General features: G+C 62.3%; 218 protein-coding genes (2 of these 218 running past the window's edge). 121 read left to right on the top strand and 97 right to left on the bottom strand.

The genetic code is table 11. From position 1 onward, the window contains the following. The 8 genes from ACZ5WQ_RS12475 to ACZ5WQ_RS12510 form a co-directional block, all read left to right on the top strand. A protein-coding gene (locus ACZ5WQ_RS12475; protein WP_233048483.1) for an SPOR domain-containing protein crosses the window boundary here: on the top strand, window positions 1–500 show its 3' portion. 73 nt of this gene lie to the left of the window's left edge; the window shows 500 of its 573 coding nt (coding positions 74–573); its start codon lies beyond the left edge, outside the window; the stop codon is at window positions 498–500. Between the two features lie 124 nt (window positions 501–624). After that, window positions 625–1,155: an ATP-dependent protease subunit HslV gene (gene hslV, locus ACZ5WQ_RS12480; RefSeq protein ID WP_088276135.1), complete on the top strand. Its 531-nt coding sequence runs from the start codon at window positions 625–627 to the stop codon at window positions 1,153–1,155. A gap of 19 nt (window positions 1,156–1,174) precedes the next feature. Beyond that, entirely contained in the window at window positions 1,175–2,515 is a 1,341-nt protein-coding gene (gene hslU / locus ACZ5WQ_RS12485; RefSeq protein WP_228247032.1) for an ATP-dependent protease ATPase subunit HslU, read from the top strand. A gap of 80 nt (window positions 2,516–2,595) precedes the next feature. Next, entirely contained in the window at window positions 2,596–2,976 is a 381-nt protein-coding gene (locus ACZ5WQ_RS12490; protein WP_228247033.1) for a gamma-butyrobetaine hydroxylase family protein, read from the top strand. A 184-nt stretch (window positions 2,977–3,160) separates the two neighbouring features. Then, on the top strand, window positions 3,161–4,843 hold the full coding sequence (gene phaC / locus ACZ5WQ_RS12495) for a class II poly(R)-hydroxyalkanoic acid synthase (RefSeq protein WP_464382404.1): 1,683 nt from the start codon (window positions 3,161–3,163) through the stop codon (window positions 4,841–4,843). A 24-nt stretch (window positions 4,844–4,867) separates the two neighbouring features. Beyond that, complete coding sequence (gene phaZ, locus ACZ5WQ_RS12500) at window positions 4,868–5,734, top strand: poly(3-hydroxyalkanoate) depolymerase (RefSeq protein ID WP_464382405.1); 867 nt, start codon at window positions 4,868–4,870, stop codon at window positions 5,732–5,734. A 106-nt stretch (window positions 5,735–5,840) separates the two neighbouring features. After that, window positions 5,841–7,466, top strand: a complete 1,626-nt coding sequence (locus ACZ5WQ_RS12505) for a PHA/PHB synthase family protein (protein ID WP_464382406.1) — start codon at window positions 5,841–5,843, stop codon at window positions 7,464–7,466. Window positions 7,467–7,473: 7 nt separating this feature from the next. Continuing rightward, on the top strand, window positions 7,474–8,088 hold the full coding sequence (locus ACZ5WQ_RS12510; protein ID WP_233048485.1) for a TetR/AcrR family transcriptional regulator: 615 nt from the start codon (window positions 7,474–7,476) through the stop codon (window positions 8,086–8,088). 75 nt (window positions 8,089–8,163) lie between these two features. Here the strand turns inward: ACZ5WQ_RS12510 and ACZ5WQ_RS12515 are convergent, their stop codons facing one another. The 3 genes from ACZ5WQ_RS12515 to ACZ5WQ_RS12525 all read right to left on the bottom strand — a co-directional run bounded on the left by ACZ5WQ_RS12515 (window position 8,164) and on the right by ACZ5WQ_RS12525 (window position 9,827). Continuing rightward, window positions 8,164–8,925, bottom strand: coding sequence for a phasin family protein (locus ACZ5WQ_RS12515; RefSeq protein WP_233048486.1), 762 nt, complete (start codon window positions 8,923–8,925; stop codon window positions 8,164–8,166). A gap of 20 nt (window positions 8,926–8,945) precedes the next feature. Beyond that, window positions 8,946–9,356, bottom strand: coding sequence for a phasin family protein (locus ACZ5WQ_RS12520; protein WP_228247038.1), 411 nt, complete (start codon window positions 9,354–9,356; stop codon window positions 8,946–8,948). Window positions 9,357–9,551: 195 nt separating this feature from the next. Continuing rightward, window positions 9,552–9,827, bottom strand: a complete 276-nt coding sequence (locus ACZ5WQ_RS12525; RefSeq protein ID WP_228247039.1) for a polyhydroxyalkanoic acid system family protein — start codon at window positions 9,825–9,827, stop codon at window positions 9,552–9,554. A 160-nt stretch (window positions 9,828–9,987) separates the two neighbouring features. Here ACZ5WQ_RS12525 and ubiE point away from each other — a divergent pair, with 160 nt between their 5' ends. From ubiE to ACZ5WQ_RS12570, 9 genes are read left to right on the top strand one after another with little or no spacing between them, the layout of a single operon-like run. After that, entirely contained in the window at window positions 9,988–10,749 is a 762-nt protein-coding gene (gene ubiE, locus ACZ5WQ_RS12530) for a bifunctional demethylmenaquinone methyltransferase/2-methoxy-6-polyprenyl-1,4-benzoquinol methylase UbiE (protein ID WP_228247040.1), read from the top strand. Further along, window positions 10,749–11,372: a ubiquinone biosynthesis accessory factor UbiJ gene (locus ACZ5WQ_RS12535; RefSeq protein ID WP_464382407.1), complete on the top strand. Its 624-nt coding sequence runs from the start codon at window positions 10,749–10,751 to the stop codon at window positions 11,370–11,372. Before ubiE ends, ACZ5WQ_RS12535 begins: the two co-directional genes overlap by 1 nt. Next, window positions 11,369–12,967, top strand: coding sequence for a ubiquinone biosynthesis regulatory protein kinase UbiB (gene ubiB, locus ACZ5WQ_RS12540; RefSeq protein WP_464382408.1), 1,599 nt, complete (start codon window positions 11,369–11,371; stop codon window positions 12,965–12,967). Before ACZ5WQ_RS12535 ends, ubiB begins: the two co-directional genes overlap by 4 nt. 54 nt (window positions 12,968–13,021) lie before the next feature. Beyond that, window positions 13,022–13,438 (top strand): phosphoribosyl-AMP cyclohydrolase, encoded by a 417-nt coding sequence (gene hisI, locus ACZ5WQ_RS12545; RefSeq protein ID WP_088276120.1) that lies wholly within the window; start codon window positions 13,022–13,024, stop codon window positions 13,436–13,438. After that, entirely contained in the window at window positions 13,431–13,760 is a 330-nt protein-coding gene (locus tag ACZ5WQ_RS12550) for a phosphoribosyl-ATP diphosphatase (protein WP_088276119.1), read from the top strand. Before hisI ends, ACZ5WQ_RS12550 begins: the two co-directional genes overlap by 8 nt. Before the next feature lie 27 nt (window positions 13,761–13,787). Continuing rightward, on the top strand, window positions 13,788–14,021 hold the full coding sequence (gene tatA / locus ACZ5WQ_RS12555; RefSeq protein WP_228247044.1) for a Sec-independent protein translocase subunit TatA: 234 nt from the start codon (window positions 13,788–13,790) through the stop codon (window positions 14,019–14,021). Between the two features lie 21 nt (window positions 14,022–14,042). After that, window positions 14,043–14,417 (top strand): Sec-independent protein translocase protein TatB, encoded by a 375-nt coding sequence (gene tatB, locus ACZ5WQ_RS12560; RefSeq protein ID WP_464382409.1) that lies wholly within the window; start codon window positions 14,043–14,045, stop codon window positions 14,415–14,417. Then, window positions 14,404–15,180 carry a twin-arginine translocase subunit TatC gene (tatC, locus tag ACZ5WQ_RS12565; RefSeq protein WP_464382410.1) on the top strand — a complete coding sequence of 259 codons (777 nt, stop codon included), beginning with the start codon at window positions 14,404–14,406 and terminating at the stop codon, window positions 15,178–15,180. The genes tatB and tatC overlap by 14 nt, the downstream gene beginning before the upstream one ends. After that, a complete protein-coding gene (locus tag ACZ5WQ_RS12570) occupies window positions 15,177–15,884 on the top strand; it encodes a 16S rRNA (uracil(1498)-N(3))-methyltransferase (protein ID WP_464382411.1) in 708 nt (235 codons plus the stop codon). The genes tatC and ACZ5WQ_RS12570 overlap by 4 nt, the downstream gene beginning before the upstream one ends. A 27-nt stretch (window positions 15,885–15,911) precedes the next feature. On the opposite strand, the gene ACZ5WQ_RS12575 is transcribed toward ACZ5WQ_RS12570, so the two are convergent. Next, window positions 15,912–16,259, bottom strand: a complete 348-nt coding sequence (locus ACZ5WQ_RS12575) for a hypothetical protein (RefSeq protein WP_228247050.1) — start codon at window positions 16,257–16,259, stop codon at window positions 15,912–15,914. Window positions 16,260–16,487: 228 nt separating this feature from the next. On the opposite strand from ACZ5WQ_RS12575, the gene ACZ5WQ_RS12580 reads away from it, so the two are divergent. The 6 genes from ACZ5WQ_RS12580 to ACZ5WQ_RS12605 all read left to right on the top strand — a co-directional run bounded on the left by ACZ5WQ_RS12580 (window position 16,488) and on the right by ACZ5WQ_RS12605 (window position 20,018). Continuing rightward, window positions 16,488–17,411, top strand: coding sequence for a hypothetical protein (locus ACZ5WQ_RS12580; protein ID WP_269688481.1), 924 nt, complete (start codon window positions 16,488–16,490; stop codon window positions 17,409–17,411). Between the two features lie 102 nt (window positions 17,412–17,513). Continuing rightward, window positions 17,514–17,816, top strand: coding sequence for a DUF2845 domain-containing protein (locus ACZ5WQ_RS12585; RefSeq protein WP_269688480.1), 303 nt, complete (start codon window positions 17,514–17,516; stop codon window positions 17,814–17,816). 79 nt (window positions 17,817–17,895) lie between these two features. Further along, the gene (locus ACZ5WQ_RS12590) at window positions 17,896–18,525 is read left to right on the top strand and encodes an SDR family oxidoreductase (RefSeq protein WP_269688479.1); all 630 of its coding nucleotides are present in this window, start codon (window positions 17,896–17,898) and stop codon (window positions 18,523–18,525) included. 102 nt (window positions 18,526–18,627) lie between these two features. Continuing rightward, window positions 18,628–19,050: a GFA family protein gene (locus tag ACZ5WQ_RS12595; RefSeq protein ID WP_269688478.1), complete on the top strand. Its 423-nt coding sequence runs from the start codon at window positions 18,628–18,630 to the stop codon at window positions 19,048–19,050. Between the two features lie 123 nt (window positions 19,051–19,173). Next, on the top strand, window positions 19,174–19,554 hold the full coding sequence (locus tag ACZ5WQ_RS12600; protein ID WP_228247055.1) for a VOC family protein: 381 nt from the start codon (window positions 19,174–19,176) through the stop codon (window positions 19,552–19,554). Between the two features lie 131 nt (window positions 19,555–19,685). After that, window positions 19,686–20,018 carry a DMT family transporter gene (locus ACZ5WQ_RS12605; protein WP_464382412.1) on the top strand — a complete coding sequence of 111 codons (333 nt, stop codon included), beginning with the start codon at window positions 19,686–19,688 and terminating at the stop codon, window positions 20,016–20,018. 10 nt (window positions 20,019–20,028) lie between these two features. On the opposite strand, the gene ACZ5WQ_RS12610 is transcribed toward ACZ5WQ_RS12605, so the two are convergent. Beyond that, complete coding sequence (locus ACZ5WQ_RS12610; RefSeq protein WP_464382413.1) at window positions 20,029–20,508, bottom strand: winged helix-turn-helix transcriptional regulator; 480 nt, start codon at window positions 20,506–20,508, stop codon at window positions 20,029–20,031. 107 nt (window positions 20,509–20,615) lie between these two features. Between ACZ5WQ_RS12610 and ACZ5WQ_RS12615 the strand changes: the two genes are divergently transcribed. From ACZ5WQ_RS12615 to ACZ5WQ_RS12625, 3 genes are all read left to right on the top strand, one after another. After that, window positions 20,616–21,347: an SDR family oxidoreductase gene (locus ACZ5WQ_RS12615; RefSeq protein ID WP_464382414.1), complete on the top strand. Its 732-nt coding sequence runs from the start codon at window positions 20,616–20,618 to the stop codon at window positions 21,345–21,347. 21 nt (window positions 21,348–21,368) lie between these two features. Then, window positions 21,369–21,956, top strand: a complete 588-nt coding sequence (locus tag ACZ5WQ_RS12620; protein ID WP_338212393.1) for a 2-hydroxychromene-2-carboxylate isomerase — start codon at window positions 21,369–21,371, stop codon at window positions 21,954–21,956. A gap of 177 nt (window positions 21,957–22,133) precedes the next feature. Beyond that, window positions 22,134–22,478, top strand: a complete 345-nt coding sequence (locus ACZ5WQ_RS12625; protein ID WP_228247088.1) for a GlpM family protein — start codon at window positions 22,134–22,136, stop codon at window positions 22,476–22,478. Between the two features lie 106 nt (window positions 22,479–22,584). On the opposite strand, the gene dtd is transcribed toward ACZ5WQ_RS12625, so the two are convergent. Further along, window positions 22,585–23,022 carry a D-aminoacyl-tRNA deacylase gene (gene dtd / locus ACZ5WQ_RS12630; RefSeq protein WP_464382415.1) on the bottom strand — a complete coding sequence of 146 codons (438 nt, stop codon included), beginning with the start codon at window positions 23,020–23,022 and terminating at the stop codon, window positions 22,585–22,587. A 1-nt stretch (window position 23,023) separates the two neighbouring features. Continuing rightward, the gene (gene pip / locus ACZ5WQ_RS12635; protein ID WP_464382416.1) at window positions 23,024–23,995 is read right to left on the bottom strand and encodes a prolyl aminopeptidase; all 972 of its coding nucleotides are present in this window, start codon (window positions 23,993–23,995) and stop codon (window positions 23,024–23,026) included. An 85-nt stretch (window positions 23,996–24,080) separates the two neighbouring features. Here pip and ACZ5WQ_RS12640 point away from each other — a divergent pair, with 85 nt between their 5' ends. Next, window positions 24,081–24,509, top strand: coding sequence for a hypothetical protein (locus ACZ5WQ_RS12640; protein WP_228247062.1), 429 nt, complete (start codon window positions 24,081–24,083; stop codon window positions 24,507–24,509). A 1-nt stretch (window position 24,510) separates the two neighbouring features. Further along, on the top strand, window positions 24,511–25,503 hold the full coding sequence (locus ACZ5WQ_RS12645; RefSeq protein ID WP_464382417.1) for a DUF2891 domain-containing protein: 993 nt from the start codon (window positions 24,511–24,513) through the stop codon (window positions 25,501–25,503). Window positions 25,504–25,512: 9 nt separating this feature from the next. On the opposite strand, the gene ACZ5WQ_RS12650 is transcribed toward ACZ5WQ_RS12645, so the two are convergent. After that, entirely contained in the window at window positions 25,513–27,159 is a 1,647-nt protein-coding gene (locus tag ACZ5WQ_RS12650; RefSeq protein WP_464382418.1) for an FMN-binding glutamate synthase family protein, read from the bottom strand. A gap of 69 nt (window positions 27,160–27,228) precedes the next feature. Next, entirely contained in the window at window positions 27,229–28,383 is a 1,155-nt protein-coding gene (locus ACZ5WQ_RS12655; protein ID WP_228247065.1) for an SLAC1 family transporter, read from the bottom strand. 157 nt (window positions 28,384–28,540) lie between these two features. Here ACZ5WQ_RS12655 and ACZ5WQ_RS12660 point away from each other — a divergent pair, with 157 nt between their 5' ends. From ACZ5WQ_RS12660 to ACZ5WQ_RS12670, 3 genes are all read left to right on the top strand, one after another. After that, entirely contained in the window at window positions 28,541–29,602 is a 1,062-nt protein-coding gene (locus tag ACZ5WQ_RS12660) for an AraC family transcriptional regulator (protein WP_464382419.1), read from the top strand. A 134-nt stretch (window positions 29,603–29,736) separates the two neighbouring features. Further along, window positions 29,737–30,789: a histone deacetylase family protein gene (locus ACZ5WQ_RS12665; protein ID WP_464382420.1), complete on the top strand. Its 1,053-nt coding sequence runs from the start codon at window positions 29,737–29,739 to the stop codon at window positions 30,787–30,789. After that, window positions 30,786–31,877: a polyamine ABC transporter substrate-binding protein gene (locus ACZ5WQ_RS12670; RefSeq protein ID WP_464382421.1), complete on the top strand. Its 1,092-nt coding sequence runs from the start codon at window positions 30,786–30,788 to the stop codon at window positions 31,875–31,877. The genes ACZ5WQ_RS12665 and ACZ5WQ_RS12670 overlap by 4 nt, the downstream gene beginning before the upstream one ends. A 462-nt stretch (window positions 31,878–32,339) precedes the next feature. On the opposite strand, the gene ACZ5WQ_RS12675 is transcribed toward ACZ5WQ_RS12670, so the two are convergent. The 5 genes from ACZ5WQ_RS12675 to ACZ5WQ_RS12695 all read right to left on the bottom strand — a co-directional run bounded on the left by ACZ5WQ_RS12675 (window position 32,340) and on the right by ACZ5WQ_RS12695 (window position 36,175). Continuing rightward, window positions 32,340–32,921, bottom strand: a complete 582-nt coding sequence (locus tag ACZ5WQ_RS12675; RefSeq protein WP_228247069.1) for an NnrU family protein — start codon at window positions 32,919–32,921, stop codon at window positions 32,340–32,342. A 62-nt stretch (window positions 32,922–32,983) separates the two neighbouring features. After that, a complete protein-coding gene (locus ACZ5WQ_RS12680; protein ID WP_464382422.1) occupies window positions 32,984–33,670 on the bottom strand; it encodes an META domain-containing protein in 687 nt (228 codons plus the stop codon). Between the two features lie 71 nt (window positions 33,671–33,741). After that, window positions 33,742–34,539 carry a PhzF family phenazine biosynthesis protein gene (locus ACZ5WQ_RS12685; protein ID WP_464382423.1) on the bottom strand — a complete coding sequence of 266 codons (798 nt, stop codon included), beginning with the start codon at window positions 34,537–34,539 and terminating at the stop codon, window positions 33,742–33,744. A gap of 90 nt (window positions 34,540–34,629) precedes the next feature. Continuing rightward, window positions 34,630–35,631, bottom strand: coding sequence for a DUF924 family protein (locus ACZ5WQ_RS12690; protein ID WP_464382424.1), 1,002 nt, complete (start codon window positions 35,629–35,631; stop codon window positions 34,630–34,632). A gap of 118 nt (window positions 35,632–35,749) precedes the next feature. After that, entirely contained in the window at window positions 35,750–36,175 is a 426-nt protein-coding gene (locus ACZ5WQ_RS12695; RefSeq protein ID WP_088276088.1) for a VOC family protein, read from the bottom strand. Between the two features lie 271 nt (window positions 36,176–36,446). Between ACZ5WQ_RS12695 and ACZ5WQ_RS12700 the strand changes: the two genes are divergently transcribed. Together ACZ5WQ_RS12700 and ACZ5WQ_RS12705 are read left to right on the top strand one after the other, a co-directional pair. Beyond that, complete coding sequence (locus tag ACZ5WQ_RS12700; RefSeq protein WP_266101865.1) at window positions 36,447–37,799, top strand: KamA family radical SAM protein; 1,353 nt, start codon at window positions 36,447–36,449, stop codon at window positions 37,797–37,799. 72 nt (window positions 37,800–37,871) lie between these two features. After that, window positions 37,872–38,267 (top strand): YkgJ family cysteine cluster protein, encoded by a 396-nt coding sequence (locus ACZ5WQ_RS12705; RefSeq protein WP_464382425.1) that lies wholly within the window; start codon window positions 37,872–37,874, stop codon window positions 38,265–38,267. Between the two features lie 64 nt (window positions 38,268–38,331). Here the strand turns inward: ACZ5WQ_RS12705 and ACZ5WQ_RS12710 are convergent, their stop codons facing one another. The 5 genes from ACZ5WQ_RS12710 to thiI all read right to left on the bottom strand — a co-directional run bounded on the left by ACZ5WQ_RS12710 (window position 38,332) and on the right by thiI (window position 47,176). Beyond that, window positions 38,332–39,246 (bottom strand): alpha/beta hydrolase family protein, encoded by a 915-nt coding sequence (locus ACZ5WQ_RS12710; RefSeq protein ID WP_464382426.1) that lies wholly within the window; start codon window positions 39,244–39,246, stop codon window positions 38,332–38,334. Window positions 39,247–39,513: 267 nt separating this feature from the next. After that, a complete protein-coding gene (locus tag ACZ5WQ_RS12715; protein ID WP_464382427.1) occupies window positions 39,514–40,581 on the bottom strand; it encodes an HD domain-containing phosphohydrolase in 1,068 nt (355 codons plus the stop codon). Continuing rightward, a complete protein-coding gene (locus ACZ5WQ_RS12720; protein WP_464382428.1) occupies window positions 40,571–43,441 on the bottom strand; it encodes a sensor histidine kinase in 2,871 nt (956 codons plus the stop codon). Before ACZ5WQ_RS12720 ends, ACZ5WQ_RS12715 begins: the two co-directional genes overlap by 11 nt. Window positions 43,442–43,618: 177 nt before the next feature. Beyond that, the gene (gene typA / locus ACZ5WQ_RS12725) at window positions 43,619–45,430 is read right to left on the bottom strand and encodes a translational GTPase TypA (protein ID WP_228247077.1); all 1,812 of its coding nucleotides are present in this window, start codon (window positions 45,428–45,430) and stop codon (window positions 43,619–43,621) included. 291 nt (window positions 45,431–45,721) lie between these two features. Further along, window positions 45,722–47,176, bottom strand: coding sequence for a tRNA uracil 4-sulfurtransferase ThiI (gene thiI / locus ACZ5WQ_RS12730; RefSeq protein WP_228247078.1), 1,455 nt, complete (start codon window positions 47,174–47,176; stop codon window positions 45,722–45,724). A gap of 311 nt (window positions 47,177–47,487) precedes the next feature. Between thiI and glnA the strand changes: the two genes are divergently transcribed. The 5 genes from glnA (at window position 47,488) to trmL (ending at window position 53,347) form a co-directional block, all read left to right on the top strand. After that, window positions 47,488–48,891, top strand: a complete 1,404-nt coding sequence (gene glnA, locus ACZ5WQ_RS12735; protein WP_228247079.1) for a glutamate--ammonia ligase — start codon at window positions 47,488–47,490, stop codon at window positions 48,889–48,891. Window positions 48,892–49,033: 142 nt separating this feature from the next. Further along, the gene (locus tag ACZ5WQ_RS12740) at window positions 49,034–49,669 is read left to right on the top strand and encodes a DUF4124 domain-containing protein (protein ID WP_464382429.1); all 636 of its coding nucleotides are present in this window, start codon (window positions 49,034–49,036) and stop codon (window positions 49,667–49,669) included. A 300-nt stretch (window positions 49,670–49,969) separates the two neighbouring features. Next, window positions 49,970–51,049, top strand: a complete 1,080-nt coding sequence (glnL, locus tag ACZ5WQ_RS12745; protein ID WP_088276079.1) for a nitrogen regulation protein NR(II) — start codon at window positions 49,970–49,972, stop codon at window positions 51,047–51,049. A gap of 123 nt (window positions 51,050–51,172) precedes the next feature. Continuing rightward, the gene (gene ntrC, locus ACZ5WQ_RS12750) at window positions 51,173–52,615 is read left to right on the top strand and encodes a nitrogen regulation protein NR(I) (protein WP_088276078.1); all 1,443 of its coding nucleotides are present in this window, start codon (window positions 51,173–51,175) and stop codon (window positions 52,613–52,615) included. A gap of 267 nt (window positions 52,616–52,882) precedes the next feature. Next, window positions 52,883–53,347 carry a tRNA (uridine(34)/cytosine(34)/5-carboxymethylaminomethyluridine(34)-2'-O)-methyltransferase TrmL gene (gene trmL / locus ACZ5WQ_RS12755; protein ID WP_088276077.1) on the top strand — a complete coding sequence of 155 codons (465 nt, stop codon included), beginning with the start codon at window positions 52,883–52,885 and terminating at the stop codon, window positions 53,345–53,347. Window positions 53,348–53,529: 182 nt separating this feature from the next. Here the strand turns inward: trmL and ACZ5WQ_RS12760 are convergent, their stop codons facing one another. Continuing rightward, complete coding sequence (locus tag ACZ5WQ_RS12760; protein ID WP_088276076.1) at window positions 53,530–54,507, bottom strand: NADPH:quinone oxidoreductase family protein; 978 nt, start codon at window positions 54,505–54,507, stop codon at window positions 53,530–53,532. A gap of 173 nt (window positions 54,508–54,680) precedes the next feature. Here ACZ5WQ_RS12760 and ACZ5WQ_RS12765 point away from each other — a divergent pair, with 173 nt between their 5' ends. After that, window positions 54,681–55,085: a flagellar basal body-associated FliL family protein gene (locus tag ACZ5WQ_RS12765; protein WP_228247082.1), complete on the top strand. Its 405-nt coding sequence runs from the start codon at window positions 54,681–54,683 to the stop codon at window positions 55,083–55,085. Window positions 55,086–55,113: 28 nt separating this feature from the next. Here the strand turns inward: ACZ5WQ_RS12765 and gshA are convergent, their stop codons facing one another. The 3 genes from gshA to ACZ5WQ_RS12780 all read right to left on the bottom strand — a co-directional run bounded on the left by gshA (window position 55,114) and on the right by ACZ5WQ_RS12780 (window position 59,508). Next, a complete protein-coding gene (gshA, locus tag ACZ5WQ_RS12770) occupies window positions 55,114–56,691 on the bottom strand; it encodes a glutamate--cysteine ligase (protein ID WP_464382430.1) in 1,578 nt (525 codons plus the stop codon). A 77-nt stretch (window positions 56,692–56,768) separates the two neighbouring features. Continuing rightward, window positions 56,769–57,173, bottom strand: coding sequence for a PaaI family thioesterase (locus tag ACZ5WQ_RS12775; protein ID WP_088276073.1), 405 nt, complete (start codon window positions 57,171–57,173; stop codon window positions 56,769–56,771). A gap of 4 nt (window positions 57,174–57,177) precedes the next feature. Next, the gene (locus tag ACZ5WQ_RS12780) at window positions 57,178–59,508 is read right to left on the bottom strand and encodes a Tex family protein (protein ID WP_464382431.1); all 2,331 of its coding nucleotides are present in this window, start codon (window positions 59,506–59,508) and stop codon (window positions 57,178–57,180) included. 193 nt (window positions 59,509–59,701) lie between these two features. Between ACZ5WQ_RS12780 and ompR the strand changes: the two genes are divergently transcribed. Together ompR and ACZ5WQ_RS12790 are read left to right on the top strand one after the other, a co-directional pair. After that, the gene (gene ompR / locus ACZ5WQ_RS12785) at window positions 59,702–60,424 is read left to right on the top strand and encodes an osmolarity response regulator transcription factor OmpR (protein ID WP_088276071.1); all 723 of its coding nucleotides are present in this window, start codon (window positions 59,702–59,704) and stop codon (window positions 60,422–60,424) included. Between the two features lie 68 nt (window positions 60,425–60,492). Next, window positions 60,493–61,728, top strand: coding sequence for an ATP-binding protein (locus ACZ5WQ_RS12790; RefSeq protein WP_088276153.1), 1,236 nt, complete (start codon window positions 60,493–60,495; stop codon window positions 61,726–61,728). Window positions 61,729–61,738: 10 nt separating this feature from the next. Here ACZ5WQ_RS12790 and ACZ5WQ_RS12795 read toward each other — a convergent pair whose 3' ends face one another. The 8 genes from ACZ5WQ_RS12795 to ACZ5WQ_RS12830 all read right to left on the bottom strand — a co-directional run bounded on the left by ACZ5WQ_RS12795 (window position 61,739) and on the right by ACZ5WQ_RS12830 (window position 74,372). Beyond that, window positions 61,739–62,215, bottom strand: a complete 477-nt coding sequence (locus ACZ5WQ_RS12795; RefSeq protein ID WP_228247085.1) for a chemotaxis protein CheW — start codon at window positions 62,213–62,215, stop codon at window positions 61,739–61,741. A 34-nt stretch (window positions 62,216–62,249) separates the two neighbouring features. Further along, entirely contained in the window at window positions 62,250–63,215 is a 966-nt protein-coding gene (locus ACZ5WQ_RS12800; protein WP_464382432.1) for a chemotaxis protein CheB, read from the bottom strand. After that, window positions 63,208–69,903, bottom strand: coding sequence for a hybrid sensor histidine kinase/response regulator (locus ACZ5WQ_RS12805; RefSeq protein ID WP_464382433.1), 6,696 nt, complete (start codon window positions 69,901–69,903; stop codon window positions 63,208–63,210). The genes ACZ5WQ_RS12800 and ACZ5WQ_RS12805 overlap by 8 nt, the downstream gene beginning before the upstream one ends. Before the next feature lie 2 nt (window positions 69,904–69,905). Next, entirely contained in the window at window positions 69,906–70,790 is an 885-nt protein-coding gene (locus ACZ5WQ_RS12810) for a CheR family methyltransferase (RefSeq protein WP_464382434.1), read from the bottom strand. A 55-nt stretch (window positions 70,791–70,845) separates the two neighbouring features. Next, the gene (locus ACZ5WQ_RS12815; protein ID WP_464382435.1) at window positions 70,846–72,885 is read right to left on the bottom strand and encodes a methyl-accepting chemotaxis protein; all 2,040 of its coding nucleotides are present in this window, start codon (window positions 72,883–72,885) and stop codon (window positions 70,846–70,848) included. A gap of 88 nt (window positions 72,886–72,973) precedes the next feature. Next, window positions 72,974–73,510: a chemotaxis protein CheW gene (locus ACZ5WQ_RS12820; RefSeq protein WP_088276065.1), complete on the bottom strand. Its 537-nt coding sequence runs from the start codon at window positions 73,508–73,510 to the stop codon at window positions 72,974–72,976. Between the two features lie 45 nt (window positions 73,511–73,555). Beyond that, window positions 73,556–73,921 carry a twitching motility response regulator PilH gene (gene pilH, locus ACZ5WQ_RS12825; protein ID WP_088276064.1) on the bottom strand — a complete coding sequence of 122 codons (366 nt, stop codon included), beginning with the start codon at window positions 73,919–73,921 and terminating at the stop codon, window positions 73,556–73,558. Window positions 73,922–73,958: 37 nt separating this feature from the next. Continuing rightward, window positions 73,959–74,372 (bottom strand): response regulator, encoded by a 414-nt coding sequence (locus ACZ5WQ_RS12830; RefSeq protein WP_088276063.1) that lies wholly within the window; start codon window positions 74,370–74,372, stop codon window positions 73,959–73,961. 226 nt (window positions 74,373–74,598) lie between these two features. On the opposite strand from ACZ5WQ_RS12830, the gene gshB reads away from it, so the two are divergent. The 11 genes from gshB to siaD all read left to right on the top strand — a co-directional run bounded on the left by gshB (window position 74,599) and on the right by siaD (window position 84,250). Further along, the gene (gene gshB / locus ACZ5WQ_RS12835; protein WP_464382436.1) at window positions 74,599–75,552 is read left to right on the top strand and encodes a glutathione synthase; all 954 of its coding nucleotides are present in this window, start codon (window positions 74,599–74,601) and stop codon (window positions 75,550–75,552) included. Window positions 75,553–75,666: 114 nt separating this feature from the next. Beyond that, entirely contained in the window at window positions 75,667–76,563 is an 897-nt protein-coding gene (locus tag ACZ5WQ_RS12840; protein WP_269688675.1) for an energy transducer TonB, read from the top strand. Between the two features lie 70 nt (window positions 76,564–76,633). Then, entirely contained in the window at window positions 76,634–77,194 is a 561-nt protein-coding gene (locus ACZ5WQ_RS12845; protein ID WP_228247145.1) for a YqgE/AlgH family protein, read from the top strand. After that, window positions 77,194–77,634: a Holliday junction resolvase RuvX gene (gene ruvX / locus ACZ5WQ_RS12850; RefSeq protein WP_088276060.1), complete on the top strand. Its 441-nt coding sequence runs from the start codon at window positions 77,194–77,196 to the stop codon at window positions 77,632–77,634. Before ACZ5WQ_RS12845 ends, ruvX begins: the two co-directional genes overlap by 1 nt. Beyond that, complete coding sequence (gene pyrR, locus ACZ5WQ_RS12855) at window positions 77,631–78,143, top strand: bifunctional pyr operon transcriptional regulator/uracil phosphoribosyltransferase PyrR (protein ID WP_228247092.1); 513 nt, start codon at window positions 77,631–77,633, stop codon at window positions 78,141–78,143. The genes ruvX and pyrR overlap by 4 nt, the downstream gene beginning before the upstream one ends. A gap of 7 nt (window positions 78,144–78,150) precedes the next feature. Continuing rightward, the gene (locus tag ACZ5WQ_RS12860; protein ID WP_088276058.1) at window positions 78,151–79,146 is read left to right on the top strand and encodes an aspartate carbamoyltransferase catalytic subunit; all 996 of its coding nucleotides are present in this window, start codon (window positions 78,151–78,153) and stop codon (window positions 79,144–79,146) included. A 3-nt stretch (window positions 79,147–79,149) separates the two neighbouring features. Continuing rightward, the gene (locus ACZ5WQ_RS12865) at window positions 79,150–80,424 is read left to right on the top strand and encodes a dihydroorotase (RefSeq protein WP_088276057.1); all 1,275 of its coding nucleotides are present in this window, start codon (window positions 79,150–79,152) and stop codon (window positions 80,422–80,424) included. 61 nt (window positions 80,425–80,485) lie between these two features. Beyond that, on the top strand, window positions 80,486–82,477 hold the full coding sequence (gene siaA, locus ACZ5WQ_RS12870) for a biofilm regulation protein phosphatase SiaA (protein ID WP_088276056.1): 1,992 nt from the start codon (window positions 80,486–80,488) through the stop codon (window positions 82,475–82,477). Between the two features lie 28 nt (window positions 82,478–82,505). Beyond that, complete coding sequence (siaB, locus tag ACZ5WQ_RS12875) at window positions 82,506–83,048, top strand: biofilm regulation protein kinase SiaB (protein WP_088276055.1); 543 nt, start codon at window positions 82,506–82,508, stop codon at window positions 83,046–83,048. Between the two features lie 22 nt (window positions 83,049–83,070). Further along, window positions 83,071–83,448: a biofilm regulation phosphoprotein SiaC gene (gene siaC, locus ACZ5WQ_RS12880; protein WP_088276054.1), complete on the top strand. Its 378-nt coding sequence runs from the start codon at window positions 83,071–83,073 to the stop codon at window positions 83,446–83,448. A gap of 7 nt (window positions 83,449–83,455) precedes the next feature. Beyond that, complete coding sequence (siaD, locus tag ACZ5WQ_RS12885) at window positions 83,456–84,250, top strand: biofilm regulation diguanylate cyclase SiaD (RefSeq protein WP_088276053.1); 795 nt, start codon at window positions 83,456–83,458, stop codon at window positions 84,248–84,250. 19 nt (window positions 84,251–84,269) lie between these two features. Here siaD and ACZ5WQ_RS12890 read toward each other — a convergent pair whose 3' ends face one another. Then, window positions 84,270–85,424 carry a PilT/PilU family type 4a pilus ATPase gene (locus tag ACZ5WQ_RS12890; protein ID WP_088276052.1) on the bottom strand — a complete coding sequence of 385 codons (1,155 nt, stop codon included), beginning with the start codon at window positions 85,422–85,424 and terminating at the stop codon, window positions 84,270–84,272. 61 nt (window positions 85,425–85,485) lie between these two features. Next, window positions 85,486–86,520 carry a type IV pilus twitching motility protein PilT gene (locus ACZ5WQ_RS12895; RefSeq protein ID WP_088276051.1) on the bottom strand — a complete coding sequence of 345 codons (1,035 nt, stop codon included), beginning with the start codon at window positions 86,518–86,520 and terminating at the stop codon, window positions 85,486–85,488. A gap of 77 nt (window positions 86,521–86,597) precedes the next feature. On the opposite strand from ACZ5WQ_RS12895, the gene ACZ5WQ_RS12900 reads away from it, so the two are divergent. From ACZ5WQ_RS12900 to ACZ5WQ_RS12955, 12 genes are all read left to right on the top strand, one after another. Continuing rightward, a complete protein-coding gene (locus ACZ5WQ_RS12900; RefSeq protein WP_088276049.1) occupies window positions 86,598–87,284 on the top strand; it encodes a YggS family pyridoxal phosphate-dependent enzyme in 687 nt (228 codons plus the stop codon). Between the two features lie 24 nt (window positions 87,285–87,308). After that, a complete protein-coding gene (gene proC / locus ACZ5WQ_RS12905) occupies window positions 87,309–88,127 on the top strand; it encodes a pyrroline-5-carboxylate reductase (RefSeq protein ID WP_088276148.1) in 819 nt (272 codons plus the stop codon). A gap of 13 nt (window positions 88,128–88,140) precedes the next feature. Further along, window positions 88,141–88,731 (top strand): YggT family protein, encoded by a 591-nt coding sequence (locus ACZ5WQ_RS12910; protein WP_269688459.1) that lies wholly within the window; start codon window positions 88,141–88,143, stop codon window positions 88,729–88,731. A 5-nt stretch (window positions 88,732–88,736) separates the two neighbouring features. Beyond that, complete coding sequence (locus ACZ5WQ_RS12915; protein WP_088276045.1) at window positions 88,737–89,027, top strand: DUF167 family protein; 291 nt, start codon at window positions 88,737–88,739, stop codon at window positions 89,025–89,027. Window positions 89,028–89,152: 125 nt separating this feature from the next. Continuing rightward, window positions 89,153–90,295 carry a homoserine O-succinyltransferase MetX gene (gene metX, locus ACZ5WQ_RS12920; protein ID WP_088276044.1) on the top strand — a complete coding sequence of 381 codons (1,143 nt, stop codon included), beginning with the start codon at window positions 89,153–89,155 and terminating at the stop codon, window positions 90,293–90,295. Between the two features lie 2 nt (window positions 90,296–90,297). After that, on the top strand, window positions 90,298–90,888 hold the full coding sequence (metW, locus tag ACZ5WQ_RS12925) for a methionine biosynthesis protein MetW (protein WP_088276147.1): 591 nt from the start codon (window positions 90,298–90,300) through the stop codon (window positions 90,886–90,888). 22 nt (window positions 90,889–90,910) lie between these two features. Continuing rightward, window positions 90,911–91,342, top strand: a complete 432-nt coding sequence (locus tag ACZ5WQ_RS12930; protein ID WP_088276042.1) for a DUF4426 domain-containing protein — start codon at window positions 90,911–90,913, stop codon at window positions 91,340–91,342. Then, window positions 91,332–91,940, top strand: coding sequence for an RdgB/HAM1 family non-canonical purine NTP pyrophosphatase (rdgB, locus tag ACZ5WQ_RS12935; RefSeq protein ID WP_172409666.1), 609 nt, complete (start codon window positions 91,332–91,334; stop codon window positions 91,938–91,940). Before ACZ5WQ_RS12930 ends, rdgB begins: the two co-directional genes overlap by 11 nt. A 92-nt stretch (window positions 91,941–92,032) precedes the next feature. After that, window positions 92,033–93,175 (top strand): radical SAM family heme chaperone HemW, encoded by a 1,143-nt coding sequence (gene hemW / locus ACZ5WQ_RS12940; protein ID WP_235005778.1) that lies wholly within the window; start codon window positions 92,033–92,035, stop codon window positions 93,173–93,175. A gap of 373 nt (window positions 93,176–93,548) precedes the next feature. After that, window positions 93,549–94,712: an iron-containing alcohol dehydrogenase gene (locus ACZ5WQ_RS12945; RefSeq protein WP_088276040.1), complete on the top strand. Its 1,164-nt coding sequence runs from the start codon at window positions 93,549–93,551 to the stop codon at window positions 94,710–94,712. Between the two features lie 16 nt (window positions 94,713–94,728). Beyond that, window positions 94,729–95,166 (top strand): acyl-CoA thioesterase, encoded by a 438-nt coding sequence (locus ACZ5WQ_RS12950; RefSeq protein WP_088276038.1) that lies wholly within the window; start codon window positions 94,729–94,731, stop codon window positions 95,164–95,166. Further along, complete coding sequence (locus ACZ5WQ_RS12955) at window positions 95,166–95,714, top strand: DUF922 domain-containing protein (RefSeq protein ID WP_464382437.1); 549 nt, start codon at window positions 95,166–95,168, stop codon at window positions 95,712–95,714. The genes ACZ5WQ_RS12950 and ACZ5WQ_RS12955 overlap by 1 nt, the downstream gene beginning before the upstream one ends. Window positions 95,715–95,864: 150 nt before the next feature. Here the strand turns inward: ACZ5WQ_RS12955 and gloA are convergent, their stop codons facing one another. The 3 genes from gloA to ACZ5WQ_RS12970 all read right to left on the bottom strand — a co-directional run bounded on the left by gloA (window position 95,865) and on the right by ACZ5WQ_RS12970 (window position 98,948). Beyond that, window positions 95,865–96,395: a lactoylglutathione lyase gene (gene gloA, locus ACZ5WQ_RS12960; protein WP_088276034.1), complete on the bottom strand. Its 531-nt coding sequence runs from the start codon at window positions 96,393–96,395 to the stop codon at window positions 95,865–95,867. 245 nt (window positions 96,396–96,640) lie between these two features. Continuing rightward, window positions 96,641–97,501, bottom strand: coding sequence for a crotonase/enoyl-CoA hydratase family protein (locus ACZ5WQ_RS12965; protein WP_088276032.1), 861 nt, complete (start codon window positions 97,499–97,501; stop codon window positions 96,641–96,643). Between the two features lie 271 nt (window positions 97,502–97,772). After that, window positions 97,773–98,948 carry a GGDEF domain-containing protein gene (locus ACZ5WQ_RS12970; protein ID WP_464382438.1) on the bottom strand — a complete coding sequence of 392 codons (1,176 nt, stop codon included), beginning with the start codon at window positions 98,946–98,948 and terminating at the stop codon, window positions 97,773–97,775. Between the two features lie 253 nt (window positions 98,949–99,201). Here ACZ5WQ_RS12970 and ACZ5WQ_RS12975 point away from each other — a divergent pair, with 253 nt between their 5' ends. Then, window positions 99,202–100,521 carry a substrate-binding domain-containing protein gene (locus tag ACZ5WQ_RS12975; RefSeq protein ID WP_285677788.1) on the top strand — a complete coding sequence of 440 codons (1,320 nt, stop codon included), beginning with the start codon at window positions 99,202–99,204 and terminating at the stop codon, window positions 100,519–100,521. A 26-nt stretch (window positions 100,522–100,547) separates the two neighbouring features. On the opposite strand, the gene ACZ5WQ_RS12980 is transcribed toward ACZ5WQ_RS12975, so the two are convergent. Beyond that, window positions 100,548–101,414 carry a prenyltransferase gene (locus ACZ5WQ_RS12980; protein WP_464382439.1) on the bottom strand — a complete coding sequence of 289 codons (867 nt, stop codon included), beginning with the start codon at window positions 101,412–101,414 and terminating at the stop codon, window positions 100,548–100,550. 223 nt (window positions 101,415–101,637) lie between these two features. Between ACZ5WQ_RS12980 and ACZ5WQ_RS12985 the strand changes: the two genes are divergently transcribed. Beyond that, a complete protein-coding gene (locus tag ACZ5WQ_RS12985) occupies window positions 101,638–103,518 on the top strand; it encodes a putative bifunctional diguanylate cyclase/phosphodiesterase (RefSeq protein ID WP_464382440.1) in 1,881 nt (626 codons plus the stop codon). Window positions 103,519–103,523: 5 nt separating this feature from the next. On the opposite strand, the gene trmB is transcribed toward ACZ5WQ_RS12985, so the two are convergent. From trmB to ACZ5WQ_RS13005, 4 genes are all read right to left on the bottom strand, one after another. Further along, window positions 103,524–104,255, bottom strand: a complete 732-nt coding sequence (gene trmB, locus ACZ5WQ_RS12990) for a tRNA (guanosine(46)-N7)-methyltransferase TrmB (RefSeq protein WP_464382441.1) — start codon at window positions 104,253–104,255, stop codon at window positions 103,524–103,526. A 66-nt stretch (window positions 104,256–104,321) separates the two neighbouring features. Next, window positions 104,322–105,113, bottom strand: a complete 792-nt coding sequence (locus ACZ5WQ_RS12995) for a thiazole synthase (protein ID WP_285677793.1) — start codon at window positions 105,111–105,113, stop codon at window positions 104,322–104,324. A gap of 25 nt (window positions 105,114–105,138) precedes the next feature. Then, complete coding sequence (thiS, locus tag ACZ5WQ_RS13000) at window positions 105,139–105,339, bottom strand: sulfur carrier protein ThiS (protein ID WP_341708146.1); 201 nt, start codon at window positions 105,337–105,339, stop codon at window positions 105,139–105,141. 112 nt (window positions 105,340–105,451) lie between these two features. Then, entirely contained in the window at window positions 105,452–105,826 is a 375-nt protein-coding gene (locus tag ACZ5WQ_RS13005) for a DUF423 domain-containing protein (protein WP_464382442.1), read from the bottom strand. A 50-nt stretch (window positions 105,827–105,876) separates the two neighbouring features. On the opposite strand from ACZ5WQ_RS13005, the gene mtgA reads away from it, so the two are divergent. Continuing rightward, window positions 105,877–106,629 carry a monofunctional biosynthetic peptidoglycan transglycosylase gene (gene mtgA / locus ACZ5WQ_RS13010; protein WP_464382443.1) on the top strand — a complete coding sequence of 251 codons (753 nt, stop codon included), beginning with the start codon at window positions 105,877–105,879 and terminating at the stop codon, window positions 106,627–106,629. Window positions 106,630–106,639: 10 nt separating this feature from the next. Here the strand turns inward: mtgA and ACZ5WQ_RS13015 are convergent, their stop codons facing one another. From ACZ5WQ_RS13015 to ACZ5WQ_RS13045, 7 genes are all read right to left on the bottom strand, one after another. Further along, the gene (locus ACZ5WQ_RS13015; protein ID WP_464382444.1) at window positions 106,640–107,251 is read right to left on the bottom strand and encodes a hypothetical protein; all 612 of its coding nucleotides are present in this window, start codon (window positions 107,249–107,251) and stop codon (window positions 106,640–106,642) included. Window positions 107,252–107,437: 186 nt separating this feature from the next. Beyond that, complete coding sequence (rpoH, locus tag ACZ5WQ_RS13020; protein ID WP_228247119.1) at window positions 107,438–108,301, bottom strand: RNA polymerase sigma factor RpoH; 864 nt, start codon at window positions 108,299–108,301, stop codon at window positions 107,438–107,440. Between the two features lie 220 nt (window positions 108,302–108,521). Next, window positions 108,522–109,517: a permease-like cell division protein FtsX gene (gene ftsX, locus ACZ5WQ_RS13025; protein WP_269688447.1), complete on the bottom strand. Its 996-nt coding sequence runs from the start codon at window positions 109,515–109,517 to the stop codon at window positions 108,522–108,524. Then, the gene (gene ftsE, locus ACZ5WQ_RS13030; protein WP_464382445.1) at window positions 109,517–110,182 is read right to left on the bottom strand and encodes a cell division ATP-binding protein FtsE; all 666 of its coding nucleotides are present in this window, start codon (window positions 110,180–110,182) and stop codon (window positions 109,517–109,519) included. Before ftsE ends, ftsX begins: the two co-directional genes overlap by 1 nt. After that, on the bottom strand, window positions 110,183–111,376 hold the full coding sequence (gene ftsY, locus ACZ5WQ_RS13035; protein ID WP_464382446.1) for a signal recognition particle-docking protein FtsY: 1,194 nt from the start codon (window positions 111,374–111,376) through the stop codon (window positions 110,183–110,185). 155 nt (window positions 111,377–111,531) lie between these two features. Then, the gene (locus ACZ5WQ_RS13040; protein WP_464383653.1) at window positions 111,532–111,792 is read right to left on the bottom strand and encodes an HNH endonuclease; all 261 of its coding nucleotides are present in this window, start codon (window positions 111,790–111,792) and stop codon (window positions 111,532–111,534) included. A 65-nt stretch (window positions 111,793–111,857) separates the two neighbouring features. After that, window positions 111,858–113,026, bottom strand: a protein-coding gene (locus tag ACZ5WQ_RS13045; RefSeq protein WP_464382447.1) for an IS3 family transposase whose coding sequence is annotated in 2 segments (ribosomal slippage) — window positions 111,858–112,765 and window positions 112,765–113,026 — 1,170 coding nt in all. Because the reading frame shifts where the segments join, the coding sequence is not laid out codon by codon here. Window positions 113,027–113,704: 678 nt separating this feature from the next. On the opposite strand from ACZ5WQ_RS13045, the gene ACZ5WQ_RS13050 reads away from it, so the two are divergent. From ACZ5WQ_RS13050 to ACZ5WQ_RS13065, 4 genes are read left to right on the top strand one after another with little or no spacing between them, the layout of a single operon-like run. Continuing rightward, on the top strand, window positions 113,705–115,054 hold the full coding sequence (locus ACZ5WQ_RS13050) for a M16 family metallopeptidase (RefSeq protein WP_464382448.1): 1,350 nt from the start codon (window positions 113,705–113,707) through the stop codon (window positions 115,052–115,054). Then, the gene (locus ACZ5WQ_RS13055) at window positions 115,051–116,595 is read left to right on the top strand and encodes a M16 family metallopeptidase (protein WP_228247123.1); all 1,545 of its coding nucleotides are present in this window, start codon (window positions 115,051–115,053) and stop codon (window positions 116,593–116,595) included. The genes ACZ5WQ_RS13050 and ACZ5WQ_RS13055 overlap by 4 nt, the downstream gene beginning before the upstream one ends. Further along, window positions 116,592–117,173, top strand: coding sequence for a 16S rRNA (guanine(966)-N(2))-methyltransferase RsmD (rsmD, locus tag ACZ5WQ_RS13060; protein WP_228247124.1), 582 nt, complete (start codon window positions 116,592–116,594; stop codon window positions 117,171–117,173). The genes ACZ5WQ_RS13055 and rsmD overlap by 4 nt, the downstream gene beginning before the upstream one ends. Then, window positions 117,170–118,171: a hydrolase gene (locus tag ACZ5WQ_RS13065; RefSeq protein WP_464382449.1), complete on the top strand. Its 1,002-nt coding sequence runs from the start codon at window positions 117,170–117,172 to the stop codon at window positions 118,169–118,171. Before rsmD ends, ACZ5WQ_RS13065 begins: the two co-directional genes overlap by 4 nt. On the opposite strand, the gene ACZ5WQ_RS13070 is transcribed toward ACZ5WQ_RS13065, so the two are convergent. Beyond that, a complete protein-coding gene (locus tag ACZ5WQ_RS13070; protein ID WP_228247126.1) occupies window positions 118,147–118,797 on the bottom strand; it encodes a TetR/AcrR family transcriptional regulator in 651 nt (216 codons plus the stop codon). The genes ACZ5WQ_RS13065 and ACZ5WQ_RS13070 overlap by 25 nt on opposite strands. A gap of 158 nt (window positions 118,798–118,955) precedes the next feature. Between ACZ5WQ_RS13070 and ACZ5WQ_RS13075 the strand changes: the two genes are divergently transcribed. The 7 genes from ACZ5WQ_RS13075 to fusA all read left to right on the top strand — a co-directional run bounded on the left by ACZ5WQ_RS13075 (window position 118,956) and on the right by fusA (window position 127,564). Beyond that, a complete protein-coding gene (locus ACZ5WQ_RS13075; protein WP_464382450.1) occupies window positions 118,956–120,398 on the top strand; it encodes a coniferyl aldehyde dehydrogenase in 1,443 nt (480 codons plus the stop codon). A 58-nt stretch (window positions 120,399–120,456) separates the two neighbouring features. Next, window positions 120,457–120,996 carry a twin-arginine translocation pathway signal protein gene (locus ACZ5WQ_RS13080; RefSeq protein WP_285677796.1) on the top strand — a complete coding sequence of 180 codons (540 nt, stop codon included), beginning with the start codon at window positions 120,457–120,459 and terminating at the stop codon, window positions 120,994–120,996. Window positions 120,997–121,017: 21 nt separating this feature from the next. Beyond that, window positions 121,018–122,607, top strand: a complete 1,590-nt coding sequence (locus ACZ5WQ_RS13085) for a GMC family oxidoreductase (RefSeq protein WP_464382451.1) — start codon at window positions 121,018–121,020, stop codon at window positions 122,605–122,607. 121 nt (window positions 122,608–122,728) lie between these two features. Further along, complete coding sequence (coaD, locus tag ACZ5WQ_RS13090; RefSeq protein ID WP_088275995.1) at window positions 122,729–123,208, top strand: pantetheine-phosphate adenylyltransferase; 480 nt, start codon at window positions 122,729–122,731, stop codon at window positions 123,206–123,208. Window positions 123,209–123,227: 19 nt separating this feature from the next. Beyond that, window positions 123,228–123,479 (top strand): YfhL family 4Fe-4S dicluster ferredoxin, encoded by a 252-nt coding sequence (locus tag ACZ5WQ_RS13095; protein WP_088275993.1) that lies wholly within the window; start codon window positions 123,228–123,230, stop codon window positions 123,477–123,479. A 17-nt stretch (window positions 123,480–123,496) separates the two neighbouring features. Beyond that, window positions 123,497–125,206, top strand: coding sequence for a gamma-glutamyltransferase (gene ggt, locus ACZ5WQ_RS13100; protein WP_464382452.1), 1,710 nt, complete (start codon window positions 123,497–123,499; stop codon window positions 125,204–125,206). Window positions 125,207–125,476: 270 nt separating this feature from the next. After that, window positions 125,477–127,564 (top strand): elongation factor G, encoded by a 2,088-nt coding sequence (gene fusA, locus ACZ5WQ_RS13105; RefSeq protein ID WP_228247131.1) that lies wholly within the window; start codon window positions 125,477–125,479, stop codon window positions 127,562–127,564. Between the two features lie 120 nt (window positions 127,565–127,684). On the opposite strand, the gene ACZ5WQ_RS13110 is transcribed toward fusA, so the two are convergent. From ACZ5WQ_RS13110 to ACZ5WQ_RS13130, 5 genes are all read right to left on the bottom strand, one after another. Next, window positions 127,685–129,514 carry a Na/Pi cotransporter family protein gene (locus ACZ5WQ_RS13110; protein WP_228247132.1) on the bottom strand — a complete coding sequence of 610 codons (1,830 nt, stop codon included), beginning with the start codon at window positions 129,512–129,514 and terminating at the stop codon, window positions 127,685–127,687. A 64-nt stretch (window positions 129,515–129,578) separates the two neighbouring features. Continuing rightward, complete coding sequence (locus ACZ5WQ_RS13115; protein ID WP_088275985.1) at window positions 129,579–129,911, bottom strand: multidrug transporter; 333 nt, start codon at window positions 129,909–129,911, stop codon at window positions 129,579–129,581. Window positions 129,912–130,064: 153 nt separating this feature from the next. Next, window positions 130,065–130,877 (bottom strand): bifunctional DNA-formamidopyrimidine glycosylase/DNA-(apurinic or apyrimidinic site) lyase, encoded by an 813-nt coding sequence (mutM, locus tag ACZ5WQ_RS13120; protein WP_228247133.1) that lies wholly within the window; start codon window positions 130,875–130,877, stop codon window positions 130,065–130,067. Window position 130,878: 1 nt separating this feature from the next. After that, window positions 130,879–132,222: a hypothetical protein gene (locus ACZ5WQ_RS13125; RefSeq protein ID WP_228247134.1), complete on the bottom strand. Its 1,344-nt coding sequence runs from the start codon at window positions 132,220–132,222 to the stop codon at window positions 130,879–130,881. Further along, window positions 132,219–132,647, bottom strand: coding sequence for a PaaI family thioesterase (locus tag ACZ5WQ_RS13130; protein WP_228247135.1), 429 nt, complete (start codon window positions 132,645–132,647; stop codon window positions 132,219–132,221). Before ACZ5WQ_RS13130 ends, ACZ5WQ_RS13125 begins: the two co-directional genes overlap by 4 nt. A 237-nt stretch (window positions 132,648–132,884) precedes the next feature. Here ACZ5WQ_RS13130 and ACZ5WQ_RS13135 point away from each other — a divergent pair, with 237 nt between their 5' ends. From ACZ5WQ_RS13135 to ACZ5WQ_RS13155, 5 genes are all read left to right on the top strand, one after another. Beyond that, entirely contained in the window at window positions 132,885–134,399 is a 1,515-nt protein-coding gene (locus ACZ5WQ_RS13135; protein WP_464382453.1) for a 3-hydroxyacyl-CoA dehydrogenase, read from the top strand. 4 nt (window positions 134,400–134,403) lie between these two features. Beyond that, the gene (locus tag ACZ5WQ_RS13140; RefSeq protein ID WP_338212441.1) at window positions 134,404–135,603 is read left to right on the top strand and encodes a 3-oxoadipyl-CoA thiolase; all 1,200 of its coding nucleotides are present in this window, start codon (window positions 134,404–134,406) and stop codon (window positions 135,601–135,603) included. 161 nt (window positions 135,604–135,764) lie between these two features. Beyond that, window positions 135,765–136,064: a hypothetical protein gene (locus tag ACZ5WQ_RS13145; protein WP_088275973.1), complete on the top strand. Its 300-nt coding sequence runs from the start codon at window positions 135,765–135,767 to the stop codon at window positions 136,062–136,064. 72 nt (window positions 136,065–136,136) lie between these two features. Further along, a complete protein-coding gene (locus ACZ5WQ_RS13150) occupies window positions 136,137–136,619 on the top strand; it encodes a YbhB/YbcL family Raf kinase inhibitor-like protein (protein ID WP_228247138.1) in 483 nt (160 codons plus the stop codon). 190 nt (window positions 136,620–136,809) lie between these two features. Further along, window positions 136,810–137,637, top strand: a complete 828-nt coding sequence (locus ACZ5WQ_RS13155; RefSeq protein ID WP_228247139.1) for an acyl-CoA thioesterase — start codon at window positions 136,810–136,812, stop codon at window positions 137,635–137,637. A gap of 159 nt (window positions 137,638–137,796) precedes the next feature. Here the strand turns inward: ACZ5WQ_RS13155 and ACZ5WQ_RS13160 are convergent, their stop codons facing one another. After that, window positions 137,797–138,465: a crotonase/enoyl-CoA hydratase family protein gene (locus ACZ5WQ_RS13160; protein WP_338212442.1), complete on the bottom strand. Its 669-nt coding sequence runs from the start codon at window positions 138,463–138,465 to the stop codon at window positions 137,797–137,799. Beyond that, window positions 138,462–140,087, bottom strand: a complete 1,626-nt coding sequence (locus tag ACZ5WQ_RS13165) for an AMP-binding protein (RefSeq protein WP_338212444.1) — start codon at window positions 140,085–140,087, stop codon at window positions 138,462–138,464. Before ACZ5WQ_RS13165 ends, ACZ5WQ_RS13160 begins: the two co-directional genes overlap by 4 nt. A gap of 259 nt (window positions 140,088–140,346) precedes the next feature. Between ACZ5WQ_RS13165 and ACZ5WQ_RS13170 the strand changes: the two genes are divergently transcribed. The 6 genes from ACZ5WQ_RS13170 to ACZ5WQ_RS13195 all read left to right on the top strand — a co-directional run bounded on the left by ACZ5WQ_RS13170 (window position 140,347) and on the right by ACZ5WQ_RS13195 (window position 147,817). Continuing rightward, the gene (locus ACZ5WQ_RS13170) at window positions 140,347–141,141 is read left to right on the top strand and encodes an IclR family transcriptional regulator (protein WP_228247142.1); all 795 of its coding nucleotides are present in this window, start codon (window positions 140,347–140,349) and stop codon (window positions 141,139–141,141) included. A gap of 327 nt (window positions 141,142–141,468) precedes the next feature. Next, complete coding sequence (locus ACZ5WQ_RS13175; protein WP_269688434.1) at window positions 141,469–143,562, top strand: 3-hydroxyacyl-CoA dehydrogenase NAD-binding domain-containing protein; 2,094 nt, start codon at window positions 141,469–141,471, stop codon at window positions 143,560–143,562. Between the two features lie 63 nt (window positions 143,563–143,625). Beyond that, a complete protein-coding gene (locus ACZ5WQ_RS13180) occupies window positions 143,626–144,822 on the top strand; it encodes an acyl-CoA dehydrogenase family protein (RefSeq protein ID WP_088275962.1) in 1,197 nt (398 codons plus the stop codon). 11 nt (window positions 144,823–144,833) lie between these two features. Next, window positions 144,834–145,967 (top strand): acyl-CoA dehydrogenase family protein, encoded by a 1,134-nt coding sequence (locus ACZ5WQ_RS13185; RefSeq protein WP_464382454.1) that lies wholly within the window; start codon window positions 144,834–144,836, stop codon window positions 145,965–145,967. Window positions 145,968–146,135: 168 nt separating this feature from the next. Continuing rightward, on the top strand, window positions 146,136–146,885 hold the full coding sequence (locus ACZ5WQ_RS13190; RefSeq protein WP_269688432.1) for an electron transfer flavoprotein subunit beta/FixA family protein: 750 nt from the start codon (window positions 146,136–146,138) through the stop codon (window positions 146,883–146,885). Between the two features lie 2 nt (window positions 146,886–146,887). Next, window positions 146,888–147,817: an electron transfer flavoprotein subunit alpha/FixB family protein gene (locus ACZ5WQ_RS13195; protein ID WP_228245008.1), complete on the top strand. Its 930-nt coding sequence runs from the start codon at window positions 146,888–146,890 to the stop codon at window positions 147,815–147,817. Window positions 147,818–148,108: 291 nt separating this feature from the next. On the opposite strand, the gene ACZ5WQ_RS13200 is transcribed toward ACZ5WQ_RS13195, so the two are convergent. Beyond that, window positions 148,109–150,253, bottom strand: coding sequence for a methyl-accepting chemotaxis protein (locus ACZ5WQ_RS13200; RefSeq protein WP_464382455.1), 2,145 nt, complete (start codon window positions 150,251–150,253; stop codon window positions 148,109–148,111). 238 nt (window positions 150,254–150,491) lie between these two features. Beyond that, entirely contained in the window at window positions 150,492–151,511 is a 1,020-nt protein-coding gene (locus ACZ5WQ_RS13205; RefSeq protein ID WP_228245926.1) for a cyclase family protein, read from the bottom strand. 178 nt (window positions 151,512–151,689) lie between these two features. Here ACZ5WQ_RS13205 and ACZ5WQ_RS13210 point away from each other — a divergent pair, with 178 nt between their 5' ends. After that, window positions 151,690–152,487, top strand: coding sequence for an undecaprenyl-diphosphate phosphatase (locus ACZ5WQ_RS13210; protein WP_088275746.1), 798 nt, complete (start codon window positions 151,690–151,692; stop codon window positions 152,485–152,487). Here ACZ5WQ_RS13210 and ACZ5WQ_RS13215 read toward each other — a convergent pair. Together ACZ5WQ_RS13215 and ACZ5WQ_RS13220 are read right to left on the bottom strand one after the other, a co-directional pair. Then, entirely contained in the window at window positions 152,464–153,147 is a 684-nt protein-coding gene (locus tag ACZ5WQ_RS13215) for a cupin domain-containing protein (RefSeq protein ID WP_228245927.1), read from the bottom strand. The genes ACZ5WQ_RS13210 and ACZ5WQ_RS13215 overlap by 24 nt on opposite strands. Then, window positions 153,140–155,404, bottom strand: a complete 2,265-nt coding sequence (locus ACZ5WQ_RS13220) for a putative bifunctional diguanylate cyclase/phosphodiesterase (RefSeq protein ID WP_335599718.1) — start codon at window positions 155,402–155,404, stop codon at window positions 153,140–153,142. Before ACZ5WQ_RS13220 ends, ACZ5WQ_RS13215 begins: the two co-directional genes overlap by 8 nt. Before the next feature lie 149 nt (window positions 155,405–155,553). Between ACZ5WQ_RS13220 and desA the strand changes: the two genes are divergently transcribed. Both desA and ACZ5WQ_RS13230 read left to right on the top strand, forming a co-directional pair. After that, window positions 155,554–156,738 (top strand): delta-9 fatty acid desaturase DesA, encoded by a 1,185-nt coding sequence (gene desA / locus ACZ5WQ_RS13225; protein ID WP_088275748.1) that lies wholly within the window; start codon window positions 155,554–155,556, stop codon window positions 156,736–156,738. An 87-nt stretch (window positions 156,739–156,825) separates the two neighbouring features. Continuing rightward, entirely contained in the window at window positions 156,826–157,716 is an 891-nt protein-coding gene (locus ACZ5WQ_RS13230) for a peptidoglycan DD-metalloendopeptidase family protein (RefSeq protein WP_228245930.1), read from the top strand. Between the two features lie 94 nt (window positions 157,717–157,810). On the opposite strand, the gene rpmG is transcribed toward ACZ5WQ_RS13230, so the two are convergent. From rpmG to radC, 3 genes are all read right to left on the bottom strand, one after another. Next, the gene (gene rpmG / locus ACZ5WQ_RS13235; protein WP_088275751.1) at window positions 157,811–157,966 is read right to left on the bottom strand and encodes a 50S ribosomal protein L33; all 156 of its coding nucleotides are present in this window, start codon (window positions 157,964–157,966) and stop codon (window positions 157,811–157,813) included. A gap of 11 nt (window positions 157,967–157,977) precedes the next feature. After that, window positions 157,978–158,214, bottom strand: a complete 237-nt coding sequence (rpmB, locus tag ACZ5WQ_RS13240; RefSeq protein ID WP_088275752.1) for a 50S ribosomal protein L28 — start codon at window positions 158,212–158,214, stop codon at window positions 157,978–157,980. 197 nt (window positions 158,215–158,411) lie between these two features. Beyond that, the gene (gene radC, locus ACZ5WQ_RS13245) at window positions 158,412–159,086 is read right to left on the bottom strand and encodes a RadC family protein (protein WP_228245931.1); all 675 of its coding nucleotides are present in this window, start codon (window positions 159,084–159,086) and stop codon (window positions 158,412–158,414) included. A 143-nt stretch (window positions 159,087–159,229) separates the two neighbouring features. On the opposite strand from radC, the gene coaBC reads away from it, so the two are divergent. The 5 genes from coaBC to ACZ5WQ_RS13270 are packed head-to-tail and all read left to right on the top strand — an operon-like array spanning window position 159,230 to window position 164,814. Then, window positions 159,230–160,441 (top strand): bifunctional phosphopantothenoylcysteine decarboxylase/phosphopantothenate--cysteine ligase CoaBC, encoded by a 1,212-nt coding sequence (gene coaBC / locus ACZ5WQ_RS13250; RefSeq protein WP_228245932.1) that lies wholly within the window; start codon window positions 159,230–159,232, stop codon window positions 160,439–160,441. Window positions 160,442–160,450: 9 nt separating this feature from the next. Beyond that, window positions 160,451–160,906 (top strand): dUTP diphosphatase, encoded by a 456-nt coding sequence (gene dut / locus ACZ5WQ_RS13255; RefSeq protein WP_228245933.1) that lies wholly within the window; start codon window positions 160,451–160,453, stop codon window positions 160,904–160,906. A 43-nt stretch (window positions 160,907–160,949) separates the two neighbouring features. After that, complete coding sequence (locus ACZ5WQ_RS13260) at window positions 160,950–163,421, top strand: phosphomannomutase/phosphoglucomutase (RefSeq protein ID WP_464382456.1); 2,472 nt, start codon at window positions 160,950–160,952, stop codon at window positions 163,419–163,421. Window positions 163,422–163,447: 26 nt separating this feature from the next. Then, complete coding sequence (argB, locus tag ACZ5WQ_RS13265) at window positions 163,448–164,353, top strand: acetylglutamate kinase (RefSeq protein ID WP_269688423.1); 906 nt, start codon at window positions 163,448–163,450, stop codon at window positions 164,351–164,353. Beyond that, complete coding sequence (locus ACZ5WQ_RS13270; protein WP_464382457.1) at window positions 164,353–164,814, top strand: acyl-CoA thioesterase; 462 nt, start codon at window positions 164,353–164,355, stop codon at window positions 164,812–164,814. The genes argB and ACZ5WQ_RS13270 overlap by 1 nt, the downstream gene beginning before the upstream one ends. A gap of 21 nt (window positions 164,815–164,835) precedes the next feature. On the opposite strand, the gene ACZ5WQ_RS13275 is transcribed toward ACZ5WQ_RS13270, so the two are convergent. Next, entirely contained in the window at window positions 164,836–165,441 is a 606-nt protein-coding gene (locus ACZ5WQ_RS13275) for a DUF4124 domain-containing protein (RefSeq protein ID WP_228245935.1), read from the bottom strand. A 129-nt stretch (window positions 165,442–165,570) separates the two neighbouring features. Continuing rightward, complete coding sequence (pyrE, locus tag ACZ5WQ_RS13280; protein ID WP_228245936.1) at window positions 165,571–166,215, bottom strand: orotate phosphoribosyltransferase; 645 nt, start codon at window positions 166,213–166,215, stop codon at window positions 165,571–165,573. 202 nt (window positions 166,216–166,417) lie between these two features. On the opposite strand from pyrE, the gene ACZ5WQ_RS13285 reads away from it, so the two are divergent. Then, entirely contained in the window at window positions 166,418–167,197 is a 780-nt protein-coding gene (locus ACZ5WQ_RS13285) for an exodeoxyribonuclease III (RefSeq protein ID WP_088275762.1), read from the top strand. 167 nt (window positions 167,198–167,364) lie between these two features. On the opposite strand, the gene ACZ5WQ_RS13290 is transcribed toward ACZ5WQ_RS13285, so the two are convergent. Then, complete coding sequence (locus tag ACZ5WQ_RS13290; protein ID WP_088275763.1) at window positions 167,365–167,757, bottom strand: DUF4870 domain-containing protein; 393 nt, start codon at window positions 167,755–167,757, stop codon at window positions 167,365–167,367. A gap of 150 nt (window positions 167,758–167,907) precedes the next feature. After that, on the bottom strand, window positions 167,908–168,627 hold the full coding sequence (gene rph, locus ACZ5WQ_RS13295; RefSeq protein ID WP_464383654.1) for a ribonuclease PH: 720 nt from the start codon (window positions 168,625–168,627) through the stop codon (window positions 167,908–167,910). Window positions 168,628–168,747: 120 nt separating this feature from the next. On the opposite strand from rph, the gene ACZ5WQ_RS13300 reads away from it, so the two are divergent. Further along, on the top strand, window positions 168,748–169,614 hold the full coding sequence (locus ACZ5WQ_RS13300) for a YicC/YloC family endoribonuclease (protein WP_228245937.1): 867 nt from the start codon (window positions 168,748–168,750) through the stop codon (window positions 169,612–169,614). 45 nt (window positions 169,615–169,659) lie between these two features. Here the strand turns inward: ACZ5WQ_RS13300 and ACZ5WQ_RS13305 are convergent, their stop codons facing one another. Genes ACZ5WQ_RS13305 through puuE form a run of 3 tightly spaced genes read right to left on the bottom strand, consistent with a single transcriptional unit; the run spans window position 169,660 to window position 171,954 of the window. Continuing rightward, window positions 169,660–170,148, bottom strand: a complete 489-nt coding sequence (locus tag ACZ5WQ_RS13305; protein WP_228246054.1) for an ureidoglycolate lyase — start codon at window positions 170,146–170,148, stop codon at window positions 169,660–169,662. Between the two features lie 22 nt (window positions 170,149–170,170). Continuing rightward, entirely contained in the window at window positions 170,171–171,016 is an 846-nt protein-coding gene (locus ACZ5WQ_RS13310) for a bifunctional allantoicase/(S)-ureidoglycine aminohydrolase (RefSeq protein ID WP_228245938.1), read from the bottom strand. Beyond that, window positions 171,013–171,954, bottom strand: a complete 942-nt coding sequence (gene puuE / locus ACZ5WQ_RS13315; protein WP_233048522.1) for an allantoinase PuuE — start codon at window positions 171,952–171,954, stop codon at window positions 171,013–171,015. The genes ACZ5WQ_RS13310 and puuE overlap by 4 nt, the downstream gene beginning before the upstream one ends. Before the next feature lie 150 nt (window positions 171,955–172,104). On the opposite strand from puuE, the gene ACZ5WQ_RS13320 reads away from it, so the two are divergent. Next, window positions 172,105–172,848 (top strand): aspartate/glutamate racemase family protein, encoded by a 744-nt coding sequence (locus ACZ5WQ_RS13320; protein ID WP_088275769.1) that lies wholly within the window; start codon window positions 172,105–172,107, stop codon window positions 172,846–172,848. Window positions 172,849–172,944: 96 nt separating this feature from the next. After that, window positions 172,945–174,303 carry an NCS1 family transporter gene (locus ACZ5WQ_RS13325; RefSeq protein ID WP_233048523.1) on the top strand — a complete coding sequence of 453 codons (1,359 nt, stop codon included), beginning with the start codon at window positions 172,945–172,947 and terminating at the stop codon, window positions 174,301–174,303. Window positions 174,304–174,342: 39 nt separating this feature from the next. Here the strand turns inward: ACZ5WQ_RS13325 and ACZ5WQ_RS13330 are convergent, their stop codons facing one another. The 3 genes from ACZ5WQ_RS13330 to ACZ5WQ_RS13340 form a co-directional block, all read right to left on the bottom strand. Beyond that, the gene (locus ACZ5WQ_RS13330; protein ID WP_269688419.1) at window positions 174,343–175,098 is read right to left on the bottom strand and encodes a GntR family transcriptional regulator; all 756 of its coding nucleotides are present in this window, start codon (window positions 175,096–175,098) and stop codon (window positions 174,343–174,345) included. A 115-nt stretch (window positions 175,099–175,213) separates the two neighbouring features. Then, window positions 175,214–175,525, bottom strand: coding sequence for an EthD family reductase (locus ACZ5WQ_RS13335; RefSeq protein WP_088275773.1), 312 nt, complete (start codon window positions 175,523–175,525; stop codon window positions 175,214–175,216). 102 nt (window positions 175,526–175,627) lie between these two features. After that, window positions 175,628–176,905 (bottom strand): DUF2254 domain-containing protein, encoded by a 1,278-nt coding sequence (locus ACZ5WQ_RS13340; RefSeq protein WP_464382458.1) that lies wholly within the window; start codon window positions 176,903–176,905, stop codon window positions 175,628–175,630. A gap of 128 nt (window positions 176,906–177,033) precedes the next feature. On the opposite strand from ACZ5WQ_RS13340, the gene gmk reads away from it, so the two are divergent. The 4 genes from gmk (at window position 177,034) to ACZ5WQ_RS13360 (ending at window position 180,613) form a co-directional block, all read left to right on the top strand. Then, window positions 177,034–177,657, top strand: coding sequence for a guanylate kinase (gmk, locus tag ACZ5WQ_RS13345; protein WP_228245943.1), 624 nt, complete (start codon window positions 177,034–177,036; stop codon window positions 177,655–177,657). Between the two features lie 88 nt (window positions 177,658–177,745). Beyond that, window positions 177,746–178,006, top strand: coding sequence for a DNA-directed RNA polymerase subunit omega (gene rpoZ / locus ACZ5WQ_RS13350; protein ID WP_088275776.1), 261 nt, complete (start codon window positions 177,746–177,748; stop codon window positions 178,004–178,006). Window positions 178,007–178,070: 64 nt separating this feature from the next. Next, complete coding sequence (spoT, locus tag ACZ5WQ_RS13355; RefSeq protein ID WP_228245944.1) at window positions 178,071–180,215, top strand: bifunctional GTP diphosphokinase/guanosine-3',5'-bis pyrophosphate 3'-pyrophosphohydrolase; 2,145 nt, start codon at window positions 178,071–178,073, stop codon at window positions 180,213–180,215. A gap of 17 nt (window positions 180,216–180,232) precedes the next feature. Next, window positions 180,233–180,613 (top strand): RidA family protein, encoded by a 381-nt coding sequence (locus ACZ5WQ_RS13360; protein ID WP_228245945.1) that lies wholly within the window; start codon window positions 180,233–180,235, stop codon window positions 180,611–180,613. Between the two features lie 165 nt (window positions 180,614–180,778). Here the strand turns inward: ACZ5WQ_RS13360 and ACZ5WQ_RS13365 are convergent, their stop codons facing one another. Beyond that, window positions 180,779–181,621, bottom strand: coding sequence for an SDR family oxidoreductase (locus tag ACZ5WQ_RS13365; RefSeq protein ID WP_269688416.1), 843 nt, complete (start codon window positions 181,619–181,621; stop codon window positions 180,779–180,781). A 161-nt stretch (window positions 181,622–181,782) separates the two neighbouring features. Here ACZ5WQ_RS13365 and ACZ5WQ_RS13370 point away from each other — a divergent pair, with 161 nt between their 5' ends. From ACZ5WQ_RS13370 to ACZ5WQ_RS13380, 3 genes are all read left to right on the top strand, one after another. Then, window positions 181,783–182,697 carry a hydrogen peroxide-inducible genes activator gene (locus tag ACZ5WQ_RS13370; RefSeq protein ID WP_228245947.1) on the top strand — a complete coding sequence of 305 codons (915 nt, stop codon included), beginning with the start codon at window positions 181,783–181,785 and terminating at the stop codon, window positions 182,695–182,697. An 18-nt stretch (window positions 182,698–182,715) separates the two neighbouring features. Further along, window positions 182,716–184,791, top strand: coding sequence for an ATP-dependent DNA helicase RecG (recG, locus tag ACZ5WQ_RS13375; RefSeq protein ID WP_464382459.1), 2,076 nt, complete (start codon window positions 182,716–182,718; stop codon window positions 184,789–184,791). A 96-nt stretch (window positions 184,792–184,887) separates the two neighbouring features. Further along, window positions 184,888–186,300 (top strand): aminoacyl-tRNA deacylase and HDOD domain-containing protein, encoded by a 1,413-nt coding sequence (locus tag ACZ5WQ_RS13380; RefSeq protein WP_228245949.1) that lies wholly within the window; start codon window positions 184,888–184,890, stop codon window positions 186,298–186,300. A gap of 51 nt (window positions 186,301–186,351) precedes the next feature. Here the strand turns inward: ACZ5WQ_RS13380 and ACZ5WQ_RS13385 are convergent, their stop codons facing one another. The 3 genes from ACZ5WQ_RS13385 to rubA all read right to left on the bottom strand — a co-directional run bounded on the left by ACZ5WQ_RS13385 (window position 186,352) and on the right by rubA (window position 188,199). After that, entirely contained in the window at window positions 186,352–186,624 is a 273-nt protein-coding gene (locus ACZ5WQ_RS13385; protein ID WP_088275784.1) for an HU family DNA-binding protein, read from the bottom strand. 210 nt (window positions 186,625–186,834) lie between these two features. After that, window positions 186,835–187,989, bottom strand: coding sequence for an NAD(P)/FAD-dependent oxidoreductase (locus tag ACZ5WQ_RS13390; RefSeq protein ID WP_464382460.1), 1,155 nt, complete (start codon window positions 187,987–187,989; stop codon window positions 186,835–186,837). A 42-nt stretch (window positions 187,990–188,031) separates the two neighbouring features. After that, the gene (gene rubA / locus ACZ5WQ_RS13395) at window positions 188,032–188,199 is read right to left on the bottom strand and encodes a rubredoxin RubA (RefSeq protein WP_088275787.1); all 168 of its coding nucleotides are present in this window, start codon (window positions 188,197–188,199) and stop codon (window positions 188,032–188,034) included. A 146-nt stretch (window positions 188,200–188,345) separates the two neighbouring features. On the opposite strand from rubA, the gene ACZ5WQ_RS13400 reads away from it, so the two are divergent. The 4 genes from ACZ5WQ_RS13400 to phoR all read left to right on the top strand — a co-directional run bounded on the left by ACZ5WQ_RS13400 (window position 188,346) and on the right by phoR (window position 191,951). Continuing rightward, window positions 188,346–188,876, top strand: coding sequence for a chorismate--pyruvate lyase family protein (locus ACZ5WQ_RS13400; RefSeq protein ID WP_228245951.1), 531 nt, complete (start codon window positions 188,346–188,348; stop codon window positions 188,874–188,876). A 29-nt stretch (window positions 188,877–188,905) separates the two neighbouring features. Further along, window positions 188,906–189,796, top strand: coding sequence for a 4-hydroxybenzoate octaprenyltransferase (ubiA, locus tag ACZ5WQ_RS13405; RefSeq protein WP_228245952.1), 891 nt, complete (start codon window positions 188,906–188,908; stop codon window positions 189,794–189,796). A gap of 108 nt (window positions 189,797–189,904) precedes the next feature. After that, window positions 189,905–190,594: a phosphate regulon transcriptional regulator PhoB gene (phoB, locus tag ACZ5WQ_RS13410; RefSeq protein WP_233048533.1), complete on the top strand. Its 690-nt coding sequence runs from the start codon at window positions 189,905–189,907 to the stop codon at window positions 190,592–190,594. Window positions 190,595–190,658: 64 nt separating this feature from the next. Continuing rightward, the gene (gene phoR, locus ACZ5WQ_RS13415) at window positions 190,659–191,951 is read left to right on the top strand and encodes a phosphate regulon sensor histidine kinase PhoR (RefSeq protein ID WP_464382461.1); all 1,293 of its coding nucleotides are present in this window, start codon (window positions 190,659–190,661) and stop codon (window positions 191,949–191,951) included. Here the strand turns inward: phoR and ACZ5WQ_RS13420 are convergent. After that, window positions 191,948–192,856, bottom strand: a complete 909-nt coding sequence (locus tag ACZ5WQ_RS13420) for a response regulator (RefSeq protein WP_088275790.1) — start codon at window positions 192,854–192,856, stop codon at window positions 191,948–191,950. The genes phoR and ACZ5WQ_RS13420 overlap by 4 nt on opposite strands. Before the next feature lie 248 nt (window positions 192,857–193,104). Between ACZ5WQ_RS13420 and ACZ5WQ_RS13425 the strand changes: the two genes are divergently transcribed. Next, window positions 193,105–194,310 carry an ISL3 family transposase gene (locus ACZ5WQ_RS13425; protein ID WP_464382462.1) on the top strand — a complete coding sequence of 402 codons (1,206 nt, stop codon included), beginning with the start codon at window positions 193,105–193,107 and terminating at the stop codon, window positions 194,308–194,310. A gap of 50 nt (window positions 194,311–194,360) precedes the next feature. On the opposite strand, the gene ACZ5WQ_RS13430 is transcribed toward ACZ5WQ_RS13425, so the two are convergent. Further along, window positions 194,361–195,515: an iron-containing alcohol dehydrogenase gene (locus ACZ5WQ_RS13430; RefSeq protein WP_088275791.1), complete on the bottom strand. Its 1,155-nt coding sequence runs from the start codon at window positions 195,513–195,515 to the stop codon at window positions 194,361–194,363. A 279-nt stretch (window positions 195,516–195,794) separates the two neighbouring features. Between ACZ5WQ_RS13430 and ACZ5WQ_RS13435 the strand changes: the two genes are divergently transcribed. After that, a complete protein-coding gene (locus ACZ5WQ_RS13435; protein ID WP_228246055.1) occupies window positions 195,795–196,094 on the top strand; it encodes a c-type cytochrome in 300 nt (99 codons plus the stop codon). Window positions 196,095–196,155: 61 nt separating this feature from the next. Here ACZ5WQ_RS13435 and phoU read toward each other — a convergent pair whose 3' ends face one another. The 5 genes from phoU to ACZ5WQ_RS13460 all read right to left on the bottom strand — a co-directional run bounded on the left by phoU (window position 196,156) and on the right by ACZ5WQ_RS13460 (window position 202,820). Continuing rightward, window positions 196,156–196,890 (bottom strand): phosphate signaling complex protein PhoU, encoded by a 735-nt coding sequence (gene phoU, locus ACZ5WQ_RS13440; RefSeq protein WP_088275794.1) that lies wholly within the window; start codon window positions 196,888–196,890, stop codon window positions 196,156–196,158. An 18-nt stretch (window positions 196,891–196,908) separates the two neighbouring features. After that, window positions 196,909–197,742 (bottom strand): phosphate ABC transporter ATP-binding protein PstB, encoded by an 834-nt coding sequence (gene pstB / locus ACZ5WQ_RS13445; RefSeq protein WP_088275795.1) that lies wholly within the window; start codon window positions 197,740–197,742, stop codon window positions 196,909–196,911. Window positions 197,743–197,769: 27 nt separating this feature from the next. Then, window positions 197,770–199,440, bottom strand: a complete 1,671-nt coding sequence (pstA, locus tag ACZ5WQ_RS13450) for a phosphate ABC transporter permease PstA (protein WP_464382463.1) — start codon at window positions 199,438–199,440, stop codon at window positions 197,770–197,772. Window positions 199,441–199,457: 17 nt separating this feature from the next. Then, complete coding sequence (locus ACZ5WQ_RS13455) at window positions 199,458–201,734, bottom strand: ABC transporter permease subunit (RefSeq protein WP_228245956.1); 2,277 nt, start codon at window positions 201,732–201,734, stop codon at window positions 199,458–199,460. Between the two features lie 117 nt (window positions 201,735–201,851). Further along, a complete protein-coding gene (locus tag ACZ5WQ_RS13460; protein WP_088275799.1) occupies window positions 201,852–202,820 on the bottom strand; it encodes a PstS family phosphate ABC transporter substrate-binding protein in 969 nt (322 codons plus the stop codon). Between the two features lie 246 nt (window positions 202,821–203,066). Between ACZ5WQ_RS13460 and ACZ5WQ_RS13465 the strand changes: the two genes are divergently transcribed. From ACZ5WQ_RS13465 to ACZ5WQ_RS13475, 3 genes are read left to right on the top strand one after another with little or no spacing between them, the layout of a single operon-like run. Next, on the top strand, window positions 203,067–203,459 hold the full coding sequence (locus ACZ5WQ_RS13465; protein WP_088275800.1) for an acyl-CoA thioesterase: 393 nt from the start codon (window positions 203,067–203,069) through the stop codon (window positions 203,457–203,459). Between the two features lie 40 nt (window positions 203,460–203,499). Next, window positions 203,500–204,060 (top strand): TRAP transporter small permease subunit, encoded by a 561-nt coding sequence (locus ACZ5WQ_RS13470; RefSeq protein ID WP_269688413.1) that lies wholly within the window; start codon window positions 203,500–203,502, stop codon window positions 204,058–204,060. Further along, the gene (locus tag ACZ5WQ_RS13475) at window positions 204,060–205,436 is read left to right on the top strand and encodes a TRAP transporter large permease (RefSeq protein ID WP_269688412.1); all 1,377 of its coding nucleotides are present in this window, start codon (window positions 204,060–204,062) and stop codon (window positions 205,434–205,436) included. The genes ACZ5WQ_RS13470 and ACZ5WQ_RS13475 overlap by 1 nt, the downstream gene beginning before the upstream one ends. A 41-nt stretch (window positions 205,437–205,477) precedes the next feature. Here the strand turns inward: ACZ5WQ_RS13475 and ACZ5WQ_RS13480 are convergent, their stop codons facing one another. The 6 genes from ACZ5WQ_RS13480 to ACZ5WQ_RS13505 form a co-directional block, all read right to left on the bottom strand. Next, window positions 205,478–207,541, bottom strand: coding sequence for an LTA synthase family protein (locus ACZ5WQ_RS13480; protein WP_464382464.1), 2,064 nt, complete (start codon window positions 207,539–207,541; stop codon window positions 205,478–205,480). 26 nt (window positions 207,542–207,567) lie between these two features. Further along, window positions 207,568–207,972 carry a diacylglycerol kinase gene (locus tag ACZ5WQ_RS13485; RefSeq protein WP_088275805.1) on the bottom strand — a complete coding sequence of 135 codons (405 nt, stop codon included), beginning with the start codon at window positions 207,970–207,972 and terminating at the stop codon, window positions 207,568–207,570. Then, window positions 207,962–208,672, bottom strand: a complete 711-nt coding sequence (locus tag ACZ5WQ_RS13490) for a lipopolysaccharide kinase InaA family protein (RefSeq protein ID WP_464382465.1) — start codon at window positions 208,670–208,672, stop codon at window positions 207,962–207,964. The genes ACZ5WQ_RS13485 and ACZ5WQ_RS13490 overlap by 11 nt, the downstream gene beginning before the upstream one ends. Further along, window positions 208,669–209,361 (bottom strand): class I SAM-dependent methyltransferase, encoded by a 693-nt coding sequence (locus tag ACZ5WQ_RS13495; protein WP_088275807.1) that lies wholly within the window; start codon window positions 209,359–209,361, stop codon window positions 208,669–208,671. Before ACZ5WQ_RS13495 ends, ACZ5WQ_RS13490 begins: the two co-directional genes overlap by 4 nt. A gap of 138 nt (window positions 209,362–209,499) precedes the next feature. Continuing rightward, window positions 209,500–210,762, bottom strand: coding sequence for a sensor histidine kinase (locus ACZ5WQ_RS13500; RefSeq protein WP_464382466.1), 1,263 nt, complete (start codon window positions 210,760–210,762; stop codon window positions 209,500–209,502). Further along, window positions 210,759–211,436 (bottom strand): response regulator transcription factor, encoded by a 678-nt coding sequence (locus tag ACZ5WQ_RS13505; protein WP_088275809.1) that lies wholly within the window; start codon window positions 211,434–211,436, stop codon window positions 210,759–210,761. The genes ACZ5WQ_RS13500 and ACZ5WQ_RS13505 overlap by 4 nt, the downstream gene beginning before the upstream one ends. Before the next feature lie 114 nt (window positions 211,437–211,550). Between ACZ5WQ_RS13505 and ACZ5WQ_RS13510 the strand changes: the two genes are divergently transcribed. Genes ACZ5WQ_RS13510 through ACZ5WQ_RS13520 form a run of 3 tightly spaced genes read left to right on the top strand, consistent with a single transcriptional unit; the run spans window position 211,551 to window position 214,952 of the window. Further along, window positions 211,551–213,512, top strand: coding sequence for an LTA synthase family protein (locus ACZ5WQ_RS13510; protein ID WP_464382467.1), 1,962 nt, complete (start codon window positions 211,551–211,553; stop codon window positions 213,510–213,512). Then, window positions 213,509–214,252 (top strand): phosphatase PAP2 family protein, encoded by a 744-nt coding sequence (locus ACZ5WQ_RS13515; RefSeq protein ID WP_464382468.1) that lies wholly within the window; start codon window positions 213,509–213,511, stop codon window positions 214,250–214,252. The genes ACZ5WQ_RS13510 and ACZ5WQ_RS13515 overlap by 4 nt, the downstream gene beginning before the upstream one ends. Beyond that, entirely contained in the window at window positions 214,239–214,952 is a 714-nt protein-coding gene (locus ACZ5WQ_RS13520) for a dual specificity protein phosphatase family protein (RefSeq protein ID WP_464382469.1), read from the top strand. Before ACZ5WQ_RS13515 ends, ACZ5WQ_RS13520 begins: the two co-directional genes overlap by 14 nt. A 4-nt stretch (window positions 214,953–214,956) precedes the next feature. On the opposite strand, the gene lepB is transcribed toward ACZ5WQ_RS13520, so the two are convergent. From lepB to uvrD, 7 genes are all read right to left on the bottom strand, one after another. After that, a complete protein-coding gene (gene lepB / locus ACZ5WQ_RS13525) occupies window positions 214,957–215,811 on the bottom strand; it encodes a signal peptidase I (protein WP_464382470.1) in 855 nt (284 codons plus the stop codon). Between the two features lie 54 nt (window positions 215,812–215,865). Continuing rightward, window positions 215,866–216,261: a DoxX-like family protein gene (locus tag ACZ5WQ_RS13530; protein WP_464382471.1), complete on the bottom strand. Its 396-nt coding sequence runs from the start codon at window positions 216,259–216,261 to the stop codon at window positions 215,866–215,868. After that, window positions 216,254–216,655, bottom strand: a complete 402-nt coding sequence (locus ACZ5WQ_RS13535) for a thiol-disulfide oxidoreductase DCC family protein (RefSeq protein ID WP_233048545.1) — start codon at window positions 216,653–216,655, stop codon at window positions 216,254–216,256. Before ACZ5WQ_RS13535 ends, ACZ5WQ_RS13530 begins: the two co-directional genes overlap by 8 nt. Before the next feature lie 64 nt (window positions 216,656–216,719). Beyond that, complete coding sequence (locus ACZ5WQ_RS13540; RefSeq protein ID WP_233048546.1) at window positions 216,720–217,121, bottom strand: nuclear transport factor 2 family protein; 402 nt, start codon at window positions 217,119–217,121, stop codon at window positions 216,720–216,722. An 82-nt stretch (window positions 217,122–217,203) separates the two neighbouring features. After that, window positions 217,204–217,665, bottom strand: a complete 462-nt coding sequence (locus ACZ5WQ_RS13545; RefSeq protein WP_464382472.1) for an N-acetyltransferase family protein — start codon at window positions 217,663–217,665, stop codon at window positions 217,204–217,206. A 78-nt stretch (window positions 217,666–217,743) separates the two neighbouring features. Further along, a complete protein-coding gene (locus tag ACZ5WQ_RS13550; protein ID WP_228245971.1) occupies window positions 217,744–218,844 on the bottom strand; it encodes a TRAP transporter substrate-binding protein in 1,101 nt (366 codons plus the stop codon). A 197-nt stretch (window positions 218,845–219,041) separates the two neighbouring features. Continuing rightward, on the bottom strand, window positions 219,042–221,216 hold the full coding sequence (gene uvrD, locus ACZ5WQ_RS13555; RefSeq protein ID WP_228245972.1) for a DNA helicase II: 2,175 nt from the start codon (window positions 221,214–221,216) through the stop codon (window positions 219,042–219,044). Between the two features lie 207 nt (window positions 221,217–221,423). Here uvrD and ACZ5WQ_RS13560 point away from each other — a divergent pair, with 207 nt between their 5' ends. Then, window positions 221,424–223,797 carry the 5' portion of a putative bifunctional diguanylate cyclase/phosphodiesterase gene (locus ACZ5WQ_RS13560; RefSeq protein ID WP_464382473.1) on the top strand. It continues 494 nt past the right edge of the window, so the window shows 2,374 of its 2,868 coding nt (coding positions 1–2,374); the start codon lies at window positions 221,424–221,426; its stop codon lies off the right edge, out of view.

Below are 223,797 nucleotides of genomic sequence, written 5' to 3' on the forward strand. Positions count from 1 at the left end.
CTGGCTGGTTGTGGCTGGTCAGCGGTCTGGTGATTGGTGTGTTCGTTACCTTCCTGCTGCAACTCGAACCGGGCCGCGAGGGGGTCCGACGCTCGCCCGAGCCACCCAAGCCAAGCAACACACCCGCCGCGCCCCCAACGACGCCCAAGCCGCAGTACGATTTCTACACCCTGCTGCCGGAGTCCGAGGTCAGCACTCCGCAGCAGGCGACGCAGACTACGCCGGCACCAACACCGGCGCCCGAGGCCAGCAAACCGGCCTCAAGCGGGCCATCCTATTACCTGCAGGCGGGCTCCTTCCGCCAGCGTTCGGATGCCGACCAGCTGCGCGCGCAGATCCTGCTGCTGGGCATGGACGTGAAACTGGAGAACGCCACCATCAATGGCGACCAGTGGTACCGCGTTCAGGTTGGCCCGTTCAACAACAAGGACAGCATGACCCAGGCCCAGCGCACCCTCAGCGGCAACGGCTTCAGCAACCTGCTGCCGCAACAGCGCTGAGCCTCTCGCGCCCGTTGCTCGGGCGCATCCAGCTTTGCCTTGAAATCCTGATCAGTGCCCCCAGATCAGGATGCAAGGCAGCGATCCTGCCACTTTTTCCCCCACAGCCAACCAGGAGTTGCGCGTGACTACAATCGTATCCGTACGCCGCCACGGCAAGGTCGTGATCGGTGGTGACGGCCAGGTATCCCTCGGCAACACCGTCATGAAGGGCAACGCCCGCAAGGTACGCCGCCTCTACAAGGATCAGGTCATTGCCGGTTTCGCCGGTGGTACCGCCGATGCCTTTACCCTGTTCGAACGCTTTGAAGCCCAACTGGAAAAACACCAGGGCAACCTCGTCCGCGCCGCCGTCGAGCTGGCCAAGGACTGGCGCACCGACCGCGCCCTGCGCAAGCTGGAAGCCCTGCTTGCCGTCGCCAACAAGGACGCCTCGCTGATCATCACCGGCAACGGCGATGTCATCGAGCCTGAAGAAGGGTTGATCGCCATCGGTTCCGGTGGCCCCTACGCGCAATCCGCCGCGCGCGCCCTGCTGATGCACACCGAGCTGTCTGCTCGCGAGATCGTCGAAACCAGCCTCAACATTGCCGGCGACATCTGCATCTATACCAACCGCAACCTGACTATCGAGGAGCTGGACGCCAATACCTGAGGCGACCGGATTCAACCCCATGTCCATGACACCCCGTGAGATCGTGCACGAGCTGGACCGACACATCATCGGTCAGCAGGATGCCAAGCGCGCCGTCGCCATCGCCCTGCGCAACCGCTGGCGCCGCCAGCAGCTGCCCGAGGCGCTGCGCAATGAAGTCACCCCGAAGAACATCCTGATGATCGGCCCGACCGGTGTCGGTAAGACCGAAATCGCCCGTCGCCTGGCGAAACTGGCCCAGGCACCGTTCATCAAGGTCGAAGCCACCAAGTTCACCGAGGTGGGGTACGTCGGCCGCGACGTCGAATCCATCATCCGTGATCTGGTCGATGCCGCCATCAAGCTGCTGCGCGAACAGGAGATGACCAAGGTTCGCTACCGCGCCGAAGACGCTGCCGAAGAGCGCATCCTCGACGCCCTGCTGCCCGGCGCCCGCCCGGCTACCGGCGACCAGCCGGAGCGCACCGACAGCAGCACCCGTCAGCTGTTCCGCAAGCGCCTGCGCGAAGGCGAGCTGGATGACAAGGACATCGAGATCGAAGTTTCCGACGCGCCGGCCGGCATCGAGATCATGACCCCACCGGGCATGGAGGAGATGACCAGCCAGCTGCGCGACATGTTCTCCAACCTGGGCAAGGGCAAGAAGAAAACCCGCACCCTCAAGGTCCGCGATGCGCTCAAGCTGGTGCGCGATGAAGAGGCTGCGCGCCTGGTTAATGAAGACGACCTGAAGACCCGCGCGATCAACGCCGTCGAGCAGAACGGCATCGTCTTCCTCGACGAGATCGACAAGGTCAGCAAGCGGGCCGACAGCGGCAGCGGCGCCGACGTTTCCCGCGAAGGCGTACAGCGCGACCTGCTGCCACTGATCGAAGGTTGCACGGTCAACACCAAGTTCGGCATGGTCAAGACCGACCACATCCTGTTCATCGCCTCCGGCGCCTTCCACCTGACCAAGCCCTCGGACCTGATTCCCGAGCTGCAGGGCCGCCTGCCGATTCGGGTTGAACTGCAATCGCTGACGCCGAGCGACTTTGAGCGCATCCTGACCGAACCGGATGCCTCGCTGACCGAGCAGTATCGCGCTCTGATGGCGACCGAGAACCTGAACATCGAGTTCGCCCCTGATGCCGTCAGCCGCCTCGCGGAAATCGCCTGGCAGGTCAACGAGAAGACTGAAAACATCGGTGCCCGTCGTCTGCACACGGTGCTGGAGCGCCTGCTGGAAGAAGTCTCGTTCAGCGCCGCCGATCTGGCCGCCAAGCACGACGATCAGCCGCTGGTTATCGACGCCGCCTACGTCGACAGTCACCTCGGTGAGCTGGCCGTCAACGAAGACCTGTCACGCTATATTCTTTAACTCAAGCCGCAAGCTTCAAGCGGCAAGCGACCAGCAGATCGTGCGCGCCATGCGATCTGCTTGAAGCTCAGGACTCTGCCATGCCTGCACCTATCCCGACCCGCATCAAGTTGCACAAGGCCTCGCGCACGCTGGAGCTGGGATATGCCGACGGTCGCAGCTATCAGTTGCCCGCCGAATACCTGCGCGTGCTGTCACCCTCTGCCGAGGTGCGCGGACATGGCCGTCCCGTCCTGCAGACCGGCAAGATCAACGTTGCCCTGGTCGGCGTCGAGCCAGCCGGGCGCTACGCCCTGAAGCTGGTGTTTGATGACGGTCACGACAGCGGCCTCTACAGCTGGGACTATCTCTACCGCCTCGCCACCGAACAGGCGCAGCGCTGGCAAGCCTACCTTGACGAGCTGCACCAGACTGGTGCATCGCGCGACCCTGACGTCAGCGCAATCCGCTTCATCCCCTGACGGGGCGCTCGCCTCAACACCTGTTTGACATATGGCTCTGGTTTAGTTGACCTGCCTAAAAAGGCGTTAACAGCAATCAAGCCGCATGCTAATGTGTCTCAAGAATGCGACACCAACAAGCTGGTTCAATTCTTGCTGGACTGCATTCGGAGCGGCTTCCCTGCCTCAGACTGGAGCGTTGAAAATGGGCGATAAAACCAATAATGAAAATCTGGCCAACAAGGCCAGCGAACATATTCTCGGCCCCAACCCCGTGGTTGGTGTTCCGGCACGTGATCTTGTCAGCACCGCCCGCATGGTGCTGAGGCAAACTGTCAAACAACCGCTGCACAGTATTCGCCATCTGGGTCGCCTCGGCATGGCGGTGACCGATGTGATGCTCGGTCGCTCGCAACTGGCTCCCAGTGCCGACGACCGCCGCTTTGTCGATCCGACCTGGAGCCAGAACCCGCTGTACCGCCGTTACATGCAGACCTATCTGGCCTGGCGCAAGGAACTGAACAGCTGGATTACCAGCTCCGATCTGTCGGCCCAGGACATCAGCCGCGCCCAGTTTGTCATCGCCCTGATGACCGAGGCTATGTCGCCGACCAACACCGCACTCAATCCGGCTGCACTCAAGCGCTTTTTCGAGACCGGCGGCAAGAGCATCCTCGACGGTCTCACCCACATGGCCAAGGACATCGCCCACAACGGTGGCATGCCAAGCCAGGTGAACATGAATGCCTTCGAGGTCGGCGGCAACCTGGCCACCACTCGCGGCTCGGTGATTTTCCGCAATGAGGTGCTGGAACTGATCCAGTACAAGCCACTGACCGAAGAAGTCTATGAACGCCCGGTGCTGGTGGTACCGCCGCAGATCAACAAGTTTTACGTCTTCGATCTGTCACCCGACAAGAGCCTGGCCCGCTACCTGGTCAGCAACCATATGCAGGGCTTCGTGGTCAGCTGGCGCAACCCGACCAAGAGCCATCGTGAGTGGGGTCTGAGTACCTACATCGACGCCCTCAAGGAAGCCGTCGACGTGGTACTGGAGGTGACCGGCAGCAAGGACCTGAGCATGCTTGGCGCCTGCTCCGGCGGCATCACCACCGTCTCCCTGCTCGGCCACTACGCGGCGCTGAAGGAAAAGAAGGTCCACTCCTACACCCTGCTGGTCAGCGTGCTGGATACCGAACTCAAGACCCAGGTCGCGCTGTTTGCCGACGAGCGCTCAATTGAGGCCGCTCGCCGCATGTCCTACCAGAGCGGCGTACTGGAAGGCCGCGACATGGCACGCATCTTTGCCTGGATGCGCCCCAACGACCTGATCTGGAACTACTGGGTCAACAACTACCTGCTGGGCAACGAACCGCCGGTATTCGACATCCTGTTCTGGAACAACGACACCACCCGCCTGCCGGCCGCCTTGCACGGCGAATTCCTGGAGATGTTCAAGACCAACCCGCTGACCCGCCCCGGCGCACTGGAAGTCAGCGGCACGCCGATCGACCTGAAGCAGGTCAAGAGCGACTTCTTTGTCATTGCCGGGCTAAACGATCACATCACGCCATGGGAATCGTGCTACAAATCAGCCAAACTAATGGGCGGCAAGTGTGAATTCGTACTGTCCTCCAGCGGCCACATCCAGAGTATTCTTAATCCGCCAGGCAACCCCAAGGCGCGCTTCTTTACCAGCGGCGACATGAGTGGCGATGCCAAACACTGGCTGGAAACCGCGACCAAACAGTCCGACTCCTGGTGGCAATACTGGCGGGACTGGCTGCATGCCCGCGGCGGCAAGCGCAAGCCGGCCCCTGCGGTGCTTGGCAACGAGTCGTATCCGGCGCTGGAGCCCGCACCCGGCACTTACGTACACGAGCGCTGATCGGCGCAAAACTGAGAGCAGCCCATGCCGCAGTCCATCATATTTCGCACCATCGAGCTGGACGGTCAGTACCTGCGTACAGCCGTTCGCCCGGGCTCAAGCTCGCTGCCTCCGCTGCTGATCTTCAATGGCATTGGCGCCAACCTGGAACTGGTGTTTCCGTTCATCGAAGCGCTGGACCCGGACCTGGAGGTCATCGCCTTCGATGTGCCCGGTGTCGGCGGCTCATCCACGCCGATGACGCCGTTCCGGTTCCCCGGTCTGGCCAAGCTGGCCGCACGCATGCTCGACTACCTCGACTACTCCCAGGTCAACGTCATCGGCGTGTCCTGGGGGGGCGCGCTGGCGCAGCAGTTTGCCTACAGCCACCCCGAGCGTTGCAAGAAGCTGATTCTGGCGGCTACCTCGGCTGGAGCCGTAATGGTCCCCGGTCGGCCGGCCGTACTGATGAAGATGGCCAGCCCGCGGCGCTACATTCAGCCTTCGCACGGCGTCACCATCGCCCCCGATATCTATGGCGGCGCCTTCCGCCGCGACCCGCATCTGGCCGAAAAGCACGCAGCCAAGGTGCGATCCTCCGGCAAGCTGGGCTACTACTGGCAACTGTTCGCGGGGCTGGGCTGGACCAGCGTGCACTGGCTGCACAAGATCCGGCAGCCGACGCTGATTCTGGCCGGTGACGACGACCCGATCATTCCGTTGATCAATATGAAGCTGCTGGCCTGGCGCATTCCCAACTCGGAGCTGCATGTGATCGACGACGGCCACCTGTTTCTGGTGACGCGCGCACAGAGTGTCGCTCCGATGATCATGGCGTTTCTGTCAGAGGAGAAACAGCCCGCCGTCATCCGGCACCCTGCCTCCAGCAAGCAGGCTCCCGGGCATGGCTGATCAGGCACAGCGCCAACGCCAGCAAGGCACCCTCGACACAGCCCCGTACAGGGCCTGCTTGCGTTAGACTGCGACACGAGACACGGATCTGGATCAGGAACGCTGGATGCCCGAGCACTCACAAGGACGAACGCGCCAAAGCGCTATCGGGCGAGACCTGTCGCAGAGTCTGCTGGCACTGTTGCGCAGCCTGAGCCAACAACCCTGCCACCATGCAGATTACCTGCTCCAAACCCTGGGCAAGGCCCTGCAAGCATTGCTCGGCCAGCTGGATATCGACGTACCGGAGGGCGACCCCCGCTTCAGCCACCCGGGCTGGCAGGCAACCATGCCACAACGCATTTTGCAGCTTTGGTACGCCTGGCAGCAGCCGCTGAACGCATGGCTCAACGGCCTGGAGATGGCTGAGCACGAGCGCGCGCAACTGCGCTGGCTGCTGGAGCAAGTGGCTGCCGCCGCAGCACCCAGCAACAGCCTGCTCAACCCTGAGGTGCTCGACGCCGCCCGCCAAAGCCGGGGTCATAGCCTGTGCCGGGGCGCACATAACCTCTGGACCGACCTGGCCAGCGGTCGCCCCTTTGCCCAACCCAATCTGGATACCCGTCACCTGCTCGGGCGTGACATCGCCTGCAGCCCTGGCCAGGTAATCGCCCGCCACGCCGAGTTCGAGCTGCTTTGCTATCAGCCATTGACTGACCGCGTCCACAACACTCCGCTGCTGATCGTTCCGCCGCCGATCAACCGCTTTTACCTGCTTGATCTGACCCAGGACACCAGTCTGATCCGCCATGCCCTGCAACAGGGGCTGCAGGTCTACCTGATCAGCTGGCGCAATCCCAATCCCAGCCACTGCAACTGGGGGCTGGGCCGCTACGTCAGCGCTAGCCAGCGCGCGCTGAGCGAGTGCCTGCAGCACAGCGCCAGCCCCCAGGCAACACTCACCGGTGTCTGCAGCGGCGGCCTGATCGCTGCCCTGCTCTGCGCCTGGCAACAGGCCGCAGGCCGCCCTAGCCAACTGAATGCACTCAGTCTGCTGGTAACCCCGCTGGATACTCGCCTGCAGACCGACCTGATGCGCCTGAGCGGCCCGGCAACCCGACAGCGCCTGTGCCAGCGGGTCTGGCGCGACGGCTACCTCGACGCCCGCAGCAGCGGCGCCCTGTTCGGCTGGATGCGGCCGGAACAACTGGTTTGGATACCGGCCGTCACCCGTTACGGGCTGGGCCGCGAGCTGAAGGACTGCCCGGTCAGCACCTGGGGACACGATCACACCCGCCTGCCGGCGCAACTGGTCGAGGACCTGCTCGACCTGTTCGACCGCGACCCGCTTGGCCAGCCCGGCAGCCTGCAGCTGAACGGTGAAGCAATCGACCTCAGCGCAGTGACCCTGCCCAGCTGGCATCTGGCCGCGCGGCGGGATCACATCGTGCCTTGGCAAAACACCTACCCCGGTACCCGTCTGGGGGGCGAGAAAGTCTTCAATCTGTGCCACAGTGGCCATATTCAGGGCCTGCTGTGCCCGCCCGGCCATCCACGCGCGCACTTCCAGCACGGCCAGGTCACCTGCGCTTCTGCCGACGCCTGGCTGGCCACAGCCGAAGCACAGCAGGGCAGTTGGTGGTTGGCCTGGACTGGCTGGCTGAAGCGCTACAGCGGCGATCTGATCAGCGCACCGACTCACGCCGATGGCGGCCACGGCCCGGCGCCCGGCCAATACGTTCAACAGCAATGAGTAACCGATGAAGACCCGCGATCGCATCCTGCTCTGCACTCTGGAACTCTACAATGCCGACGGCGAGCCCAACGTCACCACCCTGGACATCGCCAACGAGCTGGAGATCAGTCCGGGCAACCTGTATTACCACTTCAAGGGCAAGGAAGCACTGCTGGAGGCGCTGGTCGATGACTTTCTGCTTTCCACCCACAGCCTGCTGGTCAGCCCAGAAGAACCCGACGATGCCTCACCCGACGACCTCTGGCTGCTGCTGCACCTGCTCTTCGAAGCCATCGCCACTCACCGCTTCCTGTTCCAGGATCTGTCCAACCTGATGGGGCGCTATCCCTTCCTGCGCCATGCCATGCGCCCGTGGTTGGCGGCGCTGCGCAGCCGACTGAATCAGGTGCTGCGGGCCCTGCGCAACAGTGGCCATCTGATCTGCGATGAGGACGCGGAGCAACGGCTGCTTGACGCGCTGTGCCAGACCACCCTGTTCTGGCTCGACTACCAGCGCGTCGCCGGAGACGGCGAAGTCGATGCCGCCGGCGGCGTACAGCAGATGCTCGGCCTGTTGCGCCCCTGCCTCGACGAGGAGACCGCCGAATGGATGCAGCTGCTGATCGACCGCTACAACTGATCGCCCACTCTCAAGCAGCCAATAAAAAACCCCGCAATGCCGAAGCAGTGCGGGGTCCGGTACGACTGAGCGCAATCAGGCGTCGGTGGGCTTGTCCGCCGCCGGTGCCGCAGCGGGCGCTGCAGGTGCCGGAGCAGGGGTCGCCGCAGCGGGTGCCTTAACAGCCGGAGTCGCCTTCGGCTTGGCCGGGGCTTTCGGTTTGGCTGGTGCCTTCGGCTTGGCCGCAGCAGTCTTCGCCGCCGGTTTGGCAGCCGGCTTCGGTGCGGCCTTCGCGGCTGGCTTGGCGGCCGGTTTCGCTGCGGGCTTGGCAGCTGCGGTCTTCGGCTTGGCTGCCGGCTTGGCAGCAGGTTTCGCCGCCGGTTTGGCAGCCGCAGGGCTGGCTTTCGGCGCAACCTTGGCAGCCGGCGCCTTGCCGGAAGCCATACCCTGAATCAGCTTGGTCAACTCATCGACCTTGTCGTTCAGCGCCTTCACTTCATCACGTGAGGGCACCCCAAGGCGGGAAACAGCACTGTTGAGACGCTTGTCGAAGGCTTCTTCCAGCTCATTCCACTTGCCTGTCAGCTTGCCCTTGGCCTTTTCGGCCTTGGACTTGGCTTCATCAAGCGGGCTCTTGCCGGCTTTCGCCTTACCCTTGAGGGTGTCGACCTGCTTGTCGATCTCGGCCTTGGCTTTCTTCTCGGCAACCTCTCCGTCCTTGATCAGGGTTTCGAAAAGCTTCACGCCCTCCTTCCCGACCTTGGCGTAGGCACCCAGACCTGCCAGCCAGATCTGCCGCGAATAGCTTTCGATATCCGCAACCCAACTTGGATCCTTGTCCTTCTTTTTACCCGCCATGGAGCAACTCCTCTGTGACCTTACTTGCTTTGCAGCGACTTGAGTGCAGCACTCAGATCATCCAGCTTAGCAGACAGCTGATCAATATCTTTCTTGCTCGGAATACCCATGCGACCGAGGGTGGAAGCAACGCGCTCGTCGAATACTTCTTCAACCTTGCTGAAGCGACCGCCGGTCTTTTCCTGCACCTTTTCCTTGAAGGTTTCGATGCGGCTGTTGGCGGCTTCAACCTGGCTGGCGACCAGTTCCTTGCCCTGTTTCTCGACGGCTTCGCCTTCGCTTACCAGCGCCTTGAAATAGTCCGCACCTTCTTTACCGGCCTTGGCATAGGCACCCAGGCCTGCCAGCCAGATCTGATGGGCGTATTTCTTCACGTCAGCAGCAAAACCAGCGGTGCTTTCTTCAATTTTCTTTGCGGTGTTCTTGGCCATGTTCGTAACTCCAGTTCAGTAGATTGGGATACTGCAATGGACCGGTTACCGATCCTTGGAGACAAACTTACCCAGCAAAATTAGAAAACACATACTAAAAACCGGGACCGGGCAGAGCAGCCTGTCCGCGAGGACGTGCACGCAGGCTCTGGGACAGCCGTTACAGCCGGAGCCTGCGACACGATGACACAGCAATCAAACCAGGTACTTGTCCAGTGCCTTCTGCACTTCGCTTTTCACCATGCCGGCCATCGGCGTGAGCATCATGCCCAGATTGACCTGTACTCGCACGTCGGTATCGGAGACAGTGATGCGGCCATCGGCGCCACTGCGTTTGAAGGTCAACTGGTCACCCTCCCAGCTGCATTTGGCGTCCAGCTTCTGAACCAGCTTGTCAGCCAATTTCTGGGCACGCTGACGCGCTTCTTCCTTGCCCAGGCTGTGTTCGCGGGTAATGTCTACGGTCGGCATCGTTTGTTTCATCCAGTGTTGTTAACAAAGCTCGTCAGCATGCCGCAAATGAGGGCAGCCGTCATCACCCGGGGGAAAACCCGGGCGCGGCAAATGGACTGCGCTTCCGGGTGCAAAAAATGGTTAGAATGGGGCAAATTTTCCAGCGCAGACGGAATCCATGAGCGATCGACACGACAGCGACAAAACCACCCACTTCGGCTATCAGACGGTCGCCGAGTCCGAAAAGGCCCAGCGCGTCGCTGAGGTCTTTCACTCGGTAGCCGCCAAGTACGACATCATGAACGACCTGATGTCCGGCGGCATTCACCGCCTGTGGAAGCGCTTCACGATCGAATTGTCTGGCGTACGCACCGGCAACCGGGTACTCGACATTGCCGGCGGCACCGGCGACCTGACTCGCCGCTTTGCCAAGCGTGTGGGCCCGACCGGTGAAGTCATCCTCGCCGACATCAATGCCTCCATGCTCAAGGTCGGCCGCGACCGCCTGCTCGATCTGGGCGTCGCCGGTAACGTACGCTTCGTCCAGGCGGACGCCGAGGCACTGCCATTCCCGGATAACTACTTTGACTGCATCACCATCGCCTTCGGCCTGCGTAACGTCACCCACAAGGACACCGCCATCGCCTCAATGCTGCGCGTATTGAAGCCCGGCGGCCGACTGCTGGTGCTGGAGTTTTCCAAACCCAAGAGCGAGTTGCTGTCCAAGGTCTACGACCAGTACAGTTTCAAATTCCTTCCCCTGATGGGCAAGCTGGTGGCCAACGATGCCGAGAGCTACCGCTATCTGGCCGAGTCGATTCGCATGCACCCGGATCAGGAAACCCTCAAGGCGATGATGGAAGAAGCAGGCTTTGCCCGGGTCACCTACCACAACATGACCGGCGGCATCGTCGCCCTGCACCGGGGCATCAAACCCTGATGCTGCCGGCTGCACTGCTCAAGGCGGCCGAGCGCAGCATTGCTGCGGCACTGGCCCGTGACAGTGTGACCGCCAGGCGGCTCGGCGCACTGCAGGGCAAATCTGTACTTATCTCGGCCCGTGACCCGGACTGGCAACTCTGGCTGCTGCCAGCCGAGGGCGAGATTGCCCTGCGCAACGCCAGCGAACAGCCCGCCGACTGCGAACTGCACGCGCCCAGTGCCCTGCTTGCCCGCCTGCTGATCAGCAGCGACCGCAAGGCGTTGCTGCAGGAGCCGGACGTCGAGCTGGTCGGCGACAGCCAGGTGCTGGTCACACTGCAGAACATCATGACCGACCTCAGGCTCGACGGTGAGGCCGAACTGGCCCGCTGGCTCGGCCCGGTCGCCGGTCACGCCATCGGCAGCGCGCTGCGCCGCAGCCACCACTGGGGCCGCGAAAGCCGCGCAAGCCTGCGCCAGACCCTGGTCGAGTACCTGACCGAAGAGAGCCGTCAGCTGGTCGGCCAGGCCGAGGCCCGCGCCCGCGCCGAACAGCTGCACGCACTGCGCCTGCAACTCGACCGCCTGGAAGCCCGGGTTGAGTTGCTCACTCCTACCGCACCGGACTCGCCCGACGCATGAGACTCACCGCCTTTTCGCGCCTGCTGCGCATCCTGCATATCTTCGCCCGCTACCGCCTGGACCAGATCCTGCTGGCATTGCCGTTGCCGTGGCTGGCGCGCCTGACGCTGCAGCTCGGCCCCTGGCGTCTGCGACCGGCCCCGCGCGACCTGAGCCGTGGCGCGCGGCTGCGCAAGGCCTGCGAAGACCTCGGCCCGGTATTCATCAAGTTCGGCCAGATTTTGTCTACCCGCCGCGACCTGCTGCCCGAAGACATCGCCCTTGAACTGGCCCGTCTGCAGGACAAGGTACCGCCCTTCCCCGGCCCCAGGGCCCGCGCACGGATTGAGGAGCAGCTCGGTCAACGCATTGAGGATGTCTTCGCCGAGTTCAGCGACCAGCCGCTGGCCTCCGCCTCGGTAGCCCAGGTCCACGCTGCCCGCCTGAAAGATGGCAGTGAGGTGGTGGTCAAGGTGGTTCGTCCGGGTATTGGCGAAACCATCGATCAGGATATCCAGTGGCTGTTTCTGGCCGCACGCCTGCTGGAGCGCATTTCTGCCGATGGTCGTCGTCTGCGCCCGGTCGAGGTGGTCGAGGATTACGAAAAGACCATCTTCGACGAGCTGGACCTGCACCGCGAAGCCGCCAATGCCTCGCAGCTGCGGCGCAACTTCGAGGGCTCCGAGCTGCTGTATATCCCCCGCATCCACTGGGACTGGTGTCGCCACAAGGTGCTGGTGATGGAGCGGATCGACGGCATTCCAGTGACCGATCTGGCCGCCCTCGCAGACCAGCGCACCGACATGCAAAAACTGGCCGAACGCGGCGTCGAAATCTTCTTTACCCAGGTGTTCCGTGACAGCTTCTTCCACGCCGACATGCACCCGGGCAACATCTTCATCTCCCGCAAGCACCCGTGGGAGCCGCAGTACATCGCCATCGACTTCGGTATCGTCGGCAGCCTGACGCCGGAGGACCAGAGCTATCTGGCGCGCAACCTGATGGCGTTTTTCAAGCGTGATTACCGCCGCGTGGCACAGTTGCATATCGACTCTGGCTGGGTCCCGGCCGATACCCGGGTCAACGAGTTCGAAGCAGCGATCCGCAGTGTCTGCGAGCCGATCTTCGAGCGCCCGTTGAAGGATATCTCCTTCGGCCAGCTGCTGCTGCGCCTGTTCCAGACCGCACGCCGCTTCAATATGGAAGTGCAGCCGCAACTGGTATTGCTGCAAAAAACCCTGCTCAACATCGAAGGTCTGGGCCGCCAGCTGTATCCGGATCTGGATCTGTGGAATACCGCCCAGCCCTACCTGGAGCGCTGGATGCGCGAACGCATGCTGCCGCAGCATCAGCTCAAGACCTGGCAACAGCATCTGGAACGCGTACCGGCCCTGATTGATACCACCAACCAGGCGCTGGGAAAGCTGGCCAGAGCGCCCGAGCAACCCCGTGCGCAACAGCGTTCGCGCTGGCCGTTGCAATTGGCCGGGATCGCTCTGCTGGTCTTCGGCGCCAGCGCTCTGGGCGGCGCGGACCCGGCACTCTGGCTTGACGCCGCCCCGGCCCAGTGGGGCCTGATCGCACTGGGAAGCTGGCTGATTCTGCGCCGCGGATAGTCAGCACCCCGCAGAACTGGCAAACTTGCGACATTAACTCAAAGACGACCCGCCATGACCGACTCGACCCCCGCCAGTGACTGGCTCGACAGCATCCACTGGGATGCCGACGGCCTGGTCCCCGCCATTGCCCAGGATGTACATACCCAGCGTATCCTGATGATGGCCTGGATGAACCGCGAAGCCCTCCAGCTGACCGTGCAGGAAGGCCGCGGCATTTACTGGTCCCGTTCGCGTCAGCGCCTGTGGCGCAAGGGCGAGGAGTCCGGCAACGTGCAGAAGCTGCACGAGCTGCGGCTGGACTGCGACGCCGACGTGATCATCCTGCAGGTCGAGCAGATCGGCGGCATTGCCTGCCATACCGGTCGCGAGAGTTGTTTCTACCGGGTTCTGAAGGACGGCCAGTGGCAAACCGTCGACGCCGTCATCAAGGACCCGAAAACGTTATACGAGCACCCAAAACATGTCTGACACCCTGAGCCAACTGGCTGCCGTACTGGAGCAACGCAAGCAGGCGTCTGCCGACACCTCCTACGTTGCCAGCCTGCACGCCAAGGGCCTGAACAAGATTCTCGAAAAGGTCGGTGAAGAGTGCACCGAGACACTGCTCGCCGCCAAGGATTGTCAGCACAGCGACGACAAGTCCGACCTGATCTACGAGACCGCTGACCTGTGGTTCCACTCACTGGTCATGCTCAGTCATCTCGGCCTCGGTCCGGACGACATCCTGAACGAACTGGCACGCCGCTTCGACCTCTCCGGTCTGGAAGAAAAGGCGTCCCGCAGCAAATAAACTGGGCAATAGGCCCCGGAGGCAAACATGGGTTTTGGTGGCATTAGTCTGTGGCAACTGCTGATCGTACTGGTCATCGTGGTACTGCTGTTCGGTACCAAGCGGCTCAAGAACATCGGCGGCGATCTGGGCGGCGCAATCAAGGGTTTCCGCAAGGCGATGAACGATGAGGACAAACCCTCGGTCGAAAACAAGTCGGGAGAAACGCTCGACGCCAAGGCGCAAGAGCACAAGCCGGACGCTCCGTCCAACAAGCAGTAATTCGCCGACAGGTTCCGTCTCATGTTCGACATCGGCTTTATGGAAATGCTGGTGGTGGCGATCATCGCCCTGCTGGTACTCGGCCCCGAACGGCTGCCCGGTGCCATCCGCACCGTCAGCCTGACCGTAGGACGGATCAAGCGCGGCTTCTCCGAGGTGCGCAGCCAGGTCGAGCGTGAGATCGGTGCCGACGAAATTCGTCAGCAACTGCACAACGAGCGCATCCTCGCCGAACTGGAAAAACAGGGCCTGAACGCCGGCAGTCCAAGCAATCAGCTGCACGCTGCCAGCGGTAACAAGCCCGTCACACAGTCGTCGCACACTGGCCCGACCGCCGATAAATCCAGCGCCGAGCCCGTCAATGAGCAGCAAGACACCCGCCATGAGCAACCCTGAACTGCCACCAGCCAAATCTGCCGGTGACATGCCGCTGGTCGCGCACCTGACCGAGCTGCGCTCGCGTCTGCTGCGTATCGTGCTGATCTGGCTGCTGATCTTTGCCGGCCTGTTCTACTTCGCCAACGACATCTACGCGTTCATTTCCGAACCGTTGCGGGCGCTGATGCCGCCCGGCACCAGCATGATCGCCACGGACGTGGCCTCGCCGTTTCTGACCCCGTTCAAACTGACCCTGGTCAGCGCGCTGTTCATTGCCATGCCGTTCGTGCTGCATCAGATCTGGGGCTTTATCGCACCCGGGCTGTACAAGCATGAAAAGCGCATCGCCATCCCGCTGCTGGTCTCCAGCATCCTGCTGTTCTACGGCGGCATGGCGTTCGCGTACTTTGTGGTCTTTCCGCTGGTGTTCGGCTTCTTCACCAGCGCCGCGCCGGATGGCGTGGCGGTGATGACCGACATAAACAGCTATCTGGACTTCGTGCTCACGCTGTTTATGGCCTTCGGCCTGTCGTTCGAGATTCCGGTCGCCACCGTGCTGCTGGTGCTGGTCGGCATCATTGACGTACAGAGCCTTAGCAAGGCGCGCCCCTACGTGGTCGTCGGCTGCTTCACCGTCGGCATGGTACTGACTCCGCCGGACGTGATCTCCCAGACCCTGCTGGCGGTACCGATGTGGTTGCTGTATGAAGTCGGCATCCTGTTCAGCCGAATGGTTCGCCCGCGCACGTCAGAAGATCAGCAGGACAGCCCGCAGGCATGAACCTGCTGCTGCTTGAAGAGACTGATTTCATCGACGCGGACCATGTTCGCCTTAGCGGCCGCCGCCTGGCCCATATGCTGGACATCCAGCAGGTCGGCGTTGGCGACACCCTGCGTGTCGGCCGCATCAACGGATTGATGGGCCAGGGCACGGTGTTGGATCTGGACAAGAACAGCGCTCTGCTCAACGTCGTGCTGACCGACCCACCGCCAGCCAAACTGCCGCTGACCCTGCTGCTGGCCATGCCCCGCCCGAAGATGTTCCGCCGCATTCTGCAGCACTGCGCCACCCTCGGCGTACCCGAGATCATCCTGCTCAACAGCGTGCGGGTGGAAAAGAGCTTCTGGCAGACCCCATTCCTGCAACCGGAGGTGGTGCGCGACAACCTGCTGCTGGGCCTGGAGCAGGCGCGCGATACCGTGCTGCCGACGGTGCGCATCGAGAAACGCTTCAAACCCTTCGTCGAGGACAGCCTGCCCGGCATCATCGACGGCCGTCTGGCGCTGGTTGCCCACCCCGGCAACTTCCCGGCCTGCCCACGCGGCAGCGACCAGCCGCTGACGCTGGCCATCGGCCCCGAGGGCGGCTGGGTTCCCTATGAGGTCGACAAACTGATCGAGGCCGGCATGCAGCCGGTGCAACTGGGCGACCGTATCCTGCGGGTGGAAACGGCGGTTACCGCGCTTGTCTCAAGGCTGTTCTGAGCGCCTGCAAGACACCCTGACCGGGTATTACTCCACCCGCACCAGCTTGATATTGACCAGTTCATTACCCTGCATGAGGGTCTTGTCGTCGACGATGGTCCAGACCTCTTCGGTTTCGCCGCTCTTGAACACCAGATAGCGCTTGCCCGCCGACTCGCGCTCGAAGATATCGTCGAAGGTCGTGCGCCGGCCCTCGGACTCGATGTAGTCGTCGCCGATCACAATGCGGTCAGCCCCGGCCATCTCCGCAAAGGCGTTCAGCACGTCGTTGCTGGAACCGGCACGGCTCTCGTAGACACCCTCGAAGTCGTGACCGCCGCAGGCGCTCAGCAGCGCGGCCGCAACCAGCAGCGCACTGTACTTGATCAGTTTCATGTGAAGTTCCTTGTACAAAGACCGCAGCAGCGGCGTGCTGGCCATCATACTCCGCCATACCAGCTATCCAAACCCTGCACTGCGCGCCCGGCGCCGCGCCGATAACCCCGATGAATAGCGCGCCACAGAGCATTTGCCGCGATCCGGAACTGCCGCCTAAACTCGGTCGTTCAGTCAGGCACGTGCCCGTCGCCGTGCAGCTATCCACCCTTTTCAGGAACACCGCCCATGAGTTTTGATACCCCCCTCTACCTCTGCGGCCCGCTGCGCGAGCCCAAGCAGATGCTGGCCGACCAGGAGTACAGCGGTCACTCTTCGATTCACGACGACAGCATGGCCGAGAAACTGGGCTTTCGCGCCGGCCCGATCGAAGGTCCCACCCACTTCAGCCAGTTCACCCCGTTGCTGGTCGAGATCTGGGGCCAGGCCTGGTTTGAGCGCGGCTGCTTTTCCTCGCACTTCCAGAACATGGTGGTCGAAGGCGAACAGGTACGCGCCTTTGTTGAACGCCCCGCTCCGGGTCAGACCCGCGTGCGCTGCTGGGCCGAAAAGGCAGACGGCACGCCGGTCCTGGAGGCCAGCGCCAGCATCGATGCCGCCCCGGGCGAGAGCCTGCTGTACGAACGCATGGCCAAACTGCGGGCACCGGAGAAGCTGGTGATTCTGTCGGACCTGCACGTTGGCATGAAGGGCGCGGTAGACGAAAAGGTCCGCATGGACCCGGACCAGCACATGGGCAAGCTCTACCCGTTCTCGCTGAACCAGAAGCTGGCCGGCATCACCGAGAACTCGCCCTGGTATTCCGATGGCAGCAGCACGCCCTGGGGCCGCGCGGTGATTCCGACCGAGATGGTCAGCGTACTCGCCGAGTACACCAGCAAAGACGCCGCCTTCCCGGTCAAGCAACCGGTTATCGGCCTGTTCGCCGATCAGGAAATCCGCATGATCGACGGCCCGCTGCTGGTCGGCGAGGACTATCTGATCCGCCGCGAGATCGTCGCCCTGTCCGAGAGCAAGCGCACCGAGTCCTACTGGGTACTGACGCGCATCTATGACGCCAGCGGCGAGGTACTCAAGGCCGAGATGCTGCTCAACCACGCCACCCTCAAGCACTCCTATGCCAACTACGAGGCAGAGGCCGCTGCGCTCTGAGTTTGGTGACTGGCGCGCCTCTGCTGGTGTTGCGGCCCTTGCATCCGGGCCGGAGCCGGTGGGAGTATCGACAAACGAACTCCCACTGACAGGAGGTTAGGGATGTTAAGTCGATCGCGTCGTCGGGCACTGTTTGCAGCGCTCCTGGCCCTGCTGTTCAGCCTGCCGGCACATGCACTGCGCTGCGGCACCAGTATCGTTGATGAGGGCGACCTCAAGTTCGAGGTGCTGCAGGCCTGCGGCGAGCCGATCTCGCGCGAGGTCATCGGCTACGTCGACAGCGTGCAATTGAACGACCGTATCCGGGTCATGAATATCGAGGAGTGGATCTACCAGATTCACGGCAACTACCAGAGCCTTGAGTTCGAAGGCAACCGCCTGGTACGCATTACCCGCATCCGCTGACCCTCAGCGGCGGCGGTGCACCCATAACAACAAACGCACCCGCGCAGAGGGTGCGACACTGGCGTGAGGATGTCTGTCCATGAGCAAGACACTGGTTATCGGCAGTACCGGTCAGATCGGCCTGCAATTGCTGCCGCTGCTGCAGCAGGCAGGTCTGAAAGTCGTTGCCCTGACTCGCAACCCCGGTAAGTTGGCCGGCATTGCGGGGCTGGAGATCATCGAAGGCGATCTGGAGAGCGACTTCGAGCACGCCTTTGTCGGCTGCGAACGGGTTATCTTCACCGCCGGCTCTGGCGCCAGCACCGGTGCAGACAAAACCCTGCTGGTCGATCTGTGGGCCGCCCGCAAGGCGGTTGACTACGCTCTCAAGCACCACCTCAAGCACTTTGTCATGGTCAGTTCACGCGGTGCCGACAACCCGGATCGCGGCCACTCGCCAATCAAACCCTATCTGGTAGCCAAGTGCTTCGCCGATGAATATCTGCAGCGCTCCGGCGTGCCCTACACCATTCTGCGTCCGGGCCGTCTGACCGACGACGCCGCGACCGGCTGCATCACCACCCGTCGTCCTGAAGACGCCGAACGCCAGCATATTTCCCGTGCCGATACCGCGCGTATCATTGCCCATGTGATCAGGACCGGGCAAAGCCGTAACATCACCTACGAGCTCTATCGGGGCGATACCCCCTTCGCTGATCTGATCGCCTGATCCGGACACTGCTTCACTGGCGACAAATACGCAGCCTGCCGCAGCATCGGGCAGGCTCGGCTATTCTGAAACCTGTCCAGTATCAGCAGCGGGAGCCCTGCCATGTCAGCGATCAAAACACTTGAAGGCCACTGCCTGTGCGGGGCCGTCACCCTGCGCGCCGCCATCAACCACAGTCAGGTAGGCGCCTGCCATTGCGCAACCTGCCGACGCTGGGGCGGCGGGCCGCTACTCGCAATCGAGAGCGACCAGCCGGTAGCGTTTGACGGCGCACAGCAGATCAGCGTCTACGCCTCATCGGACTGGGCCGAACGCGGCTTCTGCAAGGAATGCGGCACCCACCTGTTCTACCGCCTGCTTGATCAACCTTTCTACGCTATTCCGGTCGGCTTGTTTGACGACCAGCAGGACTGGCAGTTGACCCGAGAAGTGTTTATTGACCAGAGACCCGAGTTTTATTGCTTCGCCCAGCGCACCGAGCAACTGACCGGCGACGAGCTGTTCGCGCTGCACGGCAGTGACTGATCAATAAATAAGCCTTATGGCCGATCAATCTCCCCCTACGGAGGCATTGACGGCAGCGTGGCTTACGCGGAGGCTTGCGTTGACGTACCAGTAAAAACAACACCAACGAAAAGGGATCACCCGATGTTCAGTCACATCATGCTTGGCGCCAATGATCTGGAAAAATCCAAGGCGTTCTACGACGCCACTCTGGGCGTTATCGGCTGCAAACCCGGCTTTGCCGATCCAAAGGGCCGCGTCTTCTACATGACACCGACCGGCGTCTTTGCGATCACCAAACCGATCAACGGCGAACCTGCCAGCTGCGGCAACGGCAGCACCATCGGTTTCGCGATGGAAAGCCCGGAACAGGCTGATGCCTGGCACGCAGCCGGTCTGGCAGCTGGCGGCACCGACTGCGAGGATCCGCCGGGCGTACGTGAAGGCAACGGCATGAAGCTGTATCTGGCCTACCTGCGCGACCCGGCCGGCAACAAGCTGTGTGCGATGTATCGCATGCCCTAAGGCAAGCCCTTCCCTTGAGCAGTTCGGCGGCTTTCGCAGCCGCCGGATTGCGCACAACCCGCCGCAAAAAAACAGTCTGTTCCTGCGCCAGCGGCCTGCGTAACATCGCCTGACCAACCGAGGCGATACGCATGAACCCTTGGGTCTACCTGATCACAGCCATTGTGTCCGAAGTGATTGCCACTTCCGCCCTGAAAGCCAGCACTGGCTTCACCAAACCGCTGCCATCGGTGGTTGTGGTAATTGGCTATCTGGTCTCTTTTTACTTTCTTTCGCTGACACTCAAGACCATTCCGGTGGGCATTGCCTATGCCATCTGGTCCGGGGTGGGCGTGGTGCTCATATCGGTCGTGGCCTGGCTCCTGTACGGCCAGAGGCTCGACCTGCCTGCGCTAATCGGCATGGGGCTGATCATCAGCGGCGTCATGGTCATCAACCTGTTTTCCAACACCGCCGGACACTGAAGCCTCCCGCTCAGCCCGCCAGCAACTTCTCCGCCTCTTCGCCAAAGGCCGCACCCGGCCGCACATCCACATCCCGCGGCCCCAGCGGCTCGGCGCATTCAGAGCACACCATCACCGGTTTCATCCGCTGGCCGCAGCCTTTGTGATAGTGCTCGATTGGCGCACCACGTTCGTCGGCCATCCAGGCATCGCCCCAACTGACCAGCGACAGAATCACAGGATGCAGCGCCAACCCCTTCTCGGTCAGCCGGTACTCCTCACGTAGCGGCCGCTGCTGATACGGCACCTTGAGCAGCACCCCGTGTTCAACCAGTTTTTTCAGACGATCAGCCAGTAAATGACGGGTCAGGCCGATGCGCCGCTCGAAGGCATCGAAGCGGCGTACGCCGAGAAAGCAGTCGCGCAGAATCAGCAGCGTCCAGCGGTCACCCACCACCGCCAGCGTGCGAGACATCGAGCAGGGCTGCTCACCCAGTTCTTCCCAGCGCATGTATTAACCCTCCAGTTGATGTGCTCAGAGTAGCTTGACAAGTTCCAAAATGAAACCCACTATCATGTCAGTTCCAAAAAAGAACCATAGATAACGAGGATCATGCCATGACAGCAACTGCACCCGTAGCAGTCGTGATCGGCGCCGGTGATGCCACCGGCGGCGCCATTGCCCGTCGCTTCGCCCAGGAAGGTTTTACCCTCTGTGTGACCCGTCGCAATGCCGACAGCCTGAGCGAGCTGGTCAACCAGATCGAGGCAGACGGGGGCAAGGCCCACGCCTTCGGCTGCGATGCGCGCAGCGAAGAGGAGATGGTGGGTCTGTTCGAGCACATCGAGCGGGAGATCGGCCCGGTTGAAGTGGCGATTTTCAACATCGGTGCCAACGTGCGCTTCGGCATTACCGAGACCACTGCCCGGGTCTACCGCAAGGTCTGGGAAATGGCCGGGTTCGCCGGCTTTCTGACCGGCCGGGAAGCCGCCAGGGTGATGCTGCCGCGCGGCAAGGGCACCATTATTTTCACCGGGGCCACGGCGTCGCTGCGTGGCGGTTCGGGCTTCTCGGCCTTTGCCGGCGCCAAGTTTGCGCTGCGGGCACTGGCCCAAAGCATGGCCCGCGAACTGGGGCCGCAGGGTATCCATGTCGCCCATCCCATCATCGACGGCGCCATCGATACCGCCTTTATCCGCGACAACTTCCCCGAGCGCTATGCGCTAAAGGACCAGGATGGCATCCTCAACCCCGACCACATTGCCGACCAGTACTGGGCCCTTCACGCCCAGCCCCGTGACAGCTGGACCCACGAGCTGGACCTGCGTCCGTGGATGGAAACCTTTTAATCCCGCTCCGGAGAGAGACACATGAGCAAGACCATCGAGTTTTATTTTGACGTCGGCAGCCCGGCCAGCTATCTGGCCTGGAGCCAGCTGCCGGCGATTGCCGAGCACACCGGGGCCACCCTGGTTTACAAACCCATGCTGCTGGGCGGCGTATTTATGGCCACCGGCAACAGCTCCCCGGCAACCGTGCCGGCCAAGGGCGCCTATTCGCGCATCGACATGCAGCGCTTCGCCAACCGCTATGGCGTCACCCTGAACCAGAACCCCTTCTTCCCAATCAACACCCTGCAACTGATGCGCGCGGTTACCGCCTATCAGGGCACACCACAGTTCGAGCCTCTGCTGACGGCGATCTTCAATGCCATGTGGATCAGCGAGCTGAACATGGGCGAGCCCGAGATCGTCGGCAAGGTACTGGTCGAGGCCGGGTTTAACCCGGCTGAGGTGATGGCCAAAGCCAGTGACCCGGCGGTAAAGGAGCAGCTCAAGCGTGCCACCGAGGAAGCGATCGGGCGCGGCGTTTTCGGCGCGCCGACCTGCTTTGTCAATGGCGAGATGTTCTTTGGCCAGGACCGCCTGGACTGGGTCGAAGCAGCCGCGCGCAGTTGATCCGACTGACCGGCGGCACCCTCTCCGGTGCCGTTGGTCGGCTGCCGTCAAAACCTGCTTTGCAGCCAATTGACGGCCATCTCGGCGCGGCATACATTCGCGCCGATGAGCAGCGTTCTGGCGTCCTGCCCCTGCTCAGGGATTCCCTGTCCCTACCTTTGCGGATCTATCCACATGCTGTCCCTTGCCCTCAAGTGCGTCCTGGGTGCGCTCGCAGTGCTGCTGATTGCGCTGCTGGCGAAGACAAAGAGCTTCTACATTGCCGGCCTGGTGCCGCTGTTTCCAACCTTCGCGATCATCGCCCACTACATCGTCGGCAGCGAGCGGCTGGCCAGCGATCTGCGCAGCACCGCCATTTTCGGCCTCTGGTCGCTGCTGCCCTATGCGGCGTATCTGTTCACGATTGTGCTGCTGAGCGAACGCTTCACGCTGGTGGTGACCCTGACCGTCGGTGCTCTGGCGTGGGCGATGGCAGCCGGCTTGCTGCTGACCGTCTGGACGCGAACCTACCCGGCTGTCTGAGCAGTTGGTGTCAGCGCAGCAGTAATAGGTGGACAAGCCTTTGGCGTTGTCCACCCTACGCTAGTAACGCAACCTGCCCGCGCGGCGTTGTCCCGACGCCAGCGGTTCAGACCTCAAGCAGAAACGTCACCGGCCCGTCGTTGACCAGATGCACCTGCATATCGGCGCCAAAACGACCGGTTGCGACCTGTGGGTGCTGCGCACGTGCCTGAGTCACCAGATAGTTGAACAGCACCTCGGCACGGTCCGGCGGCGCAGCGGTGGAGAAACCGGGGCGGCGGCCCTTGCGGGTGTCGGCGGCCAGGGTGAACTGTGATACCAACAGCAGCCCGCCCTGCACGTCGGTCAGCGAGTCGTTCATGCGACCGTCGACATCGGTGAATACCCGGTATTCGAGCAGTCGCTTGAGCAGTTTGTCGGCGCTGGCCTCGTCGTCCTGCGGTTCGATGCCGACCAGCACCAGCAGTCCCTGATCAATCGAGCCGACAATCTCTCCCTCAACCTCGACCCGGGCCTGACTGACCCGTTGCAGCAATCCCTTCATGTCACTCGGCCTGCGGCGTCAGATTGAGCAGCCGGCGCGCCATATCGCCGGTAGCACGCACCAGCGCGTCGGCGATGCCCGGCTCGGAGGCGGCGTGGCCGGCATCGCGAATGATGTTCAGCTCACTGCCCGGCCAGCGCTGATGCAGCGCGTGGGCGTTGTCCAGCGGGCAGACCATGTCGTAGCGGCCATGCACGATGATGCCCGGGATATGGGCAATCCGGTCCATTTTGTCGAGCAGCTGGTTGGGGGCCAGGAAGGTTTTGTTGGCGAAGTAGTGACACTCGATGCGGGCAATCGCGTAGGCGCGGCGTGCGTCACTGAACCGTTCGATCACCTGCGGGCTGGGCCTGAGCGTGGCGCAGCGCCCCTCCCAGACCGACCAGGCCTTGGCCGCGTGCATGCGACAAATCTCGTCGTCACCGGTCAGCCGGCGGTAGTAGGCGGCCACCATATCGGCACGCTCTTCCTCGGGAATCAGGCTCAGATAGTCTTCCCAGTAATCGGGGAACACATGGCTGGCGCCCTCCTGATAGAACCAGTGGATGTCCTGCTCGCGGCACAGGAAGATGCCGCGCAGCACCATGCCCATTACCCGGTCCGGGTGCGCCTGGGCGTAGGCCAGTGCCAGCGTCGAGCCCCAGGAACCGCCGAACAGCACCCACTTGTCGATCCCAAGGTGCTCGCGAAGGGTTTCCATATCGGCGACCAGATCGGCGGTGGTGTTGTTCTCCAGACTGCCGTGCGGGGTGGAGCGGCCACAGCCGCGCTGGTCAAAGGTGACAATTCGATAGATCGACGGATCGAAGAAGCGGCGACTGAGCGCATCGCACCCGGCCCCGGGTCCGCCATGGATGAATACTACCGGCAGGCCATCGGGCTGACCGCTTTCATCGGCATAGAGAACATGGGGAGGGGTGACCGCCAGTTCGTGGCGGGCGTAGGGTTTGATCTCCGGATACAACAGCTGCATGATGGCTCCCTGAACCGGCACGAGTGCGCCGCGCTCCTTACATTGGAAGCCCCAACATTACTGACCCGCGAGGCCGCTGTCACCTATGCGTTTTCTGCTTGCCGCCCTGCTTGCACTGAGCCTGTTGGGGTGCGGGGCTTCCAGCCCGGACCAGCGCCTGAATCAGGCCATCGAGCAGCTGCAGAGCGGGATCGAGGAGCGCGACCGCAGCGCCGTCATGGACCTGCTGCATCCCGAGTTTATCGCCCAGAGTCAGTACGACCAGGACTGGGCCGACCGCACCCTGCGGCTGATGTTCTTGCGCAATCAGCGCATCAACGTGCTGGTCACCCAGCAGCGCACCGAGATCGACCCAGGCTACGAACAACGTGCCGAAAGCGAGGCCCGCGTCACCCTGACCGGCGCCGAGCGGCTGATCCCCAACAGCGCCGGCCAGTATGATATTCGCCTGCTGTGGGAGGACGTCGACGGCCGCTGGCTGCTGCGTGACATCAACTGGCAACCGGTACGCTGAGATGCCAGCCAAGCCGGATCACGCCGCTCTGGCACGCATCGCCCTTGCTCATATCACCCGCGTCTATCCGCACAGCGGCCCGCAACGACTGAACTGTGCAGCCGACTGGCAACCACCCGAGCAGGCCCATCCGCTGTTCTGCGGCAGCTATGACTGGCACTCCTGCGTGCATAGCCACTGGCTGTTGGTGAGGGTGCTGAACCGAGCCCCCGACCTGCCCGAGGCAGTCGCCATTCGCCAGCGCCTCAAGCAGATCACTGACGACGCAGTCGCCGCTGAAATAACCACCTTCGAGCGTCAGGGACAAGGCTTTGAGCGCCCCTACGGCTGGGCCTGGCTGCTGATGCTGCAGGCCGAACTGCTGCGCAGCAGCGAGCCGACAGCGCGGCGCGGCGCAGCAACGCTGCAACCGTTGGCAGACTTGATTCGTCGGCGCCTGCTGGACTACCTGCCGCGCCTGCTCTACCCCATCCGCAGCGGTCAGCATAACAACACCGCCTTCGCCCTGCTGCTCTACCTCGAATACGCCAGAATGGCGCAGGACCAGCAACTGGAGCGCCTGCTGCGCGAGCGCAGCCTGACGTGGTTTGCCAACGATCGCGGCTGCCCGGCCTGGGGCGAGCCGAGCGGTGAGGACTTTCTCTCTCCGACACTGCAGCAGGCGGTGCTGATGCAACAAGTCATGGACGGGAACACCTTCGCCGACTGGCTGGATGCCTTTCTGCCGGACCTGGCCGCACAGCAGCCGACCACCCTGTTCCGGGCGGTTAACGTCAGTGAACGCAGCGACGGCAAGCTCGCCCATCTCGATGGCCTCAACCTCAGCCGCGCCTGGTGCTGGTTTCAGCTATCAGCCGCACGGCCCACATTGCTGACCGTGGCCGAAGCCCATCTCGCCGCGGCAATCAATCACCTTGAGGACGACTACATGGGCAGCCACTGGCTGGCCACCTTTGCCATGCTGGCGCAGCAAGCGGCCAGTGAGCACGCGTGACGCCAACGCTCAGCGCAGCTTGGTCTCCCGCAGCTTGAGCATGTAGTCCGGCGGCGCAAAGCTGTCAGCGCGGGCCTGGGCCCAGTACTTTTTGAACAGGTGCAGTTCTGCCCGGCCATCCAGCAATACGCCCGGCTCAAGAAACTCGAACAACTCGCTATAGGGCCGCACTTCGTAGCGCGACACACGCCGAATCACATGTTCAGGGCCCAGCTCACTCGGATGTTTCAGCCCGGCTGCCTCCAGCATATGCGCCAGCGCCAGCACGGTATTGCGGTGGAAGTGGTAGACCCGTTCGCTCTTGTCGGCCACATCCAGCCGGGCGCTGCGGCTAGGGTCCTGGGTGGCGACACCGCTGGGGCACTTGCCACTGTGGCAGCTCAGGCTCTGGATACAGCCCAGGGCGAACATGTAGCCACGGGCCGCATTGCACCAGTCGGCGCCGATCGCCAGGGTACGGGCAATATTGAACGCCGAGGTGATCTTGCCGGCAGCACCGATATGAATTTTTTCCCTAAGATTGGCCCCGACCAGGGTGTTATGCACCAGCAGCAGGCCATCGGTCATCGGCGTCCCAAGCCGGTTGATGAACTCCAGCGGCGCAGCACCAGTGCCACCCTCACCGCCATCGACCACGATAAAGTCCGGATGCTCACCCGTCTCCAGCATCGCCTTGACGATGCCGAACCACTCCCACGGGTGCCCGATGGCCAGCTTGAAGCCGACCGGCTTGCCGCCCGACAGCTCACGCAGCCTGGCAATGAACGCCATCAATTCCAGTGGGGTATGAAACGCCGTGTGGGCCGCGGGCGACACCACATCCTGCCCCTGCGGCACACCACGGGCCTCGGCAATCTCGGCGGAGACCTTGGCCCCGGGCAGAATGCCGCCATGCCCGGGTTTGGCGCCCTGGGACAGCTTGATTTCGATCATCTTGACCTGCGGTAACCGGGCATTGCGCTCGAACAGCTCGGCATCAAAGCCGCCATCCGGAGTGCGACAGCCGAAGTAGCCGGAACCGATTTCCCAGACCAGATCACCGCCGGGGCGCAGGTGGTAGCGCGAGATCGACCCCTCGCCGGTGTCGTGGTAGAAGCCGCCCTTCCTGGCTCCGGTATTGAGCGCCAGAATCGCGTTGGCCGACAGCGAGCCGAAGCTCATCGCCGAGATGTTGAATACGCTGACATCATAGGGCTGGGTGGTCTTCGGATGGCTGCCAACCCGCACCCGGAAGTTGCTGTCCGCAATCTGTACCGGCGCCAGCGAATGATTGAGCCACTCGTAACCCTCTGCGTTCATCGACATCAGCGAGCCAAAGGGTTTCTTGTCCAGCACATTCTTGGCGCGCTGATAGACCACGTTACGCTGCTCGCGGGAAAACGGCAGCTCATCGGTGTCGGACTGGATAAAGTACTGGCGCAGCTCAGGCCCGATCGACTCCAGCAGATAGCGCAGGTGCGCCAGCACCGGGTAATTTCGGCTGATCGTGTGCCGACGCTGAGTTACGTCCCAAAGCCCGACCAGGGCCAACACCAGCAGCGGTGCCGCCAGCAGCCACCAGAGTGCCGACAATGCAGTCAGAGCCAGACTGATCAACGCACCGAGCACGCACAACAGCCAGGTAAGATAACGTGTTGGAATCGCAGTCGGTTGCATGGACTCATCCTTATCAGCAGGGGCATCGCGCCTGAGGATTGATAACATATCCGCTGCGGCGCTGCACGGTCAGCGCACCGGCACTCCCACCTGATCGGCAATGCAGGGCGAGACAAAAAGCTCGCCACGCCAGGCGCCACGCAGGGTTGCAGCCATCACCAGCACCCAGAGCAGTGCCAGCAGGCCGACCAACCCGGCTCCAAGGCGCGAAAAAAAGGCGAGCTGCAGCATTTGCCCCAGAGTCAGGGTCGCCAGCGCATACACCCCGAGCGGAAAGGTAAAGGCCCACCAGCCGAGGTTGAACGGCATGCCCTCACGCAGGTAACGGCAAATGATCAGCAGCGCCAGCAACAGCCACCACAAACCCAGCCCCCAGAGCAGTAACCCGCCGACTATCCCAAGGCCGTGTGCCACCACACCGACGCTGGAAAGCCCCTGAGCGGCAAAGACCTCTGTTGCTGCCTGACCCAGCAGCAACAGCCCGAGCGCACCGGTCCCCAGGGGGCCCAATGCCAACAGACTGGAGGCCGCCATATTGCGGTGCGGCAACTTGTGGACCGCCATACGCAGCAGAAGGATCACCAGAATACTCAGGGCGACCGGCACCGAGCAGGCCCAGAGCACGTAGCTGGTCACCAGTACCGCATAGGCCTGCTCGGCTGCCAGCCAGGGAATCAGCAATCCGCCACTCGCCGCGGCGACCTCGGCAGCCACCACCGGCAACAGCCAGACCGCGGTCATCTGGTCGATACTGTGCTCCTGGCGGGTGAACATCAGATAGGGAATGCCAACACCGCAGGCCAACGCCAACGCCACATCCAGCCACCACAGAGGCAACGCCAGCGTCATCGCGGCCTCGCCCCAGAGGGCGACACCGTGACTCGGCAGGCCGTTGATCAGGGTGGCCAACCCCATCGGAATGGTACCGATAAACATCGATACGGTAGCGTGGCCGAAGATACGCCGCGCCTCATTGAAATACAGCAGCCAGCGGGCGGCATACAGCCCGAAGAACAACGCAAACAGCAGCAGGTTCAGCAGCCACAGCGTCTGACCCAGTAATGCCGCGCCCGGCAACCCAAGGTGCGGCAGCGCAGCCGACAGAATGCCTGTGCCCATGGTGACGGCAAACCAGTTTGGGGTGAACTGACGAACGACCTCCCTTGGGTGGCTCAACTGCACGAGCGGGCGGCAGCACAGGGTGTTGAATGGCATGCGGGGCATGGCGGCACTCCAGCGATAAATTCCATTTCATTCTAATGATCTTTAATATCGATATAAGCGCATAATTCCTGTTTTGCTTATCGGCTTTACCGAACAAACAGAATGACTGGCACTCTTTGTGCTTCACTGGCAACAGGCATCACACGAGTGCAATCACATGATTCGACCCGATACCGCCTGCCAGGCACCCGACCGCAGATTGATCAGCCTGCAGAGCACCTGCCTGATCGCCAGTTGGCTGGAAGAACACCATCTGCCTGTTGAACCTGTCCTGGCCGGTTCCGGGCTCAGCTCGGCGGACCTGCAAACCCCCGCCCTGCTGATCACCCCTGAGCAGGAGCAGGCCGTCTTCGCCAATACGGTCGCACTGACCGGCGACCCGCTGATCGGCCTCAAGCTCGGCCAGCGCATGCGGGTATCGGCCTATGGCCAACTGGGTTACGCGATGCTGTCGGCACCGACCCTGCTTGATGCCTTGCAAGTCATGCTGGCCTTTCCGGTGCTGCTCGGCAGTTACTTCCGGTTGCAGCTGGAAACCCTGCCGAATGGCCAACTGGCACTGCGCGCCGATCACTATCACGAATCACCGGCACTGCGGCTGTTCAACGTCGAGCTGTGCCTGTCCTCGATCAAGGCCATGCTGGATGATGCGCTGGGTGCCAGGCTGCAACTGGAGGCCGTACACTTGAGCAGTAATCCCCCTGCTCACAGTGACCACTATCGGACCTATCTGGGTGACTGCCCCCTGCTGTGCGACCAGGACGCCGAGCGCCTGGTGTTTGCCGCTGACACCTTGAATGCGACATTGCCACTGGCCGAACCCCTCACCCACTTTGAAGCCAAACGCCACTGCCAGACCGTGCAGGACAGTTTCCGGCCGGAACCCTCGGCGCTGGTCAGTCAGCTCAGCGCGCAGCTGGAGCAACAGCTCGAAGCGCCGCCAACGCTGGAGCAGTTGGCCAATCAGATGCACTGCACCACCCGCACCCTGCGTCGGCACCTGCAGCGTGCCGGCTGCGGCTACCAGCAACTGCTTGACCGGCTGCGGTTCCAGCGCGCCAAGCTGCTGCTCAACCGCGAGCAGCTGCCGATCTACGCCATCGCCGAACAGCTCGGCTTCAGCGAAACCGCCAGCTTCCGCCACGCCTTCCAGCGCTGGTCCGGCACCACGCCGCGGGCCTGGCGTCAGAGTCAGCCACACCAGCACGCCCCATTCTGACCAGGGCACAAGCGGACCTCGGCGGTCAATCGTCTGTCCGTTTCGATCCCTTTTCTGTCCCTCTGCAGCATTTCCCGAGGCTACGGTGCACGCCATGATCGAAGGCAACCGACTCACCAGCCACAGGATTCATCATGCGGACGTTCTACAGCGACGATCATCGCCTGCACCACGCCAAAGCCGAATTGAACAATGGCCAGCTTATGCCCTGCTTCGAGAAACCCTCGCGCGCCGATATGGTGCTGGAGCAGGTGAAGCGAACCGGATTGGGGCCAATCTGCGAGCCGCAGGACTTCGGTCTGGCGCCGATCAAGCGCATCCACAGCCCGGAGTTTGTCGACTTTATCCAGCACGCCTGGCAACGCTGGAGTGCACTGGGCCGCAGCCACGACATGCTGCCGCTGGCCTGGCCACCGCGCCGCATGCCGCCGCGCTGCCCCGATGACATCGACGGCCAGCTCGGATACTACAGCTTTGATGCCGGTGCGCCGCTGACCGCCGGCAGCTGGCAGGCGATCTACAGCAGCGCGCAGGTCGCGCTCAGCGCCCAGGCGCACCTGTGCGCCGGTGCGCGCAGCGCCTTCGCCCTGTGTCGCCCACCCGGGCACCACGCCGGTATCGACTATATGGGCGGCTACTGCTACCTGAATAACGCGGCGATTGCCGCCCAGGCCATGCTCGACCAGGGCGCCAGCAAGGTCGCCATCCTTGATGTCGACTTCCACCACGGCAACGGTACCCAGGACATCTTCTATCAGCGCCCGGACGTGCTGTTCACCTCGATTCACGGCGACCCGCGCAACGAGTATCCGTGCTTTGCCGGCTACGCCGACGAGCGCGGTGAAGGTACCGGCCTCGGCTACAACCACAATTACCCTCTGCCTGCCGGCAGCGACTGGAGTGTCTGGTCGCAGGCCCTGCGCGACGCGCTGCGGCAAATCGTCGGCTTCGGCGCAGATTATCTGATCGTCTCGCTCGGCGTAGACACCTACATGGCCGACCCGATCTCCAGCTTCAAGCTCGACAGCCCCGACTATCTGAAGATGGGCGAGCTGATTGCCGGGCTGGGGCTGCCAACACTGTTTGTCATGGAGGGCGGCTACGCCGTGGAAGAGATCGGCATCAACGCTGTCAACGTCCTCACCGCTTTTGACGCAACCGTCACAACTCAAGGAGAAGCACAATGAAACTGGCAAGCAAACTGGGGCTGATCGCCCCGCTGGCGGCGCTGTCATTCAGTGCGCTGGCAGCCGATCAGGTGAAGATCTACAACTGGTTCGACTACACCCCGCAGGCGACTCTGGACGGCTTCCAGGCGGAAACCGGTATCGCCCCGACACTCGACACCTTCGACTCCAACGAGGTGCTGGAAGCCAAGCTGCTGTCGGGCCAGTCCGGCTACGACGTGGTGGTGCCAAGCGACAGCTTTCTCGCCAAGCAGCGCCAGGCAGGCGCCTTTCAGGCGCTGGACAAGAGCCTGCTGCCAAACCTTGGCAACCTCAATCAGGACCTGATGAAGGTGCTCGAAGGCAGCGACCCGGGCAACCAGTACGCCGTGCCCTACATGTGGGGCACCAACGGCATCGGCTACAACCCGGAGAAAGTCCGCGCGGTGCTGGGTGACGATGCGCCAGTCGACTCCTGGGCGCTGGTATTCGACCCGGCAAACATGGAAAAGCTGGCCGAGTGCGGCGTTGCCTTCCTCGACTCGCCGTCAGAAATTCTGCCGGGCGCGCTGCACTACCTGGGTCTGGACCCGAACAGCACCAAGAGCGAAGACTACGACGCCGCAGTCGCCATGATGAGCAAGATCCAGCCGTATGTGCGCTACTTCAACTCCTCGCGCTTTCTCAACGACATCGCCAACGGCGAAATCTGCGTAGCAGTCGCCTGGTCCGGCAGCATCCTGCAGGCCAACTCCCGTGCGCAGGAAGCCAACAATGGCGTCCACCTTGAGTACCGCATTCCCAAGGAAGGCGCACAGGTCTGGTTCGACCTGATGGCGATTCCGAAGGACGCACCCAATCCGGCTGCGGCCCACGCCTTCATCAACTACCTGCTCAAACCCGAAGTCGTTGCCGAAATCAGCAACCTGGTGGGCTACGCCAACCCCAACGCTGCGGCAACCGAACTGGTCAATGAAAGCCTGCGCAACAACCCCGGTGCCTATCCGCCGGCCGAGGTACAGGCCCGCCTGTTTACCCTCAAGCCGCTGCCCCTGGCCGCCGAGCGCGTGCGTACCCGTGCCTGGAACAAGATCAAGACCGGACAATAAGACCGGAGCTGTCCTAGCCAACAAAAAACCGCAGTGATGCGGTTTTTTGTTGATTTGCCGATCAGGCACAGGAGATGCACCGTAGTACAAATCCAGAGCGATTTGCCAAATGCTCGCATGGTGGAGTGGGCACCGGGGTTCATCCCGTTTACGCGGGCGAGTAGCGCAGATTTGTCGGGAAAAAGAGCCACAGGATGTCTGAGGGGGCGGAGCCCCCGAGTTTTGTGGCTCCCCGATAAATCGAGCAACGCAGCGAACCCGCAGGGCCGCGTAGTCGGGTGCCCGGGGGGATTGCTAAGGGGGGCTGGGCAAGCAGCCCCCCTTGGCTCGCCGGGAAGGCGAAAGTCTAACTCGGCAACAGCTCAGTGCAGGAAACGGTCAAACGAAAGGGAAGATCACCTTGAAGCTCCCGACCAAACAACAAAAAACCCGCATCACTACGGGTTTTCATGCCTGCTGGAATCACACTCCCATCGGCTTGACCCCGATCCAGGCGCCATGCAGGTAGAAAGCAAAGGCCGCCCAGGCCACCAGACCAACCACCACAACCACCGCGTCCATCACCGGCTTGCCCTTGCCGTAGCCGACACCGGCAGCGCGATCACGCTTGCGTGAGACCACAAACAGCGCGGTGGCCCAGGCCAGGAAGCCGCCGAACAGCAGCAGATCCGCCAACGTGCCGTTGGCAATCAGGTGCGCCAGCGCCCAGAACTTCACGCCCAGCAGCATCGGATGGCCAACCCGCGCCTTGATGCAGGAGCCGGGAACATAGGTCGCAGCGATGAGAATAAATGCGGGGATGGTCAGCAGCGCAGCCAGATGGCGCGTCCACACCGGCGAGATCCACAGCCAGGTGGGGCTCACGCGGGCCTGGCCGTAGCCGTAGATGATCAGTACAAAACCGATGATCGAGACCAGTGCGTAAATACCCTTCCAGGCCAATGGTCCCCTGGCGGCAATGAAGGACGCGCGTTTTTCAGCGGCAAACAGGCGGGCGGAGTGCATGCCCAGAAACAGAATCAGGCCCAGAATCAGCAGCAGCATCACGGTACTCCGTTGTTATGGTTTTGGTGAACCGGCCCGCTACCGGGCCGGACGCTGCCATCTTACTCCAGCCGAGCCTTCAGGGAACCGCCCTCATCACCCTCAAGGATCAGCGCACCGGTTTCATCCAGATGAAAACGACTGATCTGCTCCAGCGTCTGCACAAAGCGGGTCTCCTGCTCGTTCAGCGCCGGCGCGCAGGCTCGCCGGGTGGTCGCCAACTGGCTCAGTTGCAGAGTGCGGCCATCAACCTGATAGGCACCGACATAATTGTTGCAACTGGCCCGACCCGACACGCGACCGTCGTTGCCGAAGTTGAGCGTCACTCGTGAGCGGTCGATGATGCCCCCGCGATTGATGTCCTCCACGAGCCATTCACCGGCCTGCAGCACCAGTGCACCGGCTGGCTCGCACTCGGGCAGGCTTTCACCGCGAATGGTCAGCAGGCCCTTGTCGCCCTTGTTCCAGAAACTGGTCGAACTGTCATCAGGCGCTTCGTACCGGGCACCCGAGGCAGTCACCACGCGCTCCAGCAGGAAGCGGCCCTGCATTGCTTCGATCAGCGCCTGCTCGCCGGTCAGGGTGACCCGAACCGGCGAACCGCCACACTGCAAAATCATCACACCGCGCTGCGGAATACCCTGCTCGGATGCGGCCACAGCCGGCTCCGTTGACTCAAGGTTACTGCAGCCTGCCAGTGACACTGCACTGATCAGCCCGGCTGCCAGGGCCGCCTTTGTTGATGTCATTCTGCATCTCCGTGTTCATTTCAATGCTGCAAGCATAGCTATCCGACTTTCCCGGCGGGGTCACCAGGGACTCAGTCGGGCACATGAATACAGCCTTCGAGGTAGAGTACCGCGTAGCCGCTGATGCGGACCCGCTCCGCCTCCACCTTGCAATAGAGCACACCACCACGGGTCGAAGCCTGCAGCGCTTTCAACTCGTTACGCCCAAGTCGCTCCGCCCAGTAGGGCGCCAGCCCGGCATGAATCGAGCCGGTTACCATGTCTTCCAGGCCACCATTGGCCGGCCAGAAATAGCGGGAGACAAAGTCCACATCGTGCCCGGGCGCGGTGACCACCACATCGCGCGGTGCCAGTTGCCGGATCAGCTCCGGATCCTGCTCGACCGCTCGCACCTGGCCCTCATCGGCATAGACTGCAAGCCACGCCTGGCGGCTAACCAGCACTGCATCCGGCCTGATCGACAAACCATCAAACAACAGCGCCGGCGGCTCGGCTACCGGCTCTGTCGCCAGCCGTGGCGCATCCATATGGATGAGGCCATCGTCTTCACGGCTGAGACTCAACTCGCCGACCGCTGCGGCCCGAAAACGCAGCACCGGAACGTCCGGGTTCAAGCGGAAGAGAACAAACGCGGCGGCCAGCGTAGCGTGGCCGCAGAAATCAATCTCGGCCAACGACGAGAACCAGCGGATGGCATAACCGCCGTCGGCCTGCCTGACCACAAAAGCGGTTTCAGACAGGTTATTCTCGGCCGCAACTGCCTGCATCAGCTCGGCCGGCAGCCAGTCGGCCAGCGGCACAACGGCAGCGTAATTGCCACCAAACAGTATGTCGGTGAAGGCATCGACCTGATAGATCGGCAGTTGCATGAGACGTCTCCGGTAAAAAAGGTTCAACTTACGCGATCCGGCACAGGGGCGTCCCGGCACAATTTGCTGCATTGCTGGCGATACAGTTGCCTAGAAGCTCGAGCCTTTGGTGCGCAGGAACGCCGCCTCTTCTGCCGTCGATGGCCGGCCAAGAATCGCGTTACGGTGAGGGTAGCGACCGAAACGCTCGATGATATCCCTGTGCCTCTGCTCGAAACGCAGATTGTCCTCCAGGCCCGGCGCACTGAACAGTTTCATCGCCTGTTCATGCATGCGCAGCGACTCGCTATGCATGAACGGCATGTACAAAAAGGCGCGCCACTTCACCGGCAGCTGCTGGTCAGCACCTTCGGCAACCGCCTCCTGCGCCAGCACCAGCGCCATACCGTCACTGGCGAATGCCCGCGGCGTATCGCGCCAGATATTGCGCGAGAACTGGTCCAGCACGATGATCTCGGCCAGCCGCCCGAGCGCATTGGCCCGCCAGTTCATCAGTTCACCGCGCACCGCACGTTCGTGCAGGTCGCCAAAGCGACTGCGAATAAGACCATCGAGCGCCGGATCCTTTTGCCACCACTGGGCCGGCCGCAACTCGCCAAACCAGAATTCGAGTACTTCATCCGCCGCCGTCATCACCGTCTCCTGACTGATCACTTCAGAGGCCGGGCTGACTCCCGGCATCTGGATCAGATCAGTCACGCCCGGATCGGTTCCCGACTGCGATAACAGCGTAGTGAGCTGGCCTCGGTGGTGGGTCTGATGGTTGAAAAAGTGAGTCAATGCCAACCACAGCGGATAGCAGCGCGGCTGCGGATTGACCAGACTGGTATAGCGCAGCTCACTATCCAGGCTGGAAGGAGACAGACTGCCTACCCATTCGATTATCCGTTCGTCCATCACCTCCCGCGCGTCGCGTAGCTCGGTAAAGTCGGCGTACAGTTCAGCATCCAGCGTCGGAGCAGAGAAAGGCTGGCCGTTAAAGCGCCCCATCCACAGGTGGTCGGCCAGCAGCAGGTGATTGAGGGTCCCATGAATGGAGCCGAAAAAGGCACCACGGGGGGGCGCGCCGTTCGGCATCGTCCAGCGTGGCACAGAGCCTGTAGAGCCGCTGGTTCATCCACCGGTTGTATTGGGCCAACATGGTGAGCTGTGCGTAAAGCATGGAATCTCCTTGAATCGGGGTACGTCGGGCAGCCTGACGCCTGTCACCTCATTCGCCAGGCTCGTGCAAATAACCTCGACACACCACCGCCAGCTTGTTGCCATCGGGATCGCGCACATAGGCGCTGTAGAAGTCCGGATTATAGTGCTCGCGCAGCGCGGGCTCGCCGTCACTGCTGCCGCCGTTCGCCAGCGCGGCGGCGTGGAAGGCGCGTACCGATTTCCAATCGGGCGCCGCAAAGGCGACCATGACACCATTGCCGACAGATGCGGGCCGCCCATCAAAGGGTTCGCACAGCCAGAGTGCCAGCTCTCGGGCGCCCCGATTCTCGTAGTAGCCCCAGCCGGCCCAACCGTCCCAGTTGGATTCGCCCGGCGTGCGCACGCGCTCGATCCCCAGTGTGGCCATCAGCTCATCGTAAAACCGGACCGCCCGCGGCAGGTTGTTGGTACCCAGCGTGATGTAGGTAAACATGCTCGTCTCTCCACGCGCACCCATGCTGCTCGACATAACCAAGGGCAACGCATCAGGTCATTTTTTAGACATCAATAGATCATTTCGCTATCATGCGCGCCTGCTGAATATTCAGCCCATCACTATGATCATTGCAACTTAGCCAATGATCGACGCGTTTTTTGCCGTTTAATCCAGTTTATCGGCTTACTTTCATGCTCGCGCACTGCCTGTCAGCAGTCAGCCCGATGCGACCTATTGCTTTTGACAAGAAAGATACAGACGATCCGCTATGCCAAAATCCAATCTTCTCGCCGTTACGTCGATCACACCTGATCACTTCGACATCAATCAGCTTAGCCACCAGCGCTTCAAGGTCTACACCGCCAAGCAACTCGACCAGATTCCGCAGCTACAGCAACTGAGCGCAGAACAACGCTTTGAAATGCAGGTGGTCGCCAGCGTCCTGCCGTTCCGGGTCAACCAGTACGTCATTGACGAGCTGATCGACTGGCAAAAGGTACCGACTGACCCCATGTTTCAACTCACCTTCCCGCAGCGCGGCATGCTCAAGCCCGAGCACTACCAGCGGGTTGCCGATGCCATGCGCAACGAGCTTGGTGCCGCTGACCTGAAGGCACTGATCAGCGAGGTCCGCGCCGAGCTGAATCCCCATCCGGCAGGCCAACTGGAACACAACATCCCCAAGCTGGATGGCGAGGTGGTGGAAGGCCTGCAGCACAAGTACCGCGAGACCGTGCTGTTCTTCCCCAGCTCCGGCCAGGTATGCCACAGCTACTGCACCTTCTGCTTTCGCTGGGCCCAGTTTGTCGGCGACAAGGATCTGAAGATTGCTGCCCGTGAGTCCAATCAGCTGCAGGACTACCTGCGCGCGCACCCAGAGGTAACCGACGTACTGGTCACCGGTGGCGACCCGATGGTGATGAAAACCCGTAACCTGCGCGCCTACCTCGAACCGCTGCTCAGCGACGAGTTCGCTCACGTTCGCACCATCCGCATCGGCACCAAGGCGCTGACATTCTGGCCACAGCGCTTCGTCAGTGATGACGATGCCGAGGACCTGCTGGCCCTGTTTGCCGAAATCCAGGCCGCCGGCAAACACCTGGCACTGATGGCGCACTACAACCACTGGAAGGAGCTGGAACCGGAAGTCGCACGCGAAGCGATCCGCCGGGTCCGCCAGACCGGCGCCCAGATTCGAGCCCAGGGTCCGCTGCTGGCGCATATCAACGATGACGCCAGCGTCTGGGCCCGCCTCTGGCAGACCCAGGTCGAGCTCGGCATCATCCCCTATTACATGTTCGTTGAGCGCGACACCGGGGCCCGCCATTACTTCGAAGTGCCGCTGGTCAAAGCCTGGGAGATTTACCGCGACGCCATGCAGCAGGTATCCGGCATCGCCCGCACCGCGCGCGGTCCTTCCATGAGCTCGCACCCTGGCAAGGTTGAGGTTCAGGGCGTCACCGAGATCAATGGCGAGAAGGTCATCGCACTGCGCATGATTCAGGGCCGCAACCCCGACTGGGTACAGCGCCCATTCTTTGCCAAATATGATGAGCAGGCCACCTGGCTCAACCACCTGCAGCCCGCCTTCGGCGAAGAACGCTTCTTTTTCGATGAATAACACCACGACGCCCGGTGGTTCAGCACAGCGCCGGGCTCTTTTATACTGCGCGCCTCATTTCTGAGGCGCCGCATGAAACCACAACTGATTCCCGCAGCCGACATTGATCGGCTCGATACCTGGCAGAAGTACCGCAAGGGCCTGTGCGACACCTGCAACGCCGGCTGCTGCACCCTGCCGGTCGAGGTTCGCCTGGACGACCTGATTCGCCTGGGACTGGTGGATGAATTCGAGCGCGGCGAGCCACTCAGCCGCATCGCCAAACGCTTGCAGAAGGAGGGTGTGGTCGGGCGCTTTCACCAGAAAAGTGGCATTTTCACGCTCAGTCGCATGAGCAATGACGACTGCCTGTTTCTCGATACCCGCAGCCGCCGCTGCACCGTCTACGACAGACGCCCGGCGACCTGCCGCAATCACCCGCAAATCGGGCCACGCCCCGGTTTCTGCGCCTACCGGCCAAAGCCCTGACCAACACCCACAAAAAAGGCGCCGACCCGACTAGCGGTCGACGCCTGCTCCTTGAACTGAAGGATCAGTACGGGCAGTTGCCACGATAATCGGAGATCTGGAAATCCGAAGTGTGGTTCGGACCACAAAGGAACTGCTTGTAGCGATTGTCTTCATCCAAATGCAGCTTCATCCAGGAAACACCCAGACGGCCAAGCACATCGTTGTAGATGCTGCCACCATTGGCACAGAAGTGGCTGCCACCGTTAATTTCCACGAACGCCTTGTCGATGTTCGCCGGCAGCGAATTGTAGAACGGTGATGCATGCTGGAAGACCGGCGCGATCACATCCGACTCACAGGCAAAGATCAGAGTCGGTGCCTGCGAGCGGCTGGCGTAGTAGCTGGTTGTGTCCCAGGGTGCCAGCGGAATGGCTGCCTTGATACGGCCTTCACTGGCAACACGCAGGGTACCGCCACCGCCCATCGACCAGCCAATGACGCCCAGACGATTGGTGTCGATCATGCCGCGAACCGGGCTGGAGCTGCGGCTGTTCTGGCTTACCAGATAATCCAGTGCGTTATTGATCTGACGCGCACGGCTCGGCGGCTGATCAAAGCCGGTGTTGGTGTCAATGGTCATGACCACGAAACCATAGGACGCCAGTTTCGGGCCCCACCAGTCAATCGAAGACTCGGCAGAAACGAAACCGGGAATAACAACGACCGCACCCATGGTGCCAGTGGTGCCTGTCGGATAGTAAATGGTGCCACCGCCAAAGCCGCTGACCAGGCTGGAGACACGGCTGGAACGGACGCTGTACTGACCGCGATCGGCTTCGAGGAAGCTGACGGACGGATCCGGACCGCGCTGATAGGCGGAACCACCGCCCGAATCATCCGGATCGGTCGGTGCCGGGTTGTTGGCCAGGGCAGACATCGAGAACAGCAGCGCGCCAGCGCCACAGAGGGCAAGAACGCTTTTCTTGTTAAATGGCATGAGGTGTAGCCTCCATGAATCGTGCGTGGTTTTTGTTGTTGGTACATCACGATCCGGCCTGCGCCGTCTCGGACCTCGGGTTGCCTGAGCGCTACTCTAGCGCCGCTCCCGCCCAACACCAGCACCCATTCAGGTGACTCTCGGGCAAATCCACCCTTTCGGGCGATGGCCGCTCCGGCGGCGGCCAACTAGCATTCTGTCTGCAGAAAACGAATCCCGTTGCCCGCCGCCGGACCTCAGGTTGCCACCCCCGTCCCGCTGCCGACCTCAAGCCCCGTCAGGGGTCGCGCAACGAATCCCTGATGCGCTCAATTTCATCAAACAGCCCGGCCATGATCTCCACCCCTTGGGGTCAAAGTGCTTGCCGGACTGTTCAAGAATGAATGCCTGCGTTTTTTCTGCGCTCCAGCCCTGCTTGTAGGGGCGAGAACTGCGCAGGGCGTCATAGACGTCGCACAGGGCGACAATACGCGCAGAGATGGGAATTTCCTCCCCCTTGAGTCCGGCAGGATATCCGCTGCCATCCCACTTTTCGTGGTGATTGAGAGCGATCTCTGCCGCCAGCTCCAGCAGCGAGGAATGTCCACGGTCAGCCAAAATGGCGTGTCCGATACGCGCATGCTGCTTCATAATGTCGAATTCTTCAGGCGTCAACTTGCCCGGTTTGAGCAGAATGTGGTCCGGGATCCCGATCTTGCCGACATCGTGCATGGGTGCAGCCAGCCGTAGCAGCTCGACCCAGGTTTCCTGCGCACCAATTTGCCGGGCCATCAGCGCTGCGGTCTCGCCGATGCGCATGATGTGATTGCCGGTCTCGTTATCCTTGTAGCCAGCTGCCCGCGCCAGCGCCCGGATCACCGCCTGATAGCTGTCGCGCAGCCGAGCGGTGCGCTCCTGCACGCGCTCCTCCAGCGCCGCGCGCTCCTGCTCAAGCTGGCGGTGGGCATAACTCAGTTGCAGGCAATTGCGCACCCGCAACAGCAACTCCGGCAGATCAACCGGCTTGGTCAGATAGTCGTTCCCGCCTAGGTCAAGACCGCGGCGGCGACTGGCGGCGTCGCCAAGCGCGGTGACCAGAATCACTTGCTGAGCCGTACGGTCGCGCTCGCTCAGCGCCTGCAGAATCGCGAAACCGTCCGGCGCCGGCATGTCCAGATCCAGCAGCAACAGATCCCAGGGATTTTGCTGCAGCCACTCGAGGCCGAGCGCCGAATCACTGAAACCATGCACCTGCCCCAATCCCATAGTCCGCAGACTTGATTCAAGCAGTCTCAGATTGGCCTGCACATCATCGATCACCACCACCCTGGCCTGCCGAAAAACCTCATTGGGCATCGCCCGTCTCCCCCTTCGTCAACAGCGCACTCACCAGCGCGTCAAGCTCATCGCTATCCATCGGCTTGCGCACCAGGCCCTGACACTCGCTCATCAACTGGGTTACCAGTTCCGACCCGAGCGTATCGGCCAGCAGCAGCACCGGTGGTACAGGGGCCGGCAGCTGCTGCCGCAGGCGCCTGAGCATCGGCAATGTCGAGGCATCCAGTGCCGCGCTGTCAATCAGCAGCAGCGCGGGAACAGGCTGTCCACCAGCATGATCAAGCAGGGTCACCGCATTGCCGACCTGCAGCTGCGCCCGCTCCGACAGCGCCTGACGTATCTGCTCAATCAACTGCGAATCCGAACTGAGGCAATAAATGAGCGGCCTGTGGCTTGAGGGCAGCGGTTGCACCGAACTGAGCGGCAGCTCCACCCAGAATCGACTGCCCCTGCCCGGCTCGCTGTCCACGCCAATCTCTCCGCCCATGGCACGGGTATATTCCCGGCAGATAGACAACCCGATTCCGGTACCCTGAATGGCCGTATTCTCTCGACCCAGGCGCTGGAACGGCTCAAACAGCAGCGCCTGATCCTCCGGCTTGATACCCATGCCGGTGTCTTCGACTACCAGCCGGAGGCGGCTACCAAGCACCTCACAGTAGAGCCGCACCGCCCCGCCGGTACTGTTGTACTTCTTGGCATTCGATAGCAGATTGATCATTACCTGCCGCAGCCGCCGCGGATCAGCCATCACGGTCAACCCTTCAGGTGCAGGCGTCACCTCGAAGGACAGCCCCTGCTCACTGATCGCAAGCCGGACCATCTCGGCGCTTTCGCTCATGATCTGCCCCACATCGGTAGGCACCCGCTCGACCCTTCGCGCGTCCACCTGGATCGTCGACCAATCGAGAATGTCGCTGAGCAAGGTGTTGAGGTGCCGGCTGGCGAGCAGGATTTCTTCGACATGCTCCGAGGGCTGGCCCTTCTCCTGACTATCCAGTTCCATCAGCTGGGCGAAACCGAGAATCGCATTCAATGGCGTGCGCAGCTCGTGGCTCATGCTGGAGATAAAGCGGGCCTTGGCCAGGTTGGCCGCTTCTGCTTCGTGGGTAGCCGAACGCAAGTCACTTTCGATGTGCTTGAGATCGTCAATATCAACGTGGGTGCCGGCAACCATCACCACTTTGCCGGTATCCGGATCACGCTCCAGTATCCGTCCGCGGCTCAGCAGCCAGTGATACAGCCCCTGCTCGTCGGCAAAGCGGAACTCGGCGGCGTAGTGGCCACCGCTGCGCAAGGCTAGCTGCTCGGCGTCCCGCACGCGGGCACGATCATCCGGGTGGATACGGACCTGGAACTGCTCGAATGGGATCAACCCCCGGGGCAAGCCGAAACGCTCGCAGAAGCGTCCGCGCAACTCGATCAGGTTTTCATTAACATGCCACTCCCAGATGCTCTCTGTGGTGCTGTCGAGTACCAGCTCAATACGCTGCTGGGCGTTACGATTGTGCTGTTGGCTTTGCTCCAGTTGCAGGCCTATCTCATGGGTATGCTGCGCCATGCCGTCCAGCTCGGCGATCTCCGAACGCACTGGAGCAGGCCGCCAGCGTTCGGCGCCAATATCGGTCATCATCCGCGAGATACCGTCGATCGGCGCCAGCAGCCGGGCTGTCAAGCCCCGGGCCCGCACCCACAGAAAGGCAAAGAAGACAATGTAGAAGGCCACCAGCCCCGCGATCAGCCACATACCGACGCGGCGATACTCTTCGGCCAACGAGTTGGTCTGGGCGAACAGAGTCTCCTCGTCAACCACCGTCAGCAGCCGCCAGCCAGTCTGCTCAACCCGTTCCCAGCCGACCAGCAGTGCCCGGTCGTTCAGCTTTAACTGCTCAACACCCTGATCACGGGCTTGCAGCACCTCGGCCAGCCCGGCAGTTTCCGTGCGTTGCGCCAGGTTGAAGTCCGCCGGCTTGAAAATCTCGCGGCGAATTGCCTCCTGGTAGGTGTGACTGGTCAGCTCCTGGAGGCCAAAATCCTGCTCTGCCTTCGGTGGCATGGCCATGATATTCATGTCCGAACTGATCAGCATGGCATAGCCATCCCAAGGCACCGGCAGACCATTGATCTCACTCAGGATACCGTCGACGGTTACGTCAATACCCACCACACCCTCGAGAAAATCCCCACGATAGACCGGTGCAATGGCCGACATCATCCAGCCCTGCCCGGCCGGATCGAGATAGACGTCGGTCCATACCACGCCGCGACCGGGATTATGTTCGGCATCGGCCAGATAGTAGAAATTGTAATCCGGGATGACCATATCATGCGGATACTGCTCCGCCGTATGGAACCAGGGGTAGATATGATTGAGGCTGTCCCAGCTGTTGAAGTAGACGCTGGCAATCAGCGGGTTGCTGCGCTGCAGTTCGCGCATGACCGGGTCCAGCGTCGTTAGCCGGCGAACCTTGTCCAGGTCCTGCCGCTCTGGCGCCGTTGCGCCCGAGTAGAAAACCGCAGCGCCGCCGGCATCCCGAGGACTGAACATCACGCCGCTGTCGGTGCGATCGATCTCGACATCAGGTAACGTCATGGGTTTTGCCAGCGCCTCGGCTACCAGATTGCGATAACCATCGGTCAGCGCGGCCAACTGCTCAAGACGGCTGTTGATGACACGCGTCTCAAGCTGTGCGGCGCTGCTCAACTCGGTCAGCGCCGCCTGGCGCAGGTAGGAAGTCTGCTCGTCACGAATGGCCGCGTTGCTGAACAGATAGATGGCAATAAGGGCCGCTTCAACCAGCACCAGCGGAATCAGCGCACTGCGAACAAACGCGCGCCATATCCAGCGCTGCAGCCCAACCCGATTAGTTTCAGCCATCATCCGCCCCCACGGCAGTACGTTACGCAAAATTTGATATCACAATGATATCACTTTGAATTTTTTGTTTTGCCTTTATAAGCTAGCCATTGGTCGGGCATTGCGCCAACCCCGACCTTTGGACGCAAAAAAACCCGCGCCGGAATCCGGAGCGGGTTTCTTTACCAGCGGCAGCCTTTAGTTCTTGCTGGCGCGCTTGCGGTCGGTTTCGCTGAGCAGCTTCTTGCGCAGACGAATGGACTTCGGCGTTACCTCAACCAGTTCGTCGTCATCGATGAACTCGAGCGCCTGCTCCAGGGTGAACTTGACCGGCGGCACCAGCTGGATGGTTTCATCCTTGCCGGAAGCACGCATGTTGTCGAGCTTCTTGCCCTTGGTCGGGTTGATGACCAGGTCGTTGTCACGGCTGTGAATACCGGCCAGCTGACCTTCATAGATCTCCTGACCCGGCTCCAGGAACAGCTTGCCGCGATCCTGCAGGGTTTCCAGCGAGTAGGTCAGCGCCTTGCCGGTTGCCATGGAGACCAGCACGCCGTTCTGACGGTGGCCCACGTCACCCTGCTTGATCGGCCCGTAGTGGCTGAAGGTGCTGGTGATGATGCCGGTACCCGAGGTCATGGTCAGGAAGCTGTTACGGAAGCCGATCAGGCCGCGTGCCGGAACAACATACTCCAGGCGAATACGGCCCTTGCCATCCGGAACCATGTTGCCCAGATCACCCTTGCGCAGGCCCATCTGCTCCATGATCGGACCCTGATGCTGCTCTTCAATGTCGATGGTGACGTTCTCGTAGGGCTCCTGCTTTTCGCCATCCACTTCCTTGATGACGACCTCAGGACGGGAGATCCCCAACTCAAAGCCTTCACGACGCATGGTTTCAATCAGTACCGACAGGTGCAGCTCGCCACGACCGGAAACTTTGAACTTGTCGGCGCTGTCGCCCTCTTCAACGCGCAGAGCCACGTTGTGCAGCAGTTCCTTTTCCAGACGCTCCTTGATGTTGCGGCTGGTGACGAACTTGCCTTCCTTGCCGGCGAACGGCGAGTCATTGACCTGGAAGGTCATGCTTACGGTCGGCTCGTCGACCGTCAGTGCCGGCATGGCTTCAACGTTCTGCTGGTCGCACAGGGTGTCGGAGATGAACAGCGGATCAAAACCACTGATGCAGACGATGTCGCCAGCCTGCGCTTCTTCCACTTCAACGCGCTGCAGACCGTGGTGACCCATGATCTTCAGGATACGGCCGTTGCGCTTCTTGCCCTGCGCATCGATAGAGGTGACGGGGGTGTTGGTCTTGACCTTGCCGCGACGGATGCGGCCAATACCGATAACGCCCAGGAAGCTGTTGTAGTCCAGTGCCGAGATCTGCATCTGGAACGGACCGTCAAGGTCAACGTCAGGGGACGGCACACGGTCAACGATGGTCTGGAACAGCGGGGTCAGATCCTCGGCCATCTCGTCCGGGTCCATACCCGCGATGCCGTTGATCGCGGAGGCGTAGACGAACGGGAAGTCCAGCTGCTCGTCGGTCGCACCCAGGCTGTCAAACAGGTCGAATACCTGATCGATTACCCAGTCAGGGCGAGCGCCCGGACGGTCAATCTTGTTTACCACCACGATCGGACGCAGACCGGCCTGGAAGGCCTTCTGGGTTACGAAGCGGGTTTGCGGCATCGGGCCGTCAACCGCATCAACCAGCAGCAGTACCGAATCAACCATGGACATTACGCGCTCAACCTCGCCACCAAAGTCGGCGTGGCCGGGGGTGTCGACGATGTTGATGTTGTAGCCGTTCCACTTGATGGCGGTGTTCTTCGCCAGAATGGTAATGCCGCGTTCCTTTTCCTGGTCGTTGGAATCCATGATCCGCTCGGAATCCAGTTCCTTACGATCCAGGGTACCGGATTGACGCAGCAGAGCGTCGACCAGCGTGGTTTTGCCGTGGTCAACGTGCGCGATGATGGCGATATTGCGGAGATTCTCGATCACTGTGGGCGTCCTGGGTGATGCGGCGACAGCCGGCATACTGAAAAAAAGAGGGAAGCATTATACAGATATGGGGGTTACAGTGTGTGTTTTTTGTGCAAGCGGGCGCGCGAGCTTCAAGCAGCAAGCCACAAGCAGCAAGCAAAACCGGCTCGCTCTTGACCTCTGAGAGCTTCTTGCAGCGTTGAAGCCAATGAAGAGCCTGACAACCCTTGCCGGCCCTTCTTCCCGGCACGCCCTGTTTTGCTTGTGGCTTGCGGCTTGTGGCTTGCGGCTCAAGCGGTAGCGCGAGCGCTAGCGCTTCGGCCTGAGCACCCGCACATTCCCATATCCCTCATCCAGCAGATACTGGGCATGCAACTGACTCATCACCCCTTTCTCGCAATAGAGCAGATAGGCGCGCGAAGGGTCGAGCTCGGCAAAACGGCTGTTGAGGGTGTAGAACGGAATCGACAGCACCTCGATGCCATCCAGCTGCACTGGGCGCAGTTCCTGTTCGTCGGGGTGACGGATATCGATCACGATCTGCCCGGTCAGCGCCTGCTCGACAATCTCGACCGGAGAACCACCCTCGAGCATCTCGCCCAGCTCGCTGCATTCGCTGTAAACCGCGCTTTCAATGGCCTGCGACAACACCTCGAAGTTGAACGATGCTTCGGCCGCTTCAACCCGCGCCACTGTGGTACGAATGGCCGGACTCACCGAGATAACACCGCAGTACTCAGGCATGCTGCTGGAAAACTCGAGCGTGCCGATGCGGCGGGCAACATCAATAATATCCAGCTTGCTGGTGGTAATCAGCGGACGAATGACCAGCCGCTCGGCCGCCTTGTCGATAACGCTCAGATTCGGCAGCGTCTGGCTGGCAACCTGGGCAATGGCCTCACCGGTGACCAGCGCATCGATACCCAGACGGTAGGCCACACGGTCCGCCGCCCGCAGCATCATGCGCTTGAGCACTACACCCATTTGGCTGTTTTCAACGTTCTGCAGAATCTCGGCGACTACGCCCTCGAACGGAACACTGACAAAGCGCAGGCGATGACTGCTGGCGTAGCGCTCCCAGAGGTAATGGGCAACCTGGCGCACGCCCAGCTCATGGGCACTACCGCCCAGGTTGAAGAACACGAAATGCGGCAGCAGACCGCGCTGGAGCATCTGATAGCTCGCCACAGTGGAGTCGAACCCCCCGGAAAGCAGGCTGAGCACCGGCTCCATGGTGCCCAGCGGGAAGCCGCCCATGCCCTCATGACGCGCCTGGATCAGATATATTTTCTGATCCCGAATCTCCACATGCACTTCTACTTCAGGATCTTTCAGCGACACACCTGCCGCGCCACAGCGGCTGTTAAGCGCGCTGCCAACCTTGATCGCCACGTCCTGCGAGGAGAACGGATGAGTGCCCACCCGCTTGCAGCGCACCGCGAAGGTCTTGCCGCGCAGCTGCTCGCCCACGCTGGACACGCACAGCTCAATCAACTCATCGATGCTGCCAAGCGGATACTCGTGCACCTCGAAGCAGTGCGAAATACCCGGCGTGTTGCGCAGACGCTCAATGCAGCGCTGCTGCAGCGCCGCATCAGGCCCCAGATTGACTTCAAGACTGTCCCAGTTCCCGTTGACCCGGGCCTGGGGGTCGACCGCCGACAACACCTTTTTCAGGTTGCCCTTCAATTGTGCGACAAAGCGTTTACGAACCTGGCGGCTCTTGATGGTGATTTCCGGGAAAAATTTGATGATCAGTTTCATGGGGCTGGCGTATCGTGCGCAAAGCGCTGCATTATACGCGCAGCAGGCGCTCGGCGCTCGGCTAACTGCCGCGTGCAACGTGCACCAAGTTGGGTCGCTAGCCACACCAACTGCACCAACAAGGTGCTCCAGAATGGTGCGAACCATCGGTTTATGGAGCAGAAGATGTCAAGAATGGGGCTTTCAGCCAATGCTCCGAAATGGCACACCTTTTGCTCACTTGTAATGCAACCGAACGGCGGCCTGTCCGCTAGACGTTATATGAGGCGCCAGACCCGCTGTCTGGCAAAAGATTCCTGTTGGAGGAAACCATGTCGAAAGCGATGCAACTGATCAACGAGCATGACGTGAAGTGGGTAGACCTGCGCTTCACCGATACCAAGGGCAAGCAGCAGCACGTCACCATGCCGGCACGTGATGTCAATGATGACTTCTTCGAAGACGGCAAGATGTTCGACGGCTCCTCGATTGCCGGCTGGAAAGGCATCGAAGCCTCCGACATGATCCTCATGCCCGATGACAGCACTGCCGTTCTGGACCCGTTCACCGAAGAGCCGACGCTGATCATCGTCTGCGACATCATCGAGCCCTCCACCATGCAGGGCTACGAGCGCGACCCGCGCGGTATCGCCAAGCGCGCCGAGGAATACCTGAAGTCCACCGGTATCGGTGACACCGTATTCGTTGGTCCGGAGCCGGAATTCTTCGTATTCGACGAAGTCAAATTCAAGTCCGACATCTCCGGCTCCATGTTCAAGATCTTCTCTGAGCAAGCTTCCTGGAACACCGATGCCGATTTCGAGACTGGCAACAAAGGTCATCGTCCTGGCGTCAAGGGCGGCTACTTCCCGGTTCCGCCGGTCGACCACGACCACGAAATCCGTACCGCCATGTGCAACGCACTGGAAGAAATGGGCCTGACCGTTGAAGTTCACCACCACGAAGTGGCAACTGCCGGCCAGAACGAAATCGGCGTGCTGTTCAACACCCTGGTGAAGAAGGCCGACGAAGTACAAACCCTGAAGTACTGCGTGCACAACGTTGCCGACGCGTTCGGCAAGACCGCTACCTTCATGCCGAAGCCGCTGTACGGCGACAACGGTTCCGGTATGCACGTTCACATGTCCATTTCCAAAGACGGCACCAACACCTTCGCTGGCGAAGGCTACTCCGGCCTGTCTGACACCGCCCTGTACTTCATCGGCGGCATCATCAAGCACGGCAAGGCGCTGAACGCGTTCACCAACCCGGCCACCAACTCCTACAAGCGTCTGGTTCCCGGCTTCGAAGCGCCGGTCATGCTGGCCTACTCCGCCCGCAACCGCTCTGCCTCGATCCGTATTCCGTACGTTTCCAGCCCGAAAGCACGCCGCATCGAAGCGCGCTTCCCGGACCCGGCAGCCAACCCCTACCTGTGCTTTGCTGCACTGCTGATGGCCGGCCTGGATGGTATCCAGAACAAGATCCACCCTGGCGATGCAGCCGACAAGAACCTGTACGATCTGCCGCCGGAAGAGTCCGCACAGATCCCGCAGGTTTGCGGCAGCCTGAAGGAAGCACTGGAATCGCTGGATGCAGACCGCGAATTCCTGACCAAGGGCGACGTGTTCACCAACGAGTTCATCGACGCCTACATCGACCTGAAGAGCGCCGAAGAAATCAAGGTTCGCACCTTCGTTCACCCGCTGGAATACGACCTGTACTACAGCGTCTGATCCAGAGACAGGCAACTGTCACCCAAAAGGGGCGCCCAGTCGGGCGCCCCTTTTTTACGTCTGTCGCAGATGCAGACGAAGGCAGTTGCCAGCTCTTCCCGACGGTGCCAGCATGAATGGATACCTCAAGGAGAGTACGACAATGCCGCGCAAGCTTATCTTTGCCCTGTGCAGTGCGCTGATCTTCAGCCAGAGCGCCACCGCCGAGATCTATACCTGGACTGATGCCGAGGGCAATACCGTCTACTCGGACCAACCCTCACCCAATGCCAGACGCATTGAGGTCAGCACCCCAAACGCAATGGAGCCGCCACGCCCCTCACCATCCTACAATCAGCCCGACGAGAGCAGCAGCAGCTCGGCTGCCGCCCAGGGCCGTTACCGGCGACTGGAGATCACCAGCCCTGCCAACGACAGTGCCGTGCGCGCCAATGACGGCAACCTGATTCTCAGCATTGCCATTGATCCTCCCTTGCGCACCGGTGCGCTGCTGCGCGCCCGGGTCGACGGCACCCTGTCAGCACAGGCGCTGCCGGGTTCGGGTCAGACCGAAGCCAGCCTGACCCTGCCGAACCTCGACCGGGGATCGCACCAGATTGAAGCCGTCATCACCAATACCAGCGGCGAGGAACTGAGCGCCAGCAGCCCCATTACCGTGCATGTGCAACGCACCTCGCTCAACCAGCCGGGGAGGATCAACTCACCGAATCAGGCGCCACGGGCACCGGCAGCCCCCACAGCGCCCAACGTACCCAAGCCACCCGCCAGCACCCCGTGACCCTCCTCAGCGCGAATGACGAGCGCACCATTTCGGTGCATACTCGTCGCTCGCGACTCCAATTCGCGCACCGTTGCAATGCGCCTGACCGACAACGCTTAACCCGACGAACGGCTAAAGCCTCTGTCAACGCCAGCCGGCGATAGCAAGAAAGCCAGTAAATACAGGGCCTGCGCACGCCCCCGGGCATGCCAGACGCAAGCCGACAAACAAATGGGCAAGCGATTGCCCGCGTCGCCCCGAATGCGCCCCGAATTGGTTCGCTTCTTGCATTTCCCTGCCCAAACGACGGATATAGCCATGCTGCCAGACCGATTTCTACGCCAGATTCTCGATAACCTGACCACAGCGGTACTGCTGCTGGACAGCGACCTGCGCCTGAGCTTCATGAACCCCGCGGCGGAAATGCTGCTCGCTGTCAGCGGGCAAAGGGTGTATCAGCAGCCCGTGCAGGACCTGTTCACCGACAGTGCAGCGGCACTGGACTCACTGCACAACGCAGTCGAGAACGGACACCCCTTCACCAAGCGCGAAGCCCAACTGACCCTCAGCAACGGACAAAGCATGATGGCGGATTACTCGGTCACGCCGATCATAGCCGCCAATCGCAACTGGCTGCTGATGGAGCTGTACCCGCGTGATCGCCTGCTGCGCATCACCAAGGAAGAGGCACAGCTGTCCAAACAGGAAGTAACCAAAGTGCTGGTTCGCGGCCTGGCCCACGAGATCAAGAATCCGCTCGGCGGCATTCGCGGCGCCGCTCAGCTGCTGGCCCGGGAACTACCGGAAGACGGTCTCAAGGACTACACCGACGTCATCATTGAAGAGGCCGACCGCCTGCGTAATCTGGTCGACAGCATGCTTGGCCCGTACCGGCCACCGGCGCTGCGGCCGATCAACATTCACGAGATTACCGAGCGCGTCTGCAGCCTGATCGAGGCCGAAACCCAGGGCGCGCTGCATATCAAGCGCGACTACGATCCAAGTATTCCGGACGTGCAGGCCGACCGCGAGCAACTGATTCAGGCGCTGCTGAATATTGTCCGCAACGCCATGCAGGCACTCGCCGCCAACGGCCCGCTCGAACAGGGCCAGATCACCCTGCGCACCCGGACGCTGCGCCAGTTCACGATCGGCCAGACCCGTTACCGACTGGTGTGCCGGGTCGAAGTCATCGACAACGGCCCCGGCATCCCGGCCGATATTGCCGAAAGCATCTTCTACCCGATGGTCAGCGGTCGCGCCGAGGGTACCGGCCTCGGCCTGTCGATTACCCAGAACATCATCAGCCAGCATCAGGGGCTGATCGAGTGCGACAGCGTACCGGGAGAAACCACTTTCACCCTGTTTCTGCCACTGGAACAGGAGGGAGCCGACTGACATGACCAGCCGCCTCCGAAGAACAACGACAGCTGCCCCGCCGGCAGCTCGATCCTACGCATGCCTGCCTCTGCGCAATGCCTCAACTGCCTGCCGGCTGGACCGGACCTGGAGAACTGCTTTATGACCCGCTCACAGAATCGCGCCGAGAATGTCTGGATCGTTGACGACGATCGCTCCATCCGCTGGGTACTGGAGAAGGCATTGCAACAGGAAGGCATGGATCCGGTCGCCTTCGATAGCGCAGACGCCGCACTGGCGCGCCTGCAGCGCCAGCATCCGGATGTGCTGATCAGCGATATTCGCATGCCCGGCACCAGCGGGCTGGACCTGCTGGCCACCGTGCGCGAGCGCTACCCCAAGCTGCCGGTCATCATCATGACCGCCCATTCCGATCTGGACAGCGCCGTCGCCTCGTACCAGGGCGGCGCGTTCGAATACCTGCCCAAGCCGTTCGACGTGGACGAAGCCGTTGCCCTGGTCCGCCGCGCACTGGCCCACACCCATGAGCAGGAGGCGCAGGAAGAGGAAATCCTGCAGACTCGCACGCCGGAAATCATCGGTGAAGCGCCGGCAATGCAGGAAGTCTTCCGCGCCATCGGTCGCCTGTCGCACTCCAACATCACCGTACTGATCAACGGCGAATCCGGTACCGGTAAAGAACTGGTCGCCCACGCCCTGCACCGCCACAGCCCGCGTGCGCGCAACCCGTTTATTGCGCTGAACATGGCCGCGATTCCGAAGGATCTGATGGAGTCCGAGCTGTTCGGTCACGAGAAAGGCGCGTTCACCGGCGCCGCCGTGCAGCGCCGCGGCCGTTTTGAACAGGCCGACGGCGGTACACTGTTCCTTGACGAGATCGGCGACATGCCCGCCGAGACCCAGACCCGCCTGCTGCGCGTGCTGGCTGACGGTGAGTTCTACCGGGTCGGGGGTCATACCCCGATCAAGGTCGACGTCCGCATCATTGCCGCCACCCACCAGAACCTCGAAGGCCTGGTGCAGGCCGGCAAATTCCGCGAGGACCTGTTCCACCGCCTCAATGTCATCCGCATTCATATTCCCAAGCTGGCCGAACGCCGCGAGGACATCCCGGCGCTGGCACAGCACTTCCTCGCGCGCGCCGCACAGGAACTGGCCGTCGAACCGAAGACCCTCAAGCCGCAAACCCAGGACTATCTGCGCAACCTGCCGTGGCCCGGCAACGTGCGCCAGCTGGAAAATACCTGCCGCTGGATCACCGTCATGGCATCCAGCCGAGAAGTGCTGATCGAGGACCTGCCCCCGGAACTGCTCACCCAGCACCAGGACAGTGCGCCGGACGGCCATTGGGAGCACGGATTGCGCACCTGGGCCGACCAGGAACTGGCCCGTGGCGTGACCAACCTGCTGGATATCGCGGTACCCGCATTCGAGCGCATCATGATCGAAACCGCCCTCAAGCACACCGCCGGCAGACGCCGCGATGCCGCGCAGTTACTGGGCTGGGGCCGCAATACCCTGACCCGCAAGATCAAGGAACTGGGCATGAATGTCGACGGTTCCGACGACGATGAAAGTGAATAACGTACACCCACGGAGAAATTGGCACGCTTGATGCTAAATGACTAATGGGTGTATTTGGGGTGACCTCGGTTCAGGCAGGCTGGGGTCGCCTTTTTTTTGAGCTGCAAGCGGCAAGCTACAAGGAACCCCAACCCCAAACCCTTCCAGCCTCTAGCCTTCAGACCAACACCAAGGCTCGCAGCACCACGGACTGCTTGCGGCTTGAAGCTTGAAGCTTGAAGCTTGAACCGGGTAGCCTACCGCTCCGCCCTTGCGTAGCCGCCAGCCATGTTCCATATCGCCCTGCTCGAACCCGAAATCCCGCCGAACACCGGCAACATCATCCGCCTGTGCGCCAATACCGGCTGCCAGTTGCACCTGATCGAGCCGCTCGGTTTTGAGCTGGATGATAAGCGCCTGCGTCGCGCCGGGCTCGATTATCACGAATTCGCGGCCGTGCGCAGTTACCCGGATCTGACCAGTTGTCTGGAACAGGTGCAGCCGAACCGGGTGTTCGCCCTGAGCACCAAAGGCACCCGCTGGTTCAGTGAGCCCGAGTATCAGGCGGGCGACCTGTTCCTGTTCGGGCCGGAGAGCCGCGGCCTGCCGGCAGAGATACGCGAATCCCTGCCAGCCGATCAGGTACTGCGCATCCCGATGCAGGCCAACAGCCGCAGCCTGAACCTCTCGAATAGCGCCGCGATCCTGATCTACGAAGCCTGGCGCCAGCAGGGGTACGACGGCGCGCTGTGAGCGCGCCCAGCCGCAAGCCGCTCAGTGTGTCCCTGACACTGATGCTGCCAAATGATTTTTACCGGTTAGAGTGCCCTCGCGGCCCATGAAAAAACCCGCGCGATTCGGCACCGCACGGGTTTTTCTTGTAGCTTGCCGCTTGTGGCTTGTGGCTTCCCGCCAGGGCCAGCCTGCGGCTGGCGTCAGCGGGTCTTGACCACCACCTTGCCTACCGCCTGACGGGTGCTGAGAATGTTCAGCGCGGCTTCGTACTCGTTCAGCTCGAAGGTCTTGGAAACCAGCGGCTTGAGCTTGCCTTCGCTGTACCAGCGGAACATTTCCTGGAAGTTTTCCAGATTGACCTGCGGCTCGCGGGCAGCAAAGGCACCCCAGAACACACCAACGATGGACGAGCCTTTCAGCAGCGCCAGGTTGACCGGGAACTCCGGAATACGGCCGCTGGCGAAGCCGACAACCAGCAGACGGCCTTTCCAGTTGATGCAGCGCACCGCTTCGTCGAACAGGTCACCACCGACCGGATCATAGATCACATCGGCGCCCTGGCCGTTGGTCAGCTCCTTGACCGCATCCTTGAGGCTGACTTCACTGTAATTGATCAGCTCGTCGGCACCAGCCGCCTTGGCGACTTCCAGCTTTTCAGCACTGGAGGCTGCAGCAATGACGCGCGCGCCCATGGCCTTGCCCAGCTCAACCGCAGCCAGACCCACGCCACCGGAGGCGCCCAGCACCAGCAGGGTTTCGCCCGGTTTCAGCTCGCCGCGCTGCTTCAGCGCGTGCATGGAAGTACCATAGGTCATGCTGAAACCGGCGGCGGTGACAAAGTCCATGTCAGCGGGCATCGGTAGCACGCGCATCGCATCGGTTGCCACCTTCTCGGCAAAGCTGCCGAAGCCGGTCAGGCCCATCACACGGTCGCCGACTTTCAGGTGTTTGACGTTCTCGCCAACGCTGGCAACCACACCAGCCGCTTCGCCACCCGGAGAGAACGGAAACGGCGGCTTGACCTGGTACTTGCCTTCGATGATCAGGGTGTCAGGGAAGTTGACGCCGGCAGCATGGATGTCGATGACGACTTCATTTTTCTTGGCAACCGGATCGGCGGTCTCTTCCAGCACCAGACTGCTGGCAGGACCGTAGGCTTTGCACAGTACCGCTTTCATTGTTGTCTCCTTGGCTAAAGCTGAACATTGACCACAGTCTAGTCGCGAACCGGGCCACAGGGTCAATCACCATGCCCCGAGGTGATAGGTACGCATAAGACCGAAGACACGGGCATTTGGCGCTGAACGGCGGCTCGGCTATCCTGTGCGGACTTTCATGGAGTTTCAACCCGATGCATTGCAAACCGCTGTATGCCCTGCTGCTGGCCCTGACGCTGACAGCTACCCCGGCCCTGGCCGAAGAAGACGCCGCCGCACCGACCGCCCAATACGTCGAACTCAAGCCGTCGTTTGTCGGCACCCTGGGAGGCGGCCCGAAGATTCAGTACCTCAAGGCCGACGTTGCGCTGCGCACCAACGACGCCGCGGCAGTGGAGCGCATCCACTACCATGATGCGCTGATCCGCAACGCACTGGTGTTTCTGTTCAGCGAACAGCTGCCGGAAAACCTGGGAACGCTGGAAGGCAAGGAAGCCCTGCGGGCCAGTGCGCTTGCCGTCGTGCAATCGGTGCTGGAAGAGGAAGAAGGTGCGCCGTTGGTTGACGACCTGCTGTTCACCAACCTGATCGTGCAGTGACGGCAGCAGGGGCTTGCGCCCCTGTGTCTCAGGCCTGCTGGCTCAGATAACGATCCACAAAGGTATCGAAGTCAACATCGTCGGCCGCCTCAATCGCGGCCTGATCGGCCAGTGACGCGGCCGCTTCGGCGGCCAGCCGCGCCTGCGCTTCGGCGTCCAGCGGGCGATTGCGGAAGTACGCATCGTGCTCTTGCGACTGCGCCAGGGCGAAACGGAAGAAACTGTCGCCCTGCTCGGCAATCGCCGCAAGCACCCGGGCCGAGGGCGTCAGGGAAGAGTCCTTGAGCTTGGCACGCTGGATCGCCAGCGCCTCTGCAAACACCGAGCCGCCCTGGGCCTGATCAAACAGCGCAGCGCACCCGGCAATCTCGTCGAGCAGCGCTTCACCCCATTCAGTCAGGCTGCGCTCACGACCGTTGTCGTTCAGCATCAGGCCTGGCTCACGCCCCCGCTTGACCGCCAGACTGAAATTGTTGGCAGCGTGCTCACATTCGCTGTCGCTCAGCTGCGGGCTGTCGCTGATAGCACAGTACAGCAGGAAGCTGTCGAGGAAGCGGGCCGTCGCCGGCTCGATTCCGAGCGGCACGAAGGGGTCGATATCCAGGCAGCGCACCTCGATATACTCGACTCCGCGCTCACGCAGGGCATGCACCGGCTTCTCGCCGCTGTTGGCAACCCGCTTGGGACGGATCGGGCTGTAGAACTCGTTTTCGATCTGCAGCAGATTGGTATTGAGCTGCTGCCACTGGCCGCTGGCGTCGTGGGTACCCAGCGCCGCATAGGGGGCGTAAGGCAGGCTGATTGCGTCCAGCATGCTGCTGATGTAGTTATCGAGGCTGTTGTAGCAGACGTTCAGGCCGGACTGGGCGTTATTGTTATAGCCCAGATCACTCATCCGCAGACTGGTTGCCCAGGGCAGGTAAAGGCTTTGCTCGCCGAGCGGCTGCAGGCGATGATCACGCCCTTGCAGGAAGCTGGCACACACCGCCGGAGAGGCGCCGAACAGGTACATCAGCAACCAGGCGTAGCGGCGGAAATTGCGAATCAGCGCAAAATAACGCTCGGACTGATAGTCCTGCGCGCTGCGGGTGTCGCCCTCCTGTGCCTGCAAAACCTGCCACAGCTGCGGCGGCAGCGAGAAGTTGTAGTGAATGCCGGCGATGCACTGCATGGCCTTGCCGTAACGCACCGCCAGCCCGCGCCGGTAGACGTATTTCAGGGTGCCAACGTTGGAGGTGCCATACCAGGCGATCGGAATCTCCTCGTCGGTGGCTGGCAGACGACAGGGCATGGACTCGGTCCACAGCCGCTCCTCGCCCAGAGCGCTGTAGGTAAAGCGGTGAATTTCGTCCAGCTGGCCGAACAGCTCGTCGATTTGCCGGCTGACCGGGGTGATCAGTTCCAGCAGCGCTTCGGAGTAATCGGTGGTGATCCGTGGATGAGTCAGCGCCGAGCCCAGCGACGGCGGATGCGGCGTCTGCGCCAGCGTCCCGTCGGCGGAGATGCGCAGGCTTTCCTTTTCGATACCGTGCTGACATTCGCTCAGCAATGAGCGGTTCGCGGGTGTCGCCAGCAGGGCGAGGCGTTCACGGAGCAGTGGTGACAAGGTGTCACTCCTCAGGCAATGGATCGACGCATGCCGTCGATCCGTTTGATCAGTATAGAAAGGCCACCGGGGCTCGCTCAGATACGGGCGAAGGTGCCCAGGCACTTGGCTACCAGCACGCCATCCTGCCACACCTCGCCGTCCACGACGATGGTGCGCGTACCGGCATGCATCACCTTGCCGGTGCATTCCAGCACACCGCCGGTGACTGCTCGGGTGTAGTTGATCTTGCACTCGATGGTGGCGGTGCTTTCATGCGGCTCCAGCACGCTGAACGCCGAGGCGCCCATCGCCGAGTCCAGCAGGGTAAACACCACACCGCCATGCACCCGGCCGGTGGAATTGAAGTGCTTGTCGTCGATCGGCAGACGCAGGGTGCACAGCCCGCGCTCGATGGCCGCAAACTCGATGCCCACCAGGGCGGTAAAAGCGCTGCTGCGCTCGGCAGCAAAGGCGGCCAATGCCGGATGCAATTCGCTCATGGGATCATTTCTTCTTCAGGTTCTTGGCATTGGCAAACAGGTTGGCGAAGGTGCCGCCCGCGTCGACCGGGCGGGTATTGTTGCCGCCGCCATTGCCGCGCGGCGCACTCTGCCGGCCCCGATTGCGCTCGCCTGGCTGCTGACGCTCACCGGCAGGCTGAGGCTTGTCGTCAAGGCGCATGGTCAGGCTGATGCGCTGGCGCGGGATATCCACCTCGAGCACCTTGACCTTGACGATATCACCGGCCTTGACCACATCACGCGGGTCCTTGACGAACTGGTGCGAGAGCATGGAGATATGCACCAGCCCGTCCTGATGCACGCCGATATCGACAAAGGCACCGAAGTTGGCGACGTTGGTAACCACCCCTTCCAGTGTCATGCCCGGCTTTAGGTCCTTCAGGCTCTCGACCCCTTCCTGGAATTCGGCCGCCTTGAACTCGGGGCGCGGATCGCGACCGGGCTTGTCCAGCTCGCGCAGGATGTCGGTAATGGTCGGGATACCGAAGTGTTCGTCGGTGTAGCGCGCCGGCTCAAGCTTGCGCAGAAACGCCGAGTCGCCAATCAGACCCCGGACATCGCGGCCGGTCTGCTCGGCGATCCGCTCGACCAGCGGATAGGCCTCCGGGTGCACCGCCGAGGCATCCAGCGGGTTATCGCCGTTCATCACACGCAGGAAGCCCGCGGCCTGCTCAAAGGTCTTTTCACCGAGGCGGCTGACCTTGAGCAGCTCGCGACGGTTGCGAAAAGCGCCGTGGCTGTCGCGGTAATCGACGATGTTCTGGGCGATGCTCGGGTTCAGGCCGGAGACCCGGGTCAGCAGCGCCGCGGACGCGGTATTCAGGTCCACCCCAACGGCGTTCACACAGTCCTCGACCACCGCGTCCAGCCCGCGCGCCAGCTTCACCTGAGAGACGTCGTGCTGATACTGGCCAACACCGATCGCCTTGGGCTCGATCTTCACCAGCTCGGCCAGCGGATCCTGCAGGCGACGGGCAATGGACACCGCGCCACGATAGGTCACGTCCAGATCCGGGAACTCGCGTGCCGCCAGCTCCGACGCCGAGTACACCGACGCACCCGCCTCGGAGACCATCACCTTCTGCATCTTCTGGCCACTGCACAGCTTGATCAGGTCGGCAGCCAGCTTGTCGGTCTCGCGCGACGCCGTGCCGTTGCCGACAGCGATCAGGTCAACCTGATGCTTGGTGCACAGCGCTGCCAGGGTTGCCAGCGAGCGGTCCCAGTCATTGCGCGGCGCATGGGGGAAGATGGTGGCGGTGTCGAGCAGCTTGCCGGTAGCATCAACGACTACCGCCTTGACCCCGGTACGCAAGCCCGGGTCGAGCCCGAGGGTAACGCGCGGGCCGGCCGGCGCCGACAGCAGCAGGTCTTTCAGGTTACTGGCGAATACGCGGATCGCCTCGTCTTCGGCGGCTTCTCGCAGCTCGCCCAGTAATTCGGTTTCCAGGTGACCAAGCAGCTTGACCCGCCAGGTCCAGCGCACCACCTCGTTGAGCCAGCGATCAGCGGCGCGTCCCTGATTGACGATGCCAACGGTCTCGGCCACCAGCGCTTCGCAGGGATGCATGGTGCCGGGTGCCGGTTCGGCGTCGCCCAGCTCCAGCGCGATGCTCAATACACCCTCGTTGCGGCCGCGCAGAATCGCCAGCGCGCGGTGGGACGGCACCTTCTTCAGCGGCTCGTCGTATTCGAAATAGTCGGCAAACTTGGCGCCTTCCTGCTCCTTGCCGGCGACCACACGGGACACCACCCGACCGTCATCACGCAGCGCGCTGCGCAGACGCTCCAGCAGACTGGCGTTCTCGGCAAAGCGCTCCATCAGGATGTACTTGGCGCCATCCAGAGCAGCCTTGGCGTCCGCTACGCCCTTGTCGGCGTCAACATAACCGGCAGCAGTGCTCTCCGGATCCAGCGTCGGGTCGGCAAACAGCGCGTCAGCCAGCGGCTCCAGGCCTGCCTCGATGGCGATCTGGCCCTTGGTACGGCGCTTGGGCTTGTAGGGCAGGTACAGGTCTTCCAGCCGGGTCTTGGTGTCCGCCTCGCGAATGTCGCGTTCCAGCTCGGGGCTCAGCTTGCCCTGTTCGGCAATGCTCGACAGCACCGCAGCACGACGGTCCTCCAGTTCACGCAGATAGCGCAGGCGCTCTTCGAGGTAGCGCAACTGGGTGTCGTCCAGACTGCCGGTTACTTCCTTGCGGTAACGGGCAATAAACGGAACGCTGGCGCCCTCATCCAGCAGGCTGACGGTAGCGGCGACCTGCTCGGGGCGAACCGCCAGTTCGCTGGCGATGCGCGAGGCGATACTCTGCATGGTAGGACACTTCCACTCTTGGCTATGACAGGGCGGGCAGTATACCCGACACAGAGGCTCTGGTCGGCCTTCATAAAGCGGCTGGATGATGGCGCCATAACAGGGTAAAAAGAAACCTCTTGTAACAATGGCCAGCCCGCAAGCTACGGGGGCTGGGTCACAATGCAGGCTCATTCACTCCAATAGGTGATACATGGCTGACGAAGGCGAAAAAATCCTGATTGTCGATGACGATGTGCGGTTGCGGCGGCTGCTCGAGCGCTTTCTCGGCGAGCAGGGCTATCGCGTTCGCGCCGTGGAAGATGTGGCGCAGATGGACCGTCTGCTGGCCCGTGAAATCTACTCGCTGATCGTGCTCGATCTGATGCTGCCCGGCGAAGACGGCATGAGCGCCTGCGCACGCCTGCGGGCCGAGGGCAACACCACGCCGATCATCATGCTGACGGCCAAGGGCGATGAGACCAGCCGGATTCAGGGTCTGGAGATCGGTGCCGACGATTATCTCCCCAAGCCGTTCAATCCGCGCGAGCTGGTTGCCCGCATGAAGGCTGTGCTGCGTCGGCAGGCACCCCAGGTACCGGGCGCCCCGAGCACCGACGACGACCAGGTCACCTTTGGCGAGTTCACCCTCAATCTGGCCACCCGCGAGCTGACCCGCGGCGACGAGGTCAACATGCTGACCACCGGCGAGTTCGCCGTGCTCAAGGCGCTGGTGCGTCATCCGCGCGAGCCGCTGACCCGCGACAAGCTGATGCAGCTGGCTCGCGGCCGGGAGTGGGATGCGCTGGAACGCTCGATCGACGTGCAGATTTCCCGCCTGCGCCGCATGCTTGAGCCCGACCCGTCCAAGCCGCGCTACATCCAGACGGTCTGGGGCGTCGGCTACGTCTTTGTGCCGGACGGCAAGAATACGTGAAGGGCGGCCCCGGCTGGCACCCGCTGCTGCCAAGGAGTTTTTTCGGTCGGACCATTCTGCTGGTACTGATGGTCACCCTGTTCTCGCAGATCCTCACGCTGCTCTACCTGCTGAGCAACGAAGACCTGCTGGTCGACCGTCAGTACAGTCACGGTACCGCGATGCTGGTTCGCGCCTACTGGGCCAGCGGTCCGGATGCGCGCCGCGATATCGAAGAGATGACCGGCATCCGCATCACGGTGCCCGAGCAGGTCCCGCAGGGGGAAGTGCACTGGCCCTACTCCGGCATTTTTACCCACCAGCTGCGGGACGAACTGGGCGACCAGACCGAGGTACGGGTGCAAACCCAGGACCATCCGGCGGTCTGGATCCACCAGCCGATCTATGGCAACTACTGGCTCAAGGTGCCGCTGTATGCCCATCCCCTGCGCGGCCAACGGGTCTGGCTGGTAGTCACCTGGCTGGTACTGATCGGCATGCTGTCAACAGCCGCTGCCTGGCTGCTGGTCCGTCAGCTCAACCACCCGCTGAAGATGCTTGAGCGCGCGGCCCAGCGTATCGGCCGCGGCGAGAGCGTGCGGCTGCTGGACACCAGCGCGCCAGCGGAGATTTCCGAGGTCTACCGCGCCTTCAACCAGATGTCCCAGGATGTCGAGCAGGCCAACCGCGACCGCACCATGCTGCTGGCCGGCGTGTCCCATGACCTGCGTACGCCATTGACCCGGATGCGCCTGTCGACCGAGCTGCTGTCGGATGCAGAGCCCGAACTGACCGATGGCATGATTCGCGACATTGAGGACATGGACGCCATCCTTGAACAGTTCATGAGCTACATCCGCGATGGCAGTGCCGAACCGACCGAAGAGGGCGACATAAACGAACTGATTCGCGAGGTGGTAGCACCGCTGAACAGCAATGGCGAGGTCGTGCGACTGTGTCTGGCCGAGGTACCGCTGCTGACCTTTCGCCGACTGTCACTCAAGCGGGTGCTGATCAATCTGATCGACAATGCACTGGTGCATGGCGGCAAGGGTGTGGAGGTCTGCACCTACGTCAATCGCGTCGGCGCCCAGCGCCAGCTTACGGTCAGCGTGCTGGATCGCGGCCCCGGCGTGGAGATTCTGGAGAACGATGCCCTGTTCAGTCCATTCATCCGTGGCGATCAGGCCCGCTCGACCAAGGGGACCGGCCTGGGCCTGGCCATCGTCAAACGCATTGCCGACAGCCACGGTGCCCGCGTGCAACTGCTGAACCGCGTCGGCGGCGGCACCGAGGCGCGCCTCAGCTTCCCGTTGACCGACTGAACCCGGTCGCTCAAGCTGCCCGGCGCAGCAGCCCGGCCTGATCCAGCACCCGCTCCAGTGCCTGCAGGTCGGGAATCAGCAGGTCCTCCGGCTCGTCGCTCAGGCTCACCTGCTGCAATGTCCACTCGGTTGCACCAGCGGTCGCCGTCAGATCGGCACGTTGCAACTTGCGCGCCCGGGGAATCCCCCAGACCCGCAGAGCGATGAAATGCACGCCCGGCGTACCGCCAATGGCGTTGAGAATCAGCGTCCGCGGCTGCACCTGCGGGATTGCCGCAGCCTCGCCCATCAACAGGTCAAGATCGACCATCGGCACCGGCTGATCCCGCCATAGTGTCCGCCCGAGAAACCAGTCTGGCCCGCCGCTTGCCTCTTCGCTCAGACGATAACCCACCAGTTCTGCTACCGCCACGTTGGGCAGCAGCAACAGCCGCTCACGCAACGGCACGATCAGACTGTTCAGTGTTTCAAGCGCATCAGACGCCATGTCCGCATTTCCTCAAGATGATCAAAGTTAGTGCTCAGCTTGCTGCCGACCATTCCCTTGCCAGCCAGCGCTCCAGCGCAGCTGCCAGTTCCTCGGGAGAGCCCTGGCGGTGGCTGAAGCCGGCATCGAGAACCGCGCTCGGCATGGTCGCACAGGCAGCGCTGACGGTATCCTGGGTCCAGACCTCGCTGCCCTGCTGACGCAGACGTCCGCAGGCAGCAACACCATCCTCGCCCATACCGCTGAAAATAATCGCCCCGCACGCCGGCCCGAATTGCCGGGAAACCAGCTCCAGTACCGTTTCTATCGACGGCTGATAAGGGCCGGGCCAGGGCTCGTCACTGACGGCCAGGGTGCCATCCTCGGCAAAACCCAGTTGCCGGTTGATGGGCACAACCAGCACTTCGCCGGCCTGCAATCGGCTGCCCGGCCGGCAGTTGAGTATTTTCCAGTCGTTCTGCCGGCCAATCACTTGGGGTAGCTGCTGCTCGAATCCGGGATCAATATGCTGGGCGTAGACAAAAGCGAGCGGCAGACTCGCCGGCAGCGTGTCGAGAAAGCGCTTCACTGCTGACGGCCCACCCAGGGAGGCGCCCAGCACCCAGACGCAGATTGGATGCGCCTCCGGGTTTGGCGTCGGTGGCGCCGCAAGCGAAGGAGCCTGGCCCTGAGCCGGCGTGCCCAGTAGCGGCTGCAGCTTGCCATACAACCGGCATTGCCAACGCGGATAGTCCTCGCAATCAGCGGCAGGAATCTCGCCAGCACCCAGCAACACCGGCACATCGCTGTGCTCGAGCAGCCACTCGGTAAGCGGCGACTCATCCGCCAGCTCAAGCAGCCAGGCATCGACCTTGATTTGGGCCAGATCCTCGGGCTGCAGTGACGCAGGGTCCTCGGCAGACACAATGCGGTAGCCGAAGGTACTCAGCACCTGTACCAGTTGCTGACGCTGGCCCGCATCACAGGCCAGCAGCGCGATCCCGGGTGCCTGATCAGTCACCACTCTCTACCAGTTGATCGATCACCTCGAGCAGCTGGGACTCCTGATAAGGCTTGCCCAGATAGACATTCACGCCGATGCCGAGCGCCCTTTCACGGTGCTTCTCGCCGGTCCGCGAGGTGATCATCACGATTGGCAGCTTCTCAAGACGCGGATCGTGACGAACCAGTGTGGCCACCTCGAAGCCGTCCATGCGCGGCATCTCGATGTCCAGCAGCATGATGTCGGGGGTGATGTCCTGGAGCTTGGCAATGGCCTCGACCCCATCCTTGGCGGTAACCACCTCCATGCCATTACGCTCGAGCAGACGGCTGGTCACCTTGCGCACAGTGATCGAATCGTCGACGACCATCACCAGCGTCGGCCGTTCCTCTTCATACTCGCCAACCAGCGCGGCGCGCTCGGCGGCAAGCTGCAGTTGGGCCTGCTGCGCCTGCTGGGCACGGATCACCGCCAGCAGATCAAGAATCACCACCACGCGGCCGTCACCCAGAATGGTCGCACCGGAAATACCCGGCACTACCGCAAACTGCTTGCCGAGGTTCTTCACCACGATCTCGCGCGAGCCGGCCAGCGCGTCCACCTGAACCGCAACGCTGTGCTCGGCACCGCGGACCAGAATCACCGGCAAGGGCAGACTGTGACCGGACAGCTTGGGCTGCTGCCCGGTCACCAGCAGGTCACCGAGATAGCGCAGATCATAGGTTTTGCCGGCATACTCGAACGGCGGTGCATCCGGCGCGTAGTACGCCTCCAGCTCATAACCGGAGACCCGCACAATACCCTCGATGGTGTTCAGTGGAATGGCGTAGAGATCTTCGCCGGAATAGACCATCAGCGCCCGGTTGACCGACACGGTAAACGGCAGTCGGATGGTGAAGGTCGAACCGTTGCCCGGCTCGGTAGTCAGCGTCATGCTCCCGCCAAGCTGCTTGACCTCGGCGTTGACCACATCCATGCCCACACCGCGGCCGGAAATCTGGGTCACCTTCTCTGCCGTGGAGAAGCCCGCCTCAAGGATGTACTGCAGCACTTCCTGATCGGTCAGCTCGGTGTCGGCATCCATCAGCCCGCGCTCGATCGCCTTGCGGCGCACCGCTTCGAGATTGATACCGGCGCCGTCATCCTGCAGGGTCAGCACAATCTCGCCGCCCTCACGTTGCAGGTCCAGACGGATTCGGCCCTCACGCGCCTTACCCACAGCCTCACGCTGCGCGGGCGCTTCAATACCGTGGTCCACCGCGTTGCGCAGCATGTGTTCGAGCGGCCCGATCATGCGCTCCAGAACACTGCGATCCATTTCGCCTTCGGCGTTGCCAATGACAATATCGACCTGCTTGCCCAGCTCGCTGGCAACCTGACGCACCACCCGACGCAAACGCGGCACCAGCCGCTCGAACGGCACCATGCGGGTGCGCATCAGACCTTCCTGCAGCTCGGTATTGACCCGCGCCTGCTGCAGCAGCAGGGTTTCGGCGTCACGACTGCGGGTGGCCAGGGTTTCCTTCAGGTCGAGCAAGTCGGACGCGGACTCGAACAGCGAGCGCGACAGCTGCTGGAGCTGGGAATACTGGTCCATTTCCAGCGGGTCGAAGTCCTCATAGCCAGGCCCCATCTGATCCTGGTGGCGCGACAGAATCTGCGCCTGGGTCTCCATGTCCAGACGGCGCAGCTGATCACGTACCCGGTCGATGGTGCTTTCCACGTCTTCGAGGATCTGCGCAACGTCGGTGACCTGCTGCTCGATACGGCCGCGGAAGATAGACGTTTCACCCGCCAGGTTGACCAGTTCCTCCAGCAGCGCAGCAGAAACCTTGACACTTTCCTGCGCAGCCGCGCGCTTGCTGCTGTCGGCGCTTGTCGGGCCTGAAGACTCCATCGCCTGCTTCAGGACTGCGTTAACCTCGGCGAGCGACATACCTTCTGCGGGCGCTGCCGGAACATCGCGCTGGGGCGCGGATGCAACGGGCGACGTCACCGGTGAACTTGCTGGCGCTGATGCAGGCAAAGACGCCGGCTCCTCCGCCTCGGGAGCAAGGTCTGCAACGGCACCATGCAGAGCAGCCAGTTCGGATGCCTGCGCTGAGCCATCTATCAGCGCCCCTTCCAGGCGCTTGGCCTGCTCGGCCAGGGCATGTTGACCAGCCAGGCGCGCACTGCCCTTGAGGGTCTGCACACGATGCAGCAGATTCGCCGCAGCGGCGGCGTCGTTGTCCTTCGCCGCAAACAACCCGTCGCAGGGAGCCAGAAGCTCGCGGGCTTCCTCGACAAACATGCCGAGCATGCCCTGCATCGGCGATGCAACAGGCGACTCCAGCGGCCTTTCTTCCGGCTGCGGGCTGGCCACCGCCTCGTTATCCGGCAGGGTCGGTACGGTATTCGGATTCTTGCGGAAACCATTGATCGCAGCGATCAGCGCTGCGCCATCACTGATCGGCCTGGACGCGACCACCCCCTCAATCATCTCGGCGAGGGCATCATGGCAGGCGTGCAGCAACGCAATCAGACCATCGCTGGGCTCATAGCGCTGGTCGCACAGACCTTCGTAGACAAACTCCATTTCATGGGCCAGATCGCCTACCGGGCGAATCTCGGCCATACGCGCACCGCCCTTGAGGGTATGCAGATCACGCTGCAATGCTTCCACTGCCAGCGTGTTACCGGGGTCGGCAATCCACTGCTGCAAGCTGGCTGCGGCGCTGTCGATGATTTCCTGCGCTTCCTCGAGGAAGATATCAACCAGTTCGGCATCGGTACCCGCTTCACTCAGGCTCCAGCTGCCGCCTGCCGGAGCTGCCGGCGCGGACGCCGGAGCCGTGGCCGGCTGTTCAGCCAGCGCCCCGGGGATCAATACCTGCAGCGCGCGCAGCTCGGCATCAGCCGGCAACAGGTGCTGATGGGCAGCAACCTGATCCATCATGCTGATCAGCCGCTCATGGGCCGCTGCCAGTGCATCCAGTACCGCCTCGTCCAGCGCCAGCGTACCGGCCCCAAGCCGCTCGTGTACCTGCTCAAGGGTATCGGCCAGACGCTCAAGTGGCGCCAGCTCGACCTCCGCTGCCACCTCGGCCAGGGCACGCAGGCTGGCAGCCAGCTCGCCGCTGTCGAATTCCGGCGTGCTGCCGGCAGAGCGCATGTTGAGATCGTCACTGACGTCGAGCAATAGATCGATGCCCTCGGTCAGGAAAATCGACATCAGATCCGCACCGGCCGCCCGATCCAGATCGGTGCGGCCGCTGTCACGGGCACTCAGGCCCTGCTCGCGTAGTTGCTCGATCCGCCGCAGGAAGGCATCGGTGCCAGGCAACGGTGCCTGCGGCGCCTGCACCAGTTGCTCAAGCCCGGCCTCGAACAGGGCCACGGCATCACCCAGCAGCTCGACCAGCGCCTGATCGGCAGGCACCAGGTTGGCCTTGAAATCCTTGGTCAGTTTTTCCAGCGGCGTAGCCAATAGAGCAATCGGTTGAATGCCCGCCATGTGGGCACTGCCCTTGAGTGTATGCAGGGCACGCTGCAATGCATCGCTCAGCGCGCGCGGCGTGCCGTATTCGTGGCACTCACGCAGGTAGGCGTTGATCTGATCGATATGGTTACGGGTTTCGTTACGGAAGATATCCAGCAACACCGGATCCATGCCGCCAGTTGCTTCGTGTTCAGGCTCGGGCTCCGAAGCCACAACGCCCAGTCCGTCACTGTCAGCTGCGCTCGACCAAACAGGAGCCTCTTCATCCCCGGCCGACTCGTCGATGGCGCCGACGGACTCGTCCGGCTCGATCTCATTCGTCAGCTCGACTGCCTCGCGATCGCCTGGCTCGGAGACGGCCCGCGGTGCCTGGTCAAGGCTGGAGGTGTGCTCGGCGTCATCCAACACCGGCTCATCATCAAGCGAGGTGAAGGCGTCGTCTTCCGGCGCTGCGGACTCTTCAAGCTCCGGCAGTTCGAACTCGCTCAGATCGACCAGCTCAATGGCTTCGGCTTCGGCTTCGGCTTCGGCTTCGGCTTCGGCTTCGGCTTCGGCTTCGGCTTCGGCTTCGGCTTCGGCTTCGGCTTCGGCTTCGGCTTCGGCTTCGGCTTCGGCTTCGGCTTCGGCTTCGGCTTCGGCTTCGGCTTCGGCTTCGGCTTCGGCTTCGGCTTCGGCTTCGGCTTCGGCTTCGGCTTCGGCTTCGGCTTCGGCTTCGGCTTCGGCTTCGGCTTCGGCTTCGGCTTCGGCTTCGGCTTCGGCTTCGGCTTCGGCTTCGGCTTCGGCTTCGGCTTCGGCTTCGGCTTCGGCTTCGGCTTCGGCATTCAGTGTGTCTGCGGAGACCATCGGGTCAAGCGTTTCAGCCGCATCTTCACTGGCTATGCCGACATCGGCAGCCGGCGGGCCCGCGTCCGGCAACGCCTCACCCCGGGCCAACGCCTCGGCCTGAGCCGTCAGGCGCCCGACCTCCGGCAACGCCTGCTGCCGACCTGCGGCAAAGTCCTCTACCAGTCGCGGCATCAGTCCGCGAACGGCATTCACCACCTGGAAAAGGGCACCATCGGCTTCGATGCTGCGATCCAGCACGCGATTGAGCATGTTCTCTACGGCCCAGGCCAGCTCGGCCAGAACCCCTGCACGCACCATGCGGCCACTGCCCTTGAGCGTGTGGAAGGCACGCCGCACCTCGGCCAGCGCCTTGTCATCCTCAAGATCGGCCTGCCATTGGGGCGTATACTCGGCCAGGGTTTCCAGTACTTCCCCGGCCTCTTCGACGAAGATCTCTACCAGTTCTTCATCAAGCTCGTCTTCTTCCGCCGCCGGCGGCGGGCTGGGCGGCGCCACCGGTTGCAGTTCTGGCTCTGGCTCTGGCTCTGGCTCTGGCTCTGGCTCTGGCTCTGGCTCTGGCTCTGCAGGCTGCATCTGCTCGGCTGCCTCGGCAAGCGGTTCATCCGATATCGACACCTCGGATTCGGCCTCTTCCGCGTCCTCGACCGACGCCGGTTGCTCGGCGACCTCCTCTTCGGGCAGGTTCTGCGGGTGATAGCCCAACAGGCCAAGACGCTCCTCTGCGACATCCAAAATGCTGTCACCGCGACCGCTATCGTCCTCGGCCAGGCGTTCGAGGTAGTAGTCAATGCTGGTGATGACGTCAGCCAACGCGTCCAGCGCGGGCCAGTCCGGCACCAGAGAGCGGCCAATCAGCTGTTCGGTGATATAGCGACGGCACGCCGCTATCGCCGCGGCTGCGCGGGCCAGCGGCACCATGGCCAGACCGCCGCGCACGCTGGTAAGCAGGGCATCGACAGGGGCCAGCTGGCTGTGATCCCACTGATTGGCAATGAAGGCATTGATCGATTCGCGGGTCTCTTCCAGCGCGTTACGCGCTTCCTGCACCACCAGTTGATGGACCAGCGCGATATCCTGCGCTGCAGCAAGCCCCTGCATATCGCTGTCGGCAGCACCGTCCTGATCACTGCGGTCAACGCCCAGAATGCCCTGCAGACTGGCTTCCACGTAGAGCATACCACCGGCCACATCCATCAGGGCTGCATCGGTGATCGCCGACTGGCCCGACGCCAACCGCATGACCTGTTCGATCTGCTCGGTCAGCACCCGCCGCGGCTGACCAAGCCCCAGCATCGCCAGCGTGTCGGCAATGCGCTTCATCACCGGCAACATGCCTTCCAGAGCGGTCAGGTCACGACGATCACTGCGTACGAACAGGTCGAGCTGATCCTTGACCTGCATAAGCTCTTCGCCCAGCGCCAGTGCGACCGACTGCATGGCCTCACGATCCGGACCGACCAGCCGATCACCGGCGCCGCGCTGCTCTTCGCTCCAGCTGCCCTTGAGCTGATAACGCTCCTTGAGCGCATCCAGCCGGGGGCTGCCGTCGGCACTCTTGGCAACATAAAACAGCAGGTTGCGCAGCAACTCACGGGGTGGAGCGCTTTGCAGCGCCGTCGCACCCCGCGCCATCAACTGACGCAGCTCCTGATCAGCCTGGCGCAGCAATTGGCGCACCGCCGCGCTGTTGTCGATGCTGCCGATTTCCAGACCTTCGGCAACGCCGGCAAAAATCGACCAGAGCTGGGCATAGGGGGCATCCGCACACAGCGCCTCAAGACGCACAAACACATTGCGCAAGTGCCGGCTATTCTGGGGCACATCCTGGCCACGGATCACATTGGCCTGCGCCATCTGCAGCGCCTGTCGCAGCTTGCGCAGCTGGCGCACACTGGCTTCATCACTCAAATCGGCGACAGCGGCACCGCGAGACGCGGACTCTGCACCGTCCAGCGCCGGACTGAAAACCGCATTCTCGGACAGCAGCTTGTCGCCACGGGCGGTGCGCATGTCGTTGAGCAGTGGCAGCAGTACCATCGGCAGGTCACGTCGCGCGCTCTGCACCCGATCCAAGTACGCCGGCATCTGCAGGATGGCCTGCATCAAGACTTCCAGTGCCTCGCCCTCGCGGCTGGCCGAGCCATTCATCAGCGCCTGGGCGAGCTGCTCCATTTCCTCGGCGAGCAGAGCTGCGCCATAGAACTCGACCATCTGCAGCGTGCCATGAACCTGATGGATATAGGTCAGGCAAAAGCGCAACCGGGTCGAGTCCTCGGGATTTTCGACAAAGGCTTCAAGCGCCTGACGCGCCTGATTCAGCGTTTCGGATATCTCGCCCTTGACCCAGTCAAGCGCGACATAATCATGCCGATCACCCATATTCACTCCAGACGTCCGTTGCTTTCCCGCCGCACATAGGCCTGCACCTGATCATCAGGCAGACGCTCAAGCAGCGGGTTGTTCCAGTCCACGATTTCACCCAGTCCGATAACCAGCATGCCACCTGGAGCCAGCCGTCTGGCGAGCAGGTTCAGCAGGTCGCGACGACGCCAGCGACGGAAGTAGATGAGCAGGTTCTGGCAGAAAATGATATCCAGGTCCTGAATCGGAGCCTGGGCCAGTTCAAGAATATTGACGCGGGCAAAACAGACCCGATCACGCAGGGCATAGGCCACTTCATAACGGTCGTTGGCCAGCGGCTGCAGCCACTCCCGACGCTCACGTTCGTTGAGTCCGCCCAGCCGGGCGCCCGGATACACGGCAGTACGCCCCTGCTCCAGCGCCTTGTGGCTGATATCGGTTGCCCAGATCCCGTAGCCGCCCGGATGACCACCTGCCCGGCGCAGGCTCTGCTCGACCATGATGGCCATCGAGTAGGCCTCTTCGCCGCTGGCGCAGCCCACACTCCAGAGCTGCAGCGGCCGCTCCTTGTCGCGCCCCTTGAGCAGCAGGTCGAGGTGGCGCCCTACCGCTTCGAAGGACGGGCGATGGCGCATGAAGCTGGTTTCGCGCACGGTCAGACGCTCGATCAGTCCCGACCACTCGACGGCGCCAGCAGCGCCGTTGGTGACGTACTCGAAGTAGGTCTGATAGTCGGCCAGGTTGAGCTCGCGCATGCGCGCGCCCAGGCTGGTCTGCAGAAAGGTCTTGCGCTGGTCGCTGACGCACACGCCCGTACGCGCCTCCAGCAGCGTTTGCCACTGACGAAACTGCTGCCCATCCATTTCCGGCAGCGGTTGCAACGACCAGTTTTGCGTTGTCTGCACGTAAGCCCCTCGTACTCAGCGTCCTCGGGTGGCACCGGGTGCCACCCGTATCAGCTTAGTCGCCCTGCTGCGGCAAGGTGAAACCATCGACCGACTGACGCATCGCCTCGGCCAGTTTCGCCAACTCGCCAATGCTGCGAGCGGTCGCGGTCGTACCGGCAGACGTCTGCGAGGTAATTTCCTGAATCACGTTCATGGTGTTGGAAATGTGACCAGCGGACGACGCCTGCTGACGTGCTGCGTTGGAGATGTTCTGAATCAACGCCGCCAGACTGGTCGATACCTTTTCGATCTCTTCCAGGGCCACACCCGCGTCCTGAGCCAGGCGTGCACCACGTACCACCTCAGAGGTGGTCTGCTCCATCGAGATAACCGCTTCGTTGGTATCGGTCTGAATGGTTTTAACCAGCGCTTCGATCTGCTTGGTCGCACCGGAGGAACGTTCTGCGAGGCGCTGAACTTCGTCCGCAACCACCGCGAAGCCTCGACCGGCGTCACCGGCCATGGAGGCCTGGATCGCCGCGTTCAGAGCCAGAATGTTGGTCTGGTCGGCAATATCGTTAATCAGGCTGACGATGTCACCAATCTCCTGGGACGACTCACCAAGACGCTTGATCCGCTTGGAGGTGTCCTGAATCTGCTCGCGAATGGTATCCATGCCCACGATGGTGTTCTGCACCACCTCGTTACCCTTGTTGGCGATGGCTACCGAGCGCTCCGCTACCGCGGCCGACTCGGAGGCGTTGGCCGATACCTGGTCAATGGAGACCGCCATTTCGTTTACCGCCGCCGAGGCGCCGGCAATTTCCTGTGCCTGGTGCTCGGAGGCTTCGGCCAGATGCATCGCTGTGCCCTGGGTCTCCTGCGCGGCGCGCTCTACCTGCTGGGCGGTATGGTTGATGGTGCCTACCAGCGCACGCAGCTGGTCGATAGACTCGTTGATGGAGTCGGCAATCGCACCGGTAAAGTCTTCGGTTACCGTCGCCTGGGCCGTCAGGTCACCGTCGGCGAGATCGCCGATCTCGTCGAGCAGTCGCAGAATCGCGGCCTGGTCGCGCTGGGTTTTTTCCAGCGTCTCGTCCAGACGCAAACGGGTGTCGCGGGTCAGCTGGATACCGATCAACAGCAAACAGGTCAGCGCGATGGCGGCCAGCACGTAACCCAGGATGGTGTTGGCAACGCGTCCATCGGCATTGGCTTCAAAAGCCTGAGCCAGACTGGATGCAGTCTCCAGCAGCGACTGCGAGTCGGTAAAGATATCGTTGGCGGCGGTACGTACCTGATACAGCTCAGGGGAAGTCAGCAGAATCTGGTCAACCGAATCGGACACATAGCGGAACAGTGACTGGATTTCCTGCAGCCGGCTGGCGGCGTCTGCATCCGCCACCCGGGTTATCCCGATACTGGCGTTACCCTCGATCATGCCCTGCAGTACGCGCCCGAACAGGCTGGCGTCACGCCCGAAGCTGTCGGCCGCCATCACCGCGTCTTCGTCACCTTCCAGTACCCGGTTCACCGAACCAAGAATCCGCTCGGCCAGCAGTGACTGGCGCTGGGCAATAGCGACCTGATCGGCCGGCGCATTGCTGGCGATCAGCACGTCTACCACATCTTCATACTCGACCTGCAGCTGCGGCACGGTATCGGACAGGGTTGCAGCAACTTCGTGCAGCGACAGAACCGTGCCCTGACTGGCGAGAATCGCGTCGGCATTGCGACGCACCTTGTCCCAGTCAGCCTGCAACTGGGCCTGCTGCCCGGCCATGCTGGCCGGCATCGGTGGCAAACCGGAGGCGGCGTCACCCTTGACCAGATAGTCCCAGCGTTGCTGGAAGTCGTTACGCGCGCTGAGCAACAGACCGAAGGCTTCCGGCGTACCGGTGGCAGCTTCGGTTGCCGACTTGGAGATCTGCTGGGACAGAACCCGCAGCTCGCCGGCGTGACCAATGTATTCGGTATCACGGGAGCTCTGCGTATTCAGGTACAGGAAGTTGGCGATCAGCAACACCAGCGACAGCAGCAGAATGGCACCCAGGCCAAGTACCGTCCGGTTGCTTCGCAAGGAAGACAGCGTCTGTGTATCAAGTATCTTCATTTTACTGGCCCCTACCTGGCCTACGGCTTTTTTCTGGCTAACATGCTCCGGCGCGACCGGCGTTCAGCACCGGTAGCGCCAATTCCGATCAGATGGCTACATCGAGAAAATCCTGATCACGTGCCAGTGCGCGAAAATTGAACACCAGCGCTTCACGCTCGCCCTGGTATCCCCCAACAACATAGGGCCGCACACGCGGCTCCAGCTCCGGCAGCTCGGTACTGAAGGTACTGACCGGCAGGTGCTGCATCCCCAGCACTTCATCCACCAGCAGACCGACAAACAGATCGTCACGGTCCAGCACCAGCACCCGGCGCTGCTTACGCCCGCCACTGGCAGCCACACCAAAGAAACGGCTCAGATCGATGATCGGTAACAGGCGTCCACGCACGTTCGCCACGCCCCGAACCCAGGCCTTGACCCTGGGCAGTGCGGTGTAGCGCGGTTCGTGAAGAATTTCGGTGATTTCGCCCATTGCGGCCAGCATGACGTGACCGGCAAGGCGAAAGCCGACACCACTCCAGGTTTCGCTGACCTCATCCTGCGATGGAAGGCCGGCCGCCTGCAGGCGGCACTGGTCAGCGAGTTGCTGCAGCAGTTCAAAAGGATGTTGAGTGTCTGACATGCCGTCCCTGTTCTCATTCTTATCCGGCACAGAAGGCGCCGGTAACTAGCTGCCGAGCACGGTTTTCAGCGTCTTGATCAGGGTGGACTCATCTACCGGCTTGGTCAGATAGTCCTTGGCGCCCTGCCGGGTACCCCAAACCTTGTCGGTTTCCTGATCCTTGGTAGTCACGATGATGACCGGAATATGATTGGTTTCGGGATCCTTGGTCAGTTGGCGCGTCGCCTGAAAACCGTTGAGCCCCGGCATGACGATATCCATCAGTACCGCGTCGGGCTTTTCCTGCCGGGCCAGCGCCACCCCATCGGCACCGTTCTCGGCCTTGAGGACCTCGTAACCGTGTTTCTCCAGCATGCCGGTCAGCTTGTACAGCTCGGTCGGCGAATCATCTACTACCAAAATGCGAGCCATCAGACTCCCCCGGGTTGTTCTTCGAATGAGTTAGTGCTCAGGCGCCAGCGGCGCCCGCAACATGACCGCCCTGCGGGACATGAGCGCGGATGGCTCCCAGCAGCTCTTCCTTGCTGAACGGTTTGGTCAGGTATTGATCGGAACCGACGATCCGGCCCTTGGCCTTGTCAAACAGACCGTCCTTGCTGGACAGCATGATCACCGGTGTCGCCCGGAAGGCACTGTTGTTCTTGATCAGGGCACAGGTCTGATAGCCGTCAAGGCGCGGCATCATGATGTCGACAAAGATGATGTCCGGGTGGTTGTCGGCAATCTTGGCCAGCGCGTCAAAGCCGTCAACCGCCGTGATTACATTACAGCCGACCTTCTTCAGCAGGGTCTCGGCCGTGCGTCTGATCGTCTTGCTGTCATCAATCACCATGACTTTGAGGCTTTCGAAATTTTCTTCCATAAGACCAGCCTTTGTTATTGATGGAGGGTCGATTCAGAAGGCTGCTGCGCGGCACCCCTCGACCAGCCAATTCCCTTTCCGCGTACTTTTAGCATAGATTCGGCGGTCAATCTATAAAGCAGAAGCGCCACCGAGACAACATTGCACTCCTGTCCGCACTGGCTGCGCAGACCGTCTGGCGCTACACTCGACTCCCTTCCGAAACAGCCAGGAAAGCACACATTCTATGCGCATTCGCCTCGGTATCGTCATGGATCCCATCAGCGCGATCCAATACAAAAAGGACAGTTCTCTGGCCATGCTGCTGGCCGCCGCCGCCCGCGACTGGGAGCTCCTCTACATGGAGCCCCAGGACCTCTACCTCGCCAACGGCAAGGCCATGGGCTGCCTTCGTCCGCTCCAGGTACACGCCAACCCGGATCACTGGTATGACCTGGGCGAACAGCAACAGGCCCCGCTGGACTCCCTTGATGTGATCCTGATGCGCAAGGATCCGCCATTCGACAACGAATTCCTCTACGCGACACACATCCTGGCAGCGGCTGAGCGCGACGGTGTACTGATCGTCAACCGCCCGGCCAGTCTGCGCGACTGCAACGAGAAACTGTTCGCCACCCAGTTCCCGCAATGTGCACCGGATCACATCGTGACCCGCCGCGCGGACATTCTCCGCGAATTCGCCACCCGGCACCGTGACGTTATTCTCAAACCGCTCGACGGGATGGGCGGCTCCATGATTTTCCGTATAAGGGAGGGCGACCCCAACCTGAGCGTCATCATCGAGACCCTGACCGTGCATGGCACCCAGCAGATCATGGCTCAACGCTACCTGCCGGAGATCAAGGATGGCGACAAGCGCATCCTGATGATCAAGGGCGAGCCGGTGCCCTACTGCCTTGCACGCATCCCCCAGCAGGGCGAAACCCGTGGCAACCTGGCCGCCGGCGGCCGTGGCGAGGCGCGTCCGTTAACCGAGCGCGACCGCTGGATCGCCGAGCAGGTCGGCCCTGCGCTGCGCGAACGCGGGCTGTTGTTTGTCGGCCTGGATGTCATCGGCGATTATCTCACCGAGATCAACGTGACCAGCCCGACCTGCATCCGAGAGATCGACGCCGCCTACGATACCGATATCGGCGGCCGCCTGATGGATGCCATCGAGGAACTGCTGCAGGCCCGCTGACCGCCCTCACGCCGCCGGACAGCAAGATTCGGCGGCGTGACGCAGCACATGGACTTTTGCGGCCACCGCGGGCAGACTTCACCGGACAGTGACAGCACCCAGCACATGGATCGCATGAACAACGCAGCACCGCCCCTTGCCAGCAACAGCCCGCCGACCGTCACCTCCCGTGACCGTCTCGGCTTCACCCTGTTTCTGGCTGCGGTCCTGCACGCTTTGGTCATCCTTGGCATTACTTTCGATATCCCGACCCCCAGCGAGCTGTCGAAAAGCCTCGAAATCACCCTGGCCACCCAGCAAAGCGAAGCGCCCCCCGAGGACGCCGACTACCTCGCCCAGATGAACCAGCAGGGCAGCGGTACACTCGAAGAAAAGGCTGCCCCCAGCACCACCGAGGAAGCTCCCTTCCAGGACAGCGAAATCAACCGGATCAGCCCGCCGCCGCAGGTCAGCGCGCCGCCGCCCGCGCCGGTGCAGCAAAAGACGGTGACGACTACCGCGCCGAGTCAGCAGCGGGTAACCACCGCACCGCCCAGCCCGAAGCCGCTGCCGGCACCCGCAGCGCAACTGCGCTTCGACATGAATGATCTGTCACGCGAAATCGCCAGCCTGGAAGCCCAGCTCGCCGAGGAGCGACAGGCCTACGCCAGACGGCCGCGCATCCTGCGCCTCAATGCCGCATCGACCATGCAGGACAAGGGGGCGTTCTACAAGGATGCCTGGCGGCGCAAGGTAGAGCAGGTCGGCAACCTCAACTATCCGGCGCAAGCCCGAGCCAACCGCATCTACGGCAGCCTGCGCCTGCTGGTGCAGATCAACCGCGACGGCACCCTGCGCGATGTGCAGATCCTCGAGTCCTCCGGTGAACAGGTTCTGGATCAGGCCGCCATGCGCATCGTACGCTTGGCCGCGCCCTTCATGCCCTTTACCGGCGACCTGATGGATATCGACGTGCTGGAGATCATTCGCACCTGGCGCTTCGAGCCGGGCGACCGGGTATCCAGTTTCTGACCGGAAAACCAGCGGCCAGACCGGCAATTCGGTCCTTGCCCTGCCCGGCCTTCGACCCAATACTATGGGCATTATGCAGACGACACCGAGCAACCTCACCCACCATTTCCTGATCGCCATGCCGCATATGGCTGATCCGCGTTTCGATCACAGCCTCATCTACCTTTGCGAGCACAGCCCGGAAGGCGCCATGGGCCTGATAGTCAACCAGCCAAGCGAACTCAACCTCAGTGATCTGCTCGACCAGCTGGCGCCAGATGTTACCGCGGGTATCGACGTCACCGTACTCAATGGCGGCCCGGTGGAAACCGAGCGCGGTTTCGTGCTGCACGACGGTGAGCGCAACTGGGAGTCGAGCGTGGATCTCGGCCCGCTGAAGCTGACCACATCGCGCGACATTCTCAGCGCCATGGCGCGGGGCGATGGCCCGGATCGAGTGCTGATTACCCTTGGCTACGCCGGCTGGGGTGCCGGCCAGCTGGAGCAGGAGCTGGCCGAAAACGTCTGGCTGAGCTGCCCGGCCGATCACGGCATCCTGTTCAATTTGCCCTGGGAGCAGCGCCTGACCGCCGCCGCACGCTCGCTCGGGGTGGACTGGAGCCTGCTGACCAGCCAGGCGGGCCACGCCTGATGCCGACCGCCCATCGCCGCGCCATGGCATTCGACTACGGCACCCGGCAGATCGGCGTTGCCGTCGGCCAGACCCTGACCGGCAGCGCCGAGCCACTGACCAACCTGCGCGCCCGTGACGGCGTGCCGGACTGGGAGCAGATCGCCCGACTGATTCGCGAGTGGGAGCCGAACGTCCTGGTCGTCGGTCTGCCCCTGAACATGGACGGCAGCGCCAGCGATATGAGCGAACGTGCCGCTCGCTTCGCCCGCCGCCTGAACGGCCGTTTTCAACTGCCGGTCGAGACCGTCGACGAGCGCCTTAGTACCTTTGAAGCCAAACAACACCTCAAGTCGCAGGGACGCACACCGAGCAGCTACCGGGATGACCCGGTCGACAGCCTCGCCGCCGCCCTGCTGCTGCAGACCTGGCTGAGCGGCCAGAGCAAGGAGACACCATGAGTACACTTCCCGCGGTCGACAGCCTGCTGAGCAGCATGGCCGACCAGTTGCGCGCCCATCTGGACGCGCGGCAGATCAGCGACCCGGCCTTTGTCGGCATTCATACCGGCGGTGTCTGGGTTGCCGATGCCCTGCATGCTGCCGTCGCACCCGAGGCGCCGATGGGCACGCTGGATATCGCCTTCTACCGCGATGACTTCGAGCAGCACGGCCTGCCGCAACGGGTACGCCCGTCCGAGCTGCCGTTCGGTGTCGACGACCGTCACATCATTCTGGTCGACGACGTGCTGATGACCGGACGCACCATCCGCGCCGCGCTCAACGAACTGTTCGATTACGGCCGCCCGGCCTCGGTAACCCTGGTCACCCTGATCGACGTCGACGCCCGCCAGCTGCCGATCCGCGCCGACATCCTTGGCGCCACTCTGGCCCTGACAGAAGGCCAGCGGGTAAAATTGACCGGACCCGCCCCGCTGCACCTGACCCTGACCGACGCCGCCACCAATTGAGATCGCCATGAGCCTGACGCCGCATCACCTGCAACTCAACCAACAGGGCCAGCTGCGCCACTTCCTGACCATTGAAGGGCTATCGCGCGAGCTGCTGACCGAACTGCTCGATACCGCCGACTCCTTCCTCGAAGTCGGTGAACGTGCGGTCAAAAAGGTCCCGCTGCTGCGCGGCAAGACGGTCTGCAACGTGTTCTTCGAGAACTCGACCCGGACCCGCACCACCTTCGAGCTGGCGGCCAAGCGGCTGTCGGCCGACGTACTCAACCTGAATATCTCGACCTCGTCGACCAGCAAGGGCGAAACCCTCTACGACACCCTGCAGAATCTGGAGGCGATGGCGGCCGACATGTTCGTGGTGCGTCACGGCGATTCCGGCGCGGCGCACTTTATCGCCGAGCGGGTCTGCCCGGACGTCGCCGTGATCAACGCCGGCGACGGCAACCACGCGCACCCGACCCAGGCGATGCTCGACATGCTGACCATCCGTCGCCACCGCGGCGACTTCGAGAACCTTTCGGTCGCCATCGTCGGCGACATCCTGCATTCGCGGGTCGCGCGCTCCAATATGCTCGCCCTGAAAACCCTTGGCTGCCCGGATATCCGCGTGATCGCCCCACGCACCCTGCTACCCGAAGGCATCGACCAGTACGGCGTACGGGTCTTCAACGATCTGCGTGTCGGGCTGCGCGACGTCGACGTGGTCATCATGCTGCGCCTGCAGAAGGAGCGCATGCAGAGCGGCCTGCTGCCCAGCGAGAGCGAGTTCTACAAACTCTACGGCCTGACCCGCGAGACTCTCGCGCTGGCCAAGCCCGATGCGCTGGTCATGCACCCGGGCCCGATCAACCGCGGCGTCGAAATCGAATCGGAAGTCGCCGACGGCCCGCAATCGGTGATTCTCAAGCAGGTGACCTACGGCATCGCCGTGCGCATGGCCGTCATGTCGATGGCCATGACCGGACAAACCACCCAGCGCCAGCTCAACCAGGAAGCGAACTGAACCATGCGACTGACGATTGAAGGCGCCCGGGTGATCGACCCCGCCAGCCAGTTTGATGAAATTACCGATCTGCATATCGCCGCCGGCCACATTCTGGCCCTCGGCGCTGCCCCCGAGGGCTTCAGCCCCAACCAGCGCATTGACGCCCGCGGCCTGATTGCCTGCCCGGGCCTGGTGGACCTCAACGTTTCCCTGCGCGAGCCCGGCTACAGTCGCAAGGGCAGTATCGCCAGCGAGACCCGTGCCGCCGCCGCCGGTGGCGTGACCACCCTGTGCTGCCCGCCGGACAGCCGCCCGGTGCTGGACACCCCGGCCGTGGCCGAGCTGATTCTGGATCGCAGCCAGGCTGCCGGCAACGCCCGCGTCCTGCCCATCGGCGCCCTGACCAAGGGACTGGAGGGCGAGCAACTGAGTGAACTGGTCGCCCTGCGCGACGCCGGCTGTGTCGCCTTTACCCAAGGGCTGCGCCCGATGGGGAGCAACCGTATTCTGCGCCGCGCGCTCGAATATGCGGCGACCTTCGGCCTGACCATCATTTTCACCCCGCAGGATGCCGACCTGGCCGAAGGCGGCATGGCCCATGAGGGTCCGACGGCCTCACGGCTGGGTTTGGTGGGCATTCCGGAAAGCGCTGAAACCGTTGCCCTGGCCCGTGACCTGCTGCTGATCGAACAGACTGGTGTACGCGCCCACTTCAGCGGCCTGACCAGCGCCCGGGCGATGGATATGCTGGCCGACGCCCAGGCCCGCGGCCTGCCGGTGACCGCCGATGTTGCCGCTTACCAACTGCTGCTCTGCGACGAGGACCTGACCGGCTTCTCCAGCCAGCTGCACGTCATGCCTCCGCTGCGCTCTGCCGACGACCGGCGTGCTCTGCGCCAAGCCGTGCAGAGCGGCGTGGTGCAGGCCATCGCATCGCATCATCAGCCGCACGAAGCCGAAGCCAAGCGGGTGCCCTTTGCCGCCTCGGCACCGGGCATCAGCAGCGTCGAGATCCTTCTGCCGCTGACCATGACGCTGGTGGCCGACGGCCTGCTGGAAATGCCGGCAGCGCTGTCCCGGGTCACCACCGGACCGGCCGCTGCGCTCGGACTGTCAGCCGGCCAGCTGTCGCTGGGTGGCGCTGCCGACATCACCCTGTTCGACCCGGCTCAGGCCTGCGAAATCGGCCGCAACTGGCTGTCCCGCGGGGCCAACTGCCCGTTCATCGGCAAAGGTGCGCCGGTGGCCGTCACCCACACACTGTACGGCGGAAAGCTGGTATATCAGACCCATTGACCCGAAAGCCGGTCGAACGCCGCGCATGACACAACACTAAGCGATTGGAAGGAGCCCTGGCATGGCCGCATTCGGCTTGCGTGGCAAATCACTGCTGGCCCTGGTGCTGGCCTGCCTGCTGGCACTGGTACCTGCCGGCCTGATCGGCTGGTCGGTACTCAACGGCATTCATGAACACTTCGGCGAGGCCTATGCGCGCAATGCGACGCTGCTGAGCCGGGAAAAGATCAGCGCGCCGATCAGCCGCGAGCTGGCGCTGTCGTTGCGCTTCGCCAATTCTGCGGTGACCCGTCAGTGGCTGCTTGATCCGGATGATCCGGCCAAGGCTGATCTGTTCTTCCGTGAAGCGGAGCTGTACCGAGCCGACTTCCGCGACCATGCCTACTTTATCGGCCGTCTGGATAACCTCGGTTACTACTTCAACGGCGGCGACCAGCCCCCCAGTACCGAGCCACGCTATATCCTCAATCCCGAATCCGACGCCGACAGCTGGTTCTTCAGCACCCTGCGCAACACGGATAACTACAACATCAACGTCGACACCAACCCCGAGCTGGACACCACCAAGGTCTGGCTCAACATGGTGGTCAAGGATGACGACGGCAGCGTGCTGGCGCTGGCGGGATCCGGGCTGGATCTGTCCACCTTCATTCGCGACTTCATCACCAGCGATGATCCGGGCGTCACCCCGATGATCATCGACGCCGACGGTGCCATCCAGGCGCACAGCGATCGCAGCCTGATCGCCCTCAACTCGGGTGCCGACGCCAACAAGGGCAGCGGCGCCAATCTGCTCAGTCTGGTCAGCGAACGTGACCGTGCAGCGGTTGCCGCGGCCATTGCCGAGCTCGCCACCGACCCGGGCGGAGTCCGCACCCTGCCGGTACAGCTGCAGGGCACCACCGAGCTGCTGGCCCTGACCTATATCCCTGAGCTGAACTGGTACGTAGTCAACGCCATCGACCTGACTACCGCCGAAGTCATCGACAGCGCCTGGCTGACACCGCTGCTGATCGGGCTGGCCGCCCTGCTGATCCTGCTGGTGCTGATTTTTGCGGTCGCTATCGAGCGCCTGCTGCTCGGCCCGCTGCGCCAGCTCAAGCGAGGCGCGCAGGCGATGGCTGCAGGCAACTACGACGTTGCCATGCCGGCCGGCCGCGACGACGAGATCGGCGAATTGAGCGACGCTTTCGGCATCATGGCGGCCAAGGTCCGCAGTCACACCCAGGAACTGGAACAACGGGTTCAGGAGCGCACCTGTGATCTGGAGCAGGTCAACCAGCAGATGCATGCGGCACGCAAGAAGATCGAGGACTCGATCGATTACGCCAGCCTGATCCAGCGCTCGATCCTGCCCAACCGCGAACTGGTCAATGCGCTCGGTGAACATCACGCCGTGCTCTGGCGCCCGCGGGACGTGGTCGGCGGCGACTTCTACATCTTCCGCAATGAGCAAAGTCACTGCCTGTTCGGTGTCGTCGACTGCGCCGGTCACGGCGTACCCGGCGCACTGATGACCATGCTGGCGCACGCAGCGCTGGACCAGGCCATCAACGATTGCGGCATGCACGACCCGGCAGCGATCCTGCGCCGTACCGATCAGATCGTCCGGCACATGCTCAGCGACTCGCCGGAGACCAAGTCGGTTGCCACCAATATGGACGTCGGCCTTGCCTATGTTGATCTGGAGCAACGCCAGGTCACCTTCGCCGGTGCGAAGATAGCGCTGTATCACTGTGACGGTGGTACGGTTTCTCACTTGCCGGGAGCGCGCCGTGCGCTCGGCGACAAGCGACAGGGCGACTACCATAACCAGCAGATTGCATTGCAGCCCGGGCGCACCTTTTATCTGTGCACCGATGGCTTCCTTGACCAGGCCGGCGGCGAGCGCGGGTTCGGTTTCGGCAACAGCCGATTCGCCGATATGCTGCGCCGCCATGCCAGTCTGCCACTGAACGAGCAAAGTGCCGCCTTCAGCGATACACTGGCCGCCTATCAGGGCGACTATCCGCAGCGCGATGACATCACCATGCTGTGCTTCCGATTTGACTGAGCAAACGCCCGACCGCACAGGAGTTGTAATGGACCATATCGACCTGTTCGCGATGCGCGAACAATTCAACAGCCAGCAGATCCTGCTGTGCTTCAACGGCCCCATCTCGCGCAGCCTGATCGAAGAGATCGGCAACGCATTGCGTAACTATCTGGCCGCCGATAGCGCACCGACTTCCGCTGCCATGGATGTTTTTGCCGTCTACATCGAAATGACCCAGAATATCAGCCATTACACCCGGGCCAAGGGCTGGAACGAGCAGGAGGCTGGCGCCACCGTGGTCGTATCACGGGATGAGGGCGGACGGTATATCGTGTCGGCAGGCAACCTGATCGAAAGCGCCGACGGGGAAAATCTGGTCAGTTCGATTGCCCGGCTGGCAGAGCTGGACAAGGCCGGCCTGAAGGCAGCCTACAAGGAGCAGCTGCGTCGCCCACGCGACGCCGAGCGCCCCTCCGGCGCGGGCCTGGGCCTGATTGACATTGCCCGCAAATCCAGTGCCCCGCTGCAGGCCTCGCTGCAGCCCGTCGCCAACGGTCGCAGCTTTTTCAGCCTGCGCGCCGTGATCTGACCGAACCAAGAGCCAAGCACCTATGAACGATTTCAGCATCCCCAGCTCGCAATCTACACCGGAAGTACGCAGCGACTGGAACGCCGGCCAACTGCATATGGCCGGCGACTCCTATCCGGAAAATTCCTTTGACCTGTTTCAGCAGGTGTTCGACTGGATCGAGTCCTATCTCGATCAGGCAGGCGCTCCACTGAGCCTTGAGCTGCGTCTGCTGTACCTGAACACCAGCAGCGTGAAGGCCATGATGGACGTTTTCGACCTGCTGGAAGCCGCCCATCAGGACGGCAAGCAAGTTGCGGTCAACTGGTACTACGACCCTCAGAACGAGCGCGTCGCCGAGCTGGCAGAAGAATTCAAGGAAGACTGTACCTTCAACTTCAACATCATCAGTCACCCCTGAGCACGCCATGAAAGGAAACAAAGAGGACCTCGAAGCGCAGATTCCACGGCTACTGGAGCAAACCGAGCTCCAGCAGAGTCCTCTGTATGCGCCGCTGAACGAGCTGTGGTCGGCCCATCAGGATCTGGCCCGTCGAATCGACCGCATCAGTCACATCTCCGACGGATTCCAGAGCATGGCCCGGCAGCGCGAGCAGTCGCTGACCGAGCGCCTTAACAAGCAATTGCGTCAGCTGGAGAAGGTGGCCCGCATCTCGGACCGCTATCAGAACATGATGCGCGACCTGAACGAGGCGCTGCGCGAAGCCTCCACCCACGACGCACTGACCGGCCTGGGTAATCGCCGCCTGCTGGTAGACCGCCTGAAGAAGGAAGCCGAGCGCTTCATCCGCTATCAGCGCCCGTTCAGCATTGCCATGCTGGATGTCGACCACTTCAAGAACATCAATGATCGTTATGGCCACGAAGTTGGCGACGGCGCTCTGATTGAGCTGGCGCGGGTGCTGGATGCCGAAATTCGGGACAGCGACCTGTGCGGTCGCTGGGGGGGAGAAGAGTTCCTGATTCTGCTGCCGGAAACCGGTACCGCCGAGGCGACCCTGGTGATGGAGCGGGTAAGGTCCGCTGTCGAGCGCCTGACCATCCGGGTGCAGGACGAGTCGGTTGGCATGACAGTCAGTATCGGTATCGCGCAGCACAGCCCGAATAACAGCTATTCCGACACCATCAGCCAGGCCGATCACGCCTTGCTGGAGGCCAAGCGCGGCGGGCGCAACCAGCTGCATACCGCGACGGCCGGCTAGTCAGCCGACCGTCAGCAACTCAGAACCGCCGCGTGCGCGAGGCGACTTCTTCCTCTTCTTCCAGCGACAGGCCGTGGCTCTGCTGGTCGTGCATCAAATGTTGACCGTCGGTTTCAGAGCCCAGTTTGATCATCAGGCGCAGGTCGTTGGCCGAATCGGCGTGCAAAAGGGCATCTTCGTAGGTGATTTCGCCGGCACTGTAGAGTTTGTAGAGCGCCTGATCGAAGGTCTGCATGCCCAACTCATTGGAACGCGCCATTAACGGCTTGAGCTCGTGCACCTCACCCTTGCGAATCAAGTCGGCGACCAGCGGCGTATTAAGCAGCACTTCAATGGCTGCCCGGCGCCCCTTGCCATCGGGCGTGGGAATCAGCTGCTGGGCAACAATCGCCTTGAGATTCAGTGACAGGTCCATCCAGACCTGCTGATGCATCTCGGTCGGGAAGAAGTGAATGATGCGGTCCAGCGCCTGGTTGGCGTTGTTGGCGTGCAGGGTAGCCAGACACAGGTGCCCGGTTTCGGCAAAGGCCACCGCGTGGTCCATGGTTTCCTTGGTCCGCACCTCACCGATCAGAATCACGTCCGGCGCCTGACGCAAGGTGTTCTTCAGCGCCACCTCGAACGAGTCGGTATCAATACCGACCTCGCGCTGGGTAACAATGCAGTTCTGATGCTGGTGAATGAATTCGATCGGATCTTCGATGGAGATGATGTGCCCGCTGGAGTGCTTGTTGCGGTAGCCGATCATTGAGGCCAGCGAGGTCGACTTGCCGGTACCGGTGGCACCCACGAACATCACCAACCCGCGCTTGGTCATGGCCAGCTGTTTCAGCACGTCCGGCAGCCGCAGCTCTTCCATGGTCGGGATGTTGACCTCGATACGGCGCAACACCATGCCCACCAGATTACGCTGATAGAACGAGCTGACCCGGAACCGGCCAATGCCGCGCGCACTGATGGCGAAGTTGCATTCGCGCTTCTCGGCGAACTCGCGACGCTGCGCTTCGGTCATAACGCCCAGCACGGTTTCGCGGGTTTGCTCCGGCGACAGCGGGGTTTTGGTAACCGGCAGGATCTTGCCATTCACCTTCATGCTCGGTGGTACACCGGCGGTAATGAACAGGTCGGACGCACCCTTCTCGACCATCAACCGCAACAGCTTCTCGAACTCCATGGGTTGCCTCTACTTTCCTTCAGGGCGGCAGGCACACCGCCGCCGGCACTATTTGTTGAACTCAGAATCCGTCGGCGACCTTGGCTTTCTCACGAGCGCTTTCCTTGCTGACCAGGCCCTTGGCGACCAGCGACTTCAGACACATGTCCAGGGTCTGCATGCCGAGGTTACCGCCGGTCTGGATCGCCGAGTACATCTGCGCAATCTTGTCTTCACGGATCAGGTTCCGGATCGCCGGTGTGCCGATCATGATTTCGTGCGCGGCGACCCGGCCGCCGCCGATCTTCTTCAGCAGCGTCTGGGAGATTACCGCCTGCAGTGACTCGGACAGCATCGAGCGCACCATGGCCTTTTCCTCACCGGGGAACACGTCGACGATACGGTCGATGGTCTTGGCCGCCGAGGTGGTATGCAGGGTGCCGAACACCAGGTGACCGGTTTCTGCCGCAGTCAGCGCCAGGCGAATGGTTTCCAGGTCGCGCATCTCGCCGACCAGAATGATATCCGGGTCTTCCCGCAGTGCCGAGCGCAATGCTTCGGCAAAGCCAAGTGTGTCACGGTGCACTTCACGCTGGTTGACCAGACACTTTTTCGACTCGTGAACGAACTCGATCGGGTCCTCGATGGTCAGGATGTGCTGGTATTTGTTGCAATTGATGTAGTCGAGCATGGCCGCCAGACTGGTGGACTTGCCCGAGCCGGTTGGCCCGGTCACCAGCACCAACCCGCGCGGCACATCGGAAATCTTCTTGAACACATCGCCCATGCCCAGGTCTTCCATGGTCAGCACCTTGGAAGGAATGGTCCGGAACACCGCGCCTGCGCCACGATTCTGGTTGAACGCGTTAACCCGGAACCGGGCTACGCCGGGAACCTCGAAGGAGAAGTCGGTCTCCAGGAACTCCTCGTAGTCCTTGCGCTGCTTGTCGTTCATGATGTCGTAGATCAGCGCATGAACCTGCTTGTGCTCCATCGCCGGTACGTTGATCCGGCGCACGTCGCCATCAACACGGATCATGGGCGGCAATCCTGCCGACAGGTGCAAGTCCGACGCGCCCTGTTTAGCGCTGAAGGCTAACAGCTCGGTAATATCCATAGGGTTCCCCATAACAACCTGCATGCATGTAGAATGCCCGCAGTGTCTATTCCATTGGCAAGGTATTAACGTCCGTAATGTCCACGATAGCAGAGAATATTGCAAACGTTCGTGAGCGCATCCGGCGGGCTGCAGAGGCGGCCGGACGGCCTCCGGAAGCGATCACCCTGCTGGCCGTCAGCAAGACCCGACCCGCCAGCGCCATTCGCGACGCCTGGGCCGCCGGGCTGCAGGATATCGGCGAAAACTACCTGCAGGAAGCCCTCGACAAGATGGCCGAGCTGAGTGATCTGCCCTTGCGCTGGCACTTCATCGGCCCCATTCAATCGAACAAGACGCGTCCCATCGCCGAGCACTTCGACTGGGTACACAGCGTCGATCGCCTGAAAATCGCCCAGCGCCTCTCTGACCAGCGCCCGGAACATCTGCCGCCGCTGAATGTCTGCCTGCAGGTAAATATCAGCGCCGAAGACAGCAAATCCGGCGTATCGCTGGCCGAACTGCCTGAGCTGGCTGCTGCGGTCGCGGCGCTGCCGCGCATTCGGCTGCGTGGGCTGATGGCCATTCCGGCCCCGGCCGAGACCAGCGAAGCCCGCCGCGCGCCACTGGCTGCGCTGCGCCAGGCTGCACAAAGCCTGCCGCTGGACCTGGACACCCTGTCGATGGGCATGAGCGATGACCTGACCGAAGCGGTCCAGGAAGGCGCCACCATAGTGCGTATCGGCACCGCCCTGTTCGGGCAGCGCCAGTACCCCAACACCTAACGCATGCAGAACGAGGTTTCCCACATGACTGCACCCGTAATAGGATTCATCGGCGCCGGCAACATGGCCACCAGCCTGATCGGCGGCATGCTGCAGAAAAACGTCAAGCCGGCCAATCTGATTGCCAGCGACACCAAGGCCGAGCAATGCGCCGCCCTGGAGCGCCAGTTTCATATCCGCACCGCGACCGACAACGCCATTCTGGCCGCCGAGTGCGACATCCTGCTGCTGGCGGTCAAGCCGCAGGTCATGCAGGACGTCTGCCGCGCTCTGCCGCGCAGCCGCAAGCCCGGCCAGCTGATCATTTCCATCGCTGCAGGCATCACCTGCCAGAGTCTGGAAAACTGGCTCGGCGCCGGTACCGCCATCGTGCGCTGCATGCCCAATACGCCGTCGCTGCGCGGCCAGGGCGTCAGCGGCCTGTATGCCAACGCCGCCGTCAGCGACGAGCAGCGTGAGCAGGCCGAAGGCATCCTCAACGCGGTCGGCATCAGTGTCTGGCTGGATGAGGAAAAGCTGATCGACGCCGTCACCGCGGTCTCCGGCAGTGGCCCGGCCTACTTCTTCTACCTGATGGAAGCGATGATCGACGCCGGCGAAAAACTTGGCCTGCCGCGCGACACCGCCGAACGTCTGGCCCTGTTCACCGGCCTGGGTGCCGCCGACATGGCGGTGCACAGCGACGTCGACGTTGCCGAGCTGCGCCGTCGCGTCTGCTCACCCAACGGCACCACCGAACGCGCCATCGAAACCTTCCGCAGCCAGGGGTTGCCGAAGATGGTCGACGACGCCATGCAGGCCTGTGCCGACCGCGCAGCCGAAATGTCCCGCGAGCTTGCCTGAGGATTGATTGCCCATGAACAGCCTGAATACGGCCGCCATTTACCTGCTGCAAACCCTCGGCAATCTCTACCTGCTGGTAGTACTGCTGCGCTTTCTGCTGCAGCTGGTCCGCGCCGACTTCTATAACCCGATCTCGCAGTTCATCGTCCGTGCCACCAAGCCGCTGCTGATGCCGCTGCGCCGGATTATTCCCGGTTACGGCGGGCTGGACTTCGCCTCGCTGGTCCTGGCGCTGGCAATCCAGCTGGTGCTGATGGTGCTGATCATCAAGTTGATGGGCTACGCGCTGCCGAACATTATCCTGCTGGTCGCCTGGTCAGCCATTGGCATCCTCGCGCTGTTCGCCAAGATCTTCTTCTTCGCGCTGATCATCAGTGTAATCCTGTCGTGGGTCGCCCAGGGCAGCTACAACCCGGCGGTAACGCTGATCAACCAGTTGTGTGAGCCGCTGCTGGCACCGATCCGCAAGATCCTGCCGGCACTGGGCGGGCTGGACCTGTCACCGATCTTTGCCTTTATCGCCATTCGGCTGTTCGACATGCTGGTCATCGCGAACCTGGCGGCCGCGGCCAGCATGCCCCGCGGCCTGACGCTGGCACTCTGACGCCAGTGCCGTTCTACCACTGGCAAGGCAAGGATCTGATCCTCGACTGCCATCTGCAGCCCGGCGCCAAGCGCGCCGAGTTTGCCGGCCAGCATGGCGAACGGCTGAAAATCCGCATCAGCGCACCGCCCGTTGACGGCAAGGCCAACGACGCGCTGATGCGCTTTCTGGCCGACGCCTTTGCGGTCAGCCGCCAGCAGGTCAGCCTGCTCAGCGGCCAGACCAGCCGGCAAAAACGCCTGCTGATCAAACAACCGCTGCAGCTGCCCGAGGATCTGGGTATCAGCCGCTGCTGAATGTTGCACCGGACCAACGCCCTCTTTAGACTGGCGCCTCTATTATTGGCCCTTCGCCTGCCTGCAGCACCCCGGAGCAAGCCTCCTTGCGAAGTCCGGCCAAGCGACACAGGAACAGGTTACCGATGTCCAGACTACCTGCTGACTCCGTCGGCCTGGTCACCCCCCAGCGCCAGACCTTCACCGAGCCTCTACCCCTGGCCTGCGGCACGCCGCTGAACAGCTACGAGCTGGTCTACGAGACCTACGGTGAACTTAACGCCAGCGCCAGCAATGCGGTGCTGGTTTGCCACGCCCTGTCCGGCCATCACCACGCCGCCGGCTACCACAGCGCCGACGATCGCAAACCGGGCTGGTGGGATAACTGCATCGGCCCCGGCAAGGCCATCGACACCAAGCGCTTCTTCGTCGTCAGCCTGAACAACCTCGGCGGCTGCCACGGCTCCACCGGCCCGTCCAGCATCAACCCGGAAACCGGCAAGAGCTACGGCGCCAGCTTCCCGGTACTGACCGTTGAAGACTGGGTCCACAGTCAGGCGCGGCTGGCGGACGTGCTGGGCATTCAGCAGTGGGCTGCGGTGGTGGGCGGCAGCCTTGGCGGCATGCAGGCGCTGCAGTGGGCGATCAGCTACCCGGAGCGCGTGCGTCACTGCGTGGCCATTGCCACCGCGCCCAAGCTGTCGGCACAGAACATCGCCTTCAACGAGGTGGCCCGGCAGGCGATCATTACCGATCCGGACTTCCACAACGGCGACTACGCCGCCTTTGGCGTAATCCCCAAGCGCGGCCTGATGCTGGCGCGCATGGTCGGCCACATTACCTACCTGTCGGACGACTCGATGGGCGCCAAGTTCGGCCGCGATCTGCGCTCCGATCAGCTCAACTACGACCTCACCAGCGTCGAGTTCGAGGTGGAAAGCTACCTGCGCTATCAGGGTCAGGAGTTCTCCGGCCGCTTCGACGCCAATACCTACCTGCTGATGACCAAGGCGCTGGACTACTTTGACCCGGCCGCGGCCAACGGCGGTGATCTGGCGCGAACACTGGCGGTGGTCCAGGCTCGCTGCCTGGTGATGTCGTTCACTACCGACTGGCGCTTCTCGCCGGCACGCTCGCGCGAGCTGGTCGACGGCCTGCTCGCCGCCCGCAAGGACGTCAGCTATCTGGAGATCGAAGCCGCGCAGGGCCACGACGCCTTCCTGCTGCCGATTCCCCGCTATATCGAGGCCCTGAGTGGCTACATGAACCGCATCGAGGTGAACCAATGAGCCTGCGCGCCGATCTGGAGATCATCCAGCAATGGATTCGCCCGGGCAGCCGGGTACTCGACCTGGGCTGCGGCGAAGGCCAGTTGCTGCGCCACCTGCGCGATCACAAGCAGGTGCAGGGCTACGGACTGGAAATCGACCCTGACAAGATCAGCAGCTGTATCCGTCACGGCGTCAACGTGATGGAGCAGAACCTCGACGAAAGCCTCGACAACTTCGAGGACAACAGCTTCGACACCGTGGTCATGACCCAGTCGCTGCAGGCCATGCACTACCCCGACCGGGTACTGGAAGACATGCTGCGCATCGGTCACGAAGGCATCCTGACCTTCCCCAATTTTGCCCATTGGCGCTGCCGCTGGTATCTGGGCACCAAGGGCCGCATGCCGGTATCCGAGTTCATGCCCTACACTTGGTACAACACCCCGAACATCCACTTCTGCACTTTCAAGGACTTCGAGCAGCTGTGCCGGGAGCGCAACATCAAGGTGCTGAACCGCCTGGTAGTCGACCAGACCCACCAGAGCAGCTGGTTGAGCGGCCTGTGGCCCAACATGCTGGGTGAAGTCGCGATCTACCGGGTCAGTCGCTAGTCCAATTTCGAGGAGAACTGCCATGTTTCGTCGTCTCTGCCTGCTGAGCCTGATGATGCTCAGCCTCAACGTGTTCGCCGGCCCCGAGCCCACTCGCTTCGGTGATCTGGTGGTCTACCACAACGTATTCAACAGCACCCTGTTGCAGCCCGATATCGCCGCCAACGCCGGCCTCAAGCGCGGCCCGACCCACGGCGTGATCAACGTCGCCGTGCAGCGGCCGGACGGCAGCGCGGTCGACGCTATCCTCAAGGGCGAAGTGCGCAGCCTGATCGGCCAGCCTGTCGCGCTCGACTTCAACCGCATTCAGGAAGGCGACGCCATCTACTTTGTCGCCAACTACACCTCTACCCAGCGCGGCATTTTGCTGTTCAAGGTCGATATCCAGGCCGAAGCAGGCGCCATGGTGCACAGCCTGAGCTTCCAGCAGGAATTCTTCCCCGATGACCAATAAAACAGCCCTGCCCTTCAGTGAGTTGGTGCTCGCCAGCAACAACAAGGGCAAGCTCGCTGAACTCCAGGCCATGCTGGGTGACAGCATCACCGTCCGCCCGCAAAGCGACTTCACCGATATCGAAGCCGAGGAAACCGGCCTGACCTTCGTCGAAAACGCCCTGATCAAGGCGCGTCACGCCGCCCGCATCTCGGGCCTGCCGGCGCTGGCCGACGACTCCGGACTCGCAGTCGACGCCCTTGGCGGCGCACCCGGCATCTACTCTGCCCGCTACGCAGGCGGTGGCGGTGATGCCGCCAACAACGCCAAGCTGCTTGACGCATTGAAGGACGTACCGGACGCCGAGCGCGGCGCCCAGTTCATCTGCGCGCTGGCCCTGCTGCGCCACGCCGAAGACCCTATTCCCGTCATCTGTGAAGGCGCCTGGCAAGGCCGCATCCTGCATGCGCCCAGCGGCGAGCACGGTTTTGGCTACGATCCGCTGTTCTGGGTGCCGGAGCGCGACTGCTCCAGCGCCGAACTCAGTCCGCAAGAGAAGAACCAGCTCAGCCACCGCGCCCGGGCAATGGCCTTGCTGAAAGCCAGGCTGGGCCTGTGAAGCCACAAGCGGCAAGCGGCAAGCGGCAAGCAAACCCAAACGCCGGCACGGACCGCTTGCAGCTTGAGGGAGCAACGCCCCCGTCTTGTGGCTTGCAGCCGCCGCCCCTGGCGGCATATGTCCACATCCCCTGGTGCGTAAGGAAGTGCCCCTACTGCGACTTCAATTCGCACACCACTCACGATGCCCTGCCCGAGAATGAGTACGTCGATGCCCTGATCGAGGATCTGGAGCAGGATCTGCGCGCGCTCGAAGGCCTGCCCGCTCGCCCGCTGACCTCGATCTTCTTCGGTGGCGGTACGCCGAGTCTGTTCTCGGCCGCCGCGCTGGATCGCTTCCTGCAGGCGCTGAATCAGCGCGTGCCGTTCGCAGACGATATAGAAATCACCCTCGAAGCCAACCCCGGCACCTTCGAGCAAGCCAAGTTCAGAGACTACCGGCTGGCCGGCATCAACCGGCTGTCGATCGGCATCCAGAGTTTCAACGCCGAACATCTGAAGGCGCTGGGCCGCATCCATGATGACCGTGAAGCCCTCGGCGCCGTCGACATGGCGCGTCGCGCCGGCTTCGACAACCTGAACCTAGACCTGATGCATGGCCTGCCGAATCAGGAGCACGCCCAGGCGATGGCCGATCTGGATCAGGCGATGGCGCTCGCACCGGAGCACCTGTCCTGGTATCAGCTGACGCTGGAACCCAACACGGTGTTTTACTCGCGCCCGCCCACGCTGCCCGAGGAAGACATTCTCTGGTCGATTCAGGAGGCCGGGCTGCAGCGTCTGGCCGCCGGTGGCTACGCCCAGTACGAGATTTCCGCCTATGCCAGAAATGGCCGCCGTGCCCGCCATAACCTGAACTACTGGCAGTACGGCGACTTTCTCGGCCTGGGCGCCGGCGCGCATGGCAAGCTGACCGACGCCAATGGCAAGGTGCAGCGCTACTGGAAGACCCGCCTGCCCAAGGACTACCTGAATCCGGACAAAGCCTATCTGGCCGGCAGCAAGACGCTGGACGCAGACGAGCTGCCGTTCGACTTTCTGATGAACGCCCTGCGGCTGGTCGATGGCGTGCCCAGCGCCTGGTACGCCGAGCGCACCGGCCAGTCACTGGAGCAGATCGCCGATACGCTCAATCAAGCCGAGGCCAAGGGCCTGCTCGAGCCCTGGCACCAGCAGCTACGCCCGACCGAACGCGGCCGGCTGTTCCTCAACGACCTGCTGGAAATGTTCCTCTAGGCTGCCTAGGAAGGCCGAGTTCCAACGCCGCCACGCGCATGCAGCACCTTCGCTGGTCGAGCGGGAGCTCGACCCTCCCGAACCCCACAACCATCCCTGCGTGCTCGCCGGGAAGGCCGAGTTCCAACTCGGCCACGCGCACGCAGCAATCTCCATGGTCGAGCAGAAGCTCGACCCTCCCACCTCGCCGCGCTGTGAATTACCATCGCTAACATCAATAGCCCTTGCCGCATGAACGTACAGTCAGCAGAATTGACTCAGTCTGGAAACTGATTTCGATCTCGCCAGTCGGCAAACAGCCGGCGACGACCACACATCAACCGCGGCCCACGGGCACGCAGCAGATCGAACCCGCACCCAACCCGGAGGCCCGATGAATCCCTTCAGCTTTGCCACCACTGCGCAGATCCTCTGCGAATCCGGTTCCGCCAGCCAGCTCGGCGAGCTGTGCAAGGTCCGCGACGCCCACCGCGTAGTGATTGTCACCGACCCCGGCATTACCAAGATTGGTCTGCTGGACGGCGTACTGCCTAATCTGAGCAGCGCCGGCATTGCCGTTGAGGTATTCGATCAGGTCGAGGCAGACCCGCCGGAGTCCGTGGTACTGGCAGCCGTCGAGCAAGCCAAGGCCATGCAGGCCGAGCTGATCATCGGCTTTGGCGGCGGCAGCTCGATGGATGTGGCCAAACTGGTTGCCCTGCTCGCGCACCCGGGCTGCACGCAGACCCTGCAGGACATCTACGGCGTCGGCAATGCCCGCGGCCAGCGCCTGCCGCTAATTCAGGTGCCGACCACCGCCGGCACCGGCTCGGAAGTCACCCAGATTGCGATCATCACCACCGGCGCCACCACCAAGATGGGCGTGGTGTCACCGATTCTGTTGCCGGATCTGGCCCTGCTGGACGCCGACCTGACCCTGGGGCTGCCCGCCCACGTCACCGCCGCTACCGGCATCGACGCCATGGTGCACGCCATCGAGGCCTACACCAGCAAGCTGAAGAAGAACCCGCTGTCCGACATGCTCGCCCGCGAGGCCCTGCGCCTGCTGGCCGCCAATCTGGATGCGGTGGTGCAGGACGGCGGCAACCGCGAAGCCCGCCAGGCCATGCTGCTCGGCGCCCTGCTCGCCGGCCAGGCCTTCGCCAACGCGCCGGTTGCCGCGGTCCACGCGCTGGCCTACCCGCTCGGCGGTCACTTCCACATTCCCCACGGCCTGTCGAACGCGCTGGTACTGCCAACGGTGGTCGAATTCAACGCCCCGGCTGCCGCGCCGCTGTATGCCGAACTGGCACCGCTGATCGTCGGCCCCGGCCTGGTTGCCGGTGACGCCGACAGCCTGACCTCGCAGATGATCAGCGCGTTGGCTGAGCTAAGCCCGCGCTGTGGCCTGCCGAGCCGCCTGCGCGACGCTGGCGTACCGAAGGACGCACTGGAAATGCTGGCCAGGGACGCCATGCTGCAGCAGCGTCTGCTGGTCAACAACCCACGCGAGGTCACCGAAGCGGACGCGCTGGCCATCTACAACCAGGCTTACTGAGCCAAGCGGAGCATTCATGAGTACGAGCAAGCCCACGCGCAGCGATTACCCCTACCTGCACGCCATCACCACCCGCTGGCACGACAACGACATCTACGGTCACATCAACAACGTGACCTACTACAGCTACTTCGACAGCGCGGTGAACAGCTGGCTGATCGCCGAAGGCGGGCTGGACATCCACAACGGTGATCAGGTCGCCTTTGTGGTCAGCTCCAACTGCGATTACTTCGCGCCCATCGCCTTTCCTGACGCCATCGAGATTGGCGTCAAGGTCGCGCGTCTGGGCAGCAGCTCGGTGCATTACGAACTGGCCGTATTCAAGCAGGACCGTGAAGAAGCCTGCGCGGCGGGTCGCTTCGTCCACGTATTCGTCGACCGCGCCAGCAATACCGCCTTCCCGATCCCCAACCGCTGCCGCGCCGCCCTTGAGCGGCTGATGGACCCGATCTGATGCGCCGCAGGTGGCTGTTACCGCTGCTGCTCGGCCCATTGCTGATATCAGCAGGCCCGAGCAGTGCCGAGCCCCGACTGCAGAGCCGGGTGGAGAGTTTTGATGTCAGTGGCGCCACGGTCGACACCATTCGCGCCAGCCTGAACCGCAACCGCCAGCACAGCGCCAACCGGGTCAATTGGAACTTCCGCTGGGAGTCCACGCCCGGTCAGTGCCGCATCACCGAAGCGACCACCGACGTCAGCGTGACCTCGTATATCCCGCGCCTGCAACCCGACCCGCAGCGCGCCACAAGCGTGCAGCAGCAATGGGACAGCTACCTGCTTGCCCTGCAGCTGCATCAGGATGGCCATGTGGAGTTGGCAATGAACGCTGCCAGACAGATCGAGCAGGCGATTCTAAACCTGCCGCCCGCAGCCACCTGCGAGCAACTGCAGCAGGCCGCCAACGCGGCCGGCCGCCGCCTGCTGGAACAGCTCGCCGTCGACGACCGCGAATACGACAAGCGCACCCAGCAGGGGACGCTGGAAGGCGCGCACTTCCCCTGACACTCGCAGGCTTGTCCACTCGGCAACACGGATAGATCGAGCCGGGGCTTTGCCAACACGCCGTACCCCGGCACCGCAGGCCGGCTTGGAAGCCGGCCTCCCGGGAAGGTCGAGCTCCCGCTCGACCAGCGTCAGGCGTGAACCGCTCTATTACGCCATCCCACCCGGCGCAAAGATCTCAATCCAATACCCATCCGGATCACGGATAAAGGCGATGTTGTGCATCTTGCCGTCCTGCGGACGCTTCACGAAGGACACACCCAGTTCCTCAAAGCGCGCGCAGGCCGCTTCCAGGTCCGGCACCGCAAAACCGATATGGCCGAAGCCGCGCGGGTCTTCGTTACCGTTGTGATAGCTGAACTCCGGATCATCTTCGGTGCCCCAGTTGTGGGTCAGCTCCAGCATGGCCGGACGGCCGAAGGTCTGGTGGGTGCGCTCGACCGGATCGTCAGACCAGCTGTCCAAGGCGTTACTGTCGACGGCGGCCAGGAAATACAGGCTGAACTTGCCGGCCGGAAAATCCAACTTCTTCACCAGCGTCATGCCCATCACGCGGGTATAGAAATCCAGCGTCGCTTTCGGGTCCTTGATGCGCAGCATGGTCTGGTTGAAGACAAAGCCCTCGGTAGCCGGATCGCGGTTCTCGCACAGGCCCGGGGCAGATTCAAAGTGACGACTCATGGCAACAGCTCCCATTGGGTAGAAAAAGCCAAAGCCTAACACTGAAAGGCCCGCACACAGAACGTGCGCGGGCGTCGTATCCGGTCAGCATTACGCCAACCGACGCTTCTGCTTTCACAAATGGTGAGAAGCGTCGGCGAGGCCGGCAGTACAAGGCAAAACCGGGAGAAGGTGCGCAGTTTACGAACAGTAAATGAGCAGGCTTCGAGCGGTTTTAACGCAGTAATGCCAACGCAGCCAGCTTCTCAGCGGAACTTGCGCTCTTCCCACCACGGGAAGAACGCTGGCTTGTCCGTGCTCGGACGCAGCTTGAACTCCGGCGCGCGCTTCTCCAGGAAGGAGCTGACGCCCTCTTTCGCGTCCTCGGACTCACCCATAAAGGCAATCGCGCGCGAGTCGATGATATGCGCTTCCATCGGATGATCCGCCGCCATCATGCGCCACAGCAGCTGACGGTTCAGCGCGGCGGACATGGCCGAGGTGTTGTCGGCAATCTCACGGGCCAGCTCACGCGCCGCCGGCAGCAGCTCGTCCGGCTCGTGGACGCTGCGCAGCAGACCGCCCTTGAGCGCTTCTTCGGCGCTGAAGACACGGCCGGTATAGACCCACTCGGCGGCCTGCATCGGGCCAACGAGGCGCGGCAGGAACCAGCTGGAGCAGGCTTCCATGGTGATGCCGCGACGGGCAAACACGAAACCGAACTTGGCATTGGTCGAGGCCATGCGAATGTCAGCAGGCAGGCTCATGGTGACACCGACGCCGACAGCCGCGCCGTTGAAGGCAACGATGACCGGCTTGATGCACTCGTAGATACGCAGCGAGACAGTACCGCCGCCATCACGCAGGTCATCACCCTCGGGCTGATCCTGACGCTTGTGACGGTTGAAGGTATCACCGCCCTTCTCCAGATCCGCACCGGCACAGAACGCACGGCCGGCGCCAGTCATGATCACCACACGCACCGCATCATCGGCATCCGCCGCATCAAAGGCCGCAATCAGCTCACGACGCATCAGGCCGTTGAAAGCGTTCATGCGGTCAGGACGGTTCAGCGTCAACGTGAGGACACCGTCCTCCACCTGGTAATCGAGGGTCTCGTAAGTCATTGGGGCTCTTCCTGTTTGGTCAAATGCCGCCCAGTGTAGAACCGGCCAGTCACGGTAACCAGTTGAGTTACCGTGGCGTATGTGAGGGTATTGGCGGTGTGGATGGCAGGGAGCAGCAAACCTCACGCGCGTGCGGATAACTTGCGGCTGGCAAACAAAGCAATAGTTATCCTCACGATCATGCGGATTGTCCAAACAACAACCGGACATACCGCCAACTCCCGGACAAAGGCGAACTCAGAGTTCAGCCCCGGGGCCCTGCACGCAGGTTCTAGCAGTGCATCGCCCGATTGCGCCCCGCATCCTTCGCCGCATACAGAGCGCGATCAGCACGCTTGAAGGTGTCATCAACGCCGGCATCTGTCGGGCGCCAGTCGGTATAGCCAATGCTGACGGTCACACCGGGTAAGCCCGGCTCGCTGATCAGGGCGGCCAGGCGCAGCCGTTCGGACAGCTCACCGGCCTGAGCCATGGTTGTTGCCGGCAGCAGAACGATGAACTCCTCGCCCCCTACCCTGCCGAACACATCAGACTGGCGCAGGGCATCTTCCACATGCCGACAGAAGACCTGTAAGACGCGATCACCGGCCTGATGACCGAACTGGTCGTTAATCGCCTTGAAGTGGTCCAGATCGAGCGAAAGGACTGAAAAAGGCTCTCCGCTCCGCCTGCTGCGCCGGAACAGGTCACTGGCGGCATTGGCCACTGCGCGGCGGCTGCGCACGCCAGTCAACGTATCGACCATGGCAAGGTCTTCAAAATTGCTGCGGATACGCTCGGACACGAGTAGCAAAAAACCGATATTGACGATCACCAGTCCGAAGGTGAAGGTACCGAGATACAGCGCCTGCATCCAGGAGGTATCCAGCATGCCCTGGCCGTCCTGCGGCTGGAACACCGCATGTACCCAGCGCGCACCAAATACCAGGGTGGAGAAGCAGACCCAGAAACCGGTGAACGTGACACCCAGCAGATACTGCCGGTGATCGCTGCGGCGCTGGAAGATCGCCATTGCAAACACGATGGCATGCATCAGGCTGGCGGCAAACACATAGCCGGTCAGACTCAGGTAACGCCCACGCAGGCTGTCCTCGACGTGGGTAAAGTAGGCCTGGCCGATCCAGGCAACAACAAACAGCACCACCCAACCCTTGAGTCTCGGCTGCTGACCGAAGTAGCGGGCGCTGCCGATCCAGTACAGGGTATAGGCCAGCATGGCGGCGGTATTCGGGATCGTATAGGTAAGCCAGTCGAGGGCCTCACCACGCAAACTGATCAGCAGCCCGGAGAACATGGCCAACAGCGAGCCGGCCGCCCAGTGACGATACCCCGCAATAGCAGGAGTGCTGGCGCGCCCCATCAATAGCAGAACGATACCCATCACAGCCATCAGCAAGCTGGTCAGCATGATCAGGGTACCGGGATCGTATACGGGTGTTACATCCATCGAGTGCACGTCGTCATCGGGTTCTTTCTTATTATGTTCCATGGATGGGGTAAGGGCACGGAAAGAGTGGCGGATTGCCACTTTTTAGCCTGCCGGCGCAGCGTTCAGCCGTAACGCGGCATCGCGGCAGTGTGACCGGCTCTACACCCTGGCAATCCGACAGCCAACCGTCATCCGGCTGTAACCTGGATGTTATCTCCTTGTCGCACTCTGGCAGCCGACTCACACGCTGCCCGTTGAAACGAGGACCCTCATGCCTTCAATTCGCCGCTATCTGCGCCACCTGTGGCTTTCGTTCACCCTGCTACCCGGCCTGGCCAGCGCCCATGCACTGGAGATCCACGGCTCCAATACCATCGGCGCTACGCTTGCGCCGATGCTGATGACCGGCTTTCTGCAGCAACTGACCGGCAACCCGGTGACAGCCAGGCCAACCGGGACAGCCAACGAGACGGTGCTTGCCACCAGCTACAACGGCAAACCGATGACAGTGCTGGTCGCGGCGCATGGCACGAGCACTGGCTTCAGCGCGCTGGCGGCGGATCACGCCGATATCTGGGCCGCATCACGTCGAGTCAAGGGCAGCGAGCGCGAGGCCATGACCTCGCGGGCCGACATGACCAGCCCGGACAGCGAGCATGTAATTGCAATTGATGGCCTGGCGATTCTGGTACACCCCTCCAACCCGGTCGAGCAGCTCAATATCGATACGCTGGCGCGCATATTCGCTGGCGAAATCAGCAACTGGTCCGAGGTTGGCGGCCCGGATCGACCAATTCGGATCTATGCCCGAGACGAGCAATCCGGCACCTGGGATACCTTCAAGGAGCTGGTGCTGGCCGGACGCTACAACCTGACGCCGAGCGCGCAGCGTTACGAGTCGAACGACCAGCTGTCGAACGACGTGAGCAACGACCCGTCCGGTATCGGCTTTGCCGGCTTCGCCTCGGCGGGCAACAGCAAGCTGCTGGCGATTGCCGACGGCAACGCCCCGGCGCTGAAACCGAGCGCGCTGTCGGTGGCTACCGAAGATTATCCTCTGGCACGCCGGCTGTATCTGTACACGGCAGGAAACACCGGCGAGCCACTGGCAAGGCAGTTTATCGAGTACGTTCAGAGCCCGACGGGACAGGCGATTGTGGCCGAATCCGGCTTCTTTTCGCAGACCCCCTTTGCCGTCGATCTGCCGCCGGATGCCAGTGTGCCCGATACCTTCAGGCGCCTGACCGAAAATTACCAGCGCCTGTCGGTCAACTTCCGCTTTGCCGAGGGACGCACCCAGCTGGATAACAAGGCCCGGCGTGACCTGCAACGCGTACAGCAGTATCTGGAGGACACCGGCAAGTCCGGTCGCGACCTGATGCTGATCGGTTTTGCCGATCAGCAGAGTCACGAACTGCGGGCGCAGATGATCTCCGAGCTGCGCGCGCTGTCTGCCGCCAAGGCGCTGCGGGAAATGGGCACTCGGGTACAGGGGTATGTCGGTTACGGACACTACATGCCGGTCGGTTCAGCCGGCGGGGAAAGTGGCGCGCGTCGTAATGGGCGGGTTGAGGTGTGGGTGCGACGGTAAGAAAGCGGCAGAGAGCCGCCGTCAACTCAGCGCGCCAGGCAGATACCCAGCGCCATCAGCGCCGGTACCAGCAGGCTTTGCAGCACATTGCTGCGCAGAGCCAGCAACAGGTCGCCATCCGGACGACAGAGCCACAGGCTATGCAAACCCAGCGCGAAAGCCGGCAAGGCCAGCAGACTGGCAACCGGCAACCAGCCCGCCAGCACGGCCAGCAACAGCACCAGCAAAGCCAGCAACCAATTGGCCGCGTAGACCCGGCGGGCCAGCGCCGGCCCATAGCGCAGCGCCAGATTGTCGCGGCCGACGCGGCGGTCGGCGTCGCAATCGGGAAGCTGGTTGAGCAGTAACAGGTTATTGATCAGCGCCCACAACACCACGCCGGCCGCCAGCCCGGCGGCCGTGTATTCACCGGCCAGTACGCGCTGGCTGCCGAGCAGCATCAGCAGACCGAAGCCGGTACCCGGCGCCAGCAGACTGAGCCAGCGATTGCGGGTAATCCACGGGGTATAACCGGCCACCAGCAGCACGCCGGCGATGCCGACCGGCAACAGGCCGGGGCCGGTACGCCAGCTCAGCCACAGGCCGATCAGCCCGGTCAGCAGCAACAGCGTCAGCCCCAGCGCTAGGGCGGCCGGCGCAGCGTGCGGGTGCGCCGGCAGGTAGCCACTGCCGCCACTGAAGGGCGTGCGCTCGGTGTGCAGATCCAGGCCGCTGCGAAAGTCGGCGTACTCGTTCAGCACATTGACTGCGCCATGTGCCGCCAGCGCGCCCAGCAACACCAGCAGCCAGTCACTGTCGAGCAGCAACGCCGGCGGGGTCAGCGCCGCGGCCAGGGCGACGGTAACCAGTGCCAGCAACAGAAACGGCGGGCGCAGGGTAAGCAGTAATCCCATAGTCATTCGTCCAGCTGGAAACTTCCGTTGATCCGGCCATCGGCAGAGCCTTGCCAACGCTGGAAGGCGCACACTTTACCCACGTCCAGGCCCCGCCAACAAGCCGATTACACCTGTCTGCTCTGGCCAAACCGGCACTCTTCGCCAGCAAAGGGGCAGGAGCACAGGCAGGATCGTGCAGAGTGTCCGATACTGATGGTGATTACTGAATGCAGGATGCCCCATGCTGGATTTTTTCCTGGTCGTTTTATTTGGCCTGCTCACCTTTGCAGCGATTGTGCTGTTCTACCATCACTACCTGTGGAAGCGCCTGCGCAACCCGCGCGACGAACAATGGGCGCTGGGCGCCTTGATGGGGCTGGGCAGCCTGTTTGTCATGCTCTCGGCGGTCGATGTGGGCAACGGTGTGCTGCTCGATGCGCGGGTGCTACTGATGGGCTTTGCCGGCCTGCTGGCAGGCTGGCGAGGGGCGCTGGCAGCCCTGATGATCACCCTGCCAGCACGTCTGCTGATTGGTGGTGCAGGTGCCTATATCGGCTGCCTGACGCTGCTCATGGCGCCGCTGATCGGTCTGGCCTGGCGGCAGCTTGATGCGCGCCTGAGCTGGAGGCCGTCCTGGCGCTTTCTGGTGTTCGGTGCCCTGCTGCAGCTGTCACTGGGGACTATCATGCTATTCCCGGAACCCCAGCGCACCCTGGCGCTGAGGGACGCCGTCTTGCCCTTGCTGATACTGAACATGATTGGCGCGCTGCTGGCAGGCTGGATGGAGCTCGGCATCAACCAGAGCGTCGTACGTGCCGAGCGCTGGCGCAGGAGGGCACTGACCGACGACCTGACCGGCCTGGGAAATCGACTGCAACTGACCGAAACCATTGAACGCAAGCTGCAGGAAATTAAACAGCAAGGCGGCTCCTTTGCCCTGATTTCACTGGATCTCGACAACTTCCGCCACATCAACGATACGCTGGGACACAAAATCGGCGACGCAGTGCTGGTGGCCATCGCACGGCGTCTGTCTGACTCACTGACCCCGCAGGATATGCTGGTGCGTGTGGCGGGCGACCAATTTGTCGTCATGATGCCCTCGGCGTCGGCAAACGAGATTATTCAGCACGCCAGACAGCTGCTCAGCACGGCAGCGGCGCCGCTACAGATCGAACACTACGTGTTGCTGCTGACCGCCAGCATTGGCGTGGTCTGGTCACCACAGAACGGGGCCGAGTCCCGCCTGCTGCTGCAAAACGCCGAAATCGCCATGTATCGATCCAAGTACCGCGGACGCAACCAGGTCACCTGCTTTGACGACAACATGCGCACCGAACTGGAGCGCCAGACCGGCCTGACCCAGGCACTGCGGCTGGCACTGGAAAGCAAACGCGACCTGCGACTGGTGTTTCAGCCCCAGTTTTCACTGGTTGACCGACACCTGACCGGGGCAGAAGTGTTGCTGCGCTGGCGGCACCCGCAGCTTGGCGACATCAGTCCGGCGGAATTTGTTCCGCTGGCCGAACAGGCCGGTCTGTCAGGGCTGCTCGACCGTTTTGTAATGGAACAGGCCGCGATCCAGCAGGCCGCCTGGGTCCGGGCGGGCTTCAGCCTGAAACTCTCGATCAACCTGTCCGTGCTCAGCCTGCGCGTCACCGGCCTGGCAAAGGAGATTCTTGCATTGCTCGGCAAATACGACATACCCGCGCAATTGATGGAAGTCGAGGTGACCGAGTCGGTCGACCTTGAAGGGTCCAGCGAAGCGATGGCCGAAATTCTGCAATTACGGGCAGCCGGCGTCAGCATTGCACTGGATGACTTCGGTACCGGCCATTCTTCCCTGAGCTACCTGCAACACCTGCCCTTGGATATCGTCAAGATCGATCAGAGCTTTATTCGCAGCATTCAGCCCACAGAGTGCCCGGGCAATGCCATTTTGCGGGCCATCATCGCCCTGGCCAAGGCTCTGGAACTGGATATCATAGCCGAAGGCGTGGAGACGGAGGAGCAACACAGCTGGCTTGCCGCAGAGGGCTGCGACATCGCCCAGGGTTATCTGCATGGCAAACCGGTGGATAGACTGGAGTTTGAGCAGCGGTACCTGCGGCAATCAGCCTGAGCGGCTCACTCGACCCGCTCGAACTTGAGATCCCAGACGCCGTGCCCCAGGCGCTCGCCACGGCGCTCGAACTTGGTCACCGGGCGCTCTTGCGGGCGCGGCACGTAACCGGCATCACCTGCCTGGTTGCGATACCCCGGCGCGGCGCTCATCACCTCAAGCATGTGCTCGGCGTAGTGCCCCCAGTCGGTGGCCATGTGGAACACGCCACCAACTTTCAGCTTGCGGCGCACCTGCTCGGCAAAGGCCGGCTGCACAATGCGGCGCTTGTTGTGCTTCTTCTTGTGCCAAGGGTCCGGGAAGAACAGCAGCAGGCGGTCCAGGCTGCCATCCGGAATGCAGCGGTTGAGCACTTCGATCGCGTCGCAATCAAATACCCGCACGTTGCTCAGGCCGCTGGTCAGCAGACCATTGAGCAGCGCCCCCACACCCGGGCGGTGTACTTCAATGCCGATGAAATCCTGCTCGGGCGCAGCCGCTGCCATCTCCAGCAGCGAGTGGCCCATGCCGAAGCCGATCTCCAGCGTACGCGGCGCACTGCGACCAAACAGGGCGTCCAGATCGAGCATGCCCTGATCCAGGCTCAGGCCGAAACGCGGCCAGCCCTGATCAATCCCCTTCTGCTGACCTTCGGTCATGCGGCCGGCACGCATGACGAAACTGCGAATGGCGCGACGCGGTGGGCTCTCGGGGTTCGGGGTGTCTGCGCTTTCGGGCAGTTCGGGAGTATCAGACATGGGCAGCTCGGTAATGATTCGGATGAGACGGCGCCCCGCAGGGCGCCTGACAAAAGGATAGCCTGCTCAGCGCAGGGTGCCGTCCAGCGGCGATGAGGCCGAGGCGTACAACTTGCGCGGCATGCGGCCAGCCAGATAGGCAGCGCGACCGGCCACAACGGCGTGGTGCATCGCCTGGGCCATCAGCACCGGGTGATCGGCGTGGGCAATGGCACTGTTCATCAGCACACCGGCACAGCCCAGCTCCATCGCGATGGTCGCGTCGGAGGCGGTGCCGACACCGGCATCCACCAGCACCGGTACGGTGGCTTCTTCCAGAATGATGCGCAGGTTCCACGGGTTGCAAATGCCCATGCCGGAGCCGATCAGACCGGCCAGCGGCATCACCGCAACGCAGCCCATGGCGGCCAGTTCACGAGCGATGATCGGGTCATCACTGGTGTAGACCATGACGTCGAAGCCGTCCTTGATCAGCACTTCGGCGGCCTTGAGGGTCTCGACCACATTGGGGAACAGGGTCTTCTGGTCGGCCAGCACTTCCAGCTTGACCAATTTGTGGCCATCCAGCAGCTCACGAGCCAGACGGCAGGTACGTACCGCCTCTTCGGCGGTGTAGCAGCCGGCGGTGTTCGGCAGGATGGTGTAGCGATCCGGCGATACCACGTCCAGCAGGTTGGGCTCATCCGGGTTTTGGCCGATGTTGGTGCGGCGGATGGCAACGGTCACGATCTCGGCGCCCGAGGCTTCGATGGCGCGGCCGGTCTCGTCCAGGTCCTTGTACTTGCCGGTGCCGACCAGCAGACGGGAACGGTAACGAACGCCGGCGATTTCCAGCGCGTCCTGGGTCATATCAGTCATCAGGTTCTCCAGCGAAGGGATTGGGTTAGCCGCCACCGATGGCATGCACGATTTCCACCCGATCACCCTCGGCCAGACGGGTTTCGGCGTGCAGACTGCGCGGCACGATATCGAGGTTCAGCTCAACCGCCAGACGCTTGCCGGTCAGCCCCAGGCGGGCGATCAGCTCAGTCAGGGTCAGCGGCTGGTCGAGGTGATAGGGCTCACCGTTCAAATGAATCTGCATGGGCGGCTCGGCAACGACGGATGGAGATGATAGGGCAGCTCAGCGCGGTCAATGTTGACCGGCGACAAGGGCGCTATGATAACGCCCTTTGCCACCCGCTGACCACGGCGGATCAGAGCGTGCGCCAGACCGCTAGCCCCAGACACAGCCAGGCCACCAGCCAGAGCACGCCGCCGAGCGGAGTAATCATGCCGAGCTTGCCGATGCCGCTGAGCGTCAGCAGATAGAGGCTGCCGGAAAACAGCACGATACCCAGCGCAAACAGCACACCAGTGGCTTTGAGCAAAGTGCTGTCCGGGCTGCGCAGCAGCAGCACCGCCACCCCGATCAGCGCCATGGTGTGCCACAGCTGATAGCTCACGCCGGTCTGAAATACATTCAGCATGTTCTCGGACAGTTTGCCGCGCAGCCCGTGGGCGGCAAAGGCGCCCAATGCCACGCCGGTGAAACCACTCAGTGATGCCAGTAACAGCAGCCATTTGGCCATGCTTTGCCCCCTCGGTTTATACTCCGGACCAACTCACTGGCCGGATCCCCATGTTCAAACTCATATTGCGCAAGACCGCCAAGTGGCTCCTGATTGTCGCCCTGCTCAGCCTGCTGCCCGTACTGGTGCTGCGCTGGACGCCTGCGCCCGGCTCGATGCTGATGGTCGAGCGCTGGATCAGCCAACGTGACGACGCCGACTACCGCCGCCAGTACCAGTGGCGGCCCTACGCGCAGATCCCCGACAGCATGAAAATGGCGGTGATCGCCGCAGAAGACCAGCGCTTTGCCGATCACTACGGCTTTGACCTCAAGGCCATCCGCGCCGCCGTCGAACATAACATGCAGGGCGGCAATCTGCGCGGCGCCAGCACCATCAGCCAGCAGGTAGCGAAGAACCTGTTCCTCTGGTCCGGCCGCAGCTATCTGCGCAAGGGGCTGGAGGTCTGGTTTACCGCCGGTATCGAGCTACTCTGGCCGAAGCAGCGGATTCTGGAGATGTACCTGAACATCGCCGAGTGGGACAAGGGCGTCTACGGCGTCGAGGCCGCGTCACGCCACCACTTTGGAATCGGCGCCAGCTATCTGTCCAGCCAGCAGGCCGCGCAACTGGCCGCGGTGCTGCCCAGCCCGCTCAACTGGGACGCGGCCAGCCCGCCACCCCACGCCCTGCGCCGCGCCAACTGGATTCAGCGCCAGAGCAGACAGTTGGGCGGACGCCACTATCTGGATCGGATGGAAACAGGCAAGCCGTTGCCGGACTGGCTGACCGTGCGGTATTGGCGCAATCGACTGGAGATCTGAGCCCGGCGGCTTACTGCTCCGCCGGCAACGCTTCGCGCAACCCAAACATGATCGAATGTGCCTGCTCTTCACCAACGGCAACCACCGCCCCCTCCTTCGGATAAACCCAGGCTTCGCCCTCGCTGACCGGCAGACGCAGATCCGGATTGCCGAAGGTGCCCTGCACCTGCGCCAGTGACATCGGCTCGTTGGGGATCAGGCTCAGGCGCACGATCTTGCGGTCTTTCAGGGCATCACCGACTGCCGAGTTGATCGGCTGATCCGGCAGCTCCGGTTGCCAGGCCTGGGCCTGGACCAGACTCTCGGTCTGCTCGGGTGTCAGGCCGATCACCGCCTGCACGCGCCAGCTCAAGTCATCGCTTTCCATCGTATAGCGGCTGACCAGCAACGGCTTGCCTTCAGCGCTGATCATCCACAGAGTGCCGTGGCCCAGCGCGGCGCCGGCGTCTGCCAGGGTCAGGCGCTGGGCCTGCAGGGGCTTGAGCAGGGTGTCCTGATATTGCCCGTACCATGCCAGCGGCTCCGGCGCGGCCGGCCGCGACTGCCAGTAACCGAAGGCATAGAAAGCGAGAATCACCACGGTGAACAGTGTGGCCAATCGCACACCCTGACGGCGCGTCATGCGGTACTCCTTGATCTTGTTATGGAAACGGGAAAATGTGCTTTTCTCGCCGCTGGCGGTGTCAGCGGCCACGGCATGCCGTGGCCCTACGGCTCGGTACAGCACGAGAAACCTAAACCGGGGTACCTGCGACACCAACAAAAAGGGCATCCTGCGGATGCCCCTTTGCGATCAGTGCTGCAAGCGTCAGACTTCAACCTCGGCTTCGAGGTTCTTCTTCAGCTTGTTCATGGCGTTCTTTTCCAGCTGACGAATACGCTCGGCAGAGACCTGATACTTGGCTGCCAGCTCGTGCAGCGTGGCCTTCTCTTCGGCCAGCCAGCGCTGGTAGAGAATGTCGCGGCTGCGCTCGTCCAGCGCCTCCAGACCGGTCAGCAGGCTGGTGCTGGCACTATCGGACCAGTCGGCCGACTCGAGCTGGGTAGCCGGGTCATAGCGCTTGTCTTCCAGATAATGCACCGGTGCGTAGGCCGCATCGTCGTCATCGTCCTGCGCGCCGTCAAAGCCAAGGTCCTGACCGTACAGACGGCTTTCCATCTCGCGGACTTCACGCTCGGCAACACCCAGGTCGGCAGCAACCGCTTCGACTTCATTCTGCGACAGCCAGGCCAGCTTCTTCTTGGCGCTGCGCAGGTTGAAGAACAGCTTGCGCTGGGCCTTGGTGGTTGCGACCTTGACGATCCGCCAGTTGCGCAGGATGAACTCGTGAATCTCGGCGCGAATCCAGTGCACCGCGAAGGAGACCAGGCGCACGCCCATCTCCGGATTGAAACGCTTGACCGCCTTCATCAGACCAACGTTGCCTTCCTGCACCAGATCGGCCTGCGCCAGACCGTAACCGGAATAGCTGCGGGCGATGTGCACGACAAAACGCAGGTGAGACATGACCAGCTGACGGGCAGCTTCCAGGTCTTCGTGGTAGTACAGGCGATCAGCCAGCACCCGCTCCTCTTCCGCACTGAGAATCGGAATGGCGCTGACGCTTTGAATGTAGGCTTCGAGATTGGCTCCCGGAGCCAAGGTATGAACAGGCTGCAATGCAGTGCTCATGTTCGAACTCCCCAAATAAAGACGGCTGAGTGTATCACCGCAAAATAGGACTGTGAACGTAACCTAAAGTTCAGCGTGGCGGCAAGCGGCAAGCCCAACCAGGATGTTTCCGGCGGGCGGCCGGTGAACGGCTTATCCCGGCGTTTACTGCCGCGCCGCACTCGACGGGTAAACGCGCCACTAGACGCCTCGCGGGTTGCGCTTGTCGCTTGCGGCTGCCTTATTGCGGCTCAATCGCCCGTACATGCTGCCCGACCGCCAGCCAGGCGCCCGCCAGCCCGAGCACCATGGAACCAAACACCAGCGCCAGCCCATCGGTAAAGGGCATGCCGAACAGGGCGAACTCACTCTGATAAAGCGAGGCAACGCGCTCGACGGTGACATTCAGCCAGGCCAGACCGAGCGCCAGCAGTATCCAGGCCAGCACCCCGGAGAGCAGGCCATAAAGCACGCCAATATAGAGGAACGGGCGACGCACGAAGGCATCGGTGCCGCCCACCAGCTTGATCACCAGAATCTCGTCCCGGCGACTTTCGATGGCTAGCCGGATGGTGTTGGCCATAACCAGCAACAGAGCAATGATCAGCAAGACGCCAAGGCCGCCGGCAAAGCGCTCAAACATCGCCAGAATGGCCGCCAGCCGCTCGACCCAGAGCAGATCAATCTGCACCTGTTCAACGCCGTCAATGGCGGCAAGGCGGTCACGCAGTGGCTCCAGCGCCGCGGCGCCGCCGTCGATACTCAGTGGCGTGACCACAATCACGCTCGGCAGCGGGTTGTAGTCGAGCTGCAGCAGGGCATCGCCCATGCCGGCGTGCTGCTGGAATTCGGCCAGTGCCAGGTCCTTGTCGAGCAACTGCGCCTGCGCCACACCGGCCAGCTGGCGTATCTGCTCGGTCAGGCTCTGCTGTTTCTCGGCGCTGACGTCATCGGCCAGATACACGGAGATCTGCGCCGCTTCCTGCCAGTTCACCCCCAGTTGCTTGACCTGGCCGATCAGTACCGACAGGCCCATCGGCAACGCCAGGGCGATGGTCATCACCAGCACGGTCATGGCGCTGCTGAACGGGTAATGCCGCACCCGCACCAGCGCCTGACGGGCGCTGTCACGGTGGCTGCCGAACCAGCTGCGCAGCGGGTGACGCCAGTCGCGCTGGGAGCGCGCCGCCCCGCTGGGTGTCTTGCGGCGGCCGGGCTGGGGTTGCTTGGCGCTCATCAGGACTCTCCATCGGCCAGCAGACGGCCTTGATCCAGCGTCAGGGTGCGGTGATGCAGGCGGGCAATCAGTGGCAGGTCGTGGCTGGCGATGATCACGGTCACGCCGACCCGATTGAAGTCTTCAAACAGCGCCATGATTTCCGCCGACAGTTCCGGATCGAGGTTACCGGTCGGCTCGTCCGCCAACAGCAGCGCCGGCTTGTGGACCACCGCGCGGGCAATTCCGACCCGCTGCTGCTCACCGCCGGACAGCGCGATCGGATAGCTGTTTTCCTTGCTCAGCAGGCCAACCTTGTCGAGCGCGGCGCGCACCCGGCGTCCTACCTCGTCGGCCGGGGTGCCGTTGATAATCAGCGGCAGGGCGACGTTGTCGAATACCGTGCGGTCGAACAGCAACTGGTGGTTCTGAAACACCACGCCGATCTGGCGGCGCAGGTAGGGAATGTCGTCACTGCCCAGATCGCGCAGGTTCTGACCGCCAACGTGCACGGCGCCGCTGCTGGGGCGCTCCATGCACATGATCAGCTTGAGCAGGGTGCTCTTGCCCGCGCCGGAGTGGCCGGTAATAAACACCATCTCGCCGGTCCGGATATGGAAGCTGAGTTTGTCCAGCCCCTGATGTCCGTTAGGGTAGCGTTTGCTGACCTGCTCGAAGCGAATCATTTATGGCTTCTGTCCAAACAACGCGGCAACAAAGTCGGGTGCGGTGAAGGGGCGCAGGTCATCGATCTGCTCGCCCACACCGATAAAGCGGATCGGCAGACCAAACTGCTTGGCCAGGGCAAAGATCACCCCGCCCTTGGCGGTGCCGTCCAGCTTGGTCAGGGTCAGACCGGTCAGGCCAACCGCCTGGTCGAACAGTTTGGTCTGGGAAATGGCGTTCTGGCCGGTGCCGGCGTCGAGCACCAGCATCACTTCGTGCGGCGCGTCGGGGTCCAGCTTGGCCATCACGCGCTTGACCTTGGCCAGCTCGTCCATCAGGTGGTCCTTGTTGTGCAAGCGGCCAGCGGTGTCGGCGATCAGCACGTCGGCGCCACGGGCCTTGGCGGCCTGCAGGCCGTCAAAGATCACCGAAGCGGAATCGGCACCGGTGTGCTGGGCAATCACGCCGATCTGGTTGCGCTCGCCCCAAACCTGCAGCTGCTCGACCGCTGCGGCACGGAAGGTGTCGCCCGCGGCCAGCATGACCTGCTTGCCTTCGCCCTGCAGCCGCTTGGCCAGCTTGCCGATGGTGGTGGTCTTGCCGACGCCGTTCACACCGACCACCAGAATCACGTAAGGCTTCTTGCTGCTGTCGATTTCCAGCGGCTTGGCGACATGCGCCAGCAGCGCTTCGAGCTCATCCTGCAGGGCACGGTAGAGCGCCTTGCGGCTGGACACCTGACGACGGGTAACCCGCTGCTGCAGGGTTTCCATGATCATGGTGGTGGCTTCAATGCCGACGTCGGCCATCAGCAGCCGGGTTTCCATGTCTTCGAGCAGTTCGTCGTCGATTTCCTTTTCGCCGAGGAACAGGTTGGCCATGCCCTCGCCGAGGTTGACGCTGGTCTTGGACAGACCCTGACGCATGCGTGCGAAGAAGCCCTTGGCCTCCGGCTCGGCGACCGGTTCCGGGGTTTCCTCGACCGGCGCCTTCTGGCCCAGCTCGGAAAACAGCGAGGCAGCCGCCTCACGGGCCGCGGCTTCGCGGCCCTCAACGGTATTCAGGTCGCCGGTGAGCGGCGCCGGTGCATCGGCCTGCGGCTCAGCGGGCGCCGGCTCTTCCCGGCGGCGTGCCCAGCCGAACAGCCCTTTCTTTTCGGGCTTGGCGGAGGTCTTGGCATCGGGGTTTTGCGGTTTGTCTTTGGAACCAAACATGAAGAGTCACTATCTGAGTTCGACGGCGAATGCTTCGCCATATTGAGTCGGGTAGGGACAAGCCATTACTGGCCCATCCCCCCCTAAGAACCGTACGTGCGAGTTTCCTCGCATACGGCTCAAGCCTATGAAAAAGCCAGTTTACACTGACCCGGTTACGATGAGGAGCGGATGTCCCTGATTCCGCTGTGTCTCAGAGCTACTGAACCATGCTGACTATGCAACTGGGCATGGCAATTGGGGTGAAGCAGCGCGCGATTTCCTAGCGTGTCTGACCCACCATCCACTCGTCTTACAATGTGGTGGTCGTGCCAGCCGGTATCCTTGCTGATCGCGCTCCCGCACAAGGCACACTTGCCTTGCTGTCTGCTGAAAAGCCACAGAATCTGTTTCCGATAACGCAGTTTGTGCTGCATCCGTTTGATTCTGAGTGCTTCCCACTTCAACTCGTGCTCCGGATCGAAAGGGCTGTATGTAGTGGTCAACAATTTCCGGACAGTGATTTAAGTTTTTCTTCTACAACAGCCGGCGGCACGAGGCCGTTGTGCTGATGTGGTCTTGTCCAGTTGTAGCATTGCATTAGGTAGCGACCTATATCCTGCTCAGCCAGTGCAGCGGTCATGTAGCCTACCGTCGGAACCCACTCCGTTTTCAGGCTACGGAACAGGCGCTCCATCGGTGCATTATCCCAACAGTTTCCGCGCCGACTCATGCTCTGGGGCATCCGGTATCGCCATAGCCTCTGGCGGAAGTGGCGACTGCTGTATTGGCTACCTTGATCGCTGTGGAACAAGACACCACTTGGGCGCCCACGCATCTCGTAGGCTCTGTCGAGCGCCTTTACGACCAGATCAGCATCCGGCTTGGCAGACATCGCCCAGCCCACCACTCTGCGACTGAACAAGTCCAATACTGCGGCGAGGTAATGCCATTTGCCCTGCGCCCAGATATAGGTAATGTCGCCACACCAAACCGTATTGGGGGCCTCGACAGTGAACTGCCGCTCCAAAATGTTCGGTATGTCAGGCCGCTCCACTGTCGACTTCTTGTAGGCGTGTGTCCCCGGTTGCTTACTAATCAGGCCCTGCTCTTTCATCAGCGCTCTTACCTTAAAGCGACCGATCACTGTGCCTTCTGCTTGGAGCATGGCGGCTATGCTGCGACTACCCGCGGCACTGCGGCTTTGAGTAAACAGCTCGTTCACTCGACGACGCAGCAGTAGCCGCTGAACATTAACGCGCCTGCATCTGGCCAGGTAGGCGTAATAGCTAGAGCGCGACACGTCGAAAACAGCACACAACAGTTGGACGGGATAGCGCTTGGCCAGTTGCCGAATCGACCTCAACGTCTGCGCCCGTGCTCCTCGGCCATCAAGAGCGCAGTGGCCTCCTTTAAGATTTTCTTCTCCAGCTCAAGGCGATTGATACGCGCCTTCAGGGCTTGAATTTCCTGCTGTTCAGCCGTGAGCGCCTTGCTGTTTGGCGTCACTCCACCACGCTCCTCGCGCAGTTGATCGACCCAGCGCCGGAGAGCGGTTTCTCCGACACCCATCGACTTGCAGGCTTCTGCCACGCTATAGCCTTGGTCGACGACCAAGGCCGCTGCATCATGTTTGAACTCGACCGAAAAGGATCGACGTTGTTTGCTCATTGAACACCTCGCTGATGGCGATTCTACCGCCTAACTTGGTGTCCGGGATTAGTAGACCACTACACCCCACGTATAGCTCGCAGAGAAGGCCCTTCCTCACGGTCGGGTTATTAGGACATTGTCAGAGAGGCTTCACACATACAGGTTGGCCCCGTATGCATGCCCTCCTAGCAGACCAGCAGGCATATGCTGGGTCGGATAACGAAAAACACGCTTCGTCCCGACATTTCGATGAAGAGCTTGCGCTCTATTATTGAGTTGCGCCTGCGCTTCGCAGCGATGGCATGGCGGGCGCAACTGTCCCTAGGCAGGGGCAGATGGCCGCCCCTAGGGCACGATTTGCAGTTGGACTAATTGTTTCCAATTATTACAACTGTCGCGAAATGGTTAAATTTCAACCAAGATCGCGAATTTTAAGGCATTAGGAATGCTTTAACGAACACAGCGGCTCCGCCCCTGTCTTCTTGTGCTTACTAGCAACTCTCATGCTGTTTTTCTTGTTTATCAACAAGTTGGGATCAACGGGCCAGCTACCCTACTCCATGAGCGCGACACGTGTCGCACAGGTTGGGTTATCCTACCCCACTTCCGCCAACGGCGGTATGACCCAGCGGCAGGCGGTACGCCGGTCTGCGTGCAGGGTCTCACGATTACCGCGCTGTAAAACAGGACACCTGCATGTTGCGCTTGCGTACTCTCCTGCTGCTGCTTCCACTGCTCACGCCGACGGCCATGGCCGACAGCCGGCAACCGACCCATAGCTACACCCTCGACAATGGCCTGAACGTGATCATCCGCGAGGATCACCGCGCCCCGGTGGTGGTCTCGCAGGTCTGGTACAAGGTCGGCGGGGTCGACGAGCCACCGGGGCAGACCGGCCTGTCCCATGCGCTGGAACACATGATGTTCAAAGGCAGCGAGCACCTTGAACCCGGCCAGGCCTCGCGCCTGCTGAGCAGTCTTGGTGCCAGTGAAAATGCCATGACCAACCGCGACTACACCGCCTATTACCAGATGCTCAGCCGCGATCAGCTGCCGGTGGCACTGGAGATGGAGGCCGAGCGCATGCACCTGCTGACCCTGCCGGAAGACGAGTTCCTGAAGGAGATCGAGGTCATCAAGGAAGAACGTCGCATGCGGGTAGACGACAACCCGAACGGCGTCGCCTACGAGCGCTTCCTCGCCCAGGCCTACACCGCCAGCCCCTATGCCCAGCCAGTGATCGGCTGGATGCATGACCTCGACCGCATGCAGATCGAAGACCTGCGCGCCTGGTACAAAAGCCACTACGTGCCGGGCAACGCCACATTGGTGATTGTTGGCGACGTCTACCCGGAAACCGTCAAGCCGCTGGTGGAGCGCTACTTCGGCGCGGTGCCGGCCGGCCCGCTGCCGGTGGTACGCAAGCCGCTGGAGCTGCCGGTCATTGGCGAGCGTAGCCTGACCCAGCATCTGGATCTGCAGCTGCCGAGCCTGCTGCTCGGCTTCAACGTGCCCTCGCTCAATACCGTCAGCGAGCCATGGGAAGCCCACGCCCTGCGTCTGCTCGACGCCGTGCTGGACGGCGGCTACAGCGCCCGCCTGCCAAGCCACCTGGAGCGCGGCGACGCCATCGCCACCTCGGTCGGCACCGGTTACGACGCCTTTACCCGCGGCGACAGTCTGTTCGTTTTCAGCGGCATTCCCAACGAGGCGCGCGACATCGACCTGCCCACGCTGGAAGCCGCCATCTGGAAAGAGATTGACGCAATCAAGCAGACCCCGCCGAGCGCCGAGGAGCTGGCCCGCGTGCAGGCCCAGGTGGTGGCCGGACTGGTCTACGCCCAGGACAACATCATGCAGCAGGCCAACCGTATCGGCGAACTGGTCACCGTCGGCCTGCCGTGGCAGCTGGTCGACAACGATATCGAAGCGTTGCAAGCGGTTACCCCGGAGCAGGTCAGCGAGGTCGCCCGCCGTTATCTGGTGCGCGAACGGCTGACCCGCAGCTACAACCTGCCGAACGCCCGTGAGGAGCAGCAGCCATGAGCCAGAGCAAACCCTTCTCCGTGCTGCGCTGGCTGATCGCCCTCGCAGCCCTTGGTGGCATGCTGTTTCTGCTGATGGAGCGTGCGCCTGACAGCCAGCCTGCATCTGATACGCCCGCCGTTGCCCAGGCACCTGACGACGGTCCGGCCGATACCGCCACCGAGGTCTTCGGCTCGCCATTGCCGGCGCTGAGTTCGCTGGAAGAACTCGATCTGGACACCCCGCCCGCCCGCCGCGGGCTGGACCTGCAGCACTGGCAAACCCGTCAGGGCACGCCGGTGTACTTCATGCACGCCGGCGAGCTGCCGATGCTCGACATCCAATTGCTCTACGCCGCTGGCGCCAGCCGCGACGGTGAGCTGCCCGGGCTGGCCATGTTCACCAACGCCATGCTCAACGAGGGCACCGGCAGCCTGGATGCCGGTGATATTGCTGCCGGCTTCGAGCGCCTCGGTGCGCAGTTCGGCAACAGCTCGCACCGTGATATGGGCCTGATCAGCCTGCGCACCCTGACCGCCGCCGACAAGCTGGATCCGGCGCTGACCCTGTTTGCGCAGATCCTGTCCAAACCCAGTTTCCCCGCAGCCTCGCTGGAACGCATCCGCGAGCAACTGCTGGCCGGCCTGCGCTACGCCCGCCAGCGCCCTGGCGCCCAGGCCAGCGAGGCGCTCTGGAGCACGCTGTATCCGGGCCACCCCTACGGCATCCCGCCGGATGGCAGCGAAGACAGCCTCAAGGCCATCAGTCGGGACGATCTGCAGCGCTTCCAGCAGACCTACTACAGCGCCGGCAACGCGGTGATCGCATTGGTCGGCGATATCGACCGCGCCCGGGCCGAGCAACTGGCTCAGCACCTGGCCGATGCCATGCCGCAAGGACCTGCTGCCGAGCCAACGCCACCAGCGGAAAAAATCGCAGCCAGCAGCCAGCACATCGACTTTGCCAGCAGCCAGACCCATGTGCTGGTGGCCCAGCAGGGCATGAGCAGAACCGATCCGGACTACGCCGCGCTGTACCTCGGCAACCAGATCCTCGGTGGCAGCGGCTTTGGCTCGCGACTGGTCGAGGAAGTGCGCGAAAAACGCGGGCTGTCCTACAGCGTCGGCAGTAACTTCAGCGCGATGCAGGCCCCCGGCCCGTTCGTGATCTCGCTGCAGACCCGCAGCGATCAGGCCGAACAGGCGCTGGAGGTGGTCAACCAGACCCTTGACCGCTTTATCAGCGAAGGTCCGACCGATGCCGAAGTGAACCGCGCCAAGCAGCAACTGCTCGGCGAGTTCCCGCTCAGCACCGCGAGCAATTCGGCGATCGTCGCGCAACTGGCAGCCATCGGCTTCTACAACCTGCCACTCAACCACATGCAGCTGTTCCTCGACCGTGTTCAGGCGCTGACCGCAACGGACATCCGTGAGGCCTTCGCCCGGCATCTGCCCGCCAGCGAGCGCGTAGTGATCACCGTAGGGCCGCCGCAACCACCCGCAGAACCCGAAGACAATGCCGACCAGCCGAGCGCGGCGGCAGAGCAGGAGCCCAGTGCATGAAGTCCAACCAGGCCAAGGCCAGAGTCAGCCAGCTGCGCATCATCGCTGGCGAGTGGCGCAGCCGCCGCTTCACCTTTACCGAACAGCCGGGCCTGCGTCCGACCCCGGACCGGGTGCGCGAAACCCTGTTCAACTGGCTGAGCAGCGACGTACCCGGCGCCCATTGCCTTGATCCGTTCACCGGCAGCGGCGCGCTGACCCTGGAGGCGCTGTCGCGCGGCGCCGCCAGCGCACTGGCCGGCGACCTCAGCCGCGACGTGGTACACACCCTGCGCGGCCATCTGCAAACGCTGAACTGCGACCGTGCCGAGGTAATCCAGCAGGACGGCCTGTCACTGCTGGCCGGCACGCCACCACGGCGCTTTGATCTGGTGTTTCTCGACCCGCCGTTCCGTCAGGGACTGCTGGAGCCGGCCTGCGCGGCACTGGAAGCCAACCAGTGGCTGGCCGACGACGCGCAGATCTACATCGAAAGCGAACAGCCACCAAGTCAGCTGGCGCTGCCGGGCAACTGGCAGCTGCACCGCGAAAAACGCGCCGGTCAGGTCTGGTACAGCCTGTGGCATCGGCAGGCTTGAGCAGCTTCCGACCGTCGCGCTGGCTGCCCGGCGGTCATCTGCAGACCCTGTTTGGCCCGTTGCTGCGACGCCCGCCGAGGCTCGAGCGTGAGCGCGAACGGCTGACGCTGGCCGACGGCGATTTTCTCGATCTGGACTGGTTCGGCCCGAATCACGCCGGGCAACCCTGCGTGATTCTGCTGCACGGGCTGACCGGCAGCTCCAGCTCGCTGTATATCCTCGGCCAGCAACAGCAGCTGGCCAAACTCGGCTGGCGTAGCGTCGCGGTCAACTGGCGCGGCTGCTCGGGCGAGCCCAACCACAGCGCCCGCGCCTACCACTCCGGTGCCAGCGACGATCTGGCCGAGGTCGTCAACTACCTGCTGCTACGCTATCCGGGCCGCACGCTGGCCGCCGCCGGGTTTTCCCTCGGGGGCAACGTGCTGCTGAAGTATCTGGGTGAGTGCGCGCATGAATGCCCGCTGCAGGCCGCGGTCGCGGTGTCGGTGCCGTTTCGTCTGGATGAATGCGCCGACCGCATCAGTGTCGGCTTTTCCCGCGTCTACCAGAGCCGCTTCATGCGCGACATGCTGGCCTACGTCAGCAACAAGAAACGGCTGTTCAGCCATCACGGCTGGCACAGCGAGCACGCGCGGCTCGACGCACTGGGCTCACTGGAGGGGATGGATACCTTCTGGGATTTCGACGGCCGGGTGACCGCACCGCTGCATGGCTTTGCCAGTGCCGAGGACTACTACCGGCGCTGCAGCAGCCGCTATTTTCTCGGCTCTATCCAGGTGCCTTGCCTGCTGATTCAGGCCGCCAACGATCCCTTTGTCTACCCCCGCAGCCTGCCGCAGCTGAGCGAGCTGGGGCCATGCACCGAATTTGAACTGCACCAGGGCGGCGGTCACGTCGGCTTTATCGAAGGCTTGCCGTGGCGCCCACGCTACTACCTTGAGCGGCGCATTCCCGACTGGCTGGCGCTGCAGCTTCAGGCCTCAGGCAGCTCGGCGTAATACTCGCGCAGCATCGCCTCAACCCGCGGCCGCGCCGCGTCACTCAACAGCCCCAGTTCCTGCGCCAGCACCTGATAGACCGCACGGCGCTGCATCTGCGGGGTCAGCTGGGCCTGCGGGTCCGTCAGGACGGTGGTGCAGAGAAAGTTGGTCCAGCTATTCATCAGCAGCCAGCTGTTGAGCGCCAGCACCTCGGCGTTGGCGTAGCGGGCGTCGAGAATGCCGGCGTCGATGGTGCCCTGAAAGATCCCCTCAACCGCCCGCAGTGCCCGCCGCGAAAACAGGCGGTAACGCTCGGCCACCTGCGCATCGCTGGCCAGCAGGTGCTCAAGGTCGCGCTGCAGGAAACGGTAGCGCCACAGCGACTCACTCAGACTCTCGACGTAACGTGCCTTGTCATCCAGATCGAGCCCGCGGTCGGTCGGCAGCGCCAGACTGTCTTCCAGCTCGCGCTCGTAGTGATCAAACAGCTCGGCGATGATCTGCTGCTTGTTGCGGAAGTGGTAATAGAGATTGCCCGGCGACATCCCCAGATGAGCGGCGATGTGGTTGGTGGTGACAGCGCGCTCGCCCTGCTCGTTGAACAGCTGCAGACTGGCTTCAAGAATACGGTCGCGGGTTTTCATGGCAATAGATCGGCTTCGCTTGCTGAATATTTGACACTTTAGAGCAATTACTCTAAAACTTACATCCCATACCCCTGGCTGGCGGGAACTACAGCTCAACCGGCAGCCGAAAAAAAACAACAGTGGTGAAAACCACAGGTCAGCCCACGGGAGGCCCCATGGTAGCCGATATTGCTTATCTGCAAGAGCAACAGCAGTCCATCAGCCGCATGCAGGCATTATTCGAGTCACAGCGCGCGGCCTTCCGCAAGGCGCCCATGCCCTCGGCCGACGACCGTATCGGGCACCTGAAAGCACTCAAACAGGCCATCCTGAAACATCAGCAAACGCTCATCACCGCCATCAGCGAAGACTTCGGTCGCCGCTCGGCAGACGAAACCCGCCTGGCCGAGATCATGCCTTCGCTGGAAGGCATCCACTACGCCTGCAAGCATGTGAAGCGCTGGATGAAGCCCTCCCGGCGCAAGGTCGGCCTGGCATTTCAGCCGGCCAAGGCCGAGGTGGTATACCAGCCGGTTGGCGTGGTCGGCATCATTGTGCCGTGGAACTATCCGCTGTTTCTCGCCATCGGCCCGCTGGTCACTGCCCTGTCGGCCGGCAACCGGGCGATGATCAAGATGAGCGAATCCAGCCCCCGCACTGCAGCGGTGCTGGAGCAATTGCTCAGCGAGATATTCCCCGAAGAGCAGGTCGCCGTGGTGACCGGCGAAGCGGACGTGGGCGTTGCCTTCTCGAAACTGCCGTTCGATCATCTGCTGTTCACCGGTGCCACCAGCATCGGGCGCCATGTGATGCGCGCCGCCGCCGATAACCTGACACCGGTCACCCTGGAACTGGGCGGCAAATCGCCGGCGATCATTTCCGCCGACGTACCGCTGAACGACGCGGCCGAGCGCATCGCCTTCGGCAAGGGCGTCAATGCCGGTCAGACCTGCGTTGCACCGGACTATATTCTTTGCCCACGCAACCGGGTGGAGGAGTTTACCCAGGCGCTGTTCAGGCAGTTTGCGCAGATGTACCCGAGCCTGCGCGATAACGCCGACTTCACCCAGATCATCAACCCGCGCCAGTATCAGCGCCTGCAGGGCTACCTGAGCGATGCGGCCGAGAAAGGTGCACGTATCCTGCCGGTCAACCCGGCCAACGAAGAGCTCGGCGACACCCGCATCATCGCCCCCACCCTGCTGCTCGACGTCAGCGACGACATGAAGGTCATGCAGGACGAGATTTTCGGGCCGCTGCTGCCGATCCTGCCGTATGACAGCCTGGACGCCGCACTCGACTATATCGCCGAGCGCCCGCGCCCGCTGGCGCTCTACTACTTCGGCTACGACAAGGCCGAGCAGCGACGGTTGATGGAACAGACCCACGCCGGCGGCATGTGCATCAACGATGCGCTGCTGCACGTTGCCCAGGATGACATGCCGTTCGGCGGCATCGGCGCCTCCGGCATGGGCCACTACCATGGCCACGAGGGTTTTCTCACCATGAGCAAGGCCAAGGGTGTGTACATCAAGCAGCGCTACAACGGCGCCAAACCCATCTATCCTCCCTATGGTGGTGCCCTGCTGAAACTGGTGTACAAACTGTTCCTGCGCTGACACGGCGCCGATGACATCCGGCAGGCACGCCCTGCCGGCAACAACAAGAAGACCGAACATGTCAGACACGACCTCTGCCAATCTCGACCGGCGCAGCCTGCTCAAGCTCGGTCTCGGTGCCAGCCTGATGCTCGGCACCGCCGGCCTGACCGCCACCCTGAGCGGCTGCAGCTCCTCCGGCCCTGCCGGCAACATGGCGGTGCTGCGCGAATCCGACCTGCCCCTGCTGGCCGCGCTGTTTCCCGCCGCAGTCGGCCCGCACCCCGCCTTTAGCGAAAACAGCAATGCCATCGAACTGGCCATCGCCCAGCTTGACCGCTCCCTGCAGTACAGCTCGCCCTTTGTTCAGAGCGAGGTGCTGAACCTGCTGGGCATGCTCTCGATGCCGCTGACCCGCGGCCCGCTGACCGGCATCTGGGGCGACCTGGCCCAGGCCAGCCCGGAACAGCTCGAGGCCTTCCTGCTGCGCTGGCGTGACAGCCGCTTCGAGCTGCTGCGCAAGGGGCACAAAAGCCTGCTGCAACTGCTGCACATGGCCTGGTACGCCACACCCCAGTCCTGGGCTGCCGTTGGCTACCCCGGCCCGCCCATCATCTGACTTCGACTGCAGGGAATTACCATGCCCGTACCCGATCTGTTTTTGCAGGGAATTGAGCGCGGCTGGCAGGTCATCGACGCCAGCGCACTCGCCCAGGAAACCACCCTTGAAGCCGACGTCGTGATCATCGGCACCGGCGCCGGCGGCGGCACCAGCGCCGAGATTCTGGCCAACGCCGGCCTGCGCGTGCTGCTGGTGGAGGAAGGCTCGCTGAAAACCTCCAGCGACTTCAAGAATGACGAAGCCAAGGCCTACGCCGAGCTGTATCAGGAAGGCGCCGCCCGGGCCACCGCCGATGCCGGGATCGGTATTCTCCAGGGCCGCACCGTAGGCGGCACCACCACGGTGAACTGGACCAGCAGCTTCCGCACTCCGGACCAGACGCTGGCCCACTGGGCTGAGGCGCACGACGTCAAGGGCCTCGACAGCGCCAGCATGGCGCCCTGGTTTGCCCGCATGGAAGAACGCCTCGGCATTGCCCCCTGGGCAGTGCCACCGAATGCCAACAACGATGTGATTCGCCTGGGTTGCGAGAAACTCGGCTACCACTGGAAAGTGATTCCGCGCAACGTGCGCGGTTGCTGGAACCTTGGCTACTGTGGCACCGGCTGCCCAACCAATGCCAAGCAGTCGATGCTGGTCACGACCCTGCCCGCAGCGCTGGAGAAGGGCGCGGTGCTGGTACACAGCGCCCGTGCCGAGCGCCTGGTCTTCGAGGGTGATCGTGTCAGCGAAGTGGAGTGCCGGGCGATGGACGCCACCCTGAGCCAACCGAGCGGGCAACGCCTGCGCCTGCGTGGCCGTCATATCGTGCTGTCCGGTGGCGGCATCAACAACCCGGCGCTGCTGCTGCGCTCGAAAGCGCCGGACCCGCACCAGCGGGTCGGCAAACGCACCTTCCTGCACCCGGTCAACCTGACGCTGGCCCAGTACGACCGCGATATCCACGGCTATTACGGCGCGCCACAGTCAATCTACTCGGATCATTTCCAGTGGGATCAGGGCACCACCGGCCCGGTCGGCTACAAGCTCGAAGTGCCTCCCATGCAGCCCAGCATGACCTCGACCCTGATGGGCGGTTTCGGCTTGCAGCATCTGCACCACATGGCCTCATTGCCGCAGAGCAATATCCTGCTGGCACTGCTGCGTGACGGTTTCCACGAGCAGAGCCAGGGCGGCAGCGTGGCACTGCGCGACAACGGCGATCCGCTGCTCGACTACCCCGTTACCGACTACCTCTGGGATGGCGTTCGCCGCGCCTTCCTCAGCATGGGCGAAATCCAGTTTGCCGCGGGCGCCAGGGCGGTGATGCCGAGCCACGCCCATGGCCGGCTGAGCACCAGTTGGGCGGACTATCAGGAGCAAGTTGCCGGCCTGAGCTACCGCCTGCACGACGTGCGCCTGGCCAGCGCCCACGTCATGGGTGGCTGCGCCATGGGCGAGGACCCGACGCGGGCGGTGGTCAACAGCCAGGGCCGCCATCATCAGCTGGAAAACCTATCGATCATCGACGGTTCACTGTTCCCGACCAGTATCGGCGCCAACCCGCAGCTGTCGGTCTACGGCCTTGCAGCCCGCCTGGCCAGCCAGCTGGCAAGCGACCTGGGCTAACCGGCAAAGCGGCGGTGCCTGATGGGTGCCGCCGCTCTGCATCTGGGTTTTCGCTGGTTGTTGAGCTACCATCTGCCTCTCGACAACCTCTCATCAACCCAGCCGCAGGACCCGATCACGCATGAACACCGTACTCTACCCCGGCACCTTCGATCCCATCACCAAAGGTCATACCGATCTGGTCGAGCGGGCATCACGGCTGTTTGATCGGGTCGTCGTCGCCGTCGCCGCCAGCCCGAAGAAGAACCCGGCATTCCCGCTCGAGCAGCGGGTTGAACTGGCACAAACCGTACTGGGCCATTTGCCCAACGTCGAAGTGGTGGGCTTTTCCTCACTGCTCGCGCACTTCGTCAAAGAGGTCGACGCCAACGTCCTGCTGCGCGGTCTGCGCGCGGTATCCGACTTCGAATACGAATTTCAGCTGGCCAACATGAACCGGGTCCTGGCGCCGGACGTTGAAAGCCTGTTCCTCACGCCGTCGGAAAAATACTCCTATATTTCCTCTACCCTGGTGCGCGAGATCGCCGCGCTGGGTGGCGACGTCACCAAGTTCGTTCATCCGGTTGTCAATGAGGCGCTGATTCAGCGCTATCACGCCTGAAGCTGCGGAGAGTAGGCCCATGTCCCTGATCATCACCGATGACTGCATCAACTGTGACGTCTGCGAGCCCGAATGCCCCAACGGCGCCATCTCCCAGGGCGAAGAGATTTACGTCATTGACCCCAACCTGTGCACCGAGTGCGTCGGCCACTTCGACGAGCCCCAGTGCCAGCAGGTCTGCCCGGTCGACTGCATCCCGCTCGACCCGGACAACGTCGAGAGCCAGGAGGAACTGATGGAAAAATACCGGATCCTCACCGGCAAGGCCTGACCATGCTCGGTCTCAGCGTGCGACAACTCCCCCGCCTGCTCGGCCTGACCGCCCTGCTGGCGCTCGCTGCGCCGCTGCTGGCCGCCGACGGGCCCGGCCGCAACGCGGTTGCCAGCGCCCACCCGATTGCCACCGAAGCCGGCCTGCAGATCATGGCCGACGGTGGCAATGCCTTTGATGCGGCTATCGCCGTTGCCGCCACGCTGGCGGTGGTCGAGCCCTACAGCTCCGGTATCGGTGGCGGCGGCTTCTTCCTGCTGCGCCAACCCGGCAACCCCGACCAGCCCTACCGCTTCATCGACGCCCGCGAGACCGCACCGGGCAAGGCGGGTCGCGACCTTTACCGCGACGCCAACGGCGAAGTTCAGCGCGACCCGGCCATCAACGGCCCGCTCGCCGCCGGCATTCCGGGCATCCCGGCCGCGCTGGTGCACCTGGCCAGCCACTATGGTCGGTTGCCGCTGGCCCAGTCGCTTGCCCCGGCCATCGACGCCGCCGAACAGGGTTTCACCAGCAGCGAGCATTACCGCACCCTGGTCGGGTATCGACTGGACGCCATGCAGCGCGACACCGAGACCGCACGACTGTTTCTGCGCAACAACCAGGCGCCCGAGGTCGGAACCCTGATCACCCAGCCGGAACTGGCCGCCACTCTGCGGGCGATTGCCAGCAACGGCCGCGACGGCTTCTACCGCGGCCCGGTTGCCGAACGACTGCTGAGCGGCGTGCAGGCCGCCGGCGGCGTCTGGCAGCAGCAGGATCTGGATAACTACCGTGTCATTGAGCGCAGTCCGATCCGCTTTGTCAGCGGCGGCTATCAGGTCATCAGCGCGCCGCTGCCGTCGGCCGGCGGCATTGCCCTGGCGGGCATTCTGCAGGCATTGCCCGCCCTGCCGGCCAGCGCCAATGGCTCGATCCAGCAGACCCACCAGTTGGTCGAGTTGATGCGCCGCACCTACCGCGACCGCGCCATGCTGCTCGGCGACAACGATTTTGTCTCGGTCCCGGTTGCCGAACTGACCTCCAAGGCCTACGCCGTGGCCATGGCCCGGGATATCGACCCCGAGCGCGCCACACCGAGTAGCGCCCTGGGCCCGCTGCGTGACTTCCATGAAGGCACCAACACTACCCATTTCTCGCTGATGGACGCCGATGGCAATGCGGTATCGGCCACCCTGAGCATCAACCTGCCGTTTGGCGCGGCCTTTACCCCGCCCGGCACCGGCGTGCTGCTGAATAATGAGATGGACGATTTTGCCGCCGACCCCAGCGGCAGCAACGCCTACGGGCTGGCCGGCAGCGAAGCCAACGCCATCGCTCCGGGCAAGCGCCCGCTGTCGAGCATGACCCCGACCATGCTGGAGAACGACCGCCAACTGGCATTACTCGGCACCCCGGGCGGCAGCCGCATCATTACCATGGTGCTGCTCGGCGCACTGGAAGCGATGCACGGCGAGCCGGTCGAGCGCTGGGTCAGCCGTCCGCGCTTCCACCATCAATATCTGCCTGACCACATTCAGGTCGAAGACAGCGCCTTCAATGCGCAGCAGCGCAAGGCGCTCGAAGCCATGGGCCACCGCATCGAGCCGGTTGGCCGGGACTACGGCAACATGCATGCGGTGTCATGGAACAAGGCGGACAACAGCGTCAGCGCCGCCAGCGATCCACGCGGTATTGGCAGCGCCGAAGTCCGACCGGCTACCCCTGCGCGGCCTGTTGCCCCCTAAGAGGCTGATTAGCGGACGACGAAAAGACATTACGGCCAGCGTTGATACTGCTAAGCTGCACGCGGGTCTCACTGCTCCACCCCGTCAGAGGTTACCTGTCACACCTGCGCAGCTCCCTTGCGCGTCCGACCGGCTCTGGCGAGACCTTCCACGGTGCGTTGCAGAGCGCTGCCGGGGCTCGCTGTGCTTTTCATCGCAAAAGCAGAGCGTATCGCCCAAGAATCCTGTATAGTGTCGCCCTATTTTCAAACCCGGCTATCAGAGAGTGCCATGACTGATCTATCCCTTTACCGCAATATTGGTATCTTCGCCCACGTTGATGCCGGTAAGACCACCACTACCGAACGTATCCTCAAACTCACCGGCCGTATCCACAAGCTGGGTGAAGTACACGAGGGTGAGTCCACTACCGACTTCATGGAACAGGAAGCCGAGCGCGGGATTACCATTCAGTCCGCTGCTGTCAGCTGCTTCTGGAAAGGCCACCGCTTCAACGTCATCGACACCCCCGGCCACGTTGACTTCACCGTAGAAGTGTATCGCTCGCTGAAGGTTCTCGACGGCGGTATCGGCGTATTCTGTGGTTCCGGCGGCGTTGAGCCCCAGTCCGAAACCAACTGGCGCTACGCGAACGACTCCAAAGTTTCCCGTCTGATCTTCGTCAACAAGCTGGACCGTATCGGTGCCGACTTCCTGCGCGTAACCGAGCAGGTCAAGAACGTACTGGGCGCCAAGCCGCTGATCATGACCCTGCCAATCGGCCGCGAAGACACCTTCACTGGCGTGGTTGACCTGCTGACCCGCCAGGCTTACGTCTGGGACGACACCGGCATTCCGGAAAACTACAGCATCCAGGAAGTCCCGGCCGACATGGTCGACGACGTCGAAATGTACCGCGAGCAACTGATCGAAACTGCCGTGGAAATGGACGACGACCTGATGATGGCCTACATGGAAGGCGAAGAGCCGGCCATCGACGACATCAAGCGCTGCATCCGCCTGGGTACCCGCGATCTGGCATTCTTCCCGACCTACTGCGGCTCCGCGTTCAAGAACAAGGGCATGCAGCTGGTTCTCGACGCCGTTGTTGATTACCTGCCGTCCCCGACTGAGGTCAACCCGCAGCCGCTGACCGACGAAGAAGGCAACCCGACCGGCAAGTTCGCCATCGTGTCTCCGGACGAGCCCTTCCGGGCCCTGGCGTTCAAGATCATGGACGACCGTTTCGGCGCCCTGACCTTCTGCCGCATCTACTCCGGTAAGCTGGCCAAGGGTGACACCATCCTGAACTCCTTCACCGGCAAGACCGAGCGCGTCGGCCGCATGGTAGAAATGCAGGCTAACGAGCGTAACGAACTGACCAGCGCACAGGCCGGTGACATCATCGCCATCGTCGGCATGAAGAACGTTCAGACCGGTCACACCCTGTGCGACCCGAACAACGAGTGCACCCTGGAAGCGATGGTCTTCCCCGAGCCGGTAATTTCCATCTCCGTTGAGCCGAAAGACAAGGGCTCCACCGAGAAAATGGGTATCGCGATCGGCAAGATGGTTGCAGAAGATCCGACCTTCCGCGTTGAAACCGATCCGGATTCCGGCGAAACCATCCTCAAGGGCATGGGCGAGCTGCACCTGGACATCAAGGTCGACATCCTCAAGCGTACCTACGGCGTTGAACTGGTTGTTGGTCAGCCGCAGGTTGCCTACCGCGAAACCATCACTCGCGAAATCGCCGACAGCTACACCCACAAGAAGCAGTCTGGTGGTTCCGGTCAGTACGGTAAGATCGACTACGTCATCCGTCCCGGCGAGCCGAACTCCGGCTTCACCTTCAAGTCCAGCGTTGTTGGCGGTAACGTTCCGAAGGAATACTTCCCGGCCATCGAGAAGGGCTTCGCCTCTCTGATGGGCACTGGCCCGCTGGCTGGCTTCCCGGTTCTGGACGTTTCCTTCGAACTGACCGACGGTGGCTACCACGCCGTTGACTCCTCGGCCATCGCGTTCGAAATCGCGGCCAAGGGTGCGTTCCGTCAGTCCATGCCGAAGGCCGGCCCGCAGCTGCTGGAGCCGATCATGAAGGTTGACGTGTTCACTCCTGAAGACCACGTTGGTGACGTTATCGGCGACCTGAACCGTCGTCGCGGCATGATCGCAGGCCAGGAAGCCGGTGTAACTGGCGTCCGCATCAAGGCTGATGTACCGCTGGCAGAAATGTTCGGCTACATCAGCACCCTGCGTACCATGACCTCCGGTCGCGGTCAGTTCTCCATGGAGTTCTCGCACTACTCACCGTGCCCGGCCAACGTTGCAGAAGCCGTGATCGCGAAGGAAAAAGAGAAGCGCGCAGCCAAGAACTAAGGCTCGCGTTACTCGGTAGTAACAAAAAACGCCTGATGCAGTGCATCAGGCGTTTTTTTATGCCTGGAATGCCTGGAATGTAGCCACTGAAAACGGCCGCCGAACGCCCGCCGCTGCAGCTCAGGCAGCGGCGGTCAATGCCGCACGGGTGTAGATCATGTCGTGCGCGGCGCGCAGATTGCTGCTGATCTCCAGCAGGTAATGCAGGTCGTTGATCAGACTGGTCGCCTGCCAGCCGTCCAGCTCGCCAGAGCGCAACTGCTGCTGGAGACGCTGCTCAAACTGACTGCGGAACAACTGCTCCTGATCCAGGTAGTCCGCCGACTGCTGCTGGTCGGCAGCCCCCGACAGCGAGTCCGACTCTTGCCGTGCCTGACTGCCAAGCAGTAATCGCCCCTGCTCCCGCAGCAACCGGTAGCCCTCACGCAGGGCTGGCCGCGGACTCTCAACATGCTTGCGCAGATTGGTTTGCAGGTGCTTGGCCGCCTTCACCGCATCAACCAGATCCCGTGCTGCCAGATTCACATCCATCAACGCCTGTTGCTGCTCGGGCAGCAGCTCGCAATCCAGATGCCCGATAAAATCGACAATATCAGCGTAAATACCCTTGATGTGCTGATGATAGAGCGCATCGGCGTCCTCTCGCTCGGCCAGTGGCGGCACCGAAAGCACCTCACCCAGCGCCGGTTCGCGGGTCATGTCCTGGCGAAACTCGCTCGGCAGATAGAGCGCCGACGCAATGACCAGCCGGCTGGTCGCAGCAAGGTGCCCGAGTTCCTGCTGCAACACCCTGACTGCGGAGTCCGCATGCAGCCGGGCGGCGCCGTCCAGATACAGTGCGCGCGAACGTGGACGCCCCGCAAGCTCATCGTTGACCGGTTCAGTTGGCGGCGGCAGCAGCCGGGCAAGCACGCGCACCAGCAGCGGCACCCAGGGCAGCATCAGCGCCAGCCCGAGCAGATTGAACAGGGTATGGAATAGCGCCAGCTTGAGGGTAAAGGCCGTCTCCATGATGCCCAGCCAGGCCGACAGCGTGTCCACCAGCTGGGCCAGCAGCGGCAGGATGGACAGCGCTACAGCGGCGGTCAGCAGATTGAACAGGATATGCGCCGCCGCCAGCTGACGTCCGGCGTTATTGGCGCCAACAGCGGCAATCAGCGCAGTTACCGTAGTCCCCAGATTCGCACCAACGGCCATCGCTAGGGCATTACCGTAATCCAGCTGGCCGCTGCCCAGTGCCGCCAGAGTGATCATCAGGGTCGCGTGACTGGACTGCATCAGCACGGTCGCCAGGGTACCCAGCAAGGCATAGAGCAACACGCCCTGCCAGCCGCCTACCCGGTAGGCAGACAGATCAAAGATCTCCTGCATGCCGGCAAAGCCAAGCTTCATCATGTCGATGCCGAGAAACAGCAGACCAACACCCAGCAACACCTGACCGGTACCGCGCCAGCGCGCCGAGCTGTTGCGCTCGAACAGCACGCCGAGTACCAGCAGCGGCATGCCAACCTGGGCCAGATCGACTTTCAAACCTACCAGGGCAATCAGCCACGCCCCCGTAGTGGTCCCCAGATTGGCACCGAAGACGATACCGATCCCCGCCGTCAGACTGATCAGCCCGGCGCTGAGAAAGGCAATGCAAAGCAGCGTTATAAGCGAACTGGACTGCACCAGCGCGGTACTGACGGTACCAAAAGCGAGGCTTTTCCAGAGACGATCGGTACTGGCAGCCAGCCAGCGCTCCAGAGCGCCGCCGGTAAAGGCCCTGAAGCCATCTTCCAGATAGCGCATGCCGAGCAGAAACAGGGCAACGCCGGCGAAGAGCTGGGCCATCGACTGCTGCTTGAGAAACAGCAGGACAACCAGCACCAGCCCGAAGGCCATGCCAAGCGGGCGCAGCGTCGCCAATCGCGAGCGGAGCAGCCGACCGGCATTGAGCGCATTAGCCATCAGCAGCCCCCCGACAGGGGGGAAATCAGCGCCAACGTCGATACTCCTGGCGCGTCAATCAATTTCAGCGAATCTCTTCCTGCTGCTGGCGACCGTAGCCGGCACGGGTGCAGCCCAGGCAGCGGACAAAGGTTTCTTCCGCCGGGCGGATAACCAGTTCATGACCGGCTTCCGAAACATTTCCACCCATGGCACTGAACGGCAAGCTGACCAGAAAGGCGCCGGCCCCGACGACCGTCACACCCAGCAGCAGCGGACGGGCAATGATCAGGTCACCCATCATGGCGAAGTAGCCAGGCTTGTCCTGCTGGTAATCGTTGTAGGAATCGGCCGCCATGACGCTGGCGCTCATAAGCAGACCGGCAACAAGTGCGGTGGAATGACGTAACAGGCGCATAATTAATCCCTGGTTGTGGCCCGAAAGGCATTGATCTGGTGGCCGGTCCGAACTCCTGCGGACTCACGGCATCGCCCTCATTGTAGGCACAATCCCGGCATTACGGAACGTGCCAGACAAAATTTGCGAACCAGGCCGCCACGCCGGACAGCGCTATCGCTGGCACTGTCGGCAAAACACCGTACTGCGCTGGCCAAGGCGACATTCCGACAGCGTCGTACCGCACTGCTTGCACAACTCGCCGCGGCGGCCATAGGCAAACAGCTCCTGCTTGAAATAGCCCGGCTGGCCATCACCACCTACGAAGTCACGCAGGGTCGTTCCACCCTGCTCGATGGCTTTGGCGAGAATGCGCTTTATTTCCTCAGCCAGGCGCTGGTAGCGCTGACGACTGACACGCCCGGCTTCGCGCCGCGGATCAATGCCCGCCGCAAACAGCGCCTCGGTCGCATAGATATTGCCGACCCCGACCACCACCGCGTTATCCATGATAAACGGCTTGATGGCCATGCTCTTGCCCCGTGACAACTGATACAGGCGCTCACCGTCAAAGGCGTCGGACAGCGGCTCGGGACCCAGCTTGCCGAGCAGTGCATGCGGCTCGTCCGCTCGGGCCCAGAGCAGTGCGCCGAAACGGCGCGGATCGGTGTAGCGCAGTACCATGCCCGAATCCAGCTCGATATCGACATGATCATGCTTGCCCGCCGGCGTACCCGCCGGCACCATTCGCAGGCTGCCGGACATGCCCAAATGGCCGATCAGGGTGCCGCCACCAATGCGCATCAGCAGGTACTTGGCGCGACGATCTATACGCTCGAACAACTGCCCCTCGATCTGGATCGCCAGATCCTCCGGAATCGGCCAGCGCAGACGGCGGTCACGCACGACAAGACGCGTCACCCTGCGCCCTTCCAGGTGAGGTGCAATCCCGCGACGGGTTGTTTCAACTTCAGGTAATTCAGGCATGTCAGCTCTGCAACCAGTAGGTAACGAAAATCAGCAACAACAGCAACGGCAGAACACTGGCGACAAAGCGCCCATTCCAGCCAAAGGCGACCCGGTAGGGTGACTCGCCACTGTAGCGCGACAGAATCAGGGTCGAGGGACCGAAGGGCGAGAAGATCATCGCCAGAGAGAAGCCACACATCAGCCCCACAGCCGGCGTCATGATCGGCACGCCCAGCAGTGACAGCTGCGCCAGGAGGCCCGCCGTCAGCGACAGCGACACAATGGGCGCTAGCCCCAGCACTGCCAAAATGATGGTACTGAACAGGCTGCCGATCGCCAGCAGCACATTGTACTTGGGCTCCTGCGCAAGCCACGCCGCAATCTGCTCAAGCGGTGCTACCGCGCCCAGCACTCCGCCCAGCAACGCGGCGCAGCCAAAGATGAACATCTCGTTGTGCATGCTGACCATATTGTCGGTCACTTCCTGCAGCACCTGCGCAGGCTTGCGCTCGCGCCACAACAGGTAGCTGATGACACCCACCGGCACCAGCACCATTGCCGCCTGCGACGCACTCAGTGTTGTCACGGAAGCCAGCAGACCGATAGCCGCAAGACCCAGCAGACTGCCAATCAACAGCTGCGGCATGCCGTCGGCCTTGCTGCTGTCGCCAATATTGTCGCGCAGCGCCAGCAGCCCGCGGGTTTCCCTGCGCCAGCCGACCACGATCATCATCAGCGCAGCAACCGCGCCATAGGGCACCATGGTGCTCCAGGACTGCTCGGGCATTTCCCGGGAGATGATGGCGATGGTCACACTGGTTGGCGCCAGTAGCGGCACCAGGGCAAAGCCGCGCAGGGTGGTCACCATGACGCTGCGCAGGCCTTCACGGCGCTGCTCGTCGCTCAGCGAATAGCGCTTGAGATGCTCGCTCAGGGTGCCGCAGAGCAGGTTCATCATGCCGAAGTTGAGAATCGAGCCGATGCTGCCGGCGGCGAGCACATAACGCGGATAGAGCACCACCTTGGAGCCGGAGAGCAGGGCCTTGTGCAGCTCGCGCAGTTGCGGCAAACGCTGCGCGAGCAACTGCATCAGGCCCAGCGCCCCCAGAAAGCTGGTGTAATAAGCCACCGAACTGGCCAGCTTTGGCCACAGCTCGGCACCGGGGCGCGCCAGCGCAATAGCTGCCACCAAAACCCCAAGGGTGCCGATCCCAAGCCAGCGCGGGTAGGGGTTCAGCCGGATAAAAAAGCGCAGGAAATAGACAGCAAAGGCCCCGGCTGCGAGCCAGCTCAGCCAATGCTGGTGACTGAGCAGCCCCGCCAGCTCAAGAGCAACACCAAGCGGCAGCAGCGCCGCACTCACGGCAGATCCTTGCGAAAGGCGCCCTTCTTGAATACACCTTCACCAAAGCCGATCAGTTGGTCGTTCTGATCCAGCAGATCACAACTGGCCATAAACACCTTATGGCCAGCCTTACGGCAGGTGGCGACCGCGCGAACGTGTGTGCCGACCGGGGCGGTCGAGGTGAAATTGGTGTTGAGCGACAGGGTAATGGCGACCCGGCGCTCTGCCGGCGATGCCGCCCAGGTACCGCAGAGCCCCATGGCAATGTCAATCAAGCTGGCCGTCACCCCACCGTGCAATGAGCTGGCGTTGTTCATGTGCTTTTCGGTCAGGGTCAGGCCGACAACGGCGCGCCCCTCCGAGTACTCTTCCAGCTGGGCACCAAGCTCCTGAAAGAAGCCGGTAACGGTACGGGCAATGGCCTGACGTTCATCTTGATTCACGGGTGCGACACCTTTTATTCACTACACTCGATCTGGCTGGCCAGCGTGAGAACATGGCGGGCGACTTGCCCGGCACGTAATACCGGCCAGTTTGAAGGAGGCAAGTATGCCACGCGCAAGCGGCGCCAGACTGTCGCCAAACTTGCACTCCTACCACGCAGGATTTAATCTCGCAGCACTTTAAACGAAATGCCGTTTCGCCATGCGGAACAAAAAGCGTACTTCAGGAGGCAAAGCATGTTCAAGCGGATTGGCGTCATCGGCGCCGGAGCCATGGGCCGCGGTATCGCCCAGCTGTTCGCCAGCAGTGGTCAGCAGGTTCTGTTGTTCGATACCCGTAAAGAGGCCATCGACGACGCCCTGGCCTTCAACCGCAACCTGCTGCAACGCGCTCAGGCCAAGGGCAAGATGACCGAGGCCGAGCTGGAAGCGACCGTTGCGCGCATGCAGCCGGCTGCCCAGCTGACCGATCTGGCCGAGTGCGATCTGGTGATCGAGGCCATTGTCGAGCTGCTGGAGGTCAAGCAGAAGCTGTTCGCCGACCTGGAAGCCATTGTCAGCGCCGACTGCGTACTGGCGACCAACACCTCCTCGCTGTCGGTCACCCGTATCGCCAGCACCGCCAAGCACCCCGAGCGCGTTGCCGGCTTCCACTTCTTCAATCCGGTGCCGCTGATGAAGATCGTCGAGGTCGTGCGCGGCGAGCGCACCGACGAGTGTCACATTCAGTCTCTGGTAGCGCTGGCCGAACAGGCCGGTCACTTCCCGGCGATCACCCCGGACACCCCCGGCTTCCTGGTCAACCACGCCGGCCGTGCCTTCGGTACCGAGGCCCTGCGCATGCTCAGCGAAGGCGTTGCCAGCGTGCAGCAGATCGACCGCATCCTGCGTGACGGCCCGGGCTTTCGCATGGGGCCGTTCGAGCTGTTTGATCTGACCGGTCTGGACGTTTCCCACGCGGTGATGGAATCGGTCTACGAGCAGTTCTATCACGACCCGCGTTACACCCCATCCTTTATTGCAGCCCAGCGTGTTGCCGCCGGCCTGCTGGGTCGCAAGACCGGTCAGGGCTTCTACCGTTACCAAGACGGCCAGAAGATCGAGCCGTCCGAGCCGCAGCCCGAGACCGTGCTGATCACTCGTCCTTTCTGGCTGGAAACCGATGATGACGCGCTGCGCAACCAGGTCGCAGACGTATTGACCAAGGCAGGCGCCACCCTCGAAACCGGCAGTAAGCCGTCGGACGACGCCATCTGCCTGGTCACCCCGCTGGGCGATGACTGCAGCACCGCGCTGACCCAACTGGGTCTGCCGGCTGAACGCACGCTGGCACTCGACAGCTTTGCCAACTGGGAAAAACGCCGCACGCTGATGCGCCAGCCCGCCGCCAGTGCCGATGTTGTCGCCCAGGCGCGCCAGGCCCTCAGCGCCGATGGTGTACCCGTCGAGGTGATCAACGACTCTCCCGGCTTTGTCATCCAGCGCCTGATCGCCAGCGTGGTCAATCTGGGCTGCGAAATCGTGCAGAAAGGCATCACCACCCCGCAAACGCTGGACCGCGCCATTCAACTGGCGCTGGGCTATCCCAAGGGCCCGCTGGCCTTCGGTGAGCATTACGGCGCAGCCAACATTCTTGCCGTCCTCAACAACCTGCAGACCAACTACGGCGAGCCGCGCTACCGCCCCAGCCCCTGGCTGCGTCGTCGCGTACAGCTGGAACTGCCTTTGACCACACCCGATTTCCAGGAGTAAGAGCATGACTGCCTATATCTATGATGGCCTCCGTTCACCTTTCGGCCGCCACGCCGGCGCCCTGGCCAGCGTGCGCCCCGATGACCTGCTGGCCGAAGTCATTCGCGCTGTGGTCACCCGCAACCCCTTCGAGGGTCAGGACTACGAAGACGTGGTCATGGGCAACACCAACCAGGCCGGTGAAGACGCGCGCAACGTCGCCCGTCATGCCGGCCTGCTGGCCGGTCTGCCGCAGGAAGTCGCCGGCGTTACCGTCAACCGCCTGTGCGGTTCCGGTCTGGCGGCCATTCTCGACGCCGCCCGTGCGGTCAAGACCGGTGAAGGCGACCTGTTCGTAGCCGGTGGTGTGGAAAGCATGAGCCGCGCGCCCTTCGTTATCGCCAAGAGCGAAAGCGCCTACAGCCGCGACTTCCGCGCCTTCGACAGCACCATCGGCGCGCGTTTCCCGAACCCCAGGGTCGAGAAGCAGTACGGCGATGACACCATGCCGCAGACCGCCGACAACGTCGCTGCCGATCTGGGCATCACCCGTGAGGAAGCCGACACCTACGCTGCTCGCAGCCAGGCGCTGTACGAGAAGGCTCGCGCCGACGGTTTCTTCGCCGAAGAGATCCACCCGATCGAGGTTTCCCAGGGTCGCAAGAAGCCGGCCAAGGTGATTGATCAGGACGAACATCCGCGCCCGAGCAGCGATCTGGCTGCCCTGTCCAGTCTGCGCCCGCTGTTTGAGGGCGGCGTGGTTACCGCAGGCAACGCGTCTGGCGTCAACGACGGCGCCGCTGCGCTGATCATCGGCAGCGAAGCCATTGGTCAGAAGTACGGCATCAAGCCGCGCGCCCGCATCCTGGCCGGCGCCGTGTCCGGTGTTGCGCCGCGCGTCATGGGCCTGGGTCCGGTCGAAGCCTGCAAGAAGGCACTGAGCCGCGCCGGCCTGACGCTGGATGACATGGACGTGATCGAGATCAACGAGGCCTTCGCTTCCCAGGTCCTCGGCTGCGCCAAGCAGCTGGGTATCGCCTTCGACGACCCGCGCCTGAACCCGAACGGCGGGGCCATCGCAGTCGGCCACCCACTCGGCGCCTCCGGCGCACGCCTGACCCTGACCGCCCTGCGCCAGCTGGAGCGCACCGGCAAGCGTTACGCACTGGTCAGCCTGTGTATCGGCCTGGGCCAGGGTGTGGCAGCGGTGATCGAGCGCGTTTAACGCGCTCGCGGAGCTACAAGCTACAAGCTACAAGCTACAAGCTACAAGCTACAAGCTGAGAACCCCTGCCTCGTCCTGGTTTGGGTTTTAGCTTGCGGCTTGAAGCTTGCGGCTTGAAGCTGATAGCTTCTACCCCTCATTCCCTGTCAGCGACCCCTTGCATGCAGCTCAACTCCAGCAGCCCCTTTGAATGGCTCGGTTCCGCCATCGGCAGCGTCGTCCGCGTTGTTATCGACAGCCTGATCTGGCTGTTTACCATGCTGAGCAATGCCAGCTCCGATTTCATCAACGGCTTTTCCCGTGCCCTGGGCGTCAACAGCAACCTGTTGAGCATCGCCGCGGTGATTCTCGGCCTGTTTTTGATCTACACCGGCGTGCGGGCCTTTATCCGCCGCAAGATCGTACTGGGGATCATCTGGGTCCTGCTCGGGCTCTGGCTATTGAGCGCCCTGATCAATTGACACGCGCTTGTCGGCAGACCGGTGCATAGTAGTATTTCGGTAGTTTTCGGCTAAAAATCTGAGGAGAACACCATGGGATTCGCATTTTCCAATGAACTGGAGCTGACCAGCAGCGCCTTCGCCAACAACGGCGCGATCGCTGCCAGGCACACCGGCGACGACGTTGACGTATCTCCCGCCCTGAGCTGGAAGAACGCACCGGCGGGTACCAAATCCTTTGCCGTCATCTGTCACGATCCGGATGCCCCGCTGATTTCCGCCAACGGCACCTACGGCTTTGTGCACTGGGTGCTGTACAACATTCCGGCCAGCGTCAGCGAACTCGCCGAAGGCTGCGCCGACTACACCCAGGGTGTGAACAACTTTGGCAACAGCGGCTACAACGGTCCGCTGCCGCCGGAAGGTCACGGCCAGCACAAGTACTATTTCTGGATCATCGCGCTGGACGCCGAGCTGAATCTGCCGGCCGGTCTGACCCTGTGGCAACTGCTCGAGAAGATCGAGCCACACGCTACCGCGATGAACCGCCTGATTGGCACCTATCAGCGCGGCTAACTCCTCTGTTGCGGCACCTGCAATGGGTGCCGCAACGCTGCCAGAGAGTCGTACCGAATCACCTCCCGCCCCGCTTCTCCCCGGTCGATAGCAACGGATTCACAGCATCAAGCTTGCTGGTCTGCGCATTCAACAGCGGCCTATTATGACCATCATATTCAATCGTTCCCGCCGTAACGGAATCCCGCAGATGACCGAAGCAACCCCTCACAACCATGCCTTTGACCGTGCCATTGCGCTGACCGCGGCTGGCCCCAACCTGTTCAAGGGCAACGTCGACGACAGTTTTCAGAACATGGTCGGGCCATTCGGCGGCGTGACCGCAGCCATCCTGCTCAACGGCGCCTTGCAGCACCCGGAACGCATCGGCGAGCCGATCTCGCTGACCATCAACTTTGCCGGCCCGGTCCAGCTCGGCGACTTCGAGCTGGAAGCCATCCCCCTGCGCACTAACCGCTCGACCCAACACTGGCTGCTGCTGCAGAAACAGAACGGCGAAGTTGTCACCAGCGGTACCGCCTGCTTCGCCACCCGCCGAGAGACCTGGTCCGAACAGCAGCACGACATGCCTGCAGCACCGGCCGCTGACAGCCTGCCGCGGGTGGAACGTGGCGAGCGCAACTGGTTTCGAAACTATGATTTCCGTTACGTTTCAGGCCTGTTTGACCCCAACCGCAGTGACGGCAACCCAGAGGACGCCCACAGCGAAACCCTGCTGTGGACCCGAGATAATCCGCCCCGGCCGCTGGACTTCGCGTCACTGACCGCGCTGGGTGACGTATTTGCGCCACGGATTTTCCACCGCCGTCAGCGCTTTACTCCCGCCGGCACGGTGTCGCTGACCCATTACTTCCACGCCGATACCGATCAACTGGCACGCGCGGGCGATCGCCACCTGCTTGGCCACGCCCGAGCGACGCGTATGCACAACAATTATTCGGATCAGGTCGCGCACCTGTGGAGCGATGACGGCCAGCTACTGCTGACCACCACCCAGGTGGCGTATTTCAAGGAGTGACCCACAAGGATCGCCCCCAAGCGTAGGGGCACAGCGTGCTGTGCCCGTGTGGTCAGCACGCTATCTCGTGGGCGGGTATCGTTCCGTGCAATCTTGACCTCGGGCACGGCACGCCGTGCCCCGGGATGGCGCTACTCTCGAATGCTGCGCCCCGCTGGTTCAGCCCAGCAGACCGACAAACGCCTCACGCAGCGGCGCATTCAAAAGCGCACGGGTCTCGCGGTAGGCGCGACGATCCAGCCCCGCCAGCTGACGGGTTTTGGCGCGGGCGCGCTCAAGCAGCTGCTCCGCCGGCTGCAGCTCGTCGAAGAAACCGGCTTCCAGCGCGCCGACCGCGGCAAAGACCTCCGCCTGCAGCACACAGCGGTTTAGCCACTGCGGCGACAGCCGGGCCCGCGCCTGGAGCATGGCCCCGTCCGGCATGGTCATTCCGATAGCCACCTCATTCAGCGACACCCGGTAATCACCTTCGGTACCCAGGCGATAGTCCGCGAGCAGCAGCATAAAGGCGGCCTTGGCCATGGCATGACCGGTAGCAGCAATCACCACTGGCGCAGGATAGTCGAGCAGCGCCAGCGTCAGCCGGTCACCGGCTGCGCGCATGGCATCACAGGCCGGCCCACCGGCATCGATCAGCTTGCGGTCATAGCCGCCGCTGAACACGCCGGGACGGCCGCTGATCAACAGCGCGGCGTCCGCCTCCGCCGCCTTGGCAATGGCCGCGAGCAACTGTTCCAGCATGCTTTCCGAGAGCGCGTTGACCTTGCCGTCGTCCAACCGGATTTCGGCAATGCCATCGGCAATGGTCAGCTGCAGCGGCGCGCTCACGCCTTGGCCTCACCGCGCGCTTCGTCGCGCAGCACCCGGCGCAGCAGCTTGCCGACGGTCGACTTGGGCAGGTCGTCACGAATCTCGACATGCTTGGGAATCTTGTAGCCGGTCAGGTTCTCGCGGCAGTGGGCGATGATGGCCGCTTCATCCAGAGTCGCATCGTTGAGGCTGACAAATATCTTGATCGCCTCGCCGGTCCGTTCGTCCGGCACGCCGACGGCTACACACTCGCGAATGCCGGCATGACGCATGACCGCGTCTTCAACATCGTTGGGATAGACGTTGAAGCCGGAGACCAGAATCATGTCCTTCTTGCGGTCCACCAGCTTCAGGAAGCCCTCCTCGTCCAGCAGGCCAACGTCGCCGGTCTTCAGCCAGCCGTCTTCGGTAAAGGTTGCGGCCGTCTCATCCGGACGGTGCCAGTAGCCCTGCATCACCTGCGGCCCCTTGATCAGCACTTCGCCCGGCTCACCACGCGGTGTTTCCTTACCGTCGTCATCTACGGTCTTGACCCAGGTATCGATTACCGGCTGACCGATAAAACCTTCCTTGTAAGGGGTATTCGAGGTCGAGGCGACCACCACAGGAGAGGTTTCGGTCAGGCCGTAACCTTCACGCACCACACTGCCGGTGCGCTCCTGCCAGCGGCGGGCGATCTCGGTGTTCAGCGGCGCACCGCCGGAGTTGACCCACTTCAGCCGGCTGAAGTCGACACTGTCGAAGTCCGGGTGATTCATCAGCGATACAAACAGCGAGTTGATACCGGTCAGCAGGGTGAACGGATGGCGTTTCAGGTCGGCGATCATGCCATCGAGATCACGCGGATTGGTGATCAGAATGGTATGGAACCCGGTGAACACCGAGGCGATGCAGTTCGCGGTGAAGGCGAAGATATGGTACAGCGGCAACGGCGAGACTCGCACCTCACCGCCATAAGTCACGTCGCCTTCCTTCAGAATGCTGACTGCCTGCAGCACGTTACAGAGAATATTGCGGTGGGTCAGCATTGCGCCCTTGGAGACACCGGTAGTACCGCCGGTGTACTGCAGCAGCGCCAGGTCGTCCAATTCGCGATCGATAGTCACCGGGGCCAGCTCGTCACCCAGACGCAGCGCCTGCATAAAGCGCACTTCATCGGCGGCACTCGCGTCGTACTGCGGGTTGCTGAAGTCATCCATACTGGTGACGATCAGCGTTTCGATCTCGGTCTCGTCCTGGATCTTGCGCACCAGCGGGATCAACTTGTCGAGTACCACCACCGCACGGGCGCCGGAGTCGGCGAACTGGTGGCGGGTTTCGTAGGGGGTGTACTGGGGGTTGGTGTTGACGATCACCAGGCCGGCGCGCAGCGCGCCGAAGATAGCAATGGTGTATTGCAGCAGGTTGGGCAACTGAATGGCCAGGCGGTCACCCGGCTGCAGGCCGGCATGCTGACGCAGGTAGCGAGCAAAGGCATCGGCCCTGCCACGAAGCTGGTTAAAGGTCAGAGTGTCGGCACCGCAGGAGAACGCAGGCTGGTCGCCATAACGACGGCAGGATTGGTCAAGAATATCGAAGATCGTGGTGTGACCCAGCTCTGCCAGTTGTGCGCTGACGGCGTAATGCTCAGGAGTAGACATCTCAGCCTCTTGTTTTTGAACTATTGTTTTGCACTGCGAAACGAAATACCAAAAAGATGCTATTCTATTCGAGGCAGGCTGTGCAATGATCGAGACAGTCGGCATTGCCCCCGGTAACAAAACAGCAACAGAGTGTCAGTGTGTCACTGTGCAGAACCATTGATCGTGATATCGTTCCGCGCTCTGACCATAACAATAAAAGAAAGCATCAAATCACATTCGGCCGCACCCTCCGATGGGCCACAAGGTATACAACCCAATGAAAGATGAGTTGGAAGCAACAGTAAAGGAATCCCCTGCCAAGGACCGCAAGTTCGTCGAAGCACTCTCTCGTGGGTTGGACGTGTTACGCGCCTTCAGTCAGGGCTCGGTGGTCATGGGCAATCAGGACATCGCCCGCATCACCGGGCTGCCCAAGCCGACCGTGTCGCGCATGACCTATACCCTGACCAAGCTCGGCTATTTGAGCTACTCAACCCAGCTGGAAAAATACCAGCTCGACTCCGGGGTGCTGGCACTGGGATATGCCTATGTGTCCAACCTGCGGGTACGCCAGCTCGCCAAGCCCTATCTCGACGAATTCGCCCGCAACACCAATACCTCGGTCGGCCTGACCTGCCGAGATCGTCTGTCGATGATCTACGTCGAAAACTGCCGCCCGTCGGAATCCACCTCGCTGCGCATGGATGTGGGTGAACGCCTGCCGCTGGCCACCACCGCCGCCGGCCGGGCCTACCTTGCAGCCATGAAGGAAGACGAGCGCAGCCACCTGCTCGATGCCATCCAGGCGCGCAACCCGGATACCTGGCCTGAACTGCAGGCCTCCCTGCAACGCAGCTTTGACGAGTATAAGCAGCACGGCTTCTGTCTGTCGCTCGGCGACTGGGACCGCAACGTCAACGCCGCCGGCGTCCCCCTGCACCTGCAGGACGGCAGCCTGATGGTCCTGACCTGCGGCGCACCCTCCTACCTGGTGTCCGAAGAGCGGGTCAAAAACCAGCTCGCCCACCAACTCGCCATGCTGGCGCGGGATATCGAGCGGCTTGGGGTTTGACCCCAGCTTCAAGCTTCAAGCGGCAAGAAAAACCCGGACCTGTGTGAGCCGGGTTTTTTGTGCCCACCTGAAACAACGTCTTCCCCGGTTCGGGGTTCGGGGTTCGGGGTTCGCTTGAAGCTTGAAGCTTCTCGCTTGCAGCTTGCAGCTGTGATGAATCCAGCGGTCGCTAGCGACTGCTGGATTCATCACCTTAACTAATAAACCGCCATTTCCCCCACCGGGGGCATCGACAAGCGGTTTTATTTTTTGTATTTTGCCTAGCGAAACGCGGTTTCACTATTTCGCATAGTGAAACGCCATCCCCAATCCTGACGGAGGTCAAGCATGTCGGACGTGGTCACTCTGGAGCGCAAAGGCGCCATCGCGGTCATCACCGTGAACAACCCACCGGTCAATGCGCTGGGTATTGCCGTGCGTGAAGGTCTGCAGCAAAGCTTCAACGCTGCCGAAGCCGATCCGGACGTAAAGGCAATCGTACTGGTCTGTGAAGGCATGACCTTCATGGCCGGCGCGGACATCAAGGAATTCGGCAAGCCGCCGAAGGAGCCGAGCCTGCCTGAAGTCGTCAACGGTATCGAAGCGGGCAGCAAGCCGAGCGTTGCGGTCATCCACGGCACCGCGCTGGGTGGCGGTCTGGAAGTCGCCGTCAGCTGCCATTACCGCATCGCCGTCAAGAGCGCTAAGGTCGGTCTGCCGGAAGTCAAACTCGGCCTGCTGCCGGGTGCCGGCGGCACCCAGCGTCTGCCGCGCCTGGTTGGCGTAGCCAAGGCACTGGACATGATCGTCAGCGGCAACCCGATCGGTGCCGCGGAAGCACACGACCTGGGCGTGATCGACGAACTGGTTGAAGGCGATCTTACCGCTGCCGGTATCGCTTTCGCCGAGAAGCTGCTGGCCGAAGGCAAGGGCCCGCGCCGCACCGGCGAGCGTACCGACAAACTGGAAGGCGTCGACAACGCCGCAGCCGTCGCTGCCAAGCGCGCCGAGATCGAGAAGAAGATGCCCGGCCTGTTCTCGCCCCAGCGCTGCGTCTCTGCCGTTGAAGCCGCCTTCGCTCTGCCGCTGGCCGAGGGCCTGAAGCGCGAGCGCGAGCTGTTCGCAGAGTGTCTGGTGTCGCCGCAGCGCGCCGCCCTGGTTCACGCCTTCTTCTCCGAGCGTCAGGCCTCCAAGATCAACGATCTGCCGAAGGATACCCCGGTGCGCGACATCAAGTCCGCCGCGGTCATCGGCGGCGGCACCATGGGTGTTGGCATCGCCATCTGCTTTGCCAACGCCGGCATCCCGGTCAAGATCCTGGAAATCAGCAGCGAAGCACGCGACAAGGCACTGGAGCGCGCCCGCGACACCTACGGCATGAGCGTCAAGCGCGGCAGCCTGACCCAGGACGCGCTGGAAAAGCGCATGAGCCTTATCAGCGGTGTAACCGATTACGCTGACCTGTCCGACGTCGACGTGGTTGTCGAAGCCGTCTTTGAAGACATGGGCGTCAAGCAGAAAGTCTTCGAAGCACTGGACGCCAACTGCAAGCCGGGCGCCATTCTGGCTTCCAATACCAGCTCGCTGGATCTGAACCAGATCGCACAGTTCACCAAGCGCCCGGAAGACGTGGTTGGCCTGCACTTCTTCAGCCCGGCCAACGTCATGCGTCTGCTGGAAGTCGTGCGCGGCGAGAAAACCAGCTTCGAAGTACTGGCTACGGCCATGGCAATCGGCAAGAAACTGAAGAAAGTCTCTGTCCCGGTTGGGGTTTGCGACGGCTTCGTCGGTAACCGCATGGTGTTCCAGTACGGTCGCGAGTCCGAGTTCCTGCTGGAGGAAGGCGGCACGCCGGAGCAGATCGACGGCGCCCTGCGCAAGTTCGGTCTGGCCATGGGCCCGTTCGCCATGCGCGACCTGTCCGGTCTGGACATCGGTCTGGCCATTCGCAACCGTCAGCGTCAAACCCTGCCGGCCGAATTCAAGCTGCCGACGGTACTCGACAAGATGGCCGAAGCCGGCCTGCTGGGTCAGAAAACCGGCAAGGGCTTCTATGTCTACGAGAAGGGCTCGCGTACTCCGCTGCCGAACCCCGAGCTGCCGGCCATCATGGAAGCCGCCTCGAAGGAACAGGGCATTGAGCGCCGCGAGCTGAGCGATGAGTACATCATCGAGCGCACCATCTATGCGCTGATCAACGAAGGTGCCAAGATCCTGGAAGAAGGCATTGCCCAGCGCGCCAGCGACATCGACGTCATCTACCTGAACGGCTACGGCTTCCCGGCCCACCAGGGTGGCCCGATGTTCTATGCTGACGCGATCGGCCTGGATCGCGTGTACGCCCGCATCTGCGAGTTTCACGAGCAACACGGCGCCTGGTGGAAACCGGCCGCCCTGCTGGAAAAACTGGCCAAGGAAGGGCGCAAGTTCGCCGATCTGTGATGAATCAGCGCGACCGGTGACGATACCGGTCGCCAGATACCCGTATTACAACGAGGACACAAAATGGAAATCCATTACTCCCCCGAACAGCTCGCCTTCCGCGACGAAGTGCGTGAATTCCTCAAGCAGGAACTGCCTGCCGACATCGCTGCCAAGGTCAAACTGGGCAAGCACCTGCACAAGGCCGACCACGAGCGCTGGCAGAAAATTCTGTCCAAGCGTGGCTGGTACGCGCCGGGCTGGCCGGTCGAGCACGGCGGCACCACCTGGGGCCCGATCGAGAAGCACATCTTTGACGAAGAGTCCGCCGCCTTCGGCGCACCGCGTCTGGTGCCGTTCGGCGTCAACATGGTTGCCCCGGTAATCATCAAGTTCGGCACCGAAGAGCAGAAAGCCAAGTACCTGCCACGTATCCTCGACGGCACCGACTGGTGGTGTCAGGGTTACTCCGAGCCGGGCGCCGGTTCCGACCTGGCCTCGCTGAAGACCCGCGCCGTGCGCGATGGCGACTACTACATCGTCAACGGTCAGAAGACCTGGACCACTCTGGGCCAGCACGCCAACTGGATCTTCTGCCTGGTGCGTACCGATCCGGAAGCCCAGCAGCAGCGCGGTATCTCCTTCCTGCTGATCGACATGGCCACCCCGGGTATCACCGTGCGTCCGATCATCACCCTGGACGGCGATCACGAAGTCAACGAAGTCTTCTTTGACGACGTCAAGGTTCCGGTTGAGAACCTGGTCGGCGAAGAGAACAAGGGCTGGACCTGCGCCAAGTACCTGCTGACCCACGAGCGTACCGGCCTGGCAGGTATCGGCGCATCCAAGGCCGCGCTGACCAACCTCAAGCGCATCGCCTCCAAGCAGCAGAAGAACGGCAAGCCGCTGATCGAAGACGCCCTGTTCCGCAGCCAGATCGCGGAAGTGGAAATGTCGCTGATGGCCGCCGAAATGAGCACCCTGCGCATCGTCGCAGCCGCCTCCGAAGGTGGCGTACCGGGCTCGGAAAGCTCCATCCTGAAAGTACAGGGCACCGAAATCCGCCAGGCCATCACGCACCTGATGCGCAAGGCACTGGGCCCGTACGCGCTGCCCTTCCTGCCGGAAGAGCTGGACCTGGACTTCGATGGCGAAATGCTGGTCGACGACTACGCTGCCTCCCCGGCTTCGCAGTACTTCAACATGCGCAAACTGTCGATCTTCGGCGGATCCAACGAGATCCAGAAGAACATCGTCTCGAAAATGATTCTTGAGCTCTGAGGAGGCTGACCGTGGATTTCAAACTGACTGAAGAGCAGCAGATGCTGCAGGAAACCGCAGAACGCCTGGTTCGCGACGTTTACGACTTTGAAAGCCGCAAGGCATTCAGCGAGAGCGAAGCCGGCTTCAGCACTGCATTCTGGCAACAGCTGGGTGAGCTGGGCCTGACCGCCATTCCCTTCTCCGAGGAGCTGGGCGGTTTCGGCGGCACCGGCGTTGAGACCATGCTGATCATGGAACAGCTGGGCAAGGGCATCTGCCTGGAACCCTACATGGAATCGGTCATTCTGGCCGGTGGCCTGATCGGCCAGCTGGGCAGCGACGCCCAGAAAGAAGAGCTGCTGGGCGGCATCGCCACCGGCGAACTGCAGGCTGCGGTTGCGCTGGACGAGCTGAACAGTCACTACGATCTGGCCAACGTCACCACCACGGCTGCCGAGCAGGGCGGCGAGTGGGTCCTGAACGGCCGCAAGGGCGTGGTGATCGGCGGTCAGACTGCCGGCAAGATCCTGGTTTCTGCCCGTACCGCAGGTAACAACCGCGACGAACAGGGCATCAGCCTGTTCGTGATCGACCCGAGTGCAGCCGGCGTTAGCCGCCGTATCTACGCGACCGTTGACGGCCGCAAGGCATGCGAGCTGTTCCTCGATAACGTCAAGGGCGAGCTGCTGGGCGAAGCCGGCAATGCCTATGACGCCATTCGCTACCAGAGCGGCCGCGCCATCGCCGCCCTGTGTGCCGAAGCGGTCGGCGCCATGCGCACCGCCTGCGACCTGACCCTGGACTACCTGAAGACCCGCAAGCAGTTCGGCGTGCCGATCGGCAAGTTCCAGGTTCTGCAGCACCGCATGGTCGACATGATCAGCGAACTGGAACGCGCCACCTCCATGGCAATCCTGGCAGCCTGTCTGGCTGACGACGAAGACAGCGCCGAGCGCAGCGCCAAGCTGGCCGCCGCCAAGTTCGTCATCAACCGCGCTGGCCGTTATGTCGCCGAACAGTGCATCCAGCTGCATGGCGGTATCGCCATGACCTGGGAATACAACGGTGCTCACTACGCCAAGCGTCTGGTCATGATCAGCCACCAGTTCGGTGATGACGACCACCACCTGGAAGCCTATGCTGCGCAACTGAGCGTCGCGTAAGTTCCTTCCGGACAGCCGGGCTGGCGTCAATCGGTCGCCAGCCCGGCATTTTTGTCCAGCAAAGCGACAATTTGTACTTTCGGGCGCTCACTCTGCCCGGTATCCTATGCAGCCCTTTTAATGTCATGCGCCCGCGGGCGTCTCAAGACTTGTGGAGGACTAACGTCCATGAAAATCCTCGTTGCCGTTAAGCGCGTGGTCGATTACAACGTCAAGGTTCGCGTCAAGGCCGATAACTCCGGTGTTGACCTGGCCAACGTCAAGATGTCGATGAACCCCTTCTGCGAAATCGCCGTAGAAGAAGCAGTACGTCTGAAAGAAAAAGGCGTTGCTACCGAGATCGTCGCTGTCACTGTCGGCCCGACCGCCGCCCAGGAACAACTGCGTACCGCGCTGGCACTGGGTGCTGACCGCGCCGTTCTGGTCGAGTCCGCCGACGAGCTGAGCTCGCTGGCCATCGCCAAGGCGCTGAAAGCCGTTGTCGACAAGGAACAGCCGCAGCTAGTCATCCTCGGCAAGCAGGCCATCGACTCCGACAACAACCAGACCGGCCAGATGCTGGCTGCGCTGTCCGGCTACGCTCAGGGCACCTTCGCCTCTGAAGTGGCTGTTGAAGGCGACAGCGTCAAGGTCACCCGCGAAATCGACGGCGGTCTGCAGACCGTTGCACTGAAGCTGCCGGCCATCGTTACCACTGACCTGCGTCTGAACGAGCCGCGCTACGCGTCGCTGCCGAACATCATGAAGGCCAAGAAGAAGCCGCTGGAAGTCGTCAAGCCGGAAGATCTGGGCGTGAGCACCGCATCGACCGTGACCACCCTGAAGGTTGAAGCCCCGGCTGCCCGCAGCGCTGGCATCAAGGTCAAGAGCGTTGACGAGCTGGTCGACAAACTCAAGAACGAAGCCAAGGTGATCTGAACATGAGCATTCTGGTTATTGCTGAACACAACAACGCCGAGCTGAACGCGGCGACCCTGAACACCGTTGCAGCCGCCAAGGCCATCGGTGGCGACATCGACGTTCTGGTTGCCGGCGCAGGCTGTGCCGCTGTTGCCGACGCTGCTGCCAAGGTCGCTGGCGTCAACAAGGTCCTGCTGGCCGACAACGCTGCCTACGCGAACCTGCTGCCGGAAAACGTTTCCCTGCTGATCGCTGAACTGGGCAAGGGTTACAGCCACATCCTGGCTCCGGCCAGCACCAACGGCAAAAACTACCTGCCGCGCGTTGCTGCACTGCTGGACGTTGATCAGATCTCCGAGATCATCGGCGTTGAAAGCGCTGACACCTTCAAGCGTCCGATCTACGCCGGCAACGCGATTGCCACCGTGCAATCCAGTGCTGCGATTAAGGTCATCACCGTTCGCTCCACCGGTTTCGACGCCGTTGCTGCCGAAGGCGGCAGCGCTGCGGTTGAAGCGGTTGCCTCTGCCCACGACGCTGGCGTTTCCAGCTTCGTTGGTGAAGAGCTGGCCAAGTCCGACCGTCCGGAACTGGCGGGTGCCAAGATCGTCATCTCCGGTGGTCGCGGCATGCAGAACGGCGACAACTTCGAGATGCTGTACAAGGTCGCCGACAAGCTGGGCGCTGCTGTGGGTGCATCGCGCGCCGCGGTTGACGCAGGCTTCGTACCGAACGACATGCAGGTCGGTCAGACCGGCAAGATCGTTGCACCGCAGCTGTACGTTGCGGTCGGTATCTCCGGTGCGATCCAGCACCTGGCCGGCATGAAAGACTCCAAGGTGATCGTTGCGATCAACAAGGACGAAGAAGCGCCGATCTTCCAGGTGGCCGACTACGGCCTGGTTGCCGACCTGTTCGAGGCGGTACCGGAGCTGGAAGGTAAGCTGTAACCGGCGCGAAGCGCGGTTACAGCAGCCGCAAGCTTTACGCGGCAAGCTGCAAGAAAAACCCCGGTCTCGTGAGAGCCGGGGTTTTTCTTTGCTCAGCTTCAAGCCACAAGCCACAAGCGGCAAGAGAACCCCAGTCTCGCGCAGGCTAGGGGGTTTGCCTTTGCCTTTGCCTTTGCCTTTGCTTGTAGCTTGTAGCTTGTAGCTTGTAGCTTGTAGCTTGTAGCTTGTAGCTTGTAGCTTGTAGCTTGCGGCTTGAAGCTTGCAGCTGACCGCCAGGCCAGCATCGCTGGCCTAGCGGTCGGCACTGACCTGAAACGTATCCGACAACTGATGCAGCCGCGACGCGGTTTCCTTGACCTGCCCCGAGCTGGCGCGCAGTGCGGTAATGACCTGACTCATCGAGCGCGTCGCGTCGGCCACGTGACCGGCCTGACGACCGTGTTCCTTGCTGTTGGTGTCCATCACCGAGATCACCTCGAACAGCTCCTCGACGGTCTGGTACAGCAAGTCGTTGTCATCCGACGCGCTGGCCGCCTGTTGCAGCTGCAGGTCTACATCAGCAACACCGCGCTCCATCACCACCACGGTTTCCCGGGTTGCATCGCGGATGCTGGTAATCCCCTGGCTGATCTCGTCGGCGGCCTTGGCGGTTCGAGCTGCCAGCGCCCTGACCTCGTCCGCCACCACCGCAAAACCACGCCCATGCTCGCCCGCACGGGCGGCCTCAATAGCGGCGTTGAGCGCCAGCAGATTGGTCTGGCTGGTAATGTCGGTAATCAGCGAGACCATGCCGACAATATCGCCGGTGCGATTGTCCAGCACCTGCACACTAGCCGCCGAGCTCTCGACGATATCGCGAATCTTGCGGGTGCCGCTGGTCACCGTATCCAGCCGGGCGCGCGCAGCCTCGACCACGGAAGCCATGCTGGCCTTCATCTGCGCGGCGGTTTCCGAGGCCGCATTGACTGTCTGCAGCTGTGCTTCAATCATGCCCAGCATCTGCTGGATATTGCTAGTCACTTCCTCTGCGGTATCGCTGGCCTGCTGATTGCGACCCAGCATCTGCTCACTGTTCTGCAGAGCGTGACGACTGGCCTGCTTGACCCGACCAACGATGGTGTCGAGGTTGTCGATAAAGCTGTTGATCCAGCGCCCCAGCTCGCCGGTCTCGTCTGGCACCAGGCGACTGGTATCCATGCGTTGACTGAGGTTGCCCTCGCCTTCGGCAATATTGCGGATGATTTCAGTCATGCGGCCCAGCCGACGCGCCAGCTTGTTCGTAGCACTGTGCCAGAACCACAGGCCCGCCAGACCCAGCACGCCAACGTGAGCGGCCAGCGCTGGCCAGCCATCCAGACCGATCAGATCGAAACCCAGCTGGGCAACAAAGACCAGTGCGGCAAGAACCCAGAAATCCTTCATCAGGTTGTAGCTGAGCGAACGGTACCGGTAGACCTCTTCCAGGTCTGCTTCGCACATCATGCCCCAGCGGTCGGGCGAGCCTGGCAGACTGAAGGTCACACCCTTGCCGATTACCGGAATGTGACGATAGTCGGAGTAACCGGGGTATTTGACGTAGGTGTTCTCGCCCTTGCGAATGGTTTCGCGCACACCCGGGTGCAGCTCGCCGGTGGCCGGATCGGTAAAGCGCACCTCGAACTCGGTATGCTCGCGGACGCTGACCGTGCCCCACGCCGTCCGGATACCATTCTTGAGGTTGTCGCCGTGGCTGAAGGTGTTGTCTTCAAAGCGCGAGCGAGACAACGCACGGCCCGGCTCAATCGAGGGATTGAAGCGTGACTCGACCATGAAGATGTAGTTGTCACCCGACTCCTGATAGATATGTCCGGCCTCACGCTGGATCAGATCACCCAGCACATCGTTGGGTACCCGTGCACAGAGGCAACCAAGCGCCTCGCCGTTCGGACCGTGCAATGGCAAATAGAACATCAGGGTGACGGCATCGTGGAAGCTGGAAGTGGAGGGCCCCAACTTGAGGGTTCGCTGATCGACATACGGCCCGTGCAAAAAACGATGCTGCAGCCCCGCCCGCACCGCCTGGGCATCAAGCTGCAAGTCGCTGAGCTGACCGGCGCTGCTGGCCAGCGCGGTACCGTCCGCACCAAGCAGCAGCAGCTCTGAGGCATCCGGCAGCTTGCTGCGCAGTTTACGCAACTGCGCCTCGCTCGCCTCGGCACCGCCGTCGCTCAGCTGCTGACCAATGCCCTGCAGCCCGGCCCACTGGTTCTCGCACCATTGCTGCAACAACCGCACCCTTGTTGCGGCAAGACTGTCGAAAATGGACTCAAGCTGGCCGTAACGGTTGCGGTTGACCCGGCAGGCCCAGCCCATGGCGAGTTTACCGGCTGGCCCGAACCACGGGAGCCACCGCCGCTCCGACACTGACAGGTTCATTTGGTCGCTTTTCAGGCTCATGGTGGCAATCTCCAGCTTCAGTCGAACCAGGCCCGAAGCAATATTCACACCATAAAGCATGGCACCGCGTCATCATGCAGCTCGCGTATGAGCACGATGACTGCACCGCCATCAGATGCGCACCACGACAAAGCAGCATTCGCCCCTTAATTGCGCGCGCGCACCAATATCGAGCACTACCTGTCCGAATGGTCGGGTTTTCGCGAGATTGTCCGGCCGGCTCCGCGTGTTACGAGCACTAGACCAGTGCAACCGGCGAAACCGGCGATCCCACCGCGCCCGGCAAGCGCAACGGCGGCGCCGTCAACATGAACCGGTTGCGGCCACCGGTTCGCAGATGTTGCGCCAGCTCGGTCAGGTACCAGAGTTCGCCCAAATGCACCCCCAGCTTGAACAGGCAATGCTCATGCAGCGGCAAGGCAGCACAACATCCCTGCCCCTCTCTCGCCGGATAGGCCTCAACCGCGTAGTTGTCGGCAATCAACACGCTCAGGCCGCTATCGGTAATCCACTGCAGCAGCGCCGGATCGCGGCCATCCAGCACCGCGCAGCTGGATGCCAGCCGCGCCGCGTCGGGCTGACGGTCCATCTCCAGAATCACGTCGGCGAACCCGGTATACAGACAAACCATGTCCCCCGGCTCCACCACCACGCCGTCTGCCTGCATGATTTGCTGAAGCCGCGCATAGTCGACCAGCACCCGCTCCCGACCGCAGTGCCGCTCCAGGTCAATCAGCACAGCGCGACCACTCACCGCTGTCTCGGCCATCTTCTCGATGCCCAGCCGGGTGGCGTTTACGCCCTCCAGCCCGTCCTCGTGACCGGAAGGCCCGCAAATATGCTCGCCCGCCTTCCAGCCGTTGTAATACAGCGGTTCGGCCACCCCGTCACCGTCGGCGTCGAACAACCCGCCCACGTGCGAGAGCGCATCCCACTGGGTTGAATACTGAGTAAACAGCAATACCGCATCGTCACTGACCACGTCGGTAAAACTCGGATTCAGGCGCTGCAGCTCGAAGTTGTAGTTGAGCTTGTCGGCACGCCCGGCGGTAAAGCGTCTGGGCGGGTGCCGCAGGCGGTTGAGGGCATTACCGCCGGGATAGTCCAGCGGCAGGCTGAGGCAGAAGCTGCGCCCCTCGCGCACTTCTGCAACGCCCTGCAGCACCTTCTCGGGGGTCAGCAGATTGAGACGGCCAAGCTCGTCGTCCGGACCAAAATCGCCCCAGTTGGAGCCCTCGGGTCGATGTTGCCAACGCATGTGATTCTCCTTGTTGTAGTGCGTCATCCGACAATGACATGACAACCGCGCGGTGAACCATTGTCTGCCACACGAATCAGTACCGGTGTTGGCAGCGCATAATCGCAACGAGGGTCGCGCCAGCACCGTCCGGCGTGCTTTACTTGCGCCTTTTCAACTAGCGGAGCACAGGCTGACGATGGAGTGGCTGCAGGTTTTCATTCTGGCAATAGTTCAGGGCATCACCGAATTTCTGCCGGTATCAAGCTCGGCCCACCTGATTCTGGTGCCGGTGCTGACCGACTGGCCCGATCAGGGGCTGGCCTTTGACGTTGCCCTGCATCTGGGCAGCCTGTCCGCCGTGCTGATCTACTTCCGCCGCGACATCCTCGGCATGACTGTCAGCTGGGGCCGCTCACTGACCACCCGCCAGCTGGATGACGACGCAAGACTGGCCTGGGCGGTGATCCTCGGTACCATTCCCGTAGGGCTGGCCGGGCTGCTGCTCAAAGACACGATCGAGACCGTGCTGCGCTCGCCCATCTATCTGTCGATCGGCCTGATTGCCTTCGGCCTGCTGCTGGGCTGGGCCGACTGGCGCCACCGCGGCAGCCGCAGCGAGCACCAGATGACCTGGAAGGATGTGCTGTTCATCGGCTGCGCGCAGGCGCTGGCGCTGTTTCCCGGCACCTCGCGCTCCGGCATCACCATGACCGCCGCGCTGATGCTGGGCCTGAGCCGCGAAGCCTCGGCGCGCTTCTCGTTCCTGCTGTCGATTCCGGTGATCGTACTGGCCTGCGGGCTGGAAACCATCGAGCTGATCGAAAGCAAGGTGGCCGTCGACTGGCTGCACATGGCGGCCGGTGTGCTGCTGTCCGGTATCAGCGCCTACCTGTGCATCCACTACTTCCTGGCGTTCATCAAGCGGATCGGCATGCAGCCCTTTGTGATCTACCGCATTGTGCTGGGCGTGCTACTGCTCTGGGTCTTCCTGTAACCCGCGCAACGCGCCGAACTTGAGCAACAGCCGGCTCGGTTCGGCGGCGCGCAGCCCCAGCTCGCCCAGGCGGGTATCTCGCAACCAGCTGAACGCGCGGTGAGTCTGCCCCGCCTCGGCGAGACCGCCGCTGACCACCAGCAGCTCACCCGCCGGGTCACCCTGCCAGCGCAGCTCCGCCCCGGCCCGGCAATCCAGCAGCCAGGTACGCTCGCAGCCGTGCTGGTGCAGCAAGCTGCCGCTGACACCAGCACAAAAGGTCACCGAGTTCGCGCTGTCAGCGGTCAGACGCACGGTTGCCTGATCGTCCTCGGCGAACTGATTGAGCTTGACGAAAATCAGGCAGCCCGGCTGCGAAAAAGGCGCATGCTCTGACCCCGCCGGGCTACGCAGATAGCTGCCGGCAGGATAATCACCCGACTGATCGCTGAACACGCCCTCCAGCACCAGAATCTCTTCTCCGGCCGGATGCCGATGAACCGGGAAACGTGCACCCGGCAGATATTCCACCAGACTGGTTACCTGTCCGCTCTCCGGCGCCTCACGCTCCAGCTGCCAGCGCCTGATCGGCGCTTGCGGCGCCGCCTGCCAGTGCTGATCCTGCGGGCCGACCCGACAGGGCAGTCGACGGTCCATGCGCAGCGGCTGAAATTCAGTCATGGCCAGGCTCTCCCAACAGCTTCTCGATTTCGTCGGCCGGTAACGGACGGTTGAACAGGTAACCCTGCCCCATATCGCAGCCGAGACCGCGCAACAGGGCCTCCTGCTCCTCGGTTTCCACACCCTCGGCAATCACTTTCAGCTGCAGGCTCTTGCCGAGCGCGATGATGGCACGCGCCATCGCGCTGTCACTGTCACTGCCCGGCAGGTCGGAGACAAAGCCGCGGTCAATTTTCAACTTGTTGACCGGCATGCGCTTGAGCCGCAGCAACGACGAGTAGCCGGTGCCAAAATCATCGATTGCCAGGCCGACACCCAACTCCGACAGCCGATCCAGCAGCTGAACGCCCGCTGCGTTAAAGTGCATGACCTCGTCTTCGGTTACCTCCAGCTCAAGACACTCGGCAGGCAGTCCATAGCGTCTGAGCACCGTCGACACACTACCAAACACATCACCGCGCTCCATCCAGTAGCCGGACATGTTGACCGCAACGGCCTTCAGCGGATAGCCCGCATCAATCCAGCACCGCAACTGTCGGCAGGCCTCATTGAGCACGTACTCATCAATATCGCTCATCAGACCGGCGTTGCGCGCGACCGGCAGAAACTCGTTGGGAGCTACCAGCCCCTGGGTTGGATGTTGCCAGCGTACCAGCGCTTCGAGGCTGACAAAGCAGTCACTGCGCAGGTCCTTCTGCAGCTGGTAATACACACGCAGTTGGTTGTATCTGATCGCTTCGTGCAGGTCGGTTTCCAGACTCAGGCGGCGACGCGCCAATTCGGTCAGCTCCTGGGTGTAGAAGGCATACCCGTTGCGCCCCCGCTGCTTGGCCAGCGACATGGCAGAGTCGGCATTTTTCAGCAGCTCTGCTCCATCCCGACCATCCTGCGGAAACAGCGCCAGACCGATACTGGCGCTCATGTGTAGCAGCTGGCCCGACAACTCGAACGGCTTCTGCAGCAGGCGCAGGATGCGCTCGGCCAGCTTGCCCATCTGGCTTGCCGAGACATCGCGCTCAAGCAGCAGGGCAAACTCGTCGCTGCTGAGCCGGGCCAGCGTGTCGCTCTCCTCGCAGACCTGCAGCACCCGCTGGGCGACCAGTTGCAACAGTTGGTCACCAGCGCTGTGGCCAAGGCTATCGTTGACGCCCTTGAAGCGGTCAAGGTCAATAAACAGCAGACCCAGCTCTCCTTTCGTTCGCCTCGAGCGGGCAATGGCGGTGCTCAGACGTTCGTTCAGCAGCAGCCGGTTGGGCAGCTTGGTCAGCGGATCGTGGTGCGCCAAATAATCGATTTCCTGCTGATTGCGCTTGATCACGCTCATGTCCGCGAACACCGCCACATAATGACTCAGCTCGCCACGATGGTCCTTAACGCTGATGATGTTCTGCCATTGCGGATAGATTTCGCCGTTCTTGCGCCGATTCCAGACTTCCCCGGACCAGCGCCCGGTGGCATGCAATTGCTGCCAGAGCTGACGATAAAAGGTGCGATCATGCCGGCCGGAGGCAAGCATGCGCGGCTGCCGACCAATCACCTCGGAGGGTTCGTAGCCGGTGATCTTGCAGAAAGCATTGTTGACATCCAGGATGGTCTGGTCGACGTCACAGATCAGCATCCCCTCACTGGTGCAGTCGAACATCACACCGGCCTGGCGCAGGCGCTGCTCACGGTCAACCTGCTCGGTAACATCACGCAGCATGCCCACCAGCCGCACGGCGCGACCGCTTTCGTCGCGCACTGCCTTGCCGCCGACCTGAATCCAGCGGTTACCATCCTGCCGGCTAATCCGATAGCTGACATCCAGGCGCTCGGAGTCCCCTCGCAGATGACGCACCAGCTCCCGGCGGGCCAGCTCGCGGTCCTCGGGATACAGCAACTCCAGCCAGTCCGGGAGCAAGGCGCCCTGCTGGGCAAGTCCGAGAATTTCCCGACCGCGCAACGAGACATACATTTCGCCACTGGCGATATCCCAGTCCCAGAGACCATCGTTGCCCCCTATCAGGGCAAGATTGAAGCGCTCCTGACTGCGTCTGAGCGCCTCTTCATGCTGGCGCCGACGACGCAGGTGGTAACGCACGAGAAAATACAGCCCAGTACCGGTCACCAGCACAAAGGCCGTACCCTTGATGCTCTGCAACCGCGTCTGCAGCGCGGGATCAACCAACTGAAGAAGGCTGTCGCTGAACAGGATCCAGGCCGTGGCCATGACGACATAGGACAGGGCCACCGTCAGGGCGCCAGCGCTGGATCTCATACCGGTTTTCCGGAGCAGTTCATCAACATTCGGAAACTATAGCAGGTGGTGCGGAGCGACCCGCGGTCATGTTCATCACACATCGGTTGGTCCATAATCACCGGGAAACGGGCTTTTGCCCGCGTATTCTAACGAGGTAAAGCAGATTTATGTGGTACAACGGCATTCTCAACTGGTCGGCGTGGCAGCTGCTGGCGGCCACTCTGGTCCTGACCCACATCACCATCGTCAGCGTCACAGTCTACCTGCATCGCTATTCCGCGCACCGCTCGCTGGAGCTGCACCCGGCGCTCAAGCATTTTTTCCGTTTCTGGTTGTGGCTGACAACCAGCATGAACACCCGCGAATGGACCGCCATTCACCGCAAGCACCACGCCAAGTGCGAAACACCTGACGACCCGCACAGCCCGGTACACAAGGGGCTTTTGACCGTGCTGCGCAAGGGAGCCGAGCTGTACATGGAAGAGGCAAAAAACGAAGAGACCCTGCGCATCTACGGCAAGAACTGCCCGGATGACTGGATCGAACGCAATCTCTACCAGCGCTTCCCGCTGGCCGGCGTCACCCTGATGGCGCTGATCGACATCGCCCTGTTCGGCGTGCTCGGCATTACCGTCTGGGCAGTGCAGATGCTCTGGATTCCGGTGCTGGCCGCGGGCGTGATCAACGGCCTGGGCCATGCCGTCGGCTATCGCAACTTCGAATGCCGCGACGCGGCCACCAATCTGCTGCCGTGGGGCATTCTGATTGGCGGCGAGGAACTGCACAACAACCACCATACCTATCCCAACTCCGCCAAGCTGTCGGTCAAGAAGTGGGAGTTTGACATGGGCTGGATGTGGATTCGCCTGTTCAGCCTGCTGGGTCTGGCCGAGGTGCGTCGTACCGCGCCGATCGCCCACAAGATTCGCGGCAAGCAGACGCTGGACATGGACACCGCCATGGCGATTCTCAACAACCGCTTCCAGATCATGGCGCAGTACCGCAAGCATGTGATCAAGCCGCTGGTGCGCAGCGAGATAGCCCGTCTCGACGCCTCGATGCACCATCTGTTCCGCCGCGCCAAACGCCTGCTCAGTCGCGAAACCAGCCTGCTCGACGACAGGCATCAGGCCCGCATCCAGGCCATGCTGGATCACAGCCAGGCGCTCAAGGTGATCTACGAGAAGCGCCTTGCGCTGCAGCAGATCTGGGGACGTACCAGCGCCAACAGCCACGAAATGCTGCAGGCACTGAAAGACTGGTGTCATCAGGCAGAGGAAAGTGGCATCAAGGCACTGCAGGATTTTGCCTGGCACCTGCGCAGCTACTCGCTGCGACCGAATATGGCCTGAATAGAGCCGTCCTTGTGCGGCTCGCCATGATCCGCACAAGGCGCTAGACTCAGCCTCTGCCAGCACGAACAAGACAGGTAGCAGCGGATGCGAGCCTTACTGCCATTGACCCTGCTGCTGGCCAGCCCTCTGCTGCTGGCCGGCAATATCTACAAATACACCGACGCCAACGGTGTCACGACCTATACCGACCGAAAAGTCGAAGGTGCCGAGGTCATCGTCTTCCGTGACGCCATGGTCGAGAACGTCGATCGAGAGGTCTACGTCACCAAGCAGCGCCACGCCGGCGGTGAAACCCTGATTGTTCACAATGACCTGTTCGCCCCGGTCGAAGTTCGCCTGAGCATCAGCAACGCGCGCAACGTGACTGGCGTGCCCGCCGCCCCGATCAACTGGGTGTTACCACCACGCCAGCAGATCCGCCTCGTGACCCTGCAACCCACCGGTAACGGTGAGCCGCACTATGACTACCGGCTGGAACATGCCCTCGGCGACCCGCGCGCGCAGCAGACGCTCACGCACTACCCGCTGCCCTGGCGTGGCGGCCCGTTTCGCATGACCCAGGGCCCGGGCGGCCGCTATAGCCATACCGGCCCCAAGGGTCGCTATGCCTTCGACATTGCCATGCCGGTTGGCACCCCCATCGTGGCGGCCCGCGCCGGCCAGGTGGTGAAGATCGAAAACAACCAGACCGGCCGCGGCACCAACCCCTCGGGCAACTTTGTGCGCCTGCTGCACGATGACGGCACCATGGGCGTGTACCTGCACCTCAAGCGCGGCTCAGTTCAGGTCAGCGAGGGACAGCGAGTCCACCCCGGTCAGCTGCTGGCGCTATCGGGCAACACCGGCAACAGCACCGGCCCGCACCTGCACTTTGTCGTGCAGAAGAATGTCGGTCTGCAGACGGTGTCCATCCCCTTCGAGTTTGCACAGCCGGTCGACAGCCTGCCGAATTTTGCTATCGGCGGCGAACCCTGAGCTTGAGGTCTGTTGACACCTCGCTCGCCGGACCCTGAATCACAGACAACAAAAAACCCGCTCAAGGCGGGTTTTTTGACAGCAAGCGAAGATCTTATTTGATCTTGGCTTCCTTGTAGGTCACGTGCTTACGTGCAACCGGATCGAATTTCTTGATTTCGATCTTGTCGGGAGTGGTGCGCTTGTTCTTGTCGGTAGTGTAGAAGTGACCAGTACCGGCAGAGGACACCAAACGAATCAATTCACGCATGATGATGCTCCTTAGACTTTTTCGCCGCGGGCGCGGATTTCGGCCAGAACCGCGTCAATACCGCGCTTGTCGATGATGCGCATACCCTTGGCAGTAGTGCGCAGACGGACGAAACGCTTTTCCGACTCAACCCAGAAACGATGGTACTGCAGGTTAGGCAGAAAACGACGCTTGGTTTTGTTGTTAGCGTGGGAAACGTTGTTCCCAGTAACCGGACCCTTACCGGTCACCTGACATACTCGAGACATGGTTAACCCTCTCCAACCACTTGCCCAACCCGAACTGGTTGGAAGCCATAAAAGAATCTGTTGTCCAGCCGGGGCGAGTGGATTTAACCTGCCTGAAACACGCTAAACAGGCGCAGCCCCGAGAAGAGCGGAGCTTTATACCAAAATGCGTGCCTGCAAGCAACGCTTTTTCATTCTGCGCGCAATTATTACCAGCCTTACAACAGCCCCCGCTCGGCCATGGAAACCGGCTCGCCATCACCGATAACCAGATGGTCGAGTACGCGGATATCCAGCAACGCCAGACTGTCGCGCAGGCGCCGGGTCAGCTGCAGGTCCGCCGGACTGGGCTCTGCCACGCCCGACGGATGGTTGTGGGTCAGAATCAGCGCCGCAGCATTGAGTGCCAGCGCCCGCTTGAGCACCTCGCGCGGATAAACACTGGCACTGTCGATAGTGCCGCGAAACAGCTCCTCGAACGCGATCACCCGATGCTGGCTGTCCAGGAACAGACAGGCAAAGACCTCGTGCGGCAACGCTGCCAGACGACTGCGCAAAAACTGTCTTACCGTGCCCGGCGACGTCAGCGCATCGCCCCGTTTCAGATCCTCGAACAGGTGCCGTCGGCCCATTTCCAGTACCGCCTGCAAGTGCGCATACTTGGCCGGCCCGAGCCCGGCGTGGGCCGAGAACGTAGACAGATCCGCCTGCAGCAACGCGCGCAGGCTGCCGAAGCCGGCCAGCAACCGCCGGGCCAGGTCCACAGCGCTGCAGCCGGGCAGACCGGTACGCAGAAAAATCGCCAGCAGCTCGGCGTCCGATAACGCCCCGGCACCCTGCGCCAACAGTTTTTCCCGGGGCCGCTCAGCCACGGGCCAATCGGTTATCGCCATACTCCCTCTCCGCACTCTCGGACCGTCCCTGAACACCTGCGAACCCTTCGCTCACAGGCGCGCGGCATCCACCGCTGTGCTATCGTAGCGGGCATTTCGCAGGGCCCGCACAGCCCCGCCCGCAGCATGAGGGGAAGTTCACAATGCAGTCGCTATTTAACAAGCAGGTGGTGCTTGGTGTCAGTGGTGGCATAGCTGCCTATAAAAGTGCAGAGCTGATCAGACGCCTGCGCGACGCCGGCGCCGAGGTACGTGTTGTCATGACCAACGCGGCCCGCGAGTTCATTACCCCTCTGACCCTGCAGGCGCTGTCCGGGCACCCCGTACACGGCGACCTGCTGGACCCCGCCGCCGAGGCCGCGATGGGCCACATTGAACTGGCGCGCTGGGCCGACCTGGTGCTTATTGCTCCGGCAACCGCCGACATGATGGCCCGCCTGGCCCAGGGCCGTGGTGACGATCTGCTGACCACACTGGTCCTGGCTACCGATGCGCCTGTTGCCATTGCCCCGGCGATGAATCAGGCAATGTGGCGCGACCCGGCAACCCAGCACAACCTGGCGCTGCTGCTGGAGCGCGACGTAAAGGTGTTTGGTCCCGGTGACGGTGGTCAGGCCTGCGGCGACGTTGGCCCCGGTCGCATGCTGGAACCGACCGACATCGCGGCGCGGGCCGCCGAATGTTTCGAGCGCGGCCTGCTTGCCGGCCGCCACGTCCTGATCAACGCCGGCCCGACCCGGGAAGCGATCGATCCCGTGCGCTATATCTCCAATCACAGCTCCGGCAAGATGGGCTTCGCCCTTGCCGAAGCAGCCGCCGAAGCGGGCGCACGGGTCACCCTGGTGGCTGGCCCGGTCAATCTGCCGACACCGGCACGGGTTCAGCGAGTCGACGTCGTCAGTGCACAACAGATGCTTGATGCGTGCCTGGCCGCCCTGCCGGCGGATCTGTTCATTGCCTCGGCAGCCGTTGCCGACTATCGGCCCGATGCCTGCGCCGACCAGAAACTGAAGAAAACACCGGGCAGCGACGACGGCATGACCCTGACGCTGGTGCGCAACCCCGACATTCTCGCCACCCTGGCCAGCCACAGCGAGCGCCCGGGCTTTTGCGTCGGCTTTGCTGCAGAAACACAGGATCTACTCGGTTACGCCCGCGACAAGCTGCAGCGCAAGAATCTCGACCTGATCATCGCCAATGATGTCAGCCAGAGCGGGATCGGTTTTAATAGTGATGACAACGCTGTCACCCTGATTGATCGGGATTTGACCAGCACCCACCTGCCGCAGGCCAGCAAACAGAAACTGGCCCGTGACCTGATCAGCCGTCTGGCCACCCGTCTGGACCGCCACTGAGGAGCCCTGATGCACGCGCTGCAAGCCAAAGTACTGGACCCCCGCCTCGGCACCGAGTGGCCGCTGCCGGCCTACGCCACCGACGGTTCCGCCGGACTGGACCTGCGTGCCATGCTGGATGCTCCATTAACCCTTGCGCCGGGCCAGACCGAGCTGCTACCCACCGGGCTGGCCATTCATATCGCCGACCCGGGGCTGGCGGCAATGATCCTGCCCCGCTCAGGTATGGGCCACAAGCACGGAATAGTGCTGGGCAACCTGGTGGGCCTGATCGACTCCGACTACCAGGGCCAGCTGATGGTGTCCTGCTGGAACCGCAGCAGCAGTGCCTTTACCATCAACCCCGGCGAGCGCATCGCACAGCTGGTGCTGGTCCCGGTATTGCAGGCACAACTGCAGATTGTTGACAGTTTTGATGATAGCCAGCGCGGTGCTGGCGGATTCGGTCACACAGGAAGCCACTGATCGCGCAATCGGCGTGTCGGTGCAGGGAGGCTCAGAAACAACAATGAAACTGACCCGAAAAACCAGCAGCAAACCGGGCTTGCCCAGCGTCGGACTGCCGATTGCACTGAGCCTAACCGGAATCGCAGCGGCGGCAGCCGTACTCTGGCTGGCGGTATCCGACTATGCCACGCAGCGTACAGACGAACTGGTATCCGGCTATGCCCAGCAGCAGGTAAGCGCGCTCAACCAGAGCATGGCCCAGCTCGACCGGGACCTCACCCGCCTGGCCGCCAATCCGCAACTGCAGGTGTCGCTGAGCAACCCGCTGGAGCGCCTGCTGCGCTATCACGGTGCGGACACGCTGGCGATCTACACTAACGCCAACGGCCGTGCAGAACGCATTGAGGACAACGAGGCGCCGTTGAATTTTGCTGCGCTGGACATGATTCGCCGTGCCGAGCGGGGGCTGAGCGTGCCAGTAGAAGCGCACAAGGTCGGCGACCAGTGGCTGATCTACGGCGTCAAGCCGCTGCGCGCCTCCGACAATGCTCCGATCGGCGGCACCCTGACCACGGTGATGAAGCTGTCCCGAATCACCGCAACCCTGCCGGAGCTGCCTCCTGAAACGGGTCAGGTTCGCCTTGTACAACAGTTCCCCAACGCCCCGGAACAGGTTCTGCTGCAACGCGGCGAGGGTGGCGGCAACGCGCTTACCCTGGAAACCGACAACCCCGCCTGGCGCCTGGAATTCCGCCCGGGACCGGCCGTCTCGGCCAGCACGCCAAATCGGCTGATGCTGACAACAGCCGGTCTGGTTGCGCTGTTAGGCAGCCTGCTGGGGCTGCTGTTGCTGCAACGCAGCTGGAGCAGCGCCCTGCGCGCCGACGCCAGCACCCTGACCCAGCTGACCCTTGGCCACAAGGCACACAGCATTAAGCTGGGGCCGCTGGAGCCACTGCCGAGCAACATTCAGCAGTTGCTCAAGCGCGCGCCCGAAAGCGGCAACAGCACACCCGAAGGCAAACCGGACAGCCCGCCGGCGAAGCCAGCCACGTCGCCACTGCCGGACGGAGACGTGCTTGATATCGACATCCTGGAAGACGACCCCTTCAACATGCAGATACCCGACGCCGATAGCGGCACACAACACGCCAGCATCCCCGAGCTGCCGGCTGAAATCTTTCGTGCCTACGACATTCGCGGTGTTGTGGGCAAAAGCCTGACCGAAGAAGGTGTCTACTGGCTGGGCCGCGCCATCGGCAGCGCCTCGCTCGACGCCGGCGAGCCGCGGGTTGTGGTTGGCCGCGACGGTCGCCTGTCCGGCCCGGCGCTGAGCGAGCGGCTGATTCAGGGCCTGGTCGACAGCGGCTGTCAGGTCGCCGACCTTGGCATGGTGCCGACGCCGGTTGTCTACTTCGCGACCAACACCACCGACGCCAGCTCCGGCGTGATGATCACCGGCAGCCACAATCCGCCGGCCTACAACGGTCTGAAGATCGTCATCGCCGGGCAGACCCTGTCCGGTGAGCAGATCACCGCGCTGCACAGTCGCCTGCAGCAGAATCAGCTGCTGAGCGGCAGCGGCAGCCGCAGCAGCCTCGAGATACTCGATCACTACCTGAACCACATCGTTGAAGACGTCCTGATCGCACGACCGCTCAAGGTGGTGGTCGACTGCGGCAACGGCGTCGGCGGCGTGATTGCCGAGCGCTTGCTCGAAGGGATCGGCTGCGAGGTGATTCCTCTGTACTGCGACGTCGACGGCCTGTTCCCCAACCACCACCCGGATCCGGGCAAGCCGGAGAACCTGACCGCGCTGATCGAGACCGTACAGCGCGAAGGCGCCGATCTCGGCGTTGCCTTTGACGGCGATGCCGACCGCCTCGGCTTTGTCACCAACAGCGGCGAAATGATCTACCCGGATCGACTGATGATGCTGTTTGCCGAGGACATCGTCACCCGCAACCCCGGCGCCGATATCGTCTTTGACGTCAAATGCTCACGCCAGCTGCCGCAGATCATCAGCCGCGCCGGCGGCCGCCCGATCATGTGGAAATCCGGACACTCACTGGTCAAGGCCAAGATGAAAGAGACCGGCGCCCTGCTCGGCGGCGAGATGAGCGGCCACCTGTTCTTCAAGGAACGCTGGTTCGGCTTTGACGATGGCCTCTACAGCGCCTGCCGCCTGCTGGAGCTGCTGTCGCTGCAGCCCGACAGCGCCGATCAGGTGATGGCCCGCTATCCGGCCAGCATCAGCACCCCGGAAATCAACCTTACGGTCGGCGAGGAACGCAAGTTCCAGATCATCGAGGCGCTGACAGCAAAGGGTGACTGGGGCGACGGCGAGGTCACCAGCATCGACGGCATCCGTGTAGACTTCGCCAACAGCTGGGGCCTGATTCGCGCCTCCAACACCACCCCGGTGCTGGTACTGCGCTTCGAGGCCGACAGCGAAGAAGAACTGATCCGCGTGCAGGACCTGTTCCGCTCCCAGCTGTTAAGCATTGCCCCTGACCTGCAACCTACGTTCTGAATTACCACAGGAGACACCAGACCACCATGTTGAGTCGCGACGCCGCCGCCCAGGTTTCACGCGTTCTTACCGAAGCCCTGCCCTATATTCAGCGCTTCACCGGCAAAACCATCGTCATCAAGTACGGCGGAAACGCCATGGAAAACGATGAGCTGAAAAACAGCTTTGCCCGCGACATCGTGTTGATGAAGACGGTCGGCATCAATCCGGTAGTGGTGCATGGTGGCGGCCCGCAGATCGGTGATCTGCTCAAGCGACTGAACATCGAAAGCCAGTTCATAGAAGGCATGCGGGTGACCGACAGCCAGACCATGGATGTGGTCGAGATGGTCCTTGGCGGCCAGGTCAACAAGGACATCGTCAACCTGATCAACCAGCACGGCGGCAGCGCCATCGGCCTGACCGGCAAGGATGCCGGTCTGATCAAGGCCCGCAAGCTGAAAGTCAGCCGTCACACCCCTGGCATGGACAAGCCCGAGATCATCGACATCGGGCATGTGGGCGAGGTCTCCAGCGTCAACGCCAACCTGATCAACCGGCTGGTCTCCGATGACTACATCCCGGTCATCGCTCCAATCGGCGTCGGCACCGATGGCGCCTCCTACAACATCAACGCCGACCTGGTGGCGGGCAAGGTCGCCGAAGCGCTGGGCGCCGAAAAGCTGATGCTGCTCACCAACATCGCCGGACTGATGGACAAGGAAGGCAAGGTGCTGACCGGCCTGAGCACCGCCCAGGTTGATGCGCTGATCGCCGATGGCACTATCTATGGCGGGATGCTGCCGAAGATTCGCTGCGCGCTGGATGCGGTTCAGGGTGGTGTCGGCAGTGCCATCATCGTCGACGGCCGGGTACCCAACGCAGTGCTGCTGGAACTGTTCACAGACACCGGCGTCGGCACCCTGATCACCAATCAGGCACGGGGCGAGTAATGGACAGGGCCGACTTCCGCTTCAGCACGCCGCTGCGCGTGCGCTGGTCTGAAGCGGACCCTCAGGGCATCGTCTTCAACGGCCACTACCTGAACTTTGCCGACGTTGGCGTGACCGAGTACTACCGGGCATTGCGCGCCGCCGCGGGCGTGAAGCCTGGCGAAGGGCTGGATGGCAGCGAGTTTTTTGCCGCCAGAACGCTACTCGACTACAAGGCACCAGCGCTGTTCGATGATCTGCTGGATATTCATCTGCGGGTCTCGCGCTTCGGCAATTCCAGCATGTCCTTTCTGGTGGGAATCTATCGGGAGGACAGCCTGCTGGTCAGCGGCGAGATTGTCTATGTGCATGCCGATCAGCAGACACGTCGGCCAACGCCCATTCCGGAAGCATTCAAGGCGGCAGTGCGCGCCTTCGAACATTGCCTTCCGGAGGAGTCCGGCGCGGCCATTCAGAGCTGAACCACAACCAGGGGCCAGCTGCTACCGGGCAGCCGGCTCCACACCGAGCAGCACAGCCAGACGGGCTCTCTGGCTGGCATAGTCTGCCTTGACCGCCTCGATATCGGCCTGAGTGCGCTCGATTCGCTGCTGCTGCCGACGGGTTTCGGCATCCACTGTCGCCAACTGGTCAATGATCCCCTGCTCCACCTTGCGTCCGGCTCGCTCAAGATCAGCGGCCTGCGAGCGCAATGTTTCGCGCTCCACCTGAAGCTCGGCAATATTGGCCCGGGCGACGGCAATCTGGTTGTCCAGTTGCTGCAACTGGCGCGCCTGAGCCCGATCCAGGTCGGCGACACTGCTGTAAAGCCGCAGCAGGGTAGCGTCTTCGGCATCCTGTTTCCTGCGGGCTTCCTGCTCTCGTCGCTGCGCCTCACGCTCTTCGACGGTCGGCGCCGGCGGAATCACCTGCTTGACTCGGCCATGGCTGTCCAGCACCTCGTATCCGTTGGCAATGAAACGGGGCGGCACCTGACGGTCGAGCACCACCACACCGTTATCATCGGTATAGCGGTACAGCTCTTCGGCAACCCCCGACAACGGGAGTACCGTCAAGGTCAGTGCAACACAGCTCAAGATCCGTTTCATCGCAGGCGGCTCCTCATCCGTTCCAGCGTTCCTTGCGAACATCAATGCCGGCCAGATGGCCAATTGGCAGTATATCGACCGCAGACGCCAAACCGTTAATCCATCCTCCGCGCGCAGGCGAGACTGTGATCAGATTCCGTATTCGGCGCGATAGGCCTGTACGGCCGGCAAATGCTGCTGCAATTCCGGATCATCCTGGATGAAGGCCATCACCTGATTCAGGCTGACAATGCTGATCACCGGAATGCCAAAGTCACGCTCAACCTCCTGAATGGCGGACAGTTCGCCCTGGCCGCGCTCCTGACGATCCAGTGCGATCATGACCGCTGCCGGAGTGGCTCCAGCCTGGCGAATGATCTGCATGACCTCACGTACCGCCGTACCGGCAGTGATCACGTCATCGATAATCAGCACGCGGCCTTCCAGCGGCGCGCCCACCAGCGAGCCGCCCTCACCGTGATCCTTGGCTTCCTTGCGATTGAAGCAGTAGGGCAGGTTGCGGTCAAAGCTGTCGGCCAGTGCGACAGCGGTCACCGCCGCCAGCGGGATACCTTTATAGGCGGGCCCGAAAATGACGTCGACATCCGGCAGGCTGCTGTGCACCAGGGCCTGGGCATAGAAGCGGCCCAGTCGACTCAGTGAGGCGCCATCATTGAACAAGCCCGCATTGAAAAAGTACGGGCTCTTGCGCCCTGACTTGAGAGTGAACTCGCCAAATCGCAAGACATTGCGATCCAGCGCAAACCGAATGAACTCCCGCTGATATTCGTGCATCTACACCCTCATCATTAACAAAAGGACAGGGGCTGCTGACGCCGGGGTCATCCGGCGACACTCGTCGCCTGTCCGGAATGACCAAACCAGGCGTCTCGTTTCCTGCCCGGCAGCTTTACCGGCTGCACCTAGCGGGTTAACGAAACTACAACAGACCCTCAAGCTCGGGTATCATACACGCTGGTTTTTTGGGGGACCATGCATGCGAATCATCAGTCTCAACGTCAACGGAGTAAAGGCCGCCGCCGAGCGTGGCCTGTTTGACTGGCTGCGCACCCAGGATGCCGATGTCATCTGTCTGCAGGACATCCGCGTCACCGCCCCCGAGCTGGAGCAGGACCCGTACTGGCTGGATGGTTACTGGCAGTACTGCTTCGAAGCCGAAACCCCGTCCCAGGGCGGCGTTGCGATCTACACCCGCACGGCGCCCAAGGCAATCATCATGGGGCTGGGCTTTGAATCTGCCGACCGTTACGGCCGCTTCATGCAGGCCGACTTCGACAAGCTCAGCATCGGCTCGCTGCTGCTGCCATCCGGCCGCGACGGCGATGCCGACCTGAACCAGAAGTTCAAGTTCATGGAAGACTTCGCCAACTACCTGAACAAGCAGCGTCGCAAGCGCCGCGAATTCATCTACTGCGGCTCGCTGTACGTTGCCCATCTCAAGCTGGACGTGAAGAACTGGCGCGACTGTCAGAACGAGCCCGGTTTCATGGCGCCCGAACGCGCCTGGATGGATGAGATCTTCGGTAACATGGGCTACGTCGATGCGCTGCGCGAAGTCACCCGCGAATCCGAGCTGTACAGTTGGTGGCCGAACAGCGAGCAGGCGGAAAACCTCAATCTTGGTCTGCGTTTCGACTACCAGTTCCTGACCCCGGGGCTGCGCCGCTTCGTCAAACAGGCCAAGATTCCGCGCAATGTGCGCTTCTCGCAGCACGCGCCGGTGATTATCGATTACGACTGGACTCTCAGCATCTGAGGCGCAGCAGCTGCAAGGCGGGTGGCCGCCCCCTGCAAGCTGCAAGCTGCAAGCTGCAAGCGAGGCTCACGGGACAGCACCCCTGGTGCAACAGAATCAATCGAGTTAGCCGTACAAACGAAAACACCCCCGCAGCCATGGGCTCCGGGGGTGTTTTTTTGCTTCGGCTATTTAATCAACCGCCAGCAGAACGGATAGCGGTAGGCCTGACCCTCATTGGCCTTGATCGCAGCAATGATGGTCAGCACCAGCGCACCCACGCCTACGACCCACATCAGCAGCAGGCCGATAACCACCAGCGCCAGCAGCAGACAGACCAGCATCAGCAAGGCGACCGTGATCTGAAAATTCAGCGCTTCCTTGCCCTGATCATCCACGAAGGGATCCATGTCCTTTTTCAGTTGCCAGATGATCAAGGGACCAACCAGATTACCGAACGGAATAATGAATCCGAGCAGGGCTGACAGGTGCACGAACAACGCCCACTGACGCGCTTCCGGACCAGGGGCACCGGGCGGCGGTGGCGGCGTGTTGTCAACTTGGGTTACGGGATCAGTCATCGCAGGCACTCCTTGGCGTCAAAACAGATTCAGGCGAGTTTTAGCAGAGTTTACACACCCTGCCTATGGTGCTGCCCACGCCAGCGTGCATGCCGCACAAAAAAGGGCCGCGCAGTGGCGGCCCTCATCGATATAACTACAGACCAGCAATCAGTCTTCCAGCGCAGCGCGCTGCAGCGCGAACAACTCGTCAGCCCCCTTGCGCGCCAGCGTTAGCATGGCGTTCAGATCCTCGGCACTGAACGGTGCCGCTTCGGCGGTACCCTGCACTTCGATAAAGCCGCCCTTGTCGGTCATCACCACATTCAGGTCGGTATCGGCAGCCGAGTCTTCCGGATAGTCCAGATCCAGCACCGGCACACCCTGATAGATGCCGACCGAGATCGCGGCAATCATCTGCACCTCGGGCACCTTCTTGATCGCACCGCGCTGCTTCATGGCCCGCAGTGCATCGACCAGCGCCACGCAGGCACCGGTGATCGACGCGGTACGGGTACCGCCGTCGGCCTGAATAACATCGCAGTCGATGTACAGGGTGTTTTCACCCAGCGTCTTCAAATCAACCGCAGCGCGCAGCGAACGACCGATCAGACGCTGAATTTCCAGTGTACGACCACCCTGCTTGCCTTTGCTCGACTCACGCTGCATGCGCGAGCCGGTAGAGCGCGGCAGCATGCCGTATTCTGCGGTGATCCAGCCCTGACCGCTGCCACGCAGGAAGCGCGGCACCCCGGCCTCGACACTGACGGTACAGATGACCTTGGTGTCGCCAAACTCGACCAGCACGGAGCCTTCGGCATGCTTGGTGTAGTGACGGGTCAGGGTAACCTGGCGCATCTGGTCGGCGGCGCGTTCGCTGGGGCGTTTCATCATCTGGAATCCTTGTACTGCAGGTGGGAAGACCGCGGAGTATAGCACCCCGACGATACCCCCGGACCGCCGCAAGGCGCTACAATGCCTACCGGCCAACCAACCAGACAGAGGATCAGCATGGTTTACAGCATGACCGCCTTCGCCCGCAGCGAACTCAGCACCGATCAGGGCAACCTGGCCTGGGAACTGCGGTCGGTGAACCACCGCTATCTGGAAGTCACCCTGCGCCTGCCCGAAGCCTTCCGCGAACTGGAAGGCCCGCTGCGCGAGCTGCTGCGCAAGCAGCTGGCCCGCGGCAAGGTCGAGTGCACCCTGCGCTTCAACCCGGTCGAGCAGCAGTCCAGCGAACTCAGCCTTAACCAGCCACTGCTCGACCAGCTGATCCGCACCACCGAGCAGCTCAGCGCCCGCCTGCAGAACGCCGGCCCGGTCAACCCGCTCGAGCTGCTGGCCTGGCCGGGCGTGGTGATTGGCGAGAAAACGGACCAGGGTGACCTGGTCAAGCAGGCCCGCCAGCTGTTCGATCAGGCCCTCAAGGAACTGAAGGAACACCGCGCGCGCGAAGGCGCCGAGCTGAAGCAACTGATCGAGGACCGCCTGAGCAGCATCAGCGAGCGCACCGCCGTAATCCGCGAAATGATGCCGACCCTGCTGACCACCCACCGGCAGAAGCTGATCGACCGCTTCAACGACGCCAAACTCGAGCTGGACAGCACCCGCGTCGAGCAGGAAATCGTACTGCTGGCGCAGAAGATCGACGTGGCAGAAGAACTCGACCGCCTCGATACCCACGTCGCCGAAACCCGCCGGGTACTCGACAGCAAGGACGCCATCGGCCGCCGCCTGGACTTCCTCATGCAGGAGTTCAACCGCGAAGCCAACACCCTCGGCTCCAAGGCCATCGATACGCGCAGCACCCAGGCGGCGGTGGATCTGAAGGTGTTTATCGAGCAGATGCGCGAGCAGATCCAGAATATCGAGTAAGCCTATACCGCTCCGTTGCGGAGCGGCAGCAACGTCAGCGCAGGATCACGCCAGCGTCACCCGGATGTTGATCGGGTACTCGTCACAGTTGTGCCCGGCACCCCCGCGATCGACCACCAGAAACTCCCCTTCACGCTCCAGCACCGACTGGATGGCATGCCAGGTGCCGATGCGGTAGTTGACGCCCTGCCGGCCGTCGGTGATGAAGGCGCGCACCTCGGCCGGATCAATCGCATCGCCGGGTGGCGCTACCACGATCAGAAACTGCTCCTCGTGCAGCGGCATGAACGCCTGGCTGCCGAGCGGATGGCGCTCCAGAAAGGTCAGCTCCAGCGGCACGGTGACCGGCTGGCTGACGAAGATGCTGATCAGCACCCGCGGTGATTCACCGGCCACCTCAACCCTGGCCAGATCATGATGGCGACGGGTACGGCCCGCGTTGATCATGAAATGCGCGGAGCTGCGCGAGTCGATCACCTCACCGAAGGCCTCGAAGGCCTCCGGTGTCAGGGGCTGAGCCGTCAGCTGCAACACGTCAGCACTCATCTTCTGCTCCTCAACGGCCGAAGGTCGGCAGTTTCATGTGACGGTTGACGTCCTTGTACAGCAGGTAGCGGAACGGGCCGGGGCCACCGGCGTAGCAGGCCTGCGGGCAGAAGGCGCGCAGCCACATGTAGTCGCCGGCTTCGACCTCGACCCAATCCTTGTTCAGCAGGTAGACCGCCTTGCCTTCCAGCACATAGAGGCCATGCTCCATGACGTGGGTCTCGGCGAAGGGAATCGCGCCGCCCGGCTGGAAGTTGACGATATTCACGTGCATGTCGTGGCGCATGTCGCTCATGTCGACAAAGCGGGTGGTGCTCCAGGCACCGTTGGTGCCGGGCATCTCCAGCGGGATGATGTCGTTCTCGTTGGTAACGAAGGCTTCCGGTGCATCCAGGCCATCCACCTTCTGATAGGCCTTGCGGATCCAGTGGAAGCGCACCACAGCGCCGCTGTTGTTGTGCAGTTGCCAGTCACTGCTCGGCGGAATAAAGGCGTAGCCGCCCTCTTTCATCAGATGCTGCTGACCGTTCAGGATCAGCGTCATTTCGCCTTCCACCACGAACAGAACACCTTCGGCGGAGGCGTCGGTTTCCGGCTTGTCGCTGCCGCCACCCGGTTGCACTTCCATGATGTACTGCGAGAAGGTCTCGGCAAAACCGCTGAGCGGACGCGACAGCACCCACAGACGGGTACCGGTCCAGAACGGCAGGTGGCTGGTAACGATATCGCGCATCACGCCCTTGGGAATCACCGCGTAGGCCTCGGTGAAGACCGCGCGGTCGGTGGTCAGCTGCGTCTGCGGCGGGTGCCCGCCGGTTGGCGCGTAGTAGCTGCGGGGTGCGGATTGCTTGCTCATACTGACTCCTGGTTCTGTGCGGGATGATGCTCGGCCCAATGGCGGGCGATATCGACACGGCGGGTAACCCAGACCCGATCATGGGATTCGATGTAATCAAGAAAACGCTGCAGCGCGCGGAAGCGGCCGGGACGGCCGATCAGCCGACAGTGCAGACCGATCGACAGCATCTTCGGCAGATCTTCACCCTCAGCGTAGAGCACGTCGAAAGCGTCTTTCAGATACTGGAAGAAGTGGTCGCCCGTATTGAAGCCCTGCGGTGAGGCAAAGCGCATGTCGTTGGTATCCAGCGTGTAGGGCACGATGAGGTGATTATGCAGCGCGCCGGCGCTGTCCGCCTCACGGGTCCAGAATGGCAGATCATCACCGTAATAGTCGCTGTCATACAGAAAGCCGCCCTGATCCAGCAACAGACGCCGGGTGTTGGGGCTGTCCCGCCCGGTGTACCAACCCTCCGGCTGGGCGCCGTAGAGGCGCTGGAAGATGTCCAGTGCCCGCTGCAGATGCTCGCGCTCAACCGCTTCGGGGATGTTCTGGTAGTGAATCCAGCGCCAGCCGTGGCAGGCGATCTCGTGGCCCAGCTCATGGAACGCCTGGGCTACTTCCGGATGCCGCTCCAGTGCCATCGCCACGCCAAACACGGTCAGCGGCAGGCCGCGCCGCTCAAATTCGTTGAGCAGGCGCCAGACACCGACCCGCGAGCCGTACTCGTAAATCGACTCCATGCTCATGTGGCGATCATCGAACGCCGCCGCACCAATGATTTCCGACAGAAACTGCTCGGAGTGACTGTCGCCGTGCAGCACACAGTTCTCACCGCCCTCTTCGTAGTTGAGCACAAATTGAACGGCGATCCGCGCACGGCCGGGCCAACGGGCTTCCGGCGGGGTGCGACCGTAGCCGATCAGATCGCGTGGATACACAGCGCTATCGCTCATTAAGACACCTCTTTCGCTGAAGAAAGCCCGCAATTCGACCACGCAGCGCTTATTACGCGCGATAACTGCAGGGCATTTTGATTTTTTGACTCGAGCGATTGTATACAATTAGTCTATTGTTTTGTGTACATACATTGGCAGGCCAGATTCATGCATATTCGCGTCATCAACCCGAACACCACCCACGCCATGACCGAGACCATCGGCGCGGCGGCCAAAGCCGTTGCCGCACCCGGCACGCGGATCACCGCCAGCCAGCCAGACAGCGGCCCGGTGTCGATCGAGAGCCATTTCGACGAGGCGGTCAGTGCTCTGGGCGTTATCGAGGAAGTACGCGCGGGTGAGCGCGAAGGCACCGACGCCTACATCATTGCCTGCTTTGGCGACCCCGGGCTGTATGCCGCCCGCGAGCTGACCCGCGCCCCGGTGATCGGCATCGCCGAAGCCGCCTTCCATGTTGCCAGCCTGATCAGCACCCGCTTCTCGGTGGTTACCACCCTGCCGCGCACCCTGATCATCGCCGAGCACCTGCTCGACAATTACGGCTTCCGCCACAGCTGCCGACGCCTGCGCGCGGCCGACATTCCGGTGCTGGATCTGGAAGAGAACCCGGATATCGCCCTTGAGCGCATCATCGACGAGTGCCTGAAGGCCAAGCGCGAAGACAACATCGGTGCCATCGTGCTGGGTTGCGGCGGCATGGCCGACCTCACCCCGCAGATCAGCGATGCGGTCGGTCTGCCCGTGGTGGAGGGCGTGACCGCGGCAGTGAAGCTGGCCGAAGCCGTAGTTGGGCTGGGGCTGGGTACCAGCAAATTTGGCGATCTGGCGTTTCCGGGCAGCAAACGCTTCACCGGACGCTTTGCCGAGTACTCTGATCTGGCCCACGGCTGATCAGGTGACAGCACGCCCCGCGGGGCACACAAGAAACCGCAGGATCGGATGATCCGGGGAGACAACAATGCATAACACAGCCCACGGGGGAGTCTCATGAACACTGACGCCAGCACGCTCACCGCCGGCAGCCAGCCGAGCAACGAAACCAAGGCCGCCGGCGAGGAGTCTCTTGCGCCCCAGAAAGTCCGCATCATGGGGCGCCTGTCCTATCTGCTGGCCTGGTTTGGCGGTTGCGTTTCCATCGGCACCTTTACCATGGGCTCCAGCGTGGTCGGCAGCCTCAACCTGATTCAGGCCACCATCGCCATCGCCATCGGCTGTTTCGTCATTGGTATTGCGCTGGTGCTCAACGGCGCCGCCGGTTACAAGTACGGCATCCCGTTCATGGTGCAGGCGCGCAGCGCCTTCGGCTTTACCGGCACCCGCCTGCCCGGTCTGGTGCGCGCGGTACCGGCAATCGTCTGGTACGGTTTCCAGAGCTGGATTGGTGCCGGCGCCCTGAACATGGTGTCCGCCACCCTGTTCGGCTTCGACAATCTGGTGTTCTTCTTTATTGCCTTCCAGTTCCTGCAGATCGGCCTGTCGGTCATGGGCTTTCAGGGCATCAAGTGGCTGGAGAATGTCGGCAGCGCCTTTATCCTCGCCTCGCTGGTCTACATGTTCTACAGCACCGTGCAGCGTTACGGCGACGAACTCTCGAGCAGCCTGTTGACCATGCAGGGCTCATGGGGCCTGCCGTTCTGGAGCGCGACCATGCTGTTCCTCGGCATCTACAGCACCATGATCCTCAACGTCAGTGACTACGCCCGCGAGCACAAACACGGCACCGGCCCGGGCCTGCTGACCACCATCTACTCGATGTCGATTCTGCCCTGCACCCTGTTCATGGGCCTGATCGGCTACATGGTCTCCGAAGCTACCGGCGTCGCCGACCCGATCCAGGTGTTTGCCAACGCGGTCGACAACACTCCGCTGCTGATGACCACCCTGCTGTTCATCGCCTTCGCCCAGGTCACCACCAACGTACTGAACAACGTGGTGCCGCCGACCTACGTGCTGATGGATGTATTCAAGCTGAAGTTCCGCCCGGCCACCGTCATCGTCGGCCTGCTGGCCTTCGCCACCTTTCCGTGGAAACTGGTCAGCGAGGATTCGGCCGCCGGCCTGCAGGTATTCGTGCAGACCTACTCGGCGTTCCTCGGTCCGATCTTCGCGATTCTGGTGGTGGACTATTACCTGATTCGCAAGCGCACGCTGAATCTGGAGCACCTGTACGACGCCAACGGCCCGTATCAGGGGGTCAACTACGCCGCGCTGATCGCGACCGCCATTGGTGCCGCAGTCGCGCTGAACGTATCCAGCGTGTCGTGGTATGCCAGCCTGATTCCGGCCGGGCTCAGCTACTATCTGCTGATGCAATACTGGGGTCCCTGCCAGCGCTTCCGCCGCTGAGCCCCGAGGCTGCCGACGGTGCCTGCACCGTCGGCGTCATCAGCCGCGATAGGCGGCGAAGATATTCTGCAGATCCGGCGTGGTCTGCGGCGAGTCGGCAATCGCCAGCGAGCCCTCAATGGCATCCAGATGCTGCGCCATAAAGGCGGCAGCCGCCTCACCATCCCGACCTTCCAGCAACGTGATCAGGCGGTCGTGATCGGTGCAGTCGCAGCCCAGATTCCCGGCGTTGCCGTACACCGCCAGAATCAACGATGAACGCGAACATAGCTGGACGACAAAACTCGCCAGCGTCTGATTGCCGGCCAGCACCGCCAGCTGACTGTGAAACTCCGCCGAGCACTTGATCGCCGCACTCTGATCGCGCGCCGCCAATGCCTGCTGCTCCTGCTCGGCCAGCGCGCGCAAGGCCGCCAGTGCCGCCTCATCAATCTGCGGTGCCAATTGCCGCATCAGGCCACATTCCACCATCCGCCGCGCATCAAAGACTTCCCGCGCCTCCTCGGCGGAAGGCCGGGTGACACTGGCGCCCTTGCCGGGGGTCAGGGTAATCAGTTGATCCATGGCGAGGCGCTGCAGCACCTTGCGAATACCGGTCCTGCTGACCCCGAACACCTCGGCCAACGCATCCTCGCGCAAGCGCGCGCCCGGCTGCAGGCGGTGCTCGATGATGGCGTCGCTGATGGCCTGATAGATTCGATCCTGACGCAGAGCGCCAGCACCGGAGGCTGGCGTTCTGGAAACAGCTCTTTTGTCAGCAGCGCGCAACGCTGATGCAACCCGACGTGCGGTCATCAGGGGGTTTCCTCGACAGGATGAAAGGGCAAGGCGGCCCTATTGTAGCGGGTTCAGGGCAACGGATGCTGCCAGTTGATCCGCGCCCGATGATCAGGCGCGGCCAGCGGGAGAATCAGGCAACAACCTGACTGATAGTGACAACCGGCGTGATGTCCGTGTAATTGGCCATGTCCTGATTCAGCGCCTTGCCGCCGGCGGCGAAAGCGGCCTGAAACTGCGCCATATCGGCAAAGAACAGATGCGCGCAGGCCACAAACTGCGGCGCCTGCCCCGCGCCATCGGCCAGGCACTGGTCCACTTCGAGCTTTAGCAGGCCGTGTGCATCCAGCTGCTCATGGATCAATCTGGCGTGCTGCTGCTGGTAATAGCTGTGGTCAAAACGCGCATTGTCCTGCGCGGGGTAGGCAACGGTGATTCGAATCATGCTGCAGAACTCCACTATTTGTTTAAACGGTCTGGCGGGGTCGGTCCACGATAACACCCGTAACGGCGATATTGCCGTTACCCCGAGATGCCGAATGCGGCGCTATAACTGGCGCCGCAGAACGTCCTGGCCGGCTTCCAGCCGCTCGACCTCCGCGCCTAACCGCTCGCGGTCGACAGCCAGCGGCATAAGCTGGTCAGCCAGCGATCGGGCCTCGTGCGCCAGCCGCCGGGCGGGCGCAACGAATCGCTCATCCCGAGCGGCGAGCGCCTGCAGCGACTTGAGCAAGCGCAGCTGAACGTCAATCCGCGCCGCGCCATCACGGGCGATGGGGCCAAACAGGTCATCAAACAGATCGTCCAGCGCCAGCGTCACCAGCCAGACCTGCGGATAGCGCACCTCATCCGGTTGCGGCTCGCAATGATCCACCCAGGCCGACAGCAGACGCACGCCACGGCCGAGAATGTCGATGGCCGTGCCAGGATCATTGACCGCTGGCGACAACGCGCGTGAAGCGATCTCCGACAGAACCGACAACCCGAAGCGGGGATCCTGATCAAAGGAGCGCATGTCGCCCAGGGTAAAGGCGTCCAGCAGCTGCGACTGCACGGTTTCGTCGGCATCGCCTTCAAACCACAACACGGGCGCCGCCGGATGCACGAAGCAGCCGGGCTGCACAACGACATACAAACGCAGGCTGTGCTCCTGCGCGCAATCGGCCAGCGCGCCGACATCCAGATGCTGCAGATAGAGGGCATTACAGGGATACAGCGGCCTGGCGCTGGACGGCAGCCGCTGCGGATCCAGCAGACGGGCACCAAGGCAGGCATTGGCTATGCGATCCGCCAGCGCCGTGCGGGTGACCGCCTCGACCCGGGCGGTGGTATCACCGACCCGCCCGAAGCGCGACAGGTGCTCAATCCAGCGCAGGATGGTGACCACGATCAGCACAATCACCAGCAGCGTTACGGCAAACAGCACAACGCGTCCGTTCTCGTCGTATGCCTCCGTGCTTAACGCAATCAACCCCACCAGGCTGAACAGAAACGCCCCGATAAAGGTTCCCAGTACATTCTGCGTGGTGGTGTCCTGCATCAGCAGCCGAGTTGCCCGCGGCGTCGCATTGGCAGTCGCTGCACTGTATGCCGCCACCATGACACTCAGCGAGAAGGTGGTCACCGCCAGCATGCTGGAGGCCAGAATGTCGAGAATGCGCTCAACCGCATCAGCCCCTATGGTGACCGGCAACGGGCCCGGCAGCAGCCGCTGGACCAGAATCGACAGCAGCGCCGCAACCACCGCCAGCAGGGCATAGAGGGAAGCACGCACCCAGAGCGTGCGGGTCAACTGCGCCAGCAGCCATTGCCATTTTGAAATCATCCCTGCTCCTTCCTCCGGTTTCGACCTCAACCAACAGCTTAGCGGAAGCGACGACCAGCCATGACGCCACCGCACGAAATCCCTATAATTGCGCGCTTACCCATTACGCACCGCAGGAACCCTGTCCGATGACCCATGCCACCGGCACGCTGTACATCATTTCCGCCCCGTCCGGAGCAGGCAAAACCAGCCTGGTCAAGGCACTGATCGAACAGACACCCAACCTGCACGTCTCGGTTTCGCACACCACCCGCCCGATGCGCCCGGGCGAGACTGATGGTGTTAACTACCACTTCACCGACCGTGACAACTTCCTCAAACTGGTGGAAGCCGGTGATTTCCTTGAGCACGCCGAAGTGTTCGGCAACCTCTACGGCACCTCGCAAACCGCCGTAGAACAGGCCCTGGCCCGTGGGCATGACATTATTCTGGAAATTGACTGGCAGGGCGCAGAACAGGTTCGCCGCAAGCTTCCGCAGGCACACTCGATCTTCATCCTGCCGCCGTCACTCGAAGCGCTGCGCTACCGCCTTGATTCCCGTGGCCAGGATGATAACGACGTGATTGATCGCCGCATGGCCGAAGCCGTTGCCGAGATGAGCCATTACGTCGAGTTCGACAGTCTGGTCATCAACGACACCTTCGAGCACGCCCTCGACGACCTCAAGGCCATAGTACGCAGCTACCGACTAAAGACTACTGCCCAGAGCGCGCGTCACGCCTCCCTGCTACAGGCGCTCTTGTCAGACTGAAGCCTCAGCCAGTAAACTGTCAGGTCCTGCGTCCGGCCCCGTGCCGGGCGCGTCGATTTGTTCACTTGTTACCTTTCCGGAGTACCCCATGGCCCGCGTCACCGTTGAAGACTGCCTGGAAAATGTAGATAACCGTTTTGAACTGGTCATGCTGGCCTCCAAGCGCGCCCGTCAGCTGGCCACCGGCGGCAAGGAGCCCAAGGTAGCATGGGAAAATGACAAGCCGACCGTCGTTGCCCTGCGTGAAGTCGCCGAAGGCCTGGTTTCCAATGAAATCCTCGCCGAAGAAGCCCTGCAGGATCAGCAGGAGCCGCTGTACTCGCTGGAAACTACCGAACTGGCCGAGTAAACGGATTGCGCAGGCCGGGCATTCCTGAGGTCATCACCCGTTACCACGGGTGCGGGAGAGCTGCATGTCTGCGATAGAAGTTTTTGCCGACACCCTTGGCAATTACCTTGAGCCGGATCAGGTCAACCTGGTCCGGCGCGCCTATTTCTACGCCGAGCAAGCCCACGACGGCCAGACCCGACGCAGCGGCGAGCCTTACGTTACCCATCCCCTTGCCGTAGCCAATATCCTCGCCGACATGCACATGGACCATCAGAGCCTGATGGCGGCCATGCTGCACGACGTAATCGAAGACACCGGCATTCCCAAGGATGCTCTGGTCGAGCAGTTTGGCGACACCGTTGCCGAGCTGGTGGACGGGGTCAGCAAGCTGACCCAGATGACCTTCGAGAGCAAGGCCGAAGCCCAGGCCGAGAACTTCCAGAAGATGGCCCTGGCCATGGCCCGCGATATCCGGGTGATTCTGGTCAAGCTCGCCGACCGCCTGCACAACATGCGAACCCTGGGTGCGCTGGCACCGGAAAAGCGCCGTCGCATCGCCAAGGAAACCCTTGAGATTTACGCGCCGATTGCCAACCGTCTGGGTATGCACAGTCTGAGCACCGAGTTCGAGGACCTGGGCTTCAAGGCCATGTATCCGATGCGCTCGATGCTGATTGACCGCGCCGTGCGCAACGCCCGAGGTAACCGCAAGGAACTGCTCAACCGGATTCTCGAGTCGCTGCAGGCCTGCCTGGAACGCGAGGGTCTTCAGGGCAAGGTAATGGGCCGCGAGAAGCACCTGTACGGCATCTACCAGAAGATGCGCGGCAAGAAGAAGTCGTTCAATGAAATCATGGACGTCTACGCCTTCCGCATCATCGTCGACAAGCCGGATACCTGCTACCGCGTGCTCGGCGCAGTACACAGCCTGTACAAGCCATTCCCCGGCCGCTTCAAGGACTACATCGCCATCCCCAAGGCCAACGGCTACCAGTCCCTGCATACCACGCTGTTCGGCATGCACGGGGTACCGATCGAAATCCAGATCCGTACCGACGAGATGGAAGAGCTGGCCAACAACGGCATTGCCGCGCACTGGGTCTACAAGTCCAAGGACGAGGTCATCAACGGCAACCACGCCCGTACCCGTCAGTGGCTGAAAAGCGTGCTGGAGCTGCAGCAGAACGCCGGCAACTCGCTGGAGTTCATCGAGAACGTCAAGATCGACCTGTTCCCGGACGAGGTCTACATTTTCACCCCCAAGGGCCGCATCATGGAGCTGCCCAAGGGGTCGACCCCGGTCGACTTTGCCTACGCGGTGCATACCGACATCGGCAACAGCTGTATCGCCTGCCGCGTCAACCGACGACTGGCGCCGCTGTCCGAGCCGCTGGAAAGCGGCGAAACCGTCGAGATTATTACCGCCCCGGGCGCCCGCCCGAACCCGGCCTGGCTCAGCTTCGTGATTACCGGCAAGGCCCGCAGCAACATCCGCCACTTCCTCAAGCACCAGCGCCATTCCGAGTCCATCGCCCTCGGTGAACGCCTGCTCGACAAGGTACTGGCGAGCTTCGGCACCCAGCTCAGCGACATTCCGGAAGCGCGCATTCAGGCCGTGCTGACCGATTGCCAGATGGAACTGATGGAAGATCTGCTGGCGGATATCGGCCTCGGCAACCGCATGGCATACGTGGTCGCCCGGCGCCTGCTGGCCGCCGAAGGCGCCAGCGAAGAGGAAGACACCCAGAAAATCAGCCCCGACAGCAACGCCGACAACAGCGAGAAGCCGCTGGCGATCCGCGGCACCGAAGGGCTGGTGGTCAGCTTCGCCCGCTGCTGCAACCCGATCCCGGGCGACCCGATCGTCGGTTATCTGTCCTCCGGCAAGGGCATGGTCATCCACCAGGAAAATTGCCGAAATCTGGCGGATAACCGCCATAACAGCGAGAAGACCCTGCACCTGACCTGGGACAAGGACGTCAGTGGCGAATTTACCGTCGAGCTGCGCGTCGAACTGGAACACCAGCGCGGCATCATTGCCCAGCTCGCCACCGGCATCACCGTCGCCGACGCCAGCATCGACAAGATCAGCGTCGACGAACGCGACGGACGCGTCAGCGTCGTACAGCTGGTCGTTCGGGTACGCGACCGCCTGCATCTGTCGCAACTGATCAAGCGCATCCGCAACCTCAAGGGCGTGATGCGCATTACCCGTCTCAAAAACTGAATTCCGTCGGAGAACACATGAACAAGCAAGTCATTACCAGTGAACACGCCCCCTCTGCCATTGGGCCTTACTCCCAGGCAATCAAGGTCGGCAACACCGTATACCTGTCCGGCCAGATCCCGCTGGACCCGGCCACCATGGAAGTGGTCGACGGCTTTGAAGCGCAGGTCTGCCGCGTATTCGACAACCTCAGCGCCGTTGCTGAAGCCGCTGGCGGCAAGCTGCAGGACATCGTCAAGCTGAACATTTTCCTGACCGATCTGGGCAACTTCGCCAAGGTCAACGAAATCATGGAACGCTACTTCGAGAAGCCCTACCCGGCCCGCGCCGCCATCGGCGTAGCCGCGCTGCCCAAGGGCGTGCCGGTCGAGATGGACGGGATTATGGTGGTGGGCTAACGCCCATCCCCCGAGCGGCAAGCTACAAGCTACAAGAAAAAACCGCGCGGTTTCGACCTGCGCGGTTTTTTTTCGGCCCCACTACCACAAACCTGCTTTTGCTTTTGCTTTTGCTTTTGCTTGCCGCTTGCCGCTTGCCGCTTGCCGCTTGTAGCTTGTAGCTTGCTAGTGATCCAGCAGCGTCGCATATCCCTCTCTATAGGTCGGATACTGCGGTGCCCAGCCGCTTTCGCGCGCCAGGTCGTTGCTGCAGCGCTTGCTGCCCATTCGAGTACTGGCCGGGCCGTCATCCCGAGCCTCGACACCGAGCTGCTCGCGCAGCCACTGGACGACCTCGTGCAGCGGTGCCGGCTCATCGTCCACGCCAAGGTAACAAGGCGCCAACAACTCGCGTGCTTCAGCCTGCAGCAGCAGGTGCTCAAGCAAGCCGACGGCATCATCACGATGAATCCGGTTGGTATATTGCGGCGGCTCGGCCGGAACCGTCATGCCGGCACGCGCCTGCTCGATCAGCCGGTTTCTACCTGGCCCGTAAATGCCCGCCAGCCGCACTACCGACGCCGGCACACCGCTGCGCAGGGCAACATCTTCCGCAGCCAGCAGGGCCCTGCCGGTCTCGCTGTCGGCCTCGGCACGGCTGTTCTCGGTGACCCACTCACCATCCTGCTGGGCATAGACACCAGTGCTGGAAACCTGCAGCAGATGGCGCAGCCCACGCTTGCCCTGCCCCAGCCAATCGATCACATGCGCCAGCCCCTGCACGTACAGACGCTGGTACAGCTCGGCATCGCGTTTGCCTGCTGCCGGACAAAACACCAGATAATCGACCTTCTCCGGCCAGTCCGCAGGGCACTCGGCAACGCACAGGTCCGCCGCAATCGGCAGTACGCCGTCCGGCAACCTGGTGACATCACGACGCACACCGTAAACCTGCCAGCCACGCGCCAGCAGCCGCACCGCCAGCGCCGACCCCACATCCCCACATCCGGCAATGACCACACGCCGCATCGATTTCTCCCATTCTGTGTCCGCAAGGCGCCACTGTACCAGCCGGAGGCCGACGGCCACACCGCCAGCAAGGGCACTTCGATTGTTTTACTCTATCAACCAACCGGCTATGCTACAGCCCATTGTTTGACCCTCTTCCGTAGCCAGACAGACTGCAGCCAATGACCCTGACCGAACTCCGCTACATCGTCACCCTTGCCCAGGAACAGCACTTCGGCCACGCCGCCGAACGCTGCCATGTGTCCCAGCCGACCCTCAGCGTGGGAGTCAAGAAGCTGGAGGAAGAACTGGGCGTGATGATCTTCGAACGCAGCAAAAGCGCCGTTCGCGTCACCCCCATCGGTGAACGGATCGTTGCCCAGGCCCAGAAAGTGCTGGAGGAAGCGCTGGCCATTCGCGAACTGGCGACCGCCGGCAAGAACCAGCTGGCCGCGCCACTCAAGGTCGGAGCCATCTATACCATCGGGCCGTATCTGTTCCCGCACCTGGTACCGCAGCTGCACCGGGTCGCACCGGAAATGCCGCTGTACATCGAAGAAAACTTCACCCACGTACTGCGCGACAAGCTGCGCAATGGCGAGCTTGATGCGATCATCATCGCGCTGCCATTCCAGGAGCCCGACGTGCTGACCAAGCCGCTCTATGACGAGCCGTTCAGCCTGCTGATGCCGGCCAGCCACCCCTGGGCGGCACGGGACAGCGTGACCCTGGACGAACTGGACGACAACAAGCTGCTGCTGCTCGGTGAAGGGCACTGTTTCCGCGACCAGGTGCTCGAAGCCTGCCCGACCCTGCGCAAGGGCGACGACCAGCACAAGCACACCACCGTCGAATCCAGCTCACTGGAGACCATCCGCCACATGGTCGCCTCGGGGATCGGCATGACCGTGCTGCCGATGTCTGCTGCCGACGACCGCTATTACAGCTCCGACCTGCTGGTTACCAAGCCGTTCAAGGCACCAGCGCCGTATCGCACCGTCGCCATTGCCTGGCGTGCCAGCTTTCCGCGTCCGAAAGCCATTGAGCTGCTCAGCGACTCGATTCGTCTGTGCTCGGTCAATCAACCGTCAAGCTGATACGGAGCCAGAGACAGCGTGGGTGAACAGACACCGCTGACCGTGCTCAAGGGGATTGGTCCAGCCCTCGCGGACAAACTGGACCGGCTCGGCCTGTCATCGGTACAGGATCTGCTGTTTCACCTGCCGATGCGCTATCAGGATCGCACCCGTGTCACGCCGATTGGCGCGTTACGCCCCGGGCTCGACGCGGTCATCGAAGGCACAGTGCTCGGCGCTGAGGTGGTCATGGGCCGGCGCCGCAGCCTGCTCTGCCGCATTCAGGACGGCAGCGGTACCCTCAGCCTGCGCTTCTACTATTTTTCCGCCGCGCTCAAGGCCAACCTCAGCCGCGGCAGCCGCTGGCGCTGCTATGGCGAAGTACGGCCGGGCGCCTCCGGACTGGAAATCTATCACCCAGAGCTGCACAACCTCGACGGCGCTGAGGCGTTGCCGGTCAGCGATACCCTGACACCGATTTACCCCGCCACCGAAGGGCTGTCGCAACAGCGTCTGCGCAGTCTCAGTGACGCGGCGCTGGCCTGGCTCGCCAAAGGCAATCACCTGACCGAATGGCTGCCGCCGGAGCTGGCCGAGGCCTATCAGCTGCCGCCGCTGCGCGAAGCCGTACAGCTGCTGCACCGCCCGCCGCCGGACATCGACCTCGAGGCCCTGCAGGACGGCCGCCACTGGGCCCAGCACCGACTGGCGTTCGAGGAGTTGATGGCCCATCAACTGGCCATGCTGCGGCTGCGCGCCCAGATACGGGCGCACAAGGCGCCGCCGATGCGCGCTGCCGGTGAGCTGGCCGACCGCTTTGTCGCTCAGCTGGGCTTTCCGCTGACCGGCGCCCAGCGCCGGGTGGCTGACGAGATCCTGCTTGATCTGGCCCAACCACGGCCCATGCTGCGTCTGGTGCAGGGCGATGTCGGTGCCGGCAAGACCGTCGTTGCCGCGCTCGCCGCATTGCAGGCCATCGAAGCCGGCTGGCAGGTGGCGCTGATGGCACCGACCGAGATTCTGGCCGAGCAGCACTTCAACAACTTCCAGCGCTGGTTTGCCGCACTCGGCCTGTCAGTGGCCTGGATCGCCGGCAAACTGAAGGGCAAGGCGCGCAGCAACCAGCTGCAACTGATCGCCAGCGGCGAGGCGGTGATGATTGTCGGCACTCACGCGCTGTTCCAGGACGACGTGCAGTTCCGCAATCTGGGCCTGGCAATCATCGACGAACAGCATCGCTTTGGCGTCCAGCAGCGCCTGGCGCTGCGCGACAAGGGTGCCGCGGGCGGTGTCTCGCCGCATCAGCTGATCATGACCGCCACACCGATCCCGCGCACCCTCGCCATGAGCGCCTACGCCGACCTGGACACCTCGATCCTCGACGAACTGCCGCCCGGACGCACCCCGGTCAATACCGTACTGATTTCCGATAGCCGCCGCGCGGAGGTCATCGAGCGGGTTCGCGCCGGCTGCGCCGAGGGTCGACAGGCCTACTGGGTCTGCACCCTGATCGAAGAATCCGAACAACTGCAGGCGCAAGCGGCAGAGGCAACCTGGGAGTCGCTCTGCGAAGCCCTGCCGGAACTCTCCATCGGCCTGATTCACGGGCGCATGAAGCCGGCTGAAAAGGCCGAGATCATGGCCGCCTTCAAGGAAGGCGACCTGCACCTGCTGGTCGCCACTACGGTGATCGAGGTTGGCGTGGATGTGCCCAACGCCAGCCTGATGATTATCGAAAATCCGGAACGTCTGGGCCTGGCCCAGCTGCACCAGCTGCGCGGACGGGTCGGACGCGGCAGCGCCGCCAGCCACTGCGTGCTGCTCTATCATGCGCCGTTATCGGCCCTTGGGCGCGAGCGACTGGGCATCATGCGCGAAAGCACCGACGGTTTCGTCATCGCCGAAAAGGACTTGGCCCTGCGCGGCCCCGGCGAGGTACTGGGGACCAGGCAGACCGGCCTGGTGCAGTTCCGGATTGCCGATCTGGTGCGTGATGCCGATCTGCTGCCGGACGTCCAGCAGGCGGCGCAGCAACTCGCGCGCAGCCACCCGGAGCGGGTACAACCGCTGCTGGATCGCTGGATAGCCGACGGCCAGCATTTTGCCCAGGTCTGAGTGCAGCTATGCTGCACTCAGACGAGCCGCTAGAATCAAGCAAGCATCCTGCAACACCGGGGCACCAGCACCGCCTGACTCAGCAAGGAACAGATAATGAATAATACCGCCGCTTCCGAGCCACTTGGCGCCAGCCTGCCCGATCTGATTGAAAAACTGCTGCAACAGCAGGGGATCGCCTATCAGCTGCGCCCCGCCAACGGCAATTGGCCTGCCTCGCAGCGTATTCAGGCGAGCCTGCTATGCGACAGCGTTGGCACCGTGCTGACCCTGATCCCGAAAGACCACCTGCTCGACCTCAAGGCCCTCGGCGCCCTGCTCGGACGCCAGCTGGAGCCGGTGCGCAACCGCGAACTGCAGCGCATCCTCAGCAAGCATCAGCTGAACCAGCTGCCGGGCCTGCCAATCCTGTTCAACTCGCCCTGTGTCTGTGAGCGCAGCTTGCTGGATCACAGCGAGCTGATTCTCGACAGCGGGCTGGATGGCTGGAGCCTGGTACTTAATCAGGCCGATGCCCGCACGCTGCTGGCCAAGGTCAGTCTGGCCCAGTTTGCGGTCCCGCTGGCCAGCCTGGATACCCGGGCAATCAGCACCGCGCAGGATGATCAGGACCTCAGCAACGCCGTGCAGAACTTCACTGCCCTGCGTATGAAGCAGCGCCTGGAAGAAACCATCGAGATTCCGCCCCTGCCGGAAACCGCGCAGAAGGTGATGAAGCTGCGGGTCAACCCGGATGCCGGTGTAGACGATCTGGCCGACGTGGTCGAAACCGATCCGAGCCTGGCGGCGCAGGTCGTCAGCTGGGCCGCTTCACCCTACTACGCCGCTCCGGGCAAGATTCGTTCGGTCGAGGACGCCATCGGCCGGGTGCTAGGCTTTGATCTGGTAATCAATCTGGCGGTTGGTCTGGCGCTGGGCAAGACCTTCAAGCTGCCCAACGATGCGCCTGACCGCGCTACCCCTTACTGGGAGCAGGCCATCTACACGGCCGCGGTGATCGAAGGACTGGCCAAGGCCATGCCGCGGGAACGGCGCCCGGAAATGGGCCTGAACTACCTGTGTGGCCTGCTGCACAACTTCGGCTATCTGGTGCTGGCATATATCTTTCCGCCCTACTTCCAGCTGATCTGCCGCCACATCGAAGCCAATCCGCATGTCCAGCCTCACCAGATCGAGCAGCACCTGATCGGCGTTACCCGCGACCAGATCGGCAGCTGGCTGATGCGCTACTGGGACATGCCAGACGAGGTCTGCACCGCCCTGCGTCAGCAGCACAACGCCCATTACGCAGGCGACGATTGCGTGTACGCCAACCTGATCTACCTGTCACTGGCGCTGCTCAGCGAACACGGTATCGGCAGCGGTCCAAGACTACCCATTGCGGATGCACTGCTGCAACGCCTCGGGCTGGAACGGGAAAGCGCAGACAAGGTAGTACACAAGGTGCTGGATGCGCGCGATGCGCTGCGCTCACTGGTTAGCCGCTATCAGGGCAATGCCCGGGACTGACGTGAGCCGGGTGGCAGGGGCCCGACTGGGCCCCTGGCGCGGAAATTAGACTCAGTTGACCGCGTCGCGCAGGCTTTTGCCCGGCTTGAAGGAAACGGTATTGCTGGCCTTGATCTTGACCGGTGCACCGGTCTGGGGATTTTTGCCGGTGCGTGCGCCACGATGACGCTGCAGGAAAGTACCGAAACCGACAAGTGTTACGGAGTCCTTGTTGCTCAGCGCCTGGGTAATTTCGTCCAGTACGGCGTTGAGTACTCGATTAGCCTGATCCTTGCTCAGGTCCGCCTTTTCGGCAATCGCCGCTGCGAGATCTGGTTTGCGCATATAAAGCCTCATTGTCTGTTGTTTTTGTTGTGACCGCCGCGTCCTCGGGGCGGGCCTGCCAGACGCTCCCGAGCCCGGTCGGGCCGTCTGTCAAGGCTCGCTCAGCATGGCACGACTGAATTCGTTTCGCCAGTCGTCGCAGGCCTGAAGCCGGGCAAAATCACGGATTTTCCCGACAAAAGGCCAAACTGTCCCACATTGTCGGTGAGATCAGTCCAGCCAGGCGGGCAATTCGCGGGTCAACTGCAGCTTCTCTGCAACAGCGGCACCGGTCAGCGCAAAGCCATGCAGCTGACCGGTGGCGTCGACAAAACGCGCGCGTACGTCACGCCCCTCGGCGTCGCACTGCCAGCTTCCGGCAACGCCACTCAACGGCGGCGTTACCACTAGGGGACAGGCCGGCGTCTTGACCATGATCGGCATCGCCGGATAGCTCAATTCGGTCGGCGTGCCGCTGAGGTTTTTTGCCAGCGCCCGCGCCGAGGTCATCAGCGGCATCACGTACATCAGGTTGAGGGCTGCCACCTCGGCGCAATCGCCCAGCGCATAGACATGCGGATCACTGGTGCGCAGCTGCCTGTCCACCTGCACGCCGCGCCCTGCCGACAGCCCGGCGGCTTCAGCCAGTTCCGAGCGCGGAACCAGGCCAATCGCCGACAGCCCCTGATCAGCGACCAGTTCAACGCCGGAGTCGAGTCGCACCCGCAGGCCGTCGCCCTCCAGCACCATGTTCTCGATCGCACAACCGAGATGAAATTCAACGCCAAGTTCTTCCAGTCCGGCCTGCACTGCAGCGGCAGCCTGCTCCGGCAACAGTTGCGGCATCAACCAGGGATCGGACGCCACCACAGTCACCTCGAAACCGCCGAGGCGCAGGTCATTGGCGAACTCGCAACCGATCAGGCCGGCACCTACGATCAGCACACTCCGACGCCCGTTCAGCGCCGCACGGAACCGGCCATAGTCGGCCAGATCATTGATCGACAGAAGACGTTCGCCCAGCGCCTCACGCCAGGGCAGTGTGCGCACCTGCGCGCCGGTCGCGAGCACCAGATCACTGTAGGGCAGGCTGCGGTCACCCAGGCGAACCAGGCGCTCACGGGTATCGATGGCGGTCACCTGCTGCCCGGTCAGCACCTGGGCACCCAACTGTTCGGCCATGGCCTCGGCATCCTGCATGGCCAGCTCATCGGCTTCCTTGCCCTTGGCAAAGCCGGTCGACAACAGCGGTTTTGAATAGAACCGGCCGTCATCGGCACTGATCAGCATTAACGGGCGCTCGGCATCGAGCTTGCGAAATTCCTTGGCCAGGTTATACCCGGCCAGACCTGTGCCAATGATGACCAGGGGGGCGTTGTCAGACACGTGGCATCTCCTGCAGTGACATGAGTTGGAACAAAGGCAGGCTCAGCCGATCTCGATCATCTCGAAATCTTCCTTGCCGACGCCGCAGTCCGGACACATCCAGTCCGCAGGTACATCTTCCCAGCGGGTGCCGGGGGCAATACCGTCATCCGGCCAGCCCTCGGCCTCGTCATAGATGAATCCACACACGATACACTGCCACTTCTTCATGCTTGTTTCCCACGGTGTTCAGAACTAAGGTTTCGCGACACTACCGCAATTACCCTGCAAGTCCAAGGCCAGCCGGACCGTGCCCGCCGCAGAGGGCTTTCGTGGTACCCTTTACCCACTTTTTCCACGCTGCCTGCGCGTCACCCATGCCCGATATGCTGCCTGACTGGTATCCCGCCAAGCGCCACCCCGCGCCTCCGGATGCTCCCCTGTTCGACTGGCTTTGCCACGAAGGATCGCTCACCCTCAGATTGACCGAGGCCGGCGACCAGGACTTTCGTGTCGAACTGCTGAAGCAGGCACCCGAGCCCGCCCATGATGACGAAGCTGCGGCCCTCGGGCTGTCTCCCGGCACCCTGGTATGGACCAGAGAGGTGTTGCTGCATACGGCGGGAGCGCCCCGGGTCTACGCCCGCTCGGTTGCACCGACCAGTGCGCTGGGCAATGCAGCGGTGGAGCTCGACAGTCTGGGCACAACCAGCCTGGGTCACCTGCTGTTCCGTAACCCGCAGATCCGCCGGGGGCCGATCGAGATCAGCCGCTACCCCGCCGACCGGCTGCCGGCCAGCTGGCGCAGCGAGGGCCTGTGGGCACGCCGCTCGCACTTCTCGGATGGCAAGTTGCAGCTGCTGGTATGTGAAGTATTCTTGCAGGGCTGGCCGCTGGCCGGCACCTGAGTGTCTGTCTTCTCACGGGAGAACCGCTTTTGCTTGGCCTGCTGATCAAACCCATTGCGCGCATCAACCCCAAGGTCAATGACTACATTCAGCTGATGCGGCTGGACCGCCCGATCGGCACCTACCTGCTGCTCTGGCCAACACTCTGGGCACTCTGGCTGGCCGCCGAGGGGGTTCCGGATATCAGCACGCTGATCATTTTCGTCGTCGGCGTCATCCTGATGCGCGCCGCAGGCTGCGTCATCAACGACTACGCAGACCGCCACTTCGACGGCCACGTCCAACGTACCCGAGAGCGCCCGCTGGCCACAGGGCGTATCAGCGAACGCCAGGCCCTGATCACCTTCGCCATTCTGGTCGCACTGAGCGGCCTGCTGGTGCTGCTCACCAACGCCCTGACCATCAAGCTGGCCTTCGTTGGCGTAGCCCTGGCCGCCCTATATCCCTTCTGCAAGCGCTTCACCTTTTATCCGCAGGTGATTCTGGGCGCGGCCTTCTCCTGGGCGATTCCGATGGCCTTTGCGGCCCAGGCCGAGGCGCTGCCGCTTCCGCTTTGGCTGGTATTTCTCGCCAATCTGCTCTGGACCGTGGCCTACGACACCGAATACGCCATGTGCGACCGCGAAGATGACTTGCGCATCGGCATCAAGTCGACCGCCATCCTGTTCGGCGAGGCCGACAAGCTGATCATCGGCCTGCTGCAGGGGCTGACTCTCATCTGCCTGCTACTGACCGGGCTGCGTTTTGAGCTGGGGCTATACTACTACCTCGGCCTGCTGGGCATGACGCTGGGCTTTGCCTGGCAGCACTGGCTGATCCGCGACCGGGACCGTAACGCCTGCCTCAGCGCCTTTCTGGCCAACCACTGGGCGGGCATGCTGGTTTTCATGGGAATCGCACTGAACTACTGGCTTGACTGACCCGGAGCCGCTGCATCAATAAAAGCCCGTCGTTGCGGCGTCATACAACTGAAATAAAAGTGTTATCTAATCGGCGCATGACTCACAGCGGCAACAAGACGGTGAACCATGTCTGGCAAAAGCATTTTGATCGTTGATGACGAAGCTCCGATCCGCGAGATGATCGCGGTGGCCCTGGAGATGGCGGGCTACACCTGCCTCGAAGCTGAAAATACACAACAGGCCCACGCCTGTATCGTCGACAGCAAGCCCGATCTGATCCTGCTCGACTGGATGCTGCCCGGCACCACCGGTATCGAGCTGGCCAGACGCCTCAAGCGCGACGAGCTGACTGCCGACGTGCCGATTATCATGCTCACAGCCAAGGGTGAGGAAGATAACAAGATCCAGGGCCTGGAGGTTGGTGCCGATGATTACATCACCAAACCGTTCTCCCCCCGAGAGCTGGTAGCACGCCTCAAGGCCGTATTACGCCGTGCCGGCCCGGTCGACAGCGAGGCACCCATCGAGGTGGCCGGACTGATGCTGGACCCGATCAGCCACCGGGTAACCATCGACAATGCCGCCGCCGAAATGGGCCCGACGGAATACCGCCTGCTGCAGTTCTTCATGACCCACCAGGAACGTGCCTACACCCGCGGTCAGTTGCTGGACCAGGTTTGGGGTGGCAATGTTTATGTGGAAGAGCGTACCGTGGATGTCCACATCCGCCGCCTGCGCAAGGCGCTGGGTGAAAAATACGAACACCTGGTCCAGACCGTGCGCGGCACCGGCTACCGGTTTTCCACCAAAGCCTGACAGCCAGGCCGCGACACAGGCCGTTACCCTGATCGGGATGCCGTTGTTTTGAAGAGGATCTTCAGTGGCCAAGAATAGCTTCAGTCGTGTGCTCGGCCAGGTCCTGCTGCTGGTACTGATCTGTCTGCTGCTGGGCTGGATTGTCGGCCAGCCAGCCTGGGCGCTGGTTATCGGCCTGGGTGGCTATCTGGTCTGGACCCTGCGCCAGATGGCCCGCTTCTCCGACTGGCTCAGCGCGCACCCCAACGATCCGCCGCCGGAAGCCCGTGGCGTATGGGGCGAGATCTTCGACAGCATCTACCACCTGCAGCGCCGCGACAACAAGATGCGCTCGCGATTGCAGGCGGTGATCGACCGCATCCAGAGCTCTACCTCCGCTCTGCGTGATGCCGTGGTCATGATCGACAGCGAAGGGCACCTGGAATGGTGGAACCACGCCGCCGAACGCCTGCTGGGGCTGCGCACCCCGGACGACAGCGGCCAGCACGTCGGCAACCTGATCCGCGATCCGCGCTTCATCGAATACTTCGAGCGCGGTGATTTCCGTGATCCACTGGAAATTCCGGCGCCAACCAACCTCAACGTTCAGCTGCAGTACGCCATCACCCGCTACGGCCCCGGTGATCGGCTCATGGTCGTGCGCGACGTCACCCGACTGCACAATCTGGAGCAGATGCGAAAGGACTTTGTCGCCAACGTCTCCCACGAGCTGCGAACCCCGCTGACGGTGGTGGTTGGCTACCTGGAAACCTTGCTGGATCTGGAAGACGAGCTCAATCCGCGCTGGAAACGACCCCTTCAGCAGATGCAGCAACAGGCCAACCGCATGCAGGCGCTGCTGCACGACTTGCTGCTGCTGGCCCGACTGGAAACTTCAGACAATCCCGGCGAGCAGGAGCGGGTTGATGTGCGCCCGCTACTGGAGCATATCCGCAAGGATGCCGAGGCGCTGTCCGGCGAACGCGGTCACCGCATCGCCCTGCAAATTGAGGGCAATACCCGCATGCACGGCATCGAAGGCGAACTGCGCAGCGCGTTTTCCAATCTGGCGTTCAATGCCGTGAAATACACCCCGGACCACGGCGAAATTACCCTGCGCTGGTGGAGTGACGAGCAGGGCCAGCATCTGAGCATCAGCGACAATGGTGTCGGTATCGCACCGCAACATATCAACCGGCTGACCGAGCGTTTCTACCGGGTCGATACCAGCCGCAACAGTACCACTGGCGGCACCGGTCTGGGTCTGGCCATCGTCAAGCATGTGCTGCTGCGTCATCAGGGCCGACTGGAGATCACCAGCGTGCCGGAGCAGGGCAGCACCTTCAGCTGCCACTTCCCGCCAGGCCGCGCTGCCTAGGCGCTGGGCGAATAATGTGACTGGGCGGTGCCGGAGGCGATCAGGCGCGACAGGTAATCCAGCTTCTCCGGGTCCTGATCGACGAACTTGATCGTCACCTTGACCCACTCGCAGTCCATCTTCGCTTCCAGCGCTGCCACCGCGTGCACATAGCCATTGATACGCGCAACCGAACGATCCGAATCCTGCTCCAGATCCAGCACCCCGCTTTCAAACACCTGTGGCAGCCGGTCGCCACGACGTACCACAACCAGGGCATCACGCAGGCTGAGGGTCTTGATTACACAGGCGAATTGCTCGCCGGCAAGACGCAGCTGGCCCTGCCCGCGTACAGACTGGGTACTGGTGGCAGGAGCGGCCTTTTCCGGCGCACGATTACTGTTCAGCAACGGCGAGCTGACCGGTGCTGCCGCCGGAGCGGAAGGCGCCTCGGCAGGGCGACCGGCGGTCAGGTTCGCGACCGATCCCGCGGCGATTCCCGTGCTTGGCCGTGGCGCTCCACCGACCTGAAACTGCGCCAGCTTGCCGGCACGATGCAGCGCCTTTTTAACCTTGGTAATCAACTGCTCATTGCTGAACGGTTTGCCGACATAGTCGCTAACACCCGCCTGAATAGCCTCAACAACATTGGCCTTGTCACCACGACTGGTCACCATCACGAACGGCACACCCGCGCCGTCGGGCTGCGCACGAAACCATTGCAGCAATTCCAGCCCGCTCATCTCCGGCATTTCCCAGTCGCACAGAATCAGATCGAACTGCGCTCGCGCCAGCATCTGCTGTGCCTTGCGGCCGTTGGTCGCTTCCTCGATCTGCAGGCCCGGGAAGTAACTGCGCAGTGCTTTCTTGACCAGGTCGCGGATAAAAGGCGCATCATCGACGACCAGGACCGATACTTTCGACATAGTGAATTTTCCTGAAGTGCTGCGTCTAGCTTAACGCAGACTGGAGAAAAAACCGCACTTCGTATTGCGTTTGCAGCCGGAGCCTTATGTGCCGCATCGGCCCCGTGATAGTTGCCAAAATCGTTTTGCCCTTGAACACACGACATAAAAAAAGGTTCTTCACGGAATCCCGGGAAAGATAAAAACAAGAACGCCGGTTTGAGAGATGATGTTGGTGCGAACAAACACATCCACAAACCGGCGTTCTTGTGCACGATATTAATACGTTTCTGCCCTTTTGGGAGGGCTTTTCTGTTACTGCGATCCGATCTGACGGCGACGACCTGCTGATCGACCTGATTCCGCAGCCCAACAGATTACCCACCTGCAGCGGCTGCCATCAGCCCAGCACCACCATCCACGAATACTGCCAGCGCTCAATCCGTGACCTGCCCATCCTTGGCCGTGAAGTGCGGTTGAATGTGGGGCTGCGGCGCGTCGGGTGCAGCACATGCGGCAAGAGAATGGAGTCAACCTGCTGGCTTGACCGCTATTCGCGAATGACCAAGCGCTTGGCCGAAGCTGTGGTCCAAGCCTGTCAAAGACTGCCCACTCTGCACGTCGCCGAGCTGTTTGGTTTGCATTGGGACAGCGTGCGCTTGCTGGAGCGACGGGCGCTACAAGACGCACTGGAGAAGCTACCGAAGGCGCAGCCCAGACGCTTGGTGATGGATGAGTTCGCTCTATTCAAAGGACATCGCTACGCCAGCGTGGTGCTGGATGCCGATACCCGCCGGGTGCTGTGGATTGGCGAAGGGCGTAGCCGAGCTGCTGTCAGACCCTTTTTTGAAGCGCTGGGGGCGGAGGGTTGCGCACGGATCGAAGCAGTGGCCATGGACATGAACACCGCATTTGACCTGGAGGTGCGCCAACACTGCCCTCAAGCACGCGTTGTTTATGATCTGTTTCATGTGATCGCCAAGTATGGGCGAGAGGTGATTGATCGGGTACGGGTCGATGAGGCCAATCGCCTGCGCCATGACAGACCCGCCCGCAAGGTGATCAAGCAAGCACGGTGGCTGCTGCTGCGTAATCCAGAAAATCTCAAGCGAGAAGATCAGCAGGTACATCTGCAGGATCTGCTGGCGGCGAACCAATCGCTGATGACGGTTTATTTGATGAAGGCAGAGCTCAAAGCACTGTGGTCGCCCGCCACCGCCTGGGGCTGGCGATCAGCATGGAAGCAGTGGCTACGCCTAGCTGATGAAAGTGCTATACCGGCGCTGAAGCAGTTCGCTAAACGCCTGAAAGGATACTGGCGCGGCATCCTGAGTAGGGTGCGCTGGCCGATGCACACGGGTCAGCTGGAAGGTATCAACAACCGGATCAAGGTGATCAAGCGGATGGCCTACGGTTACCGGGACAGCGAATTCTTTTTCATGAAGATCAAGAATGACTTTCCCGGCAATCCGTGAAGAACCTAAAAAAAGCCGGGCAAACGCCCGGCTTTCTCGGTACGGCGCAATTACAGCTCGCCGCGCAACGCCTTGAGGAAGATCGCCTGATACTGCTCGGCGTTGTAACGCTGCGGGTTGGTGCTGCCGGCAACATCCTTGGCAGACATCGCGCCAATGGTTTCTGCCTGGGCATCGTCGATGTTGATCTCGGCCAGGGTATGCGGAATACCCAGGTCGGCACGCAGATCCAGCACCCAGTCCAGCATGCCATCGAAGTTCTGCTTCTGCAGACCCAGATAGCGAGCGGCACGCGCCATTTCCTCTTCGATCACCGGGCGGTTGGCCTGCAGCATATAGGGCATGACAATCGCGTTCAGCAACCCGTGGTGGGCGTCATAGACAGCGCCGAGGCTGTGGGAAACAGCATGAATACCACCCAGACCACGCTGGAAGGCAACCGCACCCATGCTCGAGGCAACCTGCATCTGCAGGCGGGCCTGAATGTCATCGCCCTGCTTGGTCGCGCGCGGCAGGAAGTCCTTGACCAGACGCATGCCTTCCAGCGCGATGCCTTCCGCCATCGGGTGGTAGACCGGCGCACAGAAGGCTTCCAGGTTGTGCGCCAGCGCATCCATACCGGTAGCGGCGGTCAGCTTGGCCGGCAGGCCAACGGTCAGCTCGGGATCCAGCAACACGATACCCGGGACCATTTTCTGGTGGAAGATGACCCGCTTGACGTGGTTTTCGTCGTCGGTGATCACCACCGCCTGACCCACTTCGGAACCGGTACCCGCGGTAGTCGGCACGGCGACCACCGGCAGCATCTTGCTGGCATCAACCGAACCGGGGCCCGCTTCCCACAGCGTGCAATCCTGATGGGCAACCAGCGCAATGGCTTTGGCCGCGTCAATGGCGGAACCGCCACCAAAGGCGATGACGCCGTCGTGGCTGCCGGCCTTGAGAGCGGTTACGCCATCGGCCACGTTGCCACCGGTAGGGTTGCCCTTGATAGCACTGAACAGCCCGACCTGCAGGCCGGCGTCACGGCAAAGCTGCAGCGCAGCCTCAACCATCGGCAGGGCCGCCAGGCCCGGGTCCGTGACCAGCAACGGAGAGGTCATGCCCAACTGGCGGCAGGCTTTCGGCAGCTCACTGATGCGCCCTGCACCCACGCGCACGGCGGTGGGGTAATGCCAGTTCATGCTGTAAGACTTGATCTCCATGGTATCTCCGAATTATCAGGTTTTTATGGGTGCAGACGTCCGCCACTGGCGCCCGCCTGTTTTTTATTGGTCTTCGGGTGCGGGCAAACGCAAGATACAAAATGCAATTATGTCCCGCAACATACTCAAATCTACCTCTTTCGTCCATGCTTGCTGCGACAAAAGAGCACTTGTCAAAGCAACGCGCAGCGTCCATGTTAGGGACTCGTACCGGTACGATTACACAAGCAGGCCAACCTGCACATAACAGCCCGTGAGGAACACCTGATGAAACACCTGATGATCTCTGCCCTGGGCGCAGCAGCACTGCTGGCGTCAGGCTCGCTGTTCGCAACCGACGGCGAAACCCTCTACAAGACCAAGGCTTGCGTCGCCTGCCATCAGATCGACACCAAGGTCGTAGGACCATCCTACAAGGACGTCGCCGCCAAGTATGCCGGGCAGGACGGTGCGGTGGAAACCGTGGCCGGCCACATCAAGAACGGCATTTCCGGCCTTTGGGGGCCGATTCCGATGCCGGCCAACCAGGTGACCGACGAAGAAGCCCGTATTCTGGCCGAGTGGGTGCTCAGCCAGTAATAACAAAACTCCAACAAAAAACCCGCCACCAGGCGGGTTTTTTGTTGGCTCGAATACCGACTCACTCGTCGGCACCGTCCTTTTTCACTTCGGCTTCCATGCGCTTGAGGCCGATGTGACGGACATCGGTACCCTTGACCAGATAGATGACGTGCTCGGCAATGTTACGCGCGTGGTCACCGACCCGCTCCAGCGAGCGCAGTACCCAGAGGATGTTCAGAACCCGGCCGATGGAACGCGGATCTTCCATCATGAAGGTCACCATCTCGCGCATCGCGGTCTTGTATTCCTGATCAACCGCCTTGTCCTCGCGGGCAACGGCAAACGCCTGTTCGGTGTCCATGCGGGCGAAGGCATCCAGCGCTTCCTGCACCATGCGGCGCACGTGGTGACCGATATGGCGACACTCGACGTAGCCACGCGGTGCCTGCCCCTCCTCCACCAGATCAAGCGCACGCTTGGCGATCTTCGACGACTCATCACCGATGCGCTCCAGATCAACGATAATCTTGCTGATGCTCACGACCAGACGCAGGTCGCTGGCAGCGGGCTGGCGACGCGCCAGGATACGCAGGCAGTCCTGGTCGATATCCAGCTCCATCTGGTTGATCGCATCGTCCTTTTCACGGACTTGCTGAGCCAGCCTGGCGTCGCCTTCAACCAGTGCAACGATGGCATCGTTGATCTGCTTCTCGACCAGGCCACCCATTTCCAGCAGGTGGGTACGGATTTCCTCCAGCTCGTCGTTGAACTGCTGGGAAATATGCTGAGTAAACGCTTCTTTATCTGACGGCATGATGCATGTCTCCCTCGGTTAGCCGTACCGACCGGTGATGTAGTCTTCCGTCTGTTTCTTCGACGGATTGGTGAACAGCGTGTTGGTGTCACCAAACTCGATCAGTTCGCCCATGTACATGAAGGCAGTGTAGTCGGAGACCCGCGCCGCCTGCTGCATGTTATGGGTCACGATCACAATGGTGAACTTGGACTTCAGCTCGTTGATCAGCTCTTCGATCTTCAGCGTCGAGATCGGATCAAGCGCCGAGGCCGGCTCGTCGAGCAGCAGTACTTCCGGCTCCACGGCGATGGTGCGGGCGATACACAGACGCTGCTGCTGACCGCCAGACATGCCCAGAGCAGACTCGTTCAGACGGTCCTTGACCTCATCCCACAGCGCCGCGCCCTTGAGCGCCCACTCGACTACCTCATCCAGCGTGCGTTTGTTGTTTACACCCTGAATGCGCAGGCCGTAGGCGACGTTCTCGTAGATCGACTTGGGGAACGGATTGGGCTTCTGAAACACCATGCCGACGCGACGACGCAGTTCGGTGACGTTCACGTCCTTGCCATAGATGTTCTTGCCGTCGAGCAGGATTTCGCCGTCCACGCGGCAACTGTCGACCAGATCGTTCATCCGGTTGAAGCAGCGCAGCAGGGTCGACTTGCCGCAGCCGCTCGGGCCGATGAACGCGGTTACCCGGTTGCGCGGAATCCTCATGCTGACATTGTGCAGGGCCTGCTTGGTGTCATAAAACAGGGACAGGTCCGGCACTTCCAGCGCAATGGACTCCTTGTCCATGTTCAGTTCCTGCTGGGAGCGCCCCAGGGCGCTCATATCCATGGCATGGGTTTTGGTGGTGTTAGACATAATTGTGCGTCCGCCTAGAAAGAGTGATCAGTTTTCCAGCGCCTTGTACTTTTCGCGCAGGTGGTTGCGAATCGAAACCGCAGCAAAGTTGAGCGCGGCAATGACGCCCACCAGCAGCAGCGCAGTGGCATATACCAGCGGCCGCGCTGCCTCGACGTTGGGGCTCTGGAAGCCGACGTCATAAATATGGAAGCCCAGGTGCATGAACTTCTGATCCAGGTGCAGATAGGGATAGTTGCCATTGAGCGGCAGGGTCGGTGCCAGCTTGACCACACCGACCAGCATCAGCGGTGCCACCTCGCCGGCGGCGCGGGCAACGGCGAGAATCAGACCGGTCATCATCGCCGGGCTGGACATCGGCAAAATCACCTTCCACAGGGTTTCCGACTTGGTTGCACCGAGGGCCAGCGAGCCCTCTCGCAGCGACCGTGGAATCCGGGTCAGGCCCTCTTCAGTCGCCACAATCACCACCGGCACGGTCAGCAGCGCCAGGGTCAGTGAGGCCCACAGCAGACCGCCGGTGCCCAGGGTCGGCGCCGGCAGCGACTCGGGGAAGAACAGCTGGTCGATATTGCCACCGAGCAGGTAGATGAAGAAGCCGAGACCAAATACGCCGTAAACGATCGAGGGAACACCAGCGAGGTTGTTCACCGCAATGCGGATGGTCCGTGTCACCGCACCCTGCCTGGCATATTCGCGCAGATAGACCGCAGCCAGCACACCGAACGGGGTGACAATGATCGACATCAGCAGCACCATCATCACGGTACCGAAAATCGCCGGGAACACCCCACCCTCGGTGTTGGCCTCACGGGGCTCATCGCTGACGAACTCCCACAGCTTGCTGAAATAGTGACCAACCTTCGCAGTCGGGCCCATGGCGTTGGGCTGGAATACCCGAACTACCGCACTCAGGTTGATGTCCTTTTCGCGGCCGTCCATCGCTCGCACGCGGATGCTGTCGCGATTGAACTCCCGATAGAGGTCGATCAGGTTGGCTTCCAGCTCCGCATACAGATCATTCTGAACCTTGCGCTCGGCTTCCAGCTGCGCCTTGCGGTCATCGGTCAGCGCATTGTCCAGTTCGTAGCCACGCTCCCGAAGACGAATGCGCTCCAGCTCGGCGTTGATCTTGCCAATGGCGCCGGTCTCCAGCGCATGGATCTCATCGTAAATACCCAGTGCCCGATCGACCGCCGGCTGCAGTGCTGTCCAGGCCTGATCGCCTTCGGCGATGACCTGACCGGCCTGCTTGACCTGCAGCAGATAGCCATAGAAGTTGCCCCACTCGCGACGCTCGATAACGACGATATCCTCGGGCGTGCGCTCGTTTTCCAGCCAGTCGGCGACGATCCAGCGGAAATCCGCGCCGTACAGGTCACGATTGCCGACTTTCAGCAGCTCGCGATCCATAAACTCGGTTTTTTCCGGATCCACCGGCAGGCCGGCACCATGCAGACGCTCGGTCGGCACCTGTTCGCGGGTAGTGACCTCACCGATCAGGGTAATGGTCGGCTGACCGGGTATGGTGTATTCCGCCTCGATGACGTCAGCCGGCCAGAAGTGGCTCAGACCGCGCACAGCGATCAGCAGTAGCAGACCCAGGGTCATGATCACCGCGATGGCGACCGCGCCTGCATTCATCCAGACCCAGGGGCTGCCCGATTTGAACCAGGTTGTGAAGTTGCCTTGTTTCACTGTCTAGAGTCCTGTGGTCAGAGAGAGGCGTATTTCTTGCGCAGGCGCTGACGAATCAGCTCCGCCGCCGTGTTCATCAGGAAGGTAAAACTGAGCAGCACCAGCGCTGCCAGGAACAGCACCCGGTAATGGGTACTGCCCACTTCCGATTCCGGCATTTCGACCGCGATATTGGCCGACAGGGTGCGCATGCCTTCGAAGATGTTCCAGTCCATGATCGGCGTGTTGCCGGTGGCCATCAGCACGATCATGGTTTCACCTACCGCACGGCCCATGCCGATCATCACCGCGGAGAAGATACCCGGGCTGGCGGTCAGAATGACCACGCGACTGAGCGTCTGCCACGGGGTGGCGCCAAGCGCCAGCGAGCCTTGAGTCAGGTGGCGGGGCACACTAAATACGGCGTCTTCGGCAATCGAGAAGATGGTCGGGATCACCGCAAAGCCCATGGCCAGACCCACCACCAGTGAGTTGCGCTGATCGAAGTTGATGCCCATGTCGCGGGTCAGGAACACCCGCATGTCGCCACCAAAGAACCAGGCCTCGATATAGACGCTCATGGCAAAACAGGCCCAGCCCAGCAGCATCACCACCGGGATCAACAGCACCGCTTCCCAGCCCTCGGGTACCCGCAGCCGGATACGTGCCGGCAGACGGCTCCAGCCGTAGGCAAAGGCGATAAACACGATCGGTGTCAGGATCAGCAGAGAGACGATACCCGGCAGGTTGTCCTCCAGCAAAGGCGCCAGCCAGAGACCGGCGAGGAAGCCGAGAATCACCGTCGGCAGCGCTTCCATCAGCTCGATGATCGGCTTGACCTTGCGGCGCAGCGCCGGCGCCATGAAGTAGGCGGTGTAGACCGCAGCGGCGATCGCCAGCGGCGTTGCCAGCAGCATGGCGTAGAAGGCCGCCTTGAGGGTACCGAAGGTCAGCGGCGCCAGGCTCAGCTTGGGTTCAAACTCGGAGGTGGCCGAGGTCGACTGCCAGACGTAATCCGGCTCCGGATAGCTTTCGTACCAGACCTTGCCCCACAGCGAGCTCCAGGAAATCTCCGGGTGCTCGTTATGCACGTCCCAGTAGCTCAACTCGCCGTTACCGTGCTCCACCAGCAGATGATCGGCACGCGGACCGATGGCTACGGCGCTCACCGTACCCTCGCCCAGCGGCTCGACCAGCAGATTGTTGTGCGCGGTCGAATTGTAGATGCCCAACTGACCAGCCGTATCGACAGCAAGGAACACCTTGCGACGCTCTTCCGGTTGAATCAGCGCAATCGACTCGCCCTGCTGCTGATCGAAATCACGCACTTCGGTCAGCAGCGGGTGGCCGTTGCCGCGCACCATAAACCACTGTTTCAGCTCGCCGCTGCTGTCACCGACAATCAGCGAGATACCGCCGAGCATCAGATTGACCGAGGTAATCGAGGTGCCCATGCCCTCAACCACCTTGTAGCGACCATTGAGCTCGCCCTTTTTGCGCAGCGCCAGCACATCAATGTGCTGCTCACCGTTGACCACATACATCCACTGACGCAGCGGATCGATCAGGATGCGAGTGACCTCGCCTTGAGCGGGGTCGAGTGCCAACCGGGATTCGCTGCGAGTTTCGGCACCGGTCATCATGTTGCGCTTGATGCTGACACTGGTCGCCACCAGATCGCTGCCGATGCTGCCGGCCAGGGTCAGACCGTTACTGTCGCTGCTCATGGCGACCTGATCCAGTGCACGCCCCTGCTCGTCCAGGGTGATCGCTTCCTGACCGTACGGGAAGTTCAGGCTGGGCGTAATCAGCCGCACATCGTCCGGATAGGTCACCTTGTAGTCATGCTGGGCAATCAGCACCTGGCCATTGCTCAGGCCCACCACAAAGCGACGGGAATTGGGGGTTTCCACGTTAAAGCTGGTCACCTGCGCACCGGCCGGAATCGGCAGCTGCTGTTGCAGCACCGCCTTGCCGTCACGGGCATTGAAAAAGCTCACCTGGCCGCTCCGGGCCACGCGAATCGCCACCTCGCCCTGCTCTTCCATCGCCAGCATCAGCGGCGGATCGTCGGCCTGCACCCAGCTTGCGCTGTAACGCTCGCGCTCCTCAATCTCGGCCCCACCGAACAGCGGCAGCACCTCATACAGCAGATAGAGGAAAATCAGCAGGACAGCGACAATAACGCCAAGACCACCGACCGCAACGTACCAACGGGTAAAATGGTCCTTGAAATGACGCATGGCCCGATGGCGCTGCATCGCCGGAGTATTGAAGTCGACGCTGGACGTCTTGGATGGGGATTGGGTAGTCATGGCGCACACCCTACAGGGTCAATGTGACGAATTGATTACAGCCTGATGACGGCAAAAAAGGGGCGTGTCAGTGACACCCCCCTTTTTGCCCGGCATCCGTGCCCGACAGCTGCGAACTTAGAAGCCCAGTTGCTCGTGGACGTTATCCACAGCGCGCTTGGGCATCGGCACGTAACCGTCCTTGAAGACCACTTCCTGACCCTGCTTGGACAGCATCATCTTGACGAACTCGCGCTCCAGCGGAGCCAGCTCGCCGTTCGGGGCCTTGTTCACGTAAACGTAGAGGAAGCGCGACAGCGGGTAAGTACCGGCGATAGCGTTCTCTTCGTTGGCTTCGATGAACGGCTGACCTTCTTCTGCCGCCAGCGGGATGGCGCGAACGCTGGAGGTACGGTAGCCCAGACCGGAGTAGCCGACCGCGTTCAGCGACTGGCTGACCGACTGAACGACAGAAGCAGAGCCCGGCTGTTCGTTCACGCCGCTGCGGAAGTCACCTTTGCACAGCGCATTTTCCTTGAAGTAACCGTAGGTACCGGAAACCGAGTTACGGCCGTAGAGCTGGATGTCGCGATCAGCCCATGCACCGGTCAGACCCAGCTTGCCCCAGGTATCCAGATCTTCACCACCGCACAGGCGGGTAGCGGAGAAGATACCGTCAACCTGAGCCATGGTCAGGCCTTCGATCGGGTTGTCCTTGTGAGCGAACACAGCCAGGGCGTCGATAGCAACCGGAACAGCGGTCGGCTTGTAGCCATAACGCTCTTCAAATGCCTGGATCTCGCTGTCTTTCATCATGCGGCTCATCGGAGCCAGGTTGGAGGTACCCTCGGTCAGAGCCGGCGGCGCAGTGGACGAACCTGCGGCCTGAATCTGAATGTTGACGTTGGGGTACAGGCGCTTAAACTCTTCGGCCCACAGGGTCATCATGTTGGCCAGAGTATCGGAGCCGACGCTGGACAGGTTGCCGGATACACCGCCGACACGCTGGTAGTCTTCCAGGGCCGGATCAACGGCGGCAAAGCTGGAGCTGGCGGCGACGCCGGCGGCAGCGAAGGTCACAGCAGCGAACAAGCGCTTGAGTTTCATGTCATTCTCCTGTTGAGGTAGTGTTTGCAACACGCGACTCAGTATTGGGATGCGATGTGACAACTCTATTCAGGAATTATGACAATTGTGTGAAGGGCGCAAACTCCGCGAGATAGCGGGCACAACGCGCTCACACAACGATTGAGAGCCTGCCCCCAATCCCTTACCATAGGCGGCTTGCCGCGCGGTCGGCGTTCCGCCGAAGCTTGGCACAACAATTACAATAGACCACTGTCGAGTCTACCAATGCACGAATTAGATACCGATCCCGTGCCACAGGGCGAACTGGCGCTGAAAATTACCGCCCTGCCGCGGGACTGCAACAGCTTTGGCGACATTTATGGTGGCTGGCTGGTAGCCCAGATGGATACCGCCGGCACCAGTATCGCGGCCCGCATAGCACGCGGCCGCGTTGCCACCGTTGCGATTGACCGCATGGGGTTCATGGTGCCGGTTCCGGTTGGCGCCCAGCTCGCGTTCCATGGCGAGGTACTGGATATCGGCCGCAGCTCGATCAAGATCCTGGTCGAAGTCTGGAGCGAAGATCTGGCCCACGACGAAAGCCGCAAGGTAACCGAGGCCACCTTCGTCTTCGTTGCCATCGACGATCGCGGCCGCACCCGGGTCATCCCGTCCTGATCGAGACGGCTGCCCGGCGGCCCTGACGGACTGCTGTCACATGTTCCAACGCCTTACCGCCACGGGCCTCTCACTGGCCTGCCTCATCGACCGTGCCACCAGCCTGCTGGGGCGCAGCGTTGCCTGGCTGACACTGCTCATGGTGCTGCTCACCTGCGCCGTGGTGCTGCTGCGTTACGGCTTCGATATCGGCGCCACTGCTACCCAGGAACTCATTCTCTACGCGCACTCGCTGGTGTTTCTCGGCGCCGCGGCCTGGGCTCTGCAGCGCGATGCCCATGTACGCGTCGACATTTTCTTCCGCCGCCTGCAGCAGCGCGGCAAGGCGCTGGTCGACTTGACCGGCAGCCTGCTGTTTCTGCTGCCCATGTGCCTGTTTCTGGCGTACAACTGCTGGGATTACGTCGGCATGTCGTGGCAACGACAGGAGCGCTCGGCCGATGCCGGCGGTCTGCCCTGGGTCTATCTGCACAAGAGTCTCATCCTGCTGCTGGTCGCCAGCCTGCTGCTGCAGGCCGTGGCACAGATCCTCAAAACGCTGGCGGTACTGAGTGGCGTCCGGCCCGGACACCTGCCAGCCAGTCATGAGGAGCACCTGTAATGGGCGGGGAATTCATGGCGATTGCGCTGTTCGTCTGTCTCTGTCTGGCGTTGATGGCCGGCTACCCGGTGGCCTTCACCCTGGGCGGCATCTCGCTGCTGTTCGCCGGTATCGGCATCATCTTTGACCTGTTTGAGCCGAGCTTCCTGGGCGCCCTGCCGAGCCGCCTGTACGGCACCATGACCAATCAGACACTGATGGCGGTGCCGCTGTTCGTGTTCATGGGTGTCATGCTGGAGAAATCACGCATCGCCGAGGATCTGCTCGACGCCATGGCGCGACTGTTCGGTGGTTTGCGCGGCGGGCTGGCGTTCTCGGTTTGCATCGTCGGCGCGCTGCTGGCGGCGAGTACCGGCATTGTCGGCGCCACCGTGGTCACCCTCGGCCTGCTGGCGCTGCCGACCATGCTGCGCCGCGGCTACGACCCGGCGCTGGCTACCGGCACGCTGGCGGCAACCGGCACCCTCGGGCAGATCATTCCGCCGTCGATCATTCTGGTGCTGCTGGGCGATGTGCTGTCCAACGCCTATCAGCAAGCGCAGCAACGGCTCGGTATCTTTTCTCCGAAGACGGTCACCGTCAGCGACCTATTCGTCGGTGCCCTGCTGCCCGGGTTGCTGCTGGTCGTGCTGTATCTGCTGTATCTGGCCTTTGTCGCCTGGCGCCAGCCCGGCAAACTGCCCGCGCCAACCGACGCGGAGCGCGCCGCCGTCTCGATCCCCCAATTGCTGCGCAGCCTGCTGCCGCCGCTGCTGCTGATTATGGCGGTACTGGGGTCGATTCTGGGCGGCATTGCCACCGCCACTGAGGCCGCCGCCGTTGGCGCGCTGGGCGCAGCAATTCTGGCCCTGGCCAAACGCCAACTGAGTTTTGGCAAGCTGCGTGAGGTCGCGCAGGCGACCGCCGAAATCAGCGCCATGGTGTTCATGATCCTGCTCGGCGCCTCGATCTTCTCGCTGGTGTTCCGTGGCTTCGGCGGCGATGACCTGATCCACGACCTGTTCCACGCCCTGCCCGGCGGCGCCTTCACCGCGATGCTGGTGGTGATGCTGGCAATCTTCCTGCTCGGCTTTATCCTCGACTTTATCGAGATCACCTTTGTGGTGGTGCCGATTGTCGGCCCGGTCCTGCTGAGCATGGGCATCGACCCGGTCTGGCTCGGGGTGATGATCGCGCTGAACCTGCAGACCTCATTCCTGACGCCGCCCTTTGGCCTGTCGCTGTTTTATCTGCGCAGCGTCACCCCGGCCAGCGTCCCTACCTCGGCGATCTATCGCGGGGTGCTGCCGTTTATCTTCATTCAGTTGCTCATGCTGCTGATCGCCGCCTGCTGGCCTGGCCTGGTGACCTGGCTGCCGGGGCTGCTGGCCCAGTAGCAGCGGCACAACCGGGCACCCGCCCGGTTGCCTGCAGCAGCTCAGCCATCCTTGCCGGCAGCCACCTCAACACCCACCCTATCCTCCAGCAGCGCGCTGGTCGCGGTCTGCACATAGGCCTTGAGCTGCGCCTGCAGCTCGCCCGACACCTCTGCCTGCTCGGTCACACTGGCCTGCGGACCGAGCTGGTAGCGGTAGGCGCGGGGCTGTTCACCACGCGGCTGCACCACCAGTTCATCGCCACGCAACAGCCCCACCGTCTGGCCGCCGCCTGATGGCTTGATCACGCCAAAGCCCCGGTCATCCGCGGGTAACGTCAGCAGATCACGCCCCCAGCACTGGTGCTGCACCGCGCCGCCAAGCCGCCCCATGATGGTCGGCACTACGTCAACCTGGGTGCCGACAATGTCATTGTGCGTACCAAAGCGCTCGGTGATACCGGGCGCGATCAGCAGCATGGGCACGTTGAAGCGCAACAGGTCCAGATCGGTCAGCTGGCGCGGCGTGCCGAAGCCATGATCGCCGATCACCACAAACAACGTGTCCTTGTACCAGGGCTGGTTGCGTACCTGATCGAAGAACCGGCCCAGCGCCCAGTCGGCATAGCGCATGGCGGTCAGGTGCTCGTCGTTAACACCCTGCCCGCTCACGGCATCTACCGGCAGCGGGTCTGGCAACGCGTAAGGCGTATGGTTGGACAGGGTCTGCAGCAGCGCGTAGAACGGGCGCGTATGATCCAGCGCATTCAGTTCGGTGACAGCGCGGTCAAACATGTCCTGATCGGATACGCCCCAGGTCGGGTCGGAAAAGACCGGATTGACGTAGTCATTGCGGCCGATGAAGTGGCGCATGCCCTGCTTGCCGAAAAAGCCCTTCTGATTGTCCCAGGCAAAGTCGCCGTTATAGACATACAGGTCGTCAAAACCGCGCTGGCTCAGCAGCTGCGGCAAGCCGGAAAACGCATGACCACCCTCCGGCTCCTGCATCAGGTACTCAAAGCCCGGCAAGTTGGGGAAGCAGGCCATGGTCGCGAACATGCCCTGATGGGTGTGGGTGCCGTTGGAGAAGTAGCGGGTGAACAGCAACCCCTCCTTGCTCAGCCTGTCGAACTCGGGGGTAATGCCCAGCGGGGAGCCCAGCGCCCCGGTGTAGTAGCCGGCAAAGCTCTCCATCAGTACCACCACCACATTGCGCACCGGCAACACGCTATCGACAGCGGGTTCAGATACGCGACGCACCGGCGCCAGCTCGGCGTCAATCAGCCGGTCATGTTCGGTCAACAGCAGGCTTCGGGTAATCCCGGTCGCCTGGTCATCGTCCATCAAACCAAGCCAGGCGTTATTGCGATGATCAGAGAACTGCGCCTTGGCGGCCGAATACAGGGTCAGCGCCGGCGTCAGGCCGAGTTGATTGGCAAAGGTCGAATCGGTGGTGAAAGCGTCCCCCCAGCGCAGCGGCGGGCCCTGACGCAAGGTGCCACGAGCCAGAACCGTTGAACTGACCAGCAACAGCAGCAGCACCGAGATGCGAGCCGCCAGCGCACCCAGACGGCTGTGCCGACGGTTCGCTGCGGTCGCGGGCAGCCTGGTACGGCGGTCCAGCCAGCGAAAACCGCGATACATCAGCCAACTGACCAGCGCCATACCCAGCAGCAAGCGCACCACCGGAAAGCCATACCAGAGCATGCTCAGTACAGTCGCCGGATCTTCCTGCAGATACTGGAACACCAGCGTGTTCAGGCGCTGGTGAAACTCGCGGTAGAAGCTCAGCTCGACAGTGCCAAGCAGGCAAAGCAGCACGGTTGCCAGCGTCAGCCACAGGCACTGCAGCGTGCGCATGGCCATCAGCCGCGCACTGAGGACGGTCAGCATCAGCGGCGCACCGACGATAACAACGACCCGCAGGTCGAAACGCAGGCCATTGAAGAAGGCTTCCAGCAAATCGCCACGGGTTACCTCGGCGGCCAGCTCCCAGTTCCAGGCCAGCAGCGCGCCGCGCAGCAGGGTAAGCATGAGCGTCAGTGCCGCCAGCGCACCGATGATAAACAGCAGTTGACCGCGCAGGCCAACCACCGGCCGGCTGGCCGGAGCAGTAGAGTGGGTCATCAAACAGGTTCCACAGGCAGGCCCGCTCAGGCGGGCGAGAACAGAATCAGGCTCCAGACGCTGGTGATCAGCAGCAGCGCGAGCATCTGCGCCGCACTGCCCAGATCCTTGGCGCGCTTGGACAGCGGGTGCAGCTCAAGCGAAATACGATCCACTACCGCCTCTATGGCCGAATTGATCAGCTCAACGATCAGCGCCAGCAGCACCACCCCGACCATCAGTGCGCGCTCTACGCCGCTGACCGGCAACCAGAACGCCAGCGGGATCAGCACTACGGCCAAAAACAGCAATTGGCGGAAGGCGGCCTCAAAGGTCAAGGCTGCCCGCAGGCCGGCGAGCGAGTAACCCGCCGCCTTGATGATCCGGACCACACCTCCACGACTTTTCAGTTTCAGCGCATCGTCAGCGCCGGACAGGGGCTCAGGCCGCATGACGGCTGTCCCCGTTACCGCCGGTCAGGCTCTGATAGCAGGCCAGAAAATACTGCCAATCCTCGTCAGGCATCCCTTCGCGGTGGCGGCACAGCTGGTCCAGGTCATGCCGCACCGCTCGACTGCGCAGCAGGCGACGACGGCTCTTCTCCAGATCCAGCAGGGCAACCTCGGCCTGGTCGCCGTTAACCCGGACATAGATATGCTTGGCGTACAGACAACCGTGCTGACGGCGCCCCCCGTGCAGCCGCCGCAGCACCACAGCCAACTGCTGCAGTACGGCACGTCGCCTGGTTACTGTCTCCTCGCTGGCGTACCACTGGCCCAGACTGACAAAACCAGTCAGCTCTTCGGTCACCAGCAACCCTTGCCACTGTCCTTGATGCTCACGGGCAGCACAAAAAACCAGTTTGGGTACCGGCACACCAAGTTGCTCGCAGGCACGCAGCGCCAGCTCCTCCCTCAGCACCGTGGGCCGACCAAGAGGGTGCAACCAGGTACGATAGACATGCCCAACCTGACGCTTGCTGTACAAGCGGGGCAAGCCGCGACTCTGGGGCGGCAGCAACTTGACCCCGCTCTGGCCACCGCGGCGCTGATTCGGCTCCTCTACCCACTTGCCGTCCATTTCCCACCAACGCTCGAAGCGTGCCTGACCAAAGGATGGCAATCGGCCCCGGGCCGAGATCACGGCGCTCATGCGTCCGCCTTGCGCAGCACGTAGACCCGCCACATGGCGTAGCCGGGCAGGAAATCGTGGTGGCTGATTTCGCTGAAGCCCGCCTCGCGAAACTCGGCTTCAATCACCTCGCGGGCCACCACAAAGCGGTTCTGATTCTGACCGGCACGCCCTCGCTTTGCCCGGCGCGCTTCCAGACGACTGCGCTTCCAGGACTTGTAATTGCCATCGACCCAGAGCGAGATGATCAGGGTATCGCGGGTGACACGGGCGCATTCACGCAGCAGGGCAAGACGGTGCTCATGATCGGCAACGTGGTGAATCAGCCGCATGCAGAAGATGCTGTCGACCGCGTTATCGCCCAGATCGATATCAAAGGCGGAGGTCTGGAACGCCTTGACCCGCCTTACCACCTCCGTCGGCTGGCCGGCTAGTGCGGTCTGGATCATGTCCGCCGAATTGTCGGCAGCCAGAATGACCCGATTCGGCGCCTCGGCCAGCAACGGCCAGAAACGACCAGCGCCGCAGGGCAGGTCCAGCACCAGATTGGGGTCACCGGCGTCTTTCAGCGCGCGGCGAGCCAGCTGCATGTCACGCCAGTTGGACAAACGACGCGACAAACCGGCCTGATGCTTGTCGAAATACTGTTGTGAGTGATCGCGGTCGTACTTGTCGGAGAACGCGAGCTCGATCGGTTTGCTTTCGGACATGACAATAACCCTGGTGGGAGTAGGTGCTGCCAGACTAGGCGCCCACGGATCAAGGTCGTGTCAAAGCGATGTCAAAATTTCGTGAAAAGCCAGAGGCCGAGCGATATCGGCCCGCGCGCTCGGCGGTGCAGCGGGCAATCAACCCAGCCGCACATCGAAACAGCTGCCGCCGGCGGCCAGCGAATGCATGCTGACTGACCAGCCCTGATGGGCGCAGATACGCTTGACCAGCGACAGCCCCAGCCCCAGCCCTTCACCACGGGCCTGGTTGCCACGGACAAAGGGTTCGAAGATGTCGCTTTGCTGGTCGGTTGGCACCCCGGGCCCGGTGTCTTCCACGCGGAAGCAGCCCGCCCCCAGCAGCAATCGAACCTGCCCCTGTTCGGTGTAGTGCAGCGCATTGCGCAGCAGATTGGACATGACCGTGCCGAGCAATCCCGGATGATACTGGCCGCTATCCTCCGCCTCGACGATCAGCTCAAAGCCCAGGCCCTTGTCGGCAAAGGCGCCCTGCCAGCGCTCGACCTGCTCCTGCGCAACCGAGAGCAAGGACGCATTGCCGGTCATCCTGACCGGCTGGCCCTTGGCTCGCGCCAGCAGCAGGAAGGTGCCAACCAGCTCGCGCATCTCCTCGGCAGCACGGGCAATGCGCTTGACCTGCCGTTGCTCGCGCTCGCCCAAATCGGCCGCTTCCAGCAGCTCGGTCGAGGTGGCGATAATCATCAACGGCGTGCGCAGTTCGTGACTGACATCGCCGGTAAACAGCCGTTCACGCTCCAGCGACAGGCGCAGCTGGCTGAGGGTGGAATCGAAGGCCTCAGCCAGGTGGCCAACCTCGTCGTCCGGGTATTCCGGCGCCAGTGGCGGCGCCAGCGGCAGCAATTGATCCCGGTGTCGCACCTGACCGGCCAGCCGGATGATCGGCGCCAGAATCTTTTGTGCCATCAGCAAACCCAGCAGACAGCCCAGCAGCACACTCAGCAGGAAGCCGGCAAATACTACGGCAAACACCACCCGCTCGCGGGCCTCGAACTCGGCTTGCTCCTGCACCAGAATAAAACGCTGCGCGCCAATCTCGCGAACGTAGACATAGGCAGCCTGATCGTCACCCACCAGTTCGCTGAAGCCCCCTTCGAGCGAGCGCAGCGACTCCGGTACCTCGTAGCCCGGCATGTGCGAGGCATACAGCCGGGTCTTGCTGTCGAGCCGGGGCGGCTGACCACGGGCCAGGTCCTGCTCCAGTACGGCAGTCAGTTCCTCGCTCATCTCCTGGGAGACCAGATGCTCCTCGACAAAATGCACAATGCCGACAATCCCCAGCGAAAACACCCCGCTGACCGCCAGCGTCATCAGCGTGAAGGCAATTACGATACGCCGGCGCAGCGGCTGCTTGCGAATCATTGCGCCGGCTCCGAAAGGCTGTAGCCAACCCCGTGCACGGTGTGAATCAGCGGCGTTTCAAAGGGTTTGTCGACGATCTGACGCAACTGGTGAATATGGCTGCGCAGACTATCGCTGTCGGGCAGTTCGTCGCCCCAGAGCGCCTCTTCCAGCACAGTGCGGCGAATCACCGCCGGGCTCTTGCGCATCAGCACTTCCAGCAGCTTGAGCCCGACCGGGTTGAGCTTGAGCGCCTTGCCGGCACGGCTGACCTGCAGGGTATCAAGGTCATAGCTCAGATCGCCGACCTCCAGTCGATGACGACCGCCACCGCTGCTGCGGCGCAGGATGGCTTCAATACGGGCTACCAGTTCGGATAGCGCAAAGGGTTTGAGCAGGTAATCATCGGCGCCAACCTTCAGGCCCTTGAGCCGATCGTCCAGCGCATCACGCGCGGTCAGCATGATAATCGGCGTGTCCCGACCGGCGTCCTCGCGCAGCCGCTGACACAGCTGATAGCCGTCCATGCCCGGCAGCATGATATCCAGCACAATCAGATCGTAGTGCTCGCTGACCGCCAGATGCAGCCCCGAAACCCCATCCTGGGCGCAGTCCACCGTGTAACCCTTGAGCTGCAGGTAGTCCATCACGTTGGCGAGGATGTCGCGGTTATCCTCGATGACCAGAATACGCATGCAGGAGCTCTCCAGAAAACCACACGGCTTGACGAAATTTTCACAGCGCGTTGACGCAGCGCCGACAGCAAGATCACCACACTGCGACGGTCGATTTCAACCATGGACTGTCACATGCCCCTGCTCAAATCCGCCCAGGCCCGTTTCCTTGGCTTGCTCGCAGCCCTCTGGCTCGGTGTTTTCGTTGTCACCCGTTCGATCCTGTTGCTGACCCACCTGGGCGAAGCGCAGCTCAGCGCCAGCGGTGTGCTGCGGCTGTATGGCGAAGGCATGATCTACGACCTGACCTTCCTGCTCTACGCCTTCGCGCCACTGGCACTGTACATGCTGCTGTGCCCTGCCCGGCTCTGGCGCAAGCGCTGGCATCTGCGTCTGCTGCAGGCAGCCATGACCTTCGGCGTCTTCCTGATGCTGTTCACTGCGGTCGCCGAATGGCTGTTCTGGGACGAGTTCGGGGTGCGCTTCAACTTCATCGCGGTCGACTATCTGGTCTACTCCGACGAGGTGATCAACAACATCCTCGAGTCCTACCCGGTCTATCCGCTGCTGGCAGCGCTGACCGTCATCGCCGTGATCACCACCGCGCTGCTGCAACCACGGGTTCGTCGCATCGCCGCCGCCCCCTTGCTGAGCTGGCCGGAACGCGGCATCAGCCTGGCAGGCGCAGCTACAGCCGTCGCCCTGAGCATTCTGGTGGTCGGGCAGGGCTTTCCGCGCAGCAGCGGCGGCAACGCCTATCAGCACGAGCTGGCCAGCAACGGGCCGTACCAGTTCTTTGCCGCCTTCCGTAACAACGAACTGGACTACACCCAGTTCTACCCGCAACTGCCCGAGGCCACCGCTGCGAGCGCCCTGCGTGAGGAAGTCAGCGAGCCAAACACCCGCTTTGTCGATACCGACCCGATGGGCATTCGCCGGCAGATCGACAACCCCGGCCAGCCGCGCAAGCTGAACCTGATTCTGGTCACCATCGAAAGCCTCAGCGCCAAATACATGGGCAGCGAAGGCGATGCCCGCAATCTGACCCCTAACCTCGACGCCCTGCGCAAGCAGAGCCTCTACTTCAGCCAGTTCTACGCCACCGGCACCCGCACCACCCGCGGCCTGGAAGCCATCACCCTGTCGATCCCGCCGACCCCCGGCCGCTCGATCGTCAAGCGCATCGGCCGCGAAACCGGATTTGCCAGCCTCGGTCAGCAACTCGGCGCGCAGGGCTACGACAGCGTGTTTGTCTACGGCGGTCGTGGCTACTTCGACAACATGAACGCCTTCTTCGCCGGCAACGGCTACCGCGTGGTTGATCAGGCCAGCGTGCCCGACGACGAGATCACCTTCACCAACGCCTGGGGCATGAGCGATGAGGATCTGTACAACCAAACCCTGAAACTGGCCGACGCCGATGCCGCTGCGGGCAAGCCGTTCCTGCTGCAACTGATGACCACCTCCAACCATCGCCCCTACAGCTATCCGGAAGGCCGCATCGACATCCCGTCCGGCACCGGCCGCGAAGGTGCGGTGAAATACACCGACTATGCCATCGGCCAGTTCCTCGCGCAGGCGCGCGAGAAGCCCTGGTTCAAGGACACCGTCTTCGTGTTCGTTGCCGACCACACCGCCGGCAGCGCCGGCAAGGAAGACCTGCCGGTGCACAACTACCACATCCCGCTGTTCGTCTACGCCCCAGGCCTGATCGACGCCCGCGAGGACAGCCGCGTGGCCAGCCAGATCGATCTGGCACCGACGCTGATGGGCCTGCTGAACATGGATTACACCTCGACCTTCTTCGGCCACAACCTGCTGCGCCCGGATACCGGCCCGGGGCGGGCGCTGATCGGTAACTATCAGCATCTGGGCCTGTTTGACGGTCAGGATCTGGCGATCCTCAGTCCGCGCGGGTTGATCCGCCGCCACGACGACGCCACCGGCCTCAGCGTGGAGCGAACAGCTGACGCCAACGACCCGCTGGTACGCCGCGCCATCGCTTACTACCAAGGGGCCAGCTACGACTACGGTCATCAATTGCTGGCATGGAACCCCACGAACACCAGCGGCAATACCAAGGTGAGCCAGCGATGAGCCACCGCACACGCGTATCGCGCCCTTTCCCGGTCGGCCGCTGGCTACTGATCCCAGCGGCGCTGATGGCCCTGATGCTGCTGTTCGACACCAGCACACTGGACTTCTGGTTCTCAGACCTGTTCTACGTGCCGGGCGATGGCTTTGTGGGCCGCCATAGCTTCTTCCTCGAAGACATCCTGCACGACCGGGTCAAGCAGGCGGTGATCGTGATCGGCGTGCTGGCGATTATCGGTTTTGTGCTCAGCCTGCTGCCGACCCGGCTGCGGCGCTGGCGGCCGGAGCTGAGCTATCTGGTGCTGTCGCTGGCCTTGGCTACCAGCCTGGTTACCCCGCTCAAGCAGCTGACCAACGTGCCCTGCCCCTGGAGTCTGGTGCAATACGGCGGCACAGAGATTCACACACCGCTGCTGTCAGCCCGCCCGGACACTAACAAGGCTGGACGCTGCTGGCCCGGCGGTCATGCCTCCTCCGGGTTCTCCCTGCTGGCCTTGTTCTTTGCCCTGCGTGACCGCTTTCCGCGGGCCGCCCGCGGCGCCCTGATCGGCGCACTGGCGCTCGGCACCGTGCTGTCACTCGGGCGCACCATGCAGGGCGCACATTTCCTCTCGCACAACGTCTGGACCCTGTTGTTCGACTGGTGCATCTGCCTGCTCTGTTACCGGCTGCTGCTGTATCGGCCAGCCGTGGCAGCGCATAACGTCAGCCAGGCAGGGGAGCTCCGCCATGAAGCCGCGTAATCTGTTGCTCGCAACCGGCCTGCCGCTGGCGCTGCTGGGTGTCATCGCCCTGGCCCGACCCGATGTACTGCGCAGCGACCACGTCGACATGCCGGCTCCCACCCTCAGCGCCGGGCAGGCACGTCCGGCCAACTGGGCCACCCCGATTGATCCGCAGCTGCGTCTGTATCGCATGGGGCCCAACCTGTATCGCAGCGCCCTGCCGGACAGCGGCGACCTGCCGACCCTGCAGGCGCAAGGTATCCATACCGTGATCAATTTCTACCAGCGCAACGACGACTGGCTCGACGGCAGCGAGCTGACCGCCATCCACGAACCACTGCACGCCGACCGGGTAACCGACACCGACGTGATCCGCGTGCTGCGCGCGATCCGCACCGGCCAGCAACAGGGTGGTGTGCTGATCCACTGCAAGCACGGGCAAAACCGCACCGGGCTGATGGCCGCCATGTACCGCATGGTGTTCGAGGGCTGGAGCCGCGAACAGGCGCTGGCCGAGATGCTCGAAGGCGGCTTCGGCGACGGAGAGCTGATGAGCGATGCGGTCGGCTACCTGAATCGGGTCGACGTAACGGCCGTGCGCGCCGCAATCGACGGCGGCAGCTGCAGCACCAGCGTGCTGGCGCTGTGTCATGTCAGCGACTGGTGGCACCACCAGAGCGGTGGGATCGATCAACGGGTCGCGCAGCTGGAAGACTGAGCCATCAGGATGCCGGGTGGTCCGGCTTGCTGATCAGCCAGACCATCTGGCCAACCACCCGCTCGGCAGCGACCGATCCCCAGTAACGGCTGTCGTTTGAGTTATCGCGGTTGTCACCGAGGAAGAAGTAATGCCCCTCCGGCACCCTGAAGGTCTGAATCGGCTGCTGCGCCGCACTGTCCAGCTGCTGCACCCGATAGGATTGCCCGCCAAGTTGCTCGCGGTAGATTCGTACCCCATCGGTGTCTGACAGCAGCTCGCGCGGCAGGCGCTCACCATTGATCACAACCCCATCCGGCGTCAGGGCAATCACGTCACCGGGCAGCGCGATCAGCCGTTTGACGTAGAGCATGTCGTGGTCAGGCGGATAGAACACGTAGACCTTGCCGCGCTGCAGGCGGGCCGCATCCAGGCGGTCACTGCCGGGCAGGGTGAGGCCAAACAGGCTGCGATGGGCAAAGCCCCACTTCTGCGCCACAAACAGATTGCCCTCAACCAGCGTCGGGTGCATCGAGGCCGACGGCACCTGGTAAGGCTCGTAAAGGAAGGTTCGCGCACCCAGAATCGCGAGCATCACCGCCAGATAAAGCCCCACTGCCACGCTGGCACGATTGAACCAGCGGCGTGGCGTCGATACATCGTAACGGCGCGCGATCAGCACCGCGTGCAGCGGACAGATCAGGCTGAACGCCAGTGTCAGGGCCAGCTCGAAGTACCAGTCGATCCCGGCGACCACCAGCGTCACCGGAAGGTAACCCCAGAACAGACGCGGGCGATTGACGTAGAGAAACACGAACGGCTGAAGCACGATGCCCAGCAGCACGGTCAGCCAGAGGCGGGGTTTCCAGGATGAAGGCACAACAGCTCCTTGCATACCGGGCCAACGCGGCCCGTCAGAGCGTTATGACCACAATCAGGCGTCCGTGTTGCAGCCGGATTCGAGATGGATGATCAACGCACACAGCAGCAGCGCCGGCAGATTGGTGGTTACCGGGTTGAAGGCCCCGAGCAATAGTGCCGGGGTAACCAGGGCAACGCCGGCAAGCAGACCAAGCAACCCAAGCGCGGCGGCAAGAACCGGCCAGCGGCCGAACCAGCCAAACAGAATCAGCAGCCCGAGCAGCACCTCGGCCACGCCGGCCAGCGGCGAAATGATCTGGGCATTCAGACCCAGACCCGCCGCCTCGACCATCTGCACTTCGACCGGGTTGAGAAACAGCACCTTGGGTACCAGGCCGTGATAAATGAACACAAATGCCAGCATCCAGCGGCACCAGCGGGCCATCTTCAGTAGGTCCGGGTTACTCATCGACAAAGCGCTCCGCGTGATCGGCCGCAGGCAGCCGGCACAGGTCATAGCGACCAAACAACCGGTAGCGATTCAGCGCAATACGGTCGTACAGCCAGTCGCGCAGCGGGCGCGGGATCAGCTGAAACACGCACAGAGCGCGCCATGGCCAGCCAAGCCGATGCATGACGACAAAGAACGCCGCGCTCTTCTCGAAGCGGCGTTCGCCATCCACCACCAGCATGGTCTCAAAGGTATCGGTCGGATAGTTGTGCTCCGCGAGCAGCCGCTGCCCCGCCGCCGACTGCACGCTGCACAGCCGGAACCGGCGCGCGGCATCGTGCTCGATAATAAAGTTGGCCCAGGCACTGCAGAGCTTGCATACACCGTCGAACAGAATGATGGGGGCGGGCACGATCTATCCTTTGCAATTGCAGCCGGGAACACTCCCCGAGCATAACAGCCGCCAGCGGCAGATGTCAGATCACCTGCTGGTACAGTCCGGCCCGGTACTGGCTGTAGGTATCAAGGAATTCCCACACCTCGCAGATCTTTGCGTCGCAGCAGCGAAAGCGCAGCAGATACTGGTTCAGATAGGGCTCACCGCTGCAGGTCTGCGCCGTCAGCTCGAAATGCACGACGACATTGTCGCCTTCACATATCAGCGCATGGCGACGGATCTGCAGGGTAGCAAAATCCAGCCAGCCGGCCCCCTTGGCCATCATCCCGAGAACACCGTCAATACCGGAAAAATCGCTGCCGAAAGGGTGCGCCGGCGGCAGGTGCCAGCGAATATCCGCAGCCAGATAGTCGGTAATCGGTGCCGCACTGCGCCCCTCTACCGAATCGAAATAACGCTCAACCAGTTCCTTGCTGTTCATGTTCAGCCTCACAATGAATTCAGCAAAGCCTGCCCGAGCCTCTCGGGAAACAAATCGTTCAGATGGAGGAGACGTGCCGGCGTCAACCTGACCCAAGCAGCTTGCTGTAGTGCAGAAACTGCCGGTCACGCTCCCAGCCACTGGCTTCGTACAATCGCTGCGCCGAAATGTTGTCGGTCGCGGTTGCCAGCTCCATGCGCACCGCGCCCTGCGCACGCGCCTGGTCTTCGGCAGCCGCCAGCAGGGCTCCGGCAACGCCCTGACGACGATAGCCGGAGCCGACATACAGGTCATACAAGATGCTGATTGGCGCCATGTCGACCGAACAGAACGTCGGATACAGCTGACAGAATCCGGCCAGCTCGCCTTCGCCGACCATCGCCATCAGCACCACTGAGTCGCCACGCTGCAGACGCAGGCGCAGGTAGTCGATCGCGCCCGCCCGAGCGGCCGGCTGCTGATAAAACTGGCGATACAGATCAAACAACTCGCCCACCCGCTCGGCATCCGCCGCACTGGCGCGCTTGATATGGATACCGGGCATTGTGCTTCCTCCGCAGCGGACGCTGTTGAGACCCGCGAGGCCTGACCGGCGCGCTCGCGGGACCGGGAAGGGGCTGAATCAGCTACGCAGATCGTACATGGCCTTTTCGCTGATCGCGTGCCAGGCCTGGATCTTCTCGCGGAAGGCCTGCATGGAATCCCACACCTCGCGGTTCAGCGGATCCATCGCGGCGGTCTCTTCCAGCACATCAGCACTGATGTCGCGCAGGCGCTCCAGCACCGCATCAGGCAGCCGACGCAGCTGGACGTTATGCTCGTCGACCAGGGTATGCAGCGCCTCGGCATTGCGCCGGCCATACTCATCCAGCATGGCCTGGTTGGTCGAGCGGGCCGCATTGATGACAATACTGCGCAGGTCGTCCGGCAGCTCGGCCAGCTTCTGCTTGTTGATGGTCAGCTCCAGCACCGCGCAGGGTTCCTGCCAGCCCGGGTAATAGTAGAACTGCGCCGCCTTGTGCAGACCAAAGGCCAGATCATTATAGGGGCTGACCCAATCGGTCGCATCGATCACCCCGGTCTGCAGCGAGGTAAAGATTTCGCTGCCCGGCAGGTTGACCGTAGTGGCGCCGGCACGCGACAGCACCTCGCCGCCAAAGCCCGGCATACGGATTTTCAGGCCCTGCAGGTCGTCCAGACTGTTGATCTCCTTGTTGAACCAGCCGGCCATCTGCACGCCGGTGTTGCCGCACGGCAGCGGCACTACGCCGAGCGGGTCATAGGCCTTCTGCCACAACTCCAGCCCGCCGCCCTCGTACAGCCAGGCATTCATCTCCTGGGCGTTCATGCCGAACGGCACGGCGGTAAAGAACGGCGCCGCCGCACTCTTGCCCTTCCAGTAATAGGCCGCGCTGTGGCCCAGCTCAGCGGTGCCGCCAGAAACAGCGTCAAAGACTTCCAGCGCCGGCACCAGAGCACCGGCGGCAAACACCTGAATGCTCAACCGGCCATCGGACAGCCGCTCAACCGTGTCCGCGAAGTGCTGGGCGGTGGTGCCCAGACCCGGAAAGTTCTCCGGCCAGGAGGTCACCATCTTCCAGCGAAAGCGCTGTTCGGCTGCCGCCGGCGCACTGCCGGCAGGCGCGCTGTCGTCCTTGCAGCCAACCAGTGCCGCCGCGCCCAGACCCAGACCGGCGGCCGTCAACAATTCACGTCTATCCATTCCTTTAGCTCCAAGCTGTAAGCGGCAAGCTGCAAGCTGCCCGCTGCGGACTTCTATATTGGTGCAGGGAGCGTCGACTCGCGCGCTCCTGCGGCGAACCATCAGCCACCGATTCATTCAAGTTGGCAACGTACTTCCCGCACGCACAAACCACTTGCGGCTTATAGCTTGAAGCTTGCCGCTCCAAGCTGCAGGCGCTACAGCGCCTGCAGCTTGGCATACGCCACCATCAGCCACTTGCTGCCTTCATCATCAAAATTGACCTGAATCCGCGCCTGCGCGCCGTGGCCTTCATAGTTGAGCACTACCCCTTCACCGAACAGAGCGTGTTCGACGCGCTGGCCGAGGGCAAAGCCGGTGCTTTCGGTGGCTTCGCTGGCGAACAGGTTACTCTTGGCCGGGCCAAAGGGTCGGCTGACCTGGCTGCCCAGGCGCACTTCGCGAATCAGTTCAGGTGGAATCTCACGGACAAAGCGCGACACCTTGTTGAAGGTTTCACTGCCGTACAAGCGGCGGGTTTCGGCCCAGGTAATCACCAACTGCTGCATCGCCCGGGTAATGCCCACGTAAGCCAGCCGGCGCTCTTCCTCCAGCCGGCCCGGATCTTCCAGGCTCATCTTGTGCGGGAACAGCCCTTCCTCTACCCCGGCCATGAATACCAACGGGAACTCCAGGCCCTTGGCGCTGTGCAGGGTCATCAGCTGTACGCTGTCTTCAAAGCGGTCAGCCTGGGTTTCGCCGGCTTCCAGCGAGGCGTGGGCCAGGAAGGCCAGCAGTACATCGCCTTCCTCTTCCTCGTCGGCCATATCGTTCTCGAAACCACGGGCGGCAGAGACCAGTTCTTCCAGGTTTTCGACCCGCGCCTGCGCCTTGTCACCTTTTTCCTGCTCATGGAAGCGCAGCAGGCCGCTGTGCTCAATGGCAATCTGGGTCTGGCTATAGAGCGGCAACCCTTCGGCACGCTCGGCCATTTCCTCGATCAGCACCAGAAAGCCCTGCACCGCGTTGGCCGCCCGGCCCGGCAGCCCCTTGTTGTCGATCAGGTCGCAGGCCGCCTGCCACATTGAGACATCTCGCTCGCGCGCCTGCTGGCGCAGCAGCTCGACCGTCTTGTCGCCGATGCCGCGGGTCGGCAGATTGATAATGCGCTCCAGCGCACCATCGTCGCCGCGGTTGGCCATCAGCCGCAGGTAGGCCATGGCGTTCTTGATCTCGGCGCGCTCGAAGAAGCGCTGACCGCCGTAGATACGATAGGGAATACCGCTGCGCAGCAGGGCCTCTTCCAGCACCCGCGACTGGGCGTTGGAGCGGTAGAGAATGGCCATCTCGCTGCGCGCCAGCCCGTCGCGAATGCCCTGCTCGATCCGTTCGACGATAAAGCGCGCTTCATCCTGCTCGTTGAAGCCGGCGTACAGGGCAATCGGCTCGCCTTCGTTGCCGTCGGTCCACAGTTCCTTGCCGAGCCGCCCCGAGTTGTTGCCGATCAGCGCGTTGGCGGCCTTGAGAATGGTCGCGGTGGAGCGGTAGTTCTGCTCCAGGCGGATCATTTCGGCATTCGGATAGTCGGTCTGGAACTGCTGGATGTTTTCGATCCGCGCGCCGCGCCAGCCATAGATTGACTGGTCATCGTCACCGACCACCATCAGGCTGGGTGTCTTGCCCGCGAGATGGCGCAGCCAGGCGTACTGCACCGCGTTGGTGTCCTGGAACTCGTCGACCAGAATGTGCTTGAAGCGCGCCCGATACTGCTCGCGCAGCGCCGGATTATCGCGCCACAGTTCCAGCGAACGCAGCAGCAGCTCGGCAAAGTCGACGGCCCCGGCACGGTTGCAGGCCTGCTCATAGGCTTCGTAGATGCGCACCATGGTGCTCAGGTACAGATCACCGGCCGGCTGAATATTCTGCGGGCGCAGGCCTTCGTCCTTCTGGGCGTTGATCCACCACTGGGCCTGCTTGGGCGCCCACTGGTTCTCGTCCAGACCGAGTTCACGGATAACCCGCTTGACCAGCCGCTGCTGGTCGTCGCTGTCGAGAATCTGGAACTGTTCGGCCAGCCCGGCCTCGCGCCAGTGCGCGCGCAGCAGTCGATGTGCCAGGCCGTGAAAGGTGCCGACCCACATGCCCTGCGGCGCAATACCGAGCAGTTGCTCGATCCGCGCGCGCATTTCGTAGGCGGCCTTGTTGGTAAAGGTGACGGAAAGAATGCTCCAGGGTGAGGCCTGTTCGACCTGCACCAGCCAGGCGATACGGTGAACCAGTACCCGAGTCTTGCCGGAGCCGGCGCCGGCCAGCACCAGCTGTTGGCCGACCGCGGCAGTCACGGCCTGACGTTGAGCATCATTGAGCGAATTAAGCAGGTGGGAGATATCCATCGCGGCATTCTAGCAGCCCGCCGTCCCGCGCCGGAAGCCGCGCGGCTAAACCGCATGGCAGACGCTTCGGATGTCATATTTTGCGACCGAGGGACTGTGCCGAACGGCAGGGCTGGTGTAAGGTGATGAGCCTGATCCGACAGTAACACCCGACGTAGCACGCATGATAACAATAACAATCACGGGCCAACGGAGCGCAAAACAGCCATGACTGGCAGCCGAGCCACGTTCAGCCCCATCTCGCACAGTGATCTGCGCCTGCAGCAGATGAACCAGCTGTACGCCCAGTCACGGCTACCGCAGTGGCTGTTGCTGTGCACTGCGCTGATGGTCACGCCCCTTGTCTGGAACCAGGCATCCGCGCTGAATCTGTTCAGTTGGCTGGGAGCCCTGGTGTTGCTGGCGTTGTTGCGCCAGATGCTGGTTCGCCGCTACTGGCAGACCCCCTCCCAGGACCGCCTGCGCCGTCGCTGGAGCTTTTTCTTTCATCTCGGCAATCTGGCGTCGGGCCTGTGCCTGAGCTGGGTCTACATCGCGCTGACACCACTCGACAATTTCGCCCAGCAGACGCTGATGTACGGTATCGCCGGCGGCGTCAGCCTGTGTGTCGGTGTGCTCTACGCCACCCGTTTCAGTGCCTTTGCCTCGTTTCTGCTGCCGGCCTGGTTACCGCCGCTGGTGTGGCTGCTGCACGACGGCAGCGCAAGCAGCCAGAACTGGGCGATAATGTCGGGCCTGATGCTGGTGTTCATCGTGCTGACCGCCGCGTTGATCCATCGCACCATGCGTCAGGCGATGATCACCAACCTGCGCAATGAAACCCTGCTGGCCAATCTGGGCAGCGCGCACCAGCGAACCGAAGAGCTGAACCAGCAACTGACCCGCGAGATTGCCCAGCGCCGGCAGGCCGAGCAGTCGCTGCGCGACAGCCACATGGAGCTGGAGGAACGGGTCAGGCAGCGTACCGCGGAGCTGGAAGCGGCCACCCATAACCTGCGCGCCAGCGAGGCACAGCTGAGCCTGGCCATGGAAGCCAGCCAGCTGGGGCTGTGGGACTGGGACCTGACCACCGACAAGGTCTATCACTCGCGCCTCAAGCCGCTGTTCGGCATGCCCGAGGATGCCGTGCCCAGCATGCTGGAGGACCTGCGCCCGCTGGTTCACCCGGCCGACGTAACCATGGTACGCAAGACCCTCGCCCAGCACATGAAGAACAAGACCGTCGCCTACCGCATGGAATACCGGGTGCGCCACGCCGATGGTCACTGGCTCTGGGTCGAGGACAGCGGTCGCGCGGTAGAGCGCGACCCCGACGGCCGGGTTCTGCGGATGATCGGTACCCGCCGCGACATCAGCGCCCGCAAGTTGCAGGATGAGCAGGCCCAGCTCTCGGCGACGGTATTCGAAGCCTCCAGCGAAGGTATCTTCATTCTTAGCCCGGCGCTGGACATCCTGGCAGTAAACCAGGCCTACAGCGTGATTACCGGCCTGCAGCAGCAGGATGCCGTGGGCCGCAACATACTCGAGCTCAGCGGGTCGGATGAGCTGCGCCAGCAGTTTTTGCACCTGCAGAGCATGCTCAACAGCAAGGACCGCTGGCAGGGAGAAATGACCGCCCGTCGCCGCAGCGGTGAGTCCTTTCCAATCTGGCTGCAGATGACCGTGGTACGCAACGCCGCGGCGCAGATTACCCACTATGTCGGGTTCTTCGCCGATCTGACCACCCACCGGCAGACCGAGGAGCAGCTGCAGTACCTGACCAACTACGACCCGCTCACCCAGCTGGCCAACCGTCGCCGCTTCAGCGAGAACCTGCAGGAAGCCACTGCCCGCGCCCGGCAGAACGACAGCCAGCTGGCCCTGCTGCACATCGATCTGGATCGTTTCAAGCACATCAACGTGACACTGGGCCATGCCGTAGCCGATGCCCTGCTGCAGGAAGTTGCCCACCGGCTGAGCGCACTGCTGGGCGACACACACGGCCTGGCGCGGCTGTCCGCTGACGAGTTTGTCGTCATCGTTGAGCAGGCCGACTGCAGCGATGCCCTCGGAGCGCTGGCCGACCAGATCCTTGAGCGCCTGAGCCAGCCCATGCTGATCGCCGAGCACGAACTGGTGGTCACCGCGTCCATTGGCATCAGCCTGTTCCCGGCAACCGCACGCGACAGCCTGCAGCTGATTACCCAGGCCAACCAGGCAATGCAACACGCCAAGCACCTGGGCGGCAACCGCTGGCAGTTCTACACGCGCCAGCTGCGCGCTTACAGCCTTGACCGCCTGCAGCTGGAAAACCAGCTGCGCAAGGCCATCGACGAACAGCAGTTGATGGTGCATTTCCAGCCGAAACTGCACCTGGCCAGCGATCGCATCCGCAGCGCCGAAGCCCTGGTGCGCTGGCAGCATCCGATACGCGGAATAATGATGCCGGGCGACTTCATCAGTATCGCCGAGGAGACCGGTCTGATCGTCGCCCTGGGCGAGCAGGTGCTGAATGCAGCCTGCGCACAGGCCAGCCGCTGGTGCCATCAGGGTCCGGCGTCGGTCGTCGTATCGGTCAACCTGTCGGTTCAGCAGCTGCGTC

The organism is Halopseudomonas sp. T1L2, from assembly GCF_055397385.1.

Excerpts from the sequence above, each read along its gene's own strand:
- ACZ5WQ_RS12700 (WP_266101865.1), top strand. The coding sequence starts at position 36,447 with ATGCCAAAATCCAATCTTCTCGCCGTTACGTCGATCACACCTGATCAC.
- ACZ5WQ_RS13145 (WP_088275973.1), top strand. The coding sequence starts at position 135,765 with ATGCAGCTCAACTCCAGCAGCCCCTTTGAATGGCTCGGTTCCGCCATC.
- ACZ5WQ_RS12930 (WP_088276042.1), top strand. The coding sequence starts at position 90,911 with ATGTTTCGTCGTCTCTGCCTGCTGAGCCTGATGATGCTCAGCCTCAAC.
- dtd (WP_464382415.1), bottom strand. The coding sequence starts at position 23,022 with ATGAAGGGATTGCTGCAACGGGTCAGTCAGGCCCGGGTCGAGGTTGAG.
- ACZ5WQ_RS13500 (WP_464382466.1), bottom strand. The coding sequence starts at position 210,762 with ATGATTCGCAAGCAGCCGCTGCGCCGGCGTATCGTAATTGCCTTCACG.
- ACZ5WQ_RS12790 (WP_088276153.1), top strand. The coding sequence starts at position 60,493 with ATGGTCACCCTGTTCTCGCAGATCCTCACGCTGCTCTACCTGCTGAGC.
- glnL (WP_088276079.1), top strand. The coding sequence starts at position 49,970 with ATGCTGCCAGACCGATTTCTACGCCAGATTCTCGATAACCTGACCACA.
- puuE (WP_233048522.1), bottom strand. The coding sequence starts at position 171,954 with ATGAGCGATAGCGCTGTGTATCCACGCGATCTGATCGGCTACGGTCGC.
- ACZ5WQ_RS12575 (WP_228247050.1), bottom strand. The coding sequence starts at position 16,259 with ATGAAACTGATCAAGTACAGTGCGCTGCTGGTTGCGGCCGCGCTGCTG.
- radC (WP_228245931.1), bottom strand. The coding sequence starts at position 159,086 with ATGGCGATAACCGATTGGCCCGTGGCTGAGCGGCCCCGGGAAAAACTG.
- ACZ5WQ_RS12685 (WP_464382423.1), bottom strand. The coding sequence starts at position 34,539 with ATGCAACTGCCGATCTATCAGGTCGATGCCTTCACCGACATACTGTTT.
- coaD (WP_088275995.1), top strand. The coding sequence starts at position 122,729 with ATGAACACCGTACTCTACCCCGGCACCTTCGATCCCATCACCAAAGGT.
- ACZ5WQ_RS12900 (WP_088276049.1), top strand. The coding sequence starts at position 86,598 with ATGTCCACGATAGCAGAGAATATTGCAAACGTTCGTGAGCGCATCCGG.
- ACZ5WQ_RS12860 (WP_088276058.1), top strand. The coding sequence starts at position 78,151 with ATGAGCCTGACGCCGCATCACCTGCAACTCAACCAACAGGGCCAGCTG.
- ACZ5WQ_RS13015 (WP_464382444.1), bottom strand. The coding sequence starts at position 107,251 with ATGACGCGCCGTCAGGGTGTGCGATTGGCCACACTGTTCACCGTGGTG.
- ACZ5WQ_RS12670 (WP_464382421.1), top strand. The coding sequence starts at position 30,786 with ATGAAACTGGCAAGCAAACTGGGGCTGATCGCCCCGCTGGCGGCGCTG.
- spoT (WP_228245944.1), top strand. The coding sequence starts at position 178,071 with ATGTCTGCGATAGAAGTTTTTGCCGACACCCTTGGCAATTACCTTGAG.
- ACZ5WQ_RS12890 (WP_088276052.1), bottom strand. The coding sequence starts at position 85,424 with ATGGAGTTCGAGAAGCTGTTGCGGTTGATGGTCGAGAAGGGTGCGTCC.
- ACZ5WQ_RS13505 (WP_088275809.1), bottom strand. The coding sequence starts at position 211,436 with ATGCGTATTCTGGTCATCGAGGATAACCGCGACATCCTCGCCAACGTG.
- ACZ5WQ_RS12525 (WP_228247039.1), bottom strand. The coding sequence starts at position 9,827 with ATGCCGACCGTAGACATTACCCGCGAACACAGCCTGGGCAAGGAAGAA.
- ACZ5WQ_RS12585 (WP_269688480.1), top strand. The coding sequence starts at position 17,514 with ATGTTAAGTCGATCGCGTCGTCGGGCACTGTTTGCAGCGCTCCTGGCC.
- ACZ5WQ_RS13540 (WP_233048546.1), bottom strand. The coding sequence starts at position 217,121 with ATGAACAGCAAGGAACTGGTTGAGCGTTATTTCGATTCGGTAGAGGGG.
- ACZ5WQ_RS13140 (WP_338212441.1), top strand. The coding sequence starts at position 134,404 with ATGACTGCCTATATCTATGATGGCCTCCGTTCACCTTTCGGCCGCCAC.
- ACZ5WQ_RS13190 (WP_269688432.1), top strand. The coding sequence starts at position 146,136 with ATGAAAATCCTCGTTGCCGTTAAGCGCGTGGTCGATTACAACGTCAAG.
- ACZ5WQ_RS13330 (WP_269688419.1), bottom strand. The coding sequence starts at position 175,098 with ATGACCGCACGTCGGGTTGCATCAGCGTTGCGCGCTGCTGACAAAAGA.
- ACZ5WQ_RS13485 (WP_088275805.1), bottom strand. The coding sequence starts at position 207,972 with ATGCGGCCTGAGCCCCTGTCCGGCGCTGACGATGCGCTGAAACTGAAA.
- ACZ5WQ_RS13480 (WP_464382464.1), bottom strand. The coding sequence starts at position 207,541 with ATGACCCACTCTACTGCTCCGGCCAGCCGGCCGGTGGTTGGCCTGCGC.
- ACZ5WQ_RS13340 (WP_464382458.1), bottom strand. The coding sequence starts at position 176,905 with ATGATTTCAAAATGGCAATGGCTGCTGGCGCAGTTGACCCGCACGCTC.
- ACZ5WQ_RS13150 (WP_228247138.1), top strand. The coding sequence starts at position 136,137 with ATGGGATTCGCATTTTCCAATGAACTGGAGCTGACCAGCAGCGCCTTC.
- trmB (WP_464382441.1), bottom strand. The coding sequence starts at position 104,255 with ATGTCTGATACTCCCGAACTGCCCGAAAGCGCAGACACCCCGAACCCC.
- ACZ5WQ_RS13300 (WP_228245937.1), top strand. The coding sequence starts at position 168,748 with ATGGTTTACAGCATGACCGCCTTCGCCCGCAGCGAACTCAGCACCGAT.
- ACZ5WQ_RS13490 (WP_464382465.1), bottom strand. The coding sequence starts at position 208,672 with ATGAGCGCCGTGATCTCGGCCCGGGGCCGATTGCCATCCTTTGGTCAG.
- ACZ5WQ_RS12815 (WP_464382435.1), bottom strand. The coding sequence starts at position 72,885 with ATGAAGATACTTGATACACAGACGCTGTCTTCCTTGCGAAGCAACCGG.
- ACZ5WQ_RS13220 (WP_335599718.1), bottom strand. The coding sequence starts at position 155,404 with ATGAGATCCAGCGCTGGCGCCCTGACGGTGGCCCTGTCCTATGTCGTC.
- phoB (WP_233048533.1), top strand. The coding sequence starts at position 189,905 with ATGTCTGGCAAAAGCATTTTGATCGTTGATGACGAAGCTCCGATCCGC.
- coaBC (WP_228245932.1), top strand. The coding sequence starts at position 159,230 with ATGCAGTCGCTATTTAACAAGCAGGTGGTGCTTGGTGTCAGTGGTGGC.
- ACZ5WQ_RS12680 (WP_464382422.1), bottom strand. The coding sequence starts at position 33,670 with ATGACATCAACAAAGGCGGCCCTGGCAGCCGGGCTGATCAGTGCAGTG.
- rsmD (WP_228247124.1), top strand. The coding sequence starts at position 116,592 with ATGAAGTCCAACCAGGCCAAGGCCAGAGTCAGCCAGCTGCGCATCATC.
- ACZ5WQ_RS13230 (WP_228245930.1), top strand. The coding sequence starts at position 156,826 with ATGCGAGCCTTACTGCCATTGACCCTGCTGCTGGCCAGCCCTCTGCTG.
- argB (WP_269688423.1), top strand. The coding sequence starts at position 163,448 with ATGTTGAGTCGCGACGCCGCCGCCCAGGTTTCACGCGTTCTTACCGAA.
- ACZ5WQ_RS12590 (WP_269688479.1), top strand. The coding sequence starts at position 17,896 with ATGAGCAAGACACTGGTTATCGGCAGTACCGGTCAGATCGGCCTGCAA.
- ACZ5WQ_RS12775 (WP_088276073.1), bottom strand. The coding sequence starts at position 57,173 with ATGAGCGAATTGCATCCGGCATTGGCCGCCTTTGCTGCCGAGCGCAGC.
- ACZ5WQ_RS12840 (WP_269688675.1), top strand. The coding sequence starts at position 75,667 with ATGAACAACGCAGCACCGCCCCTTGCCAGCAACAGCCCGCCGACCGTC.
- ACZ5WQ_RS12995 (WP_285677793.1), bottom strand. The coding sequence starts at position 105,113 with ATGACTGATATGACCCAGGACGCGCTGGAAATCGCCGGCGTTCGTTAC.
- ACZ5WQ_RS12740 (WP_464382429.1), top strand. The coding sequence starts at position 49,034 with ATGCCGCGCAAGCTTATCTTTGCCCTGTGCAGTGCGCTGATCTTCAGC.
- ACZ5WQ_RS12780 (WP_464382431.1), bottom strand. The coding sequence starts at position 59,508 with ATGCAGAGTATCGCCTCGCGCATCGCCAGCGAACTGGCGGTTCGCCCC.
- ACZ5WQ_RS13325 (WP_233048523.1), top strand. The coding sequence starts at position 172,945 with ATGAACACTGACGCCAGCACGCTCACCGCCGGCAGCCAGCCGAGCAAC.
- ACZ5WQ_RS13215 (WP_228245927.1), bottom strand. The coding sequence starts at position 153,147 with ATGACTGAATTTCAGCCGCTGCGCATGGACCGTCGACTGCCCTGTCGG.
- rubA (WP_088275787.1), bottom strand. The coding sequence starts at position 188,199 with ATGAAGAAGTGGCAGTGTATCGTGTGTGGATTCATCTATGACGAGGCC.
- ACZ5WQ_RS13080 (WP_285677796.1), top strand. The coding sequence starts at position 120,457 with ATGTCAGACACGACCTCTGCCAATCTCGACCGGCGCAGCCTGCTCAAG.
- ACZ5WQ_RS13455 (WP_228245956.1), bottom strand. The coding sequence starts at position 201,734 with ATGACTACCCAATCCCCATCCAAGACGTCCAGCGTCGACTTCAATACT.
- ACZ5WQ_RS12490 (WP_228247033.1), top strand. The coding sequence starts at position 2,596 with ATGCCTGCACCTATCCCGACCCGCATCAAGTTGCACAAGGCCTCGCGC.
- ACZ5WQ_RS12505 (WP_464382406.1), top strand. The coding sequence starts at position 5,841 with ATGCCCGAGCACTCACAAGGACGAACGCGCCAAAGCGCTATCGGGCGA.
- ubiE (WP_228247040.1), top strand. The coding sequence starts at position 9,988 with ATGAGCGATCGACACGACAGCGACAAAACCACCCACTTCGGCTATCAG.
- dut (WP_228245933.1), top strand. The coding sequence starts at position 160,451 with ATGCACGCGCTGCAAGCCAAAGTACTGGACCCCCGCCTCGGCACCGAG.
- ftsY (WP_464382446.1), bottom strand. The coding sequence starts at position 111,376 with ATGTTTGGTTCCAAAGACAAACCGCAAAACCCCGATGCCAAGACCTCC.
- ACZ5WQ_RS13360 (WP_228245945.1), top strand. The coding sequence starts at position 180,233 with ATGAACAAGCAAGTCATTACCAGTGAACACGCCCCCTCTGCCATTGGG.
- ACZ5WQ_RS13070 (WP_228247126.1), bottom strand. The coding sequence starts at position 118,797 with ATGAAAACCCGCGACCGTATTCTTGAAGCCAGTCTGCAGCTGTTCAAC.
- ACZ5WQ_RS13320 (WP_088275769.1), top strand. The coding sequence starts at position 172,105 with ATGCATATTCGCGTCATCAACCCGAACACCACCCACGCCATGACCGAG.
- ACZ5WQ_RS12945 (WP_088276040.1), top strand. The coding sequence starts at position 93,549 with ATGAATCCCTTCAGCTTTGCCACCACTGCGCAGATCCTCTGCGAATCC.
- pilH (WP_088276064.1), bottom strand. The coding sequence starts at position 73,921 with ATGGCTCGCATTTTGGTAGTAGATGATTCGCCGACCGAGCTGTACAAG.
- ACZ5WQ_RS13085 (WP_464382451.1), top strand. The coding sequence starts at position 121,018 with ATGCCCGTACCCGATCTGTTTTTGCAGGGAATTGAGCGCGGCTGGCAG.
- ACZ5WQ_RS13055 (WP_228247123.1), top strand. The coding sequence starts at position 115,051 with ATGAGCCAGAGCAAACCCTTCTCCGTGCTGCGCTGGCTGATCGCCCTC.
- ACZ5WQ_RS13075 (WP_464382450.1), top strand. The coding sequence starts at position 118,956 with ATGGTAGCCGATATTGCTTATCTGCAAGAGCAACAGCAGTCCATCAGC.
- gloA (WP_088276034.1), bottom strand. The coding sequence starts at position 96,395 with ATGAGTCGTCACTTTGAATCTGCCCCGGGCCTGTGCGAGAACCGCGAT.
- ACZ5WQ_RS12795 (WP_228247085.1), bottom strand. The coding sequence starts at position 62,215 with ATGGCGTCTGATGCGCTTGAAACACTGAACAGTCTGATCGTGCCGTTG.
- ACZ5WQ_RS13205 (WP_228245926.1), bottom strand. The coding sequence starts at position 151,511 with ATGCGTTGGCAACATCGACCCGAGGGCTCCAACTGGGGCGATTTTGGT.
- ACZ5WQ_RS12980 (WP_464382439.1), bottom strand. The coding sequence starts at position 101,414 with ATGGGATTACTGCTTACCCTGCGCCCGCCGTTTCTGTTGCTGGCACTG.
- ACZ5WQ_RS12580 (WP_269688481.1), top strand. The coding sequence starts at position 16,488 with ATGAGTTTTGATACCCCCCTCTACCTCTGCGGCCCGCTGCGCGAGCCC.
- mutM (WP_228247133.1), bottom strand. The coding sequence starts at position 130,877 with ATGCCTGAATTACCTGAAGTTGAAACAACCCGTCGCGGGATTGCACCT.
- ACZ5WQ_RS12600 (WP_228247055.1), top strand. The coding sequence starts at position 19,174 with ATGTTCAGTCACATCATGCTTGGCGCCAATGATCTGGAAAAATCCAAG.
- ACZ5WQ_RS12640 (WP_228247062.1), top strand. The coding sequence starts at position 24,081 with ATGCGTTTTCTGCTTGCCGCCCTGCTTGCACTGAGCCTGTTGGGGTGC.
- ACZ5WQ_RS13460 (WP_088275799.1), bottom strand. The coding sequence starts at position 202,820 with ATGAAACTCAAGCGCTTGTTCGCTGCTGTGACCTTCGCTGCCGCCGGC.
- ACZ5WQ_RS12655 (WP_228247065.1), bottom strand. The coding sequence starts at position 28,383 with ATGCCCCGCATGCCATTCAACACCCTGTGCTGCCGCCCGCTCGTGCAG.
- ACZ5WQ_RS12570 (WP_464382411.1), top strand. The coding sequence starts at position 15,177 with ATGAACCTGCTGCTGCTTGAAGAGACTGATTTCATCGACGCGGACCAT.
- thiS (WP_341708146.1), bottom strand. The coding sequence starts at position 105,339 with ATGCAGATTCATTTGAACGGTGAGCCCTATCACCTCGACCAGCCGCTG.
- ACZ5WQ_RS13135 (WP_464382453.1), top strand. The coding sequence starts at position 132,885 with ATGTTCAAGCGGATTGGCGTCATCGGCGCCGGAGCCATGGGCCGCGGT.
- siaC (WP_088276054.1), top strand. The coding sequence starts at position 83,071 with ATGAACGATTTCAGCATCCCCAGCTCGCAATCTACACCGGAAGTACGC.
- ACZ5WQ_RS13435 (WP_228246055.1), top strand. The coding sequence starts at position 195,795 with ATGATCTCTGCCCTGGGCGCAGCAGCACTGCTGGCGTCAGGCTCGCTG.
- ACZ5WQ_RS13365 (WP_269688416.1), bottom strand. The coding sequence starts at position 181,621 with ATGCGGCGTGTGGTCATTGCCGGATGTGGGGATGTGGGGTCGGCGCTG.
- ACZ5WQ_RS13210 (WP_088275746.1), top strand. The coding sequence starts at position 151,690 with ATGGAGTGGCTGCAGGTTTTCATTCTGGCAATAGTTCAGGGCATCACC.
- ACZ5WQ_RS12765 (WP_228247082.1), top strand. The coding sequence starts at position 54,681 with ATGCATTGCAAACCGCTGTATGCCCTGCTGCTGGCCCTGACGCTGACA.
- siaD (WP_088276053.1), top strand. The coding sequence starts at position 83,456 with ATGAAAGGAAACAAAGAGGACCTCGAAGCGCAGATTCCACGGCTACTG.
- ACZ5WQ_RS12650 (WP_464382418.1), bottom strand. The coding sequence starts at position 27,159 with ATGCAACCGACTGCGATTCCAACACGTTATCTTACCTGGCTGTTGTGC.
- ACZ5WQ_RS12615 (WP_464382414.1), top strand. The coding sequence starts at position 20,616 with ATGACAGCAACTGCACCCGTAGCAGTCGTGATCGGCGCCGGTGATGCC.
- pip (WP_464382416.1), bottom strand. The coding sequence starts at position 23,995 with ATGCAGCTGTTGTATCCGGAGATCAAACCCTACGCCCGCCACGAACTG.
- ACZ5WQ_RS13475 (WP_269688412.1), top strand. The coding sequence starts at position 204,060 with ATGGGCGGGGAATTCATGGCGATTGCGCTGTTCGTCTGTCTCTGTCTG.
- phaZ (WP_464382405.1), top strand. The coding sequence starts at position 4,868 with ATGCCGCAGTCCATCATATTTCGCACCATCGAGCTGGACGGTCAGTAC.
- ACZ5WQ_RS12985 (WP_464382440.1), top strand. The coding sequence starts at position 101,638 with ATGCTGGATTTTTTCCTGGTCGTTTTATTTGGCCTGCTCACCTTTGCA.
- ntrC (WP_088276078.1), top strand. The coding sequence starts at position 51,173 with ATGACCCGCTCACAGAATCGCGCCGAGAATGTCTGGATCGTTGACGAC.
- ACZ5WQ_RS13310 (WP_228245938.1), bottom strand. The coding sequence starts at position 171,016 with ATGAGCAAGCAATCCGCACCCCGCAGCTACTACGCGCCAACCGGCGGG.
- ACZ5WQ_RS13005 (WP_464382442.1), bottom strand. The coding sequence starts at position 105,826 with ATGGCCAAATGGCTGCTGTTACTGGCATCACTGAGTGGTTTCACCGGC.
- ACZ5WQ_RS13385 (WP_088275784.1), bottom strand. The coding sequence starts at position 186,624 with ATGCGCAAACCAGATCTCGCAGCGGCGATTGCCGAAAAGGCGGACCTG.
- ACZ5WQ_RS13110 (WP_228247132.1), bottom strand. The coding sequence starts at position 129,514 with ATGGCTAATGCGCTCAATGCCGGTCGGCTGCTCCGCTCGCGATTGGCG.
- rph (WP_464383654.1), bottom strand. The coding sequence starts at position 168,627 with ATGAAACGCCCCAGCGAACGCGCCGCCGACCAGATGCGCCAGGTTACC.
- ACZ5WQ_RS12510 (WP_233048485.1), top strand. The coding sequence starts at position 7,474 with ATGAAGACCCGCGATCGCATCCTGCTCTGCACTCTGGAACTCTACAAT.
- ACZ5WQ_RS12760 (WP_088276076.1), bottom strand. The coding sequence starts at position 54,507 with ATGAAAGCGGTACTGTGCAAAGCCTACGGTCCTGCCAGCAGTCTGGTG.
- ACZ5WQ_RS13430 (WP_088275791.1), bottom strand. The coding sequence starts at position 195,515 with ATGGAGATCAAGTCTTACAGCATGAACTGGCATTACCCCACCGCCGTG.
- ACZ5WQ_RS13095 (WP_088275993.1), top strand. The coding sequence starts at position 123,228 with ATGTCCCTGATCATCACCGATGACTGCATCAACTGTGACGTCTGCGAG.
- ACZ5WQ_RS13115 (WP_088275985.1), bottom strand. The coding sequence starts at position 129,911 with ATGCGCCTGTTACGTCATTCCACCGCACTTGTTGCCGGTCTGCTTATG.
- phaC (WP_464382404.1), top strand. The coding sequence starts at position 3,161 with ATGGGCGATAAAACCAATAATGAAAATCTGGCCAACAAGGCCAGCGAA.
- ACZ5WQ_RS12660 (WP_464382419.1), top strand. The coding sequence starts at position 28,541 with ATGATTCGACCCGATACCGCCTGCCAGGCACCCGACCGCAGATTGATC.
- ACZ5WQ_RS13420 (WP_088275790.1), bottom strand. The coding sequence starts at position 192,856 with ATGTCGAAAGTATCGGTCCTGGTCGTCGATGATGCGCCTTTTATCCGC.
- ACZ5WQ_RS13515 (WP_464382468.1), top strand. The coding sequence starts at position 213,509 with ATGAGCCACCGCACACGCGTATCGCGCCCTTTCCCGGTCGGCCGCTGG.
- tatB (WP_464382409.1), top strand. The coding sequence starts at position 14,043 with ATGTTCGACATCGGCTTTATGGAAATGCTGGTGGTGGCGATCATCGCC.
- ACZ5WQ_RS12910 (WP_269688459.1), top strand. The coding sequence starts at position 88,141 with ATGAACAGCCTGAATACGGCCGCCATTTACCTGCTGCAAACCCTCGGC.
- ACZ5WQ_RS13175 (WP_269688434.1), top strand. The coding sequence starts at position 141,469 with ATGTCGGACGTGGTCACTCTGGAGCGCAAAGGCGCCATCGCGGTCATC.
- rdgB (WP_172409666.1), top strand. The coding sequence starts at position 91,332 with ATGACCAATAAAACAGCCCTGCCCTTCAGTGAGTTGGTGCTCGCCAGC.
- ACZ5WQ_RS13195 (WP_228245008.1), top strand. The coding sequence starts at position 146,888 with ATGAGCATTCTGGTTATTGCTGAACACAACAACGCCGAGCTGAACGCG.
- ACZ5WQ_RS13530 (WP_464382471.1), bottom strand. The coding sequence starts at position 216,261 with ATGAGTAACCCGGACCTACTGAAGATGGCCCGCTGGTGCCGCTGGATG.
- ACZ5WQ_RS12665 (WP_464382420.1), top strand. The coding sequence starts at position 29,737 with ATGCGGACGTTCTACAGCGACGATCATCGCCTGCACCACGCCAAAGCC.
- ACZ5WQ_RS12710 (WP_464382426.1), bottom strand. The coding sequence starts at position 39,246 with ATGCCATTTAACAAGAAAAGCGTTCTTGCCCTCTGTGGCGCTGGCGCG.
- ubiB (WP_464382408.1), top strand. The coding sequence starts at position 11,369 with ATGAGACTCACCGCCTTTTCGCGCCTGCTGCGCATCCTGCATATCTTC.
- siaA (WP_088276056.1), top strand. The coding sequence starts at position 80,486 with ATGGCCGCATTCGGCTTGCGTGGCAAATCACTGCTGGCCCTGGTGCTG.
- ACZ5WQ_RS13170 (WP_228247142.1), top strand. The coding sequence starts at position 140,347 with ATGAAAGATGAGTTGGAAGCAACAGTAAAGGAATCCCCTGCCAAGGAC.
- ACZ5WQ_RS12695 (WP_088276088.1), bottom strand. The coding sequence starts at position 36,175 with ATGTTTACCTACATCACGCTGGGTACCAACAACCTGCCGCGGGCGGTC.
- rpmG (WP_088275751.1), bottom strand. The coding sequence starts at position 157,966 with ATGCGTGAATTGATTCGTTTGGTGTCCTCTGCCGGTACTGGTCACTTC.
- ACZ5WQ_RS12605 (WP_464382412.1), top strand. The coding sequence starts at position 19,686 with ATGAACCCTTGGGTCTACCTGATCACAGCCATTGTGTCCGAAGTGATT.
- ACZ5WQ_RS12820 (WP_088276065.1), bottom strand. The coding sequence starts at position 73,510 with ATGTCAGACACTCAACATCCTTTTGAACTGCTGCAGCAACTCGCTGAC.
- ACZ5WQ_RS12535 (WP_464382407.1), top strand. The coding sequence starts at position 10,749 with ATGCTGCCGGCTGCACTGCTCAAGGCGGCCGAGCGCAGCATTGCTGCG.
- ACZ5WQ_RS12550 (WP_088276119.1), top strand. The coding sequence starts at position 13,431 with ATGTCTGACACCCTGAGCCAACTGGCTGCCGTACTGGAGCAACGCAAG.
- ACZ5WQ_RS13040 (WP_464383653.1), bottom strand. The coding sequence starts at position 111,792 with ATGCAGCACAAACTGCGTTATCGGAAACAGATTCTGTGGCTTTTCAGC.
- tatA (WP_228247044.1), top strand. The coding sequence starts at position 13,788 with ATGGGTTTTGGTGGCATTAGTCTGTGGCAACTGCTGATCGTACTGGTC.
- ACZ5WQ_RS13180 (WP_088275962.1), top strand. The coding sequence starts at position 143,626 with ATGGAAATCCATTACTCCCCCGAACAGCTCGCCTTCCGCGACGAAGTG.
- ACZ5WQ_RS12715 (WP_464382427.1), bottom strand. The coding sequence starts at position 40,581 with ATGCCCAATGAGGTTTTTCGGCAGGCCAGGGTGGTGGTGATCGATGAT.
- tatC (WP_464382410.1), top strand. The coding sequence starts at position 14,404 with ATGAGCAACCCTGAACTGCCACCAGCCAAATCTGCCGGTGACATGCCG.
- ACZ5WQ_RS13260 (WP_464382456.1), top strand. The coding sequence starts at position 160,950 with ATGAAACTGACCCGAAAAACCAGCAGCAAACCGGGCTTGCCCAGCGTC.
- ACZ5WQ_RS13285 (WP_088275762.1), top strand. The coding sequence starts at position 166,418 with ATGCGAATCATCAGTCTCAACGTCAACGGAGTAAAGGCCGCCGCCGAG.
- hslU (WP_228247032.1), top strand. The coding sequence starts at position 1,175 with ATGTCCATGACACCCCGTGAGATCGTGCACGAGCTGGACCGACACATC.
- thiI (WP_228247078.1), bottom strand. The coding sequence starts at position 47,176 with ATGAAACTGATCATCAAATTTTTCCCGGAAATCACCATCAAGAGCCGC.
- pyrE (WP_228245936.1), bottom strand. The coding sequence starts at position 166,215 with ATGCACGAATATCAGCGGGAGTTCATTCGGTTTGCGCTGGATCGCAAT.
- hisI (WP_088276120.1), top strand. The coding sequence starts at position 13,022 with ATGACCGACTCGACCCCCGCCAGTGACTGGCTCGACAGCATCCACTGG.
- ACZ5WQ_RS12645 (WP_464382417.1), top strand. The coding sequence starts at position 24,511 with ATGCCAGCCAAGCCGGATCACGCCGCTCTGGCACGCATCGCCCTTGCT.
- pyrR (WP_228247092.1), top strand. The coding sequence starts at position 77,631 with ATGAGTACACTTCCCGCGGTCGACAGCCTGCTGAGCAGCATGGCCGAC.
- gshB (WP_464382436.1), top strand. The coding sequence starts at position 74,599 with ATGCGCATTCGCCTCGGTATCGTCATGGATCCCATCAGCGCGATCCAA.
- ACZ5WQ_RS13335 (WP_088275773.1), bottom strand. The coding sequence starts at position 175,525 with ATGATTCGAATCACCGTTGCCTACCCCGCGCAGGACAATGCGCGTTTT.
- ACZ5WQ_RS13495 (WP_088275807.1), bottom strand. The coding sequence starts at position 209,361 with ATGTCCGAAAGCAAACCGATCGAGCTCGCGTTCTCCGACAAGTACGAC.
- rpoZ (WP_088275776.1), top strand. The coding sequence starts at position 177,746 with ATGGCCCGCGTCACCGTTGAAGACTGCCTGGAAAATGTAGATAACCGT.
- gmk (WP_228245943.1), top strand. The coding sequence starts at position 177,034 with ATGACCCATGCCACCGGCACGCTGTACATCATTTCCGCCCCGTCCGGA.
- ruvX (WP_088276060.1), top strand. The coding sequence starts at position 77,194 with ATGCCGACCGCCCATCGCCGCGCCATGGCATTCGACTACGGCACCCGG.
- rpmB (WP_088275752.1), bottom strand. The coding sequence starts at position 158,214 with ATGTCTCGAGTATGTCAGGTGACCGGTAAGGGTCCGGTTACTGGGAAC.
- siaB (WP_088276055.1), top strand. The coding sequence starts at position 82,506 with ATGGACCATATCGACCTGTTCGCGATGCGCGAACAATTCAACAGCCAG.
- pstB (WP_088275795.1), bottom strand. The coding sequence starts at position 197,742 with ATGTCTAACACCACCAAAACCCATGCCATGGATATGAGCGCCCTGGGG.
- uvrD (WP_228245972.1), bottom strand. The coding sequence starts at position 221,216 with ATGGATATCTCCCACCTGCTTAATTCGCTCAATGATGCTCAACGTCAG.
- ftsX (WP_269688447.1), bottom strand. The coding sequence starts at position 109,517 with ATGAGCGCCAAGCAACCCCAGCCCGGCCGCCGCAAGACACCCAGCGGG.
- phoU (WP_088275794.1), bottom strand. The coding sequence starts at position 196,890 with ATGCCGTCAGATAAAGAAGCGTTTACTCAGCATATTTCCCAGCAGTTC.
- ACZ5WQ_RS12520 (WP_228247038.1), bottom strand. The coding sequence starts at position 9,356 with ATGGCCAAGAACACCGCAAAGAAAATTGAAGAAAGCACCGCTGGTTTT.
- ACZ5WQ_RS13050 (WP_464382448.1), top strand. The coding sequence starts at position 113,705 with ATGTTGCGCTTGCGTACTCTCCTGCTGCTGCTTCCACTGCTCACGCCG.
- ACZ5WQ_RS12515 (WP_233048486.1), bottom strand. The coding sequence starts at position 8,925 with ATGGCGGGTAAAAAGAAGGACAAGGATCCAAGTTGGGTTGCGGATATC.
- ACZ5WQ_RS12675 (WP_228247069.1), bottom strand. The coding sequence starts at position 32,921 with ATGCTGCTGCTGATTCTGGGCCTGATTCTGTTTCTGGGCATGCACTCC.
- ACZ5WQ_RS12865 (WP_088276057.1), top strand. The coding sequence starts at position 79,150 with ATGCGACTGACGATTGAAGGCGCCCGGGTGATCGACCCCGCCAGCCAG.
- ACZ5WQ_RS13165 (WP_338212444.1), bottom strand. The coding sequence starts at position 140,087 with ATGTCTACTCCTGAGCATTACGCCGTCAGCGCACAACTGGCAGAGCTG.
- ACZ5WQ_RS12705 (WP_464382425.1), top strand. The coding sequence starts at position 37,872 with ATGAAACCACAACTGATTCCCGCAGCCGACATTGATCGGCTCGATACC.
- proC (WP_088276148.1), top strand. The coding sequence starts at position 87,309 with ATGACTGCACCCGTAATAGGATTCATCGGCGCCGGCAACATGGCCACC.
- glnA (WP_228247079.1), top strand. The coding sequence starts at position 47,488 with ATGTCGAAAGCGATGCAACTGATCAACGAGCATGACGTGAAGTGGGTA.
- ompR (WP_088276071.1), top strand. The coding sequence starts at position 59,702 with ATGGCTGACGAAGGCGAAAAAATCCTGATTGTCGATGACGATGTGCGG.
- metX (WP_088276044.1), top strand. The coding sequence starts at position 89,153 with ATGTCCAGACTACCTGCTGACTCCGTCGGCCTGGTCACCCCCCAGCGC.
- ACZ5WQ_RS13510 (WP_464382467.1), top strand. The coding sequence starts at position 211,551 with ATGCCCCTGCTCAAATCCGCCCAGGCCCGTTTCCTTGGCTTGCTCGCA.
- trmL (WP_088276077.1), top strand. The coding sequence starts at position 52,883 with ATGTTCCATATCGCCCTGCTCGAACCCGAAATCCCGCCGAACACCGGC.
- ACZ5WQ_RS12830 (WP_088276063.1), bottom strand. The coding sequence starts at position 74,372 with ATGGAAGAAAATTTCGAAAGCCTCAAAGTCATGGTGATTGATGACAGC.
- ACZ5WQ_RS13270 (WP_464382457.1), top strand. The coding sequence starts at position 164,353 with ATGGACAGGGCCGACTTCCGCTTCAGCACGCCGCTGCGCGTGCGCTGG.
- ACZ5WQ_RS13520 (WP_464382469.1), top strand. The coding sequence starts at position 214,239 with ATGAAGCCGCGTAATCTGTTGCTCGCAACCGGCCTGCCGCTGGCGCTG.
- ACZ5WQ_RS12805 (WP_464382433.1), bottom strand. The coding sequence starts at position 69,903 with ATGGGTGATCGGCATGATTATGTCGCGCTTGACTGGGTCAAGGGCGAG.
- ACZ5WQ_RS13275 (WP_228245935.1), bottom strand. The coding sequence starts at position 165,441 with ATGAAACGGATCTTGAGCTGTGTTGCACTGACCTTGACGGTACTCCCG.
- ACZ5WQ_RS12620 (WP_338212393.1), top strand. The coding sequence starts at position 21,369 with ATGAGCAAGACCATCGAGTTTTATTTTGACGTCGGCAGCCCGGCCAGC.
- ACZ5WQ_RS13545 (WP_464382472.1), bottom strand. The coding sequence starts at position 217,665 with ATGCCCGGTATCCATATCAAGCGCGCCAGTGCGGCGGATGCCGAGCGG.
- ACZ5WQ_RS12610 (WP_464382413.1), bottom strand. The coding sequence starts at position 20,508 with ATGCGCTGGGAAGAACTGGGTGAGCAGCCCTGCTCGATGTCTCGCACG.
- ACZ5WQ_RS12970 (WP_464382438.1), bottom strand. The coding sequence starts at position 98,948 with ATGGATGTAACACCCGTATACGATCCCGGTACCCTGATCATGCTGACC.
- ACZ5WQ_RS13465 (WP_088275800.1), top strand. The coding sequence starts at position 203,067 with ATGCACGAATTAGATACCGATCCCGTGCCACAGGGCGAACTGGCGCTG.
- ACZ5WQ_RS13290 (WP_088275763.1), bottom strand. The coding sequence starts at position 167,757 with ATGACTGATCCCGTAACCCAAGTTGACAACACGCCGCCACCGCCGCCC.
- desA (WP_088275748.1), top strand. The coding sequence starts at position 155,554 with ATGTGGTACAACGGCATTCTCAACTGGTCGGCGTGGCAGCTGCTGGCG.
- ACZ5WQ_RS12955 (WP_464382437.1), top strand. The coding sequence starts at position 95,166 with ATGCGCCGCAGGTGGCTGTTACCGCTGCTGCTCGGCCCATTGCTGATA.
- ACZ5WQ_RS13550 (WP_228245971.1), bottom strand. The coding sequence starts at position 218,844 with ATGGATAGACGTGAATTGTTGACGGCCGCCGGTCTGGGTCTGGGCGCG.
- rpoH (WP_228247119.1), bottom strand. The coding sequence starts at position 108,301 with ATGAGCACTGCATTGCAGCCTGTTCATACCTTGGCTCCGGGAGCCAAT.
- ACZ5WQ_RS13200 (WP_464382455.1), bottom strand. The coding sequence starts at position 150,253 with ATGAGCCTGAAAAGCGACCAAATGAACCTGTCAGTGTCGGAGCGGCGG.
- ACZ5WQ_RS12895 (WP_088276051.1), bottom strand. The coding sequence starts at position 86,520 with ATGGATATTACCGAGCTGTTAGCCTTCAGCGCTAAACAGGGCGCGTCG.
- ACZ5WQ_RS13370 (WP_228245947.1), top strand. The coding sequence starts at position 181,783 with ATGACCCTGACCGAACTCCGCTACATCGTCACCCTTGCCCAGGAACAG.
- ACZ5WQ_RS13400 (WP_228245951.1), top strand. The coding sequence starts at position 188,346 with ATGCCCGATATGCTGCCTGACTGGTATCCCGCCAAGCGCCACCCCGCG.
- ACZ5WQ_RS12595 (WP_269688478.1), top strand. The coding sequence starts at position 18,628 with ATGTCAGCGATCAAAACACTTGAAGGCCACTGCCTGTGCGGGGCCGTC.
- ftsE (WP_464382445.1), bottom strand. The coding sequence starts at position 110,182 with ATGATTCGCTTCGAGCAGGTCAGCAAACGCTACCCTAACGGACATCAG.
- ACZ5WQ_RS13380 (WP_228245949.1), top strand. The coding sequence starts at position 184,888 with ATGAATAATACCGCCGCTTCCGAGCCACTTGGCGCCAGCCTGCCCGAT.
- ACZ5WQ_RS12975 (WP_285677788.1), top strand. The coding sequence starts at position 99,202 with ATGCCTTCAATTCGCCGCTATCTGCGCCACCTGTGGCTTTCGTTCACC.
- fusA (WP_228247131.1), top strand. The coding sequence starts at position 125,477 with ATGACTGATCTATCCCTTTACCGCAATATTGGTATCTTCGCCCACGTT.
- ACZ5WQ_RS12950 (WP_088276038.1), top strand. The coding sequence starts at position 94,729 with ATGAGTACGAGCAAGCCCACGCGCAGCGATTACCCCTACCTGCACGCC.
- ACZ5WQ_RS12965 (WP_088276032.1), bottom strand. The coding sequence starts at position 97,501 with ATGACTTACGAGACCCTCGATTACCAGGTGGAGGACGGTGTCCTCACG.
- ACZ5WQ_RS13470 (WP_269688413.1), top strand. The coding sequence starts at position 203,500 with ATGTTCCAACGCCTTACCGCCACGGGCCTCTCACTGGCCTGCCTCATC.
- mtgA (WP_464382443.1), top strand. The coding sequence starts at position 105,877 with ATGTTCAAACTCATATTGCGCAAGACCGCCAAGTGGCTCCTGATTGTC.
- ACZ5WQ_RS12720 (WP_464382428.1), bottom strand. The coding sequence starts at position 43,441 with ATGGCTGAAACTAATCGGGTTGGGCTGCAGCGCTGGATATGGCGCGCG.
- ACZ5WQ_RS13155 (WP_228247139.1), top strand. The coding sequence starts at position 136,810 with ATGACCGAAGCAACCCCTCACAACCATGCCTTTGACCGTGCCATTGCG.